This window comes from Streptomyces sp. NPDC126499 (assembly GCF_040302485.1).
Classification (GTDB): Bacteria; Actinomycetota; Actinomycetes; order Streptomycetales; family Streptomycetaceae; genus Streptomyces.
Genome location: NZ_JBEOUO010000016.1, coordinates 1 through 165,474, shown reverse-complemented (window position 1 = coordinate 165,474; position 165,474 = coordinate 1). Strand labels below are relative to the sequence as shown.

At 72.2% G+C, this 165,474-nt stretch carries 157 protein-coding genes, 1 tRNA gene and 1 rRNA gene; 85 read left to right on the top strand and 74 right to left on the bottom strand.

Translation table 11 applies throughout. The features are described from left to right. Nucleotides 1-1,134: biotin/lipoyl-containing protein (locus ABTZ91_RS24000; protein ID WP_352079269.1), on the top strand; the 1,134-nt coding region annotated here is incomplete at its 5' end. Nucleotides 1,135-1,211: 77 nt separating this feature from the next. Here the strand turns inward: ABTZ91_RS24000 and ABTZ91_RS23995 are convergent. Continuing rightward, complete coding sequence (locus tag ABTZ91_RS23995; RefSeq protein ID WP_352079268.1) at nt 1,212-2,126, bottom strand: hypothetical protein; 915 nt, start codon at nt 2,124-2,126, stop codon at nt 1,212-1,214. 312 nt (nt 2,127-2,438) lie between these two features. Between ABTZ91_RS23995 and ABTZ91_RS23990 the strand changes: the two genes are divergently transcribed. From ABTZ91_RS23990 to ABTZ91_RS23880, 23 genes are all read left to right on the top strand, one after another. After that, nucleotides 2,439-3,737 (top strand): MFS transporter, encoded by a 1,299-nt coding sequence (locus ABTZ91_RS23990; RefSeq protein ID WP_352079267.1) that lies wholly within the window; start codon nt 2,439-2,441, stop codon nt 3,735-3,737. Beyond that, nucleotides 3,734-4,393, top strand: a complete 660-nt coding sequence (locus tag ABTZ91_RS23985) for a TetR/AcrR family transcriptional regulator (RefSeq protein WP_352079266.1) — start codon at nt 3,734-3,736, stop codon at nt 4,391-4,393. Before ABTZ91_RS23990 ends, ABTZ91_RS23985 begins: the two co-directional genes overlap by 4 nt. Nucleotides 4,394-4,460: 67 nt before the next feature. Next, nucleotides 4,461-6,035 (top strand): acyl-CoA carboxylase subunit beta, encoded by a 1,575-nt coding sequence (locus ABTZ91_RS23980; protein WP_352079265.1) that lies wholly within the window; start codon nt 4,461-4,463, stop codon nt 6,033-6,035. Nucleotides 6,036-6,251: 216 nt separating this feature from the next. Continuing rightward, nucleotides 6,252-6,581 carry a TcmI family type II polyketide cyclase gene (locus ABTZ91_RS23975; RefSeq protein WP_352079264.1) on the top strand — a complete coding sequence of 110 codons (330 nt, stop codon included), beginning with the start codon at nt 6,252-6,254 and terminating at the stop codon, nt 6,579-6,581. After that, entirely contained in the window at nt 6,578-7,849 is a 1,272-nt protein-coding gene (locus ABTZ91_RS23970) for a beta-ketoacyl-[acyl-carrier-protein] synthase family protein (protein ID WP_352079263.1), read from the top strand. Before ABTZ91_RS23975 ends, ABTZ91_RS23970 begins: the two co-directional genes overlap by 4 nt. Continuing rightward, nucleotides 7,846-9,060, top strand: coding sequence for a ketosynthase chain-length factor (locus ABTZ91_RS23965; RefSeq protein WP_352079262.1), 1,215 nt, complete (start codon nt 7,846-7,848; stop codon nt 9,058-9,060). Before ABTZ91_RS23970 ends, ABTZ91_RS23965 begins: the two co-directional genes overlap by 4 nt. 82 nt (nt 9,061-9,142) lie before the next feature. After that, nucleotides 9,143-9,406 (top strand): acyl carrier protein, encoded by a 264-nt coding sequence (locus tag ABTZ91_RS23960; protein WP_345487417.1) that lies wholly within the window; start codon nt 9,143-9,145, stop codon nt 9,404-9,406. 164 nt (nt 9,407-9,570) lie between these two features. Beyond that, the gene (fabG, locus tag ABTZ91_RS23955; RefSeq protein ID WP_352079261.1) at nt 9,571-10,356 is read left to right on the top strand and encodes a 3-oxoacyl-ACP reductase FabG; all 786 of its coding nucleotides are present in this window, start codon (nt 9,571-9,573) and stop codon (nt 10,354-10,356) included. Between the two features lie 20 nt (nt 10,357-10,376). Then, on the top strand, nt 10,377-11,318 hold the full coding sequence (locus ABTZ91_RS23950) for an aromatase/cyclase (RefSeq protein ID WP_352079260.1): 942 nt from the start codon (nt 10,377-10,379) through the stop codon (nt 11,316-11,318). Next, the gene (locus tag ABTZ91_RS23945; RefSeq protein WP_352079259.1) at nt 11,299-12,240 is read left to right on the top strand and encodes a 4'-phosphopantetheinyl transferase superfamily protein; all 942 of its coding nucleotides are present in this window, start codon (nt 11,299-11,301) and stop codon (nt 12,238-12,240) included. The genes ABTZ91_RS23950 and ABTZ91_RS23945 overlap by 20 nt, the downstream gene beginning before the upstream one ends. Then, nucleotides 12,195-13,673: an FAD-dependent monooxygenase gene (locus ABTZ91_RS23940; protein WP_352079258.1), complete on the top strand. Its 1,479-nt coding sequence runs from the start codon at nt 12,195-12,197 to the stop codon at nt 13,671-13,673. The genes ABTZ91_RS23945 and ABTZ91_RS23940 overlap by 46 nt, the downstream gene beginning before the upstream one ends. Continuing rightward, a complete protein-coding gene (locus ABTZ91_RS23935) occupies nt 13,673-15,733 on the top strand; it encodes an SDR family oxidoreductase (RefSeq protein ID WP_352079257.1) in 2,061 nt (686 codons plus the stop codon). The genes ABTZ91_RS23940 and ABTZ91_RS23935 overlap by 1 nt, the downstream gene beginning before the upstream one ends. A 110-nt stretch (nt 15,734-15,843) precedes the next feature. Continuing rightward, the gene (locus tag ABTZ91_RS23930; protein ID WP_352079256.1) at nt 15,844-16,611 is read left to right on the top strand and encodes an SDR family oxidoreductase; all 768 of its coding nucleotides are present in this window, start codon (nt 15,844-15,846) and stop codon (nt 16,609-16,611) included. Beyond that, on the top strand, nt 16,608-17,945 hold the full coding sequence (locus ABTZ91_RS23925) for an MFS transporter (protein ID WP_352079255.1): 1,338 nt from the start codon (nt 16,608-16,610) through the stop codon (nt 17,943-17,945). Before ABTZ91_RS23930 ends, ABTZ91_RS23925 begins: the two co-directional genes overlap by 4 nt. Before the next feature lie 127 nt (nt 17,946-18,072). Further along, the gene (locus ABTZ91_RS23920) at nt 18,073-19,098 is read left to right on the top strand and encodes a methyltransferase (protein WP_352079254.1); all 1,026 of its coding nucleotides are present in this window, start codon (nt 18,073-18,075) and stop codon (nt 19,096-19,098) included. 42 nt (nt 19,099-19,140) lie between these two features. Further along, a complete protein-coding gene (locus ABTZ91_RS23915) occupies nt 19,141-19,815 on the top strand; it encodes a hypothetical protein (protein WP_352079253.1) in 675 nt (224 codons plus the stop codon). A gap of 101 nt (nt 19,816-19,916) precedes the next feature. Next, nucleotides 19,917-20,843 carry an LLM class flavin-dependent oxidoreductase gene (locus ABTZ91_RS23910; RefSeq protein ID WP_352079252.1) on the top strand — a complete coding sequence of 309 codons (927 nt, stop codon included), beginning with the start codon at nt 19,917-19,919 and terminating at the stop codon, nt 20,841-20,843. A 102-nt stretch (nt 20,844-20,945) separates the two neighbouring features. Beyond that, nucleotides 20,946-21,716 (top strand): SDR family oxidoreductase, encoded by a 771-nt coding sequence (locus tag ABTZ91_RS23905; protein WP_352079251.1) that lies wholly within the window; start codon nt 20,946-20,948, stop codon nt 21,714-21,716. Between the two features lie 13 nt (nt 21,717-21,729). After that, nucleotides 21,730-22,452, top strand: a complete 723-nt coding sequence (locus ABTZ91_RS23900; protein ID WP_352079250.1) for an antibiotic biosynthesis monooxygenase — start codon at nt 21,730-21,732, stop codon at nt 22,450-22,452. Nucleotide 22,453: 1 nt separating this feature from the next. After that, nucleotides 22,454-23,245, top strand: coding sequence for an SDR family oxidoreductase (locus ABTZ91_RS23895; protein WP_352079249.1), 792 nt, complete (start codon nt 22,454-22,456; stop codon nt 23,243-23,245). Between the two features lie 169 nt (nt 23,246-23,414). Continuing rightward, the gene (locus tag ABTZ91_RS23890; protein WP_352079248.1) at nt 23,415-23,999 is read left to right on the top strand and encodes an NAD(P)H-dependent oxidoreductase; all 585 of its coding nucleotides are present in this window, start codon (nt 23,415-23,417) and stop codon (nt 23,997-23,999) included. Nucleotides 24,000-24,046: 47 nt separating this feature from the next. Continuing rightward, nucleotides 24,047-24,679: an antibiotic biosynthesis monooxygenase family protein gene (locus ABTZ91_RS23885; protein WP_352079247.1), complete on the top strand. Its 633-nt coding sequence runs from the start codon at nt 24,047-24,049 to the stop codon at nt 24,677-24,679. After that, a complete protein-coding gene (locus ABTZ91_RS23880; protein WP_352079246.1) occupies nt 24,676-25,866 on the top strand; it encodes an acyl-CoA dehydrogenase family protein in 1,191 nt (396 codons plus the stop codon). Before ABTZ91_RS23885 ends, ABTZ91_RS23880 begins: the two co-directional genes overlap by 4 nt. Nucleotides 25,867-26,029: 163 nt before the next feature. Here the strand turns inward: ABTZ91_RS23880 and ABTZ91_RS23875 are convergent, their stop codons facing one another. Beyond that, entirely contained in the window at nt 26,030-26,485 is a 456-nt protein-coding gene (locus tag ABTZ91_RS23875; RefSeq protein WP_352079275.1) for a MarR family transcriptional regulator, read from the bottom strand. Nucleotides 26,486-26,678: 193 nt separating this feature from the next. On the opposite strand from ABTZ91_RS23875, the gene ABTZ91_RS23870 reads away from it, so the two are divergent. From ABTZ91_RS23870 to ABTZ91_RS23825, 10 genes are all read left to right on the top strand, one after another. Next, nucleotides 26,679-27,776, top strand: a complete 1,098-nt coding sequence (locus ABTZ91_RS23870) for an FAD-dependent oxidoreductase (protein WP_352079245.1) — start codon at nt 26,679-26,681, stop codon at nt 27,774-27,776. Nucleotides 27,777-28,065: 289 nt separating this feature from the next. Then, entirely contained in the window at nt 28,066-28,347 is a 282-nt protein-coding gene (locus ABTZ91_RS23865) for an acyl-CoA carboxylase epsilon subunit (protein ID WP_352079244.1), read from the top strand. Nucleotides 28,348-28,570: 223 nt separating this feature from the next. Beyond that, complete coding sequence (locus tag ABTZ91_RS23860; protein ID WP_352079243.1) at nt 28,571-29,500, top strand: alpha/beta fold hydrolase; 930 nt, start codon at nt 28,571-28,573, stop codon at nt 29,498-29,500. 67 nt (nt 29,501-29,567) lie between these two features. Continuing rightward, a complete protein-coding gene (locus ABTZ91_RS23855) occupies nt 29,568-29,870 on the top strand; it encodes a hypothetical protein (RefSeq protein WP_352079242.1) in 303 nt (100 codons plus the stop codon). Between the two features lie 79 nt (nt 29,871-29,949). After that, nucleotides 29,950-31,158: a methionine adenosyltransferase gene (metK, locus tag ABTZ91_RS23850; protein ID WP_352079241.1), complete on the top strand. Its 1,209-nt coding sequence runs from the start codon at nt 29,950-29,952 to the stop codon at nt 31,156-31,158. Nucleotides 31,159-31,301: 143 nt separating this feature from the next. Further along, a complete protein-coding gene (locus ABTZ91_RS23845) occupies nt 31,302-32,381 on the top strand; it encodes a carbohydrate kinase family protein (protein WP_352079240.1) in 1,080 nt (359 codons plus the stop codon). Next, complete coding sequence (gene metH, locus ABTZ91_RS23840) at nt 32,381-35,839, top strand: methionine synthase (protein WP_352079239.1); 3,459 nt, start codon at nt 32,381-32,383, stop codon at nt 35,837-35,839. Before ABTZ91_RS23845 ends, metH begins: the two co-directional genes overlap by 1 nt. Beyond that, entirely contained in the window at nt 35,836-36,786 is a 951-nt protein-coding gene (gene metF / locus ABTZ91_RS23835; RefSeq protein WP_352079238.1) for a methylenetetrahydrofolate reductase [NAD(P)H], read from the top strand. The genes metH and metF overlap by 4 nt, the downstream gene beginning before the upstream one ends. Beyond that, nucleotides 36,764-38,182 (top strand): adenosylhomocysteinase, encoded by a 1,419-nt coding sequence (ahcY, locus tag ABTZ91_RS23830; protein ID WP_352079237.1) that lies wholly within the window; start codon nt 36,764-36,766, stop codon nt 38,180-38,182. The genes metF and ahcY overlap by 23 nt, the downstream gene beginning before the upstream one ends. A 121-nt stretch (nt 38,183-38,303) precedes the next feature. Then, a tRNA-Arg gene (locus tag ABTZ91_RS23825) sits at nt 38,304-38,379 on the top strand. Between the two features lie 58 nt (nt 38,380-38,437). Here the strand turns inward: ABTZ91_RS23825 and ABTZ91_RS23820 are convergent. Then, nucleotides 38,438-40,255, bottom strand: coding sequence for an MFS transporter (locus tag ABTZ91_RS23820; protein ID WP_352079236.1), 1,818 nt, complete (start codon nt 40,253-40,255; stop codon nt 38,438-38,440). A 165-nt stretch (nt 40,256-40,420) separates the two neighbouring features. Further along, nucleotides 40,421-42,778, bottom strand: a complete 2,358-nt coding sequence (locus tag ABTZ91_RS23815) for a D-alanyl-D-alanine carboxypeptidase (protein WP_352079235.1) — start codon at nt 42,776-42,778, stop codon at nt 40,421-40,423. A gap of 162 nt (nt 42,779-42,940) precedes the next feature. On the opposite strand from ABTZ91_RS23815, the gene ABTZ91_RS23810 reads away from it, so the two are divergent. The 4 genes from ABTZ91_RS23810 to ABTZ91_RS23795 all read left to right on the top strand — a co-directional run bounded on the left by ABTZ91_RS23810 (nt 42,941) and on the right by ABTZ91_RS23795 (nt 47,064). Next, nucleotides 42,941-43,645, top strand: a complete 705-nt coding sequence (locus ABTZ91_RS23810; protein WP_345487354.1) for a GPP34 family phosphoprotein — start codon at nt 42,941-42,943, stop codon at nt 43,643-43,645. Nucleotides 43,646-43,923: 278 nt separating this feature from the next. Then, a complete protein-coding gene (locus ABTZ91_RS23805) occupies nt 43,924-44,787 on the top strand; it encodes a helix-turn-helix transcriptional regulator (RefSeq protein WP_352079234.1) in 864 nt (287 codons plus the stop codon). Between the two features lie 236 nt (nt 44,788-45,023). Further along, on the top strand, nt 45,024-45,224 hold the full coding sequence (locus tag ABTZ91_RS23800; protein WP_352079233.1) for a DUF397 domain-containing protein: 201 nt from the start codon (nt 45,024-45,026) through the stop codon (nt 45,222-45,224). 295 nt (nt 45,225-45,519) lie between these two features. Next, nucleotides 45,520-47,064, top strand: coding sequence for a sodium:solute symporter family protein (locus ABTZ91_RS23795; protein ID WP_352079232.1), 1,545 nt, complete (start codon nt 45,520-45,522; stop codon nt 47,062-47,064). 27 nt (nt 47,065-47,091) lie between these two features. Here ABTZ91_RS23795 and ABTZ91_RS23790 read toward each other — a convergent pair whose 3' ends face one another. The 5 genes from ABTZ91_RS23790 to ABTZ91_RS23770 all read right to left on the bottom strand — a co-directional run bounded on the left by ABTZ91_RS23790 (nt 47,092) and on the right by ABTZ91_RS23770 (nt 53,212). After that, nucleotides 47,092-48,216 carry an ADP-ribosylglycohydrolase family protein gene (locus tag ABTZ91_RS23790; protein WP_352079231.1) on the bottom strand — a complete coding sequence of 375 codons (1,125 nt, stop codon included), beginning with the start codon at nt 48,214-48,216 and terminating at the stop codon, nt 47,092-47,094. Nucleotides 48,217-48,365: 149 nt separating this feature from the next. Next, a complete protein-coding gene (locus ABTZ91_RS23785) occupies nt 48,366-50,969 on the bottom strand; it encodes a bifunctional FO biosynthesis protein CofGH (RefSeq protein ID WP_352079230.1) in 2,604 nt (867 codons plus the stop codon). Between the two features lie 168 nt (nt 50,970-51,137). Then, entirely contained in the window at nt 51,138-51,458 is a 321-nt protein-coding gene (locus ABTZ91_RS23780) for a prevent-host-death family protein (protein ID WP_352079229.1), read from the bottom strand. After that, the gene (locus ABTZ91_RS23775; protein ID WP_352079228.1) at nt 51,455-52,291 is read right to left on the bottom strand and encodes an LLM class F420-dependent oxidoreductase; all 837 of its coding nucleotides are present in this window, start codon (nt 52,289-52,291) and stop codon (nt 51,455-51,457) included. The genes ABTZ91_RS23780 and ABTZ91_RS23775 overlap by 4 nt, the downstream gene beginning before the upstream one ends. A gap of 279 nt (nt 52,292-52,570) precedes the next feature. Continuing rightward, nucleotides 52,571-53,212, bottom strand: coding sequence for a hypothetical protein (locus ABTZ91_RS23770; protein ID WP_352079227.1), 642 nt, complete (start codon nt 53,210-53,212; stop codon nt 52,571-52,573). An 85-nt stretch (nt 53,213-53,297) separates the two neighbouring features. On the opposite strand from ABTZ91_RS23770, the gene ABTZ91_RS23765 reads away from it, so the two are divergent. Then, the gene (locus tag ABTZ91_RS23765; RefSeq protein ID WP_407078016.1) at nt 53,298-54,152 is read left to right on the top strand and encodes a GNAT family N-acetyltransferase; all 855 of its coding nucleotides are present in this window, start codon (nt 53,298-53,300) and stop codon (nt 54,150-54,152) included. A gap of 184 nt (nt 54,153-54,336) precedes the next feature. On the opposite strand, the gene ABTZ91_RS23760 is transcribed toward ABTZ91_RS23765, so the two are convergent. Further along, nucleotides 54,337-54,831 carry a GNAT family N-acetyltransferase gene (locus ABTZ91_RS23760; protein WP_352079225.1) on the bottom strand — a complete coding sequence of 165 codons (495 nt, stop codon included), beginning with the start codon at nt 54,829-54,831 and terminating at the stop codon, nt 54,337-54,339. 60 nt (nt 54,832-54,891) lie between these two features. On the opposite strand from ABTZ91_RS23760, the gene ABTZ91_RS23755 reads away from it, so the two are divergent. Then, nucleotides 54,892-55,107, top strand: a complete 216-nt coding sequence (locus ABTZ91_RS23755) for a hypothetical protein (protein WP_352079224.1) — start codon at nt 54,892-54,894, stop codon at nt 55,105-55,107. 94 nt (nt 55,108-55,201) lie between these two features. Here ABTZ91_RS23755 and ABTZ91_RS23750 read toward each other — a convergent pair whose 3' ends face one another. From ABTZ91_RS23750 to ABTZ91_RS23720, 7 genes are all read right to left on the bottom strand, one after another. Further along, nucleotides 55,202-56,764, bottom strand: a complete 1,563-nt coding sequence (locus tag ABTZ91_RS23750; RefSeq protein WP_352079223.1) for an APC family permease — start codon at nt 56,762-56,764, stop codon at nt 55,202-55,204. A gap of 251 nt (nt 56,765-57,015) precedes the next feature. After that, nucleotides 57,016-58,485 carry an aldehyde dehydrogenase family protein gene (locus tag ABTZ91_RS23745; protein ID WP_352079222.1) on the bottom strand — a complete coding sequence of 490 codons (1,470 nt, stop codon included), beginning with the start codon at nt 58,483-58,485 and terminating at the stop codon, nt 57,016-57,018. Nucleotides 58,486-58,580: 95 nt separating this feature from the next. Further along, the gene (locus ABTZ91_RS23740) at nt 58,581-60,320 is read right to left on the bottom strand and encodes a D-aminoacylase (RefSeq protein WP_352079221.1); all 1,740 of its coding nucleotides are present in this window, start codon (nt 60,318-60,320) and stop codon (nt 58,581-58,583) included. A gap of 231 nt (nt 60,321-60,551) precedes the next feature. After that, complete coding sequence (locus tag ABTZ91_RS23735; RefSeq protein WP_352079220.1) at nt 60,552-61,676, bottom strand: LLM class flavin-dependent oxidoreductase; 1,125 nt, start codon at nt 61,674-61,676, stop codon at nt 60,552-60,554. Nucleotides 61,677-61,777: 101 nt separating this feature from the next. Next, complete coding sequence (locus tag ABTZ91_RS23730) at nt 61,778-62,551, bottom strand: SDR family NAD(P)-dependent oxidoreductase (protein ID WP_352079219.1); 774 nt, start codon at nt 62,549-62,551, stop codon at nt 61,778-61,780. A 17-nt stretch (nt 62,552-62,568) separates the two neighbouring features. Continuing rightward, on the bottom strand, nt 62,569-63,486 hold the full coding sequence (locus tag ABTZ91_RS23725; protein ID WP_352079218.1) for an LLM class F420-dependent oxidoreductase: 918 nt from the start codon (nt 63,484-63,486) through the stop codon (nt 62,569-62,571). A gap of 402 nt (nt 63,487-63,888) precedes the next feature. Beyond that, nucleotides 63,889-65,106, bottom strand: a complete 1,218-nt coding sequence (locus ABTZ91_RS23720; RefSeq protein ID WP_352079217.1) for an amidohydrolase family protein — start codon at nt 65,104-65,106, stop codon at nt 63,889-63,891. 178 nt (nt 65,107-65,284) lie between these two features. Here ABTZ91_RS23720 and ABTZ91_RS23715 point away from each other — a divergent pair, with 178 nt between their 5' ends. The 3 genes from ABTZ91_RS23715 to ABTZ91_RS23705 all read left to right on the top strand — a co-directional run bounded on the left by ABTZ91_RS23715 (nt 65,285) and on the right by ABTZ91_RS23705 (nt 69,719). Then, a complete protein-coding gene (locus ABTZ91_RS23715; protein ID WP_352079216.1) occupies nt 65,285-68,605 on the top strand; it encodes a BTAD domain-containing putative transcriptional regulator in 3,321 nt (1,106 codons plus the stop codon). Nucleotides 68,606-68,829: 224 nt separating this feature from the next. After that, nucleotides 68,830-69,060, top strand: coding sequence for a hypothetical protein (locus tag ABTZ91_RS23710; protein WP_352079215.1), 231 nt, complete (start codon nt 68,830-68,832; stop codon nt 69,058-69,060). Between the two features lie 350 nt (nt 69,061-69,410). Beyond that, the gene (locus tag ABTZ91_RS23705) at nt 69,411-69,719 is read left to right on the top strand and encodes a hypothetical protein (protein WP_352079214.1); all 309 of its coding nucleotides are present in this window, start codon (nt 69,411-69,413) and stop codon (nt 69,717-69,719) included. Here the strand turns inward: ABTZ91_RS23705 and ABTZ91_RS23700 are convergent. From ABTZ91_RS23700 to ABTZ91_RS23685, 4 genes are all read right to left on the bottom strand, one after another. Next, nucleotides 69,716-70,102, bottom strand: a complete 387-nt coding sequence (locus ABTZ91_RS23700) for a VOC family protein (protein ID WP_352079213.1) — start codon at nt 70,100-70,102, stop codon at nt 69,716-69,718. The genes ABTZ91_RS23705 and ABTZ91_RS23700 overlap by 4 nt on opposite strands. A 407-nt stretch (nt 70,103-70,509) precedes the next feature. Then, nucleotides 70,510-70,905 carry a PIN domain-containing protein gene (locus ABTZ91_RS23695; RefSeq protein WP_352079212.1) on the bottom strand — a complete coding sequence of 132 codons (396 nt, stop codon included), beginning with the start codon at nt 70,903-70,905 and terminating at the stop codon, nt 70,510-70,512. After that, complete coding sequence (locus tag ABTZ91_RS23690) at nt 70,902-71,261, bottom strand: hypothetical protein (protein ID WP_407078015.1); 360 nt, start codon at nt 71,259-71,261, stop codon at nt 70,902-70,904. The genes ABTZ91_RS23695 and ABTZ91_RS23690 overlap by 4 nt, the downstream gene beginning before the upstream one ends. 34 nt (nt 71,262-71,295) lie before the next feature. Then, nucleotides 71,296-72,837, bottom strand: a complete 1,542-nt coding sequence (locus tag ABTZ91_RS23685) for a FadD3 family acyl-CoA ligase (RefSeq protein WP_352079211.1) — start codon at nt 72,835-72,837, stop codon at nt 71,296-71,298. A gap of 98 nt (nt 72,838-72,935) precedes the next feature. On the opposite strand from ABTZ91_RS23685, the gene ABTZ91_RS23680 reads away from it, so the two are divergent. Genes ABTZ91_RS23680 through ABTZ91_RS23670 form a run of 3 tightly spaced genes read left to right on the top strand, consistent with a single transcriptional unit; the run spans nt 72,936 to nt 75,306 of the window. Next, nucleotides 72,936-74,078: a lipid-transfer protein gene (locus tag ABTZ91_RS23680; protein WP_352079210.1), complete on the top strand. Its 1,143-nt coding sequence runs from the start codon at nt 72,936-72,938 to the stop codon at nt 74,076-74,078. Nucleotides 74,079-74,101: 23 nt separating this feature from the next. Beyond that, the gene (locus tag ABTZ91_RS23675; RefSeq protein WP_352079209.1) at nt 74,102-74,527 is read left to right on the top strand and encodes an OB-fold domain-containing protein; all 426 of its coding nucleotides are present in this window, start codon (nt 74,102-74,104) and stop codon (nt 74,525-74,527) included. Then, a complete protein-coding gene (locus tag ABTZ91_RS23670) occupies nt 74,524-75,306 on the top strand; it encodes an enoyl-CoA hydratase/isomerase family protein (RefSeq protein ID WP_352079208.1) in 783 nt (260 codons plus the stop codon). The genes ABTZ91_RS23675 and ABTZ91_RS23670 overlap by 4 nt, the downstream gene beginning before the upstream one ends. Here ABTZ91_RS23670 and ABTZ91_RS23665 read toward each other — a convergent pair. After that, complete coding sequence (locus ABTZ91_RS23665) at nt 75,293-75,883, bottom strand: hypothetical protein (protein WP_352079207.1); 591 nt, start codon at nt 75,881-75,883, stop codon at nt 75,293-75,295. The genes ABTZ91_RS23670 and ABTZ91_RS23665 overlap by 14 nt on opposite strands. Before the next feature lie 126 nt (nt 75,884-76,009). Here ABTZ91_RS23665 and ABTZ91_RS23660 point away from each other — a divergent pair, with 126 nt between their 5' ends. Further along, entirely contained in the window at nt 76,010-76,675 is a 666-nt protein-coding gene (locus ABTZ91_RS23660; protein WP_352079206.1) for a hypothetical protein, read from the top strand. Nucleotides 76,676-76,747: 72 nt separating this feature from the next. Here the strand turns inward: ABTZ91_RS23660 and ABTZ91_RS23655 are convergent, their stop codons facing one another. Continuing rightward, nucleotides 76,748-79,213: a PQQ-binding-like beta-propeller repeat protein gene (locus ABTZ91_RS23655; protein ID WP_407078014.1), complete on the bottom strand. Its 2,466-nt coding sequence runs from the start codon at nt 79,211-79,213 to the stop codon at nt 76,748-76,750. Nucleotides 79,214-79,313: 100 nt separating this feature from the next. Then, a complete protein-coding gene (locus tag ABTZ91_RS23650) occupies nt 79,314-80,321 on the bottom strand; it encodes a VOC family protein (protein WP_352079204.1) in 1,008 nt (335 codons plus the stop codon). Between the two features lie 275 nt (nt 80,322-80,596). Between ABTZ91_RS23650 and ABTZ91_RS23645 the strand changes: the two genes are divergently transcribed. After that, nucleotides 80,597-81,244, top strand: a complete 648-nt coding sequence (locus ABTZ91_RS23645; RefSeq protein WP_352079203.1) for a TetR family transcriptional regulator — start codon at nt 80,597-80,599, stop codon at nt 81,242-81,244. A 103-nt stretch (nt 81,245-81,347) separates the two neighbouring features. On the opposite strand, the gene ABTZ91_RS23640 is transcribed toward ABTZ91_RS23645, so the two are convergent. Both ABTZ91_RS23640 and ABTZ91_RS23635 read right to left on the bottom strand, forming a co-directional pair. Further along, entirely contained in the window at nt 81,348-81,833 is a 486-nt protein-coding gene (locus tag ABTZ91_RS23640; protein ID WP_352079202.1) for a nitroreductase family deazaflavin-dependent oxidoreductase, read from the bottom strand. Next, nucleotides 81,834-83,195 (bottom strand): acyl-CoA dehydrogenase family protein, encoded by a 1,362-nt coding sequence (locus ABTZ91_RS23635; protein WP_352079201.1) that lies wholly within the window; start codon nt 83,193-83,195, stop codon nt 81,834-81,836. Between the two features lie 114 nt (nt 83,196-83,309). Here ABTZ91_RS23635 and ABTZ91_RS23630 point away from each other — a divergent pair, with 114 nt between their 5' ends. The 4 genes from ABTZ91_RS23630 (at nt 83,310) to ABTZ91_RS23615 (ending at nt 88,957) form a co-directional block, all read left to right on the top strand. Continuing rightward, a complete protein-coding gene (locus ABTZ91_RS23630; RefSeq protein WP_352079200.1) occupies nt 83,310-84,491 on the top strand; it encodes a thiolase C-terminal domain-containing protein in 1,182 nt (393 codons plus the stop codon). Nucleotides 84,492-84,525: 34 nt separating this feature from the next. Next, the gene (locus ABTZ91_RS23625) at nt 84,526-84,651 is read left to right on the top strand and encodes a hypothetical protein (RefSeq protein ID WP_352079199.1); all 126 of its coding nucleotides are present in this window, start codon (nt 84,526-84,528) and stop codon (nt 84,649-84,651) included. 192 nt (nt 84,652-84,843) lie between these two features. After that, nucleotides 84,844-88,230, top strand: coding sequence for a hypothetical protein (locus tag ABTZ91_RS23620; RefSeq protein ID WP_352079198.1), 3,387 nt, complete (start codon nt 84,844-84,846; stop codon nt 88,228-88,230). A 58-nt stretch (nt 88,231-88,288) separates the two neighbouring features. Beyond that, on the top strand, nt 88,289-88,957 hold the full coding sequence (locus ABTZ91_RS23615) for a pyridoxal 5'-phosphate synthase (protein WP_352079197.1): 669 nt from the start codon (nt 88,289-88,291) through the stop codon (nt 88,955-88,957). 283 nt (nt 88,958-89,240) lie between these two features. Here the strand turns inward: ABTZ91_RS23615 and ABTZ91_RS23610 are convergent, their stop codons facing one another. The 4 genes from ABTZ91_RS23610 to ABTZ91_RS23595 all read right to left on the bottom strand — a co-directional run bounded on the left by ABTZ91_RS23610 (nt 89,241) and on the right by ABTZ91_RS23595 (nt 92,993). After that, nucleotides 89,241-90,455, bottom strand: a complete 1,215-nt coding sequence (locus ABTZ91_RS23610) for an ABC transporter permease (protein WP_352079196.1) — start codon at nt 90,453-90,455, stop codon at nt 89,241-89,243. After that, nucleotides 90,455-91,180: an ABC transporter ATP-binding protein gene (locus ABTZ91_RS23605; RefSeq protein ID WP_352079274.1), complete on the bottom strand. Its 726-nt coding sequence runs from the start codon at nt 91,178-91,180 to the stop codon at nt 90,455-90,457. Before ABTZ91_RS23605 ends, ABTZ91_RS23610 begins: the two co-directional genes overlap by 1 nt. A gap of 116 nt (nt 91,181-91,296) precedes the next feature. Beyond that, nucleotides 91,297-92,385, bottom strand: coding sequence for a peptidoglycan-binding protein (locus ABTZ91_RS23600; protein ID WP_352079273.1), 1,089 nt, complete (start codon nt 92,383-92,385; stop codon nt 91,297-91,299). Between the two features lie 104 nt (nt 92,386-92,489). Continuing rightward, nucleotides 92,490-92,993: a hypothetical protein gene (locus ABTZ91_RS23595; RefSeq protein ID WP_352079195.1), complete on the bottom strand. Its 504-nt coding sequence runs from the start codon at nt 92,991-92,993 to the stop codon at nt 92,490-92,492. 89 nt (nt 92,994-93,082) lie between these two features. Between ABTZ91_RS23595 and ABTZ91_RS23590 the strand changes: the two genes are divergently transcribed. Together ABTZ91_RS23590 and ABTZ91_RS23585 are read left to right on the top strand one after the other, a co-directional pair. Continuing rightward, on the top strand, nt 93,083-93,742 hold the full coding sequence (locus tag ABTZ91_RS23590) for a response regulator transcription factor (protein WP_352079194.1): 660 nt from the start codon (nt 93,083-93,085) through the stop codon (nt 93,740-93,742). Nucleotides 93,743-94,056: 314 nt separating this feature from the next. Continuing rightward, on the top strand, nt 94,057-95,232 hold the full coding sequence (locus ABTZ91_RS23585; protein WP_352079193.1) for an ATP-binding protein: 1,176 nt from the start codon (nt 94,057-94,059) through the stop codon (nt 95,230-95,232). Nucleotides 95,233-95,298: 66 nt separating this feature from the next. On the opposite strand, the gene ABTZ91_RS23580 is transcribed toward ABTZ91_RS23585, so the two are convergent. Further along, the gene (locus ABTZ91_RS23580; RefSeq protein WP_407078013.1) at nt 95,299-96,648 is read right to left on the bottom strand and encodes a dicarboxylate/amino acid:cation symporter; all 1,350 of its coding nucleotides are present in this window, start codon (nt 96,646-96,648) and stop codon (nt 95,299-95,301) included. Nucleotides 96,649-97,024: 376 nt separating this feature from the next. After that, nucleotides 97,025-97,291: a DUF4229 domain-containing protein gene (locus tag ABTZ91_RS23575; RefSeq protein WP_352079191.1), complete on the bottom strand. Its 267-nt coding sequence runs from the start codon at nt 97,289-97,291 to the stop codon at nt 97,025-97,027. Nucleotides 97,292-97,399: 108 nt separating this feature from the next. Here ABTZ91_RS23575 and ABTZ91_RS23570 point away from each other — a divergent pair, with 108 nt between their 5' ends. Then, nucleotides 97,400-97,942 carry a GNAT family N-acetyltransferase gene (locus ABTZ91_RS23570; RefSeq protein ID WP_352079190.1) on the top strand — a complete coding sequence of 181 codons (543 nt, stop codon included), beginning with the start codon at nt 97,400-97,402 and terminating at the stop codon, nt 97,940-97,942. Between the two features lie 88 nt (nt 97,943-98,030). Here the strand turns inward: ABTZ91_RS23570 and mqnE are convergent, their stop codons facing one another. Then, on the bottom strand, nt 98,031-99,194 hold the full coding sequence (mqnE, locus tag ABTZ91_RS23565) for an aminofutalosine synthase MqnE (RefSeq protein WP_345487311.1): 1,164 nt from the start codon (nt 99,192-99,194) through the stop codon (nt 98,031-98,033). Nucleotides 99,195-99,263: 69 nt separating this feature from the next. Beyond that, nucleotides 99,264-99,719: an Lrp/AsnC family transcriptional regulator gene (locus ABTZ91_RS23560; RefSeq protein WP_352079189.1), complete on the bottom strand. Its 456-nt coding sequence runs from the start codon at nt 99,717-99,719 to the stop codon at nt 99,264-99,266. A 114-nt stretch (nt 99,720-99,833) separates the two neighbouring features. On the opposite strand from ABTZ91_RS23560, the gene ABTZ91_RS23555 reads away from it, so the two are divergent. Then, nucleotides 99,834-99,974, top strand: coding sequence for a hypothetical protein (locus tag ABTZ91_RS23555; RefSeq protein ID WP_352079188.1), 141 nt, complete (start codon nt 99,834-99,836; stop codon nt 99,972-99,974). On the opposite strand, the gene ABTZ91_RS23550 is transcribed toward ABTZ91_RS23555, so the two are convergent. Further along, nucleotides 99,971-100,660 carry a UbiX family flavin prenyltransferase gene (locus ABTZ91_RS23550; RefSeq protein ID WP_352079187.1) on the bottom strand — a complete coding sequence of 230 codons (690 nt, stop codon included), beginning with the start codon at nt 100,658-100,660 and terminating at the stop codon, nt 99,971-99,973. The two genes, ABTZ91_RS23555 and ABTZ91_RS23550, sit on opposite strands and share 4 nt — an antisense overlap. A gap of 94 nt (nt 100,661-100,754) precedes the next feature. Here ABTZ91_RS23550 and ABTZ91_RS23545 point away from each other — a divergent pair, with 94 nt between their 5' ends. Next, entirely contained in the window at nt 100,755-101,360 is a 606-nt protein-coding gene (locus tag ABTZ91_RS23545; protein ID WP_352079186.1) for a rhomboid family intramembrane serine protease, read from the top strand. Nucleotides 101,361-101,468: 108 nt separating this feature from the next. Here the strand turns inward: ABTZ91_RS23545 and mqnP are convergent, their stop codons facing one another. Beyond that, entirely contained in the window at nt 101,469-102,371 is a 903-nt protein-coding gene (gene mqnP / locus ABTZ91_RS23540) for a menaquinone biosynthesis prenyltransferase MqnP (protein ID WP_352079185.1), read from the bottom strand. Nucleotides 102,372-102,479: 108 nt separating this feature from the next. Next, the gene (locus tag ABTZ91_RS23535; RefSeq protein WP_352079184.1) at nt 102,480-102,638 is read right to left on the bottom strand and encodes a hypothetical protein; all 159 of its coding nucleotides are present in this window, start codon (nt 102,636-102,638) and stop codon (nt 102,480-102,482) included. Between the two features lie 29 nt (nt 102,639-102,667). Here ABTZ91_RS23535 and ABTZ91_RS23530 point away from each other — a divergent pair, with 29 nt between their 5' ends. Further along, the gene (locus ABTZ91_RS23530) at nt 102,668-103,870 is read left to right on the top strand and encodes a transposase (RefSeq protein WP_352079183.1); all 1,203 of its coding nucleotides are present in this window, start codon (nt 102,668-102,670) and stop codon (nt 103,868-103,870) included. A gap of 35 nt (nt 103,871-103,905) precedes the next feature. On the opposite strand, the gene ABTZ91_RS23525 is transcribed toward ABTZ91_RS23530, so the two are convergent. After that, entirely contained in the window at nt 103,906-105,357 is a 1,452-nt protein-coding gene (locus ABTZ91_RS23525) for a menaquinone biosynthesis decarboxylase (protein ID WP_352079182.1), read from the bottom strand. A gap of 88 nt (nt 105,358-105,445) precedes the next feature. Here ABTZ91_RS23525 and ABTZ91_RS23520 point away from each other — a divergent pair, with 88 nt between their 5' ends. Both ABTZ91_RS23520 and ABTZ91_RS23515 read left to right on the top strand, forming a co-directional pair. Then, nucleotides 105,446-105,832, top strand: a complete 387-nt coding sequence (locus tag ABTZ91_RS23520; RefSeq protein ID WP_352079181.1) for a PLD nuclease N-terminal domain-containing protein — start codon at nt 105,446-105,448, stop codon at nt 105,830-105,832. Next, nucleotides 105,832-106,728, top strand: coding sequence for a LysR family transcriptional regulator (locus ABTZ91_RS23515; RefSeq protein WP_352079180.1), 897 nt, complete (start codon nt 105,832-105,834; stop codon nt 106,726-106,728). Before ABTZ91_RS23520 ends, ABTZ91_RS23515 begins: the two co-directional genes overlap by 1 nt. Here ABTZ91_RS23515 and ABTZ91_RS23510 read toward each other — a convergent pair. Further along, nucleotides 106,619-107,554 (bottom strand): DMT family transporter, encoded by a 936-nt coding sequence (locus ABTZ91_RS23510; RefSeq protein ID WP_352079179.1) that lies wholly within the window; start codon nt 107,552-107,554, stop codon nt 106,619-106,621. The two genes, ABTZ91_RS23515 and ABTZ91_RS23510, sit on opposite strands and share 110 nt — an antisense overlap. 165 nt (nt 107,555-107,719) lie before the next feature. Here ABTZ91_RS23510 and ABTZ91_RS23505 point away from each other — a divergent pair, with 165 nt between their 5' ends. After that, entirely contained in the window at nt 107,720-108,355 is a 636-nt protein-coding gene (locus ABTZ91_RS23505; protein WP_352079178.1) for an NAD(P)H-dependent oxidoreductase, read from the top strand. A gap of 38 nt (nt 108,356-108,393) precedes the next feature. Here ABTZ91_RS23505 and ABTZ91_RS23500 read toward each other — a convergent pair whose 3' ends face one another. Beyond that, on the bottom strand, nt 108,394-108,732 hold the full coding sequence (locus tag ABTZ91_RS23500) for a hypothetical protein (protein ID WP_352079177.1): 339 nt from the start codon (nt 108,730-108,732) through the stop codon (nt 108,394-108,396). Further along, a complete protein-coding gene (locus ABTZ91_RS23495; protein ID WP_352079176.1) occupies nt 108,729-108,956 on the bottom strand; it encodes a hypothetical protein in 228 nt (75 codons plus the stop codon). The genes ABTZ91_RS23500 and ABTZ91_RS23495 overlap by 4 nt, the downstream gene beginning before the upstream one ends. 262 nt (nt 108,957-109,218) lie before the next feature. On the opposite strand from ABTZ91_RS23495, the gene ABTZ91_RS23490 reads away from it, so the two are divergent. Then, nucleotides 109,219-109,491 (top strand): GntR family transcriptional regulator, encoded by a 273-nt coding sequence (locus ABTZ91_RS23490; protein ID WP_352079175.1) that lies wholly within the window; start codon nt 109,219-109,221, stop codon nt 109,489-109,491. Between the two features lie 7 nt (nt 109,492-109,498). Here ABTZ91_RS23490 and ABTZ91_RS23485 read toward each other — a convergent pair whose 3' ends face one another. Then, nucleotides 109,499-110,353 (bottom strand): helix-turn-helix transcriptional regulator, encoded by an 855-nt coding sequence (locus ABTZ91_RS23485; RefSeq protein WP_352079174.1) that lies wholly within the window; start codon nt 110,351-110,353, stop codon nt 109,499-109,501. A 9-nt stretch (nt 110,354-110,362) separates the two neighbouring features. Beyond that, nucleotides 110,363-111,118: a DUF6879 family protein gene (locus tag ABTZ91_RS23480; RefSeq protein ID WP_352079173.1), complete on the bottom strand. Its 756-nt coding sequence runs from the start codon at nt 111,116-111,118 to the stop codon at nt 110,363-110,365. A gap of 172 nt (nt 111,119-111,290) precedes the next feature. Here ABTZ91_RS23480 and ABTZ91_RS23475 point away from each other — a divergent pair, with 172 nt between their 5' ends. The 5 genes from ABTZ91_RS23475 (at nt 111,291) to ABTZ91_RS23455 (ending at nt 116,739) form a co-directional block, all read left to right on the top strand. Then, nucleotides 111,291-111,563 carry a hypothetical protein gene (locus tag ABTZ91_RS23475; RefSeq protein WP_352079172.1) on the top strand — a complete coding sequence of 91 codons (273 nt, stop codon included), beginning with the start codon at nt 111,291-111,293 and terminating at the stop codon, nt 111,561-111,563. 84 nt (nt 111,564-111,647) lie between these two features. After that, the gene (locus ABTZ91_RS23470) at nt 111,648-112,100 is read left to right on the top strand and encodes a nucleoside deaminase (protein WP_352079171.1); all 453 of its coding nucleotides are present in this window, start codon (nt 111,648-111,650) and stop codon (nt 112,098-112,100) included. After that, nucleotides 112,093-113,001 carry a 2-oxoglutarate and iron-dependent oxygenase domain-containing protein gene (locus tag ABTZ91_RS23465; RefSeq protein WP_352079170.1) on the top strand — a complete coding sequence of 303 codons (909 nt, stop codon included), beginning with the start codon at nt 112,093-112,095 and terminating at the stop codon, nt 112,999-113,001. Before ABTZ91_RS23470 ends, ABTZ91_RS23465 begins: the two co-directional genes overlap by 8 nt. A gap of 113 nt (nt 113,002-113,114) precedes the next feature. After that, nucleotides 113,115-115,187: a hypothetical protein gene (locus tag ABTZ91_RS23460; RefSeq protein ID WP_352079169.1), complete on the top strand. Its 2,073-nt coding sequence runs from the start codon at nt 113,115-113,117 to the stop codon at nt 115,185-115,187. Between the two features lie 4 nt (nt 115,188-115,191). Continuing rightward, entirely contained in the window at nt 115,192-116,739 is a 1,548-nt protein-coding gene (locus ABTZ91_RS23455; protein ID WP_352079168.1) for a hypothetical protein, read from the top strand. A 98-nt stretch (nt 116,740-116,837) separates the two neighbouring features. Here the strand turns inward: ABTZ91_RS23455 and ABTZ91_RS23450 are convergent, their stop codons facing one another. The 8 genes from ABTZ91_RS23450 to hemL all read right to left on the bottom strand — a co-directional run bounded on the left by ABTZ91_RS23450 (nt 116,838) and on the right by hemL (nt 125,227). Continuing rightward, on the bottom strand, nt 116,838-117,386 hold the full coding sequence (locus tag ABTZ91_RS23450; RefSeq protein ID WP_352079167.1) for an SRPBCC domain-containing protein: 549 nt from the start codon (nt 117,384-117,386) through the stop codon (nt 116,838-116,840). A gap of 93 nt (nt 117,387-117,479) precedes the next feature. Further along, entirely contained in the window at nt 117,480-118,565 is a 1,086-nt protein-coding gene (gene ccsB / locus ABTZ91_RS23445) for a c-type cytochrome biogenesis protein CcsB (RefSeq protein ID WP_352079166.1), read from the bottom strand. Further along, nucleotides 118,562-120,259 carry a cytochrome c biogenesis protein ResB gene (locus tag ABTZ91_RS23440; protein WP_352079165.1) on the bottom strand — a complete coding sequence of 566 codons (1,698 nt, stop codon included), beginning with the start codon at nt 120,257-120,259 and terminating at the stop codon, nt 118,562-118,564. Before ABTZ91_RS23440 ends, ccsB begins: the two co-directional genes overlap by 4 nt. A gap of 11 nt (nt 120,260-120,270) precedes the next feature. Continuing rightward, nucleotides 120,271-121,008 carry a cytochrome c biogenesis protein CcdA gene (locus ABTZ91_RS23435; RefSeq protein WP_352079164.1) on the bottom strand — a complete coding sequence of 246 codons (738 nt, stop codon included), beginning with the start codon at nt 121,006-121,008 and terminating at the stop codon, nt 120,271-120,273. Nucleotide 121,009: 1 nt separating this feature from the next. Further along, the gene (locus ABTZ91_RS23430; protein WP_352079163.1) at nt 121,010-121,615 is read right to left on the bottom strand and encodes a TlpA disulfide reductase family protein; all 606 of its coding nucleotides are present in this window, start codon (nt 121,613-121,615) and stop codon (nt 121,010-121,012) included. A 116-nt stretch (nt 121,616-121,731) separates the two neighbouring features. After that, nucleotides 121,732-122,985, bottom strand: coding sequence for a hypothetical protein (locus ABTZ91_RS23425; RefSeq protein ID WP_352079162.1), 1,254 nt, complete (start codon nt 122,983-122,985; stop codon nt 121,732-121,734). A gap of 227 nt (nt 122,986-123,212) precedes the next feature. After that, entirely contained in the window at nt 123,213-123,923 is a 711-nt protein-coding gene (locus ABTZ91_RS23420; RefSeq protein WP_352079161.1) for a histidine phosphatase family protein, read from the bottom strand. After that, the gene (gene hemL / locus ABTZ91_RS23415; RefSeq protein ID WP_352079160.1) at nt 123,920-125,227 is read right to left on the bottom strand and encodes a glutamate-1-semialdehyde 2,1-aminomutase; all 1,308 of its coding nucleotides are present in this window, start codon (nt 125,225-125,227) and stop codon (nt 123,920-123,922) included. The genes ABTZ91_RS23420 and hemL overlap by 4 nt, the downstream gene beginning before the upstream one ends. A 909-nt stretch (nt 125,228-126,136) precedes the next feature. Here hemL and ABTZ91_RS23410 point away from each other — a divergent pair. Further along, the gene (locus ABTZ91_RS23410; protein ID WP_274710761.1) at nt 126,137-126,574 is read left to right on the top strand and encodes a hypothetical protein; all 438 of its coding nucleotides are present in this window, start codon (nt 126,137-126,139) and stop codon (nt 126,572-126,574) included. A gap of 180 nt (nt 126,575-126,754) precedes the next feature. Continuing rightward, complete coding sequence (locus ABTZ91_RS23405; protein ID WP_352079159.1) at nt 126,755-127,168, top strand: MerR family transcriptional regulator; 414 nt, start codon at nt 126,755-126,757, stop codon at nt 127,166-127,168. Between the two features lie 24 nt (nt 127,169-127,192). On the opposite strand, the gene ABTZ91_RS23400 is transcribed toward ABTZ91_RS23405, so the two are convergent. Next, a complete protein-coding gene (locus ABTZ91_RS23400) occupies nt 127,193-128,176 on the bottom strand; it encodes an ABC transporter substrate-binding protein (protein WP_352079158.1) in 984 nt (327 codons plus the stop codon). Nucleotides 128,177-128,395: 219 nt separating this feature from the next. Between ABTZ91_RS23400 and ABTZ91_RS23395 the strand changes: the two genes are divergently transcribed. The 3 genes from ABTZ91_RS23395 (at nt 128,396) to ABTZ91_RS23385 (ending at nt 130,220) form a co-directional block, all read left to right on the top strand. Next, nucleotides 128,396-128,635, top strand: a complete 240-nt coding sequence (locus ABTZ91_RS23395) for a hypothetical protein (protein ID WP_352079157.1) — start codon at nt 128,396-128,398, stop codon at nt 128,633-128,635. Nucleotides 128,636-128,775: 140 nt separating this feature from the next. Continuing rightward, nucleotides 128,776-129,600, top strand: coding sequence for a helix-turn-helix domain-containing protein (locus ABTZ91_RS23390; protein WP_352079272.1), 825 nt, complete (start codon nt 128,776-128,778; stop codon nt 129,598-129,600). Between the two features lie 14 nt (nt 129,601-129,614). After that, entirely contained in the window at nt 129,615-130,220 is a 606-nt protein-coding gene (locus tag ABTZ91_RS23385) for a GNAT family N-acetyltransferase (protein ID WP_352079156.1), read from the top strand. Here ABTZ91_RS23385 and ABTZ91_RS23380 read toward each other — a convergent pair. Then, a complete protein-coding gene (locus ABTZ91_RS23380; RefSeq protein ID WP_352079155.1) occupies nt 130,201-130,686 on the bottom strand; it encodes a GNAT family N-acetyltransferase in 486 nt (161 codons plus the stop codon). The genes ABTZ91_RS23385 and ABTZ91_RS23380 overlap by 20 nt on opposite strands. Before the next feature lie 156 nt (nt 130,687-130,842). Between ABTZ91_RS23380 and ABTZ91_RS23375 the strand changes: the two genes are divergently transcribed. Then, a complete protein-coding gene (locus tag ABTZ91_RS23375; RefSeq protein WP_352079154.1) occupies nt 130,843-131,580 on the top strand; it encodes a Mut7-C RNAse domain-containing protein in 738 nt (245 codons plus the stop codon). Between the two features lie 127 nt (nt 131,581-131,707). On the opposite strand, the gene ABTZ91_RS23370 is transcribed toward ABTZ91_RS23375, so the two are convergent. Further along, the gene (locus ABTZ91_RS23370) at nt 131,708-132,268 is read right to left on the bottom strand and encodes a TetR family transcriptional regulator (RefSeq protein ID WP_352079153.1); all 561 of its coding nucleotides are present in this window, start codon (nt 132,266-132,268) and stop codon (nt 131,708-131,710) included. A gap of 139 nt (nt 132,269-132,407) precedes the next feature. Here ABTZ91_RS23370 and ABTZ91_RS23365 point away from each other — a divergent pair, with 139 nt between their 5' ends. Next, entirely contained in the window at nt 132,408-133,850 is a 1,443-nt protein-coding gene (locus tag ABTZ91_RS23365; RefSeq protein ID WP_352079152.1) for an FAD-dependent oxidoreductase, read from the top strand. An 81-nt stretch (nt 133,851-133,931) separates the two neighbouring features. Here the strand turns inward: ABTZ91_RS23365 and ABTZ91_RS23360 are convergent, their stop codons facing one another. Then, complete coding sequence (locus ABTZ91_RS23360; protein ID WP_352079151.1) at nt 133,932-134,399, bottom strand: hypothetical protein; 468 nt, start codon at nt 134,397-134,399, stop codon at nt 133,932-133,934. A 75-nt stretch (nt 134,400-134,474) separates the two neighbouring features. On the opposite strand from ABTZ91_RS23360, the gene ABTZ91_RS23355 reads away from it, so the two are divergent. The 3 genes from ABTZ91_RS23355 to ABTZ91_RS23345 all read left to right on the top strand — a co-directional run bounded on the left by ABTZ91_RS23355 (nt 134,475) and on the right by ABTZ91_RS23345 (nt 136,633). Next, on the top strand, nt 134,475-134,810 hold the full coding sequence (locus tag ABTZ91_RS23355; RefSeq protein ID WP_352079150.1) for a YnfA family protein: 336 nt from the start codon (nt 134,475-134,477) through the stop codon (nt 134,808-134,810). A gap of 63 nt (nt 134,811-134,873) precedes the next feature. Then, nucleotides 134,874-135,638, top strand: a complete 765-nt coding sequence (locus ABTZ91_RS23350) for an SDR family NAD(P)-dependent oxidoreductase (RefSeq protein WP_352079149.1) — start codon at nt 134,874-134,876, stop codon at nt 135,636-135,638. 140 nt (nt 135,639-135,778) lie between these two features. After that, complete coding sequence (locus tag ABTZ91_RS23345; RefSeq protein WP_352079148.1) at nt 135,779-136,633, top strand: hypothetical protein; 855 nt, start codon at nt 135,779-135,781, stop codon at nt 136,631-136,633. A gap of 59 nt (nt 136,634-136,692) precedes the next feature. On the opposite strand, the gene ABTZ91_RS23340 is transcribed toward ABTZ91_RS23345, so the two are convergent. Continuing rightward, nucleotides 136,693-137,886, bottom strand: a complete 1,194-nt coding sequence (locus tag ABTZ91_RS23340; RefSeq protein ID WP_352079271.1) for an RtcB family protein — start codon at nt 137,884-137,886, stop codon at nt 136,693-136,695. Between the two features lie 176 nt (nt 137,887-138,062). On the opposite strand from ABTZ91_RS23340, the gene ABTZ91_RS23335 reads away from it, so the two are divergent. From ABTZ91_RS23335 to ABTZ91_RS23325, 3 genes are all read left to right on the top strand, one after another. Then, a complete protein-coding gene (locus ABTZ91_RS23335; protein WP_352079147.1) occupies nt 138,063-139,031 on the top strand; it encodes a DUF3558 domain-containing protein in 969 nt (322 codons plus the stop codon). A gap of 110 nt (nt 139,032-139,141) precedes the next feature. Beyond that, nucleotides 139,142-139,873, top strand: a complete 732-nt coding sequence (locus ABTZ91_RS23330; RefSeq protein WP_352079146.1) for a DUF3558 domain-containing protein — start codon at nt 139,142-139,144, stop codon at nt 139,871-139,873. Nucleotides 139,874-140,023: 150 nt separating this feature from the next. Then, nucleotides 140,024-141,343 carry a DUF2637 domain-containing protein gene (locus ABTZ91_RS23325; RefSeq protein ID WP_352079145.1) on the top strand — a complete coding sequence of 440 codons (1,320 nt, stop codon included), beginning with the start codon at nt 140,024-140,026 and terminating at the stop codon, nt 141,341-141,343. A gap of 73 nt (nt 141,344-141,416) precedes the next feature. Here ABTZ91_RS23325 and lysS read toward each other — a convergent pair whose 3' ends face one another. Then, nucleotides 141,417-143,138, bottom strand: coding sequence for a lysine--tRNA ligase (gene lysS / locus ABTZ91_RS23320; RefSeq protein WP_352079144.1), 1,722 nt, complete (start codon nt 143,136-143,138; stop codon nt 141,417-141,419). Nucleotides 143,139-143,370: 232 nt separating this feature from the next. On the opposite strand from lysS, the gene argS reads away from it, so the two are divergent. After that, on the top strand, nt 143,371-145,140 hold the full coding sequence (gene argS / locus ABTZ91_RS23315) for an arginine--tRNA ligase (RefSeq protein ID WP_352079143.1): 1,770 nt from the start codon (nt 143,371-143,373) through the stop codon (nt 145,138-145,140). A 63-nt stretch (nt 145,141-145,203) separates the two neighbouring features. On the opposite strand, the gene ABTZ91_RS23310 is transcribed toward argS, so the two are convergent. Then, complete coding sequence (locus ABTZ91_RS23310; protein ID WP_352079142.1) at nt 145,204-146,487, bottom strand: helix-turn-helix transcriptional regulator; 1,284 nt, start codon at nt 146,485-146,487, stop codon at nt 145,204-145,206. Nucleotides 146,488-146,759: 272 nt separating this feature from the next. Between ABTZ91_RS23310 and ABTZ91_RS23305 the strand changes: the two genes are divergently transcribed. Beyond that, a complete protein-coding gene (locus ABTZ91_RS23305; protein ID WP_352079141.1) occupies nt 146,760-147,428 on the top strand; it encodes a DUF4232 domain-containing protein in 669 nt (222 codons plus the stop codon). A gap of 86 nt (nt 147,429-147,514) precedes the next feature. On the opposite strand, the gene ABTZ91_RS23300 is transcribed toward ABTZ91_RS23305, so the two are convergent. From ABTZ91_RS23300 to ABTZ91_RS23270, 7 genes are all read right to left on the bottom strand, one after another. Further along, nucleotides 147,515-147,787: a DUF1876 domain-containing protein gene (locus ABTZ91_RS23300; RefSeq protein WP_352079140.1), complete on the bottom strand. Its 273-nt coding sequence runs from the start codon at nt 147,785-147,787 to the stop codon at nt 147,515-147,517. A gap of 77 nt (nt 147,788-147,864) precedes the next feature. Continuing rightward, nucleotides 147,865-148,866 (bottom strand): porphobilinogen synthase, encoded by a 1,002-nt coding sequence (gene hemB / locus ABTZ91_RS23295; RefSeq protein ID WP_352079139.1) that lies wholly within the window; start codon nt 148,864-148,866, stop codon nt 147,865-147,867. Nucleotides 148,867-149,079: 213 nt separating this feature from the next. Beyond that, the gene (locus ABTZ91_RS23290) at nt 149,080-150,750 is read right to left on the bottom strand and encodes a uroporphyrinogen-III synthase (protein ID WP_352079138.1); all 1,671 of its coding nucleotides are present in this window, start codon (nt 150,748-150,750) and stop codon (nt 149,080-149,082) included. Beyond that, a complete protein-coding gene (gene hemC, locus ABTZ91_RS23285) occupies nt 150,747-151,733 on the bottom strand; it encodes a hydroxymethylbilane synthase (RefSeq protein WP_352079137.1) in 987 nt (328 codons plus the stop codon). Before hemC ends, ABTZ91_RS23290 begins: the two co-directional genes overlap by 4 nt. Beyond that, on the bottom strand, nt 151,730-153,085 hold the full coding sequence (locus ABTZ91_RS23280; RefSeq protein ID WP_352079136.1) for a glutamyl-tRNA reductase: 1,356 nt from the start codon (nt 153,083-153,085) through the stop codon (nt 151,730-151,732). The genes hemC and ABTZ91_RS23280 overlap by 4 nt, the downstream gene beginning before the upstream one ends. After that, nucleotides 153,082-153,882 carry a redox-sensing transcriptional repressor Rex gene (locus tag ABTZ91_RS23275; protein ID WP_352079135.1) on the bottom strand — a complete coding sequence of 267 codons (801 nt, stop codon included), beginning with the start codon at nt 153,880-153,882 and terminating at the stop codon, nt 153,082-153,084. The genes ABTZ91_RS23280 and ABTZ91_RS23275 overlap by 4 nt, the downstream gene beginning before the upstream one ends. 272 nt (nt 153,883-154,154) lie before the next feature. Then, nucleotides 154,155-154,430 (bottom strand): glutaredoxin family protein, encoded by a 276-nt coding sequence (locus tag ABTZ91_RS23270; RefSeq protein ID WP_352079134.1) that lies wholly within the window; start codon nt 154,428-154,430, stop codon nt 154,155-154,157. A 116-nt stretch (nt 154,431-154,546) separates the two neighbouring features. Between ABTZ91_RS23270 and ABTZ91_RS23265 the strand changes: the two genes are divergently transcribed. The 3 genes from ABTZ91_RS23265 to ABTZ91_RS23255 all read left to right on the top strand — a co-directional run bounded on the left by ABTZ91_RS23265 (nt 154,547) and on the right by ABTZ91_RS23255 (nt 158,230). After that, complete coding sequence (locus ABTZ91_RS23265) at nt 154,547-155,479, top strand: HAD-IB family hydrolase (protein ID WP_352079133.1); 933 nt, start codon at nt 154,547-154,549, stop codon at nt 155,477-155,479. Nucleotides 155,480-155,931: 452 nt separating this feature from the next. Next, complete coding sequence (locus ABTZ91_RS23260; protein WP_352079132.1) at nt 155,932-156,732, top strand: ECF subfamily RNA polymerase sigma factor, BldN family; 801 nt, start codon at nt 155,932-155,934, stop codon at nt 156,730-156,732. Between the two features lie 301 nt (nt 156,733-157,033). Continuing rightward, the gene (locus ABTZ91_RS23255) at nt 157,034-158,230 is read left to right on the top strand and encodes a DUF5667 domain-containing protein (protein ID WP_352079131.1); all 1,197 of its coding nucleotides are present in this window, start codon (nt 157,034-157,036) and stop codon (nt 158,228-158,230) included. A gap of 93 nt (nt 158,231-158,323) precedes the next feature. On the opposite strand, the gene ABTZ91_RS23250 is transcribed toward ABTZ91_RS23255, so the two are convergent. From ABTZ91_RS23250 to rrf, 9 genes are all read right to left on the bottom strand, one after another. Then, on the bottom strand, nt 158,324-159,322 hold the full coding sequence (locus tag ABTZ91_RS23250; RefSeq protein ID WP_352079270.1) for a lysophospholipid acyltransferase family protein: 999 nt from the start codon (nt 159,320-159,322) through the stop codon (nt 158,324-158,326). Between the two features lie 62 nt (nt 159,323-159,384). After that, nucleotides 159,385-160,446: an NAD-dependent epimerase/dehydratase family protein gene (locus tag ABTZ91_RS23245; RefSeq protein WP_352079130.1), complete on the bottom strand. Its 1,062-nt coding sequence runs from the start codon at nt 160,444-160,446 to the stop codon at nt 159,385-159,387. Nucleotides 160,447-160,620: 174 nt separating this feature from the next. Then, a complete protein-coding gene (locus ABTZ91_RS23240) occupies nt 160,621-160,719 on the bottom strand; it encodes a 30S ribosomal protein bS22 (RefSeq protein ID WP_003948845.1) in 99 nt (32 codons plus the stop codon). Nucleotides 160,720-160,901: 182 nt separating this feature from the next. Then, nucleotides 160,902-161,111, bottom strand: coding sequence for a helix-turn-helix domain-containing protein (locus tag ABTZ91_RS23235; RefSeq protein ID WP_046910004.1), 210 nt, complete (start codon nt 161,109-161,111; stop codon nt 160,902-160,904). A gap of 126 nt (nt 161,112-161,237) precedes the next feature. Continuing rightward, entirely contained in the window at nt 161,238-162,053 is an 816-nt protein-coding gene (locus ABTZ91_RS23230) for a phosphatase (RefSeq protein WP_352079129.1), read from the bottom strand. Nucleotides 162,054-162,212: 159 nt separating this feature from the next. Then, complete coding sequence (locus tag ABTZ91_RS23225) at nt 162,213-163,391, bottom strand: acetoin utilization protein AcuC (RefSeq protein ID WP_352079128.1); 1,179 nt, start codon at nt 163,389-163,391, stop codon at nt 162,213-162,215. Beyond that, complete coding sequence (locus ABTZ91_RS23220; protein ID WP_352079127.1) at nt 163,360-164,577, bottom strand: MFS transporter; 1,218 nt, start codon at nt 164,575-164,577, stop codon at nt 163,360-163,362. Before ABTZ91_RS23220 ends, ABTZ91_RS23225 begins: the two co-directional genes overlap by 32 nt. 55 nt (nt 164,578-164,632) lie before the next feature. Then, nucleotides 164,633-165,289, bottom strand: coding sequence for an HAD family hydrolase (locus ABTZ91_RS23215; RefSeq protein WP_352079126.1), 657 nt, complete (start codon nt 165,287-165,289; stop codon nt 164,633-164,635). A 90-nt stretch (nt 165,290-165,379) separates the two neighbouring features. Next, nucleotides 165,380-165,474: ribosomal RNA gene (gene rrf / locus ABTZ91_RS23210) — 5S ribosomal RNA — on the bottom strand; the annotation flags it as partial.

The following is a 165,474-nucleotide window of genomic DNA, read 5'->3' as shown; positions in this document are numbered from 1 at the left end:
GTCGAAACCCAGTGCCTCGCCGACACCCACGGCAACGTCGTCGTCGTCTCCACCCGCGACTGCTCCCTGCAGCGCCGCCACCAAAAGCTCGTCGAAGAAGCCCCCGCCCCCTTCCTGAGCCCCGAGCAGAACGCCGAGCTCTACCGCGCCTCCAAGGCCATCCTCAAGGAAGCCGGCTACGTCGGCGCCGGCACCGTCGAATTCCTCGTCGGCACCGACGGCACCATCTCCTTCCTCGAGGTCAACACCCGCCTCCAGGTCGAACACCCCGTCACCGAAGAAGTCACCGGCATCGACCTCGTCCGCGAGATGTTCCGCATCGCCGATGGCGAAGAACTCGGCTACGGCGACCCGGAGATCCGCGGTCACTCCTTCGAGTTCCGCATCAACGGCGAGGACCCCGGCCGCAACTTCCTGCCCGCGCCCGGCACCGTCACCACCTTCCAGCCGCCGAGCGGCCCCGGCGTCCGCCTCGACGCCGGCGTCGAATCCGGCAGCGTCATCGGCCCGGCCTGGGACTCCCTCCTCGCCAAGCTCGTCATCACCGGCGCCACCCGCGAACAGGCCCTCCAGCGCGCCGCCCGCGCGCTGGCCGAGTTCAAGGTCGAAGGCATGGCCACCGCCATCCCCTTCCACCAGGCCGTCGTCGTCGACCCCGACTTCACCGCCGACCCGTTCCGCGTCCACACCCGCTGGATCGAGACCGAGTTCGTCAACGACATCAAGCCCTTCACCCCCGCGGGCGGCGAAACGGAAGAGGACGAGACCGGCCGCGAGACCATCGTCGTCGAGGTCGGGGGACGGCGGCTCGAGGTGTCGCTGCCGAACTCGGTGGGCATGTCGCTGGCCCGTACCGGGCTCGCCGCCGGTGCCAAGCCGAAGAGGCGCAGCACGAAGAAGTCCGGTCCGACGGCCTCGGGCGACACCCTCGCCTCGCCGATGCAGGGCACCATCGTGAAGATCGCCGTCGAGGAAGGCCAGGAGGTCAAGGAAGGCGACCTCATCGTCGTCCTGGAAGCCATGAAGATGGAACAGCCCCTCAACGCCCACAAGTCCGGCACCGTCAAGGGCCTCACCGCCGAAGTCGGCGCCTCCCTCACCTCCGGCGCCGCCATCTGCGAGATCAAGGACTGATCCCGGTCGTCCCCTACGCACGAGGGCTCCTGGCGATGCCAGGAGCCCTCGTGCGTGTCCGCGCCGGCCGGCGGGTGCTACGCCGCCGCGTCGCGTCCGTGGAGCGTCTCGTAGACGTCACCGGCGTGGTAGTACGTCCGGCCGTTGCGGCTGCGGCGGCGCCACTTCTGCGTGCTGGCGTGGCGGTAGACGCTGCCCGGCGGCATGTCCCACAGGCGGGCGATGTCCGCGGCGGTCATCCACCGCACCTCCGCCTCCAGGTCCGTGACCGTGCCGGCGAGCGCGGGAAGGGCCGCCGTCCCGGTCGCCCCGGTCTCCCCCGCCGCCCCGCTCACGGCCGCCGTCGCCGCGGCGCCGATGCGGCGGCTGAGCTGGAGCCACTCGTGCCCCACCCAGTGGTGGGAGGCGTCGGCGCCGCAGGTGATCGTGGCGGGCAGCCGCGGCTGGCGGGGCCGTACGACCGCGGTGAGCGCGCCGGAGCAGCCGGGCTCGACGCACTCGCCCACCGCGATGCGCCGGCTGGTCGCCGGGTCGATCACACCGAGCGCCCTGCGGACCAGCTGGGCGACCTCGGCGGACACCTCGCCGGCGGCCGGATGCGCCGCGAGCCAGGTGCCGTTCCGGGTGAGGAAGTGGACCAGCGGGCCGACGGCGCGCCGTGGACCGGCGAGGCCCCGCTCCTCCAGGACCAGGCTCGCCCAGCCGCTGAGCACCGACAGGATCGAGGTGCGCACGTCCGCCGCGCGCAGGTTGAAGGGCATGCCGGGCAGCGGGCCGCCGGAGGTCTTCTCCAGGCTCCGGTCGCCGCCGCCGCCGTCGAGGTGCCGGGCGCACTCCTCGTACAGCTCCGGCAGCCGGTTCAGGTCCCGCACCAGACGCTCGTGGCAGTCCAGGCAGAGACGGCTGGCGGCCGCGGCCGGGCGTCTGGCCCGTCCGGCGGCTTCGCGCCGGACACAGCCCGCTCCCGCGCAGACGGTCGTCACCACGGACATTCGATTACCCCCTGAGTCTCGGCGACCTCCGGTCGGAGGCGCCCACGGACCCGGGAACCGTATTTCCGTGATTATCGGGGCCGCAAGGGCCGGGGAATGTCACCTGTAGTACGTGACGGAATTCGATGAATTCCACCGCTGTCTTTTCGCTGCCCTGACACGAATTCACACCCCGCTACGGAACCGATCATTCCTGACATGCCTTGACCGGAATCTGACATGGGAATGATTGACCGCGGGGACCGGGGCCGAAGAAGCTATAGAGCAGATTCCCTTGCCGTGCGCCCGTAATCTCCTCAAGCCAAGGAAGAGATGAGATCACCTCTCGCGGGCACGCTCCAGTCCCTGACCGTCCGCAACTTCCGGCTCTTCGCGGCGGGGCAACTCGTCTCCGTCGCCGGCACCTGGATGATGGTCGTCGCCCAGGACTGGCTCGTGCTCTCCCTGACCGGCGACTCCGGGACCGCCCTGGGGGTCGTGACCGCCCTGCAGTTCGCGCCCCTGCTGCTGCTCACCCTCTACGCGGGCGGACTCGCCGACCGTCACGACAAGCGCCGGCTGCTGATGGCCGCCAACCTCGTGTCGGGCGTCCTGGCGCTCCTCCTCGGAGTCCTCGTGCTCACCGGCACGGCCGGGCTGTGGCACGTCTGCCTCTTCGCCCTCGCGCTCGGCATCGTCAACGCGGTCGAGGTGCCCACCCGGATGTCGTTCGTCAGCGAGCTCGTCGGCGCCGACCTGCTGCCCAACGCCTCGGCGCTCAGCGCCGCGTACTTCAACGTGGCGCGGGTCGCCGGGCCGGCGCTCGCGGGCCTGCTCATCGGCTGGTTCGGCACCGCGACCGTGATGCTGCTCAACGCGGTCAGCTACCTGGCGACCGTCGCCGCCCTGCGCGCGATGCGTCCCGGGGAGCTGCACCGCTCGAAGCGGCGGCCCGCGCGGGCGCCCGTCATGGACGGCGTACGGCACATGACGACCCGCCGCGACCTGCTGCTCCCGATGGTCCTGGTGGCCGTCGTCGGCATGCTGGGCTTCAACTTCCAGCTCACCCTGCCGCTGCTCGCCAAGACCGAGTTCCACGCGGACGCCGCCGCGTTCGGGCTGCTCACCACGGCCTTCGCGGCCGGTTCGCTGCTCGCGGCGTTCGTCACCACCCGCCGCCGCGGACGGCCCGCGGCCGGTGTCGTCATCGGCTCCGCCCTCGCCGCCGGGCTCCTGCAGTGCGCGGCCGGACTCGCCCCCACCTACGCGTGGGCGGCGGTGCTGCTGCTGTGCACCGGATTCGGCTCCCTGTACTTCGCCCAGGCGGCCAACCACCGCATCCAGCTGGGCACCGACCCCGCCTACCGGGGCCGGGTGATGGCCCTCTACACGCTCGTCTTCCAGGGGACCACACCCCTCGGCGCCCTCCTGATCGGCGCCCTCAGCGAACGGTACGGCGCACGCGCCGGGCTCCTGGCGGGCGGCGGCGCCACGCTGCTCGCCGCCCTCGCCGTGCTCGGCGCGCACCTGCGGACCGGGCGGCCCCGGCCCGCGGGTGCGCCCCCGGTCCCGTACGCCCGAGAAGACCCGCACGTCACAGATCCGCACCTCACACGGAGGAACACACCATGACCATCCAGCAGGCAACGACCGCCCCCGTCCAGGCCGGCTCGGCGGAGGAGCGCCGGGACATCGTCCAGGCGGCCCGCGCCGTCTTCGCCCGCGAGGGCTGGACGCACACCGGCCTCATGGACATCGCCGTGGAGTGCGGTCTCGACGAGGCCACCGTCACGCACTACTTCAAGGACAAGGAGCGGCTGCTGCTCGCCGTCCTCCTGGAGGGCGCCGCGTCGGTCGCCGCCTCGCTGACCGTCATCGCCGAGTGGCACCTGTCCGAGATCACCGACCTGGAGAAGGACCTGACCGAGCTGGGCCGCGCCTGGCTGACGCCGCTGTCCGCCTTCCCGGAGCACTTCGCGATCGTGCGGCACCTGGGCGCCGAGATCGCCACCTGGCCGGCCGGGGTGGTCGAGATGTGGCGGACCGCCGGCCCCCGGCAGGCCAACCGCGAGCTGGCCCGCCGGCTCGCCCGCCTCGCCGAGCAGGGACTGCTCGCCTTCGAGGACCCGGAGCACGCCGCCGAGCGCTTCGTCCAGCTGGTCGCGGGCGGTGTCGTCCAGCGGTCCTTCCACGGCGCGCTGCCGCTGTCGGACTTCGAGCGCGACGCGGTGATCAGCGCCGGCGTCGCCGACTTCATCCGGCTGTACCGTCCCGGCGCCGACCGCTGATCCACGCACCACACGACCCACGCACCACACGACCCACGAACCGCGACCCATGGAGGTGGGGAACACCATGGCCACACCAGGCACACCGCAGGACTCGATCCAGGCCCGGATCGACGAGCTGGCCGAGATCAAGGAGAGCGCGCGGCAGGGCCCCGACCCGGCCGCCACCGAGCGCCAGCACAGCAAGGGCAAGCTGACCGCGCAGGAGCGGATCGCGCTGCTCCTGGACAAGGGCTCGTTCAACGAGGTGGAGCCGCTGCGGCGGCACCGGGCCAGCGGCTTCGGGCTGGAGAACAAGAAGCCGTACAGCGACGGCGTCGTCACCGGCTGGGGCACCGTCCACGGCCGCACCGTCTTCGTCTACGCCCATGACTTCCGGATCTTCGGCGGCGCGCTCGGCGAGGCCCACGCGCAGAAGATCCACAAGATCATGGACCTGGCCGAGGCGGCCGGCGCCCCGCTGGTGTCCCTCAACGACGGCGCCGGGGCCCGCATCCAGGAGGGCGTCACCGCGCTCGCCGGCTACGGCGGCATCTTCCAGCGCAACACCCGCTCCTCGGGTGTCATCCCGCAGATCTCGGTGATGCTCGGCCCGTGCGCGGGCGGCGCCGCCTACAGCCCCGCGCTCACGGACTTCGTCTTCATGGTCCGCGACACCTCGCAGATGTTCATCACCGGACCGGACGTCGTGAAGGCGGTGACCGGCGAGGAGATCTCGCAGAACGGCCTGGGCGGCGCCGACGTCCACTCGGCCACCTCGGGCGTGTCGCACTTCGCGTACGACACGGAGGAGGAGTGCATCGAGGACGTCCGCTACCTGCTGTCGCTGCTGCCCGCCAACAACCGCGAGCTGTCGCCTGTGGAGCGCTCCGGCGACCCCGTCGACCGGGTCAACGACGCGCTGCTCGACCTGGTGCCGTCCGGCGCCGGGCAGGCGTACGACATCCGCAAGGTGATCGAGGAGGTCGTCGACGACGGCGACTACTTCGAGGTGCACCCGGCCTGGGCGACGAACATCGTCTGCGCCTTCGCCCGGCTCGACGGGCACGTGGTCGGCATCGTCGCCAACCAGCCGGCCTCCATGGCCGGGGTGCTCGACATCAACGCCTCGGAGAAGGGCGCGCGGTTCGTCCAGTTCTGCGACGCCTTCAACATCCCGCTGATCACCCTGGTCGACGTGCCCGGCTTCCTGCCGGGCGTGGACCAGGAGCACAACGGCATCATCCGGCGCGGGGCCAAGCTCCTGTACGCGTACTGCAACGCGACCGTGCCGCGGATCTCGCTGGTGCTGCGCAAGGCGTACGGCGGCGCGTACATCGTCATGGACTCGCGCTCGATCGGCGCGGACCTGGCGCTGGCGTGGCCGACCAACGAGATCGCGGTGATGGGCGCCGAGGGCGCGGCCAACGTCATCTTCCGGCGGGAGATCAACGCCGCCGAGGACCCGGAGGCCGTGCGCCGGCAGCGCATCGAGGAGTACAAGAACGAGCTGATGCACCCGTACTACGCGGCCGAGCGCGGGCTCATCGACGACGTCATCGACCCGCGGGAGACCCGCTCGGTGCTGATCCGCTCGCTCGCGATGCTGCGCGCCAAGCACGCGGACCTGCCGTCGCGGAAGCACGGCAACGCCCCGCAGTAGCACCTGTAGTCCTGCGTGTAGTTCTGCACCTGGATTTGACGTTATTCCCCTTGAAAGCGGGGCAGCCACCGAAGAAGATAGATGTCAGAGTCCGGCGCTTTGTCAAAGCGCCCTCTTTTTTTGACTCCGTCCGGTTCCGGCCCTCTTGCTGTCGAACCGTCGACGTGACGTGAAACTCCAGTCCGCCGTACGGCTTTCCACTTGGAGAAGAATCGCATGCACAGCAATCTGATCGTGGCACGGATGGAGCCCGGATCGAGCGGCAACGTGGCCGATCTCTTCCGCGCGTTCGATGCCACCGAGATGCCGCACCGGATGGGCACGCGCCGGCGCCAGCTCTTCCACTACCGCGGTCTCTACTTCCACCTCCAGGACTTCGACACCGACCAGGGTGGCAAGCAGATCGAGGAGGCGAAGCACGACCCGCGTTTCGTGCGGATCAGCGACGACCTGAAGCCGTTCATCGAGGCGTACGACCCGGCGACCTGGCGCTCGCCCGCGGACGCCATGGCGACCCGCTTCTACCACTGGGAGGCCACGCAGTGAGCGGCCGACGCGTAGTCATCACGGGCCTGGAGGTCCTCGCCCCCGGCGGTGTGGGCCGCGACGCCTTCTGGTCGCTGCTGAGCGAGGGCCGCACGGCGACCCGCGGCATCACCTTCTTCGACCCCTCGCCGTTCCGCTCCCGGGTCGCCGCCGAGATCGACTTCGACGCCGAGGCGCACGGGCTCAGCCCGCAGGAGATCCGGCGGATGGACCGGGCCGGCCAGTTCGCCGTGGTCGCCGCCCGCGGCGCCGTCGCCGACAGCGGCATCGACCTCGCCGAGCACGCCCCGCACCGCGTCGGCGTCACCGTCGGCACGGCCGTCGGCGCGACGATGGGCCTCGACCAGGAGTACCGCGTCGTCAGCGACGGCGGCCGGCTGAACCTGGTCGACCACAGGTACGCGGTCCCGCACCTCTACAACCACCTGGTGCCCAGCTCCTTCGCCGCCGAGGTGGCCTGGGCGGTGGGTGCCGAGGGCGCCAACGCGGTGGTCTCCACCGGCTGCACCTCCGGCATCGACTCCATCGGCTACGCCGCCGAGCTGATCCGCGAGGGCTCCCTCGACGTGCTGGTCGCCGGCGCCACCGACGCCCCGATCTCGCCGATCACGATGGCGTGCTTCGACGCGATCCGCGCCACCACCCCCCGGTACGACGAGCCGGAGCGCGCCTCGCGCCCGTTCGACGGCACCCGCAACGGCTTCGTCCTCGGCGAGGGCACCGCCTTCTTCGTCCTGGAGGAGCTGGAGAGCGCCCGCCGCCGCGGTGCCCGCGTCTACGCGGAGATCGCCGGTTACGCGACGCGCTCCAACGCGTACCACATGACCGGTCTGCGCCCCGACGGCGCCGAGATGGCCGAGGCCATCCGGGTCGCGCTCGACGAGGCGAGGATGAACGGCGACGAGATCGACTACATCAACGCGCACGGCTCGGGCACCAAGCAGAACGACCGCCACGAGACCGCCGCGTTCAAGAAGAGCCTCGGCGACCACGCGTACGCCACCCCGGTCAGCTCCATCAAGTCGATGGTCGGCCACTCCCTCGGCGCCATCGGCGCCATCGAGATCGCCGCGTCGACCCTGGCGATGACGCACAACGTGGTGCCGCCCACGGCGAACCTCCACACCCCCGACCCCGAATGCGATCTCGACTATGTGCCCGTCACCGCGCGGGAGCACCAGACGGACGCCGTGCTGACCGTCGGCAGTGGCTTTGGAGGCTTCCAGAGCGCGATGGTCCTCGCCCGGCCGGAAAGGACCGCCGCATGAGCGCCTCTGTAGTGGTGACCGGTCTCGGCGTCGTCGCGCCCAACGGGCTCGGCGCCGAGGAGTACTGGCAGGCCGCCCGCGTCGGCAAGAGCGGCATCGGCCGCATCACCCGCTTCGACCCGACCCAGTACCCGGCGCGGCTCGCCGGTGAGATCCACGGGTTCGAGGCGTCGGAGCACCTGCCGAGCAAGCTGCTGCCGCAGACCGACCGGATGACCCGCCTCGCCCTCGTCGCCGCGGACTGGGCGCTCGAGGACGCCGGGGTGAACCCCAAGGAGCTGCCCGCCTTCGACATGGGCGTGGTCACCTCCAGCGCGTCCGGCGGCTTCGAGTTCGGCCAGCGCGAGCTGGAGCGGCTGTGGAGCCAGGGCAGCGAGTACGTGTCCGCGTACCAGTCCTTCGCCTGGTTCTACGCCGTCAACAGCGGCCAGATCTCCATCCGGCACGGCATGAAGGGCCCGAGCGGCGTCGTCGTCAGCGAGCAGGCCGGCGGCCTCGACTCGGTCGCGCAGGCCCGCCGCCAGGTCCGCAAGGGCACCCCGCTGATCGTCACCGGCTCCGTCGACGCGTCCCTGTGCCCGTGGGGCTGGGTGGCGCAGCTGACCAGCGGCCGGGTCACCACCCAGGACGACCCGGCCGCCGCCTTCCTGCCCTTCGACGAGCGGGCCTCGGGCCACGTCCCGGGCGAGGGCGGCGCCATCCTCATCATGGAGCGCGAGGACGTCGCCCGGGCGCGCGGCGCCAAGGTGTACGGCGAGATCGCCGGCTACGGCGCGACCTTCGACCCCAAGCCGGGCAGCGGCCGGCCGCCGGCCCTGCGCCAGGCGATCGAGACCGCCCTGGCCGACGCGGGGGTGAGCGCCCGTGACGTGGACGTGGTCTTCGCCGACGGCGCGGCCGTCCCCGAACTCGACCGCATCGAGGCCGACGCCCTGAACGCGGTCTTCGGCCGCGAGCAGGTCCCCGTCACCGTCCCCAAGACGACGACCGGCGCCCTGTACTCGGCCGCCGGTGCGCTGGACCTGGCGACGGTCTTCCTCTCGATGGAGGAGGGCCTGATCCCGCCGACCATGAACACCCGGCCGTCCGAGACGTACGGCCTGGACCTGGTCGTCGGCCACCCGCGGACCCACGAGGTGCGCACCGCGCTGGTGCTCGCCCGCGGCCTGGGCGGCTTCAACTCCGCGCTCGTCGTGCGCTCCGCCGACTGACACCCGTACACCGCCCCGTACCGACCCGTAGCGCCCCCTAGCGCCATCACGCCGAACGGGCACGACCCGGAAAGGAACCACCATGGCCGAGCAGGCTTTCACCTTCGACGACCTCCGCCGCATCCTGATCGAGGCGGCGGGCGCCGACGACTCGTACAACCTCGACGGTGACATCCTCGACACCGACTTCGAGGAGCTGGGCTACGAGTCGCTGGCCCTCCTGGAGACCGGCGGCCGCATCGAGCGCGAGTACGGCATCTCCCTCGACGAGGACATCCTGAGCATCGCGAACACCCCGCGCATGCTGATCGACGCGGTCAACAGCGGCCTCGCCGCCCTGGTCTGACCCGCCCCGGCCCGGCGGGTCCCGGTCCGGCCGGTTCCCGAGCCGGGCCACCCGGCTCCCCCTCCGCGCCGCGCCCCCACACCCCCCACATCCCACTCGCCGCCGGGCGGTGCCTCGTCGCACCGCCCGGCGGTCCCCTTTCCCTCCCACTGGAGACGCCACCCATGTCAGATCAGCACAAGCGGGTCGCCCTGGTCACCGGAGCGACCAGCGGCATCGGTCTCGCCGCCGCCCGGCTCCTGGCCGAGCAGGGCCACCGGGTCTTCATCGGCGCCCGCAGCGCCGACAACGTCGCCGCCACCGTCAAGGAGCTCCAGGCCGAGGGCCTGGAGGTGGACGGCACCACCCTCGACGTCCGCTCCTCGGACAGCGTGCGGGACTTCGTGCAGGCCGCCGTCGACGCCTTCGGGACCGTGGACGTCCTCGTCAACAACGCCGGCCGCAGCGGCGGCGGTGTCACCGCCGACATCGCCGACGAGCTGTGGGACGACGTCATCGACACCAACCTCAACAGCGTCTTCCGGCTGACCCGCGAGGTGCTCAACACCGGCGGCATGCGCCACAAGAACCGCGGCCGGATCATCAACATCGCCTCCACCGCCGGCAAGCAGGGCGTCGTCCTCGGCGCCCCGTACTCGGCGTCCAAGCACGGCGTCGTCGGCTTCACCAAGGCGCTGGGCAACGAGCTCGCCCCCACCGGCATCACCGTCAACGCGGTCTGCCCGGGTTACGTGGAGACGCCGATGGCCCAGCGCGTGCGCCAGGGCTACGCCGCCGCGTACGACACCACCGAGGACGCCATCCTCGAGAAGTTCCAGGCCAAGATCCCGCTCGGCCGCTACTCGACGCCGGAGGAGGTCGCGGGTCTGGTCGGCTACCTCGCCTCCGACACGGCGGCGTCCATCACCGCGCAGGCGCTGAACGTCTGCGGCGGACTCGGCAACTTCTAGAGCCCCAAGGAGAGCTGACCATGACCATCCGTGAGGTCGAGCACGAGATCACCGCGGCCGCGCCGGCCGAGACGGTCTTCCGGCTCATCGCCGAGGTGGAGAACTGGCCGCGGATCTTCCCGCCCACCATCCACGTCGAGCACGTGGAGCGCGGCGAGCGCGAGGAGCGCATCCAGATCTGGGCCACCGCCAACGGCGAGCCGAAGAACTGGACGTCCCACCGCACCCTGGACCCGGAGAACCTGCGGATCACCTTCCGCCAGGAGATCCCCACCCCGCCGGTGGCGGCCATGGGCGGCACCTGGATCATCGAGCCGGTCTCCGCGACCGAGTCGCGGATCCGGCTGCTGCACGACTACCGGGCCATCGACGACGACCCGGAGAGCCTGAAGTGGATCGACGAGGCCGTCGACCGCAACTCGCGCTCCGAGCTGGCCGCGCTGCGCGAGAACGTCGAGCGCGTCCACGCCGAGACCGAGGCCGAACTGACGTTCTCCTTCGAGGACTCCGTGGAGATCGCCGGCTCCGCCAAGGACGTCTACGACTTCATCAACGAGGCGAACCTGTGGTCCGAGCGGCTTCCGCACGTGGCCACCGTCCGCCTCGACGAGGACTCCCCGGGCCTGCAGACGCTGGAGATGGACACCCGCGCCAAGGACGGCTCCGTGCACACCACGAAGTCGTACCGGGTGACCTTCCCGCACCACAAGATCGCCTACAAGCAGGTGACGCTGCCGGCGCTGATGACCCTGCACACCGGTTACTGGACGTTCACCGAGACCGACACCGGTGTCACGGCGTCCTCGCAGCACACGGTGACGATCAACACCGCGAACATCGCCCGCATCCTCGGCGCGGACGCCACCGTCGCCGACGCGCGGGAGTACGTGCACACCGCGCTCAGCACCAACAGCAAGGCCACGCTGGGCCACGCCAAGGCCCATGCCGAGGCCCGGCGCTGAACTCGGCGGTCCACCCCGTGAGTCCGGGTCGCGCGCGGCCGGGCGGCACGAGCCCGATCCGCGTGCGCAAGCGCCCGGCGCGGCCGGGCAGCCGCTGATCACGGACCCGGCCGGGCCGCCGCGCCTCTCGCTGTGGCTGCTGCGCCCGCCGTCGGCCGGCAGCCCGGCGGCGGCCCGGCTCGCGGTGCGCGAGCTGGACGCCGCGGAGCTGCGGCGGGCGGAGCTGTTCGTACGGCCCACCGACCGGGTGCAGTACCTGTCGGCGCACATCGCGCTGCGCCGGATCCTCAGCGAGGCCACGGGGTATCCGCCCGAGCGGCTGCGCCTGGGCCGGGAGCCCGGCCCGGCGCGCCCGCACCGCACCACCCGGCCCGTGCTGCGGGACCCGCCGCTGCCGGTCCACTTCTCGCTCTCGCACAGCCACGGGCTCGTCCTGATCGGCACGGCGGCCTCGGTCGTCGGCGTGGACGTGCAGCGCACCCCGACGGCCGGGGCGGTGGAGGTGTGCGGACCCGCCCTGCATCCGGCGGAGTGGCGGGAGCTGCTCGCCCTTCCCGAGGCCCGCCGGCCGGACGCGTTCGCGGAGCTGTGGACCCGCAAGGAGGCGTATCTGAAGGGCCTGGGCACGGGGCTCGGCCGCAGCCCCGCCCTCGACTACCTGGGCGCCGGGACCGACGCCGACGCCCCGCCCGGCCCGGCCGGCTGGATCGTGCGGAACGTGCCGGCCGGGCCGCACCACGCCGCCGCCGCCGCGCTGGCCGTCCCCGCGGAGCCGGTCGTCACGCTGCGTTCGCTGCCCGCGGCCTGCCTGTTCGACGGCGCGGCGGGCCTGCCGCTGTCCGCGGCTCCGCTACTGGCTTTGAGAAGGAGAAGTTCATGGACGCTTCGGTGGTCGTTGTTGGAGCGGGACCCGCCGGGCTGATGCTCGCCGGGGAACTGCGTCTGGCGGGGATCGACGTCACGGTGCTCGAACGGCACCCCGGGCGCACCGGCGAGTCCCGGGGCATCGGTCTGACCATCGGCACGATGGAGGTCTTCGACCAGCGCGGCCTGCTGCGCCGGCTCGGCGACTACGAGACCAGCGGCATGGGCCACTTCGGTGGCATCCCGCTGGACATGGGCGTCCTCGGGGCCTTCCACGAGGCGGCCAAGACGGTGCCGCAGTCGGTGACCGAGGAGGCCCTGGAGGCGTGGGCGGCCGAGCTCGGCGCCGACATCCGGCGCGGGCACGAGTTCGTCTCGTACGAGGAGACCGGCGACGCGGTCACCGTCACCGTGCGCCACGCGGACGGCGAGGAGACGCTGCGGGCCCGCTACCTCGTCGGCTGCGACGGCGGCCGCAGCACGGTCCGCAAGCAGGCCGGGTTCGACTTCCCCGGCACGGCCGCCACCACCGAGATGCTCCTGGCCGACCTGCGCGGGGTCGACCTGGAGCCGCGGATGACCGGCCAGCACACCGACGGCGGCTTCGTGATGGTCGCCAAGCTGCCCGGCGGCATCCACCGGATCATCGTCGGCGAGCACGGCGTGCCCCCGCGCAAGCGGACCGGGCCGCCGGAGTTCGCCGAGGTCGCCGACGTGTGGAAGCGGCTCACCGGCATCGACATCGGCCACGCCGAACCGGTGTGGGTCAGCGCCTTCGGCAACGCCTCCCGGCAGGTCACCGAATACCGGCGGGGCCGCGTCCTGCTGGCCGGCGACTCCGCCCACGTGCACCTGCCCGCGGGCGGCCAGGGCATGAACACCAGCGTCCAGGACTCCCACAACCTGGGCTGGAAGCTGGCGGCGGTGCTGCGCGGCGACGCGCCCGAGGAGCTGCTCGACACGTACCACTCCGAGCGGCACGAGGTCGGCCGCGGACTGCTCGCCAACACCCGGGCGCAGAGCCTGCTGATCCTCGGCGGCGAGGAGTCGGTGCCGCTGCGGGACGTCCTGGCCGAGCTGGTCCGGATCCCCGGGGTGTCGCGGCACCTGGCCGCCAAGGTCAGCGGGCTCGACATCCGTTACGACGTCGGCGGCGGCTCCAGCCCGCTGCTCGGCCGCCGCCTGCCGCACCTGCCGGTGACGGTCGACGGCCGCGCCACCAGCAGCACCGAACTCCTTCGCACCGGCCGCGGCGTGCTCCTCGACCTCGACGACACCGCCGTGCTGCGCCGCCGCGCGCAGCCCTGGCGGGACCGCGTCGACATCGTCACGGCCACGCCCGACGCCGTGCCCGCCGACAGCCCGCTCGCGGGCGTCTCCGCGGTCCTGCTGCGCCCCGACGGCTATGTCGCCTGGGCCGCGCCCGGCAGCCACCGCGATCTCAGCAGCGCGCTCGCCCGCTGGTTCGGGCCGGCGCTCGGGCGGCGGTGATGGCCCGCACGTCCCCGACCCGCGCCGATGTCGTCGTCGTCGGCGCCGGACCCGTCGGCCTGTTCCTCGCGGCCGAACTGCGGGCGTACGGCGCCGGCGTCGTCGTCGTGGAGAAGCTGACGGAGCCGACCGGCGAGTCCAGGGCCTCGATCCTGCACGCCCGGACCATGGAGATCTTCGCCGACCGCGGCTTCCTGCCGCGGCTCGGCGAACTCCCGCCGGTCGGCCCCGGCCACTTCGGCGGCCTGCGCCTCGACCTCGCCGAGGCCGACCCGGACCATCCGTACGCCGGCCAGTGGGAGTGCCTCCAGTACCACCTGGAGACCGAACTCCAGGCGTACGCGCTCGACCTGGGCGCGGAGATCCGGCGCGGTCACACGGTGACCGGGCTGCGCGAGACCGCCGACGGGGTACGCGTCGAGGTGCGCGGCCCCGACGGCGGCGCCCACGGCACCCCGTACACGGTCGACGCCCGCTATGTCGTCGGCTGCGACGGCGAGCACAGCACCGTGCGCGCGCTCGGCGGCTTCGAGACCGCCGGGCACGACGCCGACAAGGTGATGCTGCGCGCCGACGTCGCCGGCATCGAGATCGCCAACCGGCGCCTCCAGCGCTTCGACAGCGGCATCGCCACCGCGTACCGCAGGCCCGACGGCACCACCCGGCTGATGGTCCACCGCTTCGGCGAACAGCCGGCCGGCGAGGTCACCTTCGCGCAGGTGGTGTCCGCCTGGGCGGCCGTGACCGGCGAGGACATCGCCCACGGCGAGCCGCGCTGGCTCAACCGCTTCGGCACCGTCTCGCGGCAGGTCACCGCCTACCGGCGCGGCCGGCTGCTCCTTGCCGGGGACGCCGCGCACAGCCAGATGCCGGTCGGCGGCCAGGCGGTCAACCTCGGCCTCCAGGACGCGGCGAACCTGGGCTGGAAGCTGGCCCGGGTCGTCACCGGCGCGGACCGGCCCGAGCTGCTCGACACCTACCACGCCGAGCGGCATCCGGTCGGCGCGCGCACCCTGGCCAACATCGAGGCGCAGGCTCGGCTGCTCTTCGGCACGGAGGAGGTCGTCGCCCTGCGCGACGTCTTCGGCGAACTGCTGGAGGAGCCCCCGGTCCGCCGGCACCTCGCCCGCATGATCAGCGGCCTCGACGTGACGGAGCGGCCCCGGCCGGCGGCACCCCGGCCCGCGGAGCCGCCCACCCGGCCGGCCACGCCCGCCCGGCCGGCCACGCCCGCCCGGCCGGCCGCGCGTCCGGCGCCGCACCCCCCGCACATCCCTCAACCCGGAAGGTCAACCGTGGACAGGCTCACCGACAAGACGGCCCTCGTGACCGGTTCGAGTCGCGGCATCGGCAGGGCGACCGCCATCCGGCTCGCCCGCGAGGGCGCGCTCGTCGCCGTGCACTACACCGCCAACGAGCAGGCGGCGAACGACACCGTCGAGCTCATCGAGAAGGAGGGCGGCAGCGCCTTCACCGTCCGTGCCGAACTGGGCGTGCCCGGCGACGTGCACGAGCTGTTCCTCGGCCTGGAGCGCGGTCTGAAGGAGCGCACCGGCGACACCCGCCTGGACATCCTGGTCAACAACGCGGCCGTCACGTCGACGGGTTCGGCACCGGAGGACCTCACCCCCGAGGAGTTCGACCACTACTTCGCCGTCAACGCGAAGGCGCCGTACTTCATCGTGCAGCGGGCCCTCGGCCAGATGCCCAGCGGCGGCCGGATCGTCAACCTCACCACCGGCGTCACCCGCACCTCCGTGCCCGACCAGGTCGCCTACGCGATGACCAAGGGCGCGATCGAGCAGCTCACCTTCCAGCTGGCCCGGATCCTCGCCCCGCGCGGCATCACCATCAACAGCGTGGCGCCCGGCATCACCAACAACGGCGGCCCGATCTTCGACAACCCGCAGGCCGTCGAGGCGATGGCGAAGTTCTCGGCCTTCAACCGGGTCGGCGAGCCCGGTGACGTCGCCGACGTCATCACCTTCCTGACCACCGACGACGCCCGCTGGATCACCGGCGCCTTCATCGACGCCACCGGCGGCACCCTCCTCGGCTGAGGCGGAGCCCGGCCCCCGCCCCGCGCCGCCCCGGCCGGGGCGTGCCCGCCCTTGGGCGCGCCAAGCGGGCGTGTCCCCCACCCCACCCCACCCCATGTGAGAGGCCATCCATGTCCGCCCACCCCGCGCGCATCGCCGTCGTCACCGGAGCCAACAAGGGGATCGGCCGCGAGATCGCCCGGCAGCTCGCCGAGCGCGGCCACACCGTCTACCTCGGGGCCCGCGACGAGCGGCGCGGCCGCGAGGCCGCCGCCGCCCTGTCCGTGGGCGGCCTCGACGTGCGGTTCCTGCACCTCGACGTCACGGACGAGGCCTCCGTCGCGCTCGCCGCGAAGCGGCTGGCCGAGGAGGCGGGCGTGCTGCACGTCCTCGTCAACAACGCCGGCGTCGGCGGCCCGATGCAGCTGCCCAGCGAGACCCCCGCCGAGCAGGTCCGCACGGTCTACGAGACCAACGTCTTCGGCGTGATCACCGTGACCAACGCCCTGCTGCCGCTGCTGCGCAAGGCGCCGTCCGCGCGGATCGTCAACGTCAGCAGCGCCATCGGCTCGCTGAAGTCGGCCGCCGAGAACAACGACCAGACCGGCGAGCACCCGCCCGGCGAGTTCCCGGTGACCCTGCTGTCGTACGCGTCGTCCAAGACGGCCCTGAACGCGGTCACCCTCGCGTACGCCAACGAGCTGCGCGGCACCGGCATCCTCGTCAACGCCGCCTCGCCGGGCTTCGTGGCCACCGACATCAACGGGCACCACGGCCGGCTGACCACCGAGCAGGGCGCGCGCATCCCCGTCCTGCTCGCGACCCTGCCCGACGACGGGCCGACCGCCACCTTCCTCGGCGAGGACGGCACGCCCGAGGGCCAGGTGCTGGACTGGTGACCGCGACCGCCGCCACCGCTCGGGAAGCCGGGGCCGGGTGGGACGCGCGCCAGTGGTCCCGGCTCCTGGTGCTCTCCGGCAACATGCTGCTCGACGCGATCGAGGTGTCCGTCATCCTCATCGCGCTGCCCACGCTCGCCGCGCGGTTCGGCCTGACGCCGTGGGGCGCCCAGTGGCTGATGAGCGGCTTCGCGCTGGGCTTCGCCGCGCTGCTGCTGCTCGGGCCCGTGCTGTGCGCCCGGCTCGGGCGTCGCCGGGCCTACCTCGGCGCGATGCTGCTGTTCGGGGTGGCCTCCCTCGCGGGCGGCCTCGCCGGCGGGCCCGCGCTGCTCGTGGCCGTCCGCGTCGTCAAGGGTTGCTGCGCGGCGCTGACCGCGCCGACCGGCCTCGCCATCATCAACGACCTCTTCCCCGAGGGGCCGGAGCGGCGGCGGGCACTGTCGGTGTACTCGCTGTTCGGCGCGGCCGGCTTCACCGCCGGACTGCTGCTCGCCGGCGGTCTGCTGGAGGTCGACTGGCGCTGGGTCTTCGTCTTTCCGGCCCCGGTCGCCCTGGTGCTGCTCGTCGCGGGGGCGTACGTGCTGCCGCGCGAGCAGATCGACGGCGGTGCGGGAGGCGGGCCCGGCCCCGGTGACGGCGATGCGGGGGCCCGCTCTGGCGACGGCGGTCCGGCGGCCGGTCCCGGCGGCGGCGGTACGGGCGGTGGCGCCGCGGACCGCGGCGGTCCGGCGCACCGGCCGGGCGCGCGGCTGCCGAGCCCGGCGCTGCTGAAGCGGGGCCCGCTGCTGCGGTCCGCGCTCGGCGCCGCCTCCCTCAACGGCACCTACCAGGCGGTCCTCGTCGTGATGGTCTTCCAGATGGCGGACGGCTTCGGCTGGTCGCCGTGGCTGTCCGCGCTCGCGCTGCTGCCCGCTTGCGTCCCGCTGGCGCTGACCGTGCCGTTCGCCGGCCGGTTCATCGCCCGCCACGGCAGCGGCCGGCTCGTCACGCTCGGCGCGCTGTTCCCGCTCCTCGGGTACGTGCTGTATCTGGCCCGTCCCGACAGCGGCTCCTACCCGCTCGGCATGCTGCCGGTCCTGCTGCTCGTGGAGGCCGGTTTCTGCTGCGCGTTCGTCGCCCTGAACACCCAGGCGACGGCCGGTCTCGACCCGGCGGACCGGGGCGCGGCCGTGTCGCTGTACCAGGCCGCGGTCCAGCTCGGCGCCGCCGTGCTGCTGCCGGCGGTCGCCCTGCTGCTCACGCACGCCACGGGTCCGCGCCCGGCGCTCGCGCTGATCACCGCGGCCGGTGCGCTCGGCCTCGTGGCCGCGCTCGCCCGCCGTACGACCCGCTGACCCGTACCCCGCTCGCCGGCCCTACGGCCCGTACGACCCACTGACCCGTACCCCGCTCACCGGCCCGTACGACCCGCGTCACCCCTCTGCTCCGCTCCGCTTCCTCATCCCAAGGAGATTCACCACCATGGCAGTCGACACGCCCGACACCTCCGTGAACCCCGGCCCGATCATGGGCCTGATCCTCGGCTCCTGGCAGTCGCGGATGCTCCTCGCGGCCGTCGAGTACGACCTGTTCACCGAGCTTTCCAAGGGCCCGGCGACCACGGCCGAGCTGGCCGAGCGCCTCGGCCTGGTCGAGCGCGGCACCAACGACCTGCTCGCCGGCCTCGTCCACCTCGGCCTGCTCCAGACCGCCGACGGGAAGTTCACCAACGCCCCGGTCAGCGACGCCTTCCTGGTCAAGGGCCGCCCCGCCTACCTCGGCGGCTACCTGCACTTCTGCGAGCAGGAGCTGAACCCGGCGTGGAACGGCCTGGCCGACTCGCTGCGCACCGGCAAGCCGCAGAACCAGGCCGCGGTCGCCGGCAACCCGTACGACAGCCTGTACGCGGACGCCGAGGCCACCGACGGCTTCCTCGACAGCATGGACCTGCTGAGCGCCCCGATCGCGCAGGCCCTCAGCCGCATCGACTGGAGCGGTTACAGCTCCTTCGTCGACATCGGCGGCGCGCGCGGCAACTTCGCGCACGAGGTCGTCAAGCACAACCCGCACCTCAAGGGCGCGGTCTTCGACCTGCCGCCGCTCCAGTCCGCCTTCGAGCGGCACATGGACCGGCTCGGCGACACCGAGCTCACCTTCCACGGCGGCGACTTCTTCAAGGACGACCTGCCCAAGGCCGACGTCCTCGTCTTCGGCCACGTGCTGCACAACTGGGGCGTCGAGGACCGCCTCACCCTCCTCAAGCGCGCCTACGACGCCCTGGAGCCGGGCGGCGCCGTCTTCGTCTACGACCCGATGGCGGGCGGCGAGCAGCCGTCGATGCACGGCGCCCTCGCCGGTCTCACCATGCTCGTCTGGTCGCGCGGCGGCCACGAGTACTCCGCCGACGCCCTGCACGGCTGGCTGCGCGAGGCCGGCTTCGAGCCCGAGACCGTCGAGGTCGACGGGCTGCACGAAGACGTCCTGGTCATCGGCCGCAAGCGCGCCTGATCCCCCGGCCCACGACAGACCGACATTCAAGAGGAGTCGACGATGCCGAGCACGTCGGACGTCCGGCCGGAGATCGGCCGCCCGGACGTCACCACCGCCCTGGTGGAGGAAGTCACCTCCGGCGACCCCGAGCGCCTGCGGGAAGCCGGCGCCGCGGTCGTGGCGCACTGGGAGGCCGCCGCGTGGCCCGAGGGCCTCGCGACCGTGTCCCTGTTCTACGGCACCGACGGCACGTCGCTGCTGGTCTACGCCCAGTGGACGGCCGACGCCGGCGACGAGTCGGCCGTCCGCGCCGCCTACGCCGCGCTGCGCCCCGACTGGCGCGCCCTCGGCTACGAGCCGGGCGCCCCGGCGACGTACCAGCTGTACCGCAGGGTGCAGCCCACCGTCCTGCCCGACCCGCTCCCGGAGGTCGGCTGCTACCCGGCCGCCTTCTTCGCGATGCGGCCCGGCGAGACCGCCCGCGCCTGGGTCGACGGCCTCCTCGGGCAGGAGGAGGAGACCGTCGGCGAGGACCGGGCCTACCCCGGCGCCATCGCCGCCAACTTCCACGTCTCCTCGGCCGACGACGGCATCTTCCTGCTGTCCGAGTGGGCCTCGGAGGCCGAGGCGCTGGTCCACATCAAGGCGGAGATCGAGCCGCTCCTGGAGTACATGGGGCAGGCCGAGGCCGGAGCGGGCCGCCGCTACGAGTTCCACACCACCCGTACGAAGTGACCCGTACGTGACCCGTACGGAAGCGACCCGTACGTGATCCATACGGACGTGACCCGTACGGACCCGACCCGTACCTCCGTACAGAAGTGAAGGGCACCCCCTTGGCAACAACACCGTCCGCACGCTCCGTCGTCTTCGGCTTCGGCGCGCACAGCGTCATCGGCGAGGCGCCCGTCCTCCTCGAGATGGCCCAGCTCGCGGACCGGGAGAAGCTCGACCTCTTCTCCCTGTCGGACCACCCCTACGTGGGGCAGCGCCTGGACGCGTACGCCACCGTCGGCTTCGTCATCGGCCGTACGCAGCACCTCGCGGGCTTCGCCAACGTCAGCAACCTGCCGACCCGGCCGCCCGCCATGCTCGCGCGGGCGGTGACGACGCTGTCCGCGCTCTCCGGCGGGCGGGTCGTGCTCGGCATGGGCGCCGGCGGGCTGTGGGAGCGGATCGCCGACATGGGCGTCGAACCGCTCACCCCGGCCGAGGCGGTGGACGCCTTCGAGGAGGCGATCGTCCTCGTCAAGAAGCTGTCCGGCGGCGGCCCGCCGGTCACCTTCCAGGGCCGGCACTACCAGGTCCGGCAGATCGACCCGGCTCCCGTCCCGGCGCCGCCGGTGTGGACCGGGTCGGTCGGCCCCAAGTCGCTCGCCGCCACCGGCCGGGTGGCCGACGGCTGGATCCCGGGACACGCGGCGGACTGGCTCAGCCCGCGCTACCGCGCCTCCCGCCCGGTCGTCGACGAGGCCGCCCGGTCCGTGGGCCGCGACCCTCGCGAGGTCCGCACCGTCTTCAACTTCCCCGGGCAGATCACCGACCGGCCGCTGGCCTGCACCCGCGACCGCGACGGGCGCTGGATCGGTGGCAGCGTCGGCCAGTGGACCGAGGAGCTGACCGGCGCGGTCGTCGAGCACGGCGCGTCGGGCTTCATGCTCTTCTCGCCCCGTGGCGGCACCCCCGATCTCGCGTCCCTCGGCCGCTGGGCCGGCGAGATCGCCCCGGCCGTGCGCGAGGCCGTCGCCAAGCACGCCGGCTAGATCCGTACGACGGGCCCCGGCCCCCGCCCCGCACCCCCCACACCCCCTCCACCCCCCACCTCTTCATTCGACTTCTTCTCTCCTCATTCCGAAGGGTTTTCCATGAGCAGCAGGCTTGAGAACAAGACGGCGCTCGTCACCGGCGCCAGCCGGGGCATCGGCCGCGCCATCGCCCAGCGCCTCGCCAAGGACGGCGCCGTCGTCGCGGTCAACTACTCCGGCAACGAGACCGCCGCGAAGGAGACCGTGGCGCTCATCGAGGAGGCCGGTGGCCGCGCCTTCACCGTGCAGGCCAGCCTGGGTCAGCCGGGTGCGATCGAGCAGCTGCTCGACGGCACCAAGGCCGGTCTGGTCGAGCTGACCGGCTCGGACCGCCTCGACATCCTGGTGAACAACGCCGCCGCCACCGGCTTCGCGGGCGCCGGCCCGGCCTCGGTCACCGAGGAGATCCTGGACAACTGCTACAACATCAACGCCAAGGCGCCGTTCCTGCTCATCCAGAAGGCCCTGGAGCTGATCCCGGACGGCGGCCACATTGTCAACGTCTCCTCCGGCGTCACCCACTCCGCGTTCCCGATCCAGATCGCGTACGCGATGAGCAAGGGTGCCCTGGAGCAGATCACCCTGCACATGGCCCCGGTGCTCGCGCCCCGCAACATCACCATCAACACCGTCGCCCCGGGTGTCACCGACAACGGCGACCCGGTCTTCCAGGACCCCGAGGCCCTCAAGCAGATGTCCGCCCTCTCGACCTTCAACCGGGTCGGCACGGTGGACGAGGTCGCCGACATCGTCGCGTTCGTCGCCTCCGACGAGGCCCGCTGGATGACCGGTTCGTTCGTCGACGCCACCGGCGGCACCCTTCTCGGCTGAGGAGCCCGACATCATGCAGAACGAGATCCAGTCGGCGGTGGGCTTCGCCCACGCCAAGCCGGAGAAGGCGGAGGAACTGGGCGCCCTGCTCGTCTCCTTCGCCGAGCGCTCGCGCGCCGAGCGGGGCTGCCTGGGCAGTTGGATCAACCAGGACGCCGAGGACCCGAACCTGTTCGTGTTCTACGAGATCTGGGCGACCCGCGAGGACCTGGCGGCCCACCTCGCGCAGCCGTACATGGAGGAGTTCCTGGCCGGGCGTGACGCCTACCTGGCCAAGGAGCTGGAGGTGCGGCAGCTGCACCTCACCGGCACTCCCGGGCAGGCGGCCGAGCCCGCCGACGCCGCGGAGCCCACCGTGCCCGCCGATTCCGCCGATCTCGCCGATCCCGCCGAGATGAACCAGCGCTACCTGGACGCCTACGCCGCCCGCGACGTCGACGCCATCATGGCGGTGTACGCGCCGGGCGCCGCGGCCGTCTGGGAGCCGGGCAAGGCCGTCAGCGGCGCCGAACACCGCGCCGCCGTGGCCGAGTTCCTGAAGCTGGAACCGCAGCTGTCGGCGAAGGTCGCCGAGAGCTACATCGTGGGCGACACCGCCGCGCTCGTCGTCGACTGGAGCATCGAGGTGCCCTCGAAGCCCGAGATGACCGGCACCGGACGCGGCCTCGACGTCCTGAAGAAGAACGCCCGCGGCGAGTGGCGTTACGTGATCACCAACCCGTTCGGGAGCCTGTGACATGAAGGTCGAAGGCAGTGTCGCGGTCGTCACCGGAGCCGCCAGCGGCATCGGCAAGGCCATCGCGGAAGCCCTGGTCGCCGCCGGCGCCAAGGGAGTCGTGGTCTCCGACATCGACGCGGCGGGCGCCGAGCGGGTGGCCGCCGGCATCGGACCCAGGGCGCTCGCGGTGCAGGCGGACGTGGCCGAGGAGGCGTCGATCCGCGCGCTCGTCGACCGCAGCCGGGAGCACTTCGGCTCCGTCGACATCTTCGTGTCCAACGCGGGCCTGACCGTGACCGGCAGCTTCGACGCCTCCGACGAGGAGTGGAAGCGCGCCCTCGACGTCAACATGATGTCGCACGTGTGGGCGGCCCGGGCGGTGGTCCCGGCGATGCTGGAGGCCGGCCGCGGCCACCTGGTGCAGACGATCGCCGCCTGCGGAGTGCTCACCGCGTTCGGCGCCGCGCCGTACTCGGTCGCCAAGATGGGTGCCGTCGCGTTCGCGGAGTACCTCGCCGTCGAGTACGGACAGCGGGGTCTCGGCGTCTCGTGCCTGATGCCGCAGGCGGTCAACACCCCGATGCTGGAGGCGAGCGTCAGCAGCAACGAGCAGCTGGCGAAGCTGAAGGAGGTCTCCGAGGTCCTGGAGCCCGAGCAGGTGGCCAAGGCCGCCGTCGAGGCCATCGAGGAGAACCGGATCCACGTCTTCACGCACCAGGGCTCGGCCGAATCCTTCCGCCAGCGGGCCGACGACGCCGACGTGTGGGTGGCCCAGATGCAGGCGATCCGCCACGGCGGCGGCCGTCCCTGACGACGGGCCCGTACGACGGTCCCTGACGACGGACCACTGCCCTGGACCGCCCCCACGGTCCGACCGCACGGTCCGTCCGCACGGGTGCGGGGACGCGGCCCCTCGCGCCCCGCACCCGTGCTCCCGTACCCCTCGCCGTGTCTGGTTCCGGCTCACAGGAAGGAAAAACATGTCCGAGGAAACACTGCGCCTTGCCGTGATCATCGGTTCGTCCCGCGTGGGCCGCACCGGTCCGGCCGTCGCGCGCTGGTTCGTCGAGGAGGCCGAGTCCTGCGCGATGTACGACGTCGACGTCCTCGACCTGGCCGACGTGGAACTGCCGCTGTCGCTGACGCGGGAACCCGGTGACACCGCGTCCGCCGAGCTGCTCGCCTCCGTCGCCGAACGCCTGGGCTCGGCCGACGCGTTCGTCGTGATCACCCCCGAGTACAACCACAGCTTCACCGCCCCGATGAAGAACCTGATCGACTGGCACCGCGCCGAGTGGCAGGCCAAGCCGGTCGCGTTCGTCTCCTACGGCGGACTGTCCGGTGGGCTGCGGGCCGTCGAGCAGCTGCGCCTGGTCTTCGCGGAGCTGCACGCCGCCACGATCCGCGACACGGTCAGCTTCCACGGCGTGTGGCAGCACATCGGCGAGGACGGCGTGCTGCGCGCGCCCGACGCCGCCGTCCCCGCGAAGGTCATGCTCGAAAAGCTCCAGTGGTGGGCGTCCGCCCTCAAGGACGCCCGCACGACGCGCCCGTACGCCGCCTGAGACGGCGCGCCCGCACCGGCGCGCCGCCTGAAAACCAGGGAGATCCCATGAGTTCCATCAGGGTGGAGGACGGCTACTTCACGCTGTTCAACATCTTCCACACCGACGGCCCCGACGGGCAGAAGGTGCTGTTCGACCAGTGGCGGAGCCTGCCGCCGGCGAACGTCCAGCCGGGCCTGGTCTCCGGCAACTTCCACCGCGGCCTCGACGGCCGCTCGGTGATCAACTACGCGCAGTGGGAGAGCAAGGAGGCGTACGACGCCTTCATGAGCGAGCGCGCCACCCAGGGCCGGCTCGGCAGCGCCCTGAACGTCTCCCGCCTGGACAACATCCCGTGCGAGGTCGTCCACACCTGGCTGCCCGAGCCCCGGATCTCCCTCGACCGGCCCCTGTTCACCGTGGTGATCATGGTCAGGTCGGCGCCGGAGGACCAGGACGCGGTGCTCAAGGAGATGACGTACGACCCGCCGGAGCTTTCGACCACCGCCGGCTATGTGTCCCACGCCGTGCACCGCGGTCTGGACGGCGAGCACGTCGTCAAGCTCGCCCAGTGGGAGGACGAGGAGAGCTTCCGCGCCTTCCTCGGCCGGCCGAAGGAGCCGTCGGCGATCGACGGCCTCGACGGCGTCACCGTCGAGCTCTACTTCAGCGAGATCGAGTACATCAGGGAGCGCGCGTGAACGGCGACCAGGCTCAGGCGGCCCCGGCCGCCTGGCACGAGGCCGAGGCCCTTCAGGCGGCCCGGGACGCGTGGCACGAGGCCGAGGCGCTTCAGGCGGCGGCCGGCACGGCCGGCCGCGGGGCGGCGGAGGCGGACACCGCCGGGCGGCTCGCCGACGGCACGGTGGAGGCGCTGGGCGCGGCGGGCTTCGCCGCCGCCTTCGCGCCGGTCCGGCCGGACGGCTTCCCGGCGGCCACGGCGACCTTCGGGGCGGTGACGCGGGCCGTCGCCACGATCGGCGAGGGCTGCACGTCCGCCGCCTGGCTCGCCTCCCTGTGGGCGTACAACGGGCGGTTCAGCGCCTTCCTGCCGGACGAGGGACGGCAGGAGGTGTGGGCCAAGGGCCCCGACACGCGGCTGGTGAGCTCGATGGTCGCGGCCGGTGTCGAGGCGGAGCCGGTGGACGGCGGCTGGGAGCTGTCGGGCAAGTGGCTGTACGTCAGCGGTGTCGAGTTCGCCGACTGGGCGCTGCTCAGCTCGGCGCCGCCGCGCGAGGGCGACCGCTCGATCCGGGTGTTCGCGGTGCCGAAGGACTCGTTCACGCACGAGGTGTCCTGGTCGACGCTGGGCATGCGGGCCACCGGCAGCCACACCCTGCTGGTGGAGCGGGCGTTCGTGCCGGAGTACCGGTCGTTCGTCTGGGACGACATGCGGCAGGGCGTCCTGCCGTCGGAGACCGGGTCCGCCGTGCACGCGGCGTCGCTGTTCGCGGTGAACGGCCTCACCTTCGCGGCGCCGATCCTCGGCGCGGCCCGCGCCGCCCTGCGTCTGGTGGCGGAGCAGCTAGGCCGGCAGCCGAGCGGGGCGCGCGCGGCGGCCCAGAACTCGGCCCGGATCGCCTACACCCGCGCGGCGGGCGAGATCGACGCGGCGGCGCTGCTGCTCGCGCGGGTCGCCGAGACCGCCGACGGTGGCGGGCTCGCCGAGGACGGCGCGGCCTTCCGCAGCCACCGAGACGCCACGCTGGCGGTGGAGATCCTGGTGGGCGCGGTGGACCGGCTGTTCCGGGTGACCGGGACGCGCGGGCAGGCGGCGGCCCACCCGATGCAGCGGATCTGGCGTGACGTCCACGCGGCGGGCTCCCACGCGGCCCTGCAGTTCGAGCCGGCCGCGCTCGCGTACACGCAGGGCCTGCTCGCGGCCTGAGATGGTCCGCGGCATGCGTACGGCGTGAGGACGGCGTGCGCATGAGGACGGCGTTACGGCATGAGGACGGCGTACGGCGTGAGCGCGGGCGCCCCGGGGGCGTGCGGGCTCCCGGGCGCGTGCGGGCTCCCGGGCGCGGGCGGCGGGAGGGCGTGCGGGCCCTTCAGCCGCGGGCCGCGGCAGCCCCGTGGTCCGGTTCCACGAAGACCACGGGGCCGTCGTTGTCCAGGACGACCCGGGCGAGGAGGCCGGTGAGCGCGTCCCGTTCGCCCGGGTCGAGTCCCGCCGGCAGCTCCTCGATGCGCCGGCAGGCATCGGTGTAGAACCGGTCGGCGAGCCGGGCGCCCCGGGAGGTGAGCGCCACCCGTACCGCACGGCTGTCGCGCGGATCGGGCTCGCGCCGCACCAGGCCGTTGTTCTCGGTGCGGTCCACCAGTCCGGTCAGGCTGGATTTGGCGAGGCCGAGCATCGAGCAGAGTTCGCCCATGCCGTACGGCTGCGCCATCAATACGCACAGCAATTGGCCCTGTTGCGGCGTGAGGCCGTGCTCACGGCCCGCCTGGGCATACACGGCGTTCACCAGGAACGAGGACCGCACCAGTGCGGCCGCCAGCCCCATCCTGCCGTCGTCATCACGCTTGGCCACGGGAACACCGTAGCACGCGAATATCGAAAGTTCGTAGCAGGAACTTCTCTTTCTTAACAAAGATCTGTAGTTCTTGCACTTCTTATGTGTTGTGGTTCGTAGTGCGAACCACTAGCGTCATTCATCAGAACCCGTCGCAGTTTCATTGGTTTGTGGAGCGTGAATCATGAGTCGTAAGGTCGCCGTTGTCGGCGGAGGCTACGGGGGCGCCGCGGTTGCCAAGGCCCTGGAGAACGAGGCCGAGGTCGTCCTGATCGACCCGCGTGACGCCTTCGCCAACGTGGCCGGATCGCTGCGTGCCCTCGCCCAGCCCGAGTGGGCGCCCAACATGTTCTTCCCCTTCAAGACGCTGGTCACCCAGGGCAAGGTCATCCAGGACCGTGCCGTGTCGGTCGACCCCACCGGTGTCACCCTGGCCTCGGGCGAGCACGTCGCGGCGGACTACGTCGTCCTCGCCACCGGCTCCAGCTACCCCTACCCGGCCAACCCGGCGGCCCCCAACGTCTCCGAGGCGCTCGAGGACTTCCGCACCTCCCACAAGGAGCTGCTCCAGGCCGACCGCATCCTCATCCTCGGCGCCGGCCCCGTCGGCCTCGAGCTCGCCGGCGAGATCAAGGAGGTCTGGCCGGCCAAGCAGGTCACCATCGTCGACCCGGCCACCGAGCTGCTCCCCGGCTTCAAGCCCGAGGTGGTCGAGGACCTGCACAAGCAGCTCGCCGACCTGGGCATCGAGGTCCGCCTCGGTACGAGCCTGACGGCCGAGCCGGGCACCCAGTCCGGCCAGGCGGGTTCCTTCACGGTCACCACCACCGCCGGCGACGAGATCACCGCCGACGTCTGGTACCGCGCCTACGGCACCACGACCAACAACGACTACCTCGCCGACGGCAAGCTCACCGCCCTCAACGCGCAGGGCCAGGTCCCCGTCACCGAGAAGCTCAACGTCAAGGGCCACGACCACGTCTACGCGGTCGGCGACATCACCGACGTCGCCGAGGCCAAGATGGCCGGCTACGCGATGCAGCACGCCGAGGTCGTCGCCAAGAACATCATCGCCCAGATCAAGGGCGAGGAGCCGACGGAGACCTACCAGCCGCTGGGCTTCCCGATGATCCTGCTGCCGCTCGGCACCAAGGGCGGCGTCGGCCAGCTCCCCTCGCCCGAGGGCCCGTTCGTCGCCCCGGCCGAGATGGTCTCCCAGTACAAGGGCCAGGACCTGTTCACCGGCCGCTTCGTCGGCACGCTGGGCCCCACGGCCGGCTGACCGTACGACGCGACGGGACGTCACGGCACCTCTCGTCACCAGGTCGTGCCGTGACCGCATAACCGCACCACCGCACCACCGCACCACCCGAGCTCGCCGCGCGAGTTCGCCGGTCCTCCTGGATCCCCCGCCACGGACCGGCGAGCTCGCGCGGCGTTCGCGTTTTCCCGATCCGATCCCCGACCGGATCCCCGATCCGATCCGGTCCTCGATCCGATCCGATCCGATCTTTCATCCGATCCGATCCGATCCGATCCGTTCCGTTCCTACGACCTCGGAGACGACGCCCATGCCACCTTCCATGGAGCCGACCGACCCGGCGAACACGGTGAACCCGGCGAACCCGGCGAGCACCTTCCTGCGCATCGAGAAGGGCAGCCCCGACGCGGCCGAACTCGCCGCCCTCACCGCCGTGCTGCTCGCCCGCACCGCCGCCCTCGCGGAGACGCCACCGGCCGCGGACGAGACCGCCGAGCACGCCCCCGTCCGCCGCACGGCGCGCTGGCGCCGGCTCGAACGGCGCACCCGCACCGGCACGCCGCGCAGCTGGCGCGACGACGCCCGCCGCTGATGCGGTCGCCCGACGTGAGCGCGCCCCGGGCCGGTGCCCCGGTCACGTCCCCGGGCGGCCGGGCCCGCCCGGCGCCGCCGTACCCAGGTGAGCCCGGCGTTCCCGTCCACCGCCTGGTGCGCCGTCTGGTACGCCGCCGTCTCACCCGGTGCCTGGCCACGGTCAGGAAATGAGGGCGGTGACGGCATCCGGAGACCTCCTACCGCCCGGAGTTGTTGATCCCATGTCCCCACAACCGCTGAACGCCGATGCCTCCGGGACCCGCGAGATCACCCTCGACGCCGCCGGGATCCCCTTGTCGGGACTGATCGCCGAGCCGCGTTCCGGCCGGCCGAGGGCCGTCGTGGTCGCGGTGCACGGAGGCGGCATGCGGGCGGGCTACTTCGACAGCCGGGCCCGCCCCGGCCTCTCGCTGCTCGCCCTCGGCGCCGACCTCGGCTACACGGTCCTGGCCGTCGACCGCCCCGGCTACGGCAGTTCCGCCCCCTGGCTGCCGCGCGGCCAGTCCCTGGCGGAACAGGCGGCCACGCTGCACGACGCCCTGGCCGACTTCGCCGCCGGGCACGACACCGGCGCCGGCATCTTCGTGGTGGCCCATTCCAACGGCGGCAAGCTCGCCCTGGCCGCGGCCGCCGAGGAACGCGGCCGGTCGCTCCTCGGCCTGGACATCTCCGGCCTCGGCAGTCGCCTCGCCGTCCGCACGGACCAGCTCCCGGGGCAGAACGGCCACGGCGACTGGCGCCGCCACTGGGGCTCGCTGCGGCTCTACCCGCCGGACGCCTTCCGGCAGGGCCGCCACCTGGTCTCGCCCGTGCCCGAACTCGAGGCGCGGGAGGGGCCGCTGTGGCCCGCCATGTACCCGGGGATCGCGCGGCGGGTGCGGATCCCGGTCCGCTTCACCTTCGCCGAGCAGGAGCAGTGGTGGCTGTTCGACGAGGACGCCCTGGCCGAACTGCGCCGCCCGCTGGCCGCTCCGAAGACCGTGATCGACCACCAGCCGGACGCCGGGCACAACCTGAGCCTCGGCTGGGCGGCGCGCACCTACCACCTCAAGGCCCTCGGCTTCCTGGAGGACTGCCTGCTCGCCCGGGACGCGGCACCCGCCCAGCGGCCCGCCGCGCGGCCGGTGAGCCCGCCGGTCCCCGTGCCGTGACTCCCGACCGGAGCCGCGCCACACGGAAGCCGCCGAAGCCACCGAAGCCACCGAGAGACGGGCAGAGATGAGCATCGACACGCTTGAGACGCCAGACACCCGCGAGACAGCGGAGCACGAGCACGTCCGGACAGGCGGCCCCGTCGTCGCGCGGACCGGCGAGCACCAGGTCGTACCGCCGTGCGCCCAGCACGTGTCCCCGGCTCGCGGGCACGATGCCCCGGCGGAGGACACCTCCGCCCTCGGGGCAGGGACCGACACCGGTCCGGGTCCCGGTCACGGTCCCGGCCGCGCCCTCGTACGGCCGGCGCTGCTCGCCGGGGAGGAACACGAGGCCCCGGACCCGTGCGTCTTCCGCGGCACCGACTGAGCCGGCCGCACGGCCGACTGGTCCCACCCGCTCCGCCGCCCCACCCACCCACCTTCCGCACCCACCTTCCTGGAGAGACATGTCCCGCCGCCTGTTCACCTCGGAGTCCGTGACCGAGGGCCACCCCGACAAGATCGCCGACCAGATCAGCGACACCATCCTGGACGCCCTGCTCGCCCAGGACCCGGCCTCGCGCGTCGCCGTGGAGACCCTGATCACCACTGGCCAGGTCCACATCGCGGGCGAGGTCACCACGGCCGCGTACGCGGACATCGCCACGCTCGTCCGCGAGAAGATCCTCGAGATCGGCTACGACTCCTCCGCGAAGGGCTTCGACGGCGCCTCCTGCGGCGTCTCGGTGTCGATCGGCGCCCAGTCGCCCGACATCGCCCAGGGCGTCGACACCGCCTACGAGTCCCGCGTCGAGGGCGCCGGCGACGAGCTGGCCGCGCAGGGCGCCGGTGACCAGGGCATCATGTTCGGCTACGCCACCGACGAGACGCCCACCCTGATGCCGCTGCCGATCGAGCTCGCGCACCGGCTCTCCCGCCGCCTCACCGAGGTCCGCAAGAACGGCACCGTCCCGTACCTGCGCCCCGACGGCAAGACGCAGGTCACCATCGAGTACCTGGGCAGCCACCCGGTCCGCCTGGACACCGTGGTCGTCTCCTCCCAGCACGCCTCGGGCATCGACCTCGACGGTCTGCTCGTCCCGGACGTGCGCGAGCACGTCGTCGAGCACGTCCTCGCCCAGCTCGCCGAGGACGGCATCAAGCTGGAGACCGAGGGCTACCGCCTGCTCGTGAACCCCACCGGCCGCTTCGAGATCGGCGGCCCCATGGGCGACGCCGGCCTCACCGGCCGGAAGATCATCATCGACACGTACGGCGGCTACGCCCGCCACGGCGGCGGTGCCTTCTCCGGCAAGGACCCCTCCAAGGTCGACCGCTCCGCCGCCTACGCCATGCGCTGGGTCGCCAAGAACGTCGTCGCCGCCGGGCTCGCCCGGCGCTGTGAGGTCCAGGTCGCGTACGCCATCGGCAAGGCCGAGCCGGTCGGCCTCTTCGTCGAGACCTTCGGCACCGGAACCGTCTCCCAGGAGCGGATCGAGCAGGCCATCACCCAGGTCTTCGACCTCCGTCCGGCCGCAATCATCCGCGACCTCGACCTGAAGCGCCCCATCTACGCGGCCACCGCCGCCTACGGGCACTTCGGCCGCGAACTCCCCGACTTCACCTGGGAGCGCACCGACCGGGCCGAGGCCCTCAAGGCCGCCGCCGGCGTCTGACACCTCCGGCGACCCTCAAGGCCGCCGGGGGCGTCCGACGCCTCCGGCATCCCCGACCCCCGGGGTGGCCGGCACCGCCGGCCGACGGCGTCCGACCGGTGACGGCCACCCCTTCCCAGGAGCACAGGAGTTCAGGAGTTCATGTGCGTATCGCGGTGACAGGATCCATTGCCACGGACCATCTGATGGTCTTCCCCGGGCGGTTCGCGGACCAGCTCATCCCCGACCAACTCGCCCATGTGTCCCTGTCCTTCCTGGTCGACGCGCTGGAGGTGCGCCGGGGCGGGGTCGCGGCCAACATCTCCTTCGGCCTCGGCCGCCTCGGCCTCGACCCGCTCCTCGTCGGGGCGGTGGGGGCCGACTTCGCCGAGTACGAGGTGTGGCTCAAGGAGCACGGCGTCGACACCGGCGCCGTCCACGTCTCGGCCGAGCACGGCACCGCCCGGTTCATGTGCATCACCGACGAGGACGCCAACCAGATCGCCGCGTTCTACGCCGGTGCCATGCAGGAGGCCCGCGACATCGACCTGGCGGGCGTCCTTCACGGGCGCCCGCGCCCCGACCTGGTCCTGGTCGGCCCGAACGACCCCGAGGCGATGCTCCGCCACACGCGCGAGTGCCGGGACCTCGGCCTGCCCTTCGCCGCCGACCCCTCCCAGCAGCTCGCCCGCCTCGACGGCCCCCAGGTGCGCGACCTGGTGGACGGCGCCCGCTGGCTGTTCACCAACGAGTACGAGGCCGCCCTCCTCCTCGAACGCACCGGCTGGGCCCGCGACGACGTCCTCGCCCGCGTCGGCGCCTGGGTCACCACCCTGGGCGGCGACGGCGTACGGGTCGAACGCGCCGGCCACGACCCGCTCCTCGTCGCCGCCGTCCCCGACGCCACGATCACCGACCCCACCGGGGTGGGCGACGCCTTCCGGGCCGGCTTCCTCGCCGCCCTCAGCCACGGGCTGCCGCTGCCCGCCGCCGCCCGGCTGGGCTGCGTGGTGGCGTCGTCGGCCCTGTCGGCGGTCGGCTCGCAGGCGTACCCGCTCGACCCGCGCGACCTCCTGAAGACCGCCGAGCGCGCGTACGGCGCGGCCGCGGCCGCCGACCTCGCCCCGGCACTGGACGCCCTGACGGCCTCGGAGCCGCCGGAATCCCGGACCCCCCTCACCCCCCTCACCCCCCTGACCTCCTCGACTTCCCCGACCTCCCCGACTTCCCTGGACGGCACGTGATGACCGACCTCCGCGAGGCACTCGCCACCCGCGTCGTGGTGGCCGACGGCGCCATGGGCACCATGCTCCAGGCGCAGGACCCCTCCCTGGACGACTTCCAGCAGCTGGAGGGCTGCAACGAGATCCTGAACATCACCCGGCCGGACATCGTCCGCTCCGTGCACGAGGAGTACTTCTCCGTCGGCGTGGACTGCGTGGAGACCAACACCTTCGGCGCCAACCTCGCCGCGCTCGGCGAGTACGACATCCCGGAGCGGGTCTTCGAACTGTCGGAGGCGGGCGCGCGGATCGCCCGCGAGGTCGCCGACGAGTTCACGCGGACGACCGGGCAGCAGCGCTGGGTGCTGGGCTCCATGGGCCCCGGCACCAAGCTGCCCACCCTCGGGCACGCCCCGTACACCGCCCTGCGCGACGCCTACCAGCAGAACGCCGAGGGCCTCCTGGCCGGCGGCGCCGACGCCCTGCTCGTGGAGACCACCCAGGACCTCCTCCAGACGAAGGCGTCGATCATCGGCGCCCGCCGTGCCATGGCCACCCTGGGCGCCGACGTCCCGCTCATCTGCTCGGTGACGGTGGAGACGACGGGGACGATGCTGCTCGGTTCGGAGATCGGTGCGGCGCTGACGGCGCTTGAGCCGCTGGGCATCGACATGATCGGCCTCAACTGCGCGACCGGGCCGGCGGAGATGGCCGAGCACCTGCGCTATCTGTCGAAGCACGCCCGCATCCCGCTGTCGGTGATGCCGAACGCGGGCCTGCCGGTGCTCACCTCCGACGGCGCGCACTACCCGCTGTCGCCGGCCGAACTCGCCGACGCCCAAGAGGCGTTCGTACGGGACTACGGCCTTTCGCTGGTGGGCGGTTGCTGTGGTACGACGCCGGAGCATCTGCGGCAGGTGGTGGAGCGGGTGCGGGGTCTGGTGCCGCCGGTGCGGGATCCGCGTCCGGAGCCGGGTGCGGCGTCGCTGTACCAGACGGTCCCGTTCCGGCAGGACACCTCCTACCTGGCGATCGGTGAGCGGACGAACGCGAACGGGTCGAAGAAGTTCCGTGAGGCGATGCTGGAGGGCCGCTGGGACGACTGCGTGGAGATGGCCCGCGACCAGATCCGCGAGGGCGCGCACATGCTGGACCTGTGCGTCGACTACGTCGGCCGTGACGGTGTCGCGGACATGGCGGAGCTCGCCGGCCGGTTCGCCACCGCCTCCACGCTGCCGATCGTGCTGGACTCCACCGAGGTCGAGGTCATCCGGGCCGGTCTGGAGAAGCTGGGGGGCCGGGCGGTCATCAACTCGGTCAACTACGAGGACGGTGACGGGCCGGAGTCGCGGTTCGCGAAGGTCACGGCCCTGGCCAAGGAGCACGGGGCCGCGCTGATCGCCCTGACGATCGACGAGGAGGGCCAGGCGCGGACGGTCGAGGCGAAGGTCGCGATCGCGGAGCGGCTGATCGCCGATCTGACGGGGAACTGGGGCATCCGCGAGTCCGACATCCTCATCGACACCCTCACGTTCACGATCTGTACGGGTCAGGAGGAGTCGCGGAAGGACGGCATCGCGACGATCGAGGCGATCCGTGAGCTGAAGCGCCGCCACCCCGACGTGCAGACCACGCTCGGTCTGTCGAACATCTCCTTCGGCCTGAACCCGGCCGCCCGCATCCTGCTGAACTCGGTCTTCCTCGACGAGTGTGTGAAGGCCGGTCTGGACTCGGCGATCGTGCACGCGTCGAAGATCCTGCCGATCGCGCGGTTCGACGAGGAGCAGGTCCAGACGGCGCTGGACCTGATCTACGACCGGCGGCGGGAGGGGTACGACCCGCTGCAGAAGCTGATGGCCCTGTTCGAGGGCGCGACGACGAAGTCGCTGAAGGCGGGCAAGGCCGAGGAGCTGGCCGCGCTGCCGCTGGAGGAGCGCCTCAAGCGGCGGATCATCGACGGCGAGAAGAACGGCCTGGAGGCCGATCTCGACGAGGCCCTGACGACCACGCCGGCCCTCGACATCGTCAACAACACGCTCCTCGACGGCATGAAGGTCGTCGGTGAGCTGTTCGGCTCGGGCCAGATGCAGCTGCCCTTCGTCCTCCAGTCCGCGGAGGTCATGAAGACGGCGGTGGCCTACCTCGAACCCCACATGGAGAAGACCGACGACGAGGGCAAGGGCACCATCGTCCTCGCGACCGTCCGGGGCGACGTCCACGACATCGGCAAGAACCTCGTCGACATCATCCTCTCCAACAACGGCTACAACGTGGTCAACATCGGGATCAAGCAGCCCGTCTCCGCGATCCTGGAAGCAGCCGAGGAGCACCAGGCCGATGTGATCGGCATGTCCGGGCTCCTCGTGAAATCCACCGTGATCATGAAGGAGAACCTGGAGGAGCTCAACGGCCGGGGGCTTGCGGAGAAGTATCCGGTGATTCTCGGCGGCGCTGCTCTGACCAGGGCGTATGTGGAGCAGGATCTCCACGAGATCTACCAGGGCGAGGTGCGGTACGCCCGCGACGCGTTCGAGGGCCTGCGGCTGATGGACGCGTTGATGGCGGTGAAGCGGGGGGTTCCGGGGGCGAGTCTGCCGGAGCTGAAGCAGCGCCGGGTGCCCAAGCGGGAGACGCCGTTGTTGGACGAGGTGCGCGAGCCGGAGCCGGCAGGCCGTAGCGACGTGGCGGTGGACAACCCCGTACCGGAACCGCCGTTCCTCGGGACAAGGGTCGTCAAGGGGATCCAGCTGGCGGAGTACGCGTCCTGGCTGGACGAAGGGGCGCTGTTCAAGGGCCAGTGGGGCCTGAAGGACAAGGAGACCATCGAGTCGGAGGGCCGGCCGCGTCTGCGCATGTGGCTGGACCGGTTGCAGACGGACCACCTCCTGGAAGCGGCCGTGGTGTACGGCTACTTCCCTTGCGTGTCCAAGGGCGACGACCTGATCGTCCTGGACGAGGACGGAGGCGAGCGGACCCGCTTCACCTTCCCCCGCCAGCAGCGGGGCCGCCGCCTCTGCCTCGCCGACTTCTTCCGCCCCGAGGAGTCGGGAGAGACCGACGTCCTGGCCCTCCAGATGGTCACCGTCGGATCCAGGATCGGCGAAGCCACCGCCCAGCTCTTCGAGTCCGACTCCTACCGCGACTACCTGGAGCTCCACGGCCTGTCCGTGCAGCTCGCCGAGGCCCTCGCCGAGTACTGGCACGGTCGGGTCCGCGCCGAGTGGGGCATCGCGGGCACCTCGGAGCCGGCGGATCTCGCGGGCATGCTCCGCACCGAGTACCAGGGCTGCCGCTACTCCCTCGGCTATCCCGCCTGCCCCGACCTGGAGGACCGCGCCAAGATCGCCGCACTCCTCAAGCCCGAGCGGATCGGAGTCGTCCTCTCGGAGGAGTACCAGCTGCACCCCGAGCAGTCCACGGACGCCTTCGTCGTCCACCACCCCGAGGCCAGCTACTTCAACGCGGGAGGCCGCCGATGACCACCGTGCGCGACGTCCTCGCGAGCGGGACCCGTTCCTTCTCGTTCGAGTTCTTCCCGCCGAAGACCGACAAGGGCGAGCAGACCCTGTGGGACGCGATCCGGCGGATCGAGGCGCTGTCGCCGACCTTCGTCTCGGTGACGTACGGCGCGGGCGGCTCGTCCCGGGACCGTACGGTCGAGGTGACCAAGCGCATCGCGTCCGAGACGACCCTCCGGCCCGTCGCCCATCTGACGGCGGTCGGCCACTCGGTCGCCGAACTGCGCCACATCATCGGCCAGTACGCGGACGCGGGCGTGCGGGACGTCCTCGCTCTGCGCGGCGACCCGCCGGGCGACCCGAACGCCCCCTGGATCCCGCACCCGGAGGGCTTCACCCACGCCCACGAACTGGTCTCCCTGGTCCGCGGACTGGGCGACTTCGGCATCGGCGTGGCGGCCTTCCCGGAGCGCCATCCGCGCTCACCCGACTGGGAGAGCGACATCCGGCACTTCATCGCGAAGTGCCGGGCGGGCGCGGACTACGCGATCACGCAGATGTTCTTCGACCCGGAGGATTATCTGCGCCTTCGCGACCGCGTGGACGTGGCGGGCTGCGACACCCCGATCATCCCCGAGATCATGCCCGCCACCGACGTACGGCAGATCAGCCGGTTCGCCGAGCTCAGCGGCGCCAGTTTCCCCGAGGATCTGGCCCACCGCCTGGAGGCGGCCCGCGACAACCCGCGCGACGGACACCGCATCGGCGTGGAGCACGCCACCCTCATGGCCGAGCGCCTCCTCGCCGAGGGCGCGCCGGGGCTGCACTACATCACGCTCAACAAGTCCCTCGCGACCCTCGAGATCCACCAGAACATCCAGAACACCCACAGCACCCTCAGCACCCACAACCCCCTGAGCACCCACAGCATTAGGAGCGCCGAGCATGTCCTCTCAGCCGAACGCTGACTTCACCGACTTCAAGGTCGCCGACATCGGTCTGGCGGAGTTCGGCCGCAAGGAGATCACGCTGGCCGAGCACGAGATGCCGGGCCTGATGGCGATCCGCCGCGAATACGCCGCCACCCAGCCGCTCGCCGGCGCCCGCATCACCGGCTCCCTCCACATGACCGTGCAGACCGCCGTCCTCATCGAGACCCTCGTCGCGCTCGGCGCGCAGGTCCGCTGGGTGTCCTGCAACATCTACTCCACCCAGGACCACGCCGCCGCCGCCATCGCCGCCGCCGGCATCCCCGTCTTCGCCTGGAAGGGCGAGACGCTGGAGGAGTACTGGTGGTGCACCGAGCAGGCCCTGACCTGGCCCGACGCCGACGGACCCAACATGATCCTCGACGACGGCGGTGACGCCACCCTCCTCGTCCACAAGGGCGTCGAATACCAGAAGGCGGGGGCCGTGCCCGACCCGTCGACGGCCGACAACGAGGAGTTCCGGGTCATCCTGGAACTCCTGCGGAACACCTCCCTCGACTGGACGGCGATCGCCGCCGGCATCCGCGGTGTGACGGAGGAGACCACGACCGGTGTCCACCGTCTCTACGAGATGATGCAGGCCGGCACGCTGCTGTTCCCGGCGATCAATGTGAACGACGCCGTGACGAAGTCGAAGTTCGACAACAAGTACGGCTGCCGTCACTCGCTGATCGACGGCATCAACCGTGCCACCGACGTTCTCATCGGCGGCAAGACGGCCGTCGTCTGTGGCTACGGCGACGTCGGCAAGGGTTCCGCCGAATCGCTGCGCGGCCAGGGCGCCCGCGTCATCGTCACCGAGATCGACCCCATCTGCGCCCTCCAGGCGGCCATGGACGGCTACCAGGTCACCACCCTCGACGAGGTGATCGAGACCGCCGACATCTTCATCACCACCACCGGCAACAAGGACATCATCATGGCCTCGGACATGGCCAGGATGAAGCACCAGGCCATCGTCGGGAACATCGGCCACTTCGACAACGAGATCGACATGGCCGGCCTCGCCGCCATCCCCGGCATCGTCAAGGACGAGGTCAAGCCGCAGGTCCACACCTGGACGTTCCCGGACGGCAAGGTCCTGATCGTGCTGTCCGAGGGCCGTCTGCTCAACCTGGGCAACGCGACCGGTCACCCGTCCTTCGTCATGTCGAACTCGTTCGCCGACCAGACCCTGGCCCAGATCGAGCTCTTCACCAAGCCGGAGGAGTACCCGACCGACGTCTACGTGCTGCCCAAGCACCTCGACGAGAAGGTCGCCCGCCTCCACCTCGACGCCCTCGGCGTCAAGCTCACCACCCTCCGCCCCGACCAGGCCGCCTACCTCGGCGTCCCCGTCGAAGGCCCCTACAAGCCGGACCACTACCGCTACTGATCCCCCACGCTCCCCAGGCCCAGCGCCCCACCTCCGGGTGGGGCGCTTTCGCCGTTTCCCCCACCCACCACACCATCCCCGCCCCACCCCACCCCCACCCGCTACACTGACCGCACGCCCAGCCTTCGTAGCTCAGGGGATAGAGCACCGCTCTCCTAAAGCGGGTGTCGCAGGTTCGAATCCTGCCGGGGGCACCAGCGCAAAGGCCCCCGGACCGTCACGGTCCGGGGGTCTTTCGCGTTTGCGCGAGGGCCCTCAGCGCAGCTCCTCCGGGCACGTCGTCCCCCGTGGGAAGAGTTTGTACGGGGCCGCCAGGCGGTAGGTGCCGGGTTTCGGGGCGAGGAGTTCGGTCCATTCGTCGCCCTCCGCGTCCGGTTCCGCCTTCAGCAGGCAGCCGTGGACGTTGGCGAAGACCTTCGGGAGCTCCGTCTCGGACTCCTCGCGGGCCTTCTTCGAGGCCTCCGTCTCCTGCGGGGGTTCGATCTTGGCGCCGTGCTCGTCGAGGAGGGCCAGCCACGGGGAGTAGGGGACGCGGATCCTCACGCGGCCCGGGGCGTCCAGGCGGATGACGACCTCGTTGGCCTCGGCGCGCTGCACCTCGGCCGGCGGGTCGGCCAGGGGGGTGGGGTTCGTGACCTCGAAGAGGCGCCAGTTGGCGTCGGACCACACCTGCTTCAGGTAGGGCAGGCCGTCGCCGACCAGCTCCGCCTCCCGCTCGGCGCCCGAGTCGGGCGCGCCCGTCGGCAGGACGACGTAGTGGACGGCCCACCGGCCGAGCCAGTCGTGGTAGTTCGTGGCGTTGAGGGTGTCGTCGTAGAAGAGCGGGTTGCGCTCCATGTCGGCCTGCCGGTTCCAGCCGCGGGCCAGGTTGATGTACGGCGCCAGGGCCGAGGACTCGCGGTGGCTGGAGGCCGGGACGACCTCGACCCGGGCCTTCTCGGCGCCGCGCACCTGGAGCTGGTTGATCAGCGGCGCGACCTCCCGGGCCCAGGAGGCGTCCGGGGCCGTACGGATGACGTCGTCGACGCCCTTGAAGCCGATCCAGACGTTCAGGCCGACGAAGGCCAGCACCACCGCGTACCAGCGGCGCGAGCGGGGCCGGGCGTAGGGCAGGGCCGCGAGCAGGACCACGCCCGCGAAGAGCATCACCAGCCGGCTCACGTTCGAACCGATCTGGGAGTCCACCAGCCAGGTGAGCAGCGTGCCCGCCGCGTACACGGCCGCCGCCGTGCGCACCGTGCGCCACTCCCGCGGCACGAGCACCAGGACGAGGACGCCGAAGAGGAACGGCAGGCTGGTCGACATCAGGCTCATCGGCTGGGTGCCCGAGAAGGGGAACAGCCACGCCGACAGCGCCACCACCGCGACCGGCGCGAGGCCGAGGGCGTACGCGCCCGGGCGGCGTTTGTTGAGGAAGAGCGCCGCGGCGACCACGCCCAGGAACAGCCCGGCGACCGGGCTGCACGCGGTCGCGAGCCCGGCCAGCGGGGCGGCGACGGCCGCCTTCGCCCAGCGCCGGTAGCGCCAGCGGTACGGCCAGCAGAACACCGCCGCGACCGCGCCCAGCGCGAACATCATGCCGAGGCCGAAGGTGACCCGCCCCGACAGCGCGTTGCACAGGAACGCGAAGACGCCGGCGAGCGCGCACGCCATCGGATTGCGCACCGCGCGCACCCGCACCAGGATCAGCGCCGTCAGACCGGCCGAGACCGTCCCGGCGATCATCATCGTCGAGCGGACGCCGATCAGGGACATCACGTACGGGGACACCACGCTGTACGAGACCGGGTGCATCCCCCCGTACCAGGCGAGGTTGTACGCCGAGTCCGGGTGCCGTCCGACGAACTCCGCCCACGCGTCCTGCGCCGCCAGATCGCCGCCGCTGTTGGCGAAGAGGAAGAACCACAGGACGTGGGTGAGCGCGGCCACGCCGGTCGCGACGAGCACCGGATACCGCCGCCTCCGTCGCCGGGGACGGGCGGGCGGGGCCTGTTCCGCCGAGAGGCGGGGGGCCGGAAGTTCTATTCGCGAAGGCGAAGACGACGATGACGAAGAGGGGGAGGAAGAGTCCATGGGTGCGGCCTCGGGTGCGGGCTCCGGTGGAGACACGGCGGCGCGTGTCGGCTCGGCGGTGGTCAACTGCAAGCCCTTTCCCGTGCGCCCTCGACTGGCCCTTCCTCGTCCCCGTCGGAACGCTAACAGCTGGGCGCCCGGGGAGCCCCCGGGCGCCCGTCCGGATCAGCCCAGTCGGGTCAGCTTCTTGTCGAAACCGGGCTCGGCCAGGTCGTTCTTCAGCGCCACCGGGGCGCTGACCCGGCCGGTGCCGGTGCCGATCGACACCTCGCCGACGACGTCCCCGGCCTTGCCGGTGTGCGGGAGCGCCTTGCCGGTGCCGCCGAGCCGCAGGTCCACCTTCAGGCCCGGCCAGCCGACGGCCTTGAGGTCCTTGGTCGACACGACCGGCGTACGGCCGCCGAGCCCGTCGTCGATGTAGCCGACGACCTCGCCCTTCTTCACCACGGCTGCGGACGTGACGTCCGCTTGCGCCTTCTGGATGAGCTTGAGGCTGTTCTGGATGGCCAGCTCCAGCTTCTGCCACAGCTCGGGGGCGTCCTTGGCGCCCATCACGATGCCGAGGATGCGGCGCTTCTCGCCGTCGACGACCGTGTTCGCCGCCCACAGCAGATTGCCGCCGGCCGGGGTGGAGGAGCCGGTCTTGATGCCGGTGACGCCCGGCTCCAGCAGGATCGAGTTGTTGTTGATGATCTTGTTGGGGATGCCGTCGATGACGATGTCCGGCGTGTCGACGATCTGGCGGAACACGTCGTACTGCATGACCGCCCTCGCCAGCTTCAGCTGGTCGAGCGGGGTCGACACGGTCGTCGACTGCAGGCCGGACGGGTCCGTGTACGTGGAGTCCGTCATGCCGAGCTCCTTGGCGGCGGCGTTCATCTTCTCGACGAACGCGGCCTCCGAACCGGCGTCCCAGCGGGCGAGCAGCCGCGCCACGTTGTTGCCCGACGGGATCATCAGGAGCTGCAGGAGCTCCTTCTGCGAGTAGGTCTGCCCCTCCTTGATCTGGGCGGTCGACTCGTCCTTCGCCTTCGCCTGCTCGCCGGCGGTCTTGTCGACCGCGATCTGCGGGCCCTCCTGCTTCCCCTTGATGGGGTGGTCGCGGAGGATCACGTACGCCGTCATGGTCTTCGCGACGCTCGCGATCGGGGCGGGCTTCTGCGGCCCGTACGTACCGAGCGAACCGACGCCCTCGACCTCGGCGGCGCCCTGGCCCTCGGACGGCCACGGCATGCGCAGCTCGCCGCCCGCGAAGGTGTACGTGGGGGCGGCGGAGAGCACCAGCTTGGGCTCCGGGAGCGGCCGCACGAACTGTACGACCGCAAAGACGATCAGGAGCAGCAGGACCAGCGGGGTCCAGATCTTCACCCGCCGGACCGTGTTGCGCAGCGGCGTCTCCGGCGGCGGCGGGGTGTTCGTCAGCTCGGCGAGTATCTCCAGCGGCGGACGGGGCGGCAGCGGCTGCTGCCGGGTCCGCTCGGGCTCGCTGAGCGACGGCGGCGGTACGGGTCCGGCGGCGGCCGCGGGCCGCGGCGCCGACGCGGGCGCGGGCTTCGGCTGCTCCTGGGTGATGTCTCCCCGGAGCGGGCGGAAGGTGGACTGCGGCAGCTTGAGGGCCGTCGTCGGCTGATCGACGGGCGGCCCGGCGGGCGCGGCGGGCCGGGCGGGCTGAGCGGGGCCGGCAGGCTGTCCGGGCTGGGCGGGACCGGCCGGGGCGGCGGGCTCGGCGGGCGGCTTGAGCGCCTTGAAGACGGCGGTCGGCTGGTCGACGGGGCGCGACTCGGGCGCTTCCGCCGGCTCGGCGGCGGGCTCGGACTGCTTCACCTCGGGCACGGCCTCCGGCTCGGGCTCGGGCTGCTTCGCCTCGGGCGCGGTCTCCGGCTCGGGCTTCGGCTTCGGCTCCGACGCGGCCCCGGCCGGCTTGCGCGCGGCGAACCACGCCCCGGCGCGGCCGGCATCGGCGTCGGCATCGGCGCCGGCGCCGGCGCCGCCCTCACCGTCGGCGCCCGACGCGGCCTCGGCGACGGTCTCCGCCTCCGGCTTCTCGGCTTCCGGCTTCTCGGCCTCGGGCTTCTCCGCCGCCGGCTGTTCGGCCGTCGGCTGCTCCGCGTCCCCGCTCGTCGACACCCACGCCGCGACGGCGTCCCGCAGACGCTCGCCCTCGCCGCCGGTCTCGCCATCGGTCTCGCCGGTCTCGCCGCCGGCCCCAGCCGCAGCCGCCGCCTCCGACCCCGACCCCGACTCCGACTCCGTCTCCGGCTCCTCCGCAACCGCCGCCGTCTCGCCGGCGTCCTCCTCCGCGTCCTCCGTCGCCGAAGGCTTCGTCACCGAAGGCTCGGACGCCGAAGGCGCGTCCTCCGGTGCCGTGCGCGGGGCCAGGGCCTTGAAGACGGCCGTCGGCTCGTCCACCCGGCCCTGGAGTACGGACAGCCGCGGGTCCTTGCCGTCGCCGCCGACCGCGCTCTCCCGCTGCTCCGACTTGTCGGGGGACTCGCCCGCCACCGTGCCTCCTCCATCGCTCATGCGTACGTCCGAACCGTCTACCAGTGTCCTGTGTGAACCCCTCGGCTCCCCCGCTAGACGAGAACGACATACCTGCCGGTTCCCGTACGAACCGACCAGGCACTCTCGACAGATGAATGTGAGAGGGGTCACCCTGTCATTCATCCACGCGGGGAGGCATGGATGGGCAGGAGCCGCAGAACACTTCCGGAGGAGCTTCTGTTGCTCGCTCTGGACCCGGCCACGGGTACCACAGCGCAGCCGCAGTCGCTCGACCTGGGCCTGGCCGGAGCACAGCTAGTGGAGCTGGCTCTGGCAGGACGGATAGCCCCTGACGGGGATCGTATCGCCGTGGTGATGCCACGGCCGACCGGAGATCCGACTCTGGACTCCGCACTGGAGCTGCTGCGCAGGCGCGGCAGCCCGGTTCGGGCCGTCCACTGGATCGGCGGGCCCCGACTGGGGCTTCGCCAGACGTATCTCTCGCATCTGGAACGCTGCGGCATGGTGCACGCCGTGGAGGGCCAGATGTGCGGGGTGCTGCCGACGACTCGCTACCAGGCGACGGACACGGCGATCAGCCGGGAGATAAGGGCCCGGCTGGACAGTGCGATCCGCACCGGCGTCCCGCCGGACCCGCGGACCGCGGCGCTCGCCGCGCTGGCCCACGCGGTGGGTCTCGGCAAGCACCTGTACCCGGGCAACGAAGGACGGTCGTCGCGGTCGCGGCTGCGCGACCTGATCCGGCACGACCCGATGGGCGGCCTCGTGGCGCACGCCGTGATGGACGTCCAGAACGGCGTGGGCGCGCAGCCCCGTCGTAACGCGGCGGCGGGCGGCGTGCCGTCCCAGCCGCGTCGCGGGACCATGGCGCGCGCCGCCATGTGACGCACCCGCACCACCGCAGCACACACGAGAACAGCACGCACCACCGCACCACGCACCACCGCACCACGCACCGTCCGCACGTCCGCACCATCCGCAGGTCCGCACCACCCCACCCCCGACCACCGGGAGCCGCATACGTGTGCGGGACGGCCGCCGTCACGGCCGTCCCGCACACGTGCGTTGTGCCGATTTCCCAGCGCACACCACACCTTTGGTGGCAGTCTGCCAAGCAGTAGATACTCACAGCTACGCAGCCGACAGCCGGAGGTGCAGTTTCCGTGGCGTCCAGTGTCAACCCCACCGTCAGGCGACGCCGATTGGGCCAGGAGCTGCGCCGGCTCCGGGAGGCGAAGGGCATGACGGCCGAGCAGGTCGCCGACCGCCTGCTCGTCTCCCAGTCCAAGATCAGCCGCCTGGAGAACGGCCGCCGTTCGATCAGCCAGCGTGACGTCCGCGATCTGTGCGGGGTGTACGAGGTCGAGGACGAGCGGGTGGTCGACTCGCTCATGCAGATGGCCAAGGACTCGCGCCAGCAGGGCTGGTGGCACGCCTTCGGCGACATCCCGTACAGCGTCTACATCGGTCTGGAGACGGACGCGGAGAGCCTGCGGGTGTACGAGCCGCAGATCATCCCGGGCCTGCTGCAGACCCACGCGTACGCGGAGGCGGTGATCAGCGGCGCGCTGCCGGAGTCCACCCCGGCCGACATCGACAAGCGGGTCACCGTGCGCACCCGCCGCCAGGACCGCATCAAGGACGAGGAGCGCCCGCTGCGACTGTGGGCGGTCATCGACGAGGGCGCGCTGCGCCGGGTGGTCGGCAGCAGGCAGCTGATGGTGGAGCAGCTGGAGCACCTGGTCGAGCAGTCGCACCTGCCGCACGTGACCGTGCAGGTGCTGCCCTTCCACATGGGTGCGCATCCGGGCATCAGCGGGCACTACGCGATTCTGGAATTCCCGGACACGTCCGACTCCTCGGTGGTCTACATCGAGGGCGTGACGAGCGACCTTTATCTGGAGAAGGCGCAGGATGTCGCGAAGTACAGCGTGATGTACGAGCACTTGCGGGCACAGGCGCTGAATGTGGAGGACACCCGGGAGTTCCTCACGGACATCGCGAAGGAGTACGCCGGCGGAAAATAGGGGCGCGACGGGCTGAATGCCGTCATTCGGCGGGAGGGCAGGGGGAGAGGCAGGTACGGTACACCCCCGGCTCGCTCCCGCGGAAGCGCACACGGAATATGCCATCCGGTCGGGTGAACGACGGTCCCGCGTGACGGGGCCGGGCGAGTAGCGTCGATCACGCCACACAGCAAGAACGTTTGGCGTGACATCCACTGGCAGCTACTGGCAGCACTGGCAGAACCGGAGTGAGCATCATGGCCATTATTCAGGGCGGTACGGACACCTGGACGAAGTCGTCGTATTCCGGGGGCAACGGGGCCTGTGTCGAAGTCAAGTCCCCCGTGGTGAACGCGATCGCGGTGCGCGACTCGAAGGCTCCCGAGGGCCCGTCCCTCTCTTTCGGACCGGGCTCGTGGAACGCGTTCGTGGGCGAGGTGAGCGCCGGGGTCCTGTGACCCCGCGCCCGCCTGTCCACGCGTCAAGGAGTGAGCCCTCTCGACCGGTCCGCCGTCCTGGCCGAGGGGGCTCGGTCTTGCCCGGGGACGGGGACGGGGACGGGGACGGATGCGCCGAGGGCCGTCCGCGCGTCACCACGCCCCCCACCCCCGCTGATTCACAGACATGAACGAGGGTCAGCAAACAGAACGATTTTACCTCCCCTTGACCTTTCCTCCGCTTGTCCCTGCCTTCCAACTCCCCACACCATGAACCGCGTTCACAAGGCGGACCGGATCTCATGGAGGGGGCGCAATGAACAGTCTCGACTGGGCCGTGCTCATCGGCTACTTCGGCGTCATGGTCGCGATCGGCGTCTGGTCCCACAAGCGGGTGGACGACGTCTCCGACTTCTTCACCGCCGGCGGCCGCATGCCCTGGTGGCTGTCCGGCATCTCCCACCACATGTCCGGCTACAGCGCCGTGATGTTCACCGGATACGCGGGCATCGCCTACACCTACGGCGTCACCTCCTACGTCACCTGGTCCTTCCCCATCGCCATCGGCATCGCCGTCGGCGCCCACCTCTTCGCGCCCCGCCTCAACCGGCTCCGCTCCCGGCTGCACGTCGCCTCGCCCCTGGAGTACCTGAAGAACCGCTACAACCTGCCCACCCAGCAGGCCCTCGCCTGGTCCGGGGTGCTGCTGAAGATCGTGGACGTGGGCGCCAAGTGGGCCGCCATCGCCACCCTGCTGTCCGTCTTCACCGGGATCTCCCTCAACCAGGGCATCCTCATCACCGGGGTCGTCACCGGCATCTACTGCACGGTCGGCGGTCTGTGGGCCGACGCGCTCACCGAACTCGGCCAGTTCGTCATCCAGTTCTTCGCCGGCATCGCCATGCTCGTCGCCGTGCTCGCCGAGCTCGGCGGGGTCAGCGCGCTGTGGACGGTGTGGGACCGGCCCGAGCTCCAGGGGCACACGGCGCCGACGGCCGGCCCGTACACGCTGACCTTCCTCCTCGCCTACCTCTTCATCAAGACCTTCGAGTACAGCGGCGGCATGTGGAACCAGGCCCAGCGCTACATGGCCACCCCGACCGCCCGCGAGGCCACCCGCTCCGGCCGGCTCTCCGCCGTCCTGTGGTTCGTCTGGCCGCTGGTCCTCTTCTTCCCCATGTGGGTGGCGCCGCTGCTCGTCGACCCGGAGAAGCCCGACGCCTCCGACTCGTACGCCCTGATGACCGAGCAGCTGCTGCCGCACGGCCTGCTGGGCCTCGTCATCGTCGGCTTCTTCTCGCACACCATGGCCATGTGCTCCTCCGACGCCAACGCCATCGCGGCCGTCTTCACCCGGGACATCGCGCCCGTCCTCAGCAAGTCCGCCCGCACCTGGTCGCAGGCGGCCGGGCTGCTCGCCGCCCGCTGGTCGACGATCGCCTTCCTCGCCCTGTCGATGGCGGTCGCCACCCAGGTCAACTCCCCCACCTTCAAGGACATCATCACCGTCGTCATCAAGTGGGTCGCCGGGCTCATGGGGCCGATCGCGATCCCGTTCATGCTCGGCCTGCTCCGCGCCTTCCGTAAGTCGGGCCCGACGGCGGCGCTCGTGTCCTGGGCGGCCGGTCTCTTCGCCTTCTGGTTCACCAACTACGGCCTCGACGGCGTCGAACTCCAGATCCAGATCGTCTCGCCGCTCGCCACCTCGTTGGTCCTCTACGTCCTGATCGGATACGTGAGGCCCGAGGCCACTCCGGAGCGGGACGCGATCCTCGACCGGCTGCACAGCGACGACGGGAGCCCGGCCGCCGCGATCCCCGGCCAGTCCACGGACGAGCGGACCGGCCAGCCGCTGGGCTGATCAGCCGCTGGGCCCGCGGCGGACCGCTCAGCCCCTCGGATAGCGGGCCAGCCAGCCCGACGCCGACTCCGCGACGCCCGGACCGTGCAGGGCGCCGCCCTGGGTCATCTCCATCGCGAAGTCGTCCGCGAGCTCCAGGACCGTGCCCCGGCCCTCCAGTTCGGCCACCCAGGCCGGCGGGAGGGCCGTCTCGCCGTGCAGGGCGCCGAGCAGCGCCCCGGTGAGGGTGGCGGTCGCCGCCGAGGGGCCGTCGTGGTTGACCGCGAGGCGCAGCCCGTGCCGGATGTCCTCGCCGACCAGGGCGCAGTACACGGCCGCCGCCAGCTGCCCCTCGGCCCGGTCCTCCCCCGCGCCGAGCGCGGTCACCCGCTCCGCGTCCGGCATGCCCTGCCGTACGGCGGCCAGCGCGGCCCCCAGGGCCTCGGTGACCGGCTCGTGGCCGGTGCGCGGGGCGAGCTGCTCCAGGGCCGTGCGGACGGCGCCCTCCACGCTGTCGCCGCGGGCCACGCCGTGCACCACGACCGCGAGGGCGCCGGCCGACAGATACGCGGCCGGGTCGCCGTGGGTCTGGGCGGCGCACTCCACGGCGAGCTGGCAGACCAGCTGCGGCTCCCAGCCGACGAGCAGGCCGAAGGGCGCCGAGCGGACCAGGGCGCCGCTGTCCGCGGCCCCGGGGTTCTTGGGCCGGTCCACCGTGCCGAGGACCTCGTCGCCGAGACCCGTCAGGCAGGCCCTGGCCGGGTCCCGGCGCGCGTAGAGCCACTCCTCGCGGGCCAGCCAGCCGAGGTCGGGCCGCCGCTCGTCGGGGCCCCAGTCGCGCTGGGTCGCCGCCCAGCGCAGGTGCGCCCGGTGGACGTCGGTGGGCGGGTGCCAGGCGCCGGTGTCCCGGCGGACCTGGGCGCGGATGAGGCCGTCGACGGTGAACAGGGACATCTGGGTGGCGGCGGTGACGGCGCCCCTGCGGCCGTGGACGGGGACCGGCTCGGTCAGCCCCTCGGGTCCGTGGGCCGCGCGGAGCTCCTCCAGCGTGCGCCCGGCGGCCCCGGCGCCGAAGGCGTCGCCGACCGCCCCGCCGAGCAGACAGCCGCGGACCCTGGACCGGAAGTCCTGCTGTTCGGTACGGCCCCACACCACCGCGGCTGTGGTGGTCACGACGTGCCCTCCCCCGGGTCGGCAGCTCCTGGTCCAGCACTGTAATAGACCGGATGCGCTCGTTCGGGGGCCGGAACGTTATGTGATCCGACGCCCTTCGGTCCGCTTTTGATCGCAGTTTGTCCGGTCCGCGAATGCCGCAGGGCGCCCTACTCCTGCACGAGCGGCAGCAGCTCCGGCAGGTGCCCGTCGGAGGCGCGGGCCGCGCGCTGCCGCTCCTCCGGCACCTCGCCGTACAGGGTCGTCCGGGGCCGGGCGGGACGGCCCGCCGCCTCGGCGATGGCCTCCAGGTCGCGGATCGAGCGGTACGAGCCGTAACTCGACCCGGCCATCCGCGAGATGGTCTCCTCCATCAGCGTGCCGCCCAGGTCGTTGGCGCCCGAGCGCAGCATCTCGGCCGCGCCCTCCGCGCCCAGCTTGACCCAGCTGGTCTGGATGTTCGGGATGTGCGGGTGGAGCAGGAGGCGGGCCATGGCGGTGACGGCCCGGTTGTCGCGGACGGTCGGGCCGGGGCGGGCGATGCCCGCGAGGTAGACGGGCGCGTTGGTGTGGATGAACGGCAGCGTCACGAACTCGGTGAAGCCACCGGTCTCCTGCTGGATGCGGGCGAGGGTGCGGAAGTGGCCGAGCCAGTGCCGGGGCTGGTCCACGTGCCCGTACATCATCGTGGAGCTGGAGCGGATGCCCAGCTCGTGCGCGGTGGTGATCACCTCGATCCAGGTGGCCGTGGGCAGCTTGCCCTTGGTGAGCACCCAGCGGACCTCGTCGTCGAGGATCTCGGCGGCCGTGCCGGGGATCGAGTCGAGCCCGGCCTCCTTGGCGGCGGTCAGCCACTCGCGGATCGACAGGCCGGTGCGGGAGGCGCCGTTGACGACCTCCATCGGGGAGAAGGCGTGCACGTGCATGCCGGGGACGCGCTCCTTCACCGCCCGCGCGATGTCGAAGTAGGCGGTGCCGGGCAGGTCGGGGTGGATGCCGCCCTGCATGCAGACCTCGACGGCGCCGACGTCCCAGGCCTGCTCGGCGCGGTCGGCGACCTGGTCGAGGGAGAGGGTGTAGGCGTCGGCGTCGGTGCGGCGCTGGGCGAAGGCGCAGAAGCGGCAGCCGGTGTAGCAGACGTTGGTGAAGTTGATGTTCCGCGTGACGATGTACGTCACCTCGTCGCCGGACACCGACTTCCGCAGGTCGTCCGCGACCGCGCACAGCGCGTCCAGGGCCGGGCCGTCGGCGTGCAGCAGCGCGAGGGCCTGCGGGTCGGTGAGCCGGGTCGGGTCGTCGGCGGCGACGGCCAGCGCCTCCCGGACGTCGGCGTCGATCCGCTCGGGCACCATGCCGGGCGCGGCGGCCTCGCGCAGCGCCTCCCAGTCGCCGTAGACGTGGTCGAAGTCCTCGCGGCGGTCACCGGTGCGGCCGGTGGTGTCGATGGTGCGGTGCAGGTCGGTGCGGCCGGTGCCGCCGGCGGCGGCGAAGGTCTCGTCGGGCTCCTGCCAGGGCAGTCCGCGCACCGGCGCGTCCGCCTTCGCGAGGCCCGTCTCCGGGTCGGCGAGGGCGCGCACGTGCGGAAGCAGCCGGGGGTCGAGCCAGGGCTCGCCGCGGGTGACGAACTCCGGGTAGACGCAGAGCCGTTCGCGCAAGCGGAAGCCGGCGGCGGCGGACTTCTCGGCGAGCTCCTCGATGCGGGGCCAGGGCCGCTCGGGGTTGACGTGGTCGATGGTGAGCGGGGACACCCCGCCCCAGTCGTCGATGCCGGCGGCGATCAGCCGCCCGTACTCGGCGTCCACCAGGTTCGGCGGGGCCTGGAGGCAGGCGGAGGGGCCCATGATGAGCCGGGCCACGGCCACGGTGGCGACCAGGTCGTCCAGTTCGGCGTCCGGCATGCCGCGCATCGCCGTGTCCGGCTTGGCGCGGAAGTTCTGGATGATCAGCTCCTGGATGCCGTGGTAGGCGCGGGCGATCCGGCGCAGCGCGAACAGCGAGTCGGCCCGCTCCTCGTACGTCTCGCCGATGCCGAGCAGCAGCCCGGAGGTGAACGGCACGGAGGAGCGCCCCGCGTCCTCCAGGACCCGCAGGCGCACGGCCGGTTCCTTGTCGGGCGAGCCGAAGTGGGGCTGCCCGGGCTCCTCCCAGAGCCGCCGGGAGGTGGTCTCCAGCATCATGCCCATGCTGGGCGCGACGGGCTTGAGCCGCTGGAAGTCGGTCCACGACATCACCCCGGGGTTGAGGTGGGGCAGCAGCCCGGTCTCCTCCAGGATGCGGATCGCCATGGCCCGTACGTACGCGAGGGTGTCGTCGTAGCCGTGCGCGTCCAGCCATTCGCGGGCCTCGGGCCAGCGGTCCTCGGGCTTGTCGCCGAGGGTGATCAGGGCTTCCTTGCAGCCGAGTTCGGCTCCGCGCCGGGCGATGTCGAGGACCTCGTCCGGCGACATGAACATCCCATGGCCCGCGCGGCGCAGCTTGCCGGGGACGGTCGCGAAGGTGCAGTAGTGGCACTTGTCCCGGCACAGTCGGGTGAGCGGTATGAACACGCTCTTCGAGTACGTGATGACCCCGGGCCGCCCGGCCGCCTCCAGGCCCGCGTCCCGCACCCGCCCGGCCGTCGCGACCAGGTCCTCCAGATCCGCCCCACGCGCCTGCAACAGCACGGCGGCCTCGGCCACATCGAGCGCGACCCCGTCCCTGGCCCGCCGGAGCGCGCGGCGCATGGCGTTCTCGGTGGGGCGGCCTGGGGTGCGGGGTGCCTGCTGATCGGTCATGGCCCGAGCATACGAGCGGGTGAGGGGGTGGGGGTGGAGTCCGAAGCCCGGGGTCGGTTCAGTCGGCGCCCGAGCCCCCTCGGCCCTTGGCGGCCTCGTTCGTCGCGAAGCGCAGTCGCCACTCCTCGCCGACCGGCGGTGGGGCGACGTCGTCGCCGCGCTTCGGGGTCACGGGGCGGTCACCTCGCCGTGGTCCTCATCGGGCAGGGGACGGGTGAGCCGGGCGGTGAGCGCCGGGTCGGCGAGGACGCGCGCCGTCGCCCGCCACTCGACGATGGTTCGGTGGAGGGTGGCGTGGACGTCCAACTGCGCCGCGTCATGCGTCGCGTCCACCAGGTCCTGGACGAACTCCCGCAGCTCCTCGGCCGACAGGTGACGCACCCCTGGGAAGACCACGGGGAGCGCACGCCCTATGACACGGGTGCCGTCGTCGGCGGCGAGGAGCGCCGCGAGGAGCCGGGCCGTGACGTCGGCCGTCTCGCGGTTCACAGGTAGCCTCCGAACTCGTCCAGCGCCCCCAGCACCTCGCGCTCGCCCCCCGGCGGCAGCTGGAGCACGACCTCCTCGCAGCCCAGCTCCTCGTAGTGGGCGAGCTTGCCGGGGCTGGGCCGGACCGCGTAGGGGACGACCTGGAGGGCCTTGGGGTCACGCCCGGCCCGCTCCCAGACCTCCCGGAGCGCGGGGACCGTCTCCGTCAGGCCGCGGCCGCCGATCGGCATCCAGCCGTCGGCGTAGTCGGCGACGTGGGAGAAGAGCGTCGGCCCCGCGGCGCCGCCGACGAGGGTGCGGGGTGCGCCGCCCGTGACGGGCTTCGGCCAGGCGTGGGAGGCGCGGACGGACAGGCCCGAGGTCTCACCCTCGTACGCCGTGGGTTCGGGGGCCCACAGAGCCCGCATGAGGTGCATGGCCTCACGGGTGTGTTCGCGGCGCCCGGCCCAGGGGACGCCGTGGTCCGCGGCCTCCTCCCGGTTCCAGCCGAAGCCGACGCCGAGCGTGAGGCGTCCGCCGGAGAGGTGGTCCAGGGTCGCGATCCGCTTGGCGAGCGCGATCGGGTCGTGCTGGGCGACCAGCGTGATCCCCGTGCCCAGGCCGAGGCGCTCGGTGACGGCCGCGGCCTGCCCGAGGGCCACGAACGGGTCGAGCGTGCGCCCGTACTCGGGCGGCAGCGGGCCGCCCGCCGGGTAGGGGGTGGTGCGCTCGACGGGGATGTGGGTGTGCTCGGGCAGGTAGAGCCCGGCGAAGCCGCGCTGTTCGAGCTCGCGGGCGAGCCGCACGGGAGTGATGGTCTCGTCGGTCAGGAAGATCGTGGTCGAGATCCGCATGGGGGCACGGTAGGGGCTGGGGCGCGGTTTTCCGAGGGGTACGGCACCGGTGGGGCCCGGGGGCCGTCCGAGGTGCCGCCGGTCCGCCGGCCGGTCAGTCGTGCGGGCCCGCCCGAGGTGCCGCCGGTCCGCCGGCCGGTCAGTCGTGCGGGCCCGCCCGAGGTCCCGCCGGTCCGCCGACCGGTCAGCCCCGCGGCCGCCGGCCGGTCAGTCTCGCGGGGCCACCCGCTGCCAGCCCCCGGGCCACCCGTTGCTCCAGTCCCCCGGGGCCACCCGCTGTCAGTCCCGCATCGGGTCCACCGCCCGCTGCCGCGCCGCCAGGTCCCCGTACCCGCCCTGCTCCCAGACCCTCTCGCGGAAGCGCTGCAGACTCAGCGGGGTCCGGTCCTCGCCGGGGACGTCGGCGAAGTGGACCGTGCCGCAGCGGTGGCAGTACCAGCCCCTGGACCACAGCTCCTCCGCCCGGTGGCGGCCGCGGGTCAGCCGGGCGAAGGCGGCCCGGCGGCGCAGCGTCACGACGAGGACGACGACGGCGCCGAGGAACGCGAGGGCGGAGATCCAGCCCAGGAAAGCGAGGTCCGGCGCCTGCGCGGGCTCCGGCGGCAGGAGCGCGAAGTCGGGTTCGGGCACGGGCCCGTCCTGGAACCACTTTCCGAGCAGGGCCCCGCCGAGGAAGGTCCCGAGCGCGACGGCCGCGGCGAGGAGCCCGGCACAGCCGATCGCGTACGACGGCGGCGCGGGCACCGGTGCGAGCGCGTCGGAGAGTCCGGTCGTCACCGTGCGCGTCACGGTCCGCGAGGAGCCGTCGCGGTCCCGCTCGCGGCGGGTCACGGCGTCCCGGCCCGCCAGGTACACGGCGGGCACGGCCTGGACGCGGTCGTCGCGCCCGCAACCCGGGCAGGTGTGTGTCGTACGGCCCATCGGTCCCCCCGCTCGGGTCTCCCCATCGCTTCCCCTGAGCTCCTGCCCGCCCCGCGAACAGAGTGACGAGATCATGCCACGTCCGATGCCGGGGGCCGCCGGAAATCCGCCTGCGCCCGCCCCCTGCCGCCTCTACCGTGACCGGGTGCTGAACCTCATCGAGAGCTATTACGACGCCGTCCCCCGGTCCGCCGCCCGTGCCGAGGAGTTCGGGCCGCTCACCCTCTTCGTACGGGAGGGGCAGGGCTGGCCCTATTACGCGCGGCCCGCGCTCGGCCACGCCGGCCCGTTCGGGGCCGAGGCGGTGGAGAAGGTGCGGGCCCGGCAGCGGGAGCTGGGGGTGCCGGAGGCCTTCGAGTGGGTCGCGGAGACCACGCCGGGGCTGCGGGCGGCCGTGGAGGAGAGCGGGCTCGTGGTGCGCGAGCATCCGCTGATGGTGCTCACCGAGGCAGCCGAGGAGCTGCCCGCACCGCCGCGGGACGTCACCGTGCGGATGGTCGGCGCCGGTGACCCGGCCCTGGAGACGGCGGTCGCCGCCCCGTACGCGGCCTTCGGCGCGGCCCCGGCGCCCGGCGCCGCCGCCCAGGTCGCGGCCCGGATCCAGGCCGGCCTGACCCGTCTCGCGGCCGCCCTCGACCCGTCGGGCACGGCGCTCGCGGCCGGCCAGCACCAGCCGGTCGGCGCGGTGACCGAGGTCGTCGGCGTCGGCACCCGCCCCGAGGCCCGCCGCCGCGGCCTGGGCCTCGCGGTCACGGCCGCCCTGGTCGCGGACGCCCGCGCGCGGGGCGCCGAGACGGTCTTCCTCACCGCCACGGACGAGACGGTGGCCCGCCTCTACGCCCGCCTGGGCTTCCGGACCGTCGCCACGGCCCTGATCGCGGAACCGGCGGAGGCGGACGCGGACGCGGACGCAGAGGTGGACGCGGAGCAGGCTGGGTAGCCCGGGCAGGCGGGGTAGGCCGAGTAGCCCGGGCAGGCCGGGCAGGCCGGGTAGCCCGGGCCGTTCACACCGCGACCAGCCTGCCGCGCCCTCCGCACAGCGTCGTCATGTCGTCGACGTCGGACGTCACCATGGCGACCGGCCGAGGCTCGCTCCTCTCGGTGAGCAACCCCGCCGCCCCCGCTCACCGCCCCGGCGCCGGCGCCGGCGCCGGCTCGCGGATCATCCCCAGGTCCACCGGGTCCTCCCACTCGACGGTGAAGCCCTCCCGCTCGTAGAGCCGGCGGGCCGCGCTGCCCTGGAGGACGACGAGGCGGACGGGGAGGCGCCGGGCGTCGGCGTGGGCGAGGAGGGTGCGCAGCACGGCGGTGCCGAGGCCGTGGCCCTGGGTCTCGGGGGTCAGGTAGAAGTGCTCCAGGTGAAGGCCGTCGCCCGTGTCGTCCGGGCGGAGCGTCACGCAGCCGGCGAAGGCGCCGTCGGTCTCGACGACGCGGGTGTGGGCGGGCGTGAAGCCGTCGCGCAGGCGTCGGCGGACCCGGTACTCGTCGTAGCGGCCGAGGCGTTCGAGGTCGTCGCGCAGGACCCGGGCCCGCAGTTCGGCGATGATCTCGACGTCGTCGGCCCGGCCCGGGCGCAGGGACCAGTCCGTCTGCGGGTGCGTGTGCGGTATGGGGGGCATGGGCGGCATCGTAGGGAAGCGGTCCGTAACCCCTCGGGGGCGGTCGCCGTTGGGTGCGGCATGAAGAAGTTCCTCGCCACCGCCGCCCTGACCTCGCTCGCCGTCGCGGGCGGGCTCGCCGCCACCGGGACCGCCGCCGCCGAGACCGGCGGCAACAGCATGGGCCCCTCGTTCCCGCTGGGCGGCCTGCTGGAGACCGCCAAGAAGCCCCCGGCCCCGGCCGAGATGCCCGCCGCCGGCCCGCTGGTGGGGGGCCTGGTTCCGGGGCAGCACTGAGCCGGCACGGAAGCCGGAAGAACGACGAAGGTGGCGGGACCCCCCACGGGCCCGCCACCTCGCCGTTTCCGTTACCGGCCGCGTGAGGAGTCCATCAGTCCTCGACGACCAGCGACGGGGTCTCCTTGGTGAGCACCTCGCCCCGGAAGAAGGCCGGGCTCCTGCGCTGCATCACCAGCATGATCACCACGCCGAGCAGCAGCAGTCCGACGCCGATCACGAAGACCGAGCCGACGCCGAGGACGGCCGAGCCGGAGCCGTAGGCCGGGTCCCACATGTCGTAGAGCGTCTTGCCGAAGACGGCGGTCAGCATCAGGCCGCCGAGCAGCGGCATCAGGCCCTTGTAGGCGAGGTCGCGGCCGGAGCGGAAGAGCTCGGCGCGGAAGTACCAGACGCAGGCGAAGGCCGTCAGGGCGTAGTAGAAGCAGATCATCAGGCCGAGCGCGTAGATCGTGTCGACCAGGACGTTCTCGCTGACCAGGGTCATCACGGTGTAGAAGGCGCCGGTCGCCACGCCGGCGACGATCGTGGCCTTGCCGGGGGTCTTGAAGACCGGGTGGACCTTGGTGAAGGACTTCGGCAGGGCCTCGTAGGTGGACATCGCGAGGACCGTGCGGGCGACCGGGATGAAGGTCGTCTGCAGGCTGGCGGCGGCGGAGGCGAGGACCGCGACGAAGAGCAGGATGCCGAGGGCGGGGCCCATGACGGGGCCGGCCAGGGCGGCGAAGACGTTGTCGGAGGTCTCCGGGTTGGCGAGGCCGAGGCCCTGGTCGCCGGAGCCGACGGCCATCTGGGCGGCGATGCCGGTGGCCAGGTAGGAGGCCACCAGGACGACCATGGCGATCAGCGCGGCGCGGCCGGGGGTCTTCTCGCTGCCGGTGGTCTCCTCGTTGGTCGCCATGCAGGCGTCCCAGCCCCAGTACATGAAGATCGACAGGGAGAGGCCGGCGGTGAAGGCGGCGAAGGACTGGACCGCGAAGGGGTTCATCCAGGACCAGGAGAAGTCGACCGAGGTCTCGAAGGAGCCGGCCTTCGACAGCGCCATCGCCACGAAGAGGCCGAGGACGACGAGCTGGAGGCCGACGAGGGCGTACTGCACGCCCTTGGTGGCGGTCATGCCGCGGTAGCTGATCGCGGTGGCGACGGCGATCAGGGTGAGGCAGGTCAGGATGTGGACGGCCTTGTTGTCGTCCAGGGCGGCGACCGATTCGCTGCCGGTGATCTCACCGGCGAGGAGCCAGAAGTAGGAGGTCGCGACGCCGGCCAGGTTGGAGAGCACGATGATCGTCGCGATGACGAGGCCCCAGCCGCACATCCAGCCGATCTTCGGGCCGAAGGCCTTGACCGTCCAGGTGAAGGAGGTGCCGCAGTCCGGCATCACCCGGTTGAGCTCGCGGTACGCGAAGGCGACGAGCAGCATCGGCAGGAAGCCCGCGAGGAACACGGCGGGCATCTGCAGCCCCACCTCGCCGGCCGTGGAGCCGAGCGTCGAGGTGAGGCAGTAAACCGGGGCGACAGTGGAGATGCCGATGACGGCACTGCCGAGGAGGCCCACGGAGTTTCCACCGAGGCCCTTGGTACGCACACCGTGACTGTCGCCCGGCGTGACGCCCCTTACCGTGTCTCCGGCCTGGGGCCGCGCTTCCACCTGAGTCATGAACAGGACGTTAAGTGCTGCGGTTTCCACATCCGGAAGATCGAAGTCCGCCGACTCTCACGATCTACGCCTTGCATTGCGAGGTCAAAATCGGACGCTCGCCAATGATTGAAAGATCGACGACCCTGACGGACCGACCAACCGGTAGGCGCTTCCCCGGGCGTCCGATATGCGGGAACCGCAGCGGTGCCCCAAATGTCCGTTTCCAAAATTTCCCGAGGAATTTTCGCGGAGGTCCTCGGACCCCGTTTTCAGCCCGGCCAGACCACAGCCTGTAGCTCACTGTACGCATGCAGTGCGTACGAGCCCACGTCGCGACCGATTCCGCTCTTCTTGAAGCCGCCGAACGGCGCTTCCATGTTCCGGGCGATCGTGTTCACGCCCACCCCGCCGGCCCGCAGCCGGCCCGCGATACGGAATGCGCGGGCCACGTCCCCGGACCACACGTAGTCGATCAGGCCGTACTCGCTGTCGTTCGCCAGCGCGATCCCCTCCTCCTCGTCGTCGAAGGGCACCACCACGACCACCGGCCCGAAGATCTCCTCCCGCACCACCCGCATCCCGGGCGTGCAGTCCGCGAGCAGCGTCGGCGCCACGTAGAAACCCCGCCCGTCGCCGACCACCGGCCGCTCGCCCCCCACGACGACCCGCGCCCCCTCCTTCCTGCCCAGCTCCACGTAGGACTCCACCCGCTCGCGGTGCGCCGCCGAGATCACCGGGCCGACCACCGTGCCGGGCGCCGCCGGATCCCCCACCGCCAGCCGGCCGGCGTACGCGGCGAGCCCGGCGACCAGCCGGTCATGGATCCCGCGCTGCGCGAGCACCCGGGTCGGCGCCGTACAGATCTGCCCGCTGTAGAAGGAGAAGGTCGTGCCGATCCCCCGCACCGCCGACTCCAGGTCGGCGTCGTCGAGGACGAGCGCCGCGCCCTTGCCGCCCAGCTCCATCAGCTGCCGCTTCAGCTCCCGGCCGCACACCTCGCCGATCGCCTGCCCGACGGCCGTCGAGCCGGTGAAGGACACCATGTCGACCGCCGGGGCGTCCACGGCCGCCTCGCCCACGGCGGGCGCGGAACCGGTGACCACGTTCACCACCCCGGCCGGGACCCCGGCCTCCTCCAGGGCCCGGGTCATCGCGTACACGGACAGCGGGTCCTGCGGGGCGGGCTTCACCACGACCGTGTTGCCCATCGCGAGCGCCGGGGCGATCTTCCCGGCCGCGTTCGCCCAGGGGTTGTTGTACGAGGTGATGCAGGTGACCACTCCCACCGGGCGCCGCACCGCCACGGCCCCGACGACGCCGGCCCCGCCCATGGGGCCGGCCTCGTTGATCTGCGGCGGCAGGGCCCGCTCGACGGGTTCCAGGGCGCCCCGGGCGTAACGGCGGAAGCGGGCGGCGCCGACGGCGACCTGCATCCCGCGGGCGGTGGCCGTGGTCGCGCCGGTCTCGGCGCGGGCGAGCAGCGTGTGCGCGGCGGCGTCGCGGGCCATGACGTCCGCGGCCCGGTCGAGGATCGCGGCCCGCTCCTCCGGCTTCGTACGGGACCAGGTCGCGAAGGCGGCGCGGGCCGCCTCGGCCGCCTCGTACACCTGGGCACGGGAGGCCTCCGGGGCGAGGCCGACGACCTCCTCGGTCGCCGGGTCGATCACCTCGTAGTGACCGCCGTCGGGCTCGACCCACTCCCCTCCTATATAAAGGCGCTCCACGACGGGCTCGCGCACCGGTCCGCGTCCGGGGCCCCGCGCCGGGCCGTGTGCCGGGCGGTGTGCCGGACCGCCCGCCGGTCCGCCCGCCGGACCGTGTGCCGTCTCCCCGGTCACCGGGTGCTCACCGTCCTCGTGTCGCGGCCGGAGCGCAGCACCCGGCCCGGTATCGCCCCGGTCACCTCGTCGTCCCGGACCGTCTCCACGCCGTTGACCCGCACCGACACGATCCCGCTCGCGCGCGAGTCCAGGCGCGGGCTGTCGCCCGGCAGGTCGTGCACGAGGGTCGCCGGGCCCGCGTCGATCCGCCCGGGGTCGAAGAGGACCAGGTCGGCGTGGAAGCCCTCGGCGATCCGGCCCCGCCCGCGCAGCCCGAACAGCCGCGCCGGGTCGTCGCTCAGCATCCGCACCGCCTGCTCCAGCGGGACGAGCCCGCGCCCGCGCAGACAGTCGCCGAGGAAGCGGGTGGTGTACGGCGCCCCGCACATCCGGTCCAGGTGGGCGCCCGCGTCGGAGCCGCCGAGCAGCACGTCCTCGTGCTGCCAGGTCTCGCGGCGCAGCGCCCAGCTCGCCGGGTCGTTGTCGGGGGGCATCGGCCACAGGACGGTGCGCAGGTCGTCGTTGGCGCAGATCTCGACGAGGCACTGGAAGGGGTCCTGGCCGCGTGCGGCGGCGATGTCGCCGACCACCCGGCCGGTCAGGCCCTCGTTCTCGCGGCTGTAGGTGTCGCCGATGACGTACCGGCCGAAGTCGGCGAGCCGCCGGAAGACACCGGCCTCCCGGGAGTCGGCGCGGCGCAGCATCTCCGCCCGTACGGCGGGGTCGCGCAGCCGCGTGATCCGCTCGGGCACGGGAAGGCCGAGGATCTCGCCCCAGCCGGGGATGAGGTTGAGGGCGCAGAAGGTGCCGAGCGACATGTTCATGGGGGTGAGGATCGGCATGGTGAGGGCGACGATCCGGCCGCCGGATTTGCGGGCCCGTTCGGAGGCGAGGAGCTGGCGCGGGACGCGTTCGGGGACGGTGGCGTCGATGGTGAGCACGTTCCAGTTGAGGGGCCGGCCGGCGGCGGCCGTCATCTCCACGAACAGGTCGATCTCGGCGTCCGAGAACCGGTCGAGGCAGCCGGCCAGGATCGCCTCGATCTGGGTGCCCTCGTGCTCGCCGACGGCCCGGGACAGGGCGATCAGCTCGTCGGGGGTCGCGTGCCGGGAGGCGACGGGGGCGCCGTCGCCGTCGGAATGGGTGGCGGACTGGGTGGTGGACAGGCCCCAGGCGCCGGCGTCCATGGCCTCCTTCAGCAGGCCGACCATCGCCTCCAGCTGCGCCGGCGTGGGCTGCCCGCCGACGGCGTCCGGCCCCATCACGTAACGCCGCAGGGCGCAGTGTCCGACCATGAAGCCGGCGTTGACGGCGATCCGTCCCTCCAGGGCGTCGAGGTATTCGCCGAAGGAGGACCAGCTCCAGTCGACGCCCTCCTCCAGGGCCGTGAGGGACATGCCCTCGACCTTGGACATCATGCGGCGGGTGTAGTCGGCGTCCTCGGGCCGGCCGGGGTGCAGCGGGGCGAGGGTGAAGCCGCAGTTGCCGCCGACGACGGTGGTGACGCCGTGGTTCATGGAGGGTGTGGCGTACGGGTCCCAGAACAGCTGGGCGTCGTAGTGGGTGTGCGGGTCGACGAAGCCGGGGGCGAGGACGAGTCCGCCGGCGTCCTCGGCGCTCCGCGCCTCCTCGGTGACGGTGCCGGGCTCGGCGATCCGGGCGATCCGGCCGTCGCGGATGCCGACGTCGGCGACGCGGGCGGGGGCGCCGGTGCCGTCCACGACGGTGGCGCCCCTGATCAGGTGATCGAGCATGACGTTCCCCTCTCTGCACGTGTTTCGCCACGTGTCTCGGCACGTGTGTCACAGGTGCTTCGGCACGTGTTTCCGCACGTGGACGCGGGTGCGCCCGGACCGGGCCGCGCGTGTCCCACGCACAGGGACACGGGTGCGCCCCGGACCGGGGCCGCCGCGGAACGGCCGCCGGCCGGGGCCGGTACGGGGCGGCGGTCCGGGAAGAAGCCGCCCCGCGCTGGATGGGGCCCGTCAGGCGCGGGCGGCCTGCCGGAAGCGGGTCGTGCGGTGGACCGGGTCGGTGTCGATCGCGGGGATCACGTGCTCGCCGATCAGCTTGATGGTGGTCATCGTGTCCTCGTACGAGATCCCGATCGGCAACCCGAAGGACAGCTGGTCGGCGCCGGCCCGCTCCCACCGCCTGCACTGCGCGAGCACCTCGTCCGGGTCGCCGCAGATCATCAGCTCCTCCTGGATGAGGAGTTCGATGATCTCGGCGGAGTACTCGGGCAGCAGTTCCGGCCACTCGGGGATGCCCTCGGGCCGGGGGAAGGTGTCGTGGTAGCGGAAGAGCAGCGACTGGAGGTAGTTGAGGCCGCCCCCGACGGCGATCTCGACGGCCTTGTCGTGGGTCTCGGCGCAGATCGCGGTCGAGGTCACCATCACGTTGTCGTTGACGAAGTCGCCGACGGCCTTCGCCTCCTTGATCGCGGTCTTGTACGAGTCCACGACCCACTCCATGTCGGAGACCTTCTGCACGCTGAAGCCGAGGACCCCGAGCCCCATCCGGCCCGCCATGGCGTACGAGGTCGGGGACCCGGCCGCGTACCACATGGCGGGATGGGACGGGCCGTACGGCTTGGGCAGGACCTTGCGCGGCGGGAGCGACCAGTGCTTGCCCTGGAAGCCGACGTACTCGTCCTGGAGCCACATCTTGGGGAACTCGGCGATGGTCTCCTCCCAGATCTCCTTGGTGTGGTTCATGTCGGTGATGCCCGGCATGAACCCGAGGATCTCGTGGGAGCCCGCGCCGCGCCCGGACCCGAACTCGAAGCGTCCGCCGGAGAGGTGGTCGAGCATGGCGACCTTCTCGGCGACCTTGACGGGGTGGTTGACGGGGGCGAGCGGGTTGAAGATGCCGGAGCCGAGGTGGATGCGCTCGGTGGCGTGGGCGAGGTACCCGAGGTAGACGTCGTTCGCGGAGAGGTGGGAGTACTCCTCCAGGAAGTGGTGCTCGGAGGCCCAGGCGTACTTGAACCCGGACCGGTCGGCCTGGATGACGTACTCGGTCTCCTCCATGAGCGCCTTGTGCTCGGCTTCGGGATCGGTCTCGGCGCGCTTGCCGACGTATCCCTGTACGAAGATCCCGAATTCCAAGGAAGTTCACCGTCCTCGTGAGTTTCTGACGTTCCGTCAGATTGTGCGCTGCGCCAGGCCCTGTCAATACCTGACGAGGCGTCACAGGTTTGCCTCGGGGCTCAGAAGAGCCTCACGCCCGCCAGCCAGCCGCCGTCGATGACGAACGGCTGGCCGGTGATGTACGAGGAGTCCTCGCCGGTCAGGAACAGCGCCAGGGCCGCCACCTCCTCCGGCCGCCCGATCCGCCCCAGCGGCACGAGATGGCGGTACAGCTCGGCCGTCGCCGCCGGGTCCACGCCCTCCGGATTGCTCATGGGCGTGTCGATGGCCCCCGGGCAGACCGCGTTGACCCGTATGCCCTTGCCCGCGAGCTCCACGGCCGCGACCCGGGTGAGGCCGACCACGGCGTGCTTGCTCGCCGCGTAGGCGCCGACCCCGGCCATCCCGGTCACGCCCGTGTACGAGGCGGTGTTGACGATCGTGCCGCCGCCGGCCGCCTCGATCTCCGGCGCCACGGCCTTGATGCCCAGGAAGCAGCCCGTCTGGTTGACCTGGACGACCGCCTGGAACTCGTCGAGCGGCGTCGACACCAGCTCGTTGAAGCGCAGGATGCCGGCGTTGTTGACCAGGCCGTCGATCCGGCCGAAGCGCTCCTTGGCGACGGCGACGGCGGCGGCCCAGTCCTGCTCCCGGGTCACGTCGAGGTGGACGTGGACCGCCCGCCCCTCCCCCAGCTCCTCGGCCAGCTCCTTGGCCAACGCCTCGCCGGGGGCGTCGAGCACGTCCCCGAGGACCAGCCGCGCCCCCTCGGCGGCGAAGAGCCGCGCCTCCTGCTCGCCCTGCCCGCGCGCCGCGCCCGTGATGAGGACGACCCGCCCGTCCAGCTTTCCCACGCCCGTACTCCTCGCCTCTAGAGGTGGGGTGCGACCTCGGCCGCGAACGCGGCCATCTGGTCGGTGAGTTCGGTACGGCTCCGGGAGCGGAACCGCACCTGGATCTGGTGCACGCCCATCTCCGCGTAGGCGCGCAGGGAGCTCGCGAGGGCCTCGGGCTTGCCGGCGAGCGTGCGCCGCCCGACGTCCCAGCCGGGCTCGCCGACGTACAGCGCCTCGGTGAGGGCGCCGACGGTGAAGGGGCCCTCGATCCCGGCCTCCTCCCGCAGCCGCCGCAGTCGCGCGATCTGCTCCGGGAGCCGGTCGCGCGGGTCGCCCTGCGGCAGCCAGCCGTCGCCCCTGAGCGCCGCCCGGCGCACGGCCGCCGGGGACGAACCGCCCACCCAGACCGGGACCCGGGCCTGCGCGGGCCGGGGCCGCTGCCCGAGGTCCCGGAAGGAGAACCGGGGACCCTCGTGCTCGGGGTACTCCTCGGGCCCGAGCGCCGCCCGCAGCGCGTCGATCGTCTCGTCGAGCACCGCGCCACGCCCGGCGAAGTCGGCTCCGACCGCCTCGAACTCCTCCCGCACGTGCCCGGCCCCCACCCCGAGCACCAGCCGCCCGCCGGAGAGGTGGTCGAGCGTCGCGTACGCCTTGGCCGTGACCAGCGGATGGCGCAGCCCCACGACGGCGACGTGGGAGAGCAGCCGGACCCGCACCGTCGCGGCGGCCAGGTAGGAGAGCGTGGCCACCGGGTCGTACCAGACGGTGCTCATCGCCCCGGCCAGGCGACGCGGGACGGCGACGTGGTCGCAGCAGGCGACGTAGTCGAAGCCGTGGGCGTCGGCGGCCCGGGCGACGGCGACGAGGTCGGCGGGGCCGGCCGCGGCCTCCCAGGACTCGGCGTAGAGGGTGCTCTGGGACTGGACGGGCAGCTGGATCCCGTAGACGAGCATGGGGGCACTCCCTTGTCCGACGAGACGGCGTATCTGACGCCTCGTCAGTTACGACGGCGGAGGGCCATGCTCGTCGCTGACACGCCATCGGACAAGGGGTACGACCGCGAGCGGGCGGCCGGACGCGGAGGCCCGGCCCCTTCTGTGGTCAGCGCTCGATCGGCTCCTGCCACCCCCAGCGCACCGAATTCCTGCACAGCGCCCGGAACGGTCGGGGGCTGACCGTGCTCCATGACGACGTCGACTACCGCACCATCGCCCGCCACGCCCCCGACCTGAGCGAGCACAGCGTCCGCGACGTCGTGCCGTAGGGAGGACGCGGAGCCGCTCCCGAGGCGGCGTCGACCGCCCCGTCGCCGACCGCGCCGCAGCCGACCGCGCGTCGCCGGCCGCCGTCAGCCCTCAGGGCCGCCAGAGGCCGTCCTCCGTCAGGCCGAGCAGCTCGATCGCGTTGCCGCGCACGATCCGCTCGACGACGTCCGGCGCCAGGTGGCCCATCTGGGCCTCGCCGACCTCGCGGGACTTGGGCCAGGTGGAGTCCGAGTGCGGGTAGTCCGTCTCGTAGAGCACGTTGCCCACCCCGATCGCGTCGAGGTTGCGCAGCCCGAAGGCGTCGTCGAAGAAACACCCGTAGACGTGCTCGGCGAAGAGCTCGGACGGCGGGCGCAGCACCTTTTCGGCCACACCTCCCCAGCCGCGGTTCTCCTCCCAGACGACGTCGGCGCGTTCCAGGATGTACGGGATCCAGCCGATCTGCCCCTCGGCGTACATGATCCGCAGGCCGGGGAAGCGCTCGAACTTGCCGCTCATCAGCCAGTCGACCATCGAGAAGCAGCAGTTGGCGAAGGTGATGGTGGAGCCGACGGCGGGCGGGGCGTCGGCGGAGGTGGACGGCATGCGGCTGGACGAGCCGATGTGCATGGCGATCACGGTGCCGGTCTCGTCACAGGCCCGCAGGAACGGGTCCCAGTGGTCGGTGTGGACCGACGGCAGCCCGAGGTGCGGCGGGATCTCGGAGAAGGCGACGGCCCGCACGCCCCGGGCCGCGTTGCGACGGACCTCGGCGGCGGCGAGCTCGGGGTCCCAGAGCGGGACGAGGGTGAGGGGGATGAGCCGGCCCCGCGCCTCGGGGCCGCACCACTCCTCGACCATCCAGTCGTTGTAGGCCCGGACGCCGAGCAGACCGAGTTCACGATCGGCGGCTTCGATGAAGGTCTGTCCACAGAACCGGGGGAAGGTGGGGAAGCAGAGCGCCGACTGGACGTGGTTGACGTCCATGTCGGCGAGCCGCTCGGGCACCGAGTAGGAGCCGGGCCGCATCTGCTCGTAGGTGATGACCTCCAGGCGGATCTCGTCGCGGTCGTAGCCGACGGCGGTGTCGAGCCGGGTGAGGGGCCGGTGCAGGTCCTCGTAGACCCACCAGTCGCCGATGGGGCCTTCGTCCCCCTTGGCACCCATCACGGGGGCGAACTTTCCGCCCAGAAAGGTCATTTCCTTCAGCGGCGCGCGGACGATCCGGGGTCCGGTGTCGCGGTAACGGGACGGGAGCCGGTCCTGCCAGACGTGCGGGGGCTCCACGGTGTGGTCGTCCACCGAGATGATCTTCGGGAAGCTCTCCATGCCGTTCACCGTAGCGCCGATCTGACGATCCGTCAGCAAACGGGTGTCCGGGGCCCGCGCGGGGACCCCTGCGGGGCCTCTGTCACAGCCTGGGAACGACTGACCCGATGCTGACGCGCGCCCTCCGGACAAGGCAGACTGTCTTGGGCGAAACCAGCGGTACGGGCAGGGGGAGCTAATGGACCGTGAGAACGGGCCGCGAGTTCCGGAGCAGCGGACTCCGGCGACGGGTTCCGACGGAACCGGAACCGGAACCGGAACCGGGCACGGCACCGGGCCGGCCGACGACCCGCGCTCCGGCACACCCGCGCGGGGCGCCTCCCGGCGCGAGGCGGGGAGGGAGCCCAGGTCCGGGTCCAGGTCCGGGGTCGGGTCCGAGTCCGGATCCAGGTCCGGGTCCGGGTCCGTGACGCAGGCCGCCGCCTCCACCGGCACCGCCGCCTCCACCGCTTCCGGCACCGGCACCGGCGCTTCCCGCACCGGCAGCGGCACCGGCTCCGGTTCCGTTTCCGGTTCCGGTTCCGGTTCGAGCGCCTCCGCCTCCGGTTCCCCTTCCGCATCCCTCGCCGAGTCCGGCCCCGGACCCCATCCCGTACCCGAGCCGCTGCGGTTCCGCGTGCTCGGGCCCGTGCGCGCCGCCCGGGGCGACCAGGCGCTGCCCACCGGTTCGCCGCAGCAGCGCGCCCTGCTCGCCGCGCTGCTGCTGCGCGACGGCCGGACCGCCACCGCCGCTGAGCTGATCGACGCCATCTGGGGCGAGGAACCGCCCTCCCAGGCGCTCGCCGCCGTCCGTACGTACGCCTCCCGGCTGCGCAAGGTCCTCGACCCCGGCGTCCTGGTCAGCGATTCCGGCGGCTACGCCCTGCGCACCAGCCGCGCGGGCCTCGCCCTCGACCTCACCACCGCCCACGAGCTCGCCGCCGAGGCGGAGAAGCTGCGCGCCGCGGGGCGGCGCGGCGACGCCCGCGACCGCCTGAACGAGGCCCTCGCCCTGTGGGACGGGGAAGCCCTGGCCTCCGTACCCGGGCCGTACGCCGAGAACCAGCGCACCCGCCTGGAGGAATGGCGCCTCCAGCTCCTGGAGACCCGGCTCGACCTCGACCTGGAGGTCGGCGCCCACGCCGAGGCCGTCTCCGAGCTGACCGCGCTGACGGCGGCGCACCCGTTGCGCGAGCGGCTGCGGGAGCTGCTGATGCTGGCGCTCTACCGCAGCGGCCGGCAGGCGGAGGCGCTCGCCGTCTATGCCGACACCCGCCGGCTGCTCGCCGACGAGCTCGGCGTCGACCCGACCCCCGAGCTGTCCCGGCTCCAGCAGCGCATCCTCCAGGCCGACGCCGAGCTCGCCCGCCCCGTCGAGGAGCAGGCCCCGGCCGCCGCGCCGGTGGCCCGGCCCGCCCAGCTGCCCGCCACCGTGCCGGACTTCACGGGCCGCACCGCCTTCGTACGGGAGCTGGGCGACCGGCTCGCCACCGCCGAGGGGTCGGTGATGGCGGTGTCCGCGCTCGCCGGCATCGGGGGCGTCGGCAAGACCACCCTCGCCGTGCACGTCGCCCACGAGGCCCGGCCGCACTTCCCGGACGGGCAGCTGTACGTCGACCTCCAGGGCGCGGGCTCCCGGGCGGCCGCTCCCGAGACCGTGCTCGGCGCCTTCCTGCGCGCGCTGGGCACGCCCGACTCGGCGATCCCGGACTCCCTCGACGAGCGGGCCGCGCTCTACCGCTCCACCCTCGACGGCCGCCGGGTCCTGGTGCTGCTCGACAACGCCCGCGACGCCGCCCAGATCCGCCCGCTGCTGCCCGGCACGGCGGGCTGCGCGGCCCTGGTGACCAGCCGCATCCGGATGGTCGACCTGGCGGGGGCGCACCTCGTGGACCTGGACGTGATGTCGCCCGAGGAAGCGCTCCAGCTGTTCACCCGGATCGTCGGCGAGGAGCGGGTGCGGGCGGAGCGGGAGGCGGCGCTCGACGTGGTGGCGGCGTGCGGGTTCCTGCCGCTGGCGATCCGTATCGCCGCGTCGCGGCTGGCGGCGCGCCGCACGTGGACGGTGTCGGTGCTCGCCGCCAAGCTGGCCGACGAGCGGCGGCGCCTGGACGAGCTCCAGGCCGGGGACCTCGCCGTCAAGGCGACCTTCGAACTCGGCTACGGCCAGCTGGAACCGGCCCAGGCCCGCGCCTTCCGCCTGCTCGGCCTCGCCGACGGCCCGGACATCTCCCTCGCGGCGGCGGCCGCGGTCCTCGACCTGCCGGAGTGGGAGACCGAGGACCTCCTGGAGGCGCTGGTCGACACCTCGCTCCTGGAGTCCGCGGCGCCCGGCCGCTACCGCTACCACGATCTGGTCCGCCTCTACGCGCGTGCGTGCGCGGAACGCGACGAACAGCCCCCGGTGGAGCGGGAGCTGGCGCTCTCCCGGCTCCTCGACTTCTACCTGTCGACGGCGAGCCGGGTCTACGCCATCGAGCGCCCCGGCGACCGCCTGGTCGACCACCTGGAGCCCACCCACTACGAGGGCCTCACCTTCACCGACCGCCACGCGGCCCAGGACTGGCTCTACGCGGAGGCCAACTGCCTCCTCGCCTGCGTCCGCCAGTCCGCGGGCGACCCGAACACCCTGCGCCGCGCGGTGGACCTGCTGTGGGCGGCGCTGGACCTCGCGGAGTCCGGCGCGAACTCCAAGGAGTACGAGGCGGTCGCGGCGGGCCTCCGGGAGGCGGCGCGGGGGGCGGGGGACGTGCGGGCGGAGTGCCGGGCGTCCATCACGCTGGCGTACGTGCACCACGTCTCGGGCCGGTTCGACCAGGCCGACGGGGAGGCCAGAGAGGCGATGCGCCTCGCGAACGGCGTCGACGACCGGCTGCCACACTGCTGGGCCGCCAACACCCTTGGCGTGATGGCGGTCTACCGCAATCGGTACGAGGAGGGCGAGGACTTCCTCAACGAGGCCATCGAGGCCTTCCGGGACTGCCAGGACGGTCCCGGTGAGGCCAGCGCGCTGTGCAACCTCTCCCGCATCCACCTCCTCACCGGACGGACCGCCAGTGCGGTGTCCCTGGCCCGTCGGGGCGCCGACATGTACGACCGCATGGGACATGCCCTCAAGGGCGCCAACGGCCGGTACGCGATGGGAGTGGCCCTCACCCAGAGCGGTCAGCTCGTCGAGGCCTCCGCGAGCCTGAACGAAGCGCTCGACGTCTTCCGGGACAGCCGTCAGCGCCTCTGGGAGGGGATGACACTGTTCCGTATCGCGGAGGTGGACGTCGCCGCGCACCGGTACGCCCAGGCAGCGGCCAACGCCGAGATGGCGCTCACGGTCCTGCGGGACATCGGCGGCGAGTGGCGCCGGGGGAACGTCCTGACGGTGCTGGGACGCGCGCTGACCGGCATCGGCCAGGTGGGCCGGGCTCAGGTGTGCTGGCGGGAAGCCCTGGAGATCTACGAGGGACTCGGCTCCCCGGAAGCCGGGGAAGTCCGCGACCTGTTGCGGCCGATCGCCGCCGCCTGACGTTCCGACCGCGCGGACTTGGGCGTTCATCATTCGTTTATCGCCTCACGCCATGCTCATCTCATCGATCCGTCGCGTCGGGGGGCAGACGGGTCGCCGGTGAGGCCGTCGCTCCGACGCACTAGGGTGAACGGCCCTGCACAGGGACCCGTCCGGCGGTCCACGGGGGAGCAGCCGGGCGGGTCTCGACGACCTATCTGACAGCGTCACAACGGGAGATTGCGATGAGCGACGAGTCGACCATCAAGCCGACGAACATCCACGTCACGGGCGAGCCGGCGCTGGCCGACGTCGAGGCGAAGAACATCCACGTCACGGACGAGCCGGTCACGGACGCGATCGCCGAGAAGATCGGCATCAAGAACATCCACGTCACCGGTGAGCCGCTGGCCGACGACAGCGGGACGGCCGCCCCGCTGGGCAACATCCACGTCACCACCGAGCCGGCCAAGTAGACCGCACCGCACGGGGAGGTTCCGGCGACGCCATCGGGGGAGTCGCCGGGGCCGGGCGGGGCCGTACGGGACGCGGGGCTCGGGGGACGCCCGAGGGATCCGGGGGGAGCCCCTGGGGCAGGGCCCGCGCGTACCGGACAGGCCCGCTGAGGAGGGGCCGGGCATGAGCCGCCCGGCCCCTCCGGCGTGCACCGCCACGAGAACGCCCGAGGGCCTGGACCGGAATCCGGTCCAGGCCCTCTTCGCGTCCCCGCGACCACGGGGCGAGGCGGCGGACGACCGTGATGCCCAGCGACGCCGGCTGCGCCCGGCCCTCACCCCCAGCCCCCGCGAGCGCTACAGTGCGCACCGTGGACATACCCGATTGGCTCGTCTGGGTCGCCCTCGGTCTCTTCGTCCTGCAGGCCCTCGGCCTCGTCCCCGTCACCCGACGGATGCGCGGGCCCGATCCCGCCGTGCGCGCCAAGGCGCGGCTCGATCTGCTGGAGACCGTCGGCTCGCTGCTGATGTTCGGTGGCCTCATGCTGAGCCTGGGCGTGGCGGAATCCTTCTTCTGGATCATCCCCGTCGGCTTCGCGCTCTCGGTCGGCGTCCATGCCGTGAAGGGCGTCCGCCTGATCCGCGCCCGCCGCTCACGTGTGCCGCAGGAGGGGTCCTAGTCCTCCTTGTCCTGCGGGTACCACCGCAGTTCGACCGTGTTGCCGTCCGGGTCCTTCACGTAGACCGACTGGGCCGAGCCGCGCGCGCCCCAGCGGGGGACCGGGCCCTCCAGGACGTCGAAGGTGCCGGAGTCGATGACGTCCTGCCAGTCCAGGGGGTCCACGACCAGGCAGATGTGGTCCACGTTGGACTCGCCGCGCGGGCGGGAGAAGAGGTCGATGACCGTGCTCTCGTCGATGCGTACGGAGGGGAAGGGCACCTTGCCGGCCCGCCACTCCTCCACCCGCTCGGGCGCGAGGCCCAGGGGGCCCGTGTAGAACTCCAGGGCCCGGTCGACGTCGGTCACGTTGAGGACGAGGTGGTCGAAGGCTTTGACGCGCATGAGGGCAGTGCCTTTCCGGGGGGCGGCGACGGGAGTCGGCGATACGTTGCGGTTCGGTTCGGTCCGCTTCAGGTGATCACGTCCACCGGACGATGATCAAGAGGTCGGCACCCGCCCGCCCTTCCACCTCCTCCGACCCGTCGGATCGCGCCATGACGACCTGACGTATTCGGCCAGCCGTCCTCGCAGCCGCGTTCGGCGTGGGTGATGATCGATCACGTCCGGCTCGGCAGGCGGTGGGGACCGCCCGTCGGGCGGGGCGGTGCACGCCACGCGCGCGCAGGGGGGAGGGCCCGGACCGGCGACACCGGTCCGGGCCCTTGGCGCGTGGCTTTGTGGTCGGCCTCGCTCGCCGCGGTGATCACGCTGTCACTGGGCGAGGCTGGTGGACCGACGGCCGCCGGAGCTCACAGGCTCCTGATCAGCACGTGCGGCGGGCACAGCTGTCTCATGTCGTCCTCGTCCGAGGTGAACACCGTGACCAGCCCCCGCTGCCGCCCGGCGATCACGGCGAGCGCCGCGTCGATCGCGTACTTGTGGCCGTGCAGGCCGGCCCGCTTCAGGAGCGTGATCGCGGCGCGCGCGACCTCCTCCGTGACGGGTTCGACGCTGACCCGCGACAGGAACCACTGCCATGCGGCATAGGGGACCTTTGCGTGGTACGCCTCGATCAGCGTCATGGAACTGGTCACCACACGGATGCCGCTGTTGTGGGCTTCCTTCAGGCGAGCCCGCATCGCGGGGTTGCCGAGGACCGACTTGGACAGGCCTTCGCTGTCCAGGACGTAGCAGAGTTCGGTCATGCCGCGTCGGCCTGCCGTTCCGCCGAAGCCGAAGCCGAGCCCGAAGCCGACGCCGGAGCCGAACTCGACGCCGAACCCGGAGCCGAGGCCTCGGCCGCTGCCCGCTGCCGCTCCTCACGCTCCGCGTGCCAGCGAAGGATCTCGCGCCGCTCCGCTTCGGCCGCCGCCAGCTCCTCCTCGCCGACGGGTCCGAACTCCTCCTCCATCCACTCCACCAGCTCCCCCAGCCGGTCCTGCTCCCGCTGCCGCTGTACGGCCCGCGTGACATACGCGCTGAAGCCGCCGGGGCCCACCTGGCGGCGGATCTCCTCGGCCAGTTCCTCCGGCAGGGTCACGGTGTACTTCTTGGTTGCCATACCGCCTACCATACCACCACACGAGTGACCCAGGTCACACGTCAGAACCGCGCAGCGCCCCCTTCACCACCTTCCCGCTCGCGTTCCTCGGCAGCTGCGCCACGAACTCCACCTCCCTCGGGACCTTGTAGTTCGCCATCTCCCGGCGCGACCACGCGATCAGGTCGTCGGCCGTGAGCCGCGCGCCGGGGCGGCGGACGGCGAAGGCCTTGCCGACCTCGCCGAGGCGGGGGTCGGGGATGCCGATCACGGCGACGTCGGCGATGTCGGGGTGGAGGCCGAGGAGCTGTTCGATCTCGGCGGGGTACGCGTTGAAGCCGCCGACGATGAACATGTCCTTGATCCGGTCGGTGATCCGCAGGTTGCCCGCCTCGTCGAGGACGCCCACGTCGCCGGTGTGCAGCCAGCCGTCCTCGTCGATCGCCTCCGCCGTCGCCGCCTCGTCCTCGAAGTAGCCGCGCATCACGTGGAAGCCCCGCACCAGGACCTCGCCCGAGGGGGACAGGCGCACCTCGGTGCCGGGGATCGCGCGGCCGGACGTCGTCGCGATCACCTCGGCCGGGTCGCCCCGGCGGCACATGGTCACGATGCCGCTCGCCTCGGAGAGGCCGTACGCCGTGAGGACCGTGCCCACGCCGAGTTCTCCGCGCAGGCGCTCGACGAGCCGGAGCGGGACGACGGCGGCGCCGGTGACGACGAGGCGGAGGGTGGACAGGTCGTGGGCGGCGCGGGACGGGTGGTCGAGGAGCGACTGGTGCAGGGTGGGCGGGCCCGGCAGCACGGAGATCCGTTCGGCGGCGATGTGGGCGAGGACGGTGTCGACGCTGAAGACGGGCTGCGGGACCATCACCGCGCCCTTGATCAGGCAGGCGATGATCCCCGCCTTGTAGCCGAAGGTGTGGAAGAAGGGGTTCACGATCAGATAGCGGTCGCCCTCGCGCAGGCCCGCGAGCTCGCTCCACACCGCGTAGCAGCGCAGGGTCTGTTCATGGCTGATGACCGCGCCCTTGGGGCGGCCCGTCGTGCCGGAGGTGTAGATGATGTCCGAGGGGTCCTCCGGCGCCACGGAGGCGGCCCGGGCCCACACCTCTTCCGGCCCGACTTCGTTCCCCTCCGAGAGGAACGATTTCCAGGTCGTGTAGCCCTCGTCGTCCGGAGCCGTGTCGCCGAACACCACCACCCGCTCCAGATCGGGGAGTTCCACGCCCGCGCGGCGCAGCGACGCCACGTACGAGGTGCCCAGGAAGGTGCCGGTGACGAAGAGCAGCCGGGCTCGGGAGCGGGCCAGGACGTCCGCCGCCTCCGCGCCCTTGAAGCGGGTGTTCAGGGGCACGAGGACCGCGCCCGCCGTGACCGCGCCGAGCGCGGAGACGATCCAGTCGAGGGTGTTGGGCGCCCAGACCGCGACCCGGTCCCCCGCGCGCAGTCCGCCGGCCAGGCAGGCGGCCGCCGCCCGTTCGACCCGGGCGCCGAGCTCCGCGTACGAGAGGCGGGTGCGGCCCTCGACGACCGCCTCGCGCTCCCCGTACCGCTTCGCGGCCCAGCGCACCAACTCCGGTATCGAGCCCCACTCCATGCGCCCACCCCCTCCGTAGCTGACTATCCGTCAGATTAGCGGTAACCTGACGGACTGTCAGCAGCCCGCCACAGCCGCCAGCGATCGGGGAGGTCGCCGTGCTCAAGGACGCCACGGCCATCGTCGGGATCGGCCAGACACCCTTCGCCAAGCACCTCCCGGAGACCGAGAAGACCCTCGCCTGCCGGGCGGTCCTCGCCGCCCTCGACGACGCCGGCATCGCCCCCTCCGAGGTCGACGCCTTCGCCTCGTACACGATGGAGGAGACCGACGAGGTCGAGGTCGCCAAGGCCATCGGCGCCGGCGACGTCACCTTCTTCTCCAAGGTCGGCTACGGCGGCGGCGGTTCCTGCGCCACCGTCGGCCACCTCGCCGCCGCCATCGCCACCGGGCAGGCCACCGTCGGCGTCGCCTGGCGCTCCCGCAAACGGGGCTCCGGCCCCCGCCCCTGGAAGAACACCACCGTCCAGCTCCCGACACCCGGCCAGTGGACCCGCCCCTTCGGGCTCCTGCGCCCCGCCGACGAGATCGGCATGCTCGCCCGCCGCTACATGCACGAGTACGGCGCCACCCGCGACCACTTCTTCAACGTCGCCCTCGCCTGCCGCAACCGGGCCAACCAGAACCCGGCCGCGATCATGTACGCACGCCCGCTGACCCGCGAGATGTACATGACCTCCCGCTGGATCAGCGAACCCCTCTGCCTCTTCGACAACTGCCTCGAGACGGACGGCGCCCTCGCCTGCGTCGTCGTCTCCGCCGAACGGGCCCGCGACTGCCGCCACAGGCCCGTCTACGTCCACGCCGCCGCCCAGGGCCTGCCCGCCCAGCACCACGGCATGGTCAACTACTGGAACGACGACCCGCTCTCCGGCCCCGCCTGGACCGCCGCCCGCCACCTGTGGAAGCAGGCCGACTTCGGCCCCGCCGACGTGGACGTGGCCCAGATCTACGACGCCTTCACCCCGCTCGTCCCGCTCTCCCTGGAGGGCTACGGCTTCTGCGCCCGCGGCGAGGGAGCCGCCTTCACCGAGGGCGGCGCCCTGGAGATCGGCGGCCGGCTGCCCCTCAACACCGCCGGCGGCGGCCTCTCCGAGGCGTACGTCCACGGCTTCAACCTCATCAACGAAGGCGTCAGACAACTCCGCGGCAGCTCCACCGCCCAGGTCCCCGACGCCGCCACCTGCCTCGTCACCGCCGGCGAGGGCGTCCCCACGTCCGCGATCCTGCTGAGGAGTTGACCCGTCATGCGAGGTGACCCGTCATGCTGACCCCCGTCGCCGACGAGGACGGCGCGCCCTTCTGGGAGTACGCCGCCCGGGGCGAGCTGCGTGTCCAGGCGTGCACGGGCTGCGGGGAGCTCCGCTTCCCGCCCCGCCCCTGCTGCCCCCACTGCCAGTCCTTCGACAGCGAGTGGCGCCCGATGTCCGGCCGCGGCCGCATCTGGTCCTTCGTCGTCCCCCACCCCCCGCTGCTGCCCGACTACGCCGCCCAGGCCCCCTACAACGCGGTCCTCGTCGCGCTCGCCGACGCCCCCCGCATCCGCCTCGCCGGCAACGTCGTCAGCACCCCGGGCGCCCCCCTGAACTCCGTCGACCCGGCCCGCCTGCGCATCGGGGCCGCCGTGCGGGTCGCCTTCGCCGAGATCGACGGCGTCACCGTGCCCCGCTGGCTCCTGGAGCGCGGATGACGGTCACGGTCGAGCGGGACGAGGAGACCGGGGTCGCCGTCGTCACCCTCGACCGGGCCGAGAGGCACAACGCGATCACCCTCGCGATGGCCCGCCGACTGGCCGAGGTCTGGCGCGGGTTCCGGTACGACGACACCGTCCGGGCGATCGTCGTCACCGGCGCCGGCGGGCGAGCCTTCTCCACCGGCGTCGACCGCTCGGCCGAGGTCCCCCAGCCCGCCTCCCCGTACACGATCGACGACCCGCTCCTCACGATCGGCCCCAAGGCCAACGACCTGTGGAAACCGGTGATCGCGGCCGTCGAGGGCATGGCCTGCGGCGGCGCGTTCTACCTCCTCGGCGAGGCCGAGTTCCTGATCGCCGGCGAGGGCGCCGAGTTCTTCGACCCGCACACCACCTACGGGATGGTGAGCGCCTTCGAGACCATCCAGATGGCCCAGCGGATGCCGTTCGGGGAGGTGGCGCGCATGGCGCTGACGGGGACGGCCGAGCGGATATCGGCCCGGCGGGCGTACGAGACGGGCCTGGTCAGCGAGCTGACACCGCCCGGCGGGGCGCTGGCCGCGGCGCGCGGGGCGGCGGCCGAGATCGCCGCCTGTCCGACGGAGGCCGTGCAGGGGACCGTACGGGCCCTGTGGTCGGTCAAGGAGGCCGCCCGCGCCCAGGCCCTCGCCCACGCGCCGCACCTGGTGACGCTCGGGAACCTGCCGCCCGAGCGGCAGGCGGAGCTGTTCGCGGGAAGGCGGCGCGGGCGGGGGAAGGGGTTCAGGAGGCGGTAGCCGAGGCGGTGGGGCTCGGGGTGGGCGGCGCGAGCTCGCGCACGCCGTACACGTGGCAGTCCTTCACCTGGCCGACGGCCTTCGGCTTTCGCATCCGGACGTCGAAGGACTTCGACGCGTTGCCGTCGACGGACACCACCGTCTCGGCCCGGTCCACCGCCGAGCCGCCCGTGCCCTTGAACTCCAGGACCACCGTGAACGTCTTCGCGTCCGGGCTCCGCGACGTGATCTTCAGCGTCGCCGTGGTGTCGGCCTTCCGGGCCGGCCTGCCCTTGCGCTTCTTCTGCGCGGGCTCGACGCAGTCGACGACGAAGACCTCGACGTCCGAGGTGGGTGAGGCGGTCGGGGACGAGGTCGGCGAGGGCGTGTACGTGGAGTCGCTGCCGTAGTCCCCGCTGTCATGGTCGTAGTCGTCGTTCTTCTTCTTGGAGCTGGAGCAGCCTCCACCACTGCTGCTGCTCTTGCTCTTGCCCGACTTGCCGCTGCCGCCCTTGCCGGTCACGCTCGTCTGGAAGCCGGTCAGGGCGAGGACCACCACCGTGAGCGTCGCCGCGAGCTTCAGCCTGGTGCGGACCATGACCCGCCCCCCTCTCTCGTTTCGTCGTGCGCGCGTCACCCTAGCTCCGCCCGGCCGCCGCGTGGCGGGGGCCCCTCACCCGGCGTAGCGTCGGGAGCGAGAGCCGGACCCGAAGGAGGCCGATCGATGATCCGTAACGTCGTCGGGTCGGTCCTGGCGCTCGTCGGAGCGGCGGCCGCCGTCTGGAGCCCCTTCCGTGCCTGGTACGACGGCCGTCACGGGCGCGACTATCCGATCGACGAGCTGTTCACCGGCATCACCGACGCCAAGGCCGAGATCATCGGCTCGATCTTCCTGCCGTTCGCCTTCGCCGCCCTGCTCACCCTGCTCGGGATCGTGCTGCGCTCCCGCCTGCTCGTCGCCGGCGCCGGCGTCCTCGTGCTCGGCTTCACCATCCTGTGGATGGTGCGGGTCGGCCAGGCCGACGGCGGCCTCGCCGTCGGCTCCGACGGACGGGGCCTCGGCGACGGCGTCGCGAACGCGCTGGGCGGCGGGGTGCTGCTGCTCGTCGGCGCGCTCGTGATGTCGGGGCGACGACGGCACGTCACCCGCCTGGACGAGTCCCGGGGCGCCGATCTGCACCCGGACGAGTACGAGCGATACGGGCACGAGCGATACGGGCAGGAGGGATACGGGCACGGGGGCCGGGACTCCGGCGGGCGGGACGCCGACGGGCGGGACGCCCGCGGCCGGGAGTCCGCGCCGCCCCCGACCGCACCGCCGCCGTCCTCGGACGTGCCCTGGGACCCGGGCCGCGACGAGACACCGCCGCCGCCCGAGCACCGGGCCTGAACGCGGGCCCCGGGCGTGGCCCCGGAGCACCGCGCCTGACCGCGCTCGCCCCGTCCTCACCACCGGTGGCGGCTACGCCCCCCGGTTCGTCGCCGTGCCCTTCACCGCGTCCAGCGCGTACACGCAGCGGTCCTTGCTGCACGCGTACACGACGCCGTTGCGCGCCACCGGCGAACCGGTGATCTCGCCGCCGGTCGCGAGCTTCCAGCGGAGCTGACCGCCGCTCGCGTCCAGGGTGTAGAGCACGTGGTCGGCCGAGCCGAAGTGCACCCGGCCGTCGGCGACGACGGGGCTGCCGATCAGCTCGCCGCCCGCCGCGAACCGCCACTTCGGGGTGCCGGTGACCGCGTCGAGGGTGTAGAGCGCGCTGCCGCTGCCGACGTGGACGTTGCCCGCGGCGACGAGCACCGGCTCGACGGACTGCCGGGGCTCGGTGGCGATCCGCCAGCGGTCCTTGCCGGTGGTCGCGTCGAGCGCGTACACCGTGCCCAGGTGGTCGGCGAGGTAGACCCCGCCGCCGGTGACCGCCGGTCCCGGGGCGAAGGCGGGCGGCGACAGGAACACGGCCGGCGCCTCGAAGTGCCAGCGGACGTGCCCGCTCGCGATGTCCACGGACAGCACCCGGGTGCCGGCCGCCACGTACACGCAGCCGTCCTCGGCCGCGGCCACCCGCACCGGCACATGGGCGCAGGAGGCGGCGTCGCCGATCGGGTACGACCAGCGCTCCACGCCGGTACGGGCGTCGAGGGCCTGGAGCCGGGCGTCGCGCCACACGTACACCGTGTCGCCGTGCAGGGCGGGCCCGCCCTCGGGGGTCTCGAAGTCGGTCTGGGCGCCGGTGATCTCCCACAGCTTGGCCCCGTTGGCCGCCTCCCAGGCCTGCACGCCACCGCCGCGGGTCCCGGTGACGACGGTGCCGCGGTCCACCTGAAGGGAGTACACCCAGGCGTCCGTGTGCAGCCGCCAGCGCTCGCTGCCGTCGAGGGCGTCGAGCGCGTAGAGGGTGGGCCCGTCGGAGGCGTGGATACGGCCGCCGGCCACCGCCATCGACCAGGCCACGTCCCGGGTCTTGAACTGGCGCCGGCCGCTGGCCGTGTCCAGGGCGTGCACCTCGAAGGAGGTGACGTAGAGCAGGTCGCCCTCGACGACGGGGGTGCCCCACACGTCGTTCGACATGCGGAAACGCCAGGGCCGCCAGTGGCCGGGGCCCTCCGGGGCCGGGGCCTGGGCCGGGCGCGCCTCGGGGGCGCGGCCCTGGCCGGGCAGCGGGCGGGAGCCGGGCGGCGGGCCGGGCTCGGCGCCGTGCGGGCCGCCGCCGGGCGGGCGGATCCAGCCGGTGGCGGTGCCGGCCGCGGCGCCCGGGGCCAGACCGACGGCGGCGCGGGTGTCGGCGACCCGGGGGCCGGGGCCGATCGGCACGGCGGCGCCGGCGAGCCGTACGGGACCGGCGTCCGGCACCGCCTCGGCGACGGACACCGGGCCGGCGGAGGCCGGGGAGGGCTGGGGCTCGGCTGCGGGACCGGCGTGCCGGCCGCCGCCGCGCGGGTCTCCCCAGTCGGCGGGCTCGCGCGGCGGGCGCGGCGGCATCGGCGGGGCGGCCGGCGGCGGCGGAGTGGGCCGCCCGCCGCGCCGGGCCTCGATCATGGCGGTGGCGCGCTGCGGCAGCCAGGCCGCGGCCGTACCGCTGTCGTCCTCGCCGGAGCCGAAGAGGTGCGGGGCGAGCTGGGCCTGGAGGTCGGCCGGCGTGGGGCGCTTGGCGACGTCCATCTGCATGCAGGACTCGATCAGCGGACGCAGCTCGTCGGGCAGCCCTTCGAGGTCGGGGCCCTCCCGGAGCAGCATGAAGACGGTCTCGACCGGGTTGGCACCGTGGTACGGGGCGTGGCCGGTGGCGGCGAAGACCAGCATGGAGCCGAGCGAGAACACATCGCTGGCGCCGGTGACGCTGCGCGAGTCGCGCGCCTGCTCGGGGGACATGTAGGCCGGGGTGCCGACGGCGACATTGGTCATGGTCAGGCGCGTGTTGGAGACGCCGGACGCGATGCCGAAGTCGATCACCCGGGGGCCGTCCTCGACGACGAGGACGTTGGAGGGCTTGAGGTCGCGGTGGACGAGGCCGGCGCCGTGGATGGACTGCAGGGCCTCGGCGACGCCGGCCGCGAGCCAGCGCACCGCCTGGGCCGGGAGCGGCCCGCACTCGTTCACTATCTCTTCGAGGGACGGCGCGGGGACGTACGCGGTGGCGAGCCACGGCACGGCGGCGCGCGGGTCGGCGTCGACGACGGCCGCCGTGTAGAAGCCGGAGACCGCGCGGGCGGCCTCCACCTCACGGGTGAAGCGGACACGGAACAGCTGGTCCTCGGCGAGCTCCGTCCGCACGGTCTTGATCGCCACGCGCCGCCCGGACGCCGAGCGCGCGAGATAGACGAGCCCCATTCCGCCCGCACCGAGCCGGCCCAGCACCTCGAAGGGCCCGATCCTTCTCGGGTCGTGCTGCGTCAGCTGCTCCACTTGCCTGCCACCTCCCCGTAGGGCCATGAGGGTACGGCCCCGTGGACCCTGATTGTTCCTGTCCGGGGCGGTGGTTGCGAACCCGGGGGCGGATCGGGGTGTCACAGGTCATATCGGAAGGGGCGGCTCACAGCTCGGCGGTGGGATGCGGGGGCTCGGGCCGCTCGCCCGGCCCACGGTCGGTCTCCCGGCGCTCGGCCCTCTCCCCCGGCCGGCGGTCGGTGTCCCGGGGCCCGGCCCGCCCGCCCGGCCCGCGGTCGGCGTCCGCCCGCCCGTCCGGCCCGCGGTCCCGTTCCGTGGCCTCGGCGGGCCCGGCCGAGGCGCGGCCGGTCTCCGTGGCCTCGGCGGGCTCGCCCGGCTCGCGGGGTTCGGCGAGGACCGCGAAGCGGGCGCCCTGGTTGTCGTGGAGGACGGCGATGCGGCCGTGCGGGGTGTCGAAGGGGTCGGTGGCGACCCGGCCGCCGAGGCGGACGGCGGTGGCGCAGGCCTCGTCGCAGTCGCGGACCGCGAAGTAGACGAGGATGTGGCCCGGCATCTCGGCGGGGAAGTCGTCGGAGATCACGGCCCGGCCGCCGAAGGCGGTGTCGTCGCCGGGGCGGGAGCCGGGCGGGGACCAGACGCGGTAGTCGAAGTCGCTGCCGCGTCCCTCGGCCGCCGGGTCGACCTGGCGGCCGAGCCAGCCGAAGACGGAGGCGTAGAAGGTGTCGACCGCCTCGGGCTCCCGGGTGTAGACCTCCATCCAGCAGAAGGCGCCCGGCTCGTTCGTGAGCTCGAAGCCGTCGTCGTCACCGGACTGGCGCAGCCCGAAGACGGCGCCGCCGGGGTCGGCGGCCAGGGCCAGGACGCCGAAGGGGCCGACGGGGTAGGGGTCCATGACCATCCGGCCGCCGGCGCCCTTGACGCGGGCGGCGACGGTGCCGGCGTCGTCGGTCGCGAGGTAGACGGTCCAGGTGGTCGGCATCCGGCCGTCGCGCTTGGGCAGCAGCCCGGCGACGCGGCGGCCCCTGAGGAGGGCCTCGTCGCGGTCGGGGTCGAAGCTCCAGCCGAAGAGCTCGCCGTAGAAGCGCTTGCCCGCCTCGAGGTCGGGAAGCTGTGCGTCCACCCAGCACGGGGTGCCCTGTGTGCGTACGGCCATGCCTCCAGAATGGGGTCGGGGCGGCCGGACCGCACCCTTCAAAATCGAACATATACGCCTTTAGGGGGGCGGGAGCCCTTGTGCCGCCTGGGTTGTCCACCGAAGTTGTCCACAGGCTGTTAATAAGCCCATCGGGGATGGAGCCCCCAAGAAGGCCCTGCAGGGGGTCCCCGAGCAGGTCCCGGATAAGGCCCCGGAGAAGGTCCCGGAGGGGGGTGCACCCCATTTGCAGTCGGCCGAATCGCGCGCCGATCACCCCTCGGTAAGCTGACGGCATGACAGGACAAGTACGCACCGTCGACGGCCGCGTGGCTGGACGACGCGGCCAGGCGACGCGGCAGAAGCTGCTCGACTGCCTCGGCGAGATGCTCAGCTCCTCGCCCTACCGGGACGTCAAGGTCATCGACGTGGCCCGGAAGGCGGGTACTTCACCCGCGACGTTCTACCAGTACTTCCCTGACGTCGAGGGCGCCGTCCTCGAGATCGCGGAGGAAATGGCCAAGGAGGGCACCGGGTTGACCGATCTGGTCTCCGGGCGCTCCTGGGTCGGCAAGGCCGGCTGGCAGACCTCCGAGGAACTGGTCGAGGGATTCCTGGACTTCTGGCGCAGGCACGACGCGATCCTGAGGGTGGTGGACCTCGGGGCGGCGGAGGGCGACAAGCGCTTCTACAAGATCCGCATGAAGATCCTGAACTCGGTCACCAACTCCCTGACGGACGCGGTGAAGGAGCTCCAGTCGAAGGGCAAGGTCGACAAGGACGTCAGCCCCGCCGCGATGGCGGGCTCGCTGGTGGCGATGCTGGCGGCGGTCGCCGGCCACCAGAAGGGCTTCCAGGCCTGGGGCGTCAAGCAGGCCGAACTCAAGCCGAATCTCGCCCTGTTGGTGCACCTCGGAATCACGGGGAAGAAGCCGACGAAGTAGCCCCCGCCGAGCGCCCCGCTCCTTCACCCGTCCTGTCACGCCGACGGCGGTCCCGTGTCCCGTACGGGAGACCGCCGTCGGCGTTCTTTTGTCCCGGCGCCGCTCACTGCGGACCGACCCTGGTGAGCCTGAAGAGCCGGATCTCCCGCTCGACCCGTTCCTGGTACGCGGCGTACGGCGGCCAGAAGGCGAGCGCGGTGCGCCAGGCCTCGGCCCGTTCCCGTCCGGTGAGCGGCCGGGCCCGTACGGGGAAGCTCTCGCCGCGCCAGCTGACCTCGGCGTCCGGGTGGGCGAGCAGGTTGGCGGTCCAGGCCGGGTGCCCCGGACGGCCGAAGTTGGAGCCGACGAGCAGCCAGGTCCCGTCGGGCTCCGGCACGCAGGCGAGCGGCGTCACGCGCGGCTGCCCGGTCCTGGCGCCCCGGGCGGTGAGGACCAGCCCCGGCAGCATGCGGGCGCTCGGCAGCACCCTGCCCCGGGTGAGCCGGTGGACGGCCCGGTCCAGGGCGGGGACGACATGCGGGGCGACCTTGGCGAAGGCGCGGGTGGCGGAGACCTTCTGGATCAGACGCAGAACCGGTCCGACGGGCATCTAGGCCACCTCCCCGGGGACCGGGCGGCCGCCGAGCCCCGCGACCGGTCCGCCGCCGAGCCCCGCGACCGGTCCGCCGCCGAGGAGCCCAGCGGCAGGGGTGCCGCCGGGGAGCCCCGCGACCGGCTCGCCGAGGATTCCCTCCACCGGGTCGTCGTCGAAGAGTCCGGCCCGTGCGGCGGCGTGGGCGCGCAGGCGCGGGGCGGGGCCGAAGAGGAGTTCGTCGGCGGCGGCGCGCTTGAAGTAGAGGTGGGCGTCGTGCTCCCAGGTGATGCCGAGGCCGCCGTGCAGCTGGACGGTCTCGGCCGCGGCGGCGCGCTGTGCCTCCAGGGCCTGGGCGAGGGCGAGCGCGGCGGAGGTGCGGTCCTGATCGTGGGCCGCGTACAGGGTGAGGGAGCGGGCGGACTCGATCTGCACGTGGAGGTCGGCGAGGCGGTGCTTGACCGCCTGGAAGGAGCCGATGGGGCGGCCGAACTGTTCGCGGGCGAGGACGTGTCCGACGGTGCGGTCGAGCGCCCCGCGAGCGGCGCCGACCGCCTCGGCGGCCAGCATCACCGCCGCGTCGCGTCCGGACGCGGAAAGGGCGGCGAGGGCGTCGACCGGTTCCTCGCCGAGCAATTCGGCGCGTACGTCGCGGAGTTGCACGGTCGCCTGGGAGCGGGTGAGGTCGAGGGTGGTCTCCCGACGCCGTACGAGACCGGGCACGCCCGCCCCGCCTTCCGCCTCCGTCCGCACCAGGAAGAGCAGGGTGCGGCTGCGCGGGAAGCCGCCGGCGTGGGCGGCGACGAGGAGCAGTCCGGCGCTGTGGCCGTCGAGGACGTGCTCGGCCTGCCCGTAGAGCGACCAGTGCTCGCCGCCGGGCGCCCGGGTGGCCTGGACGCCGCCGGAGCGTCCGCCGCCGGCCCAGGGGGTGGCGGTGTTGTCGCCGGTGAGGCCGAGGGCGAGCGGGAGGGAGCCGCCGGGGAGGGCGAGGGCGCAGGCCAGGGTTCCGTCGGTGATGCGGGGCAGGAGTGCGGCGCGCTGCCGGGCGGTGCCGAGGGCGGCGATCAGCGGGGCGGCGAGGACGGCGGTGGCGAGCAGCGGGGAGGGGGCGAGGACCCGGCCGGTCTCCTCGCAGGCGAGGGCGAGTTCGACGGGGCCGCAGCCGACTCCTCCGTACTCCTCGGGCAGGGCCAGGCCGGGCAGTCCGAGGGTGCCGGCCAGGGTGGCCCAGAGCGCGGTGTCGTATCCCTCGGGGGTGGCGACGGCGGCGCGGAGGGCGGCCGGTCCGGCGCGCTGGGCGAGGAGTTGGCGCAGGGTGCGGCGGATCTCCTGCTGTTCTTCGGTGACGGTGGCGGCGGCGGTGGCGGCGGCGGTACGCATGAGGTCTCCGGTCTCCCCTCCGAATCTGACGGACCGTCATGCTAGGCGCGTGCGGCGCGGAAGCACAGTTCGGCGGGCCTTCCGGTCGAAGTGATCTGATGTACCGTCAGATTCATGTCCACCAACTCGCGGGACCGCCGATCACCCTCGCGCCGGCGTCGCGTCGCCGTCGTCGGCGTCTCCCTCTCCGACTGCGGCCGGGTCGACGAGGCCACCTCCTACGCCCTGCACGCCCAGGCCGCCCGCCGCGCCCTCGCGGACAGCGGCCTCGACCGCTCGGCCGTCGACGGCCTCGCCTCGGCGGGCCTCGGCACCCTGGCGCCGGTCGAGGTGGCCGAGTACCTGGGGCTGCGGCCCCGCTGGGTGGACTCCACCACCGTCGGCGGCGCCACCTGGGAGGTCATGGCCGCGCACGCCGCCGACGCGATCGCCGCCGGCCGCGCGAACGCCGTCCTGCTCGTCTACGGCTCCACCGCCCGCGCCGACATCCGGGCCGGGCGGCGCACCGGCAACCTCTCCTTCGGGGCGCGTGGCCCGCTGCAGTTCGAGGTCCCGTACGGCCACAGCCTGATCGCCAAGTACGCGATGGCGGCCCGCCGTCACATGCACGAGTACGGCACGACCCTGGAACAGCTCGCCGAGGTGGCGGTCCAGGCGCGGGCCCACGCGGCGCGCAACCCGGAGGCGATGTTCCGGGACCCGATCACCGTCGACGACGTGCTCGGCGGCCCGATGATCGCCGACCCGTTCACCAGGCTGCACTGCTGCATCCGCAGCGACGGGGGCTGCGCGGTGCTGCTGGCGGCCGAGGAGTACGTCCCCGGCACCGCGAAGGCGCCGGTGTGGGTGCTCGGCACGGGCGAGTACGTCTCGCACACCACGATGTCGGGGTGGGAGGACTTCACGGTCTCCCCGGCGTCGGTCAGCGGCCGGCTCGCCTTCGAGCGGGCGGGGGTCCGGCCCGAGGACATCGATCTCGCGGAGATCTACGACGCCTTCACGTACATGACGCTCGTGACCCTGGAGGACCTCGGCTTCTGCGCCAAGGGCGAGGGCGGCGCGTTCTTCGCGGACGAGGACCGGCTGCCGGTGAACACGGACGGCGGCGGACTCTCGGCCTGCCACCCGGGCATGCGGGGCCTGTTCCTCCTGGTCGAGGCGGTGCGGCAGCTGCGCGGCGAGGCACCGGGACTCCAGGTGAGGCGGCCGGACGGCTCGCTGCCGGAGCTGGCGGTGGCCTCGGGGACGGGGGGCTGGTTCTGCTCCTCGGGCACGGTGGTCCTCGGCCGGGGCTGAGGCGCGTCCCCTCCCCGCGCCCCCGCCAGTGCACGTGCCGTACGAGAAGCGCGAGCCCAAAGAGACGTACGAGACGTACGAGACGTACGAGAAGCGCGAGCCCAAAGAGACGTACGAGCCCAACAAGACGTACGAGACGTACGAGAAGCGCGAGGCATGAGGAGACGCACGAGGCGCCACCGACCGGTGCCTGAACGGGTTCGAATCCCGCTACCGGGCCGGTCGGGCCGCTGTTACGATCACGGTTCCAGACAGGCCGTGCGGAACGGGAAGCGCCGGAGGGGGTCGCGCGGAGCACGCGCGGACGATGGCCCCCGTTCCCCGCCTGATCAGGCTCATGAGGGGAATCACCGTGCACCAGCACGCACGCGCCCGCGCGCGCAGAACGCTCGCGGCCGCCACCACGCTCGCCGTCGCGGCGGGCCTCGCCACCGCGCTCACCACCACCCCGGCCCTCGCCACGGACGCCCCGGCGGCCCCGGAGGAGGTCGTGATCCCGAACCCGGGGCGCGAGCAGCCCCGGTACGACGGCCTCAAGCACGCCGGTACCACCGGCTACGCCCACAGCCTGGAAGGCAGCGGCACGGTCTGGACGGACTACGCGACCGGAAACCGCACCCCGATCGACGCGGGTCAGGTCGCCGGCCACTCCGGCCACGCCGCCACCCTCGGCGCCGGCACGCTCGACCAGCCGCGCACCGTCACCATCGAGGCGCTGGGGTCGGGCGCGAAGAAGACCGTCACCCTGCCCCCCGGCCAGATGTGGTCGAAGACCTACAACGCCGACACGGCCCTCGCCTACACCAAGGACGCCGACGGGCGGCTCGCTTCGCTCACCCTCTACCAGGCGGCCGAGGACGGCTCGACCACCAGCCGGGCGGTCACCGGACTGCCCGAGCACCACGACTGGCTCCTCCCGGTGAGCCAGGATCTGCGCGGCGCGGTCCTGCGCGTGCTGCCCGGAACCACGGGCGGGCACGACTACTACCTGCTGGACTACGCCTCCGCCACGCTGCAGCGCATCACGGCCACCTCGGTCCTCAGTGCCAAGTTCGCCCTGGGCGACCGCCAGATCGTGATCTCCCGCGGCGCTGCCATGCCCCTGCTGTCGGTGCCCCGCGACAACCCGGCGGCAACGCCCGTCGAGACCGTGCTTCCGCCCGCTCTCAGCGATGAAGGACCCGGCCTCTCCGTCGCCGTGGTCGGCGACACCGTCGTCTACCAGCGCAGCCGGCGCGACGGCGGCCCGTACAACGGCTGGGCCCGCACCATCCCCCTCGGCGGCACCACGGTCACCGAGCTCCTGCCGCACGCGGAGTACGGCAGCCTCACCACCGCGCCCGACGGCAGCGTCCTCGTCGTCGGCGGCACCGGAGCCCTCGACTGGGCGGTGCACCGGCTCTCCCCCGCCGACGGCGTGGCCGGCCGGCCGGCCGTGAGCCGCCTGCACGAGGTCCCGCGCGTCCCCCGGACCGTCGAGCACCTGGCCCTGGGCGGTGGCCGGCTGAGCTTCCTGAGCCCCACGGGCAGCTTCGACATCAGCGAGCTCGTCGACATCGACACCGACATCGACGGCACGCCCGCGTGGACCGCGCCGAAGAGCCGCGACCGCTTCGGCGACAACGAGAACCCGTCGGGCCTGGTCGCGCTCGGCGACGGCGACTCCGCGACCACCTCGCGCGACACGGTCGTGGCCCCGACCACCGGCCCGTACACCCGGGACGTCTACGGCCTGCCGTACGGCTCCACCGTCGTGGACGGCGCCGGACGCCACGTCATCGCGAAGCACGGCGACACCACGTACGTCGGCGACCTCGACGGCACCGGCGAGGCACCGCTCACCTTCACGAAGACCGCCACCGCCGTGTGGGACGGCAAGCTCTGGAAGAACGCCGGGACCACGGGCGACCAGGTCAACTCCTACGACCTGAAGACGAAGGCGACGTCACCGGCGCTCGACCTCGGCGCGGACTGCCGGCCCACCGAGCTCCAGGCCGTCGGCCGCTGGCTCTACTGGGCGTGCGGCGCCGCCAAGGCGGGCGTCTACGACCTCACCCTGAAGAAGAGCGTGGGCGTCCCGGCCGGCGAGGCCCTGCTCGGCGACGGCTTCGTCGTCCGGCACGAGGGCGACAAGCTGCGGCTCACCGAGGCCGCCACCGGCGCGACCCGCGACTTCGCGGACCTGCCGGCCTCGGCCGCCGGCTCCGGCCGGGGAACGACCTGGACCGTGGACCGGTTCGGCGGCGACGTGGCCTACCTCGACGCGGCGCAGGACTTCCGGCTCAGGCGGGCGGGAGTGGCGCGCCAGCCGTGGACCCGGCTGGACTCCACCGTCCGGGGCGTGAGCATGCACTCCGTCAGCGCGACGAGCGGCATCGAGCCGGTCGGCGGCTGGGGCCCGGCGTGGCGCTTCTCCCGGCCCGTCGGGGCCTGGAAGGTGGACGTCAGGAAGGGCGACGGCGAGCTCGTCCGTACGTTCACGGGCACGCGCGGCACCGGCTCCGCCGTCCGCGTCGACTGGGACGGCAGGGACACCCGGGGCCGCGGCATCGAGTCCGGGCAGTACCGCTGGGAGCTGCGCGCCGCACCGCTGGACGGCGTCGGGTCCACCCACACCTCATGGGGCTCCCTCGACATCACGGGCAGCTCCCTGACCACCGTCCCCGGCACGTACACGCCGGTGCCCCCCACCCGCATCATGAACACGATCGCGGGCCTCGGCGTCCCGAAGGCGAAGATCGGCCCGCGGGGCACGGCCGTCCTGAAGGTGGCCGGCCGGGCCGGCGTGCCCACCAGCGGCGTCACCGCCGTCGTCCTCAACGTCACGGCCACCAACCCGACGACGGCGAGCTACGTGTCCGTCTACCCGCACGCCACGCGCCGCACCGCCACCTCGAACCTCAACGTCACCGCCGGGCAGTCCGTCGCCAACCTGGTGACCGTGCCCGTCGTCGACGGCTGGGTCGAGTTCTACAACCACTCCGGCTCCGTCGACCTGCTCGCCGACATCGCCGGCTACTACACCGAGGGCACCTCCGGCGCGACGTACCAGCCGGTCACGCCGAAGCGGATCCTCAGCACCGTCGGCGGCATCGGCGCCCCCAAGGCGAAGGTCGGCCCGAAGGGGACCGTCACCCTGACGATCGACGAGCCGGGGGTCAGCGCGGTCGCGATGAACGTGACGGCGACCAACCCGACGGCGACGAGCTACGTCTCCGTCTACCCGTACGGCACGGCCCGCCCGCCCGTCTCCAACCTCAACTTCACCGCCGGGAAGAGCGTCCCGAACCTGGTGATCGTCCCCGTCGAGGACGGCAAGGTCACCCTCTACAACCACGCCGGCACCGTCGACCTCCTCGCCGACGTCACCGGTTACTTCAAGCACGGGGCCGGTTCCGTCTTCACCGGCATGCAGCCCATGCGGGTCATGAACACCATCGCGGGCGTCGGCGTGTCCCCCGGGAAGGTGGGCGCGGGGCGGACCGTCGACCTGTGGGTGGGCACCAAGTACTCGGCCGTCGTCCTCAACGTCACCGCCACCAACCCGACGGCGACGAGCTACGTCTCCGTCTACCCGTACGGCACGGCCCGCCCGCCGGTCTCCAACCTCAACTTCACCGCCGGGCAGTCCGTCCCCAACCTGGTGATCGTCCCCGTCAGGGACGGCAAGGTCACCTTCTACAACCACGCCGGCAGCGTCGACCTGCTCGCCGACGTCGCCGGCTACTACACCGGCTGATCACCCGACCCGGCGCCGGTACCGCGCCACCCGGCCGCGGCGCCTCATGATGGACGCCATGGACGACGAACGGCGTTTTCAGGAGGCCCTGCGGTCCGTACGGGTCTGGGACACCGAACTGCCCGGCTTCGACCCGGCGGACGTGCCGGAGGAGCCGGTCGCGCTCTTCCACGCGTGGTTCGCCGACGCGGTGGCGGCCGGGGTCGTGGAGCCGAGCACGATGGCGGTGGCGACGGCGGACGCGGAGGGGCGGCCGGACGTGCGGACGGTGATCCTGCACGACGTGGACGCCCGCGGCTGGCACTTCGGCTCGCACGCGGGCAGCGCGAAGGGCCGCCAGCTCGCCGCCCGCCCCGAGGCGGCACTGCACTTCTACTGGGCCGGGCAGGGCCGCCAGGTGCGGGTGCGGGGCCGGGTGGTCACCGCGCCGCCCGAGGAGGCGTACGCGGACCTGCACGCCCGGACCACCGGCGCCCTCGCCTCGGCACTGGTGAGCCGGCAGAGCGAGGTGCTCGGCTCCCTCGACGAGCTGGAGCGGGCCAGCGCGGCGGCCTGGGAACGGGCCCGGCAGGACCCGGAGGCGCCCGCGCCGAGCTGGACGCTGTACGTGGTCGAGCCGGCGGAGGTCGAGTTCTTCCAGGGCGACCAGGACCGCCGGCACGTCCGCCTGCGCTACCGGCGGGCGCCGCAGGGCGACGGCTGGATCCGCGAGCTGCTCTGGCCGTAGGGGTACGGGGATCCGGCCGGCTCAGCAGGGAGACGGCCGGATCCGCGCGCTGCCCCGGCCATAGGCGTACGGGGGCGGGCAAGGGGGCCAACCGGGCGGCGGCTGGGGCCGCGAACCGCTCTGGCCGTCGTACGGAGATCCGGCGGCCGCCGCAGGGCGACCGCCGGATTCGCGGGCTGCTCTGCCCGTAGCGTACGAGGGCGGGCGAAGGGCCCGCGGGCGGCGGGCCCCTCGGCGTCTCCCGCTCCCCGGCCCGCCGGCCGCCAGCCCCTGGCCGTCCGCCCTACACCGCCGCCAGCGCCAGCGTCGGTGACTGCCGCGAGGCCCGTACCGCCGGGTACAGGCCCGCCACCGTGCCGATCGCCAGGGTCGCGGCGAAGCCGCCCGCCGCCGCCCAGGGCGGGACCACCCAGGGCAGGCCGCCGGTGGCCGCGTACACCGCCGTCGCCGCCGCGCCCAGGGCCACGCCCGCGAGGCCGCCGAGGCCCGAGAGCATCAGGGACTCCGTCACGAACTGCAGGCGGATCTGCCCCCGGGTCGCGCCCAGCGAGCGGCGCAGGCCGATCTCGTGGCGGCGTTCCAGGACCGAGATGATCATGGTGTTGGCCACGCCGACGCCGCCGACGAGCAGCGCGATCCCGCCGAGGCCGAGGAGGAGGGTGGAGAACGCGCCCTCCGTCGCCGCCTTCGCCTTCAGCGCCGAGGACGGATCGCCGACGGCCACGTTCTGCGGGTTCCGCGGATCGATCGTCGGGGCGAGCAGCCGCTGGACCTCCCGTACGGACGCGTCCGTGGACCGCTCGTACACCGCCGTCGGGTGCCCGTCGAAGCCCAGCAGCCGCTGGGCGCCCTCCCAGCCCACCAGGGCGGAGCGCTCGATCTCCGGGGCGAGCGGCAGCGGGTCGAGGATGCCGACGACGGTGAAGTACCGGTCGTCGATCCAGACCTGGCGGCCGGGCCGGTCGACGCCGAGCCGTTCGGCGGCGACATGTCCGAGGACCACGGACGGATAGCGGCCGTTGGCGGCGTTCAGCCAGGTGCCGGACGCCATCGTGCCGCGCAGCACCCCGAGCAGCCCCTCCGTGGCCGCCTTCACCGCGAGGCCGCCCGTCTCTCCCTCCGGGATCTTCTCGGAGCGCCGCACCGAACGTTCGAGGTCGCCCGTCCCGCCGGCCTCCTCCACGCCCCGGATGCGGCCGACCATGCCGACCGCGTCCTTGGGCAGCTTGACCTGCTGCCCGCTGAACATCCCCTCGCCCGGCTTCGCGACCAGCATGTTCGTGCCGAGCGCGTCGAGCTGCCGCAGCAACTGCGCCTGGCTGGAGGCCGAGATGCCGACCACCGCGATCATCGTCGCGATGCCGATGGCGATGCCGAGCGCGGACAGCACCACGCGGACGGGCCTGCTGCGCAGCCCGGCGGAGCCGACGTGCAGGACGTCCCGGGGGCCGAGCCGGGCGGCCTTCAACGCGCGCGTACGGGCGCGGGTTCCGGACATCACACCGCGACCTTTCCGCGGGCCGTGTCCGCCACCACCCGGCCGTCCCTGATCCGGACCTGGCGGGGCAGCCGTCCGGCGATCTCGGTGTCGTGGGTGATGACGGCGATCGTCGCGCCCTCCTCGTTCAGGGTGTGCAGCAGTTCCATGACGGCCTCGCCGGACGCCGAGTCCAGTGCGCCCGTCGGCTCGTCGGCGAGGAGCAGATCGGGCTGTCCCACGACCGCGCGGGCGATCGCGACGCGCTGTTTCTGGCCGCCGGACAGTTCGTGCGGCCGGTGGTGGACGCGGTCGGCGAGGCCGACCCGGGCCAGCGCGTCGGCGGCGAGGCGCCGGCGGCGGGCCCGGGGCAGCCCGGAGTAGAGCAGTCCCTCGGCGACGTTCTCCAGCGCGCCGACGCCGGGCACGAGGTGGAAGGCCTGGAAGACGAACCCGATGTGGCGGGCGCGCAGGGCGGACAGCCGCCGGTCGGTGAGCGTGGCGACGTCGTGCCCGGCGATGGCGACGGTGCCGGAGGTCGGCCGGTCCAGGGTGCCGACGATGTGCAGCAGGGTCGACTTGCCGGATCCCGAGGGTCCGACGATGCCGAGCAACTCCCCTTCGCCGATGGCCAGATTGACGCCGTCGAGGGCGCGGACCCCGCCCGCGTACTCCTTCACGACGCCTGCGAGCTCCACGACGTTCTTCACGGAGCGCGTGAGGGGCGCGGTGCCGGGCGTGGGCATGGGCGGGGTCCCGGGCGTGGTCACGGATGCGGTCCCGGGCGGGGGCATGGGCGGGGTCCCGGGCGTGGTCACGGGCGTGGTCCCGGGCGGGGGCATGGGCGGGGTCTCGGGCGTGGTCATACGGACGGCACCCCGACCTTCATGCCCTCGCGCAGACCCTCGCCGCTGACCTCGACCCGTCCCTGGGCGAACATGCCGAGCTCGACCCGCACGTCCCTGGTCCCGCCGTGCTCGACGACCTGGACGCCGAAGCCGCCGCCGGGCAGGGCGAGCAGGGCGTTGACGGGGACCGAGAGGACGTTCCGGCGCGTCTCGCCGGTGAGGTCGACGGTGACGGGCGACTGGTCGACGCCCCTGGCCTTCTCCGGGTCGTCGAAGGAGACCGTGATGTCGATCTTCGGGGTCTTGTCCTGCGGGTCGTCGCCGGCCGTCGCGGTCTTCCCGGCGGCCGACACCTTCCCCGGCAGCCGGGTGCCGTCGGGCAGCGTGACCGTGACCCGGGTGCCGACCTTCGCCGAACCGGCCTCCGAGGCCGTCACCTGGAAGCTCACGACCCGCTCGGAGCCGGTCACGGTCAGGACCGGGGAGCCCGCCGTGACCCGGTCGCCGGGCGCGAGGCGGCTGTCGCCCGAGGCGGCCGCCTCCTTGACCCGTACCGCGCTGCCCGCGAAGGCGATCCGGTCCGGTCCGAGGGTGCCGGTCTGCTTCAGGCCGTGGGCCTTCTGCCAGCGCTTGACGGCGGCGGCCGTCTTCGCCGTGTACTCCTCGTCGACGTCGAAGCCGGTGTATCCGAGGGCGGCCAGGTTCTCCTCCAACTGCCGTACGTCCCTGCCCTTGTCGCCCGTCTTGAGGGTCCGGTACATGGGCTCGTCCCCGTACATCAGCCGCACCGGCTCGCCGTCGACCTCGTAGAGCCGCTCGTCCCGCTCGACGACCGAGCCGGGCGGGGCGAGCCAGGTCAGGGTGCCGCCCGCGCCGCCCGCGTTGATCTTCCGTTCGCCGAGGTGGCCGAGGGTGCCGTCCTGCTGGGTGCTGTCGCTGAGGTCGCCCCGGGTGACGGGGGCGGTGGCCGGAGGCAGCCCGCGGGAGCCGGCGGACGGGGCCGGGGGGCCGTCGGGGGTCGCGGTGAGGGCGGTGACGGCGGCCCCGCCGCCCGCCACGGCGACGATCGCCACGAGGGCGAGGAGCAGCCGGCGCCGGGGCATGGGCCGCTCCCGGCCACGGTCCGGGTCCGGGTCCGGGGCCCCCTCGGGCTCCCGGTCCGGGTCCCTGTCGCTGTCCCTTTCCTTCCGCTCCGGAACGAAGGTGTTCATCGGCCCACGCCCTCGCAGGCCTTGGCGGCCTTGTCGAACTTCTCCTTCTCGGCGCCCTTGGGTATGGGCATGGCCTGCTGCCCCCCGCCTTCGAACTTCGGGTCCGGCATGTTGAAGCCGTTCTCACGCATGCAGCGCGCGTACGCCAGCGCCTTGTCCTTGTCGGCCTGCGTCAGCTCCTGGCCGAAGCCGCTGCCGCCGGCCTTGCTCTGGCACGCCTTGAAGGCCTTCTCCATCTTCTCCTTGGACATGCCGTCGCCGCTGATGGTGAGGCCGGTGCCGTTCTCGCCCGGCTTGGGCTCGGGCACGTCGAGGCCCTGCTCGCGCAGGCACTTGCGGTGCTCGAAGGCCTGGTCCGCCTTCTTGCCCTCCTCGCTGCCCCCGGACGGACCGGCGGCGGACGAGCCGGTGCCGGAGTCCGAGCAGGCGGTGGCGAGGAGGGAGAGGGCGGCGGCCAGGGAAGCGGCGGCGGCCGCGCGGGTGATCCGTCGAGTCGTCATGGCGTGGAGCGTGCCGCGAAGGGATGTTTCGCTTCTCTCAGCGGTTTCGTTTACACCGGCGAAAGGTCGCTTTCGGATACACAGGGGCCATGCGCGTACTGGTGGTGGAGGACGAGGCCTTCCTCGCGGAGCTGATCGCCGAGGGGCTGCGCCGCGCCGCGCTGGCCGTGGACGTGGCAACCGACGGCCCGGAGGCGCTGCGAAAGCTGCGGTTCGGCGCGTACGACGTGCTCGTCCTGGACCGGGACCTGCCCGGGGTGCACGGCGACGACGTGTGCCGGCACGTGGTCGAGCAGCGGCTGATGACCCGGGTCCTGATGCTGACGGCGGCCGGCACGGTGCGGGACCGGGTGGAGGGCCTCGGGCTCGGCGCGGACGACTACCTGGCCAAACCCTTCGCGTACGACGAACTGCTCGCCCGGGTCCTGGCCCTCGGACGGCGCGCCCGGCCCGCCCTGCCGCCGGTCCTGGAACGGGCCGGGATCGTCCTGGACACCGCCCGCCGCCAGGCCAGCCGCGACGGACGCCATCTGCACCTCTCACGCAAGGAGTTCGGCGTCCTGGAGGCGCTGCTGCGGGCCGAGGGCGCGGTCGTCAGCGGCGAGGACCTGATCGAGCAGGTCTGGGAGGAGCACACCAGCTACCGCACCAACGCGGTCCGGGTGACGCTGAGCAAGCTGCGCGCGAAGCTGGGCGAGCCACCGGTGGTGGAGACGGTCCCGGGCGCCGGCTACCGGATCGCGTCGTGAGCCGCCGATGGTCCGGCTTCCTTCCGCTCGGAGAGGAACGAACCACAAGCCGCCGACGGTCCCGCTTCCTTCCGCTCCGAGGGGAACGAACCACGAGCCGCCGATGGTCCCGCTTCCTTCCGCACGGAGAGGAACGAACCACGAGCCGCCGACGGTCCCGCTTCCTTCCGCACGGAGAGGAACGAACCACCAGCCGCCGACGGTCCCGCTTCCTTCCGCACGGAGAGGAACGAGCCCCGACCCGCCGACGGTCCCGCTTCCTTCCGCTCCGAGGGGAACGAACCCGTCTGACCGCGCTCTACGGAGGTCTGCTGGTGCTCGCCGGCGTCCTGCTCACCGGTGTCGTCTACACGCTGGTGAAGGAGGGGCTCTCCTCCTCCATCAGCATGGCCGTCACCACCGCCGTGCCGGCGCAGCGGCTGGAGGGCCTGCCGAGCGCGGACCCCACCCTGCCGACGGATGTCGCCAGCGCCGTGCCCGCCAGCCCCGGCCCCCTGCCCCCGGGCGCCGTGCCGCGCGAGGCGCTAGCGATCACCCGGACCGTGAGCGACGCGGCCGAGTCCGCCGCCCTGGAGCGGCTGCTCACCGTCTCGGTGACCGTCCTCGCGGTGTACGCGCTGCTGTCCGTGCTCGTCGCCTGGTGGGTCGCGGGCCGGGTGCTGCGCCCGGTCGCCGTGATCACCGACACGGCACGCCGCCTGTCCGGCGAGAACCTTCACGAGCGGATCGCCCTCGCCGGCCCGCCCGGGGAACTGAAGCGGCTCGCGGACACCTTCGACGACATGCTGGGGCGGATGGAGCGGCTGGTCGCCGCCCAGCAGCGGTTCGCGGCGAACGCGGCGCACGAGCTGCGCACCCCGGTGGCCGTGCAGCGGGCGGCGGCGGAGATCGGCCTCGCGGGCGAGCCGTCCCCCGAGCGCGTGGCGCGGATCCGGTCGAAGCTGATCGAGGTCGCCGACTCCAGCGAGCGGATCATCGAGGGGCTGCTGCTCCTCGCGGCCTCCGAGCAGGGGCTGAAGGAGCGGCGCCGGGTGGCGGTGGACGAGCTGGCCCGGCAGGCGGCGGCAGCGCTGGCGGGCGAGGCGGAACGGCGCGGGGTGAGGCTGGTCGTACGGGCCGGGCAGCTGTCCGTCGACGGGGACCCGGTGCTGCTCGACCGGCTGCTGCACAACCTGCTCGCGAACGGTGTGCGGCACAACGTGCCGGACGGCCGGGCGGAGATTCGTGTCGGAGCGGAAGGAATCGAGGTGACCAATACGGGTCCCGTGGTGCCGCCCGGCACGGTCCCGCTGCTCTTCGAGCCGTTCCGCCGCCTGAACGAGCGCACCCACGGCCCCGGGGAGGGTGCGGGCCTCGGTCTGTCGATCGTCGACGCGATCGCCCGCGCCCACGGGGCGGCGGTGACGGCGAGGGCCCGGCCCGAGGCGGAGGGCGGCGGCCTGACCGTCCGGGTCACGTTCCCGGAGGCGGCCGCTTCCCGGCTGAGGTGACGACGCGCCGCGCCCCGGACCCTTCGAGGGTCCGGGGCGCGGCGGTCGTCCGTGCTGCGGTGCGGGTCAGGCGGTGGCGGGCAGCGTCACCTTCTGCTCGGCCGAGGCGGTCTCCCGCTCGTCCACCGGCGAGCCGGACGCCGACTCGTACGCGGCGACGTCCAGGATCTTCTCGCGGGCCGAGACGATCACCGGGACCAGGGCCTGGCCGGCGACGTTGGTGGCCGTGCGCATCATGTCGAGGATCGGGTCGATCGCCATGAGCAGGCCGACGCCCTCCAGCGGGAGGCCGAGCGTGGACAGGGTCAGGGTGAGCATGACCGTCGCGCCGGTGAGACCGGCGGTGGCCGCCGAGCCGATGACCGAGACGAAGGCGATGAGCAGGTACTCCTTGATGCCCAGCTGCACGTCGAAGATCTGCGCGATGAAGATCGCGGCGAGCGCCGGGTAGATCGCGGCGCAGCCGTCCATCTTCGTGGTGGCGCCGAAGGGCACGGAAAAGGCGGCGTACTCCTTCGGGACGCCGAGGCGCTCGGTGACCCGCTGGGTGACCGGCATGGTGCCGACCGAGGAGCGGGAGACGAAGGCGAGCTGGATGGCCGGCCAGGCGCCCTTGTAGAACTGGATCGGGTTGAGCTTGGCCACGGTCGCGAGGAGCAGCGGGTAGACGCCGAAGAGGACCAGGGCGCAGCCGATGTAGACGTCGGCGGTGAAGGTGGCGTACTTGCCGAGCAGGTCCCAGCCGTAGTTGACGATGGCCTTGCCGATGAGGCCGGCGGTGCCGATGGGGGCCAGGCGGATGACCCACCACAGGGCCTTCTGCAGCAGCTCCAGGACCGACTCGGACAGGGAGAGGATCGGCTGGGCCCTGTCGCCGAGCTTGAGGGCGGCGATGCCGGCGACGGCGGCCATGAAGACGATCTGGAGGACGTTCAGCTCGGTGAACGGGGTGATGACGTCCGTCGGGACGATGCCGGTGAGGAAGTCGATCCAGCTGCCCTTGTTCTCGGGGAGCTTGCCGTCCTTGGGCGTCAGGCCGGTGCCGGAGCCCGGGTTGGTGAGCAGGCCGATGGCGAGGCCGATGGCGACCGCGATCAGCGAGGTGATCATGAACCAGACGAGGGTCTGGGCGGCGAGCCGGGCCGCGTTGTTGACCTTGCGGAGGTTGGTGATCGAGACCAGGATCGCGAAGAAGACGAGCGGGGCGACGGCCAGCTTGAGGAGCTGGACGAAGATGCCGCCGACCTGGGCCAGGGTCTCCTGGAGCCAGCCGATGTCCTGGCTGCGGGCGAGCCAGCCGAGCAGGACGCCGACGACGAGGCCGGCGACGATCTGGGCCCAGAACGGGATCCTGGGTATGCGGGACGGGGACTTCGTCACGGGCGCGGGGGCGGGCGCGGACGCGGACACAGACACACTCCACGGGTGCGTATCGGGAAATACGGGACGGGGGTGCGGCACACTCGCGCGAAAAGCGCGGGCCGCTGCATGATGCCGGGTCAGAGCGCGCGGCAACAGACCGCGGACATACAGCGGCACAGATCGACATGCAGGCGCGCCACGAGCGGGGTGCTCGCGGCATCGAGGAGGCGCACTGCTGTCTTCACGCCGAACACGTTAACACTTGAACTTTGAGAACCTCAAAGCCCTTCTTTGAGGCGATCTCGCGGATCGAGGCGCGCCGGGACCTCCGAAACGCAGAACACCCCAGGCGGGAGCCTTCGAAGCTCCTGCCCGGGGTGCCGGGATTGTGATGAAACTTACGCGTTGCTTACACGCGCGCCGGGGGCGCTCAGACGGCGTCCTCGGCCGAGCGGTTCGCCTCCAGGCGGCCCTTGGCCCGGTCGACCTTCTCGACGATCCGCCCGCTCAGCTCGTCGCGCTCCTTGCGCAGCAGCACGAAGCTGAGCGGCGCGGAGACGACGACGGAGAGCAGGAGCACCCACAGCAGGTTGGAGTCGCCGAGGCCGCGCGGCAGCACGCCGAGGTAGACCAGGCCCCAGAGGGCCAGGAAGCTGCCGGCGAAGATGCCGAGGCGCAGCAGGCTGTAGCGAAGCATGTGAGTCCCTCCCGTACAGGACAAGCGTCACTCCAGTGAAGCACGCTCTCCGGCGGACGCGGTCGCCGACCCTTGAGCCGACGGCCAGGTAATGGATACTCTCGCCCTATGACCCTTACGTTCGAGCTGGATCCGGCGGTCGACACCGCTCTGCGCGACGGCGTCCTCGCCCTCTGGGCGGACGTCTCCAACGCGGGCGGCGCCGTCGGGTTCGTCCCTCCCGTGACACCGGAGGAGATCCGGCCCGCCCTGCTGCGGCACCTGGTCGGCATGGCGGAGGGCACCACCCGGCTGCTCGTCGGCCGGGACACCGACGACCCTGCCGGCCGGGTGGCCGCCACCGCCTTCTTCACGTACAACAGCCACCCCCTGATGACGCACTGGGTGTGGCTGTACACGGTGATGGTGCACCCCAGGCACCAGGGCAAGGGGTACGGACTCGACCTGATGGCGGCCGTCGAGGAGGCGGCCCGTGGCGCCGAGGGCTTCGAGCACATCGAGGCGATCCGGCTCACCTGCCGCGGCGGCACCGGCGTCGACGCCTTCTACGCGCGGGCCGGCTACAAGGAGGTCGGACGCGTCCCGGGCGCCATCCGGGTGGCCCCGGGCGACGACCGCGACGACATCATCATGCTGCTTCCGCTCCGATAGGAACGAAATCCGGCGCCGGCACCGGCACCGGGACCCGCGCCACGACCGACGCCCGGACCGACGCCACGACCGACGGCCGGCAGCGGCCTCAAACCCGCATCGGCTGCGGCGACTCGCGGCGCTCCGGGTCCGGACCCGGGTACTCGCGGATCACCTCGTAGCGCGTGTTGCGCTCCACCGGCCGGAAACCGGCGTCCCGGATCAGCTCCAGGAGGTCGTCCCGGGTCAGCTTGTTCGGGGTGCCGTAGTTGTCGGCGTCGTGCGTGATCTTGTACTCGACGACCGAGCCGTCCATGTCGTCCGCGCCGTGCTGGAGCGCCAGCTGCGCGGTCTGCACGCCGTGCATCACCCAGAACACCTTGACGTGCGGGACGTTGTCGAAGAGCAGCCTTGATACGGCGAAGGTCTTCAGCGCCTCGGCGCCGGTCGCCATCTGGGTCCGCGCCTGGAGGGTGTTGCGGACCTTGCCGTCCTGCATGTCCACGAAGTCGTGCTGGTAGCGCAGCGGGATGAAGACCTGGAAGCCGCCGGTCTCGTCCTGGAGCTCACGCAGCCGCAGCACGTGGTCCACGCGGTGGCGCGGCTCCTCGATGTGGCCGTACAGCATCGTGCACGGGGTCTTCAGACCCTTCTCGTGCGCGAGGCGGTGGATCCGGGACCAGTCCTCCCAGTGGGTGCGGTGGTCCACGATGTGCTGCCGGACCTCCCAGTCGAAGATCTCGGCGCCGCCGCCGGTCAGCGACTCCAGACCGGCCTCGATCAGCTCGTCGAGGATCTCGGAGGCCGACAGGCCCGAGATGGTCTCGAAGTGGTGGATCTCGGTGGCGGTGAAGGCCTTCAGCGAGACGTTCGGCAGCGCCTTCTTCAGCTCGGAGAGCGAGCGCGGGTAGTAGCGCCAGGGCAGGTTGGGGTGGAGCCCGTTGACGATGTGCAGCTCGGTGAGGTTCTCGTTCTCCATCGCCTTCGCGAGGCGCACGGCCTCCTCGATGCGCATGGTGTACGCGTCCTTCTCGCCCGGCTTGCGCTGGAAGGAGCAGTAGGCGCAGGAGGCGGTGCAGACGTTGGTCATGTTCAGATGCCGGTTGACATTGAAGTGGACCACGTCGCCGTTCTTGCGGGTCCTGACCTCGTGGGCCAGTCCGCCGAGCCAGGCGAGGTCGTCGGAGTCGTAGAGGGCGATGCCGTCCTCGCGGCTCAGCCGCTCCCCGGCCAGCACCTTCTGCTCCAGCTCGCGCTTGAGCCCAGCGTCCATCTCCGGCCGCCTTCCGTATCTCTCCGTCGATCCCCGTGAACCAGGCCCCACCACCGTACTCGCTCGGGATCAGGCCTCTTCCGGCAGATCCCCGACGCGGTTCTCCCACTTGGTGGACAGCACGATCGTGGTGCGGGTCCGGGAGACGCCCTTGGTGCCGCTGAGCCGGCGGATGGTCTTCTCCAGGCCGTCCACGTCGGTGGCGCGGACCTTGAGCATGTACGAGTCGTCGCCGGCGATGAACCAGCAGTCCTCGATCTCGGCCAGGTCCTTCAGCCGGCGGGCCACGTCCTCGTGGTCGGCGGCGTCGGACAGGGAGATGCCGATGAGGGCGGTGACGCCGAGGCCCAGCGAGGCGGCGTCGACGGTGGCGCGGTAGCCGGTGATGACCCCGGCCGCCTCCAGACGGTTGATGCGGTCGGTGACGGAGGGGCCGGAGAGCCCGACGAGCCGGCCGAGCTCGGCGTACGAGGCGCGGCCGTTCTCGCGCAGGGCCTGGATGAGCTGCCTGTCCACGGCGTCCATAGGTATGAAGCCTTCCATTGTCCAGCGATACCGCGAGTTTAGGTATAGAATCTAAGGTACACAGGGTGCGACACCCTGTGAATCCTTCATTCAGATCAGAGACGATCTTCAGGAGTGGTGTTCACCGTGTACACGATCGAGATGGCCTACGCCCGCATGCGCGAGCTGCAGGAGATGGCCGACCGCTCGCGTGCCCACCAGCCGTCCGCCGCCTGGCGGCGCGCCGCGAAGAAGCGCGCCGCCAAGAAGCGCTAACCAGCCGAGGGCAGCGCTCCACCGAGCTCTCCCTCCCACCGGCGGTACAGCCCGTGCGGCACCCCAGCCGCGTCGAGCACCCGCCCGGCGACGAAGTCCACCAGATCCTGGATGTGCGTCGCCCCCGCGTAGAACGCCGGAGAGGCGGGCAGCACCACGGCGCCCGCCTCGTCCAGCGCCACCATGTGCCGAAGCGTCTGCCCGTTGAGCGGGGTCTCCCGTACGGCGACGACCAGCGGCCGCCGCTCCTTCAGCATCACGCTCGCGGCCCGCTGCAACAGGTCCTTCGACAGACCGAGCGCGACCCCCGCCACGGCGGCCGTCGAGGCCGGCACGATCAGCATCCCCTTCACCGGGTACGAGCCCGAGGACGGCCCGGCGGCCAGGTCCCCGGCCGCCCAGTAGCGCACGTCGGCCAGCCGCTCCGGATCCACCGCGAAGGTGTCCGGCTTTCCGTCGGCGCCCCGCGCCAGCCAGGTCGCCAGGTCCTCGCGCCAGTGCGCGTCCCGGAAGGCGACCCCCGTCTCGTCGAGCAGCGTCAGCCGCGAGGCCCGCGACACGACGAGGTCGACGCTCTCCCCCGCGTCGAGCAGCCCCCGCAGCACGGAAGCGGCGTACGGGGTCCCGGACGCCCCGGACACCCCGACCACCCAGGGACGACGCTGCTGCTTCTCTACCGGCTCCACGCCGACGAGCCTATCCGGCGGGGCGCACCGGGCACTGAGTAAGGTGCCCCAGGCGTTGACCGGACAGCGCACACGACGCCTGAGGGGGCCGGAGATGAGCGGGAACGGGATCGAGCGGTGGAGCCGGGCCGACCGGGCGAAGGCCGCGGCGAAACTCATGGCCGGCTGGATCGCCCTGCTGTGGGCGCTCGAGGCCGTCGACCTGGCGACCGGGCACGCCCTCGACCCGTACGGCGTCACCCCGCGCGAATCCGCGGAGCTGGCCCACATCGTGCCGTCGGCCTTCCTCCACTTCGGCTTCGGCCATGTCGCCGCCAACAGCGTCCCGCTGCTGGTGCTCGGCTTCCTCGCCGCCCTCGGCGGCATACGGCGCTTCCTCGCCGTCGTCGCCCTGATCGTGGTCGCCGGCGGCCTCGGTGTCTGGCTGTTCTCGCCCTCCGGCACGGTCACGGCCGGCGCCTCGGGCCTCGTCTTCGGCCTCTTCGGCTACCTGGTCGCCCGCGCCCTCGTGGAACGCCGGCCGCTGGAGGCCGTGGTGGGCCTGCTCGTCGCCGCGGTCTGGGGCGGCACCATGCTGACGGGTCTCGCCCCCGCCCAGGGCGTCAGCTGGCAGGGACACCTCTTCGGGCTGCTCGCCGGCGTGGCAGCGGCCTTCGCCCTGCGCCGCCGCCACGCCCGGGCCGCCGCGCTCACACCGTGAGGCGCGCGCTCACCCCGTACACCGTGCTCAGCCCGCCGTACGTCCCGCGCTCACCCCATGGCACCGCGCCCACCCCGTAAAGCGCCCTCACCCGGCGGGCCAACCGCCTCACACCGTCAGGCCACGCACCAAGAGATCCAGCAGCGCGCACACGAACAGCGCGATGCCGATGAAGCCGTTCACCGTGAAGAACGCCCGGTTCAGCCGCGACAGGTCGCCCGGCCGCACGATCGCGTGCTCGTAGCAGAAGGCCGCCGCCACGATCAGCAGGCCCACCCAGAAGAACGCGCCCGCGCCGGTCAGCAGCGCGTACCAGACGAGCAGGCCCGTCGTGATCACATGACAGACCCGCGCACCCCACACGGCCGCCGGCACGCCGAACCGCGCCGGCACCGAACCGACCCCGGTCTCCCGGTCGCTGTCGACGTCCTGGCACGCGTAGATGAGGTCGAAGCCGCCGATCCACACGCCGACCGCGAGCCCGAGCACGACCGCGTCCCACGACCAGGCCCCCGACACCGCGAGCCAGCCGCCCACCGGCCCCATCGCCTGGGCGAGGCCCAGGATGGCCTGCGGGAAGTTCGTGAACCGCTTGCCGTACGGATAGACCACCATCGGCACCACCGCGACCGGCGCGAGCGCCAGGCACAGCGGATTGAGCAGCGCCGCCGCCCCGAGGAACACCACCAGCGCGACCAGCGCCCCGACCCAGGCGTGCCGCACCGACATCGCCCCGGTGACCAGCTCGCGCTGCGCCGTCCGGGGATTGCGGGCGTCGATCTCCCGGTCGATGATCCGGTTGACCGCCATCGCGAAGGTCCGCAGCCCCACCATGCACACGGTGACCAGCAGCAGCGTCCACCAGTGGACGCTGCGGTCCTCCTCGTACATGGCGGTGAGCGCGGCGATGTAGGCGAAGGGCAGCGCGAAGACCGAGTGCTCGATCATGACGAGGCGCAGGAAGGCCCTCGTACGCCCCGGCTGAGGGATCGCTTCGGATGCGGAACTCACTGACAACCTCCGAGGACGCCCCGGCCTTCAGCTCGGGGCAGGGCTACCTCCCGCTTGCGGGATGGAATCAGACTCGTGCGGTGCGGGGCACCGAAGGGGGAACAGCCGTCAAGGCGACTCGTCGTCCGACGCACCGACCGAGCGGTCGCCATCCAAGCGGAACACGATCTCCGAGTTGAGGGACCGGCGGCCGAGCTTCGCCTGGGCAACCAGCCAGGCGTGGAGGTCGGCGGGGAGCCTGAGCGTGATACGCACTTCATCAGTCACGCTCCGCATGCTAGTGGTAGCGTGGTGTCATGATGACACCAGGGGCGGGGAACGGCACCGGGCACGCCCGCTACACCTACCGACTGCGTGTCTCGTCGACCGCCCACTCCGCGCTTCGGGCCGAATGGGACCGCTGCCGGTGGATCTGGAACGAATGCGTCACCCGCTCCAAGAGGGCTCACCGCGACGGGGAGAAGTGCGGCCCCGCCGGGCTGGACAAGATGCTGACCGAGGCCCGGGCCATCACACCGTGGCTGGCTGAAGGCAGTTCGGTGCCGCAACAGCAGCTCATCCGCGACTTCGCCAAGTCCCGCGCGAAGGCCCTGAAGGACATTAAGGACCGCCTGCCGCAACGGCAGCGGGCCGGTATGCCAAAGCCCAAGAAGAAGCGGGAGGCCGACCCCACCCTCAACTACACGCGGCGCGGCTTCCGGCTCAAGGGCGGGCGGCTGCACCTCGCGGGCGGCATCGTCCTGACCGTGGTGTGGTCGCGGGAACTGCCCGCCGATCCGTCCAGCGTGCGCGTGTACCGGAACGGTCTCGGCCACTGGTACGCCTCGTTCGTCGTTCCGGTGGGCGTCCAGCCACTGCCCTCCACCGGCGCGGCGATCGGCGTGGACTGGGGAGTGCGCACGACCGCGACCACGACCAGTGACGCCCATGACCTCCCCCACGCCGAGCACGGCAGGAAGGCCCAGGCCAAGCTGACCCGGTACGACCGGATGATGGCTCGCCGTAAACCCGCCAGGGGTCAGTCGGCTTCGAAGGGCTATCGCGAGGCGAGAAAGCTGCGGGCGAGAACGCACGAGAAGATCGCCCGGCAGCGCGAGGACACGGCCCGCAAGTGGGCCAAGCGCATCGTGACCGATCACGATGTCATCGCCGTGGAGGACTTCCGCCCTAAGTTCCTCGCCAAGTCCACCATGGCCCGCAAGGCCGCCGACGCGGCGATCGGCGCGACCAAGAAAGCTCTGCTGGAGATGGGTCGCAAGCACGGGCGGGACGTCCGTCTGGTGCACCCCGCGCACACCACCATGGACTGCGCGTCGTGCGGAGCGAGAACCAAGCACGCACTTCCTCTTTCGGAACGTATCTACACCTGCACCGCCTGCGGAGCCGTATCCCCCAGGGACAAGAACTCCGCCCGCGTGATGCTCGTCCGGGCTGGTCTGAACCCGGCTGGTGTCGAGGGCACAAGACCTCCGGGAGCGCCGCTCCCGGAGGCAGCCTGAGCCAGGAATCCCCTCCCCTCCGGAGAGGGAAGCAGTCAAAGGCCGTACTCCTTCCAGCGGCGGTCCACGAGCGCCGCCGTCGCCGGGTCGGACTCGACCATGTCGGGCCAGCCGCCGTCGCGGGTGTAGCCCTCCTCGGGGAGCTTCCTCGTCGCGTCGATGCCCATCTTGCCGCCCCAGAACTGCTGGTAGGAGGCGTGGTCGAGGTGGTCGACCGGGCCCTCGGTGATCAGCACGTCACGGGAGTAGTCGACGTTGCCGAGGGCCCGCCAGGACACCTCGTGGTAGTCGTGCACGTCGCAGTCGGCGTCGACGACCACGATCAGCTTCTCCAGCGAGAGCATGTGCGCGCCCCAGATGGCGTTCATGACCTTCTGGGCGTGCTTGGGGTACTTCTTGTCGATCGAGACGATGATGCAGTTGTGGAAGCCGCCGGACTCCGGCAGGTGGTAGTCCACGATGTCCGGCACGATGATCTTCAGCAGCGGCAGGAAGAAGCGCTCCGTGGCCCGGCCCAGCGGCCCGTCCTCGGTCGGCGGGCGGCCGACCACGATCGACTGGAGCAGGGGCCGCCTGCGCATCGTCACGCAGTCGATCGTCAGCGCGGGGAAGGGCTCCTGCGGGGTGTAGAAGCCGGTGTGGTCGCCGAAGGGGCCCTCCGGCAGCATCTCGCCCGGCTCCAGCCAGCCCTCCAGGACGACCTCGGCGTCCGCCGGGACCTGGAGCGGCACGGTCTTGCAGTCGACCATCTCGACCCGCTTGCCCTGCAGGAAGCCCGCGAACAGGTACTCGTCGATGTCCTCCGGCAGCGGCGCCGTCGAGGCGTACGTGACGGCCGGGGGCGCGCCGAAGGCGATGGCGACCGGCAGCTTCTCGCCGCGCCGGGCGGCCACCTGGTAGTGGTTGCGGCTGTCCTTGTGGATCTGCCAGTGCATGCCGATGGTGCGCTTGTCGTGGCGCTGGAGGCGGTAGAGCCCGAGGTTGCGGATGCCGTTCTCGGGGTGCTTGGTGTGGGTGAGACCCAGGTTGAAGAAGGAGCCGCCGTCCTTCGGCCAGGTGAAGAGCGCCGGCAGCGCGTCCAGGTCGACGTCGTCGCCGGTGAGGACGACCTCCTGCACCGGGGCGTCCTTCACCATCTTCGGCGGGACGTGCACCATCGAGCCGAGCTTGCCGAAGGCCTCGCGGACGCCGATGAAGCCCTTGGGGAGCTCGGGCTTCAGCAGACCGGCGACCTTCTCGCTGATCTCGTCGTAGGACTTCAGGCCGAGGGCCTTGAGCAGGCGCCGGTCGGTGCCGAAGACGTTCATCGCCAGGGGCATCGAGGAGCCCTTGACGTTCTCGAAGAGGAGCGCCGGGCCTCCCGCCTTGTTCACCCGGTCGACGATCTCCCCGACCTCCAGGTACGGATCGACTTCGGCCTTGATGCGCTTGAGGTCGCCTTCGCGCTCCAGTGCCCTGAGCAGCGAGCGGAGATCGTCGTAAGCCATAGGGGCAAGTATCGGTCACCCGATAACCTGGAAGCCTCACCGGGGCCGCGTCGAACGGCCCGCCATCGCACTCAGGGGGCCGTCCCACATGCTCAGGGCACTGATGTTCATCCTGCCGCTGGCGCTGGTCATCTACTCGCTGATCGACTGCCTCAACACCCCCGAGGACGAGGTCAAGCACCTGCCGAAGGTCGTCTGGGTCATCATCATCCTGCTGTTCTGGATCGTCGGACCGATCGTCTGGTTCGCCGCCGGCAAGATGCGCAAGGCCCCGGCCGGGGGCCGCACGCCCAGCGAGTGGCACCGCAACCACCGCCACGAGTGGGTCGCCCCCGACGACAACCCCGAGTTCCTGAAGTCGCTCCGTGACGAGAACAAGAAGGACGAGTCGCTCCTGAAGGACTGGGAGGCGGACCTGCGCCGCCGCGAGGAGGAGCTGAAGAAGCGCGAGCAGGACGGCGACAAGGACCAGTGATGGAGCTGCGGCTCCTGGTCACCTTCGAGAAGGTCGCCACGGTCCTGTCCTTCACCCGGGCCGCCGCCGAGCTCGCGTACGCCCAGTCCAGCGTCACCGGCCAGATCCGCACCCTGGAGTCCTCGCTCGGCACCGAGCTCTTCGAACGCCTCGGCTCCCGCATCCGCCTCACCGAGGCCGGTGAGCGGCTGCTGCCGTACGCCCGCCAGATCATCGCCCTGACCGAGGAGGCCAGGGCCGCGGTGGCGGCGGGCGGCGAGGTGGCCGGGACGATCGCCGTGGGCACCATGGAGTCGCTGACCTCCTACCGGCTGCCGCCGCTGCTCGAACTCTTCCACCACCGCTATCCCGGGGTGCGGCTCGCGCTGCGCCCGACGCTGGGCGACGCGACCCGGCAGGCGCTGCGCCAGGGGACGTACGACCTGGGGTTCCTGATGGAGCCGGAGACCGAGCACGAGGGCCTGGAGAGCGAGGTCCTGACCGAGGAGCCGCTGGTCCTGGTCGCCGGGCCGCGCCATCCGCTGGCCGGGCGGACCGGGCTGACCGCCGGTGACCTGGCCGCGGGCGGTCTGGTGGGCACGGAGCCGGGCTGCGCCTACCGGGACCTGTTCGAGACGGAGCTCGCCGCCCATCGGCCGTCCTTCACGGAGTACGGCACGATCGAGGCGAGCAAGCGGGGGGTGGCCGCCGGGCTCGGGATCGCGCTGCTGCCCCGGATCGCCGTCCGCGAGGAGCTGGCGTCCGGGGCGCTGGTGGCGCTGGACTGGGAGCCGCCGTTCACCCTCTTCACGCAGATCGCGTGGCGGCGGGGGAAGCGGCTGCCGGAGCATGTGCGGCTGTTCGTGGAGCAGGCGCGGCGGCTCGTGCAGGAGTCGCCTTTCCCAGAGTCACCTTGAGGCTGGCGAGCACGATCAGCGGGACGCCGAGCGCCTGGACGAGACCGATGTGGTGCCCGTAGACCAGCCAGTCGACGAGCATGGCGACGGCGGGATAGGTGAAGGCGAGGACGGCGATCTTCGCCATGGGCAGCTTCTGGTACGCCGCGTACATCAGGACGTACATCACGCCGGTGTGGAGGAGCCCGAGCCCGGCGAGCCAGCCCCAGCCGGCGCCCAGGCCGGCCACCTCGCCGAAGTCGGCGAAGGGCAGCAGCAGCGGGATGCCGGTGGTGACCTGCACGAGGGCGACCAGATGCGGGCGGACGCCGGTGATCCGCTTGGTGACCAGGGTGGACAGGGCGTAGAGGACGGCGGCGGCGAGCGCGTAGCCGAGCCCGGCGAGGGAGGCGGTGTCGCCGGGGCGCACTCCGGAGACGAGGACGAGCCCGGCGAAGGCGACCACCAGCCACCCCACCTTCGCCGCGGCGATCCGCTCCCTGAGCACCAGCGCCCCGAAGAGCACCAGGAAGAACGGCTGGGTGTGGTAGACGACGGTGGCCAGCGAGATGGAGGTGGCCTCGTACGCCTCGAAGAGGAACACCCAGTTGAAGACGATCAGCGCGCCGCCGAGCGCGGCGAGGCCGAACTTCTTCGGGGTCAGGCCGTGCCCGGTGAAGAAGCCGCGGGCCAGGCTGTAGGCGCCGAGCGCGAGCGCCCCGAAGAGGCAGCGGAAGAACACCACCACGAACGGTGACGCGCCGGACTCTACGACGAAGACGCCGAGGGTGCCGGACAGCACCATGGCGAGGGTCAGTTCGAGGGTTCCCCTGGTCTCGTTTCTCATGCCGACGACGCTACGGAGGCGGGCGGGGGGCGGTCCACGGGCCAGTGGGGCGCCTTGCCGATGGGGGGATCGGGCGGGCCGATGGGGCGGGCACGCCGGCCGGAATACCCCTTGGGGCCGGGGCGGTTGGCACCGGGGAAGCACCCACCGGACGGAGCAGATGACATGACCCTCGACGCCCCGCGCGCCCCGCACGGACCGGACTTCTCGGGCCGTTCCTTCCTCTTCGTCCTCGGCAGCTCCCGCCCGGACGGCAACTCCGAGATCCTGGCCCGCACGGCCGCCGCCGGGCTCCCGGCCGGCGTGCCGCAGCGCTGGGTGGACCTGAACCGCCTTGACCTGCCCGACTTCCAGGACGGCCGGCACGAGGCCGACGGTGCGCCGGCCGGCGCGACCGAGCGGATGCTGCTCGACGCGACGGTGGAGGCCACGGACGTGGTCATCGTCTCGCCGCTGTACTGGTACAGCCTGTCCGCCCAGGCCAAGCGCTATCTGGACTACTGGTCGGGCTGGCTGAACGTGCCGGGCTCCGACTTCAAGCGGCGGATGGCGGGCGGCACGCTGTGGGGCGTGACCGCCCTGGCCCATGAGGAGCACGTCGTCGCGGACGGCCTGGTGACCTCCCTGAGCAATTCGGCGGCGTATCTGCGGATGCGCTTCGGCGGCGTCCTGACGGGCACCGGCTCCCGCCCGGGCCGGGTGCGGGCGGACACGGCGGCGATGGCCCGCGCCGAGCGCTTCTTCCACCAGGAGGCCCCGCTCGCCCGCTTCCCGTACGAGGAGGTCGCCGTCGGCGTGTGAGTGCGCCGACGGCCTGCGCCCGACCGGTCGGTGGCCGGTCAGGAAGGGGGCGCGGGATGGCAGGCGCACCCGCACACCAGATGACGGACGCCCTGTACGCCGGTGTCCTGCGGCACGTGGTCCCGGCAGCGGTCGTGCCGGCCGACGATGCAGCGCGGCGACCGGAACTCCGGCTCGGGCGCGGCCGTCAGAGCGTGGGCCAGCAGGGACACGCTCACCGCGTCGGCGATCTCGGGCGTCACCCACCACGCGTCCCCCGCGCGGTCGCGGTGGGGCCCGTCATGCCCGACGGCGAGCACACAGACCGAGCCCGCGCACACCGCCCGCATCACCTCCACGACGGCGACCACGGGCCGCCGGGCCCCGCAGCGGCTCATCGGGCGGCCCCGGCGTGGATGTTCCGGCGGTCGACATCCACCCCGACCGTCGCGAGCCACAACGCCCGCCGCCGCCTGCGCTGCTCCGCTCGCGCGGAGGCGGCTGCCAGGTAGGGGCGCTCCAACGGCGAACGGGCGCCGTCGAGGAGCAGCGCCTGCTCCCGGGCGTAGGGGGACCGCGGGGCGGGGACGCGGGGGCGGGGCGTGGGGTTCGGTGCCGCCATGGGGCGAGGCCGAGCGACCGGTCGGGGCCGGTGCCTGCCGGTCGGTGGGAGGGTCAGAATGAGCAGCCACATCAGTAGGTGCGCGATAGGGTTCCGCACGTCATCAACTCCGTTGTAGTTGGTGGCCATGCCCCGGGAGGTCTAGCCACCTCGCCGGGGTCTGTGCTGTTCCGAAAAACGTAGACCGCCATGTAGTCCTCTGTATACAAGTACAGAGGGATCCACTCGATCGTGTCAGTGTGCATCGCTCTACGTTGGACACATGAGCGAAACGTCCTCACCGAGTGCGCCCCTGGACCCGCAGAGCGCCACCCCGCTCTACATCCAGCTGGCCGAGATCATCAGCAAGCAGATCGCCTCGGGCGCCCTCGCCCCCGACCGCCCGATCCCGTCCGAGAACCGCCTTGCCGAGGAGTACGGCGTGGCCCGCCTCACGGCCCGGCGCGCCACGCAGGAGCTCCGGGACCGTGGGCTCGTGATCACCGTTCGCGGCAAGGGCTCGTACGTCACGCCCCTCAACGCCGGGAAGGAATAGCTCCCGGTCAGTCCCCGGGACGCATCGAGCGGCGAATGCCGCTGATCACGTTCTGGGCGTCCGCTCCGAACACCGCCGACTCCTTGAGCATGCGCCAGACCCTCAGGTACGTGGCCACGGAATCACCGTCATCGAGCCACAGCTCGGCATGCCAGTCCTCGGCGATCACCAGCCGCTCGTCGAGGACCCAGAAACCGTTCGCGGCGGGAACCTTGAGAGACGCACCGAGCGGTACGATCCCCAGCTGCACGGTGTCCATGCCGATGACTCCGGTGAGCCGATCCAGCTGGCTGACCAGCACGGACGGCGGACATACCCGGGCGTACAACGCGGCCTCCCACACGAGCGCATGGAAGTGCCGACCACTCTCGTACAGCCAGTTCTGCCGCTTCATACGCGCTCGCACCGCCTCGTCGGTGTCTCGCGCGGTGCCCTGAAGGTCGGCGTACCGCAGGAAGACGTGCCGCGCGTAGTCGGCGGTCTGGAGCATGCCCGGGATGACGGCCTCTTCCCACACGTGGATGGTGTGTGCCTGGGCGACAGCCGCGTTCCAGCCGTCCTGCACGGGACGGTGACCGGCGGCGAGCTGGCGCCGCCAGGATCGGATGTGGGACTCGAACCCACGGAGCCTGGCGTCGAGTTCTTCGAAGACCTCGGGCCTGCCGACGGCGCCCGCCCACGCGCGGAGATCGTCGCTGGTCGCCGTCTGCCGTCCGCCCTCCAGCTTGTACACCTTCGAGTGCGGCCAACCGAGCCGCTCGGCAAGCTGCGTACCAGTGAGCCGGCCATTGGGCGCGGCGAAGCGCAGCTCCCGTAGACGCGCGCCCAAAACCTCCCGTGCCTGCTGGTAGTCCGTGCTCACTGGTGACGGTCACTGGCCTTTCGCGCGGAGTCGGGTGGCGAACTCGTCGTACGGCACGGACGCGTGCACCGCGGCGTCGCGGACCTGGCAGTACCTCAGCACCTCGGCGGGCTCCGTGATGACCTCGACGTCGTGGAACACGTCCTCGTCGTCGAAGCGGAGAACGGCCACCAGGCGGCTGTCGAAGATCCAGAAGTCCCCCTCGGGCAGGTGTGCGCGCTCGGCCTCCTCGCGCCACAGGTTCCGCACGTCCTCGCCTGTGGCGGCGTTGCACCGTGCGTAGCTGAGGAGGAACAGCTGTCCCGTGGTCGGCGGATCGTCGACCACGCGTACGCGGCCTACGTACTTGCCCGACTCGGTCTGCCGACGGATGTTCGTGCACCACTCGCTGTCGATGTCCATAGGCGCGGTCCCCGTCCTCAAGAACTCTGCGAACCCCGGGTCCTCGCGATCGGACGCGTAGCCGCGGCGGGTCTCCAAGTGCCATGCGGAGTGCTCGAAGTGGTGGAACAGCTGACCGAACTCGTCCAGAGTGATGATCTTGGGTACGCGCTCCATCGCTTTGGGGCCGTGGTTGACGAGGAGTTCACGCGGTACGGTGACGGCTGCGTCACCGGGGCCGAAGTGCTGCAGCTGGGCGAGGTCATCGGGGTCGGTCACCGGCGTCCCCTGGACGATGATCTCCCCCGAGCCCAGGTCCTCGTGGAGGGCAGGGCATCCACCGTTCTTGCTGTCCGTTCCGTTGAACCGCAGTCGTCGCGCCATGTCGTCTCCTTCGGTGTCGGCGTGGCACCCACAGCATTCACCGCACCGGCAGCACTGATCCACAGTCTGCCCACCCTCCTGTGAGACCACAGGAGAACATCCGGCCAGAGCACGCGAACATCCGAGAACATCACCTGGCCCGCGCCGACGCGCCCTCCCTACGTTGCTCGTCATGGCCGATGCACGTCTTCACCGAGGAACCGCCCTGAACGGAGGACCCGCGATGGGCGAGATGCCGAAGCGGTGCGCCTACTGTCACCTGCCGATCCACGGCGCCTCCCTGCCGATCGGCGACGATGCCGGGAGCGGCGCCCACATCCCCGCGTACTGGCACGCGGACCCGGCGGAGTGCGGCCCCAAGGCGTCGTCCACGGCGCCGCTCGACACGCTGCGGAGCCCTCTGGAGCTCCACATCACGAGGGCCCTGCGCCCACGCTCGTCCTGATCTTCCCGTCCGTGGACAGGGCTCCGCACCCCCGGTCTTTTCCTCAGGCGTGATCCCGGCCCCCCGCCGGGGAACAGTCCCCCCATGGACGACTCCCACGCCCGCCACCTGCTCCGCATCGCCCTCGACGAGGCGCGGGCCGGGCTCGCCGAAGGCGGGATTCCGATCGGCGCCGCGTTGTACGGGGCCGACGGGGGCCTGCTCGGGCGGGGGCGCAACCGGCGGGTGCAGGGCGGGGACCCGTCGGCGCACGCGGAGACGGAGGCGTTCCGGGCGGCCGGGCGGCAGCGCTCGTACCGGGGGACGACGATGGTGACGACCCTGTCCCCGTGCTGGTACTGCTCGGGCCTGGTGCGCCAGTTCGGCATCTCGCGGGTGGTGGTCGGCGAGGCCCGCACCTTCCGCGGCGGGCACGACTGGCTGGCCGCGCACGGGGTCGAGGTGCTGGTGCTCGACGATCCGGAGTGCGCCGCGCTGATGCGGGACTTCGTACGGGAACACCCGGCGCTGTGGAACGAGGACATCGGCGATGACTGAGGCGAGCCTTCCGACGATCGACCTGCGCCGGGACCCGGGCGGACAGCTGCCCGCCGTCGACCGCGCCCTGCGGCAGGCCGGCTTCCTGCTGGTCACCGGGCACGGGGTCTCCCCCGCACTGCGGGCCGAGATCCGCAAGAGCGCCCGGTCCTTCTTCCTCCTGCCCGCCGCCGTGAAGGAGCGGTACGCCGTGAAGGTCGGCGGGCGCGGCTGGCTCGGTCCCGGGGCGGAGGCCAACGGCTACGCGGAGGGCACCGCCACCCCGCCCGACCTGAAGGAGTCCCTGTCCTTCGCGGCGGAGGAGCCCACCGGGGATGCGGCCGTGGACGCCGAGTGGTTCCTGCCGAACACCTGGCCCGCCGAGGTGCCGGAGCTGCGCCCGCTCGTCGAGGAGTACCTGGGCCTGATGCGGACGCTGTCGGACCGGGTCCTGGATGTGCTGGGCCGGGCGCTCGGCGAGGAGGCGGACTTCTTCACCCGGCACACCGGGCACCCCACCTTCGGCTTCAACATCAACTGGTACCCGGGCCGGGAGCGGGTCGGCGACCCGGCGCCGGGCCAGTTCCGCATCGGCCCGCACACCGACTTCGGCACCGTCACGATCCTCGACCGGCAGGCGGGCAGGGGCGGCCTCCAGGTCCACACGGACGCGCACGGCTGGCAGGACGCCCCGTACGACCCGGAGTCCTTCACCGTCAACATCGGCGACCTGATGGCCGGCTGGACCGGCGGCCGCTGGCGCTCGGGCCGCCACCGGGTCCTGCCGCCCCCGGCCGACGCGCCCGCCGAGGAGCTGATGTCGCTGGTCTACTTCTACGAGTGCGACCCCGGGACCACGGTCGACGGCGTCGAGTCCCACGCCTATCTGCGGGAGCGGCTCGCCGCGATCACCGCCGGGTAGCCGCCCGACTTGCCACTGCCTTCCCAAAAGCCTGGCCGAAGCCCAACTCCCCGTCGATAATCCGTTCTTGAGGATGTGACGGGGCACGTCTGGTGGGATGCGGGGGGTAGCGGGTGGAAAGAGTCCTGTACGGCCGCGAGGCGGTGCTCCACCGCACGGGGCTCGCCGCGCGACTGATCGGGCTCGGCGGCGAGGGCCTGGCCCGCGTGCCGTACGAGCACGGCGACGACCCGCCGGTCGTCGTCTTCACCGGCGGGCGCGGGCTCGGCAAGACCGCCCTGCTCAAGCAGCTCCGCAACACCTACAAGGGCGCCACCCCGCTCGCGCTGCTCGACTGCGCGCACATCGAGCCGCCCGCCGACCACGGGCCCGGCTGGACCGAGGTCACCGGCGCCCTCTCCGAACTCGCCGTGCAGCTGTCGCCACGGGTGACCGGCGCGAAGCCCGTGCAGTTCCCGCGGCTCTCGCTCGGTCTGGTCGCCGTCGCCTCCATCGGCTGGACCCAGGAGGACGACGAGCGGGCCCAGCGCGACCTCCAGCGGCTCGGCCCGGTGCTGTCCACCGTCGACGCCACCAAGGGCGCCGCCACCAACTGGGTCACCAAGGTGCTGAGCAAGCTCGCCGCCTCCTTCGCGGAGACCACCGCGCCGCTCGCCGGGCTGCTCGCCGAGGCCACCGTCGAGACCGTCCTCGAAGAGGTCTTCGGCCGGGTCCAGCAGCGCTCCGAGGGCTTCTACGGCAGCTACCGCAACGCCGGCGGCCGCGGCAAGGCCGGACTCCAGCAGCTCGCCGTCGACTTCGAGCAGGGCGGCCGGCGCCGCCAGGAGGCCGAGGACTTCCTCGTCGGCGCGCTCCTGGAGGACCTCGGCCAGGCCTACAAGGGCATCACCCGGGTCGGCACCCGCCGCGGCCGGCCCGTCCTGCTCCTGGACAACGCCCACGGCGAGCTGGGCCGCCGCCTCGTCGAACCGATCCTGCGCGCCCGCCACGACGGCCGGCGCGACAAGGTCGTGGTCCTCGCCACCTCCCGCGTCCGCGAACACGAGGGCCTGCGCCACGCCCACCGGCTGCGGCTGCCCGAGACCGCCCACCGGGCGCCCGCCCCGCGCGGCGCGGACGTCACCTCCGGCATCCTCGCCGTCGAGCTCACCCCGCTCTCCCCCGCCCAGACCCAGGCCGCCTTCGACCGCCTCGACCCCTCCGGCCGCACCCCCGCCGATCTCGCCCGCGGCGTCCACCGGCTCACCGGCGGCCGCCCGCTCGGCGTGATGCTCCTCGCGCAGGCCGCCGCCGAGGCCCCGCGCCCCGCCCGGCCCACCCTCACCCCCGGTGCCCTGCTCGACCTGACCGTGGAGCTCCGCGAGGACTCCCGGCCCGTGCCCGTCGCCCCCGCCCTGCTCGGCACCCTGCTCCCGCAGCCCCGCCTGGAGCCCTTCACCGTCCTGGCCGCCGCCCACGACGAGGAGTCGGCCCGGCTGCTCGCCCGCACCCGCCTGCACACCGAGTCCCGCGACGGCGACATGGCCCTGCTCGTCCGCGACGAGCTGCGCGCCGAGGACTGGCCCGAGGGCCCCGAGCACTTCGTCGCCGACCCGCTGCTGCGCGCCCTGCTGCTGCACCGGCTGCGCTTCGGGGACGCCGACCACCCGCGCCACGCCGCCTGGCGCGCCGTCCACGAGACCCTGCACCGGCACTACGAGCAGACCGCGAACATCCCGTACAGGCTGCACCACGAACTGGCCCTGGGCCGCGTCGAGGACGCCGTGACCCATCTGCGGACCACCTTCCCCGAGCCCGACGTGGTGGGCTGGCTCGGCCGGCTCCGGTTCATCGCCTCCGCCCCCTACCCCCGCGACCCGCACGGCGACGGCGGCCCCGACCCGCGCCGGGCCGTCGCCCTCGGCCGGCACGCGTCCGACCTGCCCGACGGGCTCGACGCCGAGGCGATCGCCCTCCACCTGTCCGTACGGCGCCTGCTGCACGCCGTATGGCTGCTCACCGATCCACTCGCCCTGCCCGACGGCGAGGTGACCGAGAAGCTGGCCCACGAGCTGCGCCAGCTCTCCGGCCGCCACCTGACGGGCAACAGCCCCCTGTGGGACGCGGCCACCCACTGGCCGAGGGACATCCACGCCTGGCGCCGGCCCTCGCTGCCGCCGGGCCGCGACCACGAGGACGGAGTCTGAGCCGATGGCCAACCGGCTGCGCGACAGCATCCACCGCTTGCTCTACACCCCGAGGCGGAAGTTCTTCGCCGCCCTGATCGCCCTCGTCGTGATCGGCGTGCCGCTGGGCTACGGCATCAAGACCTGGACCACACCGGAGGACCGTTCCTGCGCGCCCGGCGTCGAGCGCCCGGCCGGCTCCGCCGAGTGCGTCGGCGTCAACGGCGACGGCTACGCCTTCGGCGTCCCCGAACTCGCCGAGATCGCCGGGCTCATCGGCCGCGAGAACGCCACCCTCAAGGCGGACGAGTACGCCACCGTCGCCGTCCTCCTGCCGCTCACCTCGACCGACCCCGGCATGCGGGTCAAGGTCCTGCACGAGCTGCAGGGCGCCTACGCCCGCCAGTACCGGGCCAACCACGAGTCCAACAGCGAGATGCCCAGGATCCGGCTCGTCCTCGCCAACACCGGCAAGGGCAACGCCCACTGGAAGACCACCGTCGAGCAGCTGAAGACGATGACCGCCGCCCCGCAGCGGCTGCGCGCCGTCACCGGCGTCGCCACCTCCTCCGCGGAGGTGCGGCAGGCCGTCGCCGCCCTCACCGGCGCGGGCATCGCCGTCGTCGGCACCACCATCACCGCCGACGACATCGCCAACGGTCCCGGCCCCGGCCACAACCGCTTCCCCGGCCTCGCCCGCGTCTCCCCCACCAACGGCGACGAGGCCAAGGCCCTCGCGCACTTCGGCGAGGTCGACGCCGCCAAGGCCATCCTCGTCCAGGACACCCGCACCGGCGACCACTACACCGACACCCTCAAGTCGGCCTTCGCCACCTCCCTCAAGGGCGCCCCCTACGAGCCGCAGCTGTTCACCTCGCCGCCCGACCCCACCGAGGAGGGCACCACCGCCAACACGTTCAAGCAGATCACCCACCTCCTCTGCGACACCCGCGCGGAAACGGTCTTCTTCGCCGGCCGCCACACCCAGCTGCGCCAGTTCATCAACGCGCTGGGCGCCCGCGGCTGCGTCGAACGGCACTTCACGGTCCTCACCGGCGACGAGGGCTCCTACCTGGGCGCCGACCGCAAGCTCAACCGCAAGGCCCTCAAGGCCCGGCTGACCGTCCGCTACGCCTCCCTCGCCCACCCCGACGCCTGGCGCCCCGCCCCCGGGCGGCCGGTCCCGGCGACGGGCGGTTCGACGGTCGCGTACGAAACCTTCGTCACCGACATCGCCCGCGCCTCCACGCGGCCGATCGCGCTCGCCGACGGGCAGGCGATCGTCGCGTACGACGCGATGGCGACCGCCGTCCACGCGATCCGCCAGGCCACCCCGGCCGGCGCGGCCCACCCCGAGCTCGCGGACGTCGCCACCCAGTGGCCGCAGGTCAAGGGCTCCCTGCGGGTGCAGGGCGCGAGCGGCTGGATCTGCCTGGACAACTTCGGCAACCCGTACAACAAGGCGGTGCCGATCGTGGAGCTGACCCAGGACGGCAAGCAGCGCTTCGTCGCCCTGGCCTGGCCGGAGGGCGACCCGCCGACGGCGAGCTGCCTGCCGCCGAAGCGGGGCTGAGCGGGCACGTACGGGGCGGGGCCTCTTACACCCGCCGGCCGCCGAAGCAGGGCTGACCGGGCAGGCTCAGGGCGGGGCCTCGTACACCCGCGCTGCCCCTACGGCACCCACTTCGGCCAGGGCGCCTCGTCGCGCGCGTACCGCTCCCGCAGCTCCCGCCGGCGGTCGGCGGACCAGTCGAGCCAGTCCGTCGGCCGCCCGTCCAGCGCGTCCCGCAGCCGTTCCAGGTGCTCGTGCCAGCCCGCCAGCATGTCCAGCCTGGCCTCCCGCGTCCCGCGGAACTCGGCCGTGAAACGCAGCACGGTCGACCCGGCGACGTCCGGGCGGCCCGGTTCCAGGTGGAACCGGATCCGGCCGTGCGGCGGATCGACCGTGTACTCGGCCACGTACTCGGGGTCCCAGGCGGTCACCCGCCCCGAGACGACGGTGTCGCTGTCGAACCAGCGCAGGGTGACCCGCCCGCCCAGGCGCGGCTCCAGCGGGTCGGCGGCGCACAGCCACCGCCGCAGGCCCTCGGGCGTGGCGACGGCGGCCCACACGCGCGCCATCGGGTGCGGCAGCTCGACCACGAACCGCAGCAGGTGCGCGTCGCCGTCGTGGGTCTCGCACCTGCCCCGGGGTATCTCGCTCGTGCCTCCGGCGTGCATACCTCCAGCGTGGCCCGGGGGCCCGCGCCGTGCCAACGCGAGCCGCCGGGAGCGCCCCGCCGCCGGCAGGCCCCCGCCGCCGGGGCTCCCGGCTCACACTCCGGCGTAGGAGTGCTTGCTGCTCACGAAGATGTTCACGCCGTAGTAGTTGAAGAGGAAGCAGCCGAAGGCGATGAGCGCGATGTACGCGGCCTTGCGGCCCTTCCAGCCGGCCGTGGCCCGCGCGTGCAGGTACGCGGCGTAACCGACCCAGGTGATGAAGGACCAGACCTCCTTGGCGTCCCAGCCCCAGTAGCGGCCCCACGCGTCGCCGGCCCAGATCGCGCCCGCGATGATCGTGAAGGTCCACAGCGGGAAGATCGCCGCGTTGACCCGGTAGGCGAACTTGTCGAGGGTGGCGGCGGCGGGCAGCCGCTCCAGGACGGAGCGGGCGAAGGAGCCCGGCTCGCCGCCGGACGCGAGCTTGTTCTCGTACGCGTCCCGGAACAGGTACAGCAGGGTGGCGACGGCGCCCAGGTAGAGGACGGCGCCGCAGAAGATGGCGGTGGAGACGTGGATCCACAGCCAGTACGAGTGCAGGGCGGGGACCAGCTGGTCGCTGTCGGTGTAGAGCCAGGTGGTGGCCACGCCGAGGTCGAGCAGGACGGTCGTCACCAGCGGCAGACCGATCCAGCGGACGTTCTTCTTGAAGAGCAGGAAGCCGAGGTACACGCCGACCGCCACCGTGGAGAAGGTGGTGGAGAACTCGTACATGTTGCCCCAGGGGGCGCGCTGCACGGACAGTGCGCGGGTGACGACGCCGGACGCCTCGACGAGGAAGGCGAGCGCGGTCAGCGAGACGGCGATGCGCCCGTACAGGTCGCCCTTGACGGTGCCGCCGGCCGCGCCGGGGCCGTCCGGGACGTCCCGGGCACCGGCGGCCGAGCGGGTGACGACCTGGGGCTTGTCGAGGACGGCGGTGCCGCCGCCGGCCGTCTTGCCCCGCACGGTCACGGCCGGGGCCGCGGCGGTCGTCGGCTGCGTGAGCGCGGCGGCGGTGCGGCCGACCTTGCTGCGGCTGCCGAGCACCCACTCGGCGATGTGGGCGAAAAAGGCCAGTGTGTAGACGGCCATCGACGAGTAGATGAGCGTGTTGCTCATCTGCGCCAGGCTCTCGTTGGTCGCGGCGGCGAGGATCACTTCTCAGCCCCTTCGGACTCTTCGGCAGGTTCTTCTGCGGGTTCCGGCGCGGTCGGCGCCTCGGTGTGGAGCGTGACCGCGAGCTCGGCCAGCTCCTCGGGCAGCCGGGCGGACTCGCTCCGGCCGAGGCCCGCCATCTCGACGACGGTGACGCCGTCGGCTCCCTTCACGGCCCGCACCCAGATCCGGCGCCGCTGGATGAACAGCGAGGCGGCGAGTCCGGCGATGGCGGCGATCGCGCCCGCGAGGGCGAGTCCGTTGCCGGGCTGCTGGGAGATCTGGAAGCTCGCCCACTCCTTGATCTCCTTCTCGAAGGTGACCGAGCCGGCGCCGTTCGGCAGTGTCATGGTCTCGCCCGGCAGGAGCCGGTTGGCCTTGCCGGTGCCGCCCTCGACGGCGAACTGCTTCATCTTCGAGGTGTCGAGCTGGTACACGTTCTGCGGCAGACCGGAGTCGACGCGCAGGTCGCCGTGGTAGCCGGTGAGCGCCAGGACGGGGAAGTCGAGGGCGGGGAACTGGGAGAACATCGTGCCCTTGCCCGCGCCCGCGAAGGTCGGCACGAAGAACGCCTGGAAGCCCAGCTGCTCCTTCTTGCCGTTCCTGTCGCGGTAGCCGTCCATCACCTTGAGCGCGCCGGTCGAGGTGATGTTGTTGTCGATCGGCAGCAGCGGTACGGGGCCGCTGCTGACCACCTTGCCGCGGCCGTCGCGCACGGTGACGACCGGCGCGTAACCGTGGGCGATCAGATAGACCTTGGAGCCGCCGACCTGGAGCGGCTCGTTGACGCGGATGACGGCCTTCTTGTCCGGGCCGCCGTTCTCGGAGTAGGTGACGGCCGCCTCGAAGGTGCGGGGGGTGCCGCGCTGGGGGCCGTTCTTCTCGTACGTGCCGGTGAAGCTGTCCAGGCTGAAGCTGAACGGGGCCAGCTCGTCGGTGGAGAACTGGGAGCCGGACTTGAAGTCGTCGTACTGGGTGAGCGTGTTGGAGAAGCCGTCGCCCTCGACGATCAGCTTGCCGCCCTCGGACTTGTAGACCTGGCCGACGGCGAAGGCCACGAGGATGACGATCAGCGCGACGTGGAAGAGCAGGTTCCCGGTCTCGCGGAGATAGCCCTTCTCGGCGGCGACGGCGTCACCGGTGACGTGGGCGCGGAAGCGGCGGCCCTTGAGCATCGCGAGCGCCACCTCGCGGACCTGCTCGGGCTCGGTCCTTGTGCGCCAGGTGGTGTACGCGGGCAGCCGGGTGAGCCGCCTCGGGGCGGCCGGCGGGCGGCCGCGGAGCTGGCCGACGAACTGCCAGGTGCGGGGCACGATGCAGCCGATGAGCGAGACGAACAGCAGGATGTAGATCGCGGAGAACCACACCGAGCCGTAGACGTCGAAGAGCTGGAGCTTCTCGTAGATCGGCGTGAGGGTCTCGTGGGCGTCCTTGAACTGCTGCACCTTCAGCTCGTCCGCGCTGGTCTGCGGGATGAGCGAGCCGGGGATCGCGCCGAGGGAGAGCAGGAACAGCAGGATCAGGGCGACCCTCATGGAGGTCAGCTGCCGCCAGAACCAGCGGATCCAGCCGATCGGGCCGAGGGTGGGCCCGCCGATGCCGCTGCCGCCGCCGTCGGGGGTGTCTTCGCGCGGCGCGGTGGACAGCTGCGCGCCGGCCTCGCCGATGTCGTGCGTGTCAGTTTCCGTCTTGCTCATCTCGACAACTCTCAGATCCCCACCGTGAAACCGCTGGACCAGCCCTGCATCGTGGACACCATGCTGTCCCACGCACCTGTGAGGAGCAGAACGCCGGTGAGGATCATCATCCCGCCGCCGATCCGCATCACCCACGCGTAGTGCTTCTTCACCCAGGCGAACGCGCCGAGCGCCTTGCGGAAGGCGACGGCGGTGAGCACGAACGGCAGCCCGAGGCCGAGACAGTACGCGAAGGTGAGCAGCGCGCCGCGGCCGGCGCTGGCCTGCTCGGCGGCGAGCGCCTGCACGGAGGCGAGGGTGGGGCCGATGCACGGGGTCCAGCCGATGCCGAAGAGCGCGCCGAGCACGGGCGCGCCGACCAGGCCGGTGACGGGCTTCCTGTGGAAGCGGAACTCGCGCTGGGTGAACCAGGGCATCAGGCCGAGGAAGAAGACGCCCATGGCGATCATGAGGATGCCGAGGACGGTGGTCAGGACCTCCCGGTGCTCCTGGAGGGTCCAGCCGAAGTAGCCGAACAGGGCGCCGCCGGAGACGAACACGGCGGAGAAGCCGAGCACGAACAGTCCGGCCCCGGCGGCCATCCGGCCGCGCCGGGCCTCGGCGAGGTCGGTGCCGGTGACGCCGGTCACGTAGCTGAGGTAGCCGGGGACCAGGGGCAGGACGCACGGGGAGAAGAAGGAGACGAGTCCTCCGAGCACGGCGATGGGCAGGGCGAGCAGGAGTGCTCCGCTGAAGACCGTCTCGTTCACGTCACTTCTCCGCGAGGAGCGGGTCGATCATGGACTTCAGCTTGGCCTCGTCGAGGGCCATGAGGGAGCGCGCGGCGATCTTGCCGTCCTTGTCGAGGACGATGGTGGAGGGGATGGCCTGGGGCGGCAGGGAGCCCTTGGGGAAGCCCTGAAGGATGATCTTGCCGGCGGGGTCGTAGAGGCTCGGGTACGTGACGCCGTAGTCCGCCTCGAAGTTGATCGCGTCCTGCTTCTTGAAGTCGCGGGTGTTGAGGCCGACGAACTCGACGCCCTTGGCCTTGTACTCCTTGGAGACCTTCGCGAAGTGCGGCGCCTCGGCCCGGCAGGGGCTGCACCAGGAGCCCCAGACGTTGAGGACGACGACCTTGCCCTTGAGGCCGGCAACGTCGAACTGCTTGCCGTCGAGGGTCTCGCCGGCGATCTTCTTCGTGGCGTGGCGTTCGCCCTTGGCGACGGTGGCGATACCGCCCGTGTTGGTCACGAAGTTGGTGTCGCCGCCGCCGCCCGACTTGCCCTTGGAGTCGGAGCTGCAGGCGGTCAGCGCGAGCGCGGCGGCCAGGGTTCCGGCCGTGAGCAGGGCGCGGCGGGGTGCGCGGCTAGGACTCATGTGAAAAGTTTCGCATGGGCGTTTCGCCGATCTTGGGCACCCCCCTACGTGCCCGTAACGCCCCTTGTCAAGATCGGTTAAGCCGACGTGGGGACTCCGGTGCCCGGGCACGGGGGTCAGGCCGGGCGCAGGAAGGCGTTCCAGCCGCCCGCCGGGGACTCGCCGACCCCGAGCGTACGGAGCCTGGCGAGGATCTTCGGGTCCTGGACGTCCAGCCAGTCCACGAACTGGCGGAAGGAGACGAGGCGGACGTCCTTCTTGCCGGCCATGCCCTTGAGGGCCTCCTCGACGGCGTCCATGTAGATGCCGCCGTTCCACTGCTCGAAGTGGTTGCCGATGTAGAAGGGGGCGCGGTTGGACTCGTACGCGCGCCGGAAGCCGGCCAGGTAGGCCTCGGTGGCCTGCTTGCGCCAGCCGGGATAGCGCGAGGGCATGCCCTTGGTCGAGTTCTTCGACTGGTTGGCGAGCATGTTGTAGTCCATCGACAGGACCTCGAAGGAGCGGCCGGGGAAGGGCACGGCCTGCAGCGGCAGGTCCCAGATGCCCTGGCGCTTGACCGGCCAGGTCTGGCGGCCGCCGGGCGAGCTGGCGTCGTAGCGCCAGCCGAGGCGCTTGGCGGTGGGCAGCAGCTTGTCCTGGCCGAGCAGGCAGGGGGTGCGGCCGCCGACGAGCTCCTTGGTGTAGTCGAAGGGCAGCGGGTCGAGGTCGGTCCAGCCGCTGTGCGTCTTCCACTTCGTGACGAAGCCGACGGCCTGGTCGATCTCGTTCTGCCAGTCGGCGGGCGTCCAGTGGGCCACGGAGCCGGAGCCGCCGCAGAAGTGGCCGTTGAAGTGCGTGCCGATCTCGTGGCCGTCGAGCCAGGCCTGGCGGACGTACTTCAGGGTGTCCTTGATGTGGTCGTCGGTGAGGTAGCCGATGTCGGAGGCGCCGACCCGGTTGTTCGGCGGGCGGTAGAGGTGCTTCTTCGACTCCGGCAGGAGATAGATGCCGGAGAGGAAGAAAGTCATCGCCGCGTCGTGGTTCTTGGCGAGTTCGAGGAAGCGCGGGAAGAGACCGTTGCCGACCTCGCCGGCGCCGTCCCAGGAGAAGATCACGAACTGCGGCGGGGTCTGGCCGGGTTCGAGCGGCACGGGGGCGTCGGGCTGGTTCGGCTGCTTGCCGGTGTCGGCGGTGGACCCGTCGCCGATCGGCCGGCCCTCGTCCTGGGTGGGGGTGGCGGGGGCGGTCGGGCGGCCCGTGGCGTCACCGCCCTTGCCGGGTCCGGAAGGTCCCGCCGTGTCCTGGCCGCCACCGTCGCAGGCGGCCAGTCCGAGGGCCGCGGCGGCGCCGACTCCCGCCCCGAGCAGGCTCCTTCGATTGATCCCGCGCATGACATCCCCATTCGCGCTGACACATGACCCGAACGTCATCCAAACCGACAATGAGTGAGATGCGGGGAGGAACACGGAGGTTCCCGGAAATCGCACAGAAATTTCAAGGGGCGGCCGGACGACTCACGATCGTCCGACCGCCCCTGAGGGTCTTCTACTCCCGGTCCGGGCCCGGCGTCTACGCCCCGGACCGGATCCGGCGCCTCCGCCTCGCCGAGCGGGCGCGCCTACGCCCCGAAGGCCTTCGCCCTGCCCTTGACCGGCTTGGCGCCCGCCCGCAGATGCACCGGCACGAGATCCAGGGCCGGCTCGCTGTAGCCGACCGACACGATCCTGTCGCCCTGGTACGTGAACGTGGTCAGCGAGGCCAGCGTGCACTGCCGGCGCCGCGGGTCGTGCCACAGCCGGCGCTTCTCCACGAAGCTGCGCACGATCCAGATCGGCAGCTGGTGGCTCACGCACACCGCCTCGTGGCCGCGGGCCGCGTCCTTCGCCGCGTCCAGCGCGGCCATCATCCGCACCACCTGCTCGATGTACGGCTCGCCCCAGGACGGCCGGAACGGGTTGGTGAGGTGCTTCCAGTTGCCCGGCCTGCGCAGCGCCCCGTCACCGACGCCGAAGGTCTTGCCCTCGAAGACGTTGCCCGCCTCGATGAGCCGCTCGTCGGTGACCAGGTCCAGGCCGTGGGTCTTGGCGATCGGCGCCGCCGTCTCCTGCGCCCGCTCCAGCGGGGAGGCGACGACCCGGGTGATGTCCCGGCCCGCCAGGTGCTCGGCGACCCGGTCGGCCATCTGCCGGCCCAGCTCCGACAGGTGGTAGCCGGAGCGGCGGCCGTAGAGGATGCCGTCCGGGTTGTGCACCTCGCCGTGCCGCATCAGGTGGACGACGGTGATGTCGCCCGCCCCGCCCGCCCCGCTCCCCGTGGCGTTCTCGCTCATGCCGTCGCCTCCGCGGCGGCGCGGGCGGCGGCCGGCAGGGCGGCGGCGATCCGCTCCACGGCCCGCTCGTCGTGCGCGGCCGACACGAACCAGGACTCGAAGGCCGACGGCGGCAGGTAGACGCCGTCCGCCAGCATCGAGTGGAAGAAGGCGTTGAAGCGGAACGCCTCCTGCTTCTTGGCGTCCTCGTAGTCGCGCACCTCGGTGGAGGTGAAGAAGACCGAGAACATGTTGGACGCGGTCTGCAGCCGGTGGGCCACGCCCTCCTTGGCCAGCGCCTCGGTGACCAGGCCCTGGATCTCCTTCGACACGGCGTTCACCCTGTCGTACGCGGCCTCGTCGAGCAGCCGCAGCTGCGCGAGCCCGGCGGCGGTGGCCACCGGGTTCCCGGACAGGGTGCCCGCCTGGTAGACCGGGCCGGCCGGGGCGAGGTGGCCCATCACGTCGGCGCGGCCGCCGAAGGCCGCGGCCGGGAAGCCGCCGCCCATGACCTTGCCGAAGGTCATCAGGTCCGGCTTCACTCCGTCGATGCCGTACCAGCCGGCCCGCGAGGTGCGGAAACCGGTCATCACCTCGTCGGAGATGAAGAGCGCCCCGTTCTTCGCGCAGGCGTCCTTCAGACCCTGGTTGAAGCCCGGCAGCGGCGGGACGACGCCCATGTTGCCCGGCGAGGCCTCGGTGATCACGCAGGCGATCTCGCCCGGGTAGCGGTGGAACGCCTCCTGCACCGCCTGGAGGTCGTTGTACGGCAGCACGATGGTGTCGCCGGCCTGAGCGCCCGTCACGCCGGGCGTGTCCGGAAGCCCGAAGGTCGCCACGCCGGAGCCGGCCGCGGCGAGCAGCGCGTCCACGTGCCCGTGGTAGCAGCCGGCGAACTTGATCACCTTGGCGCGGCCGGTGAAGCCGCGGGCGAGCCGGATCGCCGACATCGTCGCCTCGGTGCCGGAGGAGACCAGACGCACCTGCTCGACCGGCTCGATCCGGGCGACGATCTCCTCGGCGAGCGCGACCTCGCCCTCACCCGGCGTGCCGAAGGAGGTTCCGCGCGCCACGGCCTCCTGCACCGCCGCGGTCACCTCGGGGTGCGCGTGCCCGAGGATCATCGGCCCCCAGGAGCAGACCAGGTCGACGTACTCGCGACCGTCCGCGTCGGTGAGATACGGACCGGTACCGGACACCATGAACCGGGGCGTACCGCCCACGGCCCGGAAGGCTCGCACCGGAGAGTTCACGCCGCCGGGCGTCACAAGGGAGGCGCGGTCGAAAAGCGTCTGTGAGACTGGGGCTTCGTATGAATACGGCACTGTGATCCTGACCTGCGAGTACGACGTCGGGTACGGAGGAGCGGACGAAAGCGGACGGGGAAGACGGGGAAAACGGGAAGGGGTGGGGGCGAGGACGGGGACGGGTGGGGACGGTGTGGGCATCCTGTGGACTACACCAGGGCGTTCGTCCTCCGCGTCTGCGAAACTGGGGCGTCATAGGGATGGCTCACGGAATCCATGGTGTCAGAGGCCACGGCGATCTTGCGGACAGGTGTTTCACCGCACGATCGCGGGGGAGGTCACTGGCACGATGATCGGACCGCGCGGTCGGACGCGCGGACGTGCGGTCTGGAACAGCAGTCGGGTGGAGATATGCATCGCGGTGGCGGACCGGGCGAGGGGACTGACGACCTGGGTCCCGAGCCTGTCCGGCGGGGGAGGCACCGGCGCCGGAGGACGGAAGAACCGAGGGCGAACGAGCCGAGGACGGGCGAACCGAGGACGGGCGGCGAGCCGAAGCCGGCCGACCCCCGGACCGAGCCGCGCGCACCGGAGCCCCGGGTCGCCGACTCCCGTGCCGCTTCCGACGCCCGGCCCGCCGACCCGCGAGCCGCCGACGTCCGGCCCACGGACCCGCGTGCCGCCGACCCGCGGACCGGCGAGACCCGTGCCGGCGAGACCCGTGCCGCTTCCGACGCGCCGGCCGGGGAGCGGCCGGGCCAGGACGAGTCCTCCCGGGTGGCCAGGTCCCGGGCCCGCCGCGCCCGCGCCCGCGAGACCGGCCCCGTCGAAGGCCCGCCGCCGGGCAGCACGAGCGGCTTGAGCGGTCTGAACGGCCTGAGTGGCCTGGGCGGTCTGAGTGGTCTCAGCGGTCTCCACAGCCCGAACGGTCCGAGTGACGGAAGTGCGGAAAGTGCCGGAAGCAGCGGGAGTGGCGGGAGTGGCCGGTTGGGGGTGACGTACAAGTACTTCGGCGCGCCCGACGGCGCGACGGCGGCCCGTGTCCCGATCTCGATGCGCCCCGAGGAGCTCGGCGGCGACGAGCTCGGCATGGGCGGCATGTTCACCAAGATCAAGCCGGAGACCATAGCGGCGATGGTCCTCACCGGCATCCAGGGCATGCCCCTGCACAAGGTCCCCCCGCTGGAACTGGTCGTCCTGCACCCGGACTACGCCGTGGTGAAGCTGCCCATGACCGTGGTCGACCCGCTCCGCGGCATCGGCGAGGAGTCGGTCGGCGCCGCGGCCTTCATCTGGTCCACGGTCCCCGACCGCGGCGGCCCGCAGGACGCCTTCAACGTGTACCAATTGCTGCACGAATGGCAGGACTTCAGCCACCGCCTGCACGAGGCGGGGCACCAGCCGTACTGCCTCGTGTGGCCGTGAGCGACTGCCTCGTGCGGCCGTGAGCGACCACCTCGTGTGGCCGTGAGCGACCACCTCGTGTGGCGGGAGCGCGATTCCCGCCGCCCTCCGCAGGCGTTTCACCGCCCTTCCGGTCCTCATAAGTGATGAAGTGAGGACAAATCGGATGTGATGTGCGGTACGAGGGAAGGACCCCCTGTGGTGAGCAGCAGCACGGTGCGCCCCCTGCAGATCGGCGAGGTCGCGGCACGGACGGAACTGTCCCTGCGCACCATCCGCCAGTACGAGGACAGCGGCCTCGTCGTCCCGTCCGCGGCCTCCGAGGGTGGCTTCCCGCTCTACACGGACGCCGATGTGGCGCGCCTGATGGTGATCCGCCGGATGAAGCCGCTCGGCTTCACGCTCGACGAGACCCGTGACCTCCTCGCCGCCGTGGACCGTCTCGCCGCCGACGTCCCGGACACCCCCGGCGAGCTCGCCCCGGCCGTCCGCGCCTCCCTCGTCGCCCGGGTCCGCGGCTACGAGCGGGCCGCGGCCGAGCGCGTCGCCGAACTGCGCGACCAGCTGGCCCGGGCGGAGGAGTTCGCGAACTCGCTGCGGGCGCGCCTGCCGTAACCCGGGTCCCCGTCGGCGTACGGGCTACGCCTCCCGGCCCTCGTCCTCGAGGGCCGCCGCCAGGTCCTGGAAGAACCGGGCGAAGGCAGCCGGGCTGGGCGGGGTCTCCGGGTTCCAGGGGGCCAACCGCGCGCCCGCCGGCACCGCGTGCGGCGGCACCGCGTTGGTCCGGCTGTCGAAGAGCACCAGGTCCGGGCCGAGCCCGACGGCGTGCTCCCAGTCGGTGGTCAGCCAGCTCGCGCCGGGACCCGGCCCCGGGTCGACGAACCGGACGCCCAACTCCGCGAGCCGGGCCAGCTCCGGCCAGGCGTGCGGGCGCGCCAGGTGCACCTGCTCCGGACCGGCGCCCGACAGCGCGAGGACGCTCACCCCGGTCCGCCCGGCCGCGGCCCGCACCGCCGCCTCCGCGTCACCCAGCCGCCCGGCATTCCCACCGGGCACGCCCGGCACACCGGTCGCACCCAGCGCCCCGGCCAGCGCACCGAAACGGTCGACGATCGCGGCCAGCGGCAGCTCGTTGCCGACGGAGAGCGCGACGAGCGGCACTCCCAGCCGCTCGGCGAGCGCCTCGTCCACCGCGTACGGGCTCTTGCCGTCGTACGTCACGTCCACGATCAGGTCGACGCCGCCCAGGTCCCGTGTCCGCGCCTCGGTGAGGTTCCGCTCCAGCGTCCGGCCGGGCCCCAGATACGGCACGCCCTCCGCCACGAGACCGCTCGCCTTGACCGGGTCGAGCACATCGGCGTCGTGCCCGGAGCCGTAGACCGCGACCGGCCGCACCCCGAGGTCGAGCAGGGCCGCCCCGGCCCGTACGTAGGCCACCACCCGTTCCGGCCGGCGCGCCGCCGTCAGGGCCGTCCCCCGGTCGTCCGTGAACTCCCAGCCGCCGGGACCGGACGTCCCGCCCGTCCCGCCCCTCCCTCGCGAATCGGCCGTACTGCCCGTCCCGTCCGTGCCCTCCGTATCGGCCGTAGTGCCCGTCCCGTCCGTGCCCCTCGCGTCCGTCATGCGGCTGCTCCCTCCCCGGCCGGAAAGCTCCCTCTCCCCGCCCACCTTGAAGCGCCGGACCGACCCGCACAAGAGGGCCTGCCCGCCCTCCGCCGGGCCCCGGGACTCCTCTCCCCGGCACCCCCTGCCGAAAGAGCCCGGGGTGGTGTTGACTGAACGGGTCGGGAGAAAGCAGTAGGAATCGCCGCCCCCGTGCGGTCCCGCGCCCTGGAGTCAGCCATGACCTTGCCCGGCCGGTTCTCGGACCCCCGTGTGCTCACCCTCGTCGGCCTGCTCGCCGTCCCGGCGGCGGTGTGGGCGGCCCTCGGCCTGCGGGCGCGCGCCCGCCGGGGCGGGGCGAAAGGACCACTGGGGCGCGTCTGGCACCCCCAGGAGACGGTCGCCCTCACCCAGGCTGAGGAACGGGCCTTCGGCCAGGTCGTCTCCCGGCTCTCCTTCGGCTCCGGGCGGCTGCGCTGACCGCGCCCACGACACCCGCCCCAGGCTCCCGTTCGGGCTCGGTTTCCGGTTCCGGTTCGGGTTCCGGTTCGGGTTCCGGTTCAGGTTCCGGTTCGGGGGGCGTCCCGCCCGGCGGGGGCCCGCGGCGCGACACCCGGGGGATCGTCGACGCGGCGGAACTCCTCGCCCGCGTCCGCTTCCGCCGCCACGCGCCCGCACCCGAGCTCCGCCCGTATCTGGAGCACTACTGGTTCATCGACTGGGATCTGACCGAGCCGTACGCGTCCCATGTCGTCCCGCATCCCTCCGTGAACGTGGTCTTCGGGCGGGAGGAAGGGTCCGGGGATTCCGGGGAGTCGGGGGGATTCGTGGACTCCGCCGTCGTCTCCGGCATCGGCCTGGACCTCTTCACCAAGAAGCTGACCGGCAGGGGCAGGGTCTGCGGGGCGCAGTTCCGTCCCGGCGGTTTCCGCCCGTTCGCGCCCGCGTGGCCGGTCTCGCACTGGACGGGCCGGACCGCCCCGCTGACCGAGGCGTTCCCGGACGCCGGGCGCGGCGCCGCGTCCGGTGTCCTCGGTCCTGACGAGGACCACGCGCGCGTGGCGGCCCTCGACGCGTTCCTCCTGGCGCACGGGCCCGCGACGGACCCGGCCGCCGACGAGGCGATGGCCCTGGTGGACCTGGTCCGCGGCGACCGCACCGTGCGCCGGGTCTCGGCCCTCGCGCGTGCGGCCGGGCTCTCGGCGCGCTCGCTCCAGCGCCTGTTCGCCTCCCATGTGGGCGTCGGGCCCAAGTGGGTCATCCTCCGCTACCGCATCCACGAGGCCCTGGAACGCGCCGCGTCCGGCTCCGCCGCCGCTCCGCCGGACTGGGCCCTGCTGGCGGCCGAGCTGGGCTACAGCGATCAGGCCCATCTCGTACGGGACTTCACGGCGACGGTCGGGGTGCCGCCGACCGCGTACGCCCGGGCGTTGTCAGACCCCTGACCTAGGGTGCGCTCATGGACACCGACAGGACGACGGGCAGCGCGGCGGTCGACGCGGCGGACAGCGGGACGGGCGGCGGGACGGGCGGCGGGGCGGTCCGGCTGGAGGCGTGGTCCGCGGACGACTTCGGCCTGCTCCAGGCGGTCAACTCGGCGGAGTTGACCGCCCATCTGGGCGGCCCGGAGACCGACGAGCAGCTGCTCGCGCGGCAGCGGCGGTACGAGGCGCTGAGCGCCGACGCCGACCGCCCGGGCAGCATGTTCCGGATCGTGCTGCTGCCGGAGGGCACGGCCGCGGGCAGCATCGGTTTCTGGGAGACCGCCTGGGAGGGGGAGCCGGTGTACGAGACGGGGTGGACGGTCCTGCCCGGCCTCCAGGGCCGGGGCGTGGCGACGGCCGCCACGCGCGCGGTGGTGGAGCGGGCGCGCGCCGAGGGCCGGTTCCGCCATCTGTACGCCTTCCCGTCGACGGACAACGGCGCCTCGAACGCGGTGTGCCGCAAGGCCGGGTTCACGCTCCTCGGGGAGCGGGACTTCGAGTACCCGCCGGGCCGGCCGATGCGCTGCAACGCCTGGCGGCTCGACCTCACGGCGGAAGGGGTCACTGCTCCAGGGGCTTGAGCCTCCGGGTGAAGTGGAAGGCGACGATGTCGAAGCGCTCGCGCAGGTAGAAGCGGTGGGCTCCGGTGCGGTGGGTGCCGGAGTCCAGGTCGAGCGTGTGAGCGCCGGCCGCGCGGGCGTGCGCCTCCAGGTGGGCGATCAGGGCATGGCCGACACCGGTGGAGCGGGCGGTCTCCCGGGTCACCAGATCGTCCACGTACAGCTGCTTCACCGAGCTGGTGTTGATGACGATCCGCCACCCGGCCACTCCGACACAGGCGCCCCCTGCCCCGTCGGCCCCGCCGTCCGCCGCGTCGTCCGGGTCCTCTTCGGTGAACGCCGCGGTGAAGCGCAGGCCCTGCGCGTGTCCGTTCTCGTAGACGTCGCGGAAGAGTTCCGGCGTGAGGTGCGGGCGCAGTTCGCGCAGGACCGGCAGGAGCTCGCTCTCCAGGCGCGGGTCACCGGGCGCCAGGTCGATGATCTTCATAGCGCGACCGTACCGCGCGCTGGGCCGCACTCCCAGGGCGGGCCCGAGGCCGGTGGGCGGCCGGGCCGGGCCGGGGTGAGGCCGGGCCGGGCCGGGGTGAGGCCGGGGTCGGGAATTGCCTGGCCGCCCGGGCGCGCCGGGTGCCATCCTGTCTGCGTGAACGGACCGGAGATCCAGATCAGCTTCGCCCCCGGCCTGCGGCTCTTCGTCTCGGCGGACCGGCGCTCCGGCCGCACGCCCGTGGCCACGGACGGCGCCTCCTCGCTCGGCCACGTGGTCGAGTCGCTGGGCGTGCCGCTGACCGAGGCGGGGCGGCTGCTGGTGGACGGACGCCCGGTGGCCCCCTCGCACATCCCGTCGGCCGGCGAGACGGTCGAGGTGGAGGCCGTCGTGCGCCCCCAGCCGGTCCCGGGCGCGCCGCTGCGCTTCCTGCTCGACGTGCACCTCGGGACGCTGGCCCGCCGGCTGCGGCTGCTCGGCGTCGACGCCGCGTACGAGAGCGAGGACATCGGCGACCCGGCGCTGGCCGCGCTCTCCGCGAAGGAGCGGCGCGTGATGCTCTCCCGGGACCGCGGGCTGCTGCGCCGTCGGGAGCTGTGGGCGGGTGCGTACGTCTACAGCGACCGGCCCGACGAGCAACTGCGGGACGTGCTCGAACGGTTCGCGCCGCCGCTCGCGCCCTGGACCCGCTGCACGGCGTGCAACGGGCGGCTCGCGGACGCCGACAAGGACGCGGTGCGCGAGCAGTTGGAGCAGGGCACGGAGAACACGTACGACGTCTTCGCAAGGTGCACGGACTGCGCCCGCGTGTACTGGCGGGGCGCCCACCACGCCCGCCTGGAGGCGATCGTCACGGACGCGGTGCGCGAGTTCGGCGGCGCGGCCGCCCGCTGAGCGAGGGCGCCCGGCCCGCGGCCCCGACCCGCCGCCCGGACTCTCCGCCCCGCGTCGGCGCCGTGCGTCGGCTCCCTGCCTCGGCGCCGTACGCGCCCGTCGGCTGTCGGCGCAGGCGGTGTGCGGCCTACGGCGCCTCGGCGGTCAGATAGCGCTGCACGGTCGGCGCGAGCCAGGCCTCGATCTCCTCGCGGGACATCTCCACGAGGGGCGGCAGGCGCAGCACATAGCGGGTGAGCGCCATGCCGAGGATCTGGGAGGCAACGAGACCGGCCCGGCGCGGCGCGTCGGCGGGGTCGGGGCAGACGCCGGCCGTGATGGGCCGGAGCTGCTCGGCGAAGACCTCCCGCATGCGTTCGGCCCCTGCCTCGTTGGTGACGCCGACGCGCAGCAGTCCGGTCAGGACCTCGTCGCGCTCCCAGCGGTCGAGGAAGTGGGCGACGAGCGTGGCCCCGGCGTGCCGCGCGGGCAGCCCGCCGAGCTCCGGCAGCTCCAGCTCGAAGGTGGAGGCGGCGGCGAAGAGACCCTCCTTGTTGCCGTAGTAGCGCATGACCATCGAGGGATCGATCCCTGCGTCGCGGGCGATGGCCCGGATGGTGGCGCGCTCGTAGCCGTCGGCGGCGAAACGCTCGCGGGCGGCGTCGAGGATCGCGGACCGGGTGGCGTCGGAGCGGCGTGGAGACGTCATGTCAACAAGTGTAGGCCAACAGGCGTTGACAACGCCAGCGATCCCGTCCTACATTCGCCAACAAGCGTTGACCAACAGCCGTTGGCCACAGGCGTGGGCCCAGGCGCAGACCCTGGGCACAGGACCCCTGGAGACAGCGATGAGCACCACGGGCACCCCGAACGACTCCACCGGCCACACCCCCACCCCCGAGACCGACACCGACGTCCTCGTCATCGGCGCCGGACCCACCGGACTCCTGCTCGCCGGCGACCTCGCCGCCGCCGGCCACCGCGTCACCCTCGTCGAACGCCGCCCCAAAGGCCTCAGCAACCTCACCCGCGCCTTCAGCGTCCACGCCCGCACAATGGAGCTCTTCGACGCCCGCGGCCTCGCCGACGAACTCGTCACCACCGGCAGCCACATCACCACCCTGCGCGTCTTCAGCGGACTCGACCTCGACCTCTCACGGCTGCCCACCCGCTTCCCCTTCCTCCTCACCACCCCCCAGTACGAAGTCGAGCGCCTCCTCGAACGACGCGCCCACGCCACCGGCGTCGACTTCCGCCACGACACCGAACTGCACGGCCTGCGCCAGGACGCCCACACCGTCACCGCCGACGTCACCGGCCCCGACGGCCCGACCACCCTCCGCGCCCGCTACCTCGTCGGCGCCGACGGCGTCCGCAGCGCCGTCCGCGGCGCCCTCGGCCTGCCCTTCCCCGGCGCCTCCGTGATCCGCTCCATGGTCCTCGCCGACGTCCGCCTCACCGAGGAACCCGGCCGCCTCCTCACCGTCACCGCCGCCGGCGACGCCCTCGCCTTCATCGCCCCCTTCGGCGACGGCTGGTACCGGATCATGGGCTGGGACCGCAGGCGCCAGCTCCCCGACAGCGCCCCCGTGGACCTCGAAGAAGTCCGCGACATCACCCGCCGCGCCCTCGGCAGCGACTTCGGCATGCACGACGCCCGCTGGGTCTCCCGCTTCCACAGCGACGAACGCCAGGTCCCCGCCTACCGCTCCGGCCGGGTCTTCCTCGCCGGAGACGCCGCCCACGTCCACTCCCCCGCCGGCGGCCAGGGCATGAACACCGGCCTCCAGGACGCCGCCAACCTCTCCTGGAAGCTCACCGCCGTCCTGCGCGGCGAAGCCCCCGACCCCGAAGCCCTCCTCGACAGCTACCAGACCGAACGGCACCCCATCGGCGCCCTCGCCCTGCGCAGCAGCGGCACCCTCATCCGGCTCGCCATCGCCCACACCCCCCTCCAGCGAGCCGCCCGCACCGCCGCCACCCGCCTCCTCGGCGCCATACGGCCCGCCGTCGACCGCGTCGTCGGCCAGATCAGCGGCATCGGCATCTCCTACGGCTCCGACACCCGCCGCGCCCCCGACCTGGAACTGCGCGAAGGCCGGCTCTACGAACTCCTCCGCCAGGGCGAGTTCGTCCTCATCGGCCCCGAGGGCACCACCCCCACGCTGCCCCACACCGCCCCGGTCGCCCCCCACCGCGCGATCCGGGCCACCTGGGCCGCCCCCACCCGCCGCGACACCCTCCTGGTCCGCCCCGACGGCTACACCGCCCCCCTCCAGGCCCACCGCTGAATCTCCAGCGGCCGCACGGCCCACCCCCGGGCCGTCCGCCGACCCCGCCGCAGTCGGCGACGTCACCGCCCGGAGGCCCGCTCAGAACACGTACGGGTCACCGGTCGCCAACACCAGCACACGATGCCGGTCGTTCCGCGGATTGCCGTCGGCCACCCCGTCCCGCCACACCGTCCGAATGTCCACGGTCAGCTCCTCCGGCCGCCCCGCCGTCCGCAGATCCAACGCCAGCTCACCCACCGCACCGGCCGCCCGCAGCTCACCCGTACGACAGGAGACCACCCGGTCACTGCTCCACAGACACGCCGGAGGCAACACCTGCCCACCCGCCATCGGCTCCGAGAACGCGAGCCGCACCGTCGCCTCGGACACATGCGACGGCCCATGATTCTCACTGACCAGCCACACACCGAGCCGCCCGCCCCACAGCGAGACATGGCCGTGGTGGGCCAGATCCGCCTCCGGCGGCGCCGCGACGGCCGAGACCGTACCGGTCACCAGGGCAGCCGCCAGGGCCGCACCGAACAGCGCCTTGCGCATCACAGTCATGCCCCGAAGATACCCATAACAACCCATATATTCTGACTATCCGTCAGCCGCGTGTCCCCATGCCACCCTGCTCCCATGCTCATCGCCCGCTCCGCCGCCCTCTTCACCCTCGCCGCCCTCCTCGAAATCGGCGGCGCCTGGCTCATCTGGCAAGGCGTACGCGAACACCGCGGCTGGATCTGGATCGGCACCGGCGTCCTCGCCCTCGGCACCTACGGCTTCATCGCCACCCTCCAACCCGACGCCCACTTCGGCCGCATCCTCGCCGCCTACGGCGGAGTCTTCGTCGCCGGCTCCCTCGCCTGGGGCATGATCGCCGACGGCTACCGCCCCGACCGCTGGGACATCACCGGCGCCCTCATCTGCCTCACCGGCATGGCCGTCATCATGTACGCCCCCCGCGGCCACTGACCCCACCCCGCCCTATCCTGACCACGCCACCGCCACCACCGACCCACGCGCCAGGAGCACGCCATGACCGCCGCCGGTACCCCCATCGCCGTCGTCACCGGAGCAAGCAGCGGCATCGGCGCGGCCACCGCCCGACAGCTCGCCGCCGCCGGCTACCGCGTGGTCCTCACCGCCCGCCGCAAAGACCGCATCGAAACCCTCGCCGCCGAGATCAACGAAGCCGGCCACCAGGCCACCGCCTACGCCCTCGACGTCACCGACCGCGCCGCCGTCGACGAATTCGCCACCGCCTTCCGCACCCTCGCCGTCCTCGTCAACAACGCCGGCGGCGCACTCGGCGCCGACCCCGTCGCCACCGGCGACCCCGACGACTGGCGCCGCATGTACGAAGTCAACGTCATCGGCACCCTCAACATCACCCAGGCCCTGCTCCCCGCCCTCACCGCCGGCGGCGACGGCACCATCGTCGTCGTCTCCTCCACCGCCGGCCACGCCACCTACGAAGGCGGCGCCGGCTACGTCGCCGCCAAGAACGGCGCCCGCGTCCTCGCCGAAACCCTCCGCCTGGAAATCGTCGGCACCCCCGTCCGCGTCATCGAGATCGCCCCCGGCATGGTCAAGACCGAGGAATTCGCCACCACCCGCTTCCGCGGCGACGCCGACAAAGCCGCCAAGGTCTACGCCGGCGTCGCCGAACCCCTCACCGCCGACGACGTCGCCGACACCATCACCTGGGCCTGCACCCGCCCCCCACACGTCAACATCGACCTCCTGGTCGTCCGCCCCCGCGCCCAGGCCAGCAACACCAAGGTCCACCGCGAACTCTGACCCATTCGGGTGAACCAGGCCGAACACCCCAACGCGACCCGAACCCCCGACCTACGGTCGACACAACTCCATACAGAAACGGCCCCCGGCCGGGAGGGCAATCCCGACCGAGGGCCTCACCATCAGGAAGGCACCTTCCCATGGCTGAACACGACCCTAGCGCGCCAACGCTCTTCGACCTCGGCGCCCTACCGGCCCCGTCCTCCACCACGTCCTTCATGGACCTGGAGAACCCCGACTACGCGTACATGTTCGGCTTCCTGCAGGCCGACGGACACCTCGCCCAGGGCGCGGGCCGCAAGGGCCAGCTCACCGTGGAGATCAACGCGCGGGACATCCACATCCTCGAGGAGTTCCAGCGCCTGACGCCGTACCACAGCAGCATCACCCAGCGCACCCGGTCAACGAACTTCGCGGCGGTCAGCCACACGGCGACCTGGACGCTGTGCGCCCTGGAAGCACGCACGACACTCAACGAACTCGGGATCCCCTACGGCAAGAAGTCCCGGCGCGTCACCCCGCCCCGCGTGCCGTTCTCACGCCCCGACTATCTCCGTGGCGTGATCGACGCCGACGGCTCAGTGGGCTTCACCAAGGAGGGCCTTCCCTTCGTCAGCCTCACAACCCTCAGCACCGCCATCGCCGTGTACCTCTGCCACTACACCAATCGCACGCTCGGCATCCGAAAGATCCCCGGCCGTAACAAGCGGGATGGCATCTACAACGTGAGCTACATGCAGGAAGCCGGCGTGGCCCTCGCGCAGCACCTCTACACGCCCGGCTCACTCGCCCTCGAACGAAAGAAGGCAGCGGCAACGGAGGTCACCGCCTGGGAACGCCCGATCGGCATGTCAGCGCCTCGCCGACGGCGCACATGGACGCAGCTGGAAGACCGCATCCTCCTGAGCTCGGCCACAATCGAGGAAGCCGCCACCACACTCGACCGGACCTACCAGTCCTGCAGTCTCCGCCGCTGGCGCCTGCTGAAGAAGTAGCCCAGTGACACAAGAGGGCCGACGCTCACGTGTCGGCCCTCTTTCGCGTCGTGCAGGTCTCAGCCCTTCACGTTCACGACCTGCTTCAGCTTGGCAACCACCTCGACCAGGTCCCGCTGCTGCTCCATCACCTGCTCGATCGGCTTGTAGGCGCCAGGGATCTCGTCGAGCACACCGGCATCCTTTCGGCACTCCACGCCCCGGGTCTGCTCCTCCAGGTCCCGGACCGTGAACCGCCGCTTCGCCGCGCTCCGGCTCATCCGGCGGCCAGCGCCGTGCGAAGCCGAATTGAACGCGGCCTGGTTGCCGAGCCCCTTCACGATGTAGGAGCCGGTCCCCATGGAGCCGGGGATGATTCCGAAGTCCCCCGAGCCGGCCCGAATCGCACCCTTGCGCGTGACCAGCAGGTCCATCCCCTCGTACCGCTCCTCCGCCACGTAGTTGTGGTGGCAGGAGATCACCGGGTCGAAGGTCACCTTCGCCTTCCGGAACTCGCGTCGGATGACCTCCTGGAACAGCGCCATCATGATCGCCCGGTTGTACTTCGCGTACTCCTGAGCCCAGAACAGGTCGTTCCGGTAAGCCGCCATCTGCGGGGTGTCCGCGACGAACACCGCGAGATCACGGTCGACCAGACCCTGATTGTGCGGAAGCTTCTGCGCCACGCCGATGTGGTACTCGGCCAGCTCCTTGCCGATGTTCCGGGAGCCGGAGTGCAGCATCAGCCACACCGACCCTTGGCCATCGATGCAAACTTCGCAGTAGTGATTCCCCGATCCGAGCGTTCCCATCTGCTTCTCCGCCCGCTCCCGGCGGAACTTCACCGGATCGGCAACCGAATCGAACCGCGACCACAGGTCACCCCACCCCGCCGTCGGGAACTGGAACAGCCTCCCCGGGTCCACCATCTCCCGGTGCATGCCCCGCCCCACCGGAATCGCCTGCTCGATCTTGGACCGCAGGCGCGACAGGTCCCCCGGCAGGTCGTTCGCCGTCAGCGACGTCTTGACCGCCGACATGCCGCAGCCGATGTCCACGCCGACCGCCGCCGGGCACACCGCGCCCTGCATCGCGATCACCGAGCCGACCGTCGCGCCCTTGCCGTAGTGCACGTCCGGCATGACCGCGAGGCCCTTGATCCACGGCAGGGTCGCCGTGTTCTGGAGCTGTCGCATCGCGCCGTCCTCGACGGACGACGGGTCCGTCCACATCCGGATGGGCACCTTCGCGCCCGGTACCTCCACGTACGACATACCTACCCACTTCCCCCGGAAAGTCTGATAACGCAAAAACCGGAGCCAAAGCCCGTACAGGTGACTGCGGACCGGCATCAACGGCCGTGCGTGCGATACACATTGTGTTCACCGCGCCCCTTGGGGCAGCAAACAGTTTTTCGGGGGATTCCTCCGGGAGAAGGGAGCCTGGGATCGTGCAGCGCAAGGCGTACGCACCCGGTCGATCCGGGTCCGCGGTCCTCTCCGCGGCGGCCCTGGCCCTGGGGCTCGGGATCGGTCTGACGGGCTGCTCCTCCGGCGCGGCCGTGGACACGGAGGCCGTCGACTCGAAGGCGGGCCCGGCGGCGCCCGCGGCTCCTCCCGGGCGCTATCGCACGCTCTTCGAGCCGTGTGGAGCGGTCCCGGCGGCCACGCTGAAGGATCTGCTGCCGGGGGCCGCCACGCTGCCGGAGGCGGAGCGGGCCCGGGTGTACCGGGGTGTGTCGGCAGCGACGTTCGACACGGACCGCCGGGTGGGGTGCAGCTGGAGGGCGGACGGGCCTGACGCCGTCCACCGGCTGACCCTGGATGTCGAGCGGGTCGTCTCGTACGACCCGGTGGTGAGTGATGACGCACGGGCGCAGGAGGTGTACGGGCGTAAGCAGTCCGCTGCGGGCGTGGCGCCGGTGAGTCCGGTGACGACGCCGCCTCCGTCGTCGCCTCCGGCAGGGACCACGGGGACTGCGGGCGCGGCGGGGACTACGGGTCCCGGCGGGTCGAAGGCGCCTTCGTCCTCCGTTCCGTCCACGGCTCCGGGTGCGCCGCCGGTCGGTCACGAGCCTGCTCAGGCTCTGCAGGGGCCGCAGGGGTCTCAGGCGCCTCGGGTGCCTGAGGCGACCGCCTCGACGGCGCCCACCGCCCCCGCCTCGACTCCTGCCACGGGTTTGGAGTCGCGGGTTCTGGAGGGTCTGGGGGATATCGCGTTCCTGGATGACACCCTGGAGAGCATTGGTCCGTCGGGTGGGAAGCGTCTGGTGAGCGTGGTGTTCCGCACATCGAACGTGATCGTGACCGTGCAGTACGAGGAGCAGACGGTGTCTCCGGCGGTGGTGCCCGACAGTAAGGAACTGCAGGAAAAGGCCCGGAATCTGGCTCGTCTGCTGGCCGATCGGTTGGAGGAGTAGGCGTTCGGGTGCGCTTCGTGGGGGCCGTCGGGTGGTGTGGCGGAGCGCGTAACGTGTCGGCGTACCCCCCGGCCGCCCGGCCGTGCGCCGCCCAAGCGACTGAAGGAACCATGCAGCGATCTGCTCCGCGTCTGTCCCGCGTACTCGCCTGTGCCGCCGTCCCGGTGATGCTTGTGGCCGCAGGCTGCTCGTCCGGATCGGATTCCGGTGGCAAGGGGTCCGGTTCGCCGGACTCGTCGTCGTCGGTTTCGGCGGCGCCGAAGCCCACGCAGTCGACGAAGGCGGTGGAGCCGGCGCGGTTCGCGAAGCTTCCGGATGTGTGCAAGTCGATCTCGGTGAAGACGATCGAGACGCTGGTGCCGAAGGCGAAGAACAAGAACGGCACGGCGGCTGCGTCCAGTGATGTGGCGAGTCGTGGCGGTTGCTCGTGGAACGGTCTGGAGGACAAGGGCGTCAAGGGGTCGCAGTATCGCTGGCTCGATGTGTCCTTCTACCGGTACGCGTCGGATGTGACGCTCGGCAGTGGGCAGGAGCGGGCCGCGGAGAACTACGTCAAGGAGCTGGCGAAGGTCCAGGCGACGCCGGGTGCGAAGGGGCTGCGGACGGCGGCGGCTCCGGGTGTCGGTGAGAAGGCGGAGTCGGTGTCGTTCGGGTTGCGCAAGACGGACGCGGATTTCAGGTACGCGTCGGTGGTGGCGCGGACGGGCAATGTCGTGGTGGTGCTGTCGTTCAACGGGGCTGGTTACGCGGGTGAGAAGACGCCGTCCGAGAAGTGGATCGTCGATGGTGCGCTGAAGGCGGCGAAGGAGGCCGTGGCGGCGGTGGCGGCGGCCAATAAGTAGGTCGTCGGCAGGTCGTACGGCTGCGTGGGCGGTCGTCCTGTAGGTGTTTGTGTGTTTTCGTGCGGGGCCCGTCCCTCCCCAGGGGGCCGGGTCTCGTACGCGTGTGCCAGTCTGTGCCCGCGAGATGTCGATCGACGGGAGGGATCGCGGGTGGCCGCGATGCAGCTGACACGCACGCACCGGATACTCATCGGCCTGGTGGTCGCGGGTGCGTTGATCATCGCCGGGATCGGTTTCGCCGGCTCGTACGCTGCGGTGCGCGAGCTTGCCGTCGACAAGGGTTTCGGGGATTTCTCGTATTTCTTCCCCATCGGTATCGATGCGGGCATCTGTGTGTTGCTGGCGCTCGATCTGCTGTTGACGTGGATGCGTATTCCGTTTCCGTTGCTGCGGCAGACGGCGTGGCTGCTGACGGCGGCGACGATCGCGTTCAATGGTGCGGCGGCGTGGCCGGATCCGTTGGGTGTGGGGATGCATGCGGTGATTCCGGTGCTGTTCGTGGTCGCGGTGGAGGCGGCGCGGCATGCGGTGGGGCGGATCGCGGACATCACGGCTGACAAGCACATGGAGGGTGTGCGGCTGACGCGTTGGCTGTTGTCGCCGGTTCCGACGTTTCGGTTGTGGCGTCGGATGAAGTTGTGGGAGCTGCGGTCGTATGAGCAGGTGATCAAGCTGGAGCAGGATCGTCTGATCTATCAGGCGAGGCTTCAGGCGCGTTTTGGCCGGGGGTGGCGGCGTAAGGCGCCGGTGGAGGCTTTGATGCCGTTGCGGCTTGCGAAGTACGGGGTGCCGTTGGCGGAGACGGCTGCGGCGGGTTTGGCGGCGGCGGGTGTGGAGCCGGTGTTGTTGCCGTCGGCTCCGGTGGTGGCGGAGTTGGAGCAGCCGCGGGTGGCTCAGGTGCCGGTGCGGGCGGGTGCGGTGGGTCAGCAGCAGGGTGGTGTGCCGGGGCAGCAGGGTGCGGGGGCGCAGGGTCCGGGGTCGCCGGGTCCGGGTCCGGGTCCGCAGCAGCAGGTGATCGGGGCCGGGCAGGGGGCGGTGGCTCAGGGTGGGCCGTTGCCGGAGGCCGTGCCGGTGAATCACGAGAGTCCGTGGTTCGATGCTCCGCAGGTCTCGCCGGAGGCGTACGAGGGTACGTACAACCCGAGCATCGTGGAGGGTCTGGAGCCGACGCCGGTGGCGGTTCCACATGGTCCGGAGGATGTACCTCCGCCGGGTCCGGAGGAGTTCCAGCCGTATCCGGAGTATGTGGACGAGCCGTTGTCTCCGGAGGAGTTCGCGGAGGCGGCGTACAAGGCGATGTGGGACTACGTGGAGGAGAAGCAGGACTTCCCGAACGCGGAGCAGCTCGACATCTGGCTGAGTGACATGTACAAGATCACGCATCCGCGGAGTGCGTCGATCCTGCGTGAGCTGACGCCGCGGTTGCGGGATCGGATCACGCGGGAGTGGGCGGAGAACCACACGCCCTGAGTTCTTGGCAGACCGCCCTCCTCCGCGTGATGCGGAGGAGGGCGGTGGTGTGTGTCGGTGGTGGAGGGTGGGGTCAGGCGCCGAGGAGCTTGCGGACCCGGTCGGCGCCGACGGCGAGGAGCAGGGTGGGCAGGCGGGGGCCGGTCTCGCGGCTGACCAGGAGCTTGTAGAGCAGGGCGAAGAAGGAGCGCTGCGCCAGCTTCAGCTCGGGGGTCGGCTTGGCCTCGGGGGTGAGGCCGGCCATGACCTTGGGGACGCCGTAGACGAGGGTGGTCAGGCCGTCGAGGGACCAGTGGGTGTCCAGGCCCTCCAGGAGCAGCCGCAGCGACTCGCGGCCCTCGTGGTCGAGGGAGGCGAGCAGCTCGGTGTCCGGCTCGTCGCGGACGATGGTGCGCTGGTCGGCCGGGACCTGGGTGGTGATCCAGTTCTCGGCGCGGTCGAGGCGCGGCCGGACCTCGTCGAGGGAGGTGACCGGGTTCTCCGGGTCGAGCTCGCTGAGGATGCGGAGGGTCTGCTCGTCGTGGCCGGCGGTGATGTCCATGACCGAGGCGAGCGTCCGGTACGGCAGCGGGCGCGGGGTGCGCGGCAGCTCACCGGCGGCGGTGCGGGCGGCGCGGGCGTGGGCGGCGGCGTCGGCGGGGAGGACGGTGCCGTCGGCGACCTTGGCCTCCAGCTTGTCCCACTCGTCGTAGAGCCGCTGGATCTCCTGGTCGAAGGCGATCTTGAACGACTGGTTGGGGCGGCGGCGGGCGTAGAGCCAGCGCAGGATCTGCGGCTCCATGATCTGGAGGGCGTCGGCCGGGGTGGGGACGCCTCCGCGGGAGGAGGACATCTTGGCCATGCCGCTGATGCCGACGAAGGCGTACATGGGGCCGATGGGCTGGACGCCGTCGAAGATGCCGACGATCTGGCCGCCGACCTGGAAGGAGGAGCCGGGTGAGGAGTGGTCGACGCCGGAGGGCTCGAAGATGACGCCTTCGTAGGCCCAGCGCATGGGCCAGTCGACCTTCCACACGAGCTTGCCGCGGTTGAACTCGCTGAGCCTGACGGTCTCGGCGAAGCCGCAGGCGGTGCAGGTGTAGGCGAGCTCGGTGGTGTCGTCGTCGTAGGAGGTGACGGTGGTGAGGTCCTTCTCGCACTGCCCGCAGTAGGGCTTGTACGGGAAGTAGCCGGCGCTGCCGCCGGAGCCGTCGTCCTCGTTGGCGGCGCCGGAGCCTTCCTCGGCTTCGAGCTCGGCCGCGTCGAGGGGCTTCTGGGACTGCTTCTTCGGCGTCTTCTTCGTCCGGTACTGGTCGAGGATGGCGTCGATGTCGGCGCGGTGGCGCATGGCGTGCAGGATCTGCTCGCGGTAGGCGCCCGACGTGTACTGCTCGGTCTGGCTGATGGGGTCGTATTCGACGCCGAGCTCGGCGAGCGACTCGACCATGGCGGCCTTGAAGTGCTCGGCCCAGTTGGGGTGGGGGGAGCCGGCGGGGGCGGGGACGGAGGTCAGGGGCTTGCCGATGTGCTCGGCCCAGGACTCGTCGACGCCTTCGACGCCGGCCGGCACCTTGCGGTAGCGGTCGTAGTCGTCCCAGGAGATGAGGTGGCGGACCTGGTGCCCGCGGCGGCGGATCTCGTCGGCGACCAGGTGCGGGGTCATGACCTCGCGGAGGTTGCCGAGGTGGATGGGGCCGGACGGGGAGAGGCCGGAGGCGACGACGACCGGTTTGCCAGGCGCACGTCGCTCCGACTCGGTGATGACCTCGTCCGCGAAACGTGAGACCCAGTCGGTCTCGGTGCTGCTCTGAGCCACGGTCGGTACGTCCTTCTTCCTTGATTTCCCTCAAAGCCTTACAGCCCTACGTGAGCCATTCTCCCAGACGGACGGAGGCGCTCGGAGGTTGTCCACAGGCTGGGGTCGGTCGCGGTCGGTGGTCGGGGGTTTGTCCACAGGGGGAGAAAACACGTTGCTCTGCCGTGGGACACTTGACAAGCGAAATAGACCACCGGGACACCCGGACTCGACACAACAGGAACGGAAGCTCATGGCCTCGGTCCCTTCCCTCGCTTCGACCGTGCAGCAGCGCCTCGCGGAAGGCCTCTCGGCAGCTCTGCCGGAGGCCGGTTCCGCCGACCCGCTGCTGCGACGAAGCGACCGGGCCGACTTCCAGGCCAACGGCATCCTGGCGCTGGCCAAGCGGCTGGGGGGCAATCCGCGTGAGCTGGCGACGAAGGTCGTCGAGTCGATCCCGGCGAACGACGTCCTGGAGGAGATCGAGGTCTCGGGTCCCGGGTTCCTCAACATCACCGTGTCGGACGCGGCGATCGTCGAGACGCTGGCGGCCCGCGCGGCCGACGAGCGGCTCGGTGTGCCGTTCAACCCGGCGGCGGGGACGACGGTGATCGACTACGCGCAGCCGAACGTGGCGAAGGAGATGCACGTCGGCCATCTGCGGTCGGCGGTGATCGGCGCGGCGATGGTCGAGATCCTGGAGTTCACGGGCGAGAAGGTGGTCCGGCGGCATCACATCGGCGACTGGGGCACCCAGTTCGGCATGCTGATCCAGTATCTGATCGAGCACCCGCACGAGCTGGACCACAAGGTCGAGGGCGCGGACGTGGAGGTCTCCGGCGAGGAGGCCATGTCCAACCTGAACCGCCTGTACAAGGCCTCGCGGGCGCTGTTCGACTCCGATGAGGAGTTCAAGACGCGGGCGCGGGCGCGGGTCGTGCAGCTGCAGGCGGGCGACGAGGAGACGCTGGCGCTGTGGCAGCGGTTCGTCGACGAGTCGAAGATCTACTTCTACTCGGTGTTCGAGAAGCTGGACATGGACATCCGTGACCCGGACATCGTCGGCGAGTCCGGTTACAACGACATGCTCCAGGAGACGTGCCGGCTCCTTGAGGAGTCGGGTGTGGCGGTCCGCTCGGAGGGTGCGCTGTGTGTGTTCTTCGACGACGTGAAGGGCCCGGACGGCAATCCGACGCCGCTGATCGTGCAGAAGTCCGACGGCGGCTTCGGCTACGCGGCGACGGACCTGTCGGCGATCCGTGACCGGGTGCGGAACCTGAAGGCGTCGACGCTGCTGTACGTGGTGGACGCCCGCCAGTCGCTGCACTTCAAGATGGTCTTCGAGACGGCCCGCCGGGCGGGCTGGCTGAACGACGAGGTGAAGGCCGTCCAGCTGGCGTTCGGCACGGTCCTCGGCAAGGACGGCAAGCCGTTCAAGACCCGTGAGGGCGAGACGGTGCGGCTGGTGGACCTGCTGGACGAGGCGATCGAGCGGGCCTCGTCCGTGGTCCGGGAGAAGGCCCAGGACCTGTCCGAGGAGGAGATCGCCGAGCGCGGTGCCCAGGTGGGCATCGGTGCGGTGAAGTACGCGGACCTGTCGACGTCGGCTGCGCGGGACTACAAGTTCGACCTGGACCAGATGGTGTCGCTGAATGGTGACACGTCGGTCTATCTGCAGTACGCGTACGCCCGGATCCAGTCCATCCTGCGCAAGGCGGGCGAGGCGAAGCCCGCGGCGCACCCGGAGCTGGCCCTCGCCGGGTCGGAGCGGGCGCTCGGTCTGCACCTGGACTCGTTCGGCGAGCTGGTCCAGGAGACGGCCGAGGAGTACGCGCCGCACAAGCTGGCCGCGTACCTCTACCAGCTGGCCTCGCACTACACGACGTTCTACTCGGAGTGCCCGGTCCTCAAGGCGGACACCCCGGAGCAGGTCGAGAACCGTCTCTTCCTGTGCGACCTGACGGCCCGGACCCTTCACCAGGGCATGGCCCTGCTGGGCATCCGGACCCCTGAGCGTCTGTGACGGGCAGGGGCGAGCGGTGACGGTGGCGGACGGCCGTGCCTTCGGGCATGGCCGTCCGCCGTTTCACTGGGTGACCCATTCGCCCTTGTCGGGCCAGTAGCCGTAGGTCGGCCGTCCCTCGATCGCGCTGGTACGGAACGGCTCACCGCCGTCGTCGACGCGGACGACCCCCTTGTCCGCGCCGCTGCTCCAGTGGAGCTCCAGGTACCAGGAGGCGGCGTACTCCTCGGTGTGCACGTCGAGGTTGAGCACCTGGGGGTCTCCGGTGGCGACCTTGTACGGGAAGTCCTTCGCGGGCACCACGCGGTCGCCGTCCTGTCCGGCGACCGGTTTCACGTACGGGCGGGGCGCGTCGAGGTCGACGTCGAAGGTCTGCGGGGTGACGCCGCTGCCGCAACCGTCGCCCATGGAGTACGCGGCCCGGTCCAGCGGTGTGCCGCGCTCCACGACCCGTACGTGCAGGGCGGTGAGGACGACCGGTTCCTGGGTGCGGCCGGTCACGGTGAGCTGGAGCTGCATGTGGCCGCCGTCGATCCCGCCGAGCGCACGGGCCCAGCCGCGGGTGTCCTGCGGCGGGGGCGGCGGCGGTACGTGGCGGGGCTCCTGGTCGAGCACGTAGTACTGGCCGCAGGGCGCGGCCCAGTTGTAGGAGCTGACGCCGGCGCTGAGGGGTGCGGGTGAGGCGGGGCTGCCCCCTGGGGTGGCGGTGGGGCGCTCGCCGACGCGTCCGACGAGGTAGGCGGCGGGCACGGCGAGGGCAACGACGGCCGCCACGGCGAGGGCTCCTCGGCGTGCGCGGCGTCCCCGGTGGGGTGTGCCGGAGGGGCCGGCGATCTCCTCGACCACGGGGTCGGCGGCGAGCTCGACGGGCCCGGCCCCGGTCTGCCGGGCCGCGGGCCCGGGCGCCGGCCCAGGCGCCGGCTCAGGCACGGCCTCAGTCCCAGGTGCGGGCCCAGACACGGCCTCAGGCCCAGGCACCGGCCCGGGCGCGGGCCCAGACGCGGCCTCAGGCCTTAGCGCCGGCTCAGGCACCGGCCCAGGCGCCGGTTCGGCCCTCCGCGCCGTCGGTTCCGGGGCCGGCTCGGCCTTGCCCCGCCTGCGGGCCTCGTCGGCGAGGATCCAGGCGCGGTGGAGTTCGACCAGTTCCTCGCGGGAGGCCCCGCACAGTCGCCCGAGCCGCTCCACGGGCGCGAACTCGGTGGGTACGGCGTCGCCGTTGCAGTAGCGGTGCAGCGTGGAGGTGCTGACGTGCAGCCGGCTCGCGAGCGCGCCGTAGCTGAGTCCGGACCGGTCCTTGAGTGCGCGCATCCGCTGCGCGAAGCCGTCCACCGTGTCCGCCGCGTCCATCCGCGTCCCCCCGTCGCCCGTTCCGCATCCCAGGAACGCATTCCAGGGGGCGGTCATCTCCCCAGGTCACGGCGGGTGCCGGCGTTCCAGCGTTCCCTATTGTCCCGTGCCGATTGCGGTGGGTTCACGCCGACCCGCAGGGTGGTGGTCATGCCGAACAGCCGCGTCACCGACGCTCTGGCGGTCGCGGTGCTGATCGCCTGCGCCGCGGTCGTGATCGCTCTGCTGAACCACCGATGACCGAACGATTCCGCTCTCACGGGGGAACCACCATGCGCACACTCGCTCGCCGTCTCGCCCTGCCCGCCGCCGCTCTTTCGGCGGCCCTCGCCCTCACCGCCTGCCAGTCGCAGGACACTCCGGCCGCCGCGCCGAAGGCGCCGGCCCAGCCGTCGACCCGTACGGCCGAGGCCACCACGACGACCCCCTCCAAGGCCCCCACGCCGACCCCCACCACGGCGGACACCGCCCGCCCCACCGCCAGGGCGACCACCCGCCCGACACGCACGCCGAACGCCGGCGACGCCACCCGCGTCCCGTGCACGGCGGCGAACACCAAGATCGTGGCGAGCAAGGTGAGCCGCCCCATCAACCACCTGGTGCTCACCGTCACCAACATCGGCAGCCGCCCCTGCGACGCGCCCCACGCGCCCCTCGTCGGCTTCGACCACAGCCAGGCGCCCATCAGGGTCCTGGAGGACAGCAAGCCGCAGGCCGTGCTCGGCCTGGCGCCCGGCGAGTCGGGCTACGCGTCCGTGATCCTCACCGGCGAGCCGGGCGGGCCGGGCGAGGACACCCACGGGACGACCGTGCGCACGATCCGGGTCAACATCACCCCCGACAGCAGCACGACGGTGACGGCGCCGAGCGGCACGTACGCCGACGACGGCGCCGCCGTGTCGTACTGGCAGCAGACCCTCGAGGACGCCCTCACGTACTGACGCCGGACCCCGGGCCGCCTTGGCACCCGACCGCCCGACCGCCCTGGCACCCGACCGCCCGACCGCCCGACCGCCCCGGGGACGCCCTAACGGCGGATCGGGTGGGAGGTCCGCCCCGAGGCCTCGTCGATCTCGGTGTGGGCCTTCTGGAGCAGCTGCGAGGCGAGGTCCATGAGCGCGCGGGCCCCGGCGATCTCCTCGCCGACCCGCAGCTGCTCGGGGTCGGAGGGGTGACGGTGGGCGTTGCCGTGGGCGCGGAACTCGGTGCCGTCGCCGAGCCGCACCATCGCCGCCGCCCGCGTCCGGTCGCCCTCCTCCTTGAACTCCATCTCGATGTGCCAGCCGACAAGCGTGTTCATGTGCATGAGGACCACCTCCACAGAGGTACCTGTCGGTACCTCTCCAGGGTGCATCCGCGTGCGGGCAGTCCGCTCGCTCAGAGCCCGCGGCCCAGCTTCTGCGCGACCTCCGTCGCCCAGTAGGTGAGGATCATCTGCGCGCCGGCCCGCCGGATGCCGGTGAGGGTCTCGAAGATCGCCTTGTCCCGGTCGATCCAGCCCTTCTCGGCGGCGGCCTCGACCATCGCGTACTCGCCGCTGATCTGGTAGGCGGCGACGGGCACGTCCACCGACTCCGCGACCTTGGCGAGGACGTCCAGGTACGGGCCGGCCGGCTTGACCATCACCATGTCGGCGCCCTCCTCGAGGTCGAGCGCCAGCTCCCGCATCGACTCGCGCACGTTGGCGGGGTCCTGCTGGTAGGTCTTGCGGTCGCCGGTCAGGGAGGAGCCGACGGCCTCGCGGAAGGGCCCGTAGAAGGCGGAGGAGTACTTCGCGGTGTACGCGAGGATCGACACGTCCTCCTTGCCGATGGTGTCGAGGGCGTCGCGGATCACGCCGACCTGGCCGTCCATCATCCCGGAGGGCCCGACGACGTGGACGCCGGCGTCGGCCTGGACCTGGGCCATCTCGGCGTACCGCTCCAGGGTGGCGTCGTTGTCGACGAGCCCGGCGGCGTCGAGGACGCCGCAGTGGCCGTGGTCGGTGTACTCGTCGAGGCACAGGTCCGACATGATCACGAGGTCGTCGCCGACCTCGGCCTTCACGTCCCTGATGGCGACCTGCAGGATGCCGTCCGGGTCGGTGCCCGCCGTGCCGGCCGCGTCCTTCTTCGTGTCCTCGGGCACGCCGAACAGCATGATCCCGGAGACCCCGGCCTCCACGGCCTCCACGGCGGCCTTGCGCAGGGTGTCGCGCGAGTGCTGGACGACGCCGGGCATCGCGGTGATCGGCACGGGCTCGGTCACGCCCTCGCGTACGAAGGCGGGCAGGATGAGATCGGCCGGGTGGAGCCGCGTCTCGGCCACCATGCGGCGCATGGCAGGACTGGTCCGCAGCCGCCGCGGCCGCGCCCCGGGAAAGCTTCCGTACGAGTTCATGTCATCGAGGCTACGCCCGGGCCGTCCATGCACTTGCCGACACCGTGTTGCCGCCCTGCGAGCCACCCCGCGCCGCACCCCCGTGTGGGCCGTCGTCCCGCTGCGGGGTCCCCCCAGGGCGAAGCCCTAGGGGGAGGGACGAATGCCCACAACGAGGGGCGGGACGCGGGCCCCGTGAAGGAACCCGCGCCCCGCGGACAGCGGCAGAGACGACTACGTCGTACGGCGTCTGCGCGCGCCCGGGCGTCGCTCGCTCGGCCGGGTCACCGGGTCGCCCGCCTCCAGCGCCGCCTCGCGCCGCCGCAGGCCGAACTCGGCGAGCGCCTCGGCCAGCTTGTGGACGGACGGTTCCGGCGAGAGGACGTCGACCCGCAGCCCGTGCTCCTCCGCGGTCTTCGCGGTGGCGGGGCCGATGCAGGCGATGACGGTCACGTTGTGCGGCTTGCCGGCGATGCCGACGAGGTTGCGCACGGTGGACGACGAGGTGAAGAGCACCGCGTCGAAGCCGCCGCCCTTGATCGCCTCGCGGGTGTCGGCCGGCGGCGGCGAGGCCCGGACGGTCCGGTAGGCGGTGACGTCGTCGACCTCCCAGCCGAGCTCGATCAGGCCCGCGACCAGGGTCTCGGTGGCGATGTCGGCGCGCGGCAGGAAGACGCGGTCGATCGGGTCGAAGACCGGGTCGTACGGCGGCCAGTCCTCCAGGAGGCCGGCCGCGGACTGCTCGCCGCTGGGCACCAGGTCCGGCTTCACACCGAAGTCGATCAGCGCCTTGGCGGTCTGTTCGCCGACCGCCGCGACCTTGATGCCGGCGAAGGCGCGGGCGTCGAGCCCGTACTCCTCGAACTTCTCCCGGACCGCCTTGACGGCGTTGACCGAGGTGAAGGCGATCCACTCGTAGCGTCCGGTGACGAGGCCCTTGACGGCCCGTTCCATCTGCTGCGGGGTGCGCGGCGGCTCGACGGCGATGGTCGGCACCTCGTGCGGCACGGCGCCGTAGGAGCGCAGCTGGTCGGAGAGCGAGGCGGCCTGTTCCTTGGTGCGCGGCACGAGGACCCGCCAGCCGAAGAGCGGCTTGGACTCGAACCAGGCCAGCTGGTCCCGCTGTGCCGGGGCGCTGCGCTCGCCGACCACGGCTATCGCCGGGCGGTGTCCCTCGGGCGAGGGGAGGACCTTGCCCTGCTTGAAGACCTGGGCGATGGTGCCGAGGGTCGCGGTCCAGGTCCGCTGCCTCGTCGTCGTACCGGCGATGGTGACGGTGAGGGGGGTGTCCGGCTTACGGCCCGCCGCCACCAGTTCACCGGCGGCCGCGGCCACCGCGTCGAGGGAGGTGGAGACGACGACGGTGCCGTCGGAGGCGCCGACCTCGGCCCAGCAGCGGTCGTCGGCGGTGCGGGCGTCGACGAAGCGGACGTCGGTGCCCTGCGCGTCGCGCAGCGGTACACCGGCGTACGCGGGGACGCCGACGGCGGTCGCCACGCCGGGCACGACCTCGAAGGGGATGCCTTCGGCGGCGCAGGCCAGCATCTCCTGGCCGGCGTTGCCGTCGAGGCCGGGGTCGCCGGTCACCGCTCGGACGACCCGCTTGCCGCCGCGCGCGGCCTCCATGACAAGATTGGTCGCATCCCTCAACACGGGGACACCGACGGTTGTTGACGCTTCGTCGACAACCGTCAGCTCAGGCGTGCTCACGCCCGGGCGGGCGTGGCCGCGGACGACTTCGAGCACCTCCGGCTCGGCGATCAGGACGTCCGCGCCGGCCAGGGCGTCGACGGCCCGGAGCGTCAGCAGTCCGGGGTCGCCGGGTCCGGCGCCGAGGAAGGTGACGTGACCGTGGCCGGTGAAGGCGGCGGTCGCGGGGCTGGTGGTCGGGCTGGTGGGGCTCAAAGTGCTCGCTCCCCCATAAGACCGGCCGCACCCTTGGCGAGCATCTCGTCCGCGAGTTCGCGTCCGAGGGCCACCGCCTCGTCGTAGGAGGTGGGTACGGGACCGGTGGTGGACAGCTGCACCAGCGTGGTGCCGTCGGTGGTGCCGACGACGCCGCGAAGGCGCATTTCGGTGACAACCTGCCCGTGACCGGGGCCGTCGGCCAGCAGGTCGGCCAGCGCACCCACGGGTGCGGAGCAGCCGGCCTCCAGGGCGGCGAGCAGGGATCGCTCGGCGGTCACGGCGGCCCGGGTGTACGGGTCGTCGAGCTCGGCGAGCGTGGCGACGAGGTCGGCGCGGGACGCCGCGCACTCGACGGCCAGGGCCCCCTGGCCAGGGGCGGGCAGGACCGTGTCGACCGACAGGTGGTCGACCGACAGGGAGCCGGTGAGCTCCTCGGTTCCGCCGATGCGGTTGAGTCCGGCCGCGGCGAGTACCACCGCGTCCAGTTCTCCGCTGCGTACATAGCCGACGCGGGTGTCGATGTTGCCCCGGATCGGTACGGTCTCGATGGTCAGGCCGTGGCTGCGCGCGTACGCGTTGAGCTGGGCCATGCGGCGCGGGGAGCCGGTGCCGACGCGGGCGCCGGCCGGCAGGGTCGCCAGGGTGACGCCGGGCCGGGCGACGAGGACGTCGCGCGGGTCCTCGCGCTCGGGCATCGCCGCGAGCACCAGGTCGGGGTGCTGGGCGGTCGGCAGGTCCTTGAGGGAGTGCACGGCGAAGTCGACCTCGTCGGCGAGCAGCGCGTCGCGCAGGGCGGCGACGAAGACGCCGGTGCCGCCGATCTGCGCGAGGTGCTCGCGGGAGGTGTCCCCGTACGTCGTGATCTCCACGAGCTCGACGGGCCGGCCGGTCAGCTGCCGGACGGCGTCGGCCACATGTCCGGACTGGGCCATGGCGAGCTTGCTGCGCCTGGTCCCGAGCCTCAGTGCCCTCTCGGTCATACTCGCCCTCGGTTCTTGACGTCGCCGTCGTTCAGGTCGGCCCGGCTGACAGAGGCAACCGTCTCCGGGTCGAGGTCGAAGAGTGTGCGCAGCGCGTCGGCGTACCCGGCGCCGCCGGGCTCGCTGGCGAGCTGCTTGACGCGCACGGTGGGCGCGTGCAGCAGCTTGTCGACCACGCGCCGCACGGTCTGGGTGATCTCGGCGCGCTGCTTGTCGTCGAGTCCGGGCAGCCGGCCTTCGAGGCGGGCGACCTCGCCGGCCACCACGTCGGCGGCCATGGCGCGCAGGGCGACCACGGTCGGCGTGATGTGGGCGGCGCGCTGGGCGGCGCCGAAGGCGGCGACCTCGTCGGCGACGATGGTGCGCACCTGGTCGACGTCGGCGGCCATGGGCGCGTCGGCGGACGCCTCGGCCAGCGACTCGATGTCGACGAGGCGGACGCCCGGCATGCGGTGGGCGGCGGCGTCGATGTCGCGGGGCATGGCGAGGTCGAGCAGGTGGAGCGGGGCGGTGCGGCCGTGCAGGGCGGTCTCGACGGCCTCGCCGGTGAGGACGAGTCCGGTGGCTCCGGTGCAGGAGACGACGACGTCGGCACGTGTCAGTTCGTCGCCGACGGCAACCATCTCGACCGCGCGTGCGGCCACGCCCGTCGAGCCGGGCTCGGTGAGGATCTCGACGAGCCGGTGGGCGCGTTCCATGGTGCGGTTGGCGATGACGATCTCGGCGACGCCGGCCCGGGCGAGGGTGGCGGCGGCGAGCGAGGACATCGAGCCGGCGCCGATGACCAGGGCGCGCTTGCCCTTGGCCCAGGTGTCGACGTCGGCGCCCGCGGCCACCTGCTGGAGGCCGAAGGTGACGAGCGACTGTCCGGCGCGGTCGATGCCGGTCTCGCTGTGGGCGCGCTTGCCGACCCTCAGGGCCTGCTGGAACAGGTCGTTCAGGAGGCGGCCGGCGGTGTGGAGTTCCTGGCCGAGGGCGAGGGCGTCCTTGATCTGGCCGAGGATCTGGCCCTCGCCGACGACCATGGAGTCCAGGCCGCAGGCCACCGAGAAGAGGTGGTGGACGGCCCGGTCCTCGTAGTGCACGTAGAGGTAGGGGGTGAGCTCTTCGAGGCCGACGCCGCTGTGCTGGGCGAGCAGCGTGGACAGCTCGGCGACGCCGGCGTGGAACTTGTCCACGTCGGCGTAGAGCTCGATGCGGTTGCAGGTGGCGAGGACGGCGCCCTCGGCGGCCGGTTCGGCGGCGAGGGTGTCGTGGAGCAGCTTGGTCCGGGCGTCCGGGGAGAGCGCGGCGCGCTCCAGGACGCTGACGGGGGCGCTGCGGTGGCTGAGGCCGACGACGAGGAGGCTCATGCCGGCATCACGGCGGGCATGTCCCCGTCAGGTCCCTTACGGCCGGCGTCCTCCGCGGTACGGGCGGCCGGCGGTACCGCGGCGGTGGTGCCGGGCTCGGCGGTGGGCTCGGCGCCGGCTTCGATGCCGAGTTCCTCGCCGGCCTTGCGCTGCTCGTGGAAGGCGAGGATCTGCAGCTCGATGGAGAGGTCGACCTTCCGCACGTCCACGCCGTCGGGCACGGAGAGCACGGTGGGGGCGAAGTTCAGGATGGAGGTGACGCCGGCGGCCACGAGCCGGTCGCAGACCTGCTGGGCGACGCCGGCGGGGGTGGCGATGACGCCGATGGAGACGCCGTCCTCGCTGATGATCTTCTCGAGGTCGTCGCTGTGCTGGACGGGGATCCCGGCGACCGGCTTGCCGGTCATGGCGGGGTCGGCGTCGATGAGCGCGGCGACGCGGAAGCCGCGGGAGGCGAAGCCGCCGTAGCCTGCGAGGGCGGCACCGAGGTTACCGATGCCGACGATGACCACGGGCCAGTCCTGGGTGAGCCCGAGCTCGCGGGAGATCTGGTAGACGAGGTACTCCACGTCGTAGCCGACGCCGCGCGTCCCGTAGGAGCCGAGGTAGCTGAAGTCCTTGCGCAGCTTCGCGGAGTTGACCCCCGCGGCGGCCGCGAGCTCCTCGGAGGAGACCGTGGGTACGGAGCGCTCCGACAGCGCCGTGAGGGCACGCAGATACAGCGGAAGGCGGGCGACGGTGGCCTCGGGAATTCCTCGGCTACGGGTCGCCGGTCGGTGAGTTCGGCCAGTTGCCACGGTGCTCCTGCGGGATGAGCGGGGCTGTAGGCGGCCGTGTGTCCCAGGACCGCCCCGTCGAATGCAGGCTATGTCTTTGTGAACGCGTGCACAAAGATGGTGTCCGTTTTGTCTGGCCAAAGTGACCGGGGTCACGCGGCCGGTTCGTATCGGTACGGAACTGCGGACGGTGCCGGCGCGTCCAGAAGGCGAAGGGGGCAAAACCGCACACTCTCCTGACGACGCTGCCCCCGAAACCCAACAAAGCGTCCACGATGGTAGCCGTCTTCCGGTCACGCACCCAGTTCGCGCCGGAGCCGCCCGGCGTCCACCCGCCAGAAGGTGTGCTGCTCGCCGTCGACCAGGACCACCGGGATCTGCTCCCAGTAGGCGCGGTGCAGCTCCTCGTCCTGGGTGATGTCCTTCTCCTCCCAGAGTGCCCCCGTCTCCGCGCAGACGGCCTCGATCACCGCCCTGGCGTCGTCGCACAGATGGCACCCCGGCCTGCCGATCAGCGTCACCGTGCGCGGCCCGCTCTTCTTCCTCGTACGTCCGAACATGCCGTCCATTCTGCGCGGCCCGGACGACGGCGGGGCCCCCGCCGTTCCCGGCCGTCCACGACTGTTCACACGACGGCGGCCTGACACGTCCGGAACGACCGAACAGACTGGCTATGCTCAACGACATGGCCGCTCTGGGATGGCTCACCACCCGTAGGCGCTCCGCCACCGCGCGCAGCGTCCTGGCAGGCGAGGCCGCCGCCGAGGCGGCGCGCAAGACCTCGGCCCAGCTGGAGCTGGAGCGCGGTCAGGCCGCGCCCGCCGAGCCCGCGTTCCCCGTCGCCGGCGACGTGGAGGCCGCCGCCTTCTTCGACCTGGACAACACCGTCATGCAGGGCGCCGCGATCTTCCACTTCGGCCGCGGCCTGTACAAGCGGAAGTTCTTCCAGCGCCGCGAGCTGGCCCGCTTCGCCTGGCAGCAGGCCTGGTTCCGGCTCGCCGGCGTCGAGGACCCCGAGCACATGCAGGACGCCCGTGACAGCGCCCTGTCCATCGTCAAGGGCCACCGGGTCTCCGAGCTGATGGCGATCGGCGAGGAGATCTACGACGAGTACATGGCCGACCGCATCTGGCCCGGCACGCGCGCCCTGGCCCAGGCGCACCTGGACGCCGGACAGAAGGTCTGGCTGGTCACCGCCGCCCCCGTCGAGACCGCCACGATCATCGCCCGCCGCCTCGGCCTCACCGGCGCGCTCGGCACGGTCGCCGAGTCCGTGGACGGCGTCTACACCGGCAAGCTGGTCGGCGAGCCCCTGCACGGCCCGGCCAAGGCCGAGGCGGTGCGCGCCCTGGCCGCCGCCGAGGGCCTGGACCTCGCCCGCTGCGCCGCCTACAGCGACTCGCACAACGACATCCCGATGCTGTCGCTGGTCGGGCACCCCTACGCCATCAACCCGGACACCAAGCTGCGCAAGTACGCCAAGGAGCGCGACTGGCGGCTGCGCGACTACCGGACCGGCCGCAAGGCGGCCAAGGTCGGCATCCCGGCCGCCGCGGGCGTGGGCGCCCTCGCGGGCGGCACGGCCGCCGCGCTCGCCCTGCACCGCCGGCGCCGCTGACCCGCTCTTTCCCGGGCGCCACGGGCACCGCGGGGCGCCGCTCCGGGCCCGGCGACTGCCGATACGTTTCGGCCGCGATCGACTGCGACAACCCCGGACCGGCGCCGCTCACCCGCGCGTGGTCGAACATCCCTCCAGCGCACCGTCCCGGGCATTCACCGCTCCCTACCCGCAAGCGGGCCGGATCACTCCCCTGTATCGCACTCGACCACAACCGCGCCCGGCGATGATCACAATCGGAAGCAAACCGATCAACAATCAGTCACCAAGTGGGTCTCGATCCGACCGCAAGCGGTAACGGATACGACTGAATCGATGATTTGAGCAACTGGGTGTAGCGCTGCCTGTACGAAGCGTTATTCTCCTCAGACGCACACCGGAACCCTCACGTCGCCACGACGAGTGAACGGTCCCGCACTGCACGTGATGGAAGCTCTGCCTCTGGGAGTCCCGTGTACCCACACGTCGGGGTTGACGCCTCGGGCCTGGCTACGCTGCGCGCAACGGTCCTCGACCACTTGCGCGGCTTCGTCCCCACCGCGTACGCCGGCCTCGTACCCGCCTTCAGCGGGCCCGCCTTCACAGGGCCGGCACCCGCCGGTCCCTGCTACGCCCTCGCCGAGAGCGGTGCCGCTGTCGGCAGACGCGGCACCCGGGGCGCCACCGGAACCTCGACCGCCGCCCGGCGGCCCACCGCCGACAGCGACAGCGCCCGCATGATGGACCTGGTCGAGCGCGCCCAGGCCGGTGAGGCCGAGGCCTTCGGCCGCCTCTACGACCAGTACAGCGACACCGTCTACCGCTACATCTACTACCGCGTCGGCGGGAAGGCGACGGCCGAGGACCTCACCAGCGAGACCTTCCTGCGCGCCCTGCGCCGGATCTCCACCTTCACCTGGCAGGGCCGCGACTTCGGCGCCTGGCTCGTCACCATCGCCCGCAACCTGGTCGCCGACCACTTCAAGTCGAGCCGCTTCCGCCTCGAGGTCACCACCGGCGAGATGCTCGACGCCAACGAGGTCGAGCGCAGCCCGGAGGACTCCGTCCTCGAGTCCCTCTCCAACGCCGCCCTCCTCGACGCCGTCCGCCGGCTCAACCCACAGCAGCAGGAGTGCGTGACCCTCCGCTTCCTCCAGGGCCTCTCGGTCGCCGAGACCGCGCGGGTCATGGGCAAGAACGAGGGCGCGATCAAGACCCTCCAGTACCGGGCCGTCCGCACCCTGGCCCGCCTCCTCCCGGACGACGCCCGCTGAGCGCAGCGCGCCCCCCACACGCGTCGCGTCGGCCCGTCGCCCCACCGTCCCCACCCGGCCCGGCCCCCCACGCCACCACGACCCCCGCCCAACTCACAGTCGGTGACGCCGCGATGACGCACTGGTCCGATCATCTTTCGCGCGTAACCCAAGTGCCGCGCCGCTCGTTGTGCGGAATGCAGGCTCCCTGTGGTCACGCCATGTCCACGTCCACTCACTCTTTCGTGTGGACGTGCTCAAGGTGTGCAACCCTCCGAAGCCCCCGGGGAGTCGACCGTCATGACGAGAGGAGGTGCCGCCAGTGATCGCGAACGTTTCGGCGCACCGGCGGGCGAACGCCTTCGCCCAGGCCCTGGAGGATCGGACGTCCGAGGGCGCGGCGGCCGAGCAGCCCGAGGCATCGGCCGAACCAGCCGATCACGCAAGGCTGTTGGCCCTGGCGAACGGTCTCGGCGACATGCCGAAGCCGCAGATGGACCCCGAGGTCAAGGTGGTGCAGCGAGCCCAGCTCGTCGCCGCCATGGAAGCGATGCTCGCGGAGGGGAGCGCGGGCGCGGGCCCTACGGTGCCGGAGCAGCGGACCGTGGGCCGGGGAGCCCATCGGGCCTCCCCGCTGAGGAAGTTGCGTCCCCGTTCCCGCTGGACCAAGGGCCTCGCCGCCGGCGGCCTCACCGTCGGTGTGGCCGCGGGAGCGTTCAGCGGAGTGGCCGCCGCCAGCTCCGACGCCCTCCCCGGTGACTCGCTCTACGGGCTGAAGCGCGGCATGGAGGACATCAAGCTCGGGATGGCGGACGACGACGCCGACCGGGGCGGGATCTACCTCGACCAGGCGTCCACCCGCCTGAGCGAGGCCCGCAGACTGATGGAGCGCGGCCGGTCCGGCGACCTCGACCACGAGTCGCTCAGCGAGATCCGCCGCGTCCTCGGCGTCATGAAGCACGACGCCGCCGAGGGCCACCGACTGCTCCGCCTGGCCTACGAGCGGGACGGCGAGATCGGTCCCATGGCCCGGCTCAACTCCTTCGCCCAGGCCCACCGGGCCACCTGGGACGGGCTGCGCGACCGGCTCCCCGTCCAGCTGACGGACGTCGGCAACGAGGTGAGCGACGTCTTCGACGCCATAGACGAAGAGGTCGAGCCGCTGCAGTCCGTGCTCCCGCGCACCCCCGAGCGCGGCTCCATCGGTTCCGGCGACCCGAGCGCGCCGCGAAACACCCCCTCCACCGACCCCCGGCAGCCGCACACCTCGCCCGCCGCCCCCTCCACCGGCGGCGACACCACCCAGCCCCACCCCTCCGGCTCCGGTCCGGGCACGCGCTCCCCGGAGGACGACGGGCTCCTGGGCGGCAGCACGGGCGGACTGCTCGACCCGCCGCGTACGGGCCCGAGCACACCCTCGCCCGAGGACCCCACCCACCGGGTCCCGGACGTGGAGATCCCGCCCCTCCTCCCGGGCCTGCTGCCGGGCCTCGGCATCGACAGCAGCGACGCGCAGTAGGAGCGATACGGGGTGGGGGCGCCGTCCGCCTGGACGACGCCCCCACCCCGTACGCACACCCCGCCCCCGTACGGTCGCGCCCTCCCCGTACGGTCAGAAGAAGACCGACCGGCGCTGCACCAGCAGCTTGTACAGCGCGTGCTGGATCTGCTCCCGCACCTGGTCTGTCAGGTTGAACATCAGCATCGGGTCCTCCGCCGCCTCCAGCGGATAGCCGTCCGTCGGGATCGGCTCGCCGAACTGGATCGTCCACTTCGTCGGCAGCGGCAGCGCGCCCAGCGGCCCCAGCCACGGGAAGGTCGGGGTCAGCGGGAAGTACGGCAGGCCGAGCACCCTCGCCAGCGTCCTCGCGTTGCCGAGCATCGGATAGATCTCCTCCGCGCCCACGATCGAGCACGGCACGATCGGCACCCCGGCCCGCAGCGCCGTCGACACGAAGCCGCCCCGCCCGAAGCGCTGCAGCTTGTACCGCTCGGAGAACGGCTTCCCGATGCCCTTGAAGCCCTCCGGCATCACACCGACGACCTCCCCGGCGCGCAGCAGCCGCTCCGCGTCCTCGGCACAGGCCAGCGTGTGCCCCGCCTTGCGGGCCAGCTCGTTGACCACCGGCAGCATGAAGACCAGGTCGGCGGCGAGCAGCCGCAGATGCCGGCCGGCCGGGTGGTGGTCGTGGACGGCGACCTGCATCATCAGGCCGTCCAGCGGCAGCGTCCCGGAGTGGTTGGCCACCACCAGGGCGCCGCCCTCCTTCGGGATGTTCTCGACGCCCTTCACCTCCACCCGGAAGTACTTCTCGTACAGCGGGCGCAGCAGCGACATCAGGACCTGGTCGGTGAGCTCCTCGTCGTAGCCGAACTCGTCGACCTCGTAGTCACCCGTCACCCGCCGTCGCAGGAAGGCCAGTCCACCGGCCAGCCTCCGCTCCCAGCCGGGCCGCTCCGGGGGCTGGGCGGCCCTCGGCGCCTCCTCGGGCGGCTCGGGCACCTGCTGGGCCGGCAGGGCCCGTACGGCGGCCTCCTGGCCGCGTGCCGGGGGCCTGCGGCGCGCGCGGGACCGGTCGTCGTCGAAGGGAATGACCTTGGCGTCCGCCATCGCGATCTGGGCTCCTACTCGGCTGCTCGGCTGTCCGGCCATGCGTCTCTTCGGCTCTTCGGTTATTCGGCGTCTGCGGGCGGGGAGGAGGACGGCACGGCGCCGAGCCGCCCGGCGACGCGGTCCACGGCCCCCGCGAGGAGCTCCGGGGGCAGCAGGCCCGGCCCCTGGCTCGCGGCGAAGTCCGCGAAGGCCTCCGCGGTCGTGTAGCGGGGCTCGAACCCGAGGGTCTCGCGCATCTGGACGGTGGAGACCACCCGACCGTGCGTCAGCAGCCGGATCTGCTCCGGGGAGAAGTCGGTCACCCCGACCGTACGCAGCGCCTGCCCCACCCAGGTCACCGCCGGCAGCAGTACCGGCACCGTCGGCCGGCCGAGCCGCCGCGCGCACTGGGACAGCAGCAGCACCCCGTCGCCGGCCACGTTGAAGGTGCCGCTGTTCAGGGTGGCCCGGCGCGGCTCGCGCGCCGCGAGCTCCAGGACGTCCATGACGTCGTCCTCGTGGACGAACTGCAGGCGCGGGTCGTAGCCGAAGACGGTCGGCAGGACCGGCAGCGCCAGGTACTCGGCGAGCGGGGAGTCCACCCGCGGCCCGAGGATGTTCGCGAACCGCAGCACGCACACCGCCACGTCCGGCCGGCGGCGGGCGAAGCCCCGTACGTACCCCTCGACCTCGACCGCGTCCTTGGCGAAGCCGCCGCTCGGCAGCGACTTCGCGGGGGTCGTCTCGGTGAACACGGCCGGGTCCCGGGGCGCCGAGCCGTACACGCTGGTGCTGGACTTCACCACCAGCCGTGTGATCCGGGGCGACTTCTGGCAGGCGGCGAGCAGCTGCATCGTCCCGATGACGTTGGTCTCCTTGACCGACGTACGGCCGCCGGAGCCGAGCGGCGTCCCGGTGACGTCCATGTGGACGACCGTGTCGACGTCGTACTGGGCCAGGACCTTCGCGACCGCGGGCCGGCGGATGTCCGCGCGGACGAACTCGGCCGCTCCGAGCGGGTGCGGGGACTCGACCGCGTCCACGGCGATCACCCGCTCGACTTCCGGGTCCCGCTGGACGCGCCGTACGAAACGGGCGCCGAGGTGCCGCGCCGCACCGGTGACGAGCACGACCTTGCCCAAGATCAGCGCCTTCCGTCGGTCTTTCGTGGGTGTTCCGTCGGTGTTCCGTCGACCGCCACCGTAGCGCTTCCGCATTTCGGCGCGATGAAAGCCCGCCAGAACAAAAGCGTGGCCCCCCACCGCGGAACGGTGAAGGGCCACGCCCGACGCGAAACGCCGTCGTTGCAGCGACGCCTACTTCTTGTTGCGACGCTGAACACGGGTGCGCTTGAGCAGCTTGCGGTGCTTCTTCTTGGCCATCCGCTTACGCCGCTTCTTGATAACAGAGCCCACGACTACCCTCGCTCACTTCTCGGAACATCCCCGCGCCAGCGGGGATCGGTGCGGGGCGTCTGGGCCCACACGACCTACGAGGGGCTAGCCTACCGCCCCGAGCGACCCGCTTGTAATCCGAGGGGCGCAATGGGGCGTCCGGGAGGCGTTCGGGACCGTCCGGGCGCCGGGCCGCGCGCTCGCTACGCGGTCGCCACCCCCACGAAGGACTCCCTCAGGTACTCGTGAACCGCCTGTTCCGGCACCCGGAAGGACCTGCCCACCCGGATCGCCGGCAGATGACCGCTGTGCACCAAGCGGTACACGGTCATCTTCGAGACGCGCATCACCGAGGCGACCTCCGCCACGGTCAGAAACTTCACCTCGTTGAGAGGCCTGTCGCCAGCAGCCATGACCCACCTGTACCTTCCGCCGCGACGCCCACCGGCTTCCCCTCCGGTGACTCTTCGTCGCTGAGCGCTCACACCCAGAGTAGGGGCGGGTGGTACGAGTGGGGAAGAGGAGCTGCCATCGGCCATTTACCGTGACAGACACGCTCGATTGAGTACATAGCGAGTGAGTGGACGGTAGTAGTCGGCGCGGACCCCGTCATCAAGCGGAACGGCCACGGACACCTGCCCCTCCGCCTCCCCGACGAACAGCGCGGGATCGTCCGTGTCGGCCAGGCCGATGGCCTCGATACCCAGCTGACCTGCCCCGCAGACCCAGCCGTGGTCCCCCACCACCAGTTCCGGAAGCGGCCCGCCGCTCTCGGCCGCGCTTTCGAGCGCCGCCCTGACCGGCAGCGGCGAATGGGTGTGCGCCCCGGGTTCACGCCCTGCGGCCGGCAGACCCGGTTCTCGCACCAGCGCGACACCCCGTACGTAGTCCAGGAGGTGCGTGCGTACGCCGAACCGGGTCGTTATGTCGACACATCTCCCCTGCGCCGGGGTGAGAACAAGACATCCCGCCGCCGACAAAGCGTCTGCGAGAGCGGCGTAGAAACCGAGCAGCCGGTGCGGATGCCCCGTCCCGAAGAGCACCGGAGCCCGCCGCGCCGCCGCCTCCCCGAGCCGCTCCGCGAACGCCCCGAGCGCCCCGAGCGTCCGCTCCGGGTCGATCACGTCCGGGCCCGAGCGGTGCGCCGGATCCCCCGACACCCCGCACCGGTCCGCCATCAGCCGCAGCAGCTCGGCCTCGTCCCACCCCGACGCCGGGTCCAGACCGAGCGTCACCCGCGGATCCCGCGCGGCGAACAGCCGGTAGCTCCGCAGGCTCACCTCCCGCGACGTCGCCACGGTCCCGGCCAACCCGGCCGCCAACAGATGCGCCCGCAGCGCCCCGGTACTCAGCACCCGACCGATGCTGCCGGACCCCGCCCGGGGCAGGGCGGGAACCGGCCGCACACCGCACAGTTGGCGTAACGGCCCACCACGCCGCACCACGCCTCCGTCCGGGGGCCGCCGCCCGGGGGCTGCCGTCCGGGGCCGCCGCCCGGGGGCTGCCGTCCGGCCTCAGGCCAGCAGCCCGCGCAGCGGGAACACCGCACGGCGCGTCGCCAGCACCGCCTGGTCGAGCCGGTCCGCCGGGTCGTAGCCCTCCGCCCAGTCACGCCACCCGACCGGCCACCGCCCGTCGGTCATCCGCATCGGACCGGGCTGCCGCGTCCGCGCGTACACCTCGTCCCGCCACGAGGACGGGATCACCGACTCCGGATCCACCGGAGCGTGCGCCGCGATCCCCACCAGATGCGTCCACGACCGCGGGACGACGTCCACCACCGCGTACCCGCCACCGCCGAGCGCCACCCACCGGCCGCCCTCCACATGCGCGTGCGCCAGCTCGTGACACGCCTCCTGCACCGCCCGCTGAGCGTCCAGCGACACCGCCAGGTGCGCCAGCGGGTCCTCGAAGTGCGTGTCCGCCCCGTGCTGGGTGACCAGCACCTGCGGCCGGAAATCGGCGAGCAGCTCCGGCACCACCGCGTGGAAGGCCCGCAGCCACCCCGCGTCCCCGGTCCCCGCCGGCAGCGCCACGTTCACCGCCCCGCCCTCACCGGCGCCGGCCGCGCCCGTCTCCTCCGGCCAGCCCGTCTGCGGGAACAGCGTCCGCGGATGCTCGTGCAGCGAGACCGTCAGGACCCGCGGATCGTCCCAGAACGCCGCCTGCACCCCGTCCCCGTGGTGCACGTCCACGTCCACGTACGCGACCCGCTCCGCCCCCAGTTCGAGGAGCCGGGCGATCGCGAGCGCCGCGTCGTTGTAGATGCAGAAACCCGACGCGGCCCCCGGCATCGCGTGGTGCAGCCCGCCCGCGAAGTTCACCGCGTGCGCCGCCTCACCCTGCCACACCGCCTCCGCCGCGCCCACCGACTGACCGGCGATCAGCGCCGAGATCTCGTGCATCCCCGCGAACGCCGGATCGTCCACCGTGCCGAGCCCGTACGCCTGGTCGGCCGCCCGCGGATCCGCCGACGCCGCCCGCACCGCCGCCACGTAGTCCTCACGGTGCACCAGGCGCAGCGTCGACTCGCCGACCGGCTTCGCCGCCACCACGTCCACCGCCCGGTCGAGCCCGTACGCCCGCACCAGACTCATGGTCAGCGCCAGCCGCACCGGGTCCATCGGGTGCTCGGGCCCGAAGTCGTAGCCCGTGACAGCTTCATCCCACATCAACAGTGCGCGGCCGCTCATGCCCGCCACCGTATCGGGCCTTCGGAGAGGCGAACGACGTGGCGTACACCACCGTCACGAGCACCAGCACCATCGGCACCAGCATCGCGCCCCGGTAGCTCCACGCGTCACCGAGCGCCCCCACCAGCGGCGACCCGATCAGGAAACCCACGTAGTTGAAGACGTTCAGGCGCGCGACGGCCGCGTCGCTCGCCCCCGGGCCGTGACGTTCGAAGGCGAGCCGGCCCGCCGCGGCGAAGGTCTGCGGCACGATCACGCTCAGCCCCAGTCCCAGCAGCGTGAACCCGGCCATGCCCACCCACGCCCCCGGCGCCACCGCCACCACCGCGAAGCCCAGCGCGGCGAGCACCGCCCCGCCCCGCACCACCAGGACCGCCCCGAGCCGCCGCACCCCGAAGTCCCCGACGGCCCGCCCGAGCAGCGTCGTCACCATGTACGCGTTGTACGGCACGGTCGCCAGCTCCTCCGAGCCGTGCAGCACGTCCTGGAGGTACTTCGCCGACCAGTTGGAGACCGTGGAGTCCCCGATGTACGCGAACGTCATCACCAGGCACAGCGGCAGCAGCGCCTTGAACGCGACCCCGCCCGAACCCGCCCCGGCCTGCGCCGTGCCCGCCCCCGGCCCCGGCTCGTCCACGTACCAGCGGCCGCCGGCGAACGCGACCGGCAGCAGCACCGCCACGACCGGCAGATACGACACGAACAGCGGCAGGTCCCCGTACGCCCCCACCCAGGCCAGGGAGGCCCCCGCGATCCCGCCGAGGCTGTACGAGGCGTGGAAACCGAGCATGATGCTCCGCCCGTACGCCCGCTGGAGGCTCACGCCCAGCATGTTCATGGACGCGTCCAGGGCGCCGACGGCGAGCCCGAACACGCCGAGCGCGACGGCCGCCGTCCACAGCTCCGTACCGGCCCCGACCGCGAGCAGCGCGAGCAGCACCACCGGCTGGGACCAGCGCAGCACCCGCCCCGCCCCCACCCGCGCGACCAGTTTCCCGGTGAGGACGCTCGCCACCCCGGCGAGCACGGGCACGGCCGCCAGGAAGACGGGCAGCAGCCCGTCGGATATCCCGTACCGGTCCTGGATCGCCGGTATCCGGGTCACCAGCAGGGCGAAGGTGACCCCCTGCACGAAGAAGCTGCCCGCCAGGGATCCCCGCCCACGCCGCAACCGCGCATCCGTCATGGCGGCACAGCGTAGGCCCGGCCCCTACCGAGGGGTAGACGGTTCACAGGCCCCATCACAGGCCCAGAATCGCCGGCAGCTCCTCCATCGTCCGGAAGAATCCGTCGGCCCCCGCGAGCTTCGCCTCGGGCGTCATCGCGGTGAACCCGTAGACGTCCATCCCGGCGGCGAGGGCGGCCTGGACTCCGAGCGGGCTGTCCTCGACCACGACACAGCGTCCGGGCGGGACTCCCATGCGCTCGGCCGCGTGGAGGAAGAGATCGGGCGCCGGCTTGCCCCGCCCGACGTCCTCGGCGCTGAAGACGATCTCGTCCGGGAACCACACGTCGAGCCCGGTCTTGCGGTGCCCGACCCGGATGCGCTCATGGCTCCCCGAGGACGCCACGCAGTACGGAATCCCTTCGGCCGCCAGCCTCTTGAGCACGTCGGCGGCCCCGACCACGGCCTCGAGCTCCCGCTCGAACGCGGCGAAGACGCGGGCGTGGAAGGTCTCGTCGAACTCCTCCGGCAGCCGCCGCCCGCTGCGCTCCGCGACCAGCTCGTGGATCCGGTGCATGGCGGATCCCATGTAGTCCCGCACCGACTCCTCGTACGTGGTGGGGTGCCCGAGCTCGGTGAGGTAGGCGGCCAGCAGCCGGTTGGAGATCGGCTCGCTGTCGACGAGCACACCGTCGTTGTCGAAGACGACCAGATCATACGAGTCATAGGGCATGGGCCTCACCTTACGAGCCCGCCGCAGGCGCCGGGCCGTGAACGCAGAAAAGCCCCGCACCAAAAGGTGCGGGGCTTCCCCACAATGATCGTTCGGCGGCGTCCTACTCTCCCACAGGGTCCCCCCTGCAGTACCATCGGCGCTGAAAGGCTTAGCTTCCGGGTTCGGAATGTAACCGGGCGTTT

Coding starts and splice junctions, on each gene's coding strand:
- ABTZ91_RS23995 (WP_352079268.1), bottom strand. CDS start 2,126: ATGTCCGTGGTGACGACCGTCTGCGCGGGAGCGGGCTGTGTCCGGCGC.
- ABTZ91_RS23990 (WP_352079267.1), top strand. CDS start 2,439: ATGAGATCACCTCTCGCGGGCACGCTCCAGTCCCTGACCGTCCGCAAC.
- ABTZ91_RS23985 (WP_352079266.1), top strand. CDS start 3,734: ATGACCATCCAGCAGGCAACGACCGCCCCCGTCCAGGCCGGCTCGGCG.
- ABTZ91_RS23980 (WP_352079265.1), top strand. CDS start 4,461: ATGGCCACACCAGGCACACCGCAGGACTCGATCCAGGCCCGGATCGAC.
- ABTZ91_RS23975 (WP_352079264.1), top strand. CDS start 6,252: ATGCACAGCAATCTGATCGTGGCACGGATGGAGCCCGGATCGAGCGGC.
- ABTZ91_RS23965 (WP_352079262.1), top strand. CDS start 7,846: ATGAGCGCCTCTGTAGTGGTGACCGGTCTCGGCGTCGTCGCGCCCAAC.
- ABTZ91_RS23960 (WP_345487417.1), top strand. CDS start 9,143: ATGGCCGAGCAGGCTTTCACCTTCGACGACCTCCGCCGCATCCTGATC.
- fabG (WP_352079261.1), top strand. CDS start 9,571: ATGTCAGATCAGCACAAGCGGGTCGCCCTGGTCACCGGAGCGACCAGC.
- ABTZ91_RS23950 (WP_352079260.1), top strand. CDS start 10,377: ATGACCATCCGTGAGGTCGAGCACGAGATCACCGCGGCCGCGCCGGCC.
- ABTZ91_RS23945 (WP_352079259.1), top strand. CDS start 11,299: ATGCCGAGGCCCGGCGCTGAACTCGGCGGTCCACCCCGTGAGTCCGGG.
- ABTZ91_RS23940 (WP_352079258.1), top strand. CDS start 12,195: ATGGACGCTTCGGTGGTCGTTGTTGGAGCGGGACCCGCCGGGCTGATG.
- ABTZ91_RS23935 (WP_352079257.1), top strand. CDS start 13,673: ATGGCCCGCACGTCCCCGACCCGCGCCGATGTCGTCGTCGTCGGCGCC.
- ABTZ91_RS23930 (WP_352079256.1), top strand. CDS start 15,844: ATGTCCGCCCACCCCGCGCGCATCGCCGTCGTCACCGGAGCCAACAAG.
- ABTZ91_RS23920 (WP_352079254.1), top strand. CDS start 18,073: ATGGCAGTCGACACGCCCGACACCTCCGTGAACCCCGGCCCGATCATG.
- ABTZ91_RS23915 (WP_352079253.1), top strand. CDS start 19,141: ATGCCGAGCACGTCGGACGTCCGGCCGGAGATCGGCCGCCCGGACGTC.
- ABTZ91_RS23905 (WP_352079251.1), top strand. CDS start 20,946: ATGAGCAGCAGGCTTGAGAACAAGACGGCGCTCGTCACCGGCGCCAGC.
- ABTZ91_RS23900 (WP_352079250.1), top strand. CDS start 21,730: ATGCAGAACGAGATCCAGTCGGCGGTGGGCTTCGCCCACGCCAAGCCG.
- ABTZ91_RS23895 (WP_352079249.1), top strand. CDS start 22,454: ATGAAGGTCGAAGGCAGTGTCGCGGTCGTCACCGGAGCCGCCAGCGGC.
- ABTZ91_RS23890 (WP_352079248.1), top strand. CDS start 23,415: ATGTCCGAGGAAACACTGCGCCTTGCCGTGATCATCGGTTCGTCCCGC.
- ABTZ91_RS23885 (WP_352079247.1), top strand. CDS start 24,047: ATGAGTTCCATCAGGGTGGAGGACGGCTACTTCACGCTGTTCAACATC.
- ABTZ91_RS23875 (WP_352079275.1), bottom strand. CDS start 26,485: ATGGGGCTGGCGGCCGCACTGGTGCGGTCCTCGTTCCTGGTGAACGCC.
- ABTZ91_RS23870 (WP_352079245.1), top strand. CDS start 26,679: ATGAGTCGTAAGGTCGCCGTTGTCGGCGGAGGCTACGGGGGCGCCGCG.
- ABTZ91_RS23865 (WP_352079244.1), top strand. CDS start 28,066: ATGCCACCTTCCATGGAGCCGACCGACCCGGCGAACACGGTGAACCCG.
- ABTZ91_RS23860 (WP_352079243.1), top strand. CDS start 28,571: ATGTCCCCACAACCGCTGAACGCCGATGCCTCCGGGACCCGCGAGATC.
- ABTZ91_RS23855 (WP_352079242.1), top strand. CDS start 29,568: ATGAGCATCGACACGCTTGAGACGCCAGACACCCGCGAGACAGCGGAG.
- metK (WP_352079241.1), top strand. CDS start 29,950: ATGTCCCGCCGCCTGTTCACCTCGGAGTCCGTGACCGAGGGCCACCCC.
- metH (WP_352079239.1), top strand. CDS start 32,381: ATGACCGACCTCCGCGAGGCACTCGCCACCCGCGTCGTGGTGGCCGAC.
- metF (WP_352079238.1), top strand. CDS start 35,836: ATGACCACCGTGCGCGACGTCCTCGCGAGCGGGACCCGTTCCTTCTCG.
- ahcY (WP_352079237.1), top strand. CDS start 36,764: ATGTCCTCTCAGCCGAACGCTGACTTCACCGACTTCAAGGTCGCCGAC.
- ABTZ91_RS23820 (WP_352079236.1), bottom strand. CDS start 40,255: ATGGACTCTTCCTCCCCCTCTTCGTCATCGTCGTCTTCGCCTTCGCGA.
- ABTZ91_RS23815 (WP_352079235.1), bottom strand. CDS start 42,778: ATGAGCGATGGAGGAGGCACGGTGGCGGGCGAGTCCCCCGACAAGTCG.
- ABTZ91_RS23810 (WP_345487354.1), top strand. CDS start 42,941: ATGGGCAGGAGCCGCAGAACACTTCCGGAGGAGCTTCTGTTGCTCGCT.
- ABTZ91_RS23800 (WP_352079233.1), top strand. CDS start 45,024: ATGGCCATTATTCAGGGCGGTACGGACACCTGGACGAAGTCGTCGTAT.
- ABTZ91_RS23795 (WP_352079232.1), top strand. CDS start 45,520: ATGAACAGTCTCGACTGGGCCGTGCTCATCGGCTACTTCGGCGTCATG.
- ABTZ91_RS23785 (WP_352079230.1), bottom strand. CDS start 50,969: ATGACCGATCAGCAGGCACCCCGCACCCCAGGCCGCCCCACCGAGAAC.
- ABTZ91_RS23775 (WP_352079228.1), bottom strand. CDS start 52,291: ATGCGGATCTCGACCACGATCTTCCTGACCGACGAGACCATCACTCCC.
- ABTZ91_RS23770 (WP_352079227.1), bottom strand. CDS start 53,212: ATGGGCCGTACGACACACACCTGCCCGGGTTGCGGGCGCGACGACCGC.
- ABTZ91_RS23765 (WP_407078016.1), top strand. CDS start 53,298: ATGCCGGGGGCCGCCGGAAATCCGCCTGCGCCCGCCCCCTGCCGCCTC.
- ABTZ91_RS23760 (WP_352079225.1), bottom strand. CDS start 54,831: ATGCCCCCCATACCGCACACGCACCCGCAGACGGACTGGTCCCTGCGC.
- ABTZ91_RS23755 (WP_352079224.1), top strand. CDS start 54,892: ATGAAGAAGTTCCTCGCCACCGCCGCCCTGACCTCGCTCGCCGTCGCG.
- ABTZ91_RS23750 (WP_352079223.1), bottom strand. CDS start 56,764: ATGACTCAGGTGGAAGCGCGGCCCCAGGCCGGAGACACGGTAAGGGGC.
- ABTZ91_RS23740 (WP_352079221.1), bottom strand. CDS start 60,320: ATGCTCGATCACCTGATCAGGGGCGCCACCGTCGTGGACGGCACCGGC.
- ABTZ91_RS23725 (WP_352079218.1), bottom strand. CDS start 63,486: ATGCTCGTCTACGGGATCCAGCTGCCCGTCCAGTCCCAGAGCACCCTC.
- ABTZ91_RS23720 (WP_352079217.1), bottom strand. CDS start 65,106: ATGGAGAGCTTCCCGAAGATCATCTCGGTGGACGACCACACCGTGGAG.
- ABTZ91_RS23715 (WP_352079216.1), top strand. CDS start 65,285: ATGGACCGTGAGAACGGGCCGCGAGTTCCGGAGCAGCGGACTCCGGCG.
- ABTZ91_RS23710 (WP_352079215.1), top strand. CDS start 68,830: ATGAGCGACGAGTCGACCATCAAGCCGACGAACATCCACGTCACGGGC.
- ABTZ91_RS23700 (WP_352079213.1), bottom strand. CDS start 70,102: ATGCGCGTCAAAGCCTTCGACCACCTCGTCCTCAACGTGACCGACGTC.
- ABTZ91_RS23695 (WP_352079212.1), bottom strand. CDS start 70,905: ATGACCGAACTCTGCTACGTCCTGGACAGCGAAGGCCTGTCCAAGTCG.
- ABTZ91_RS23690 (WP_407078015.1), bottom strand. CDS start 71,261: ATGGCAACCAAGAAGTACACCGTGACCCTGCCGGAGGAACTGGCCGAG.
- ABTZ91_RS23685 (WP_352079211.1), bottom strand. CDS start 72,837: ATGGAGTGGGGCTCGATACCGGAGTTGGTGCGCTGGGCCGCGAAGCGG.
- ABTZ91_RS23675 (WP_352079209.1), top strand. CDS start 74,102: ATGCTGACCCCCGTCGCCGACGAGGACGGCGCGCCCTTCTGGGAGTAC.
- ABTZ91_RS23670 (WP_352079208.1), top strand. CDS start 74,524: ATGACGGTCACGGTCGAGCGGGACGAGGAGACCGGGGTCGCCGTCGTC.
- ABTZ91_RS23665 (WP_352079207.1), bottom strand. CDS start 75,883: ATGGTCCGCACCAGGCTGAAGCTCGCGGCGACGCTCACGGTGGTGGTC.
- ABTZ91_RS23660 (WP_352079206.1), top strand. CDS start 76,010: ATGATCCGTAACGTCGTCGGGTCGGTCCTGGCGCTCGTCGGAGCGGCG.
- ABTZ91_RS23655 (WP_407078014.1), bottom strand. CDS start 79,213: ATGGCCCTACGGGGAGGTGGCAGGCAAGTGGAGCAGCTGACGCAGCAC.
- ABTZ91_RS23650 (WP_352079204.1), bottom strand. CDS start 80,321: ATGGCCGTACGCACACAGGGCACCCCGTGCTGGGTGGACGCACAGCTT.
- ABTZ91_RS23645 (WP_352079203.1), top strand. CDS start 80,597: ATGACAGGACAAGTACGCACCGTCGACGGCCGCGTGGCTGGACGACGC.
- ABTZ91_RS23640 (WP_352079202.1), bottom strand. CDS start 81,833: ATGCCCGTCGGACCGGTTCTGCGTCTGATCCAGAAGGTCTCCGCCACC.
- ABTZ91_RS23635 (WP_352079201.1), bottom strand. CDS start 83,195: ATGCGTACCGCCGCCGCCACCGCCGCCGCCACCGTCACCGAAGAACAG.
- ABTZ91_RS23630 (WP_352079200.1), top strand. CDS start 83,310: ATGTCCACCAACTCGCGGGACCGCCGATCACCCTCGCGCCGGCGTCGC.
- ABTZ91_RS23615 (WP_352079197.1), top strand. CDS start 88,289: ATGGACGACGAACGGCGTTTTCAGGAGGCCCTGCGGTCCGTACGGGTC.
- ABTZ91_RS23610 (WP_352079196.1), bottom strand. CDS start 90,455: ATGTCCGGAACCCGCGCCCGTACGCGCGCGTTGAAGGCCGCCCGGCTC.
- ABTZ91_RS23605 (WP_352079274.1), bottom strand. CDS start 91,180: ATGCCCACGCCCGGCACCGCGCCCCTCACGCGCTCCGTGAAGAACGTC.
- ABTZ91_RS23600 (WP_352079273.1), bottom strand. CDS start 92,385: ATGCCCCGGCGCCGGCTGCTCCTCGCCCTCGTGGCGATCGTCGCCGTG.
- ABTZ91_RS23595 (WP_352079195.1), bottom strand. CDS start 92,993: ATGACGACTCGACGGATCACCCGCGCGGCCGCCGCCGCTTCCCTGGCC.
- ABTZ91_RS23590 (WP_352079194.1), top strand. CDS start 93,083: ATGCGCGTACTGGTGGTGGAGGACGAGGCCTTCCTCGCGGAGCTGATC.
- ABTZ91_RS23575 (WP_352079191.1), bottom strand. CDS start 97,291: ATGCTTCGCTACAGCCTGCTGCGCCTCGGCATCTTCGCCGGCAGCTTC.
- ABTZ91_RS23570 (WP_352079190.1), top strand. CDS start 97,400: ATGACCCTTACGTTCGAGCTGGATCCGGCGGTCGACACCGCTCTGCGC.
- mqnE (WP_345487311.1), bottom strand. CDS start 99,194: ATGGACGCTGGGCTCAAGCGCGAGCTGGAGCAGAAGGTGCTGGCCGGG.
- ABTZ91_RS23560 (WP_352079189.1), bottom strand. CDS start 99,719: ATGGACGCCGTGGACAGGCAGCTCATCCAGGCCCTGCGCGAGAACGGC.
- ABTZ91_RS23545 (WP_352079186.1), top strand. CDS start 100,755: ATGAGCGGGAACGGGATCGAGCGGTGGAGCCGGGCCGACCGGGCGAAG.
- ABTZ91_RS23530 (WP_352079183.1), top strand. CDS start 102,668: ATGATGACACCAGGGGCGGGGAACGGCACCGGGCACGCCCGCTACACC.
- ABTZ91_RS23525 (WP_352079182.1), bottom strand. CDS start 105,357: ATGGCTTACGACGATCTCCGCTCGCTGCTCAGGGCACTGGAGCGCGAA.
- ABTZ91_RS23520 (WP_352079181.1), top strand. CDS start 105,446: ATGCTCAGGGCACTGATGTTCATCCTGCCGCTGGCGCTGGTCATCTAC.
- ABTZ91_RS23515 (WP_352079180.1), top strand. CDS start 105,832: ATGGAGCTGCGGCTCCTGGTCACCTTCGAGAAGGTCGCCACGGTCCTG.
- ABTZ91_RS23510 (WP_352079179.1), bottom strand. CDS start 107,554: ATGAGAAACGAGACCAGGGGAACCCTCGAACTGACCCTCGCCATGGTG.
- ABTZ91_RS23505 (WP_352079178.1), top strand. CDS start 107,720: ATGACCCTCGACGCCCCGCGCGCCCCGCACGGACCGGACTTCTCGGGC.
- ABTZ91_RS23500 (WP_352079177.1), bottom strand. CDS start 108,732: ATGAGCCGCTGCGGGGCCCGGCGGCCCGTGGTCGCCGTCGTGGAGGTG.
- ABTZ91_RS23495 (WP_352079176.1), bottom strand. CDS start 108,956: ATGGCGGCACCGAACCCCACGCCCCGCCCCCGCGTCCCCGCCCCGCGG.
- ABTZ91_RS23490 (WP_352079175.1), top strand. CDS start 109,219: ATGAGCGAAACGTCCTCACCGAGTGCGCCCCTGGACCCGCAGAGCGCC.
- ABTZ91_RS23480 (WP_352079173.1), bottom strand. CDS start 111,118: ATGGCGCGACGACTGCGGTTCAACGGAACGGACAGCAAGAACGGTGGA.
- ABTZ91_RS23475 (WP_352079172.1), top strand. CDS start 111,291: ATGGCCGATGCACGTCTTCACCGAGGAACCGCCCTGAACGGAGGACCC.
- ABTZ91_RS23470 (WP_352079171.1), top strand. CDS start 111,648: ATGGACGACTCCCACGCCCGCCACCTGCTCCGCATCGCCCTCGACGAG.
- ABTZ91_RS23465 (WP_352079170.1), top strand. CDS start 112,093: ATGACTGAGGCGAGCCTTCCGACGATCGACCTGCGCCGGGACCCGGGC.
- ABTZ91_RS23455 (WP_352079168.1), top strand. CDS start 115,192: ATGGCCAACCGGCTGCGCGACAGCATCCACCGCTTGCTCTACACCCCG.
- ABTZ91_RS23450 (WP_352079167.1), bottom strand. CDS start 117,386: ATGCACGCCGGAGGCACGAGCGAGATACCCCGGGGCAGGTGCGAGACC.
- ABTZ91_RS23440 (WP_352079165.1), bottom strand. CDS start 120,259: ATGAGCAAGACGGAAACTGACACGCACGACATCGGCGAGGCCGGCGCG.
- ABTZ91_RS23430 (WP_352079163.1), bottom strand. CDS start 121,615: ATGAGTCCTAGCCGCGCACCCCGCCGCGCCCTGCTCACGGCCGGAACC.
- ABTZ91_RS23425 (WP_352079162.1), bottom strand. CDS start 122,985: ATGCGCGGGATCAATCGAAGGAGCCTGCTCGGGGCGGGAGTCGGCGCC.
- ABTZ91_RS23420 (WP_352079161.1), bottom strand. CDS start 123,923: ATGAGCGAGAACGCCACGGGGAGCGGGGCGGGCGGGGCGGGCGACATC.
- ABTZ91_RS23400 (WP_352079158.1), bottom strand. CDS start 128,176: ATGACGGACGCGAGGGGCACGGACGGGACGGGCACTACGGCCGATACG.
- ABTZ91_RS23395 (WP_352079157.1), top strand. CDS start 128,396: ATGACCTTGCCCGGCCGGTTCTCGGACCCCCGTGTGCTCACCCTCGTC.
- ABTZ91_RS23385 (WP_352079156.1), top strand. CDS start 129,615: ATGGACACCGACAGGACGACGGGCAGCGCGGCGGTCGACGCGGCGGAC.
- ABTZ91_RS23380 (WP_352079155.1), bottom strand. CDS start 130,686: ATGAAGATCATCGACCTGGCGCCCGGTGACCCGCGCCTGGAGAGCGAG.
- ABTZ91_RS23370 (WP_352079153.1), bottom strand. CDS start 132,268: ATGACGTCTCCACGCCGCTCCGACGCCACCCGGTCCGCGATCCTCGAC.
- ABTZ91_RS23365 (WP_352079152.1), top strand. CDS start 132,408: ATGAGCACCACGGGCACCCCGAACGACTCCACCGGCCACACCCCCACC.
- ABTZ91_RS23360 (WP_352079151.1), bottom strand. CDS start 134,399: ATGACTGTGATGCGCAAGGCGCTGTTCGGTGCGGCCCTGGCGGCTGCC.
- ABTZ91_RS23355 (WP_352079150.1), top strand. CDS start 134,475: ATGCTCATCGCCCGCTCCGCCGCCCTCTTCACCCTCGCCGCCCTCCTC.
- ABTZ91_RS23350 (WP_352079149.1), top strand. CDS start 134,874: ATGACCGCCGCCGGTACCCCCATCGCCGTCGTCACCGGAGCAAGCAGC.
- ABTZ91_RS23345 (WP_352079148.1), top strand. CDS start 135,779: ATGGCTGAACACGACCCTAGCGCGCCAACGCTCTTCGACCTCGGCGCC.
- ABTZ91_RS23340 (WP_352079271.1), bottom strand. CDS start 137,886: ATGTCGTACGTGGAGGTACCGGGCGCGAAGGTGCCCATCCGGATGTGG.
- ABTZ91_RS23330 (WP_352079146.1), top strand. CDS start 139,142: ATGCAGCGATCTGCTCCGCGTCTGTCCCGCGTACTCGCCTGTGCCGCC.
- argS (WP_352079143.1), top strand. CDS start 143,371: ATGGCCTCGGTCCCTTCCCTCGCTTCGACCGTGCAGCAGCGCCTCGCG.
- ABTZ91_RS23310 (WP_352079142.1), bottom strand. CDS start 146,487: ATGGACGCGGCGGACACGGTGGACGGCTTCGCGCAGCGGATGCGCGCA.
- ABTZ91_RS23305 (WP_352079141.1), top strand. CDS start 146,760: ATGCGCACACTCGCTCGCCGTCTCGCCCTGCCCGCCGCCGCTCTTTCG.
- ABTZ91_RS23300 (WP_352079140.1), bottom strand. CDS start 147,787: ATGAACACGCTTGTCGGCTGGCACATCGAGATGGAGTTCAAGGAGGAG.
- hemB (WP_352079139.1), bottom strand. CDS start 148,866: ATGAACTCGTACGGAAGCTTTCCCGGGGCGCGGCCGCGGCGGCTGCGG.
- hemC (WP_352079137.1), bottom strand. CDS start 151,733: ATGACCGAGAGGGCACTGAGGCTCGGGACCAGGCGCAGCAAGCTCGCC.
- ABTZ91_RS23280 (WP_352079136.1), bottom strand. CDS start 153,085: ATGAGCCTCCTCGTCGTCGGCCTCAGCCACCGCAGCGCCCCCGTCAGC.
- ABTZ91_RS23270 (WP_352079134.1), bottom strand. CDS start 154,430: ATGGACGGCATGTTCGGACGTACGAGGAAGAAGAGCGGGCCGCGCACG.
- ABTZ91_RS23265 (WP_352079133.1), top strand. CDS start 154,547: ATGGCCGCTCTGGGATGGCTCACCACCCGTAGGCGCTCCGCCACCGCG.
- ABTZ91_RS23250 (WP_352079270.1), bottom strand. CDS start 159,322: ATGGCGGACGCCAAGGTCATTCCCTTCGACGACGACCGGTCCCGCGCG.
- ABTZ91_RS23235 (WP_046910004.1), bottom strand. CDS start 161,111: ATGGCTGCTGGCGACAGGCCTCTCAACGAGGTGAAGTTTCTGACCGTG.
- ABTZ91_RS23225 (WP_352079128.1), bottom strand. CDS start 163,391: ATGAGCGGCCGCGCACTGTTGATGTGGGATGAAGCTGTCACGGGCTAC.
- ABTZ91_RS23220 (WP_352079127.1), bottom strand. CDS start 164,577: ATGACGGATGCGCGGTTGCGGCGTGGGCGGGGATCCCTGGCGGGCAGC.
- ABTZ91_RS23215 (WP_352079126.1), bottom strand. CDS start 165,289: ATGCCCTATGACTCGTATGATCTGGTCGTCTTCGACAACGACGGTGTG.